Annotated in this window: 150 protein-coding genes, 1 tRNA gene and 10 pseudogenes (2 of these 161 cut by a window edge); 75 read left to right on the top strand and 86 right to left on the bottom strand. The window is 68.9% G+C overall.

Features of this window, described 5'->3' with window-relative positions; translation table 11 throughout:
- The 6 genes and pseudogenes from IDM45_RS15385 to IDM45_RS15360 all read right to left on the bottom strand — a co-directional run.
- Positions 1 to 739, bottom strand: partial view of a benzoate/H(+) symporter BenE family transporter gene (locus tag IDM45_RS15385; protein WP_209423623.1) — the 5' portion only. Its footprint begins 527 nt before the window's first position; the window shows 739 of its 1266 coding nt (coding positions 1-739); the start codon lies at positions 737 to 739; its stop codon lies beyond the left edge, outside the window.
- A gap of 120 nt (positions 740 to 859) precedes the next feature.
- Positions 860 to 2731 (bottom strand): potassium transporter Kup, encoded by a 1872-nt coding sequence (locus tag IDM45_RS15380; RefSeq protein ID WP_209423622.1) that lies wholly within the window; start codon positions 2729 to 2731, stop codon positions 860 to 862.
- Between the two features lie 33 nt (positions 2732 to 2764).
- Positions 2765 to 4060, bottom strand: a complete 1296-nt coding sequence (gene gshA / locus IDM45_RS15375; RefSeq protein ID WP_209423621.1) for a glutamate--cysteine ligase — start codon at positions 4058 to 4060, stop codon at positions 2765 to 2767.
- 105 nt (positions 4061 to 4165) lie between these two features.
- Positions 4166 to 5631: pseudogene (locus tag IDM45_RS15370) on the bottom strand (TrkH family potassium uptake protein).
- Between the two features lie 47 nt (positions 5632 to 5678).
- Positions 5679 to 7159: pseudogene (gene trkA / locus IDM45_RS15365) on the bottom strand (Trk system potassium transporter TrkA).
- Positions 7160 to 7186: 27 nt separating this feature from the next.
- Positions 7187 to 8470: a glutamate-5-semialdehyde dehydrogenase gene (locus IDM45_RS15360; protein WP_209423620.1), complete on the bottom strand. Its 1284-nt coding sequence runs from the start codon at positions 8468 to 8470 to the stop codon at positions 7187 to 7189.
- A 71-nt stretch (positions 8471 to 8541) separates the two neighbouring features.
- On the opposite strand from IDM45_RS15360, the gene IDM45_RS15355 reads away from it, so the two are divergent.
- The 4 genes from IDM45_RS15355 (at position 8542) to IDM45_RS15340 (ending at position 10567) form a co-directional block, all read left to right on the top strand.
- Positions 8542 to 8844: a hypothetical protein gene (locus tag IDM45_RS15355; protein ID WP_209423619.1), complete on the top strand. Its 303-nt coding sequence runs from the start codon at positions 8542 to 8544 to the stop codon at positions 8842 to 8844.
- A gap of 161 nt (positions 8845 to 9005) precedes the next feature.
- Positions 9006 to 9209, top strand: coding sequence for a hypothetical protein (locus IDM45_RS15350; protein WP_209423618.1), 204 nt, complete (start codon positions 9006 to 9008; stop codon positions 9207 to 9209).
- Between the two features lie 94 nt (positions 9210 to 9303).
- On the top strand, positions 9304 to 10062 hold the full coding sequence (locus IDM45_RS15345; RefSeq protein WP_209423617.1) for a type IIL restriction-modification enzyme MmeI: 759 nt from the start codon (positions 9304 to 9306) through the stop codon (positions 10060 to 10062).
- Positions 10022 to 10567 (top strand): class I SAM-dependent DNA methyltransferase, encoded by a 546-nt coding sequence (locus IDM45_RS15340; RefSeq protein WP_209423616.1) that lies wholly within the window; start codon positions 10022 to 10024, stop codon positions 10565 to 10567. Before IDM45_RS15345 ends, IDM45_RS15340 begins: the two co-directional genes overlap by 41 nt.
- Here the strand turns inward: IDM45_RS15340 and holA are convergent.
- The 3 genes from holA to leuS form a co-directional block, all read right to left on the bottom strand.
- On the bottom strand, positions 10479 to 11528 hold the full coding sequence (gene holA / locus IDM45_RS15335) for a DNA polymerase III subunit delta (RefSeq protein ID WP_209423615.1): 1050 nt from the start codon (positions 11526 to 11528) through the stop codon (positions 10479 to 10481). The two genes, IDM45_RS15340 and holA, sit on opposite strands and share 89 nt — an antisense overlap.
- A 180-nt stretch (positions 11529 to 11708) precedes the next feature.
- Positions 11709 to 12230, bottom strand: coding sequence for an LPS-assembly lipoprotein LptE (locus IDM45_RS15330; protein ID WP_209423614.1), 522 nt, complete (start codon positions 12228 to 12230; stop codon positions 11709 to 11711).
- 63 nt (positions 12231 to 12293) lie between these two features.
- On the bottom strand, positions 12294 to 15029 hold the full coding sequence (leuS, locus tag IDM45_RS15325) for a leucine--tRNA ligase (protein WP_209423613.1): 2736 nt from the start codon (positions 15027 to 15029) through the stop codon (positions 12294 to 12296).
- 269 nt (positions 15030 to 15298) lie between these two features.
- Between leuS and IDM45_RS15320 the strand changes: the two genes are divergently transcribed.
- Positions 15299 to 15808, top strand: coding sequence for a bacteriohemerythrin (locus IDM45_RS15320; RefSeq protein WP_209423612.1), 510 nt, complete (start codon positions 15299 to 15301; stop codon positions 15806 to 15808).
- Here IDM45_RS15320 and IDM45_RS15315 read toward each other — a convergent pair.
- The 4 genes from IDM45_RS15315 to IDM45_RS15300 all read right to left on the bottom strand — a co-directional run bounded on the left by IDM45_RS15315 (position 15781) and on the right by IDM45_RS15300 (position 18393).
- On the bottom strand, positions 15781 to 16218 hold the full coding sequence (locus IDM45_RS15315; protein ID WP_209423611.1) for an ExbD/TolR family protein: 438 nt from the start codon (positions 16216 to 16218) through the stop codon (positions 15781 to 15783). The genes IDM45_RS15320 and IDM45_RS15315 overlap by 28 nt on opposite strands.
- 12 nt (positions 16219 to 16230) lie before the next feature.
- Positions 16231 to 16923, bottom strand: a complete 693-nt coding sequence (locus tag IDM45_RS15310) for a MotA/TolQ/ExbB proton channel family protein (RefSeq protein ID WP_209423610.1) — start codon at positions 16921 to 16923, stop codon at positions 16231 to 16233.
- A 20-nt stretch (positions 16924 to 16943) separates the two neighbouring features.
- Positions 16944 to 17780: a 4-hydroxy-tetrahydrodipicolinate reductase gene (dapB, locus tag IDM45_RS15305; protein WP_411828439.1), complete on the bottom strand. Its 837-nt coding sequence runs from the start codon at positions 17778 to 17780 to the stop codon at positions 16944 to 16946.
- A 67-nt stretch (positions 17781 to 17847) separates the two neighbouring features.
- Positions 17848 to 18393, bottom strand: coding sequence for an outer membrane protein assembly factor BamE (locus tag IDM45_RS15300; protein ID WP_209423608.1), 546 nt, complete (start codon positions 18391 to 18393; stop codon positions 17848 to 17850).
- A gap of 88 nt (positions 18394 to 18481) precedes the next feature.
- Here IDM45_RS15300 and fur point away from each other — a divergent pair, with 88 nt between their 5' ends.
- Entirely contained in the window at positions 18482 to 18910 is a 429-nt protein-coding gene (gene fur / locus IDM45_RS15295) for a ferric iron uptake transcriptional regulator (protein ID WP_209423607.1), read from the top strand.
- 37 nt (positions 18911 to 18947) lie between these two features.
- On the opposite strand, the gene hprK is transcribed toward fur, so the two are convergent.
- The 3 genes from hprK to hpf form a co-directional block, all read right to left on the bottom strand.
- Positions 18948 to 19904 (bottom strand): HPr(Ser) kinase/phosphatase, encoded by a 957-nt coding sequence (gene hprK, locus IDM45_RS15290; protein ID WP_209423606.1) that lies wholly within the window; start codon positions 19902 to 19904, stop codon positions 18948 to 18950.
- A 40-nt stretch (positions 19905 to 19944) separates the two neighbouring features.
- The gene (locus tag IDM45_RS15285) at positions 19945 to 20427 is read right to left on the bottom strand and encodes a PTS sugar transporter subunit IIA (RefSeq protein WP_209423605.1); all 483 of its coding nucleotides are present in this window, start codon (positions 20425 to 20427) and stop codon (positions 19945 to 19947) included.
- A 137-nt stretch (positions 20428 to 20564) separates the two neighbouring features.
- On the bottom strand, positions 20565 to 20915 hold the full coding sequence (gene hpf, locus IDM45_RS15280) for a ribosome hibernation-promoting factor, HPF/YfiA family (protein WP_209423604.1): 351 nt from the start codon (positions 20913 to 20915) through the stop codon (positions 20565 to 20567).
- Positions 20916 to 21250: 335 nt separating this feature from the next.
- Between hpf and IDM45_RS15275 the strand changes: the two genes are divergently transcribed.
- Positions 21251 to 22171 carry a phosphoribosylaminoimidazolesuccinocarboxamide synthase gene (locus tag IDM45_RS15275; protein WP_209423603.1) on the top strand — a complete coding sequence of 307 codons (921 nt, stop codon included), beginning with the start codon at positions 21251 to 21253 and terminating at the stop codon, positions 22169 to 22171.
- 30 nt (positions 22172 to 22201) lie between these two features.
- Here the strand turns inward: IDM45_RS15275 and trxA are convergent, their stop codons facing one another.
- The gene (gene trxA / locus IDM45_RS15270) at positions 22202 to 23110 is read right to left on the bottom strand and encodes a thioredoxin (RefSeq protein ID WP_209424166.1); all 909 of its coding nucleotides are present in this window, start codon (positions 23108 to 23110) and stop codon (positions 22202 to 22204) included.
- 160 nt (positions 23111 to 23270) lie between these two features.
- Here trxA and purE point away from each other — a divergent pair, with 160 nt between their 5' ends.
- From purE to IDM45_RS15250, 4 genes and pseudogenes are all read left to right on the top strand, one after another.
- Positions 23271 to 23768 (top strand): 5-(carboxyamino)imidazole ribonucleotide mutase, encoded by a 498-nt coding sequence (gene purE, locus IDM45_RS15265; RefSeq protein WP_209423602.1) that lies wholly within the window; start codon positions 23271 to 23273, stop codon positions 23766 to 23768.
- Positions 23765 to 24939 (top strand): annotated as a pseudogene (locus IDM45_RS15260) (5-(carboxyamino)imidazole ribonucleotide synthase). Before purE ends, IDM45_RS15260 begins: the two are co-directional and overlap by 4 nt.
- 20 nt (positions 24940 to 24959) lie before the next feature.
- Entirely contained in the window at positions 24960 to 25994 is a 1035-nt protein-coding gene (locus IDM45_RS15255; protein ID WP_209423601.1) for an L-threonylcarbamoyladenylate synthase, read from the top strand.
- Positions 25995 to 26049: 55 nt separating this feature from the next.
- Positions 26050 to 27003: an SGNH/GDSL hydrolase family protein gene (locus IDM45_RS15250; protein WP_209423600.1), complete on the top strand. Its 954-nt coding sequence runs from the start codon at positions 26050 to 26052 to the stop codon at positions 27001 to 27003.
- Between the two features lie 52 nt (positions 27004 to 27055).
- Here the strand turns inward: IDM45_RS15250 and IDM45_RS15245 are convergent, their stop codons facing one another.
- The 3 genes from IDM45_RS15245 to dacB form a co-directional block, all read right to left on the bottom strand.
- The gene (locus IDM45_RS15245) at positions 27056 to 27733 is read right to left on the bottom strand and encodes an OmpW/AlkL family protein (RefSeq protein ID WP_209423599.1); all 678 of its coding nucleotides are present in this window, start codon (positions 27731 to 27733) and stop codon (positions 27056 to 27058) included.
- 39 nt (positions 27734 to 27772) lie between these two features.
- Positions 27773 to 28915 carry an SGNH/GDSL hydrolase family protein gene (locus IDM45_RS15240; protein WP_209423598.1) on the bottom strand — a complete coding sequence of 381 codons (1143 nt, stop codon included), beginning with the start codon at positions 28913 to 28915 and terminating at the stop codon, positions 27773 to 27775.
- Between the two features lie 124 nt (positions 28916 to 29039).
- The gene (gene dacB, locus IDM45_RS15235; RefSeq protein ID WP_209424165.1) at positions 29040 to 30521 is read right to left on the bottom strand and encodes a D-alanyl-D-alanine carboxypeptidase/D-alanyl-D-alanine endopeptidase; all 1482 of its coding nucleotides are present in this window, start codon (positions 30519 to 30521) and stop codon (positions 29040 to 29042) included.
- A gap of 164 nt (positions 30522 to 30685) precedes the next feature.
- Here dacB and tsaB point away from each other — a divergent pair, with 164 nt between their 5' ends.
- From tsaB to corA, 4 genes are read left to right on the top strand one after another with little or no spacing between them, the layout of a single operon-like run.
- A complete protein-coding gene (gene tsaB, locus IDM45_RS15230) occupies positions 30686 to 31414 on the top strand; it encodes a tRNA (adenosine(37)-N6)-threonylcarbamoyltransferase complex dimerization subunit type 1 TsaB (RefSeq protein WP_209423597.1) in 729 nt (242 codons plus the stop codon).
- Positions 31411 to 31905, top strand: coding sequence for a ribosomal protein S18-alanine N-acetyltransferase (rimI, locus tag IDM45_RS15225; protein ID WP_209423596.1), 495 nt, complete (start codon positions 31411 to 31413; stop codon positions 31903 to 31905). The genes tsaB and rimI overlap by 4 nt, the downstream gene beginning before the upstream one ends.
- The gene (locus IDM45_RS15220; protein WP_209423595.1) at positions 31902 to 32720 is read left to right on the top strand and encodes a uracil-DNA glycosylase family protein; all 819 of its coding nucleotides are present in this window, start codon (positions 31902 to 31904) and stop codon (positions 32718 to 32720) included. The genes rimI and IDM45_RS15220 overlap by 4 nt, the downstream gene beginning before the upstream one ends.
- A 4-nt stretch (positions 32721 to 32724) precedes the next feature.
- Entirely contained in the window at positions 32725 to 33711 is a 987-nt protein-coding gene (gene corA / locus IDM45_RS15215) for a magnesium/cobalt transporter CorA (protein ID WP_209423594.1), read from the top strand.
- An 84-nt stretch (positions 33712 to 33795) separates the two neighbouring features.
- Here corA and IDM45_RS15210 read toward each other — a convergent pair whose 3' ends face one another.
- From IDM45_RS15210 to argC, 4 genes are all read right to left on the bottom strand, one after another.
- Complete coding sequence (locus tag IDM45_RS15210) at positions 33796 to 35472, bottom strand: hypothetical protein (protein WP_209423593.1); 1677 nt, start codon at positions 35470 to 35472, stop codon at positions 33796 to 33798.
- Between the two features lie 147 nt (positions 35473 to 35619).
- Complete coding sequence (gene ssb, locus IDM45_RS15205) at positions 35620 to 36177, bottom strand: single-stranded DNA-binding protein (protein WP_209423592.1); 558 nt, start codon at positions 36175 to 36177, stop codon at positions 35620 to 35622.
- 80 nt (positions 36178 to 36257) lie between these two features.
- A complete protein-coding gene (locus IDM45_RS15200; protein ID WP_209423591.1) occupies positions 36258 to 37559 on the bottom strand; it encodes an MFS transporter in 1302 nt (433 codons plus the stop codon).
- A 210-nt stretch (positions 37560 to 37769) separates the two neighbouring features.
- Positions 37770 to 38714 (bottom strand): N-acetyl-gamma-glutamyl-phosphate reductase, encoded by a 945-nt coding sequence (argC, locus tag IDM45_RS15195; RefSeq protein WP_209423590.1) that lies wholly within the window; start codon positions 38712 to 38714, stop codon positions 37770 to 37772.
- Positions 38715 to 38926: 212 nt separating this feature from the next.
- On the opposite strand from argC, the gene sucC reads away from it, so the two are divergent.
- The 12 genes and pseudogenes from sucC (at position 38927) to IDM45_RS15135 (ending at position 48288) form a co-directional block, all read left to right on the top strand.
- Complete coding sequence (sucC, locus tag IDM45_RS15190) at positions 38927 to 40087, top strand: ADP-forming succinate--CoA ligase subunit beta (RefSeq protein ID WP_209423589.1); 1161 nt, start codon at positions 38927 to 38929, stop codon at positions 40085 to 40087.
- 17 nt (positions 40088 to 40104) lie between these two features.
- Positions 40105 to 40998, top strand: coding sequence for a succinate--CoA ligase subunit alpha (gene sucD, locus IDM45_RS15185; RefSeq protein ID WP_209423588.1), 894 nt, complete (start codon positions 40105 to 40107; stop codon positions 40996 to 40998).
- 285 nt (positions 40999 to 41283) lie between these two features.
- Positions 41284 to 42057 (top strand): Stp1/IreP family PP2C-type Ser/Thr phosphatase, encoded by a 774-nt coding sequence (locus tag IDM45_RS15180; protein ID WP_209423587.1) that lies wholly within the window; start codon positions 41284 to 41286, stop codon positions 42055 to 42057.
- Between the two features lie 95 nt (positions 42058 to 42152).
- Positions 42153 to 42761, top strand: a complete 609-nt coding sequence (locus IDM45_RS15175; protein WP_209424164.1) for an FHA domain-containing protein — start codon at positions 42153 to 42155, stop codon at positions 42759 to 42761.
- 56 nt (positions 42762 to 42817) lie between these two features.
- A pseudogene (locus IDM45_RS17990) lies at positions 42818 to 42925 on the top strand (DUF1778 domain-containing protein); the annotation flags it as partial.
- Positions 42926 to 42971: 46 nt separating this feature from the next.
- The gene (locus tag IDM45_RS15165; protein ID WP_209423586.1) at positions 42972 to 44228 is read left to right on the top strand and encodes an RNA-guided endonuclease InsQ/TnpB family protein; all 1257 of its coding nucleotides are present in this window, start codon (positions 42972 to 42974) and stop codon (positions 44226 to 44228) included.
- Positions 44114 to 44815, top strand: a complete 702-nt coding sequence (locus IDM45_RS15160) for a type II toxin-antitoxin system TacA family antitoxin (protein ID WP_267912138.1) — start codon at positions 44114 to 44116, stop codon at positions 44813 to 44815. The genes IDM45_RS15165 and IDM45_RS15160 overlap by 115 nt, the downstream gene beginning before the upstream one ends.
- Complete coding sequence (locus IDM45_RS15155; protein ID WP_269783622.1) at positions 44773 to 45300, top strand: pilin; 528 nt, start codon at positions 44773 to 44775, stop codon at positions 45298 to 45300. The genes IDM45_RS15160 and IDM45_RS15155 overlap by 43 nt, the downstream gene beginning before the upstream one ends.
- Before the next feature lie 121 nt (positions 45301 to 45421).
- The gene (locus IDM45_RS15150) at positions 45422 to 46195 is read left to right on the top strand and encodes a hypothetical protein (protein ID WP_209423585.1); all 774 of its coding nucleotides are present in this window, start codon (positions 45422 to 45424) and stop codon (positions 46193 to 46195) included.
- 133 nt (positions 46196 to 46328) lie between these two features.
- Positions 46329 to 46847 (top strand): pilin, encoded by a 519-nt coding sequence (locus IDM45_RS15145; protein ID WP_209423584.1) that lies wholly within the window; start codon positions 46329 to 46331, stop codon positions 46845 to 46847.
- A gap of 435 nt (positions 46848 to 47282) precedes the next feature.
- Entirely contained in the window at positions 47283 to 47738 is a 456-nt protein-coding gene (locus tag IDM45_RS15140; RefSeq protein WP_209423583.1) for a DUF4351 domain-containing protein, read from the top strand.
- A gap of 91 nt (positions 47739 to 47829) precedes the next feature.
- Positions 47830 to 48288: a carboxymuconolactone decarboxylase family protein gene (locus tag IDM45_RS15135; RefSeq protein WP_209423582.1), complete on the top strand. Its 459-nt coding sequence runs from the start codon at positions 47830 to 47832 to the stop codon at positions 48286 to 48288.
- Here IDM45_RS15135 and IDM45_RS15130 read toward each other — a convergent pair.
- The gene (locus tag IDM45_RS15130; protein WP_209423581.1) at positions 48218 to 48898 is read right to left on the bottom strand and encodes a Uma2 family endonuclease; all 681 of its coding nucleotides are present in this window, start codon (positions 48896 to 48898) and stop codon (positions 48218 to 48220) included. The genes IDM45_RS15135 and IDM45_RS15130 overlap by 71 nt on opposite strands.
- 130 nt (positions 48899 to 49028) lie before the next feature.
- On the opposite strand from IDM45_RS15130, the gene IDM45_RS15125 reads away from it, so the two are divergent.
- Positions 49029 to 49105, top strand: a tRNA-Arg gene (locus tag IDM45_RS15125).
- A gap of 48 nt (positions 49106 to 49153) precedes the next feature.
- Here the strand turns inward: IDM45_RS15125 and IDM45_RS15120 are convergent.
- The 3 genes from IDM45_RS15120 to moaC are packed head-to-tail and all read right to left on the bottom strand — an operon-like array spanning position 49154 to position 50353.
- Positions 49154 to 49570: a type II toxin-antitoxin system HicB family antitoxin gene (locus IDM45_RS15120; RefSeq protein WP_209423580.1), complete on the bottom strand. Its 417-nt coding sequence runs from the start codon at positions 49568 to 49570 to the stop codon at positions 49154 to 49156.
- An 8-nt stretch (positions 49571 to 49578) separates the two neighbouring features.
- A complete protein-coding gene (locus IDM45_RS15115) occupies positions 49579 to 49764 on the bottom strand; it encodes a type II toxin-antitoxin system HicA family toxin (protein WP_209423579.1) in 186 nt (61 codons plus the stop codon).
- 52 nt (positions 49765 to 49816) lie between these two features.
- Positions 49817 to 50353, bottom strand: coding sequence for a cyclic pyranopterin monophosphate synthase MoaC (gene moaC, locus IDM45_RS15110; protein ID WP_209423578.1), 537 nt, complete (start codon positions 50351 to 50353; stop codon positions 49817 to 49819).
- A 184-nt stretch (positions 50354 to 50537) separates the two neighbouring features.
- Here moaC and IDM45_RS15105 point away from each other — a divergent pair, with 184 nt between their 5' ends.
- Positions 50538 to 52028 (top strand): M48 family metalloprotease, encoded by a 1491-nt coding sequence (locus tag IDM45_RS15105; RefSeq protein ID WP_232654407.1) that lies wholly within the window; start codon positions 50538 to 50540, stop codon positions 52026 to 52028.
- Here the strand turns inward: IDM45_RS15105 and IDM45_RS15100 are convergent.
- From IDM45_RS15100 to IDM45_RS15085, 4 genes are all read right to left on the bottom strand, one after another.
- The gene (locus tag IDM45_RS15100) at positions 51996 to 52352 is read right to left on the bottom strand and encodes a phage holin family protein (protein WP_209423577.1); all 357 of its coding nucleotides are present in this window, start codon (positions 52350 to 52352) and stop codon (positions 51996 to 51998) included. The two genes, IDM45_RS15105 and IDM45_RS15100, sit on opposite strands and share 33 nt — an antisense overlap.
- A gap of 12 nt (positions 52353 to 52364) precedes the next feature.
- Positions 52365 to 52715: a hypothetical protein gene (locus IDM45_RS15095; RefSeq protein WP_209423576.1), complete on the bottom strand. Its 351-nt coding sequence runs from the start codon at positions 52713 to 52715 to the stop codon at positions 52365 to 52367.
- A 40-nt stretch (positions 52716 to 52755) separates the two neighbouring features.
- Positions 52756 to 53091: a hypothetical protein gene (locus tag IDM45_RS15090; protein ID WP_209423575.1), complete on the bottom strand. Its 336-nt coding sequence runs from the start codon at positions 53089 to 53091 to the stop codon at positions 52756 to 52758.
- Between the two features lie 117 nt (positions 53092 to 53208).
- The gene (locus IDM45_RS15085; protein ID WP_209423574.1) at positions 53209 to 53964 is read right to left on the bottom strand and encodes a TerC family protein; all 756 of its coding nucleotides are present in this window, start codon (positions 53962 to 53964) and stop codon (positions 53209 to 53211) included.
- Between the two features lie 339 nt (positions 53965 to 54303).
- Here IDM45_RS15085 and IDM45_RS15080 point away from each other — a divergent pair, with 339 nt between their 5' ends.
- The gene (locus tag IDM45_RS15080; protein ID WP_209423573.1) at positions 54304 to 54756 is read left to right on the top strand and encodes a DUF3717 domain-containing protein; all 453 of its coding nucleotides are present in this window, start codon (positions 54304 to 54306) and stop codon (positions 54754 to 54756) included.
- Between the two features lie 43 nt (positions 54757 to 54799).
- Positions 54800 to 55104, top strand: a pseudogene (locus IDM45_RS15075) (DUF2007 domain-containing protein).
- A gap of 156 nt (positions 55105 to 55260) precedes the next feature.
- On the opposite strand, the gene IDM45_RS15070 reads toward IDM45_RS15075, so the two are convergent.
- The 7 genes from IDM45_RS15070 to IDM45_RS15040 all read right to left on the bottom strand — a co-directional run bounded on the left by IDM45_RS15070 (position 55261) and on the right by IDM45_RS15040 (position 65719).
- The gene (locus IDM45_RS15070; RefSeq protein WP_209423572.1) at positions 55261 to 55821 is read right to left on the bottom strand and encodes a YaeQ family protein; all 561 of its coding nucleotides are present in this window, start codon (positions 55819 to 55821) and stop codon (positions 55261 to 55263) included.
- A gap of 116 nt (positions 55822 to 55937) precedes the next feature.
- Positions 55938 to 57344 (bottom strand): adenylosuccinate lyase, encoded by a 1407-nt coding sequence (gene purB / locus IDM45_RS15065; RefSeq protein WP_209423571.1) that lies wholly within the window; start codon positions 57342 to 57344, stop codon positions 55938 to 55940.
- Positions 57345 to 57780: 436 nt separating this feature from the next.
- Positions 57781 to 58980 carry an HD-GYP domain-containing protein gene (locus IDM45_RS15060; RefSeq protein WP_209423570.1) on the bottom strand — a complete coding sequence of 400 codons (1200 nt, stop codon included), beginning with the start codon at positions 58978 to 58980 and terminating at the stop codon, positions 57781 to 57783.
- On the bottom strand, positions 58977 to 62072 hold the full coding sequence (locus tag IDM45_RS15055) for an efflux RND transporter permease subunit (protein ID WP_209423569.1): 3096 nt from the start codon (positions 62070 to 62072) through the stop codon (positions 58977 to 58979). Before IDM45_RS15055 ends, IDM45_RS15060 begins: the two co-directional genes overlap by 4 nt.
- Before the next feature lie 9 nt (positions 62073 to 62081).
- Positions 62082 to 63269 (bottom strand): efflux RND transporter periplasmic adaptor subunit, encoded by a 1188-nt coding sequence (locus tag IDM45_RS15050; RefSeq protein WP_209423568.1) that lies wholly within the window; start codon positions 63267 to 63269, stop codon positions 62082 to 62084.
- 75 nt (positions 63270 to 63344) lie between these two features.
- Positions 63345 to 64997, bottom strand: a complete 1653-nt coding sequence (locus IDM45_RS15045; RefSeq protein WP_209423567.1) for an efflux transporter outer membrane subunit — start codon at positions 64995 to 64997, stop codon at positions 63345 to 63347.
- Positions 64994 to 65719 carry a TetR/AcrR family transcriptional regulator gene (locus IDM45_RS15040; RefSeq protein ID WP_209423566.1) on the bottom strand — a complete coding sequence of 242 codons (726 nt, stop codon included), beginning with the start codon at positions 65717 to 65719 and terminating at the stop codon, positions 64994 to 64996. The genes IDM45_RS15045 and IDM45_RS15040 overlap by 4 nt, the downstream gene beginning before the upstream one ends.
- 220 nt (positions 65720 to 65939) lie before the next feature.
- Here IDM45_RS15040 and IDM45_RS15035 point away from each other — a divergent pair, with 220 nt between their 5' ends.
- Both IDM45_RS15035 and IDM45_RS15030 read left to right on the top strand, forming a co-directional pair.
- A complete protein-coding gene (locus tag IDM45_RS15035) occupies positions 65940 to 67925 on the top strand; it encodes a monovalent cation:proton antiporter-2 (CPA2) family protein (RefSeq protein WP_209423565.1) in 1986 nt (661 codons plus the stop codon).
- 275 nt (positions 67926 to 68200) lie between these two features.
- Positions 68201 to 68755, top strand: a complete 555-nt coding sequence (locus IDM45_RS15030) for an adenine phosphoribosyltransferase (protein ID WP_209423564.1) — start codon at positions 68201 to 68203, stop codon at positions 68753 to 68755.
- A gap of 93 nt (positions 68756 to 68848) precedes the next feature.
- On the opposite strand, the gene IDM45_RS15025 is transcribed toward IDM45_RS15030, so the two are convergent.
- The 8 genes from IDM45_RS15025 to rpmH all read right to left on the bottom strand — a co-directional run bounded on the left by IDM45_RS15025 (position 68849) and on the right by rpmH (position 76430).
- On the bottom strand, positions 68849 to 69706 hold the full coding sequence (locus IDM45_RS15025) for a hypothetical protein (RefSeq protein ID WP_209423563.1): 858 nt from the start codon (positions 69704 to 69706) through the stop codon (positions 68849 to 68851).
- Positions 69707 to 69856: 150 nt separating this feature from the next.
- Complete coding sequence (locus IDM45_RS15020; protein ID WP_209423562.1) at positions 69857 to 70375, bottom strand: Crp/Fnr family transcriptional regulator; 519 nt, start codon at positions 70373 to 70375, stop codon at positions 69857 to 69859.
- Between the two features lie 87 nt (positions 70376 to 70462).
- The gene (gene mnmE, locus IDM45_RS15015) at positions 70463 to 71869 is read right to left on the bottom strand and encodes a tRNA uridine-5-carboxymethylaminomethyl(34) synthesis GTPase MnmE (protein ID WP_209423561.1); all 1407 of its coding nucleotides are present in this window, start codon (positions 71867 to 71869) and stop codon (positions 70463 to 70465) included.
- A 127-nt stretch (positions 71870 to 71996) separates the two neighbouring features.
- On the bottom strand, positions 71997 to 73583 hold the full coding sequence (locus IDM45_RS15010) for an ABC transporter substrate-binding protein (RefSeq protein WP_209423560.1): 1587 nt from the start codon (positions 73581 to 73583) through the stop codon (positions 71997 to 71999).
- Positions 73584 to 73697: 114 nt separating this feature from the next.
- Positions 73698 to 75413, bottom strand: coding sequence for a membrane protein insertase YidC (gene yidC, locus IDM45_RS15005; RefSeq protein WP_209423559.1), 1716 nt, complete (start codon positions 75411 to 75413; stop codon positions 73698 to 73700).
- On the bottom strand, positions 75410 to 75718 hold the full coding sequence (gene yidD / locus IDM45_RS15000; RefSeq protein WP_209423558.1) for a membrane protein insertion efficiency factor YidD: 309 nt from the start codon (positions 75716 to 75718) through the stop codon (positions 75410 to 75412). Before yidD ends, yidC begins: the two co-directional genes overlap by 4 nt.
- Complete coding sequence (locus IDM45_RS14995; protein ID WP_209424159.1) at positions 75715 to 76233, bottom strand: ribonuclease P protein component; 519 nt, start codon at positions 76231 to 76233, stop codon at positions 75715 to 75717. Before IDM45_RS14995 ends, yidD begins: the two co-directional genes overlap by 4 nt.
- A gap of 62 nt (positions 76234 to 76295) precedes the next feature.
- A complete protein-coding gene (gene rpmH, locus IDM45_RS14990) occupies positions 76296 to 76430 on the bottom strand; it encodes a 50S ribosomal protein L34 (RefSeq protein WP_005798102.1) in 135 nt (44 codons plus the stop codon).
- A gap of 316 nt (positions 76431 to 76746) precedes the next feature.
- On the opposite strand from rpmH, the gene dnaA reads away from it, so the two are divergent.
- The 3 genes from dnaA (at position 76747) to gyrB (ending at position 82158) form a co-directional block, all read left to right on the top strand.
- Complete coding sequence (dnaA, locus tag IDM45_RS14985) at positions 76747 to 78168, top strand: chromosomal replication initiator protein DnaA (RefSeq protein ID WP_209423557.1); 1422 nt, start codon at positions 76747 to 76749, stop codon at positions 78166 to 78168.
- Between the two features lie 127 nt (positions 78169 to 78295).
- The gene (gene dnaN, locus IDM45_RS14980; protein ID WP_209423556.1) at positions 78296 to 79402 is read left to right on the top strand and encodes a DNA polymerase III subunit beta; all 1107 of its coding nucleotides are present in this window, start codon (positions 78296 to 78298) and stop codon (positions 79400 to 79402) included.
- A gap of 128 nt (positions 79403 to 79530) precedes the next feature.
- Positions 79531 to 82158 carry a DNA topoisomerase (ATP-hydrolyzing) subunit B gene (gene gyrB / locus IDM45_RS14975; RefSeq protein ID WP_209423555.1) on the top strand — a complete coding sequence of 876 codons (2628 nt, stop codon included), beginning with the start codon at positions 79531 to 79533 and terminating at the stop codon, positions 82156 to 82158.
- 99 nt (positions 82159 to 82257) lie between these two features.
- On the opposite strand, the gene IDM45_RS14970 is transcribed toward gyrB, so the two are convergent.
- The 4 genes and pseudogenes from IDM45_RS14970 to IDM45_RS14955 all read right to left on the bottom strand — a co-directional run.
- Positions 82258 to 82689, bottom strand: coding sequence for a hypothetical protein (locus IDM45_RS14970; RefSeq protein ID WP_209423554.1), 432 nt, complete (start codon positions 82687 to 82689; stop codon positions 82258 to 82260).
- Entirely contained in the window at positions 82677 to 83258 is a 582-nt protein-coding gene (locus tag IDM45_RS14965) for a type II toxin-antitoxin system MqsA family antitoxin (protein ID WP_209423553.1), read from the bottom strand. Before IDM45_RS14965 ends, IDM45_RS14970 begins: the two co-directional genes overlap by 13 nt.
- Positions 83259 to 83270: 12 nt before the next feature.
- Positions 83271 to 83684: a hypothetical protein gene (locus tag IDM45_RS14960; RefSeq protein WP_209423552.1), complete on the bottom strand. Its 414-nt coding sequence runs from the start codon at positions 83682 to 83684 to the stop codon at positions 83271 to 83273.
- Between the two features lie 48 nt (positions 83685 to 83732).
- Positions 83733 to 84140, bottom strand: a pseudogene (locus IDM45_RS14955) (hypothetical protein); the annotation flags it as partial.
- Between the two features lie 172 nt (positions 84141 to 84312).
- Between IDM45_RS14955 and IDM45_RS14950 the strand changes: the two are divergent.
- A pseudogene (locus IDM45_RS14950) lies at positions 84313 to 84944 on the top strand (DUF938 domain-containing protein).
- Between the two features lie 161 nt (positions 84945 to 85105).
- Here IDM45_RS14950 and IDM45_RS14945 read toward each other — a convergent pair.
- A complete protein-coding gene (locus IDM45_RS14945; protein ID WP_209423550.1) occupies positions 85106 to 86476 on the bottom strand; it encodes a Fic family protein in 1371 nt (456 codons plus the stop codon).
- Between the two features lie 213 nt (positions 86477 to 86689).
- Here IDM45_RS14945 and IDM45_RS14940 point away from each other — a divergent pair, with 213 nt between their 5' ends.
- Positions 86690 to 88345: an acyl-CoA dehydrogenase family protein gene (locus IDM45_RS14940; RefSeq protein WP_209423549.1), complete on the top strand. Its 1656-nt coding sequence runs from the start codon at positions 86690 to 86692 to the stop codon at positions 88343 to 88345.
- Between the two features lie 30 nt (positions 88346 to 88375).
- Here the strand turns inward: IDM45_RS14940 and IDM45_RS14935 are convergent, their stop codons facing one another.
- Both IDM45_RS14935 and IDM45_RS14930 read right to left on the bottom strand, forming a co-directional pair.
- Complete coding sequence (locus tag IDM45_RS14935; RefSeq protein ID WP_209423548.1) at positions 88376 to 88684, bottom strand: flagellar basal body protein; 309 nt, start codon at positions 88682 to 88684, stop codon at positions 88376 to 88378.
- 46 nt (positions 88685 to 88730) lie between these two features.
- Positions 88731 to 89699, bottom strand: coding sequence for a LysR family transcriptional regulator (locus tag IDM45_RS14930; protein ID WP_209423547.1), 969 nt, complete (start codon positions 89697 to 89699; stop codon positions 88731 to 88733).
- 195 nt (positions 89700 to 89894) lie between these two features.
- Here IDM45_RS14930 and IDM45_RS14925 point away from each other — a divergent pair, with 195 nt between their 5' ends.
- The 7 genes from IDM45_RS14925 (at position 89895) to IDM45_RS17785 (ending at position 96627) form a co-directional block, all read left to right on the top strand.
- Positions 89895 to 90116: a hypothetical protein gene (locus IDM45_RS14925; RefSeq protein ID WP_209423546.1), complete on the top strand. Its 222-nt coding sequence runs from the start codon at positions 89895 to 89897 to the stop codon at positions 90114 to 90116.
- 16 nt (positions 90117 to 90132) lie between these two features.
- Positions 90133 to 91122 carry a DUF6976 family protein gene (locus tag IDM45_RS14920; protein WP_232653798.1) on the top strand — a complete coding sequence of 330 codons (990 nt, stop codon included), beginning with the start codon at positions 90133 to 90135 and terminating at the stop codon, positions 91120 to 91122.
- A gap of 202 nt (positions 91123 to 91324) precedes the next feature.
- On the top strand, positions 91325 to 92695 hold the full coding sequence (aptA, locus tag IDM45_RS14915) for an omega-aminotransferase AptA (protein WP_209423545.1): 1371 nt from the start codon (positions 91325 to 91327) through the stop codon (positions 92693 to 92695).
- A 263-nt stretch (positions 92696 to 92958) separates the two neighbouring features.
- Positions 92959 to 95265, top strand: coding sequence for an NADP-dependent malic enzyme (locus IDM45_RS14910; protein WP_209423544.1), 2307 nt, complete (start codon positions 92959 to 92961; stop codon positions 95263 to 95265).
- 215 nt (positions 95266 to 95480) lie between these two features.
- Positions 95481 to 95858, top strand: coding sequence for a guanyl-specific ribonuclease (locus tag IDM45_RS14905; protein ID WP_325168988.1), 378 nt, complete (start codon positions 95481 to 95483; stop codon positions 95856 to 95858).
- 134 nt (positions 95859 to 95992) lie between these two features.
- The gene (locus tag IDM45_RS14900; protein ID WP_209423542.1) at positions 95993 to 96418 is read left to right on the top strand and encodes a barstar family protein; all 426 of its coding nucleotides are present in this window, start codon (positions 95993 to 95995) and stop codon (positions 96416 to 96418) included.
- A 68-nt stretch (positions 96419 to 96486) separates the two neighbouring features.
- On the top strand, positions 96487 to 96627 hold the full coding sequence (locus IDM45_RS17785) for a hypothetical protein (RefSeq protein ID WP_232653802.1): 141 nt from the start codon (positions 96487 to 96489) through the stop codon (positions 96625 to 96627).
- A gap of 70 nt (positions 96628 to 96697) precedes the next feature.
- Here IDM45_RS17785 and rsmA read toward each other — a convergent pair whose 3' ends face one another.
- The 3 genes from rsmA to IDM45_RS14880 are packed head-to-tail and all read right to left on the bottom strand — an operon-like array spanning position 96698 to position 101466.
- Positions 96698 to 97510, bottom strand: a complete 813-nt coding sequence (gene rsmA, locus IDM45_RS14890; protein ID WP_209423541.1) for a 16S rRNA (adenine(1518)-N(6)/adenine(1519)-N(6))-dimethyltransferase RsmA — start codon at positions 97508 to 97510, stop codon at positions 96698 to 96700.
- A complete protein-coding gene (locus IDM45_RS14885) occupies positions 97507 to 98919 on the bottom strand; it encodes a peptidylprolyl isomerase (protein ID WP_209423540.1) in 1413 nt (470 codons plus the stop codon). Before IDM45_RS14885 ends, rsmA begins: the two co-directional genes overlap by 4 nt.
- Positions 98920 to 98979: 60 nt before the next feature.
- Positions 98980 to 101466, bottom strand: coding sequence for an LPS-assembly protein LptD (locus IDM45_RS14880; RefSeq protein ID WP_209423539.1), 2487 nt, complete (start codon positions 101464 to 101466; stop codon positions 98980 to 98982).
- Positions 101467 to 101549: 83 nt separating this feature from the next.
- Between IDM45_RS14880 and IDM45_RS14875 the strand changes: the two genes are divergently transcribed.
- From IDM45_RS14875 to IDM45_RS14865, 3 genes are all read left to right on the top strand, one after another.
- A complete protein-coding gene (locus IDM45_RS14875; protein WP_209424156.1) occupies positions 101550 to 102662 on the top strand; it encodes an aminoglycoside phosphotransferase family protein in 1113 nt (370 codons plus the stop codon).
- Positions 102663 to 102738: 76 nt separating this feature from the next.
- Entirely contained in the window at positions 102739 to 103482 is a 744-nt protein-coding gene (locus IDM45_RS14870; RefSeq protein WP_209423538.1) for a 16S rRNA (uracil(1498)-N(3))-methyltransferase, read from the top strand.
- Between the two features lie 135 nt (positions 103483 to 103617).
- Positions 103618 to 104721: a GGDEF domain-containing protein gene (locus tag IDM45_RS14865; RefSeq protein ID WP_232653806.1), complete on the top strand. Its 1104-nt coding sequence runs from the start codon at positions 103618 to 103620 to the stop codon at positions 104719 to 104721.
- Between the two features lie 47 nt (positions 104722 to 104768).
- Here the strand turns inward: IDM45_RS14865 and IDM45_RS14860 are convergent, their stop codons facing one another.
- The 7 genes and pseudogenes from IDM45_RS14860 to IDM45_RS14830 all read right to left on the bottom strand — a co-directional run bounded on the left by IDM45_RS14860 (position 104769) and on the right by IDM45_RS14830 (position 113297).
- Positions 104769 to 105608 carry an alpha/beta hydrolase gene (locus tag IDM45_RS14860; protein ID WP_209423537.1) on the bottom strand — a complete coding sequence of 280 codons (840 nt, stop codon included), beginning with the start codon at positions 105606 to 105608 and terminating at the stop codon, positions 104769 to 104771.
- 7 nt (positions 105609 to 105615) lie between these two features.
- Entirely contained in the window at positions 105616 to 107097 is a 1482-nt protein-coding gene (locus IDM45_RS14855; protein ID WP_209423536.1) for a M20 family metallopeptidase, read from the bottom strand.
- Between the two features lie 202 nt (positions 107098 to 107299).
- A complete protein-coding gene (locus IDM45_RS14850; RefSeq protein WP_233457511.1) occupies positions 107300 to 108406 on the bottom strand; it encodes a GGDEF domain-containing protein in 1107 nt (368 codons plus the stop codon).
- Positions 108407 to 108654: 248 nt separating this feature from the next.
- Positions 108655 to 110658: a methyl-accepting chemotaxis protein gene (locus IDM45_RS14845; protein ID WP_209423535.1), complete on the bottom strand. Its 2004-nt coding sequence runs from the start codon at positions 110656 to 110658 to the stop codon at positions 108655 to 108657.
- A 217-nt stretch (positions 110659 to 110875) separates the two neighbouring features.
- Complete coding sequence (metW, locus tag IDM45_RS14840) at positions 110876 to 111460, bottom strand: methionine biosynthesis protein MetW (protein WP_209423534.1); 585 nt, start codon at positions 111458 to 111460, stop codon at positions 110876 to 110878.
- Positions 111457 to 112593: a homoserine O-succinyltransferase MetX gene (gene metX, locus IDM45_RS14835; RefSeq protein ID WP_209423533.1), complete on the bottom strand. Its 1137-nt coding sequence runs from the start codon at positions 112591 to 112593 to the stop codon at positions 111457 to 111459. Before metX ends, metW begins: the two co-directional genes overlap by 4 nt.
- A 132-nt stretch (positions 112594 to 112725) precedes the next feature.
- Positions 112726 to 113297 (bottom strand): annotated as a pseudogene (locus tag IDM45_RS14830) (TMEM165/GDT1 family protein).
- 467 nt (positions 113298 to 113764) lie between these two features.
- On the opposite strand from IDM45_RS14830, the gene IDM45_RS14825 reads away from it, so the two are divergent.
- Entirely contained in the window at positions 113765 to 114277 is a 513-nt protein-coding gene (locus tag IDM45_RS14825; protein ID WP_209423532.1) for an RNA recognition motif domain-containing protein, read from the top strand.
- 178 nt (positions 114278 to 114455) lie between these two features.
- On the opposite strand, the gene lptC is transcribed toward IDM45_RS14825, so the two are convergent.
- The 4 genes and pseudogenes from lptC to glnE form a co-directional block, all read right to left on the bottom strand.
- On the bottom strand, positions 114456 to 115115 hold the full coding sequence (gene lptC / locus IDM45_RS14820; RefSeq protein WP_209423531.1) for an LPS export ABC transporter periplasmic protein LptC: 660 nt from the start codon (positions 115113 to 115115) through the stop codon (positions 114456 to 114458).
- Positions 115112 to 115687, bottom strand: coding sequence for a KdsC family phosphatase (locus tag IDM45_RS14815; RefSeq protein WP_209423530.1), 576 nt, complete (start codon positions 115685 to 115687; stop codon positions 115112 to 115114). The genes lptC and IDM45_RS14815 overlap by 4 nt, the downstream gene beginning before the upstream one ends.
- A gap of 16 nt (positions 115688 to 115703) precedes the next feature.
- Positions 115704 to 116705, bottom strand: coding sequence for a KpsF/GutQ family sugar-phosphate isomerase (locus IDM45_RS14810; protein ID WP_209423529.1), 1002 nt, complete (start codon positions 116703 to 116705; stop codon positions 115704 to 115706).
- 85 nt (positions 116706 to 116790) lie between these two features.
- Positions 116791 to 119534, bottom strand: a pseudogene (gene glnE, locus IDM45_RS14805) (bifunctional [glutamate--ammonia ligase]-adenylyl-L-tyrosine phosphorylase/[glutamate--ammonia-ligase] adenylyltransferase).
- Positions 119535 to 119631: 97 nt separating this feature from the next.
- Between glnE and IDM45_RS17985 the strand changes: the two are divergent.
- Genes IDM45_RS17985 through IDM45_RS14785 form a run of 5 tightly spaced genes read left to right on the top strand, consistent with a single transcriptional unit; the run spans position 119632 to position 127294 of the window.
- Positions 119632 to 122034 carry a YhdP family phospholipid transporter gene (locus IDM45_RS17985; protein ID WP_267912114.1) on the top strand — a complete coding sequence of 801 codons (2403 nt, stop codon included), beginning with the start codon at positions 119632 to 119634 and terminating at the stop codon, positions 122032 to 122034.
- Entirely contained in the window at positions 121971 to 123674 is a 1704-nt protein-coding gene (locus IDM45_RS18150) for a YhdP family phospholipid transporter (protein WP_325168987.1), read from the top strand. The genes IDM45_RS17985 and IDM45_RS18150 overlap by 64 nt, the downstream gene beginning before the upstream one ends.
- On the top strand, positions 123671 to 124486 hold the full coding sequence (locus IDM45_RS14795; protein ID WP_209423528.1) for a carbon-nitrogen hydrolase family protein: 816 nt from the start codon (positions 123671 to 123673) through the stop codon (positions 124484 to 124486). Before IDM45_RS18150 ends, IDM45_RS14795 begins: the two co-directional genes overlap by 4 nt.
- Positions 124487 to 124530: 44 nt before the next feature.
- Positions 124531 to 126576, top strand: a complete 2046-nt coding sequence (locus tag IDM45_RS14790) for a two-component system sensor histidine kinase NtrB (RefSeq protein ID WP_209424154.1) — start codon at positions 124531 to 124533, stop codon at positions 126574 to 126576.
- A gap of 7 nt (positions 126577 to 126583) precedes the next feature.
- Positions 126584 to 127294, top strand: coding sequence for a response regulator transcription factor (locus IDM45_RS14785; RefSeq protein WP_209423527.1), 711 nt, complete (start codon positions 126584 to 126586; stop codon positions 127292 to 127294).
- Here the strand turns inward: IDM45_RS14785 and IDM45_RS14780 are convergent.
- Positions 127270 to 127914, bottom strand: a complete 645-nt coding sequence (locus IDM45_RS14780) for an OmpA family protein (RefSeq protein WP_209424153.1) — start codon at positions 127912 to 127914, stop codon at positions 127270 to 127272. The genes IDM45_RS14785 and IDM45_RS14780 overlap by 25 nt on opposite strands.
- A 505-nt stretch (positions 127915 to 128419) precedes the next feature.
- On the opposite strand from IDM45_RS14780, the gene mltA reads away from it, so the two are divergent.
- Both mltA and IDM45_RS14770 read left to right on the top strand, forming a co-directional pair.
- Positions 128420 to 129610: a murein transglycosylase A gene (gene mltA, locus IDM45_RS14775; RefSeq protein WP_209423526.1), complete on the top strand. Its 1191-nt coding sequence runs from the start codon at positions 128420 to 128422 to the stop codon at positions 129608 to 129610.
- Between the two features lie 136 nt (positions 129611 to 129746).
- A complete protein-coding gene (locus IDM45_RS14770) occupies positions 129747 to 131987 on the top strand; it encodes a DUF2868 domain-containing protein (protein ID WP_232653816.1) in 2241 nt (746 codons plus the stop codon).
- Positions 131988 to 132065: 78 nt separating this feature from the next.
- On the opposite strand, the gene IDM45_RS14765 is transcribed toward IDM45_RS14770, so the two are convergent.
- Both IDM45_RS14765 and IDM45_RS14760 read right to left on the bottom strand, forming a co-directional pair.
- A complete protein-coding gene (locus tag IDM45_RS14765; RefSeq protein WP_209423525.1) occupies positions 132066 to 133766 on the bottom strand; it encodes an MFS transporter in 1701 nt (566 codons plus the stop codon).
- 150 nt (positions 133767 to 133916) lie between these two features.
- A complete protein-coding gene (locus tag IDM45_RS14760; RefSeq protein WP_209423524.1) occupies positions 133917 to 134393 on the bottom strand; it encodes an Lrp/AsnC family transcriptional regulator in 477 nt (158 codons plus the stop codon).
- Between the two features lie 163 nt (positions 134394 to 134556).
- Here IDM45_RS14760 and IDM45_RS14755 point away from each other — a divergent pair, with 163 nt between their 5' ends.
- On the top strand, positions 134557 to 138186 hold the full coding sequence (locus tag IDM45_RS14755) for an indolepyruvate ferredoxin oxidoreductase family protein (protein ID WP_209423523.1): 3630 nt from the start codon (positions 134557 to 134559) through the stop codon (positions 138184 to 138186).
- A gap of 217 nt (positions 138187 to 138403) precedes the next feature.
- On the opposite strand, the gene IDM45_RS14750 is transcribed toward IDM45_RS14755, so the two are convergent.
- On the bottom strand, positions 138404 to 139546 hold the full coding sequence (locus IDM45_RS14750; RefSeq protein WP_209423522.1) for a mechanosensitive ion channel family protein: 1143 nt from the start codon (positions 139544 to 139546) through the stop codon (positions 138404 to 138406).
- Between the two features lie 455 nt (positions 139547 to 140001).
- Between IDM45_RS14750 and yajC the strand changes: the two genes are divergently transcribed.
- The 4 genes from yajC (at position 140002) to IDM45_RS14730 (ending at position 145787) form a co-directional block, all read left to right on the top strand.
- Positions 140002 to 140334: a preprotein translocase subunit YajC gene (gene yajC / locus IDM45_RS14745; protein ID WP_209423521.1), complete on the top strand. Its 333-nt coding sequence runs from the start codon at positions 140002 to 140004 to the stop codon at positions 140332 to 140334.
- A gap of 73 nt (positions 140335 to 140407) precedes the next feature.
- Complete coding sequence (gene secD, locus IDM45_RS14740) at positions 140408 to 142309, top strand: protein translocase subunit SecD (RefSeq protein WP_209423520.1); 1902 nt, start codon at positions 140408 to 140410, stop codon at positions 142307 to 142309.
- Between the two features lie 14 nt (positions 142310 to 142323).
- The gene (gene secF / locus IDM45_RS14735; RefSeq protein WP_209423519.1) at positions 142324 to 143277 is read left to right on the top strand and encodes a protein translocase subunit SecF; all 954 of its coding nucleotides are present in this window, start codon (positions 142324 to 142326) and stop codon (positions 143275 to 143277) included.
- A 56-nt stretch (positions 143278 to 143333) separates the two neighbouring features.
- Complete coding sequence (locus IDM45_RS14730; RefSeq protein WP_209423518.1) at positions 143334 to 145787, top strand: DUF1631 family protein; 2454 nt, start codon at positions 143334 to 143336, stop codon at positions 145785 to 145787.
- A 152-nt stretch (positions 145788 to 145939) separates the two neighbouring features.
- On the opposite strand, the pseudogene recX reads toward IDM45_RS14730, so the two are convergent.
- Both recX and recA read right to left on the bottom strand, forming a co-directional pair.
- Positions 145940 to 146401, bottom strand: a pseudogene (gene recX, locus IDM45_RS14725) (recombination regulator RecX); the annotation flags it as partial.
- A 75-nt stretch (positions 146402 to 146476) separates the two neighbouring features.
- Positions 146477 to 147634: a recombinase RecA gene (recA, locus tag IDM45_RS14720; RefSeq protein ID WP_209423517.1), complete on the bottom strand. Its 1158-nt coding sequence runs from the start codon at positions 147632 to 147634 to the stop codon at positions 146477 to 146479.
- A 134-nt stretch (positions 147635 to 147768) separates the two neighbouring features.
- On the opposite strand from recA, the gene IDM45_RS14715 reads away from it, so the two are divergent.
- On the top strand, positions 147769 to 148278 hold the full coding sequence (locus IDM45_RS14715) for a MarR family transcriptional regulator (RefSeq protein WP_209423516.1): 510 nt from the start codon (positions 147769 to 147771) through the stop codon (positions 148276 to 148278).
- A 63-nt stretch (positions 148279 to 148341) separates the two neighbouring features.
- Here the strand turns inward: IDM45_RS14715 and IDM45_RS14710 are convergent, their stop codons facing one another.
- Positions 148342 to 148821: a winged helix-turn-helix transcriptional regulator gene (locus tag IDM45_RS14710; protein ID WP_209423515.1), complete on the bottom strand. Its 480-nt coding sequence runs from the start codon at positions 148819 to 148821 to the stop codon at positions 148342 to 148344.
- 126 nt (positions 148822 to 148947) lie between these two features.
- Here IDM45_RS14710 and IDM45_RS14705 point away from each other — a divergent pair, with 126 nt between their 5' ends.
- The 3 genes from IDM45_RS14705 to IDM45_RS14695 all read left to right on the top strand — a co-directional run bounded on the left by IDM45_RS14705 (position 148948) and on the right by IDM45_RS14695 (position 152691).
- On the top strand, positions 148948 to 150255 hold the full coding sequence (locus IDM45_RS14705; RefSeq protein WP_209423514.1) for a D-amino acid dehydrogenase: 1308 nt from the start codon (positions 148948 to 148950) through the stop codon (positions 150253 to 150255).
- A gap of 224 nt (positions 150256 to 150479) precedes the next feature.
- Positions 150480 to 151154 carry a response regulator gene (locus tag IDM45_RS14700; protein ID WP_209423513.1) on the top strand — a complete coding sequence of 225 codons (675 nt, stop codon included), beginning with the start codon at positions 150480 to 150482 and terminating at the stop codon, positions 151152 to 151154.
- An 88-nt stretch (positions 151155 to 151242) separates the two neighbouring features.
- Entirely contained in the window at positions 151243 to 152691 is a 1449-nt protein-coding gene (locus IDM45_RS14695; protein WP_209423512.1) for a sensor histidine kinase, read from the top strand.
- Between the two features lie 81 nt (positions 152692 to 152772).
- On the opposite strand, the gene IDM45_RS14690 is transcribed toward IDM45_RS14695, so the two are convergent.
- Genes IDM45_RS14690 through IDM45_RS14680 form a run of 3 tightly spaced genes read right to left on the bottom strand, consistent with a single transcriptional unit; the run spans position 152773 to position 154926 of the window.
- A complete protein-coding gene (locus IDM45_RS14690) occupies positions 152773 to 153561 on the bottom strand; it encodes an SPOR domain-containing protein (RefSeq protein WP_209423511.1) in 789 nt (262 codons plus the stop codon).
- A gap of 10 nt (positions 153562 to 153571) precedes the next feature.
- On the bottom strand, positions 153572 to 154420 hold the full coding sequence (locus IDM45_RS14685; protein WP_209423510.1) for a biotin--[acetyl-CoA-carboxylase] ligase: 849 nt from the start codon (positions 154418 to 154420) through the stop codon (positions 153572 to 153574).
- A complete protein-coding gene (locus IDM45_RS14680) occupies positions 154417 to 154926 on the bottom strand; it encodes an SET domain-containing protein (RefSeq protein WP_209423509.1) in 510 nt (169 codons plus the stop codon). Before IDM45_RS14680 ends, IDM45_RS14685 begins: the two co-directional genes overlap by 4 nt.
- Positions 154927 to 155042: 116 nt before the next feature.
- Here IDM45_RS14680 and IDM45_RS14675 point away from each other — a divergent pair, with 116 nt between their 5' ends.
- Both IDM45_RS14675 and IDM45_RS14670 read left to right on the top strand, forming a co-directional pair.
- Complete coding sequence (locus tag IDM45_RS14675; protein ID WP_209423508.1) at positions 155043 to 158030, top strand: DNA topoisomerase III; 2988 nt, start codon at positions 155043 to 155045, stop codon at positions 158028 to 158030.
- A 26-nt stretch (positions 158031 to 158056) separates the two neighbouring features.
- Complete coding sequence (locus IDM45_RS14670) at positions 158057 to 158416, top strand: DUF4124 domain-containing protein (protein WP_209423507.1); 360 nt, start codon at positions 158057 to 158059, stop codon at positions 158414 to 158416.
- Positions 158417 to 158545: 129 nt separating this feature from the next.
- Here the strand turns inward: IDM45_RS14670 and IDM45_RS14665 are convergent, their stop codons facing one another.
- Positions 158546 to 160051, bottom strand: coding sequence for a Fic family protein (locus IDM45_RS14665; protein WP_232653820.1), 1506 nt, complete (start codon positions 160049 to 160051; stop codon positions 158546 to 158548).
- Positions 160052 to 160282: 231 nt separating this feature from the next.
- Here IDM45_RS14665 and IDM45_RS14660 point away from each other — a divergent pair, with 231 nt between their 5' ends.
- The 7 genes from IDM45_RS14660 to IDM45_RS14630 all read left to right on the top strand — a co-directional run bounded on the left by IDM45_RS14660 (position 160283) and on the right by IDM45_RS14630 (position 165417).
- Entirely contained in the window at positions 160283 to 160675 is a 393-nt protein-coding gene (locus IDM45_RS14660) for a VOC family protein (protein WP_209423506.1), read from the top strand.
- A 303-nt stretch (positions 160676 to 160978) separates the two neighbouring features.
- On the top strand, positions 160979 to 161677 hold the full coding sequence (locus IDM45_RS14655) for a glutathione S-transferase N-terminal domain-containing protein (RefSeq protein ID WP_209423505.1): 699 nt from the start codon (positions 160979 to 160981) through the stop codon (positions 161675 to 161677).
- Between the two features lie 66 nt (positions 161678 to 161743).
- Complete coding sequence (locus tag IDM45_RS14650; protein WP_209423504.1) at positions 161744 to 162544, top strand: tRNA-uridine aminocarboxypropyltransferase; 801 nt, start codon at positions 161744 to 161746, stop codon at positions 162542 to 162544.
- 21 nt (positions 162545 to 162565) lie between these two features.
- Complete coding sequence (locus IDM45_RS14645) at positions 162566 to 163168, top strand: DUF1439 domain-containing protein (RefSeq protein WP_232653822.1); 603 nt, start codon at positions 162566 to 162568, stop codon at positions 163166 to 163168.
- 86 nt (positions 163169 to 163254) lie between these two features.
- Entirely contained in the window at positions 163255 to 164286 is a 1032-nt protein-coding gene (locus tag IDM45_RS14640; protein WP_232653824.1) for an SDR family oxidoreductase, read from the top strand.
- A 144-nt stretch (positions 164287 to 164430) separates the two neighbouring features.
- Complete coding sequence (locus IDM45_RS14635) at positions 164431 to 164883, top strand: hypothetical protein (RefSeq protein WP_232653826.1); 453 nt, start codon at positions 164431 to 164433, stop codon at positions 164881 to 164883.
- A gap of 60 nt (positions 164884 to 164943) precedes the next feature.
- Positions 164944 to 165417 (top strand): FKBP-type peptidyl-prolyl cis-trans isomerase, encoded by a 474-nt coding sequence (locus IDM45_RS14630; protein WP_209423502.1) that lies wholly within the window; start codon positions 164944 to 164946, stop codon positions 165415 to 165417.
- Positions 165418 to 165528: 111 nt separating this feature from the next.
- On the opposite strand, the gene IDM45_RS14625 is transcribed toward IDM45_RS14630, so the two are convergent.
- Positions 165529 to 166413 (bottom strand): gamma-glutamyl-gamma-aminobutyrate hydrolase family protein, encoded by an 885-nt coding sequence (locus IDM45_RS14625; protein ID WP_209423501.1) that lies wholly within the window; start codon positions 166411 to 166413, stop codon positions 165529 to 165531.
- Positions 166414 to 166632: 219 nt separating this feature from the next.
- Here IDM45_RS14625 and IDM45_RS14620 point away from each other — a divergent pair, with 219 nt between their 5' ends.
- Positions 166633 to 166995: an HPF/RaiA family ribosome-associated protein gene (locus tag IDM45_RS14620; RefSeq protein WP_209423500.1), complete on the top strand. Its 363-nt coding sequence runs from the start codon at positions 166633 to 166635 to the stop codon at positions 166993 to 166995.
- A gap of 309 nt (positions 166996 to 167304) precedes the next feature.
- Here IDM45_RS14620 and IDM45_RS14615 read toward each other — a convergent pair whose 3' ends face one another.
- The 6 genes from IDM45_RS14615 to IDM45_RS14590 form a co-directional block, all read right to left on the bottom strand.
- Positions 167305 to 167844 carry a DUF924 family protein gene (locus IDM45_RS14615; protein ID WP_209423499.1) on the bottom strand — a complete coding sequence of 180 codons (540 nt, stop codon included), beginning with the start codon at positions 167842 to 167844 and terminating at the stop codon, positions 167305 to 167307.
- Positions 167841 to 168470: a M23 family metallopeptidase gene (locus tag IDM45_RS14610; RefSeq protein WP_232653828.1), complete on the bottom strand. Its 630-nt coding sequence runs from the start codon at positions 168468 to 168470 to the stop codon at positions 167841 to 167843. Before IDM45_RS14610 ends, IDM45_RS14615 begins: the two co-directional genes overlap by 4 nt.
- Before the next feature lie 76 nt (positions 168471 to 168546).
- Positions 168547 to 169548, bottom strand: coding sequence for a L,D-transpeptidase family protein (locus IDM45_RS14605; protein WP_209423498.1), 1002 nt, complete (start codon positions 169546 to 169548; stop codon positions 168547 to 168549).
- 253 nt (positions 169549 to 169801) lie between these two features.
- Positions 169802 to 170803, bottom strand: a complete 1002-nt coding sequence (gene gap / locus IDM45_RS14600; RefSeq protein WP_209423497.1) for a type I glyceraldehyde-3-phosphate dehydrogenase — start codon at positions 170801 to 170803, stop codon at positions 169802 to 169804.
- A 67-nt stretch (positions 170804 to 170870) separates the two neighbouring features.
- Positions 170871 to 172436 carry a DNA cytosine methyltransferase gene (locus IDM45_RS14595; RefSeq protein WP_209423496.1) on the bottom strand — a complete coding sequence of 522 codons (1566 nt, stop codon included), beginning with the start codon at positions 172434 to 172436 and terminating at the stop codon, positions 170871 to 170873.
- 12 nt (positions 172437 to 172448) lie between these two features.
- Positions 172449 to 172485 carry the 3' portion of a TdeIII family type II restriction endonuclease gene (locus IDM45_RS14590; RefSeq protein ID WP_209423495.1) on the bottom strand. The gene runs 803 nt beyond the window's last position, so only the last 37 of its 840 coding nucleotides appear in the window; its start codon lies off the right edge, out of view; the stop codon is at positions 172449 to 172451.

Genomic DNA, 172485 nt, shown 5'->3' with positions numbered 1-172485 from the left:
AGACCGGGAGCCGGTAGCCCGTGGCCCGCATGACGGCCACGCCCGGCAGGTTCTGCGAGGCCATGGTCACGATGAACAAAGGCAAGGCCAGACTCATGAAGGCCGGGAAGGTGAACACCGGCATGGTGAACACCGGCTGCGCCAGCTCCAGCCGCACGGCCGACCACTGCATCTGCCCGCCGACCGCCGCCCAGGCGACGCCAGCCGCCAGCGTCAGCACCACCGCATAGCGCGGCAGCAGCCGGCGCGCCAGCAAATATGTGCCCAGCATGGCCAGCACCAGCCCCAGCGCCGTCTGCAGCGCAGAAAACGCCTGCATCCCAAAACGTGCCAGCACGCCGGCCAGCAGCGCCGAGGCAATCTCCATCGGGATGCGGTTCATGATGCGTTCGAACCAGCCCGTCGCCCCCGACAGCACGATCAAGAGCGCGCAGGCGATGAAGGCACCCACCGCCTCGGCCATGCCAAAAGCGCCGCCCGCCGCTGCCGCTGCCAGCACCGCAGCGCCCGGCGTGGACCAGGCCACCATGACCGGCTGGCGCAGGATGAGCGAGGGCACCAGCGAGCACAGCCCCATGCCCAGCCCCAGCGCCCACATCCACGAGGTGATCTGCGCCGGCGTCGCGCCGAAGGCCTGCGCCGCCTGAAACACCAGCGCCACGGAACTGGTGAAACCCACCAGCACGGCAACGAAGCCCGCCGTGGCGGCAGACAGGCTCAAGTCTCGGAAGAAGCGCATGGCGGGCGATTGTGGCACCAGCGGCGCAACCATGCTGACCGCCAGAACTTCGTTATTGATAGCTGGCAGCGCTTGCTGGACAAGGCTTTGAGGCCAAAAACGCTTGAAATCCACAAACCCTCAGATCTCCACCACCGAACCAAGCTCCACCACCGCATTGCTGGGCAGGTTCAGGAACTCCGCTGCCGCCGTGGCGCTGTGGTGCATGTGGGCAAAGAGTTTTTCGCGCCAAGGCGCCAGGCCCGAACCCAGCGTCGGCGTGACGATGTCGCGCGACAGGAAGTAGCTGGTCGCCATCGGCTCCAGCGCCACGCCATGCCCCTGCAGCAGCGCCAGCGCCCGAGGCAGATCCGGCCCGTTCTTGAAACCGTAATGCACCATGACCTGCCAGCAGTTGCGCCCCAGCGGCCGAGCCTCCAGGCGCCGCTCCATGCCGATCCACGGCACCTCGTGGTTGTGTACGGTGACGAACAGGTTGCGCTCGTGCAGCACCTTGTTGTGCTTGAGGTTGTGCATCAACGCATTGGGCACCATGCCCGGCTGCGCGGTCAGGAAGACTGCCGTCCCGGCCACGCGCGCCGGCGGACTGATGAAGACCGCCTCCAGGAAAGACTTCAGATCGACCGAATCCTGGCGCAGGGTTTGCGTCAGCAGCTCGCGCCCGTCCTTCCAGGTCGTCATCAGCACGAACACTGCGCCGCCGATCAGGATGGGGAACCAGCCGCCGTCGAGCAGCTTGAGCAGATTGGAGCCGAAGAACGCCAGGTCAATGGCCAGGAAGAACGCCGTGGCCGCCAGCACCAGTCCCAGCGGATAGTTCCAGCCATAGCGCACGACGAAGAAGGTGAGCACCGTGGTGATGGTCATATCCAGCGTCACCGCAATGCCGTAGGCCGCCGCCAGGTTGGACGACGAGCGAAACAGCACCACCGCCAGCACGATCATGGCAAACAGCGCCCAGTTCACGAAGGGCAGATAAATCTGCCCGGTGTCGCGCGTGCTGGTGTGGCAGACCTTCAGGCGCGGCAGATAGCCCAGCTGGATGACCTGGCGCGTCACGCTGAAGGCGCCCGAGATCAACGCCTGCGAGGCAATCACCGCCGCCACCGTGGCCAGGCCGACCAGCGGCAGCATCAGCCACTCGGGCGCCAGCATGAAAAACGGATTCTTCACCGCCTCGGGATTGGCCAGCAGCAGTGCGCCCTGGCCGAAATAGTTCAGCGTCAGCGCCGGCATGACCACGGAAAACCAGGCAATGCGGATCGGCTGGCGGCCAAAGTGCCCCATGTCGGCATACAGTGCCTCGGCCCCGGTCACGCACAGCACCACCGCGCCCAGGATGATGAAGCTGATGCCCGGGTGCCGCCAGATGAAGCCCAGCGCATGGTGCGGGCCGAGCGCCGCCAGAATCTGCGGCTGCCCGGCGATGTGGAACAGCCCCAGCGCCGCGATGCAGATGAACCACAGCACCATGACCGGCCCGAAAAAACGCCCTATGCCCGCCGTGCCGTGGCGCTGCACCACAAACAGCACGAACAGAATCGCCAGCGTCAGGGGGATGACCGCGCGCCGCAAAGCCGGCGAGACCACATCCAGCCCCTCCACCGCCGACAGCACCGTGATGGCCGGCGTGATGACGCCATCGCCATAGAACAGGCAGGTGCCGAAAATGCCGATCAGGAGCATCCACTTGCGCAGCCCCGGCGCCTTGTCCTTCACCAACTGCGAGGCCAGCGCCAGCATGGCCACCAGGCCGCCCTCGCCCTCGTTGTCGGCGCGCAGCACCAGCGTCACGTACTTGACCGAGACGATGAGCGTCAACGTCCAGAAGACGATGGACAGCACGCCATAGACATTGGCCGGCGTGAATGGCACATGGCCGGTGCCGAACACCTCCTTGAGCGTGTACAGCACGCTGGTGCCGATGTCGCCATAGACGATGCCGACGGCGCCCAGCGTCAGTGCAGGCAGGGAGGATTTGCCGGTTTGCATGAGCAGCCTTTCGGCGCCTGGCGGGCGAATGCTTCAGTCGTACACCTCGGCCTCGGGGTCGGTGGCCTCCAGCTCATAGCTGGCCGCCACCGTCGCCAGGCGGGCGATCACGCCATACATATAGAAGCGGTTGGGCGCACTGGCGCCGGGCCGGGCGCCGGGCTGGGGCAGCCGGGTGCTGTGCTCGAAAGCCAGCGGCACGAAATTGGCCCCCGGAGCATTGAGGTTCTCATCCGTGCCGCGCTCGGCGTGAACCCGGTAAAAGCCCCCGACCACATAGCGATCGACGGTATAGACCACCGGCTCGGCCACCGCCTCATGCACGCGCTCCTGCGTCAGCACGCCCTCCTGCACGATGACGTCGTGGACGGCCAGGCCATCCTTGAGCTGCGTCATCGCCGTGCGCGCCTTGCGGCTGAGGTTGTCCAGCTCGCGCACATCGCGCACCGTCATGATGCCCATGCCGCTGGTGCCGTTGTCGGCCTTGACCAGCACGAAGGGCTTTTCGTTGATGCCGTACTCCTTGTACTTGCGCCGCACGCGGGTCAGCGTGGCATCCACGGCGCCACGCAGGCCCTCCAGCCCGGCATCGGCCTGGAAATCCACGCCCGGCACGCGCGCGAACAGCGGGTTGATCAGCCACGGGTCTATGCCCAGCATCTTGCCGAAGCGCTTGGCCACCTCCTCGTAGCACTGGAAGTGGCGGCTCTTTCTGCGCACGCTCCAGCCGGCGTGCAGCGGCGGCAGCAGGTACTGCTCGTACAGCTCCTCCAGGATGCCCGGCGCCCCGGCGGACAGGTCGTTGTTGAGCAAGATGGTGCACGGGTCGAAATACTTCAGGCCCAGGCGGTGGCGCGTGCGCAGCGCCGGCTCCAGCACCACCTGCTCGCCATGCGGCAGGGCAATGGTGGTGGCCTTCTTCACGTCCGGGTCGATGGAGCCCACGCGCACATGCAGCCCGGCCATGTTGAAGATGCGCACCAGCTGCGCGATGTTGGCCAGGTAGGAAGTGCCGCGCGAGTGGTTCTCCGGCACGATCAGCAGATTGCGCGCCTCCGGGCAGATCTTCTCGATGGCCGCCATGGTCGCCTGCACCGCCAGCGGCAGCATGTCGTCCGTCAGGTGGTTCCAGCCCGCGGGGAACAGATTGGTATCCACCGGCGCCAGCTTGAAGCCGGCATTGCGGATGTCCACCGAAGCGTAGAACGGCGGCGTGTGCTCCATCCACTCCAGGCGGAACCAGCGCTCAATAGCTGGCATGGAGTCCAGGATGCGCTGCTCCAGCTCGTTGATCGGGCCGGCGAGCGCGGTGATGAGATGCGGAACCATTCAAAGCCCTGCTGTTGCGTCAAGCGAAACGGGCCATTGTAGGGATGGGCCTGCGTCCTGCCTGTACGCATTTTTCCCTCGCGCCTGCCTGGCGCACAGGCCGCCTCAGCGCCGCCAGAACGCCGGCGTCAGCAGCGCCATAAAGCTCAGGATCTCCAGCCGCCCCAGCAGCATCCCCAGCGTGCAGACCCACAACTGGAAATCCGTCAGCACCGCGTAGTTGGACGCCGGCCCCAGCAGGCCCAGGCCCGGGCCGGTGCAATGGACGCTGGCCAACACGGCGGAAAACGCCGTCACCATGTCCAGGTCGGTCAGCAGCAGCACCATGCTCAGGGTCAGCACCGTCGCGCCATACATCAGCATGAAAGCCAGCACGGAAAACACCATGCGGCTCTCCACCACGCGCGTGCCCAGGCGCAGCGGCTGCACGGCGCGCGGGTGTACGGTGCGCGTCATCTCGCGCCGCGCCTGCTTGAGCAAGATCAGCATCCGCACCATCTTGATGCCCCCGCCCGTGGAGCCGGCGCTGGTCGCCACGCCCGACAGCAACAGCATGAAGACCGGCGCAAACACCGGCCAGGCCAGGTAGTCGGTCGTCGCATAGCCCGTCGTCGTCGCCACCGACACCACATGGAACAGCCCCAGGCGCAGCGCCTGCAGCGGCTCGTACATGCCCTTGAGCCACAGCAGCAGCGCCACCAGCAGGCCGCCGCCGATCAGCGCGGTCAAGGTCGCACGCACCTCCTCGTCGCACCAAAAGCCCCCCAGTGCCCCTTGCGGATGGCCACGAAATACAGCGCGAAATTGCAGCTCGCCGCCAGCATGAAGACCAGGCAGATGGCTTCCAGCAGCGGCGAGGCGAAGTAGCCAAAACTCGCGTCATGCGGCGACAGCCCGCCCAGGCTCACGGTGGCGAACATGTGCATGATGGCGTCCGGCGGCGTCATGCCGCCCAGCCAGTAGGCCAGCGCGCAGGCCAGCGAAAACAGCACGTACACGCCCCACAGGCCCTTGGCCGTCTCGGTCATGCGCGGCGTCAGCTTGGTGTCCTTGACCGGCCCGGCCGCCTCGGCCTTGAACAACTGGCTGCCGCCCACGCCCAGCACCGGCAAGATGGCCACCGCCAGGATCAGGATGCCCATGCCGCCGACCCACTGCATGAAGGTGCGCCACATGTTCACCGACAGCGGCAGCGCATCGAGCTGCGCCAGCACCGTCGAGCCGGTGGTCGTCAGCCCCGACACCGCCTCGAAATACGCATGGGTGAAGGACATGGGCCGGTCGATCTCGTGCATGACCAGCAGCAGCGGCAGCGCGGCAAAAAACGGCGTGACCAGCCACACCAGCGACACCAGCAGCACGCCGTGGCGCGGCAGCAACTCGCGCCGGTGCTCACGCAGGCCCCACCACAGCAGCGCGGCAAAGCCCAGCGTCACGCTGATGGCCAGCGCGTACTCGTGCCACAGGCGCTCGCCGGCCCACAGCGAGGCCGCCAGCGGCACGCCCAGCGACAGCGCGAACATGCCCAGCAGGGCGCCGAGCACGCGCAGGACGGGCAGCAGGTCGGACATGTAGGGAAAAGAAAAAAGAAGCGGGAAGAAGCCCAACGCCCAGGGCGTCAGAAAAACGTCGCGCTGACGCGAAACAGCCGCTCGACATCGCGCACCAGGCGCTTGTGCGGCAGGAAAAACACCACATGGTCGTTGCTCTCGATCACCGTGCTGCTGCGCGGGATGATGACCTGCGGCTCCCCCGCCGGTGGCGCATCCACCGCCCCGGGCGCCGTCGCCGCCGGTGCCAGCGGATCGGGCAGGCCGCGCACGATCAGGCCCATGTGGACTTCCGCCGGTAGGCGGATCTCCTCCACGCGCCGGCCCACCACGCGCGAGGTCTTGCGATCGCCCCGCGCCACGATCTCCAGCGCCTCGGCCACGCCCCGGCGCAGGCTGTGTACGGCCTGCACATCGCCCCGGCGCACAAAGGCCAGCAACTCGCCCAGCATGGCCTGCGCCGGCGACAGGGCAATGTCGATCTGCGTGCCGTGCATCAGGTCGGCGTAGCTGCGCCGGTTGATCAGCGCCAGCACCCGGCGCGCGCCCATCTTCTTGGCCAGCAGGCAGGCCATGATGTTGTCCTCGTCGTCATCGGTCAGGGCCAGGAACAGATCGACCTCCTCGATGCCCTCGCCGCCCAGCAAATCCTCGTCCGTGGCATCGCCCTGCAGCACCAGTACCTCGGGCGGCAGCTCCGAGGCCAGCACCATGCAGCGCTCGGCATCTTCTTCCAGCACCTTGATGTGAAAGCGCTGCTCGTGCGCCAGCTGGCGCGCCAGGCGCAGGCCCACGCGCCCGCCGCCGGCGATCATGACGCGGCGCACCGGCCGCGTCGGCTGGCCATTGCGGCAATGCAGCGCCGACAGGATCTGCGCCACCCGCTCGCGCCCAGCCAGCACGAAGACCTCATCCATCGGCTCCACGCGCGTTGCGCCATCGCAGGGCAAGAAGCGATCGGGCTCATCGGCAAAGCGCCGGTAGATGGCCACGATGCGCATCGCCACATCCGGCGCCCGCTCGCGCATGGTGGCAATCTGCATCCCGGTCAGGGGCGCGCCGGCGCGCGCGCGCACCGACACCAGGCAGGCCCGCCCGCCGGCAAACTCGCGCACCTGCAGCGCCTCGGGGTACTGCACCAGCTTGCCGATGTAGCGCGTGAGCGATTCTTCCGGGCAGATGATGCGATCGACGCCAAAGCCCTCCTTGCCCAGCAGCGCATCGTCGCCGGCAAAGGCAAACCCCGACGAGCGCACGCGCGCGATGCGCGTCGGGATGTTGAACACCAGTTGCGCCACCTTGCAGCACACCAGATTGGTCTCATCCTGCGCGGCGCAGGCAATCAGCAAATCCGTGTCGCGCGCCCCCGCATCCAGCAACACCGCCGGGTCGATGCCATTGCCGACCACCCGCGCAGGTCATGGCGCTCCTGCAGCTCGCGCAGGCGGCGCGCATCGGTGTCGATCACGGTGATGTCGTTCTTCTCCGACACCAGGCTCTCGGCCACGCTCTGGCCGACCCGGCCCGCGCCCAGGATGATGATTTTCAAGGCCTGCGGCATAGGCTTGCGGGCGCCTCACAGGCGCACGTCGCCCTCGCCCAGCACCACCCATTTGAGCGAGGTCAGCCCCTCGATGCCCACCGGCCCGCGGGCGTGGAACTTGTCCGTGCTGATGCCGATCTCCGCGCCCAGGCCGTACTCGAAGCCATCGGCAAAGCGCGTGCTGGCATTCACCATGCAACTGGCCGAATCCACATCGCGCAGAAAGCGCTGAGCGTGCATATGGTCGCGCGTCAGGATGGCATCCGTGTGGTGGCTGCCGAAGCGGTTGATGTGGGCAATGGCCTCATCCAGCCCCGCCACCACCTTGACGCTGATGATGGGCGCCAGGTATTCCTCGCTCCAATCGTGCTCGCTGGCCTCGGCCAGATCGGCGCCCGGCACGCTGGCGCGCAGGATGGCCAGCGCCTCGGGGCAAGCGCGCATCTGCACGCCCTTGGCGGCATAGACGGCGCCGATCCTGGGCAAAAAATCCCCCGCCACGCCGCGCGCCACCAGCAGGCTCTCGGTGGCATTGCAGGGGCTGTACTTGCTGGTCTTGGCGTTGTCGGCCACCTGCACCGCCATGTCGAGGTCGCAGGGGTCATCGACATAGGTATGGCAGTTGCCGTCCAGGTGCTTGATGACCGGCACCTTGGCCTCCGCGCTGATGCGCTCGATCAGGCCCTTGCCGCCGCGCGGGATGATCACGTCCACATACTCGGGCATGGCGATCAGCTGGCCGACGGCGGCGCGGTCGGTCGTCGCCACCAGCTGCACCGCGTGCTCGGGCAGGCCGGCCTCGGCCAGCGCCTGGGTGACCAGCGCCGCCAGCGCGCGGTTGGAATCAATCGCCTCCGAGCCGCCGCGCAAAATCGCCGCATTGCCGCTCTTGATGGACAGACTGGCCGCCTCGATGGTCACATTGGGCCGGCTCTCGTAGATCATGCCGAACACGCCGATGGGCACGCGCATCCGGCCCACGCGGATGCCGCTGGGCTGCTGCATCATGCCCTGCACCTCGCCAATGATGTCGGGCATAGCGGCCAGCTGCTCGCAGCCCTGGGCGCAGGTCTCGATGACCCTGGGCGTGAGCTTGAGGCGATCGACCATCGGCTCGGCCAGACCGGCGGCGCGGGCGCGCTCCAGATCCTGCACATTGGCCGCCGCCAGGGCCTCGCCACTGGCGCGCAACAGCCGGGCCAAGGCCAGCAACGCTTTGTTTTTGATAGCTGCTGGCGCTTGCGCCATAAGGGCTGAGGCCGCTTTTGCCTGCAAACCAAGGGTATGGGTGTATTCAGCGATATTGAGCGCGTTCATGGGGCGCGATTCTGGCCCAGATGCCATGCCCCTTCCTGACAGCGCGCCGCAGCGCGCTACCCTTGGCGCCCATGAACCACGCCCTTGCCCGCACCCAACTCGACAACCTGCGCGCCGACCTGCAGCAACTGGCCGGCCAGCGCATCAGCAACCACGCCTTCAGCGCCGCCGCCCGCGCCCAGGGCGAACTGCTCCAGAGCCTGCCGCCGCGCTATGGCGAGGTCTTGCTGGGCCTGCTCGACCGGCTGGAGGCCGGCGCCATGTTCACCGAGGAAAGCTGCTCGTTCAGCCACAGCGCACTGGTCGATGCGCTGACGCAGTGGGCCAGCAAGGCCGAGGCGGCGCTGCAGGCCCAGGCCGGGCCGAACACCTGACACCCACCGCACACCCCCTCATGCCCCTTCCCCCGCTGGCCCCGCCCCCGATGCGGGACACAATCAGCCCTTGTCCCCCGGGCAGACAAGCGAAGCGCGGCCAGCTGTGACAACCCATTACCCGGGATGGCCTGCGCTGCCTCCACCTCCCCCGACCCGCCATGAGCCACGCCCGCGCCCACACCGCCCTGCTGCAAGCCCTGCCGCCGCGCTATGGCCAGGTGCTGCTCGACCTGCTCGACCGCCTGGAGGCCGGCGCCACCTTCACCGACGAGGGCTGCTGCTGCTCCTTCAGCCACGGCGCGCTGGTCGAATCGGTCGGCCAGTGGGTTGCCAGGGCCGGCCAGGCGCTGGATGCGGCCTGAAGCGCCACACCCGGCACGCCACAAGCATCAAATCCGGCTCCAGCCCTTACCAGACAAGCGCTGACAGCTATCAAAAAAAGAATTTCCGCACACCATGACCCCTGCCCAATTCATCGCCAAATGGGGGCCGGGCGGCTCCAGCGCCCACCTGAACGAGGAGCAGGGCGCGCAAAGCCACTTTCTCGACCTGTGCGAGCTGCTGCAGGTGCCCAAGCCCGGCAGCCCCGAGGCCGCCGATGAATACCTGTTCGAGCGCCGCTCCCTGGTGCTGGGCGAGGCGCGTGGCTATGCCGATGTGTTCTATCGCAACCACTTCGCCTGGGAGAACAAGGCCCCCGGCAAGAACCTCGACGCCGCGCTGCGCCAGCTGCAGCAATACAGCCTGGCGCTGGCCAACCCGCCGCTGCTGGTGGTGTGCGACCGGCTGACGATCCGCGTCCACACCCAGTTCAACGGCCACCCGAGCGAGACGCACACCGTGCGCATCGACCAGCTCGACCAGGCCGCCAGCTGCGAGCTGCTGCGCCGCCTGTGGCTGGCCCCGGAGAGCTTTCGCCCGCGCCAGACCAACCGCGACATCACCGAAGAGGCCGCGCACAGCTTCGCCCTTCTGGCCGAGCAACTGCGCCGGCGCGGCCACCATGCGGATGTCGTGGCGCACTTTCTGACGCAGTGCCTGTTTTGCTTCTTCGCCGAGGACGTGGGCCTGCTGCCGGCGCGCATGTTCGAGCGCCTGGTGAACAACCGCCAGCTCACCAGCGAGCGCCTGACGCAAGGCCTGGCCAGCCTGTTTGCCACCATACAACCGCTTCGTGCAGTGGCTGGAGGTGCTGCGCAATTACCGCGCGCTTGATCCGGCCTGCGGCAGTGGCAATTTTTTGTTTCTGGGCCTGAAGGCGCTCAAGGACGTGGAGCTGCTCACCATCACCGCCGCTGCCGACCTCGGGCTGGATCGCGAGCAGGATCTGGTCACCGGCGTACACAACATGCTGGGCATCGAGCTCAATGAATACGCTGCCGAGCTGGCGCGCGTGTCGCTGTGGATCGGCGAAATCCAGTGGCGCATCGCCCACGGCTACCCGCCCAAGACCAACCCGGTGCTGGAGCCGCTGGAGCAGATCGAATGCCGCGATGCGCTGCTGGCGTGGCCCGCGTCCCCAGCCGCCGCCGCGCCCGTTTCACCCCCTCACCCCCACCCTCTCCCCCAAGGGGCGAGGGAGCCGAAAGCCGACTGGTCGCGCCGGTCATGGGAGCCTCGTTCAGCCGCACTCAGCGCGCCAGCCGGGCCACCTGCAGCGCCAGCCGGGCCAGCGCCTGCCAGGCATCCTGCGGCCAGTCGGGCACTTTCAGACCCTTGACAATGCCATCCACCTGATGCGCCGCTTGCAGCAGGCGCGTCAGCTGCGCGTCGCTGGCGCGGCCCAGGAGGTGGGCAAAGGCGCGCTCCCTGGCGCCCCAGATGCGGTTTTCGCGCAGCGCCACGGGCAGGGGTTTGCCGGCGGCCAGGGCGTCCTTGCAGCGCTTGAGCGCGCGGATGTCCTCGGCCAGCGTCCAATGCACCAGCACAGCCGCCGTGCCCTCGGCCTCCAGGCCGTCGAGCATTTTCTGCACGCGCAGCACCTGGCCGGCCAGCACGGCTTCGGACAGCTTGAACACGTCGTAGCGCGCAACGTTGAGCACGGCGGCTTCGACTGCGCCACCCGGCAGCTCGCCCGGCGGGTGCAGCAGGGCCAGTTTGCTGATCTCCTGGTGCGCGGCCAGCAGGTTGCCCTCGACCCGGTCGGCAAAAAATTGCAGCGTGCGCTGGCCGGCCTCGCCCGGCGGCACGCGCTGGCCCTGGGCGGCCAGGCGCTGGGCGATCCAGGCGGGCAGCTGGGCGCGCTCGACGGGGTCGATCTGGATGGCGGCGCCGGCGCCCTCCAGGGCCGTGAACCAGGCGCTGGTGCGCGTGGCCTTGTCCAGGCGCGGCAGGCTGATGAGGGTGAGCAGGGCGTCGTTGCCGGGGGCGCTGGCGGCGATCTGCTGCAGCGCGGCCGAGCCGTCCTTGCCGGGCTTGCCGCCGGGGATGCGGACTTCGACGATCTGCCGCTCGGCAAACAGCGACAGCGAGCCGCCGGCGGCCAGCACGGCGCTCCAGTCGAAATGCGCGCCGGCGACGGTGAAGCTTGAGCGCTCGGTGTAGCCCTGCGCGCGGGCGGCGGCGCGGATGGCGTCTTGCGCCTCCTGCTGCAACAGCGGCTCGTCGCCGTGCAGCACATACAGGGGGCGCAGCGGGCCTTTTTGCAGGTGGGCGGGGAGCTGGGGCAGGGGCAGGTGCATGGCCGTCCCTACTCCTTGCCCCATTGCGGGAAGGCGGGGATGGGGGCCGGCTGGCGCTGGCGTGCCGCAGGGGACAAGCCAGCGCCGCTGGCCCCCACCCCAGCCCTCCCCCAGGGGGGAGGGAGCAGGAGGAAAGGCTTTTGGCCGGCGTGGAAGAAGCGCGAGCAGCTATCGAATTTTTCACTGCCGCAGCGGCCCCTTGACCGTCGCCAGGCGCCGCATGAGCTGCTGCACCAGGTCGGTCTGCATGTTGCGGAACAGCAAAGCCTCCTCGCCCTCCTTGGACAGGGCGATGGTCTCGCTGTAACTGACATCGCGCGTCTGCACGATTTCGGTCGGGGCGATCCACTCCTGCCCGGCCTGGTCGCGCAGGCGAAAGCGCAGGCGCAGGCGCAGTTGCAGCTCGCGCACCTGGCCGGTGGCGCTCTGGCCGACGATGACGCGCTCGGGCGCCTCGGACAGGATGTCCAGCACGACCTGCGCCTGGGGCAGTTGCGCCGGCTCGGTCAGCAGGTTCAGGCCCGCGTTGACGCTTTGCAGCGTGCGGATCAATTCACGCGCAACGCCCGAGCCGGCGGGGGCCTGCACGTACAGCGAGGAAAACGCCAGGTGCGGCACGCCGCGCAGGCGAAAGCCGCAGGCGGACAGCGTTGCCGCAGCGGCAGTGCCGAGGGTGGCCAGGAGCAGGGTGCGCTTGTGCATGGACTGGGGAGGTTGTGGGTTGGGCGTTCGTTGTGCGGGGCCACCGCAGCGCTCGTGAAGCCCTCAGACCACGATGTTGACCAGGCGGCCCGGCACGACCACGACTTTTTTCGCGGGGCGGCCTTCGGAGAATTTCTCGAACTCCGCCGACGCCAGCGCCGCCTGCTCGATGGCCGCCTTGTCGGCGCTGGCCGGTACGCGCAGCGCGCCGCGCAGCTTGCCGTTGACCTGCAGCACCAGCTCCAGCTCGTCCTGCACCAGGGCGTCCGGATCGACCTGCGGCCAGGGGGCGTCCAGCAGGTCGCCCAGGGCGCCGGCATAGCCCAGCTCCTGCCACAGCGCATGGGTGATGTGCGGCGTGGCCGGGTACAGCACGCGCAGCAGGATGCCAAAGCCCTCGATCAGCGCGACCTGCGCGCCGGCGTCGCCGTGGGCCTTGAAGTCCTCCAGCGCGTTGATCATCTTCATGCAGCCCGACACCACGGTGTTGTATTGCATTCGCTGGTAGTCGTAGTTGACTTGCTTGAGCACGGTGTGGATCTCCAGCCGCAGCGCACGCGCCGCCGGGCCGAAGCTCACGCCAGCCAGGCTGGTGGCGCCGGCCACGCTGGCCAGGGCGGCCTCGCGGTCGATGGCGGCCAGCCGCACGCCGAAGTTCCACACGCGGCGCAGGAAGCGGTGGCTGCCCTCGACGGCGGCATCGTTCCACTCCAGCGTCAGCTCGGGCGGCGAGGTGAACATGGTGTACAGCCGCGCGGTGTCGGCGCCGTAGCGCTCGATCAAGTCCTGCGGATCGACGCCGTTGTTCTTGGACTTGGACATGGTGCCCACGCCCTCGTAGTCGATGGGCGTGCCCACGGGCAGCAGGCCATCGGCGCTCTCGACGGCGTTCTTCAGCCGCGTGCCGATGCTCTTGCCGGACTCGTCGGTGATGTGCTCGACATCGTGCGGCCAGAAGTATTCCTTGCCGCCGCGCGCCGTGCGCCGGCTGTAGATGTGGTTGAGCACCATGCCCTGGGTGAGGAGCCGGGTGAAGGGCTCATCGACCTTGACCAGGCCCAGGTCGCGCATGACCTTGGTCCAGAAGCGCGCATACAGCAGGTGCAGGATGGCGTGCTCGATGCCGCCGATGTATTGATCCATGCCGCTGCCGCCAGTGGCATTGTTGGCATCGCGCATCCAGTAGTCGGTGCCGCTGCCCACCATCTGCTCGTGGTTGCCCGCGTCGCAGTAGCGCATGAAGTACCACGACGAGTCCACGAAGGTGTCCATGGTGTCGGTCTCGCGCCGCGCGGCTTTGCCGCAGCATGGGCAGGTCACGCCGGCATGGAATTCCTCGCTCTTGATGAGCGGGTTGCCCGAGCCATCGGGCACCAGGCCTTCGGGCAGCACCACGGGCAGATCTTTTTCGGGCACGGGCTGGGCGCCGCAGTCCGCGCAGTGGATGATGGGGATCGGCGTGCCCCAGTAGCGCTGGCGCGAGATGCCCCAGTCGCGCAGGCGCCAGGTGGTTTTCAGCTCGCCCAGGCCCTTGGCCTGCAGCGCGCGGGCCACGGCGGCCACGGCGTCCTGGTGGCTCAGGCCGCTGAAGTTGTCCGAGTTGATGGTCACGCCGCTGGCCTTGTCGGCGTACCAGTCCTGCCAGTTGTGGAAGTCGAAGGTTTCGCCATCGACCAGGATGACTTGCTTGATGGGCAGGCGGTATTTCAGGGCGAAGGCGAAGTCGCGCTCGTCGTGCGCCGGCACGCCCATGACGGCGCCGTCGCCATAGCCCATCAGCACGTAGTTGCCGACCCAGACGGGGATTTGCTCGCCGGTCAGGGGATGCGTCACGGACAGGCCGGTGGGCAGGCCGGATTTCTCGCGGGCGGCCAGTTCCGCCTCGGTGGTACCGCCCTTCTTGCATTCCTCGATGAAGGCGGCCAGCTGCGGGTTGCCGGCTGCCGCGTGCAGCGCCAGTGGATGCTCGGGCGCGACGGCGCAGAACGTCACGCCCATGATGGTGTCGGCGCGGGTGGTGAAGACGTACATGCGGCCATCCTGGATGGGCGCACCATCCGCGCCCCGGATGTCGTGCGTGAAGGCAAAGCGCACGCCGCTGGATTTGCCAATCCAGTTTTCCTGCATCAGCCGCACCTTGTCGGGCCAGCCGGTCAGCGTCGCCTTGTCGTTGCCGAGCTGCACGTGGTCGAGCAGCTCCTGGGCGTAGTCGGTGATCTTGAGGTAGTAGCCGGGGATTTCGCGCTTCTCGACAGGCGCGCCGGTGCGCCAACCCTTGCCGTCGATGACCTGCTCATTGGCCAGAACGGTCTGATCGACCGGATCCCAGTTCACGACCTGGGTCTTGCGGTAGGCGATGCCACGCTCCAGCATCTTCAGGAACAGCCACTGGTTCCACTTGTAGTAAGCGGGGTCGCAGGTGGCGATCTCACGGCTCCAGTCGATGGCCAGGCCCATGGCCTGCATCTGGCGCTTCATGTAGGCGATGTTGTCCCACGTCCACTGCGCCGGCGGCACCTTGTTCTTGAGCGCAGCGTTTTCCGCCGGCAGGCCGAAAGCGTCCCAGCCCATGGGCATCAGGACGTTGTAGCCCGACATGCGCAACTGGCGCGTGAGCATGTCGTTGATGGTGTAGTTGCGCACGTGGCCCATGTGCAGCTTGCCGCTGGGATAGGGCAGCATGGAGCAGGCGTAGAACTTTGGGCGGGAGGCGTCCTCGGTCACACGGTAGGCGTCGCGGGCATTCCAATGGGCGTGCGCGGCGCGCTCCACCTCGGCGGGGCTGTATTTATCTTGCATGGGCGGGAGTACGGCTGAAAGGGCAGCCTGGGCGCTGGCGCTCCAGGCAGGCGGTGCATTTTAGGCGCTTGGCCTGCAGGGCATTTCTGGCGGCTGCGGGCACTGCCGGCGGGCGCCATCCCTTGCGCACGAGACCGGCAGATGGTCAAGACGGCGCCAGCGGAGCGCAACCTCCAAAGTCACAGCCACGATATTAATTTGTGTATCCAGGCTGGGCAGGATACCGGCCATGACCATCGCAACTATCAAAACACAGAGACAACCGCCCCATGACTCTTGCAGCCTCACTCGTCACCTGGCAAGACGACTACGCCCTTGGCCTGGAAGAAATCGATGCCCAGCACAAGACGCTGTTCGACATCATGAACCGCCTGTGGGCGGGCATCGTGAGCAACGCCGCTTTGGCGGAAATGGCCCAGGTGCTCCAGGAACTGGAGCACTACACCGTGCAGCATTTCACCGAAGAAGAGATGTTCATGCGCGGCATCGGCTACCCGCATTTCGACGCCCATGTGGCGCTGCACCGGCGCTTCGTGCAAAAGATCGTCGATGAAAAGAACAAGATCCTGCACGGCCAGCGCCCCAGCCTGGAGCTGCTGCACTTCCTGCGCGACTGGCTGGCCAACCATATCCTGGTCGAAGATCGGCGCTACACCCAGCAGTTTCATGCCGAGGAGCACAGCACCTCGCTGCTGGGGCGGTTCTTTGGTCGCTTCCAGGGCAAAAAACCCGCCCGCCAGCCGGCTGTGTCCTATTCACGCTCTCTGGGCACGTCCTGAGCAGCCTGGGCAGCAAAGGCGATGCGCTGCAGCCCCGCAGCACGCGCGGCATCGATGATCCGCACGATCTGGCCGTAGGGCACGGCGGCGTCGGCATGGAGCTGGACTTCCAAGCCGGGCTGGCGGGCAGCGGCGGCCTGGAGTCGTTCGGCCAGCGCCTCTGGCGCAAGGTCTTGCCCATCGACGGACAACTGCCCCTGGGCGTCGAGTGCCACGGCAAGCACGCCAGCGCCCGCGCCCGGCTGCGCCTGCTGCGCAACTGGCAACTGCAGGCGCAGCGAACTTGCCAGCAGCGGCGCCGACAGGATGAAGATGACCACCAGCACCAGCATCACGTCCACCAGCGGGGTGACGTTGATGTCGCTCATGGGCTTGTCACCGCGCGGGCGTTGCAGGCGTCCGAAGGCCATGCCCGCCCTGTATCAGCCTTCGGCGCCGGCGCTGGCACCGCACCCGCCTGCGTCCAGCACCAGGGCGCGCAGGTCGTGGGCGAAGCCTTCGAGTTCGGCTTCGACATTGGCAATCGTGCGACCAAACCAGTTGTAGGCCAGCACGGCAGGTATTGCCACGGCCAGGCCGGCGGCGGTCATGACCAGGGCCTCGCCCACCGGGCCGGCCAGGCGCTCGATGGTGATCTGCTGGCTGCCGGCCAGCGCTGCCAGCGCGTGGTGGATACCCCAGACGGTGCCCAACAGGCCGACGAAGGGGGCAGTCGCACCCACGGTGGCCAGCAGCACCTGGCCCCATTGCAGGCGCATCAGCACGCCGTGCAGGGCATCACGCAGCTGGCGCGTCAGGCGCTGATCCAGGCCGCCCTGGCCGGCCAGCGCGGGAGCAGCGCTGGCAGACTCGGGCGCGGCAACGCGGGCGGCAGCCTGCACCAAGGGCAGCAGCAGGCTGGCGCGGTCGAACAGGCCGACCCGCGCCGGCGCCTCGGCCAGCGTGGCGGTCTGCCAGAAGGCGGCGGTGGCGCGCGGCACGTCGGCGCGGGCGCGCCCGGTCAGGTGCAGCTTCCACAGGATGGCGACCCAGCTGGCCACCGACATCGCCAGCAGCAGCGCTGCCGTGCCTTGGGTGACGGCATCGCCCTGGCGCAGCCACTGCAGGGCGTCCATATGCAGATTCGTCCGGCCCGTCAGTCCTGCAGTCCAAGCACGTCGAACATGTCGTACATGCCCGAGCGCTGGCCGGCCAGGAAGCGCACGGCGCGCAGGCTGCCCTGGGCGTAGCCGGCGCGGCTGCTGGACTTGTGCGTGATCTCCAGGCGCTCGCCGGTGCCGGCGAACAGCACCGTGTGGTCGCCCACGATGTCGCCGCCGCGCACGGTGGCAAAGCCGATGCTGCCGCTCTTGCGCTCGCCGGTATGGCCGTAGCGCTCATAGACGGCCCGGTCGGCCAGGCGCGTGCCCTGGGCCTGGGCGATGACCTCGCCCATCTTCAGCGCCGTACCCGAGGGCGCATCCACCTTGTGCTTGTGGTGCGCTTCGATGACCTCGATGTCGTAGCTGTCGTCGAGAGCGCGCGCGGCCTGCTGCAGCAGCTTGAGCGTGACGTTGACACCCACGCTCATGTTGGGTGCCAGCACCAGGGCGATGGTTTCAGCGGCCTGCTGCAGCTGGCGCTTTTGCTCCTCGGAAAAGCCGGTGGTGCCGATGACCATCTGCACGCCCAGTTCGGTACACACTGCCGCGTGCGCCAGCGTACCTTCGGGGCGGGTGAAATCGATCAGCACATCGGCATCGGCCAGGCCGGCGCGCAGGTCGGCGGTGATGGCCACGCCAGTGTTTTGTCCCAGGAAGGCAGCAGCGTCCTGGCCCATGGCCGGGCTGCCGGCCACATCCAGCGCGCCGGCCAGCTGCAGGTCGCCGCTGGCCAGGATGGCCTCGATCAACATGCGGCCCATGCGCCCGCTGGCGCCGGCTACGGCTACGCGGCGGGGGTGGAGAAAGAGGAGGAGGCAGCAGTCATGGATTCAGGCAAGGCAAGAACGGTGCAGGGGCTGGCCACGGGCCGGCGGCGGGCAGCACGCGGGCGCGGCGTCAGCGGCGCGGAGTTTCGAGCGGCGGGTAATGCGTGGCCGGCGCAGCGGCGGGCGGCTGGGCATCCAGCGGCGCTGCCGGGGCTGGCCTGGCCGGGAAGCGTGCGAGCTGCGCCTCGGTGGCTTCGAGCTGCGGCACCTTGGGCTGGCCGACCTTGGACGACAGCGAGGCGACGAACTCGGCTTCGCTGGGCATCTCGTCGCCCTCGGTGCGCTCCAGCACGTTGTCCTTGAAGAACACCGTCAGGCGGCGCGACTGCGCCTCCAGGCCCGGGCGCTTGAGGGAGAAGACGTATTCCCAGCGGTCGGCGTGGAACACGCTGGCCATCAGCGGCGTGCCCAGGATGTCGCGCACCTGCTGGCGGCCCATGCCGGGCTGCAGCGCGGCGACCTGCTCGCGGGAGATGAAGTTGCCCTGCACCACTTCGACCTTGTAGGGGGTGACGGCGCTGACCATGCGGTGCGCCGTGTCCGCACAGCCGGCTGCAGTGGCGGCAAGCAGGAGGACGGCAGCGCAGCGGGTGAGCCAATGGGCGGCAACAAGCATGGCAAAAGGCTGAAAGACTATGATCCGAATCATTGTAGCGGCAGGATTTTCAGGGCCTTGCGCGCAGCTTGTCAGGAGCTTTTGCCTTATGAATCAGAACATCGAAGAACTCAAAAGCACCGGTCTGAAAGCCACTTTGCCGCGCCTGAAGATCCTGGAGATCTTCCAAAGCGGCGCGCAGCGCCACATGACCGCCGAGGATGTGTTTCGCGTGCTGCTCGATGAGCGCTCGGACATCGGCCTGGCCACGGTCTATCGGGTGCTGACGCAGTTCGAGCAGGCCGGCATCCTGATCCGCAGCAATTTCGAGGGCGGCAAGGCCATCTACGAACTCAACGAGGGCCAGCACCACGACCACTTCATCTGCACCGGCTGCGGTCGGGTGGAGGAGTTCTACGACCCCGAGATCGAAAAGCGCCAGAACCTGATCGCCCAGGGCAAGGGCTGGGTGGTGCATGACCACGCCATGGCGCTGTACGGGCACTGCGCCAAGTGCGTGGCCAAGGACGCGGCCTGACGCGCCGGGGGATTGAACTCCAGGAAGCGACGTGGCGTCAGTCGCTGCCGCCGCGCTCCATGGCCCGGCGGTGGCGCTCCAGGAATTCCTGATAGGTATCGATGCCGCGCAGCTGCAGGATGGTGTTGCGCACCGCCGCCTCGACCAGCACGGCGATGTTGCGCCCGGCCACGACCTGGATGATGACCTTGAGCACCGGCACACCCAACACATCCTGCGTCAGCGGCGCCGCCGGCAGGCGTTCGTAGTCGCGCTCCAGCGTCTCCTTGCGCACCAGATGCACGATGAGCTTGAGGCGCATACGCCGGCGCACCGCCGACTCGCCAAAGATGGTGCGGATGTCCAGCAGGCCGATGCCGCGCACTTCCAGCAGGTTCTGCAGCAGGTCGGGGCACTTGCCTTCGATGGTGGTCTGGTTAATGCGGTACAGATCGACCGCGTCGTCGGCCACCAGTCCGTTGCCGCGCGAGATCAGCTCCAGGCCCAGCTCGCTCTTGCCCAAGCCGGATTCGCCCGTGATCAGCACCCCCAGGCCCAGGATGTCCATGAACACGCCATGCATGGTGGTGCGCTCGGCGAAGTGCTTGGACAGGAAGGTGCGCAGCACGTCGATCACGAAGGCGGCGGATTCCTGCGTGGCAAACAACGGGATCTGCGCGCGCTCGCACATCGACAGCAATTCCTGCGGCGCCTCCTGGCCATCGGCCAGCACCAGCACTGGCGGCTCCAGCGTGACGATGCGCGCGATGCGCCGCTGGCAATCCTCGTGCGAGCCGTTGCACAGGTAGGCGATTTCGCGCTCGCCCATGATCTGCGCGCGGTACGGATGGATGTAGTTCAGGTAGCCGACCAGATCGGCGCTGGAGCGCGCGGCGCGCACCGCCACTTCGGTGAAGCGGCGCTCAGGGGCACCCTTGCCAGCGATCCAGCGCCACTGCAGCAGGGCGCGGAACTCCTCGAACAGGACATCCGCGCTGACGACGCTGGGTCTCACGGCGCAGCAGGCGATGGAGCGGTGGACATGGCGCGCAGCCTCACACCGAGGCCGGCACCTGCGGCTGGGAAGATTGCCAGCTGGCGATCATGTGGTGCAGTGAGGCGGCATCCTGCGGGGTCTTCATGCGCTCGCGCAGGCTGCTGTCGCTGAGCAGCTCGGCAATCTCGGACAGGATTTCCAGGTGCTTTTGCGTCGCCGCCTCGGGCACCAGCAGAAAGATCAGCAGCGAGACGGGCTGCTCGTCCGGTGCATCGAAACCGATGGGCTGGGCCAGCTGAAAGACTGCCGCCATGGGTGCCTTCAGGCCCTTGATGCGGCCATGCGGGATGGCCACGCCATGCCCCAGGCCGGTCGAACCCAGGCGTTCGCGCGCGAACAGGCTGTCGGTGATCAAGGCCCGCGACAGGCCGTGCTGGCTCTCGAACAGCAGCCCGGCCTCTTCGAAAGCACGTTTCTTGCTGGTGGCGTCAACGCTCACGAGCACGTGCGCGGCAGGCAGTATGGAAGCGAGTCGGTTCATGGTGAGTGAGCGAGGATTATGCACCCCCCTGGCGAAAACCCTTGGAGTGTATCCAGCAGCAACAAAAAACCGCCCCGAAGGGCGGTCGGGCGCAGCGTACAGGCCACAGATGCTGGCGCTGGCTGACAGAAGTTGACTCAGGCTGCGGCGCCAGCTGCCTGCAGGGTGGCGCGGCGCACGCCGGCCTGGTGATCCTGCACCTTGTCCTTGTAGCGCACCACCATGCGGTCGAGCCTGTCCATCAGCTCGTCGATGGCCGCGTACAGGTCAGCATTCATGCTCTCCACGAACAAGTCGCTGCCCTTGACGCGCAGCGTGCATTCGGCACGCTGGCGCCGGTCTTTCTCCTTCTGGTTTTCCACCGTCAGCAGCACCTTGACATCGACCACCTGATCGAAGTGGCGCAAGATGCGCTCCAGCTTGGTGGTCACGTAGCTGCGCAATGCCGGGGTGACTTCGAGGTGATGACCGCTGATCGTCAAGTTCATGAATAAGCCTCCTGCGACTCACACTGGGGGAATGCCGCGCCCGGTTGCAAAAGGGCTGCAAGGGCTGGCGGCGGGGATGAAGGGAACGCATCCAAAACCCTGGAAACTGCCGCCCACTATGCGCGCGCCACCGGGCAAAGGCAATGCGTTTCCCGGGCCGCACCTCCGGGAAATGGCCGGCAGGTGCCAGCGCCGGCAAAAGGCCGCACAATCATCGGCTTGGCCCTGGCCCGCGCCCCGGGCCAGGGCGCCGGCAACGCCTAGAATCGCGCGCCGCAGCGCCAGTCCCGGCCCTGCACGGCCTCGCCGCCCGCTCTCCCTTCCGATTGCCCGCCATGACCCAGCCCCGCGCCGCCGCCCTGCACACTTCTTCCCTGAAATCGCTGCCACTGCTGGCGCGCGGCAAGGTGCGCGATAACTACGCCGTTGGTGAAGATCGCATCCTGATGCTGGCCAGCGACCGCCTGTCGGCCTTCGACGTGATCATGGGCGAGCCCATCCCCGGCAAGGGCCAGCTGCTCACGCAGATGGCGCTGTTCTGGTTCGAGCGGCTGGGCCACATCGCGCCCAACCACCTGACGGGCGAAGCCCCCGAGAGCGTGGTCGCCCCCGAGGATCTGCCCCAGGTGCAGGGCCGCTCCATGCTGGTGCGCCGCCTGCGGCCCATCCCCGTGGAGGCCGTGGTGCGCGGCTACCTGGCCGGCAGCGGCTGGAAGGAATACCAGGAGTCGCGCTCGGTGTGCGGCGTGCCGCTGCCCGCTGGCCTGACCAACGCCGCGCGCCTGCCCCACCCGATCTACACGCCCGCTGCCAAGGCCGCCGTGGGCGAGCACGACGAGAACATTACCTTCGAGCGCACGGTGGAGATGATCGGTCTGGAGCTGGCCACACGCATCCGCGACGTCTCCATCGAGCTGTACCAGGCGGCAGCAGCGATTGCGCTGCAAAAGGGCATGATCATTGCCGACACCAAGTTCGAGTTCGGCCTGGACGAGGCGGGTGAGCTGGTGCTGATGGACGAGGTGCTGACGCCCGACAGTTCGCGCTACTGGCCCGTCGAGGGCTACGAGGCCGCCCTGGCCGCCGGCGAGAACCCGCCCAGCTACGACAAGCAGTTCGTGCGCGACTGGCTGGAGCAGGCCCGCGTCAGTGGCCGTCCCTGGGACAAGACCGCCCCGGCGCCGCGCCTGCCGCAGGAGGTGGTCGAGCGCACCGCCGCCAAGTACCGCGAGGCGCTGCAGCGCCTCACGACCTGAATCGGATCTGAACCTGAGCCGCTGCCGGCCTCAGCTCAGCACTACGCTGGACAGGCGGCGGCGGTAGCTGGCCACCGTCGGGTCTTCGGGCGGGATCTGGCCGTCGGCCACCTTGGGCTTGGGCGGCTCGATGATGTCCAGGATGGCCACATAGGCCTTGCGCGCCGCGCCCTCGCTCCAGCCCTTGTCGCGCATCAGGATCTCCAGCAGCTCGTCGAGCGCATCCGTCCAGCGCTGCTGCACCATCAGCCAGCGCGCGCGGGCAAAGCGCGTGTCGAAGTCGCGCCGGTTGGCGGTAATTTTTGCATCGAATTCGGCCTCAACGCCCGCCGGATAAGCGGCGACAGCTACTGAATCAATAGCATCGAGCCAGACCTTGAGCGCGCCCAGGCGCTGCACGGCGGCAGCCTTGGCGATGACCGGGGCAAAGGCCACCTTGGCATCGTCCTCGCGCCCGAGCTGCAGCAGCAGGCGCACATAGTCAAAGCGCGCTTCGTCGTTGGCCGGGTCGGTGGCCACGGCGTGCTGCAGGCGCTCCAGCGCGGCGTCGGTATCGCCCTCGGCCAGCGCCTGCTGGGCGGCTTCCTCCTGCTCCTGGCCGGCGAGCTCCTCCGCGCTGGGCAGGTGCTTGTCCAGGAAGGCGCGGATCTGGCCGGCGCTTTGCGCGCCAGCAAAGCCATCGACCGGCTGGCCATTGATCATCAGGTAGCAGGTCGGGATGCTGCGGATGCCGAACATGGCGGCAATTTGCTGCTGCTCGTCCGAGTTGATCTTGGCCAGCTTGAAGCGCCCGGCGTACTCGACCTCCAGCTGCTCCAGCACCGGGCCGAGCGTCTTGCACGGGCCGCACCAGGGCGCCCAGAAATCGACCAGCACCGGCACCTGCGCGGAGGCGGCGATGACTTCGGTTTCAAAATTCTCTACGGTGATGTCCATCATGTTCATGTCCCTGTATGCAATGTGAGCGAGCGCGGGGCAGCCGGGTAGCGGGCAGGCGCCACCGCAGCGCTGTCGGTGCGGATTGTCTGGCAAAGCACGCGCCCGCCTAAAATCCTGCCGTTTCAGCCAGGTGTGCGCTGCCGGCGCATTCCCACCCATCATGCAATCCATCCAGATCGGCGTGGTCATGGGCTCTTCCAGCGATTGGGAGACCATGCAGCACGCAGTGGCCATCCTCCAGCAATTCGGCATCCCCCACGAGGCGCGCGTGGTCTCGGCGCACCGGATGCCCGACGACATGTTCGCCTACGCCGAGGCTGCCCTCGGGCGCGGCCTCAAGGCCATCATCGCCGGCGCTGGCGGCGCAGCCCACCTGCCGGGCATGATCGCCGCCAAGACCGTTGTGCCGGTGCTGGGCGTGCCGGTGGCCAGCCGCCATCTGCAGGGCGTGGACTCGCTGCATTCCATCGTGCAAATGCCCAGGGGCGTGCCGGTGGCCACTTTTGCCATCGGCGCGGCCGGCGCGGCCAACGCCGCCCTGTTTGCCGTGGCGCTGCTGGCCGGCGCGGACGCCGCGCTGCAGGGGCGCCTGCAAGCCTTCCGCGCCGAGCAGACCGCCGCCGCCCGCGCCATGCAGCTGCCCCCGGTGGCGCCATGAGCGCTGGCGCAGCACCCATCCTGCCCGGCGCCACGCTGGGCGTGCTCGGGGCGGGCAGCTCGGGCGCATGTTCGTCCATGCGGCGCAGGCCCTGGGCTACGCCACGGCAGTGCTGGATGCCGACGCGCACAGCCCCGCCGGCCTGGTCAGCCACCAGTACCTGCGCGCCGCCTATGACGACGCGCAGGCCCTGGCCACGCTGGCGCAGACCTGCGCAGCGGTGACCACCGAGTTCGAGAACGTGCCCGCTGCCGCGCTGCAGCAACTGGCGCAGCATCTGCCGGTGGCGCCCGCCGCCGGGGCCGTGGCCATCGCCCAGGATCGCGCGGCGGAAAAAGCCCACTTCGTGCGCTGCGGCGTGCCGGTGGCGCCGCACGCGTTGATCGACAGCGAACAAAGCCTGGCCGCCGTGGACGCGCTGGCGCTGCTGCCCGGCATCCTGAAGACCGCCCGCCTGGGCTACGACGGCAAGGGCCAGCTGCGCGTGCGCACGCCTGCCGAGCTGGCCACAGCCTGGCAGCAACTGGACTGCGTGCCCTGCGTGTTGGAAAAAATGCTGCCGCTGGCGCAGGAGTGCTCGGTCATCGTCGCACGGGGCCGCGACGGCGCGCTGGTGCATCTGCCGGTGCAGCGCAACCTGCACCGGGACGGCATCCTGGCCGTGACCGAAGTTTTTGAAGGAAATGTGCCGCAAAGCCTTGCCAGTCAAGCGCTGATAGCTGCGAAATCCATAGCAAATGGCCTGCACTACGTGGGCGTACTGTGCGTGGAATTCTTTGTGCTGCAGGACGGCAGCCTGGTCGTCAACGAGATGGCGCCGCGCCCGCACAACAGCGGCCACTGGAGCGTCAACGGCGCCGACGTGTCGCAGTTCGAGCTGCAGGTGCGCTGCATGGCCGGCCTGCCGCTGACGCAGCCGCGCCAACACAGCCCGGCCACCATGCTCAACCTGCTGGGCGATCTGTGGTTTGCGCACGGCGGCGCCGCAGCGCGCACGCCGCCCTGGGCGCAGGTGCTGCAGCTGCCCGGCTGCCACCTGCACCTGTACGGCAAGAAGGACGCCAAGCCCGGGCGCAAGATGGGCCATCTGAACATCACCGGCGCCACGCCCGAGGCGGTGCGCGCCACGGCGCTGCAGGCAGCGGCGCTGCTGGGCATCGCGCCGTTCTGATGCCCGCCAGAACCCCCGCCATGCTGCTCGACGCCACACAGACCACCGCCCTCCAGGCCGCCGCCCAGGCACTGGCACGGGGCGAGTTGCTGGGCCTGCCGACCGAGACCGTCTATGGCCTGGCCGCCAACGCCGACGACGCAGCCGCCGTGGCACGCATCTTCGCCACCAAGGGCCGGCCTGCCGACCATCCGCTGATCGTGCATGTGGCGGCCAGCCCGCTGGCCCCCTCCGGTGCCTGTGCCAACATCAACCCCGGCGTGCTGCACTACGCCCGCGAAGTGCCGCTGTTTGCCCAGCAGCTCATGGACGCCTTCTGGCCTGGCCCGCTGACGCTGATCCTGCCGCGCCGGCCCGAGCGCGCCGCCGCCGCTGCCGGCGGGCAGGACAGCATTGGCCTGCGCTGCCCGGCGCACCCGGCGGCCCAGGCCGTGCTGGCCGAATGCCTGCGCCTGGAGCCGCCCATCCACGGCCTGGCCGCGCCCAGCGCCAACCGCTTTGGCCGCGTCAGCCCGACCACGGCGGCACATGTGCAGGACGAATTCGGTGCGCAGCTGCTGGTGCTCGACGGCGGCGCCTGCCCAGTGGGCATCGAATCGACCATCGTGGACTGCACGCGCGGCGTGCCGGTGCTGCTGCGCCCGGGCGCCATCACGCGCGCCGACATCGAGCGTGCCTGCGGCCAGCGTCCACTATCAAAAGAAGAGCTGCCAGCGCTTGCCCCACGGGCCTCTGGCACGCTTTTGGCTCACTATGCCCCAACAGCGCAGGTGCGCCTGATGGAAGCGCGCCAACTGCAGGCCGCCCTGGACGTGCTGGGTGCCGATGCGCGCCAGCTGGCGGTCTATGCGCGCACGCCGCTGCGCTCGGCCTCGCGCCAGGTGCTGCTGCGTGCCATGCCCCAGGACGCGGCCGCTGCGGCGCGCGAGCTGTTTGCCGCGCTGCGCGACTTCGACGACGCCGGTGTGCGCCTGATCTGGGTCGAGGCTCCGCCCGACAGCCCCGAATGGGAGGGCGTGCGCGACCGGCTAGCGCGCGCCGCTGCCGCCGGCTGACGCCGCTGGCAGCGTCCCTCGTTAAACTTTGCCGACTTTTCTTGCGGAGAACCCCATGGCAGCAAATTGGATGCGCCGAACCCTTGTCGCCGTGGCCTGTGCCTCGGCAGCGCTGCTGGCCGCCTGCGGCTCCAGCTCCACCGAATCGGCCTTGACACCCGAGCGCCTGATCACCTTCGGCGACGCCCTGACCGACGTGGGCCAGCAAGGCTCGCGCTACACCATCAACGACGGCAGCGTGAACACCTGGCCGCTGCAGGTGGCCGCGCACTACGGCAAGCCCCTGCAGCCGGCAGCCGCCGGTGGCCTGGGCTTTGCCCAGGGCAATGCCCGCGTGCTGGCCACGCCGGACGCTGCCGGCAGGCCGGGCACGCCCACGGTGGCGCAGCAGATCGACCGCTTCCTGGCCGGCCAGCGCTTTGCCGCCAGTGACCTGGTGCTGCTGAGCGCCGGGACTGCCGACCTGATCGCCGGCATGGCCGCCGTGCGCGCCGGCGCCCAGACGCCGGAGCAGTACGTGGCCGGCGCGCGCCGGGCTGGCGAAGACCTGGCCGCGCAGGTGCGCCGCCTGGTCGGCGCCGGCGCCGAGCACGTGCTGATGACAGGCACTTACAACCTAGGCCGCACGCCCTGGGCCAAAGCGCTGGGCCAGCAGGATCTGATCAGCCGCGCCAGCGATGCCTTCAACCAGGGCCTGCTGGTGAACATCGAAGACCTGGGCAAGAGCGTGCTGTACGTGGACATTGCCTACTACGTCAACATCTTCGAGGGCTCGCCCGGCTCCTATGGCTTCAACGACGGCAAGACGCCGGCCTGCACCTCGGTCGATCCCGGCCCGGGCATCGGCATTGGCGCCGGCGAGGTCAACTCCGCACTGTGTACCACCGGCACGCTGGTGCCGGGCATCGACCCGGTGCGTTATGTCTTTGCCGACAAGGTCTATCTGACGCCGGCGGCGCAGCGCCAGATCGGCGACCTGACCTACGACCGCCTGCGCGCGCGCTGGTAAGGTTGGCAGCCAGCAAAAAGGCCGGCTCCCGCAAGGGGCCGGCCTTTTTGCGTCAGAAACGCCAGCCGATGCCAATCGCCAGCACGTCCGGGTTCAGCCGCATGGCGATGCGCTGGCCGCTGGACAGGTGCGCCGTGGTCTTGAGCAGGCTCTTGTAATAGGCCACGTCCAGGAACATGCGCTCGCTGAAGTTCCACACCACGCCGACTTGCGGCGTCAGGCCGAATTTATTGTCCAGGCGCGCCGTGGTCGGGTAGGCCGGCGAGCCGCCGGTCACCGCCGTCAGGGCCGCCGTGCTGCGGTTCTTGAAGAACTTGCTGTAGGTCACGCCCAGGCCGACATAGGGCCGAAACGTGGCCTGGGGCGCGCCGAAGCGGTACTGCGCCAGCAGCGTGGCCGGCACGACCTTGGTCTGGCCCAGCTTGCCAACGCCGTCGATGGCGCCGTCGCCGTAGAACGAATGCTTGAAGGGCAGGCCCAGCGGCATGTCCAGCGCCACATGGTCGGTCAGCATGTAGGTGATGCCGCCGGTGAGCGCACTGGCCGCGCCGACATCGACGCGGGTGTGCGGGAAGCTGGGCGCGCTCAGGTCGCCGCTGCGGGTCTGGGGGGTGATGCGGGTGGCGCCGGCGCGCACGCTCCAGGAGCCGGCCACCTGGGCCTGGGCGGCGACGCAGGCGGCCAGCAGCAGGGCCAGCGCGCAGCCGGCCCGCAAGGGTTGCAAGGTCATGAGAGAGAAAGGAGTGGGAGCTTCGGGAGAAAGAGCAGCTCAAAGCCAGCCGGCCTGGGACAGCGAGCGCGAGACCAGCTGCCCGATCAGCTGGTGCGAGTACGGCGTGGGGTGGAAGGAGTCGGAAAACGCATAGCGCTCCCACCAGCCGGCGCCGCTGGTACCCGCTGGCGGGTTGGCCGACAGCGCGGCGCCGGTGCAGGTGGCGAAGTTGTAGGCCGGCAGGCCGTTGCCATCGACGCCCGTGACCGGGCAAGCCGGGGTGGTGACGTTGGTGTAGGCGTACTGCGCCGGGTGCTCATACTGATCCTTGAAGGAGCCGTAGAAGTCCACCACGGCCACGCGGCTGTCACCCGCAAACTGCTCGGCCAGGCGGGTGTTGAAGGCGCGGATCCAGCCGTCGAACAGGGCTTCGGCCTGGGCGGCAGCGACCGGGCCGGCGGATTGGGCCACCGAGGCCAGCACCATGCGGAACTTGGGCGTCAACGTGATGCCGGGCATGTTCAGCACGGCCACGCGGGGCGCGCCCTTGTCCAGCGCCTGGGCCTTGATGGCGCCGGCAAAGCGCGTCGCCAGCGCCTGCATATAGACGGCCCCGGCCTGTGCCATGCCGGCCTGGCCGCCGGCCAGCAGCTGCTGCACTGTGGCGGCGTCGAGCACGCTGGCCAGCACGGCCTGGTAAGCGGCGCCACCATCGCGGGGTGCGGCCAGGTAGGGGCTGATGATGTCGGCAGCGTCGTTGCCGCCGCCCACCACCAGCAGCAGATCGCCCGGGCCGTAGCCGGCGGCGCCCGCGTCGGCCAGCTGGCGCAGGATGGACTGCGGCGCGTTGGCCTCCTTCATGTAGTTGATGGCGCCACGAGCCACGGCGTAGTTGGTGCAGGCTGGGCGCACGGCCACGCTGGCGCCGGTCAGGTCGTAGTGCGGGCACAGCGTCTGGCCATAGCTGGCGGCCACGCGCTCGGGCCAGATGGCACTGGAGCCGGCGCCGCTGGCTGCCGTGCCCTGCACGGTGAACTTCAGGCCATAGGCGCCGCTGTCAGCCAGGCTGTCGCCCACCACCTTGACCGAGGTCACCTGCGCGGCAGGCGTGATGTCGGAGCCGCCACCGCCGCAGGCGGCCAGCAGGGCGGAGACGGCAATGGCGGCAGCAGCGGCTGCCCGGCGCACAGGGAAGTTCATGGGGGGCTCCTGTCGAAAAGCATTAAAAAGCACGGTCGTTCGATTATTCATCTTACAGCCGGCCTGACAGGGCCATGTGCGGGTAACTACCAGGGCGCCGGGATTTTTCGTGTCCTGCCAAGGCTCATTTGTGCGTGCGCGGCATCGGCTTGTCGTGGCGCGCCCACTCCACCAGCGCATCCAGCGCCGGGCGCGCTGCCGGGGCGTTGGCGTGGTTGACGATGGCCACCAGCACATGGCGCTGGCCACTGGCGCCCAGCACGTAGCCGGCCACCGCCGTGACATCGCGCAGCGTGCCGGTCTTGAGGTGCGCGGCCCCGCTGGCCTGGCTGGGGCGGCGGCGCAGCGTGCCATCGACGCCGGCAATCGGCAGCGAGGCCATCAGCTCGGGCATGACCGGCGAGGCCCAGGCGCGTTGCAACATGCGCGCCAGGGCGTGGGCACTCAGGCGGGCGTCGCGGCTCAGGCCGGCGCCGTTGTCCACCACCAGCGTGCCGGGCAGGCCGGTGTAATCCTGCCACCACTGGGTGATCAGGGCGCGCGCCTGCGCCAGGCTGCCCTGGCCGCTGCGCTGCAGCGCCAGCGTCAGAAACAGTTGCTGCGTCATGACGTTGTTGCTGTATTTGTTGATGTCGCGCACCACCTCGGCCAGCGCCGGCGACTGCACGCTGAAGGCCGGTACCAGGCCCGGCGGCACCGTACCGTCGCGCACCTGCCCGGTCAGCTTGCCGCCCAGCTCGCGCCACATGCCCTCGACGGCGCGCGCGGCAAAGCCCTGCGGGTCGGCCGGTGCGATCGACCATTGGCGCTCGCCGCAGCTGGCTGCATAGCTGCCCATCAGGGCGATGCGTCCGGCGCTGGCCAGATCGGCGCGCAGTGCCGTGCGCCAGTCGCCGCAAGGCGTGCCATCGGGCGCCAGCGGGACGCTGGCCGGTACCTCCAGCTGCGCCAGCGGCGGCTCGTGGCTGATGTGCGCCACGCCGGCGGCGGCATCGGGCACGAAGGCCAGGGTCATGGCCTTGTAGTTCAGCAGCAGCGCATCGGGCGCGACGTTGTAGGGCCGCCAAGGCTCACCGTCGAACTGCGCAGCATCGTGCGGCGCCAGCGCAAAGGCGCTGCGGTCGAGCACGATGTCGCCGACGATCACGCCGATGCCCTGGGCGCGCAGGCGGCGCATGAGCAGCCACAAGCGCTCGGAGACCAGCTTGGGATCGCCCTGGCCCTTGATATAGACGTTGCCGCGCAGCCGGCCTGCCTCGGGCCGGGCATCCAGATAGACCGGCGTCTCCCACACGAAGGCCGGGCCGAGCAGCTCCAGCGCGGCCTGGGTGGTCACCAGCTTCATGACCGAGGCCGGATTGAGCAGCGCATCGGGCTGCAGCGCCAGGCGCGGCGGCTCGCGGCCCTCGACATCGACCACCACGGCAGCCAGCGCCTCGCGCGGCACCTGGGCGCGCGCCAAGGCAGTCGCCACGGCGGGCGGCAAGGCGACGGCGGCTGCGGAAGCTGTCGGCGCAGCTGGAGTGGGCGCCGGCCCGGCAGCCAGCACTGGCAGGCCCAGGCCAGCGATCAGGACAGGCAAGACGCCTCGGGCCAGCCGGTGCATCCAGCGGCAGCCAGACAGGATGCGGGCCGGACGAGGATTGGGCAAGGCGGTAGGTGAGCGGATGGAGGCAGCGGCGGGTGGGGCGGCAGCAGCAGGCGCGGGGCCAGGCAGGACGGGCGGGACGGGCATGGCGCAAAGTCTAGGGCAGGGATAATCCGCGCACCATGAACCTGCTCGCCTTCGACACCAGTACCGACACGCTCTCCATCGCCGTGCAGCATGGCGCGCAGGTGCTGGAGCACATCGGCCCGGGCGGCGCGCAGGCCTCCATCACGCTGATCCCGGCCATCCGCGCGCTGCTGCTGCAGGCTGGCCTGGGCGTGGACGACCTGCGGGCCGTGGTCTTCGGACGCGGCCCGGGTTCGTTCACCGGGCTGCGCACGGCGTGCTCGGTAGCCCAGGGCCTGGCCTTCGGCGCGCGCGCCGGCCAAGGCATCGATGTGCTGCCGGTCGATACCCTGCTGGCCGTGGCCGAGCAGGCACGCCGCCAGCACGGTTGCACCCGGGTGCTGGCGGCGCTCGATGCACGCATGGACGAGGTCTATTGGGCGCCCTTCGAGTGGCAGGGCGCGGGCGATGGCGCTGCAGACGAAGGCCACTGGAGCGGCCCGACGGACTTCCAGTTGACCGCCCCCGAGGCCGTGCTCGTGCCAGCAGGCTGGACGCTGGCCGGCAATGCCCGCACGGCCTACGGTGAGCGGATCAGCGCAGCCGCACACGCTCCGGCCTTGCCCACGGCAGCAGCGCTGCTGGCCCTGGCGCCCGCCCTGCTGGCACGCGGCGCGACCGTCGCCCCCGAAGATGCCCTGCCGCACTACGTGCGCGACAAGGTGGCCCAGACCAGCGCCGAGCGCGAGGCCGCCCGCCAGGCCGCTGCCGCAGCCCAGCCATGAACACCCGGCCCGCCGCCACCTCCGGCGCCGCTCCGCAGGCCGATCAGGCGCGCTTCGAGAGGCTCACCGCCGAGCGCCTGGAGGCGCTGATGGCGGTCGAGCAAAGCGCCTACTCCCACCCCTGGACGCGCGGCAATTTCATGGATGCCATGGCGGCAGGCCACCAGTGCCTGCTGCTGCTGGGGGGGCTCGATGAGTTGCTGGGCTATTTCGTCGCCATGCGCGGCGTCGATGAAGTCCATCTGCTGAACATCACCGTCGCGCCCAAGTACCAGCACCAGGGCTGGGCGTGGCTGCTGCTCGATGCGCTCGACCTGTGGGCGCGCGCGCAGTCGGCACACTGCATCTGGCTGGAAGTGCGCGTCAGCAACACGCGCGCCAGGGCCATCTACGAGCAGCACGGCTACCGCCTGGTCGGCCAGCGCAAGGGCTACTACCCGGCTGCCGACGGCCAGCGCGAGGATGCCTTCGTCATGAGCCTGGCCCTATGACGCTGCATCTGAGTGCCCGCCAGCGCGCCATGCTGCAGGAGATGGGCATTGCCCTGCCCGTGCTGCCGGCGTCCGCCGCACCCGCCGCACCCGCTGCGCCGGCTGCACCGGCTGCCCCCGGCGCCGGACTGCCCGCCCCTGCACCCACCCCTGCCCCCGCACCAGCCGCAGCGCCCGCCGGGGTCAGGCCACGTCCAGCCCCAGCCCCGGCCCGGCCACCGGCAGTCCCTGGCCCGGCAGCCGCTGCAGCGCCGCGCCCAGCCGGCAGCAGGGCAGCATTGCCGGCCATGCTGGCCCTGCCGATCCAGCCCTACGTCACCCCAGCAGATGCCAAGGCCGAACCAGCGACCGGCGGCTGGCTGGTGCTGCTGGAATGCACCCAGCCCGGCGACCCGCTGGCCGGCAACGCCGGCGTGCTGCTGGACAACATGCTGCGCGCCATGGGCCTGCACCACCGGCCCGACACCAGCATCGCTGCGGTGCTGCGTCCGCCGGCGCGCCCCGACGCCAACCCCGGCCCGGCGGCGGGACAGGCCAGCCTGGAGCAGACGCTGGCCCGGCTGCAGCCGTCCATGGTGCTGCTGCTCGGCCTGGGCGCGGCGCGCGCCGTGCTGGGCAGCCAGGGCCAGACCCTGGCCCAGCTGCGCGCCGGCAGCCACCGGCTGGCCGATGGCACGCCGGCAGTCGTCAGCCACGACCCGGCCTATCTGCTGCGCGCCCCGCAGGCCAAGGCGGCCACCTGGCTCGACCTGAGCCGCGCCCTGGCCCTGGCGCGCGGCGCCACCCCGCACAACTCGAATACACAGGGAAGCTAAAGCCATGCTCAACATCTTTTCGCTGGCCAATGGCCGGCTGGTTCAGGAAGAGATCGAATCGCTGGAGGAGCTGGCGCGCTTTCAGCCCATCTGGGTCGATCTGCAGTCGCCCACGGCGCAGGAAAAGCGCTGGATCAAGCAGCACTACGGCCTGTCCATCCCCGAGGACGTAATGGACGAGGACATCGAGGAGTCGGCGCGCTTCTATGAAGAAGACAACGGCGAACTGCACCTCAGGAGCGACTTCCTGGTCGACGATGACGAGGAGCCGCGCAGCGTGCGCGTGGCCTTCATCGTGAACCAGCACAACACCGAACTGAAAAGCTGCGGCGTGCTGTTTTCCATCCACGACGAGGACATCCCGGTGTTTCGCCTGCTGCGCATGAGGGCGCGCCGGGCGCCCGGCCTGATCGACGACGCCAAGGATGTGCTGCTGGCGCTGTTCGACACCGACGTGGAATATTCCGCCGACACGCTGGAGGGCATCTACGACGACCTCAAGGAGGTCAGCGTGCGCGTGCTGGACGGCAACGTGAGCGATGACTACGCGCAAAGCGTGCTGGCCGACATCGCCTGGCAGGAAGACCTCAATGGCCGCATCCGGCGCAACATGCTGGACACGCGCCGCGCCGTGAGCTTCATGATGCGCAGCAAAATGCTGGGCGCCGAGCAATTCGAGGACGCGCGCCAGATCCTGCGCGACATCGAATCGCTGGACAGCCACACGCAGTTCCTGTTCGACAAGATCAACTTCCTGATGGATGCGCTGGTGGGCTTCCTGAACATCAACCAGAACAAGATCATCAAAATCTTCTCGGTGGCAAGCGTGGCGCTGCTGCCGCCGACGCTGATCGCCAGCGTCTATGGCATGAACTTCACCTTCATGCCCGAGGTGGAGTGGAAGTACGGCTATCCCTATGCCATCGCGCTCATGGTCGCCAGCGCCCTTGGGCCGATGCTGTACTTCCGCAAGCGCGGCTGGCTGAAATAGCAGCAGGACGGCAGCGCAAACAAAAACGCGCCGCCCCTGCCAGTTGCAGGATGCGGCGCGTCTGCCCGGCGCGCTGCGGGCGCCTCAGCGCCGGTCGCCCACGAACACCGTATGCGCGCGCTTGCCCGAGACCTGCAGGCCCGCCGTCAGGATGCGCAGGCCGATGACCCGGCCCTCGGGGTCGAAGATGGCCGCCGCCGAGCCCGACTGCGATGGGCCGGTGGACAGCTCGCAGCCGATGGTGTTGGACGGCACCAGGCTGCTCTCGATGTAGCCGAAGGCTTCGACGCGGTACAGGTTCAGGCCGCTGCCCACACCGCCGAGCAACATGCCGACGATCTCGCAGCCGTTGGTGGTGGTGCCGGTGATGGAGCCGTCCGCTGCCACCATGATGTCCGTCGTGTGCCCGCCAAAGCCCGTGCCCGGCATCCGGTAGCTGCCCACGATCAGGTTGATGTTGGGCTCGCGGTTGCGCGGCAGCGTGTATTTGGAGTCGGGCTGCATGACCATCCCGGTGGGATAGCCGCCGGGCTGGCCGGCGTAGCTGTAGGTGCCGGTCAGGCGCGTGGCCGCGCCGCTGGCGTCCATGCTCTCCAGCGTGGCATCGACCAGCACGCCGCCCACATAGCCGCCCTGGTAGTCGCCGGTGCCGCCCAGCAGGCGGTCGAAGTACACGCCATCCTGCGCGGTCACGAAGCGGTTGAAGCTCTCGTCCTCGTGGTAGCGGATCAGGCGGCCATACAGCGCGTTGTGGTTGAAGCTGCTGTTGGTATAGAAGAAGAAGCCGCCATCGGGCAGCACCGAGCCCCAGATGCTCTCGTCGCCGGTGACGCCGGCGGGCAGCCTGAGCGTGCCGGCCCAGTTGCCGGCAATCGACAGCGGCGTGGGCGAGGGGATGCTGGGCTGGCGCGGATCGGCCAGGCCATTGAGCACATAGGTGTTGGACGTGCCCGTGGCATTGCGCGTGAACATCCAGATACCGTTGGGCACATTGGCGTCGTCGAAGCGCAGGAAGGCCACGCCCGACTGCTGCGAGCCGGAGTAGGCGCCGCAGGTGATCTCGTCGCCCGACAGGTTCATGGTCACCGAGTACAGCGCCGAATCCGGCGCGCGCGGCGTGGCCGTGCCCTGGACGTTGCAGCCGCCCACGCGCCCGGACAGCACGCCGCGCGGCGAGATGGTGAAGACCCACTGGCCGCCGAACACGCCCGCACCCCGATAGGTGCCGGCCAGCAGGTCGGCGCGCGCCGGGTGGTTGTTGAGGGCGCTGTAGTTCAGCTTGAAGCTGGTCGGGCTGCCGGTGGCCGCCGCCGTGCCGGCCGGGCTGGTGTAGTTGCCGCTCAGAGTAGCCGGGCGCCCGGTCGTGGGGTGCGAGGCCGCTGTGCCGCGCAGACTCAGACCTTCGGCGAACTTGCCATCCTGCACCGAGAAATACGTCACCCCCGTGGCCTGGACGGCAGTAACGTTGGTGCGCAGCAGGCCGTACAGGCTGTCGTAGCCGGCGGAGCCCGCCGCGCCGCGCGCAAAGTAGAACTCGCCGCCCTTGCCATCGACGCCCGGATCGACGAAGCCGACCATGGTGCGCTGCGCCGCGCCGCTGCCGCTGGTGCCCTCCCAGATGCCGCCGGGGTATTGCTGCGTGCCGGCGGGCGGGCCGACGTCGGCATCGCCATCGGAGCCTCCACCGCAGGCGGTCAGCGCCACTGCCAGGCCCAGGCCGATCCAGCGGCTGGCACGAATCATGGGAGCGGGAAAGCGCATGGGTGCAACCTTGTCGTCAGATATATGAACAGACAAAGACGCCGCACTGCAGTGGGTGCGGCGTCGATGGCCAAACGTCGCCGCAATTATGCGTTGCAGCCGGGCGCCGCCGGCGGCTCCAGTGTCAACGATCGACGAACAGCGCCGTCAGAACGGTATCTCTTCGTCCATGTCGTCGAAGCCCGAGGTCGCGCGCGGAGGGGCGGGCATGGGCGCCGGGGCCGGGCGGGCCGCCGGGGCGCGCGCCGCAGCGGGGCTGCGGCGCTGCGCCTCGTAGCCGCCGCCGGCATCGCCGCCGAAGCCGCCATCGTCATAGCCGCCGCCAGCGTACCCGCCGCCGCCGCCACCACCGCCCGGGCCGCCCATGCCCTGGCGGCTGCCCAGCATCTGCATGGTGTCAGCGCGGATTTCGGTCATGTAGCGCTCCTGGCCGCTCTGGTCAGTCCATTTGCGCGTGCGCAGGCTGCCTTCCACATAGACCTGCGAGCCTTTGCGCAGGTATTGCCCGACGATCTCGGCCAGCCGGCCATTGAAGACCACGCTGTGCCACTCGGTGGCTTCCTTGTTCTCGCCCGTGTTCTTGTCGCGCCAGCGGTCGGTGGTGGCGATGCGGACGTTGGCCACCTGGTCCCCGCTGGGGAAAGTGCGCATTTCCGGGTCGCGACCCAGGTTGCCCACGATGATGACTTTGTTGACGGATGCCATGGCAGTTGATTCCTCTTGGGTTGGTGACAGCCCGGATGGCAAGGGAAGGATCCGGGCCAGATAAAAACGGTGGCCGTCGGTCAGACGGCCACCGGAGCGCAGCATAGCGGCCCTGCAGCCCGCGCGCCCGCGCACCGGCTGAAAATGCGGGTGAAATATATGTTTGCAAGCCGCTGCGGGCCTGCCAGCCCCGCCGGATCAGCGGCTGGGCGTGTCCCGCCCACCGGCTGCAGCGGCCAGGTGATGGCCAGCCACAGCGCCGCCAGCACGGCGGTGGCTGCAAACAGGCCCGGCGCGCCGGCCCACTTGGCCAGCGCCCCGCCGATGGCGCCGCCGGCAAACAGGCCCAGCGACTGCAGCGTGTTGTAGGCCCCCAGCGCTGCGCCGCGCAGGTTGTCCGGTGCCATGCGCGAAACCAGGCTGGGCTGCGTCGCCTCCAGCATGTTGAAGCCGCAGAAAAACACGAACAGCAGGCCGCCCAGCAGCCACACCGAGAGCGGCATGCCCGCCGCCGTCAGCAGCGCCAGCGCTGCCTGCACGGCCAGCACCAGGGCGATCGACAGCAGCAGCGCCGCACGCAGGCGGCCCCGGCGCTCCATGGCGAACAGCGCGCCCATGGCCAGCACCGACAGCACCAGCGCCGGCAGATAGACCTGCCAGTGCGCGCTCTTGCCCAGGCCGGCCTGCACCAGCAGGGCCGGCACGGCCACCCACATCGCCATCTGCACCGTGTGCAGCGCGAACACGCCGGCATTCAGGCGCAGCAGGTCGGCATGGCGCCACACGGCGGACAGCGGCGCGCGCGGCGCATCCGGCGCCCGCACCGGCTCGGGCGGCACCACCCACAGCACCAGCGCAATGCCGGCCAGCGCCAGCGCGCAGGTCAGGCCGAACAGGCCGGACAGGCCCACCAGCGCCGTCAGCGGCGGCGCCGCCACCAGGGCAATGGCGAACATCAGGCCGATGCTGATGCCCACCAGCGCCATCGCCTTGGTGCGCACCACCTCACGCGTCTGGTCGGCCAGCAGCGCCGTCACCGCCGCCGACACCGCCCCCGCGCCCTGCAGCGCCCGGCCCAGCAGCAGCTCCAGGACGCTGCCCGCCAACGCCGCCCACAGGCTGCCGGCGGCAAACACCAGCAGGCCGGCAACGATCACGCGCTTGCGGCCCAGCCGATCCGAGGCCAGGCCCACCGGCAGTTGCAGAAAGGCCTGCGTCAGGCCATAGACACCCATGGCCAGGCCGACCAGCGCCGGGTCGTCGCCGCCGGGGTACTTGCGCGCCTCCAGCATGAACACCGGCAGCACCAGGAACAGGCCCAACATGCGCAGCGCAAAGATCAGCGCCAGGCCAATGCTGGCGCGGCGCTCCTGCGGTGTCATGGCGGTGGTGGGACGGGGTGGTGGGCTGGCTGGCACGGATCGGGAATGGAGAACAAGATATTGGTCAAATCGGCCTCAAACCGGCCACAGGCAAGCGCTGACAGCTATCATTTATGTAGCAATTGTGCATTGTGCGTGGTTGTACGCAAAGCGCTCATCGCCCAACGCACAACCATCCGCAGAGGCACCACCAGGATCATGGATGCCCCCTCACAGCCCCAGCATCAGGCGCAGGTTCTGCACCGCCGCGCCGCTGGCGCCCTTGCCCAGGTTGTCCAGGCGCGCCACCAGCACGGCATGGCGGTGCTCCTCGTTGGCGAACACGCGCAGCTCCAATTGGTTGGTGTCGTTGAGTGCGGTGGCGCCCAGCTTGCCGTCCTCGGTGGGCGCCAGCACACGCACCCACTGCTCGGGCGTGTTGCTGCCCGCGTAGTGCGCGGCCAGCGCATCGTGCAGATCGGCCGCGCGCGGCTGGCCCGGCAGCAAGTCCAGGTGCAGCGGCAGCTGCACCAACATGCCCTGGCGGAAGTTGCCCACCGACGGGGTGAAGATGGGCCGGCGCGTCAGGCCGGTGTATTGCAGGATCTCGGGCAGGTGCTTGTGCGACAGGCCCAGCGCATACAGCTCGAAAGGCTCGGCGCTGCCGGCCTCGTAGGCCTCGATCATGGCGCGCCCGCCGCCCGAGTAGCCGCTGACCGAGGGCAGCGCCAGCGCATGGTCGGGCGGGATCAGGCCGGCATCGACCAGCGGGCGCAGCAGCGCGATGGCACCCGTCGAATAGCAGCCTGGGTTGGCCACGCGCGTGGCCTCGCGCACCGCCTGCGCCTGGCCGGCGCACAGCTCCGGGAAGCCAAACACCCAGCCAGCCGCCGTGCGGTGCGCCGTCGAGGCATCGATCACGCGGATGTCGCGCCCCGTCTCGGCGGACACCGCATCGACCAGCGCCACGCTCTCGCGCGCCGCATCGTCATGCAGGCACAGCACCACCAGATCGACGCCGGCCAGCAGCTCGCGCTTGGCAGCGGCGTCCTTGCGCCGCTCGGGGGCGATGCTGACCAGCTCCACCTGCGGCATGGCTTGCAGGCGCTCGCGGATCTGCAGGCCGGTCGTGCCCGCCTCGCCATCGATGAAAACCTTGAAGACCGGTGTGGACATGGAGCACTCCTTTGTTGCGGCCCTGCGGCGGGCCGTCAAGTCCCAGTAAGTTTGCGCAAGACAATGGTGCGATGCAGCATGATACAGTTGCCGGCTGCCTGTCCCGACTGCCCTGAGCCTGCGGTTCGACTGCCCTTGATGGTTGTTGTCTTCTCATGCCGCGTGTCGCGCACGGGTCGTAAACCCACCTTCCTCCTGAGAGAGACCTCCTCATGAAGATTCACGAATACCAAGGCAAGGAAATCTTGCGCAGCTTCGGCGTGCCCGTCCCTCGCGGCATCCCGGCCTTCACGGTGCAAGAAGCCGTGGAAGCGGCCCAGAAACTCGGCGGGCCCGTGTGGGTCGTCAAGGCCCAGATCCACGCCGGTGGTCGTGGCAAGGGCGGCGGCGTCAAGGTCGCCAAGACCATCGAGGACGTCAAGGCGCGCGCCAGCGACATCCTGGGGATGCAACTGGTCACGCACCAGACCGGCCCCGAAGGCCAGAAGGTGCGCCGCCTGTACATCGAGGACGGCGCCGACATCCAAAAGGAATACTACCTGTCCGTGGTGACCGACCGCGCCACGCAGAAAGTCGCCTTCATCGCATCGAGCGAAGGCGGCATGGACATCGAGGAAGTGGCCCACGCCACGCCCGAGAAGATCATCACCGTGTTCGTCGATCCCCTGCAGGGCCTGACGCAAAGCCAAGGCGAAGAACTGGCCCGTGGCGTCGGGATGCCCGATGACTCCAAGGCCCAGTTCATCGACGTGTGCCAAAAGCTCTACAAGTGCTACATGGACACCGACGCCTCGCTGGTCGAGATCAACCCCCTGAACCGCGACAGCAAGGGCAACATCATCGCCCTGGACGCCAAGTTCAACTTCGACTCCAACGCGCTGTTCCGCCACCCCGAGATCGTCGCCCTGCGCGACCTCGACGAGGAAGACCCGGCGGAAGTCGAGGCCAGCAAGTTCGACCTGGCCTACATCAGCCTGGACGGCAACATCGGCTGCCTGGTCAACGGCGCGGGCCTGGCCATGGCCACCATGGACACCATCAAGCTGTTCGGCGGCGAGCCGGCCAACTTCCTGGACGTGGGCGGCGGCGCCACCCCCGAGAAGGTCACCGAAGCCTTCAAGATCATGCTCAAGAACCCCAAGGTGAAGGGCATCCTGGTCAACATCTTCGGCGGCATCATGAAGTGCGACACCATCGCCACCGGCGTCATCACCGCCTGCAAGGCCGTGAACCTGCAAGTGCCGCTGGTCGTGCGCATGAAGGGCACCAACGAAGAGCTGGGCAAGAAGATGCTGGCCGAATCGGGCCTGCCCATCATCAGCGCCGACACCATGGCCGAGGCCGCCACCGAGATCGTCAAAGCCGTCGCTTAAGCCCTGGAGAGCACAACATGTCGATTTACATCAACAAAGACACCAAGGTCATCACCCAGGGCATCACCGGCAAGACCGGCCAGTTCCACACGGAAAAATGCCAGGAATACGCCAACGGCAAGAACTGCTTCGTCGCCGGCGTGAACCCCAAGAAGGCCGGCGAGTCGATCTTCAACATCCCGATCTACGCCAGCGTGCGCGAGGCCGCGCAGCAGACCGGCGCCACCGTCAGCGTGATCTACGTGCCCCCGGCAGGCGCCGCCGCTGCCATCTGGGAAGCCGTCGAGGCCGACCTGGACATGGCGATTTGCATCACCGAAGGCATCCCCGTGCGCGACATGCTGGAAGTGCGCAACAAGATGCTGGCCAAGGAAGCCGCCGGCGGCAAGCGCACCCTGCTGCTCGGCCCCAACTGCCCCGGCCTGATCACGCCCGACGAGATCAAGATCGGCATCATGCCCGGCCACATCCACAAGAAGGGCCGCGTCGGGGTGGTGAGCCGCTCCGGCACGCTGACCTATGAAGCCGTGGCGCAGCTGACCGAGCTGGGCATCGGCCAGTCGAGCGCCGTCGGCATCGGCGGCGACCCGATCAACGGCCTCAAGCACATCGACGTCATGCGCGCCTTCAACGACGACCCCGACACCGACGCCGTGATCATGATCGGCGAGATCGGCGGGCCGGACGAGGCCGAGGCCGCCCGCTGGTGCAAGGACAACATGAAAAAGCCCATCGTCGGCTTCATCGCCGGCGTCACCGCCCCTCCCGGCAAGCGCATGGGCCACGCCGGCGCGCTGATCTCCGGCGGCGCCGACACCGCCGACGCCAAGCTGGCCATCATGGAGGAATGCGGCTTCACCATCACGCGCAACCCCTCCGAGATGGGCCGCCTGCTCAAGGGCCTGCTGTAAGCCCGGCACCCAGGCACGCCAGCCTGCCCAGCCCACACGGCGCAGGCAGGCAGCCACCAGACAAAAAGCCAGCGGGGCGACCCGGCTGGCTTTTTTGATTGCTACCGGCACAGACGGGGGCTCTTTCCAGATCAGACGCAAACCCCAGGCGCGACCGTCGCCCTGAAGGGCGACAGCGGCCAGGCAGGATGAACAATCGCAAACACATCCCTTGGCCGACAGGCCCGCCGCGTCCCTGTCTCCTATGATGCGCCACCACCCCGCAGCCCCTCCCCCGCCCCGCCCATGGCCACGCCGCCCTTTGAATTCCATGCCCTGACCGACATTGGCCGCGTACGCGCGCACAACGAGGACGCCATCGCCGTCCATGCCCACGCCGGGCTGATGCTGCTGGCCGACGGCATGGGCGGCTACAACGCCGGCGAAGTCGCCAGCACCCTGGCCATCGAGCACATCGGCACGCAACTGCTGCCCTGGCTGACCAGCCACAAAGGCCGCCAGGCCACGCCCGAAGCCGTCGGCGCCATGCTGCGCCAGAGCGCCCAGCAGGCCAACCGCGCCATCCTGGAGGCCGCGCACGCCGAGCCGCAGTACCGGGGCATGGGCACCACCCTGATCGCCGGCGTGCTCCACGGCGACTGGCTGATCCTGGGCCACGCCGGCGACTCGCGCGGCTACCGGCTGCGCGCCGGCGCGCTGGAGCAGCTCACGCGCGACCACTCCTGGCTGCAAGAGCAGCTCGACGCCGGCTGGCTCACCCCGGCGCAGGCCGCCAGCTCGCACCAGCGCAACCTCATCACCCGCGCCCTGGGCGCGCAGGGCCATGCCGAACTGGACATCACCGCGCTGCCCACCCAGCCGGGCGACCTGTACCTGCTGTGCTCCGACGGCCTGATCGACCAGATGACGCACGCCGAGCTGCAGGAACTCGCCCGCCAGAACGCACCCCTGGCCGAGAAAGCACGCCGCATGGTGGCACTGGCCAACGACCTGGGCGGGCGCGACAACATCAGCCTGGTGCTGGCCCAGGTCGCGCAGGCTGCAGCGCCTGCTGGCTAGCCCGGAACTTGCTTGCCACAATCCCCTACCAACATCCTGTTTCTTTTGTTTCTTCCGTGAATTTCCCTGCCCCGCTGACCAAGGAAGCCCGCACCATGCCCCGAATGGCCGTAACGATCGATGGCGCCCTCGTCAAGGAAGTCACCCTCACCCAGGAGCGCACCACCATCGGCCGGCGCCCCTACAACGACATCGTGCTCGACCACCTGGCCGTCAGCGGCGAACACGCCGTGCTGCTGATGGCGCACGACGGCAGCGTCCAGATCCAGGATCTGGACAGCACCAACGGCACCACCGTCAACGGCCAGAGCGTGCAGCGCCAGGCGCTGCAGCATGGCGACACGGTGGAGGCGGGCAAATACCGCCTGCGCTTTCTGACCGACGAAGCCTGGCCCGACCTGGCGCAGGCCATGCCGCCCCCCGCGCCCAGCGCGCCGCCGGTACACGCCGCGCTGGTGCGCGTCATCAGCGGCCCGGCCACGGGGCGCGAAGTCGCACTGACCAAGGTCGTCACCACCCTGGGCAAGCCCGGCGTGGCGGTGGCCTCCATCACCCGCCGCCCGCATGGCTTCGTGCTGACGCATGTCGAGGGCGAGGAGCGGCCACTGCTCAACGGCGGCGCCCTGGGGCCGGGCGCGGTGGCGCTGCAAAACGGCGACCGCATCGCGCTGGCCGGGGCAGAGATGGAGTTTCGGCAGGTGTGATGCGGCCATCCAGTTCTGCCTGAGCATCAAGCGCGCGCTCCGCCCGGCTTGGGCTACGTGCGACTCCCCAGCAAGAGACGGTGCTGCGTCGTGCCGCCGAAGTGGCACACAAGTCGTTGACCCGGTGCGCGACAAGCCTCGGCCTTCAGGCCGGGGCAGGCTAGCGCGGACGGCGTAGCCGTCCTCAAACAACTGTATATTTAGCCAGCCATGCAACGCCTGCAAGCCTTCAAATACGAACTGATGCCAGACGGCCAGCAAGAGCGGCAAATGCGCCGCTTCGCTGGCTCGTGCCGCTTCGTGTTCAACAAGGCGCTGGCGCTGCACAAAGAACGCTACGCGCGTGGCCAGAAGAAGCTCGGCTACGCCGGCCTGTGCAAGCTGCTCACCGAGTGGCGGGGCAGCATGGAGACGGCTTGGCTGGCCGATGCGCCGGTTCACCCGTTGCAGCAGACGCTCAAGGATTTGGAGCGGGCATACAGCAACTTCTTCGCCAAGCGGGCGGCATTCCCGCGCTTCAAGAAAAAAGGCCAGCGGGACAGCTTTCGCTACCCCGACGCCAAGCAGATCAAGCTCGACCAAGCGAGCAGCCGCATCTTCCTGCCCAAGCTGGGCTGGCTGCGCTATCGGCAAAGCCGCGAGGTGCTGGGCGCGGTGAAAAATATCACCGTGAGCCAGTCCAGCGGCAAATGGTTCGTCAGCATCCAGACCGAGCGAGAGGTAGAGCCGCCCATCCCCCAGGCCAGCAGCGCCGTTGGCATAGACGTAGGGGTGGCCCGCTTCGCCACCTTCAGCGACGGCTCCTATCTGGAGCCGCTGGCGAGCTTTAAGAAGCACGAAGCCCGCTTGCGCCGCTACCAGCGGGCCATGAGCCGCAAGACCAAATTCAGCAGCAACTGGAAGAAATCGAAAGCCAAGGTACAACGTATCCACACCCGCATTGGCAACGCCCGGCGCGACTACCTGCACAAAGCCACGACAGCCATCAGCCAAAACCACGCGATGGTCGTCATCGAGGACTTGCAGGTACGCAACATGTCCAAGTCAGCCAAGGGCAGCGCCGAACAGCCGGGTAACAACGTGCGGGCCAAGAGCGGCCTGAACAAAGCCATCCTCGACCAGGGCTGGTTCGAGTTCCGACGGCAGTTGGAATACAAGCTGGCCTGGAAGGGAGAAATGCTGATTGCCGTGCCGCCGCACAACACCAGCAGAACCTGCCCCGAGTGCGGCTGCGTGAGCGCGGACAACCGCAAAACGCAAGCAGTATTTCGCTGCGTCGAATGCGGGCGCGAAGGCCACGCCGATCACATCGGCGCGATCAACATACTGGCGCGGGGACACCGCGTTGCAGCCTGTGGAGAGGACGTCAGCCGTGCAAGGCCCGCAAGGGCCAAGCGTGCAGCCTCGGCGAAGCAGGAACCCGCCGAAGCGACTCCATCCAGCCACGTGCTGGTTGGAGCGCCGTAGGAATCTCCGGCCTTCAGGCCGGGGAGGATGTCAACGATTTCATCCTGGACGCGGCGTACCGTGCTGCCGAGCAGACCTTGCTCGACCAGCGGCTGTTCATGGTGTCCGGCAGCCAATATCAAGCGCTGTTGGAAATGCTGGATCGGCCGCAATCTGACCTCGCGCCCAAACGTGCCAGCCAGCCCCCACCCAAGCCGCTGAGGCTGCCGCAAAACAGCACCAACTGCCGGCCAACCTACGTTTTTGCCTTACAAAAATGGCAGGCGTTGACTGACAAGCATGATCGTCAGCCGCAGGCTGGGCGCGGCAGCAGCCCAGTGCCAGACTGCCGGAATTCATGGTCAAAACAGGGTCAAAGCCAATACTGGCAAGCGCTGGAAGCTATCAAAAACATAGTTGATCCAGTACCAGCAAAGCCCTATGAAAGTAAGGATTGCGTTCTTGGTGTAGCGAATTGTTTGCTGGCACGGATGCTGCGCTACCTCCTGCAACCCGCCGGGCCGTCCAGCGGGGGTTTTTCAAACAATGTTCCGAGGAGGACACCATGCAACGCACCATGCGCTCCGTACAAAAGGGCTTCACCCTGATCGAACTGATGATCGTCGTGGCGATCATCGGCATCCTGGCCGCCGTGGCCCTGCCCGCCTACCAGGACTACACCGCCCGCGCCAAGATCTCTGAAATCATCATCGCCGCCAGCTCGCCCAAGAGCCTGATCAGCGAGGCCTTCCAAGCCGACAGTCTGGCCGGCGTGGCCGCTGCTGCGACCGAGTACAACGCCCGCGCTCAGACTGAGAAGCAGTCGAAGATTGTGGACAACATCCAGATCGACGGCGCCAACGGCGTGATCACCGTGACCAGCGTGACTGGCGGCGGCTTGCCCAGCGATGCCCAGACCACAACGCTGACCTGGACGCCCAACGTGCAGGGCGCTCTCCTGGCTGCCGGGGTTTCGGGCGCCATCGACTGGGCTTGCGCCTCGACCACCAACACCACCGCCACTGCACGCGGCCTGGTAGTGGGTACACCGGGCACCATGCCCGCCAAGTACGCACCTTCCGAGTGCCGCTGATGCCTGACAGGCGGGTGCGGCCAGCCAGCCGACCTGCCTGATCCAGATCACCCGAGAGGGCGCCCGCAAGGCGCCCTTTTTTCTTTCCCCGCTGCCGCCGGAGTCCCCCCGGCCCCACCCCATGCAAGCTGCCCCCGTCACCCGCGTGCGCCATGCGCTGCGGTATGCGCTGCGCCATCTGCTGATTTCCGCTGCCGTGGCCGTGGCCGCCGCCGTCCTGGTCTTTCGCCTGCTGTACCCGCCGCCGTGGCACCTCCTGTTCGGGGTGGGCAGCATGTTCTTCCTGCTGCTGGCGGTGGATGTGGTCTGCGGCCCGCTGCTGACGCTGATCGTGGCCAACCCGAAAAAGTCCCGCCGCGAGCGCTGGCTGGATTTTTCCCTGGTCGGCCTGGTGCAACTGGCGGCGCTGCTGTATGGCCTGCACAGCGTCTGGGTGGCGCGCCCGGCGGTGCTGGCCTTCGAGTCCGACCGGCTGATGGCCATCAGCGCCACCGAAGTGCAAATCGATGCGCTGGCCCAGGCCCCGCAAGGCCTGCGCCGCCTGCCCTGGTGGGGCCTGCAGCAGGTAGGCACGCGCAAGGCCGCCAGCAACGACGAGTTCTTCCAGAGCATGAAGCTGGGCCTGAGCGGCATCTCCCCGGCCATGCGCCCGGACTGGTGGACGCCCTGGGACAGCGCCCTGCCCGCGATGCGCGCGCGCGCCCGACCGGTGGGCGAGCTGCTAGAGCGCCGCCCGCAGGACGCCGCCACACTGCACGAGGCCATCGCCGCCACGGGCCTGACCGCCGGGCAACTGCGCTACCTGCCGCTGACCACGCGCAAGGTCAAGGAGTGGACTGCCCTGCTGGATGCCGACATGCGGATCGTCGGCTATGCGCCGATCGATGCTTTTTGAGGCGCCTGGCCCCTTGCCGCCTTTGAATTTCGATTCTTGCTGCCCTTGCCATGCCGAGGTGAAAAGAATTGGCACATTTGTTGCTGATTAAGGTCTATCCCTTCATCCTCATGACCATAAAGAGGTGCCTTCCATGAGAAACACCCTGCAGGCCGGCTTCACCCTGATCGAGCTGATGATCGTGGTAGCCATTATTGGCATCCTGGCAGCCACGGCTCTGCCTGCCTATCAGGACTACACGGCCCGCGCCAAGATGGCGGAAATCCTGGTGGCCGGCAATGCCGGCAAGGAGCTGGTGTCCGAGGGCTTCCAGTCCGGGGGCTATACCGGCGTGGGCCTGGCGGCCACCGAGTACAACGCCCGCCCGATTGCCCAGAAGCAGTCCAAGTTCGTCGCCAACATCCAGATCGACACGACCACGGGCGTGGTCACCGTGACCAGCGCCGGCGCGGCCTCCGGCCTGCCTACGGATGCACAAAGCAAGACGCTGCTCCTCACCCCCAACGTGCAGGGCGCGGCGCTGAGCGCCACCTCCGTCGGCGCCATCGACTGGGCCTGCGCCTCGACCAGCAACACGACTGCCGGCAACCGCAGTCTGGTTTCGGGCACGGGCACCCTGCCCAGCAAGTACGTCCCCAGCGAGTGCCGCTGAGACCGGCCCTGACCACCGGCCCTGACAACCCAAACCAGGCGCGGGTTTGACATAAGTAGGCGGCAGAATATTTTTCAAAATTGATAGCTGACAGCGCTTTCCTGGCAATGGTTTGAGGTCAATTTATTGCTTGAAACCCGCCTTTTTCAAGCGCCCATCAGCCGCCGCACGGCCTTTTGCCTGCTGCCGGGCCAAATTTTGGCCGTCTGCCTGCTTTTTTACAGGTGTTTTCGGCCTGAAACCCTTGTGTAGCAAGCGCTGACAGCTATCAAAACAAGAGTTGCTTGACGCTGTTTTTACCTTCCTCCCATGCCCGGCACGACGCCTCCTACAAGCTGCTGTTTTCCGCACCCGAGCTGGTGCGCGACCTGATCCTGGGCTTCGTGCCCGACGAGTGGCTGCACAGCCTGGACTACTCACAACCTGGCGGCGGCCATGATGCGGCTGCAAAGGCCACAAAGCCAGGGCGAGGTGCTGGAGCTGATCGAGCAGCTCCAGGACTGGCTGGCCGGCAATCCGGAGCTGACGCGCATTTTTGCCATCTGGATTCGCGCCGTGCTGCTGCGCCAGAGCAAGAACCGCCTGGCCCTGCCCAAGGTGCAGGATTTGAAGGAGTCGAAGATGACACTGGCCGTGCGTTTTGAGGAATGGGCGCAGCAATACCGGCAGGAGGGCCGGCAGGAAGGGCGGCTCGAAGGCCGCATGGAAGGCGAATCGCGCCTGCTGCAGCGCCTGCTGGTCGCCCGCTTCGGCCCGCTGTCGCAGCAGACGCTGGCGGCGCTGGGCAGCCCCGACTCCGAGCAGCTGGAGGCATGGACGGATCGGCTGCTGGATGCGCGCACGCTGGCCGAGGTGTTCGACGGGCCACCCAACGCAGGGCACACGCCCTGAGGTCTGTGCGCTGGCTCCCTCAGCCCAGGCAGGCGGCCAGGCCGGGGATGGACAAGAATGCCTGCCTTCCGACCGCAACGAAAGGCAAACCATGAGTCAGCGTCTGAACTATGCACAAGCCTCCCCGCGCGGCTTTGCCGCCATGCTGGGGCTGGAGCAGCACGCACGCACGAGCGGGCTGGAGCCGAGCCTGCTGGAGCTGGTCAAGACGCGCGTCTCGCAGCTCAACGGCTGCGCCTATTGCCTGGACATGCACACCAAGGATGCCCGCGCCGCCGGCGAGAGCGAACAGCGCCTGTACCTGCTGTCCGCCTGGCGCGAGGCGCCCTGCTACACGCCGCGCGAGCGCGCCGCGCTGGCCTGGGCCGAGGCGGTCACGCTGCTGAAGAACCACGAGGTGGACGACGCCGCCTGGCAGCAGGCCCGCGCCGAGTTCGACGAGCGCCAGCTGGTCGATCTGACGCTGGCCATCGTGGCCATCAATGGCTGGAACCGGCTGTCGGTGGCGTTTCGCACCGAGGCCGGAAACTACCAGCCGGGATCGAAATAAGGGACGCCCGCCTATCCGCCCCGCCCGGCGCAGCCAGCAGCTCGGGCAGGTCGGCATAGATGTCGCGCAAGGTGGGCTGCACGTCCAGGCACGACAGCGCTAGCGCGCCATCCGGACTTTCAAAGCGCAGGTGCTGCCAGCGCCCATCCTCGCCGCGCCGGTACAGATCGGCCTGCACCCGATCCTGGCGCAGCAGCAGGTATTCGCGCAGGTCGGGCAGCAGGCGGTAGGCCAGGAGTTTTTCGCGCGTGTCGGTCTGCTCGGTGCTGGGCGAGAGGACTTCGACCAGCAGGCAGGGGTTGCGCACGTACAGCGCAGCCCGGTCGGCCGGGTCGCAGGCGAGCACCAGGTCGGGGTAGTAAAACCAGTCATCCCCCTCGTGCTCGACGCGCACCTTCATGTCGGCCACGAAGAGCTGGCAACCCTTGCGCCGGGCGTGGGGCAGCAGCAGCGCGTAGAGCGAGCCGGCGACCAGGCCATGCGAGCGGCTGGCCCCGCCCATGGCGACGACTTGGCCAGCCAGATATTCATGGCGCATGTCGGTGCGCTGCTCGCCGTCCAGGTATTCCTGCACGCTGATGGAGCCCCGGATCTGGGCGTTGGCATTCATGGCTGTGCTCCTTTGCTGTCTCTAGGGGGTGGTGGCGTTCAAGGGCTTTTCAACCGCAGTGGGCGCGCCGGTCATGGCGAAGGCCGATGCACCGGCAGTATGATGCCGACCCTTGGCAGCGCCAGCCTCACTGCCCGTAGCTCAACCGGATAGAGCAATTGCCTTCTAAGCAATAGGTCGGGGGTTCGAGTCCCTCCGGGCAGGCCATAGCGCCATTTCACACCCTTGCAAGACACTGCAAGACGGCGGTGGCCCTCACTCCAGCGACAGCACCAGCCGTTTGCCCAACGCCGCTGCCGCGCGCTCAAGCTGGCGCAGCGATGGCCAATGTTTCGGGTCTTCGAGCTTCTTGGCTGCCGGCCAGCTGGTCTCCAGAGCACGCGCCAAATCCGACAGACTGCGATCCGCCCGCGCCTGGCGGATCAGGTAGGCGGCCTGCGTCCTGGCGTCGGGCGCGATGTACTGCGCCCCGGCAACATCTGCTGTGGGCGGCGCAATGGCCTCGCCAGCGTCGAGCTTGAAGCCCAGCATGGCCGACAAGACCTCCGAGGCGTTGAACTGCGCCTCCTCCAGCGTCGCGCCTTCGGTGAAGGTATCGGGCAGATCCACGAACTGCACGAGGTAGCCGCCCCCTTCCTGCGGCTCGAATGTGGCGGGATAACGGATTTCCATACAGCACCTCACTTCAGTTTCACACCTGTCTGCCGGGCAATGGCAGCCAGCAGACCGGCACCGATGTCGCGCGCGCCATGCACCGGAATCGGCACGGCCCGCCCGTCCTTGACCATGATGTGGTGACTACCATTCACCCTGTCCAGCACCCATCCAGCGGCCTTGAGCCTGGCGATGACGTCTCTGCCATTCATGGGAAACGATATATCTTCTTTGATTCATTTACCCAGGCTCGCAAATAGAGCCTCATTTGGCCGGGCTTCCAGGCGCTGGCACACCCCGATCCACAGCCACAAAACTGCCCGACTTGCCGCCGTGCTTTTCCAGCACGCGCACGTCCTGCATGACCATGTGCTTGTCGGCGGCCTTGCACATGTCGTAGATGGTCAGCAGCGCCACCTGCACCGCCGTCAGCGCCTCCATCTCGACGCCGGTCTGGCCCAGCGTCTGCACGGTGGCGATGCATTGCACGCTGCTGGCTTGGGGCTGCAGCTCGAATTCCACGGCCACGCGGGTGAGCGCCAGCGGGTGGCACAGGGGGATCAGCTCGCTGGTCTTCTTGGCGGCCATGATGGCGGCGATGCGCGCCACACCCAGCACGTCGCCCTTCTTGGCGCTGCCGGTCTCGATCAGCTCCAGCGTGGCCGGCTGCATGACGATGCGCCCGCTGGCCACCGCCGTGCGGTGCGTGGCCGGCTTGGCGCCCACGTCCACCATGTGGGCCTGGCCCTGGGCGTCGAAGTGGGTGAGCGGGCTGGTGGCAGGGGCGGCAGGCTGGGTCATGGCAGGAGCGGCATTGGAGACAGGGCAGGAAGGACGGGCCAGCCGGGCAACCCGCAACAGGAAACCTTGGGCCAGCCGGGGCATCATACGGTGCTGACCACACCCCTGGCCGTGTCGCCGTCCGAGGAGCAAGGTGCATCCAATTTTCAAGCCAAATCGGCCTCAAAGCCTTGCCAGACAATCGCTGGCAGCTATATTAATCGCAGCATTCTCGCTGGGTGCAATACATGCCCAGCCGGCCCTGCCCGCGCTGGGCGACGGCCTGGAGCTGACGGCTGCCGCCGAGCGCAAGCTGGGCGACCGCATCATCCGCGAGCTCTACCGCGACCCGGACTACCTCGACGATGCCGTGCTGCTGGAGTACGTCCAGGGCATCTTCCAGCCGCTGCTGGCGGCCGCGCGCGCGCGCGGCGAGCTAGGCAGCGACATCGACGAGCGCTTTGCCTGGGAGGTGCTGCTGGGGCGCGACCGCACGGTCAACGCCTTCGCCCTGCCCGGCGGCTATTTCGGCCTGCACCTGGGGCTGATCGGCGTGGTCGGCACGCCCGATGAACTGGCCTCGGTGCTGGCGCACGAGATCAGCCACGTCACGCAGCGCCACATCTCGCGCCTGATCGCGCAGCAGGGCCGGCAGACGCCGCTGATGGTCGGCGCGCTGATCCTGGGCGCGCTGGCAGCCAGCAAAAGCCCCGAGGCCGGGCAGGCGCTGATGGTCGGCGGACAGGCGCTGGCGGTGCAGAACCAGCTCAACTTCTCGCGCGACATGGAGCGCGAGGCCGACCGCATCGGCTACGGCCTGATGCAGCCGGCAGGCTTTGCGCCGCAGGGCTTCGTTGCCATGTTCGACCGGCTGCAGCAGGCCAACCGCATCAACGACAACGGCAGCTGGCCTTATCTGCGCAGCCACCCGCTGACCACGCAGCGCATCGCCGACATGCAGGGCCGCATCGCGCACGGTGCCGAGCGCCCAGCCCCGGCGCCGCTGGAGCACGCCCTGATGGCTGCGCGCGCGCGCGTGCTGGCGCGTCCGGGCCAGGATGCCTGGCGCCAATGGCTGGCCGAGCCGCAGGACGCGGGCTTTGCCCAGCGCCCGCAGCGTGAGCGCGCCACCGCCTGGTACGCCGCCGCCCTGAGCGCCGTGCAGTTGGCCGACTGGCCGGCAGCGCGCAAGGCGCTGGCCGGGCTGCAGCAGACGGCGCAGGGGGACGCCGCCGCCACGCGCCAGGCACGGTTGCTGGGCGCCGAGCTGGAGCTGGCCGCCGGCACACCGCAGGCCGCGTTGAAATTGCTCGATACCGCCCCTGGGGGCAAGGCACAGCGCATGGGCCGGCCCGAACTGCTGCTGCGCGCCCAGGCCGCGCTGCGCACTGGTGATGCCGCCGAGATGACCAGCCCGCTGCAGACCCAGGTGGCCAGGCAGCCGCACGACGCGGCTGCCTGGCAACTGCTGGCCCAGGTCTGGCAGCAGCAGGGCCAGGCCTTGCGCGCCATCCGCGCCGATGCCGAGGCGCAGGTGGCGCTACGCGACTACACGGCGGCGGTGGATCGCTTCAAGGCCGGGCAGGATCTGGCGCGCAGGAGCGGCGCGGCAGCCGACTACATCGAGGCGTCGATCATCGACACGCGGCTGCGCGCCGTGGAGTCACTTCTTCGAGAACAGGCCGCCGAGCGCTGACTCGATCACCAGGCCCAGCACCGAGTACATCAGCGAGCCCAGCAGCGCGGCGCCGAAGCCGCGCACCTGAAAGCCGTCGCCCAGCAGGCCCGAGGCGGCCCAGAACATCAGCGCGTTGATGATGAACAGGAACAGGCCCAGCGTCAGGATGGTCACCGGCAGCGTCAGGATGACCAGGATGGGGCGCAGCACCACGTTGAGCAGGCCGATCACGAAGGCGGCCCCCATGGCGGCACCGAAGCTGTGTACCTGTACGCCGCCGTACATGTAGGCCACGCACAGCAGCGCCACGGCGCTCAGGATCCATTTGGCAAGCAGGCGCATGAAGCCTGCCTTTCAGACCATGACGTTCAGGATCAGGCCTGTGGCCTGGCCGGCGAAGTTCATGAAGGGCGCCTGGGCCTGCGCCGGCTCCGGCTGCAGCCGCACGACATCGATGGCCTGGGCATGGTGGGCCGAGTGCAGGGCGCCGCGTGCGCGATCCAGGCGGGTGTTGGCATCGCTGGCCCGGATCTCCAGGCCATCGGCGCGGCGCTGCTCGCGGTCGGCGCTGCGCTGGGCGGCCTCCGCCTCGGAGCGCAGGCGCTGGGCGGCCTGCTCGGCCTGCTGGGCATTGCGCTGGGCGCTTTGCACCTGGCGGGATGCGCCGGCTGCTCCGGCAGCGATGGGGGCAATGGCAGCCGACATGGGGTCTCTCCTGTTCTTGTGACGGGCCTGATGGTGGCGCTTACGTGGCCGAGGCGTAGGTGCGCAGCACCTGGTCGCTGAGCTGGGGCATCTGCAGCACGGCCTCGCGCTCCTGCACGCGCCGGGTGTCGCTTTGCTGGTTGCGCGCAGGCTCGGCGTCCTGCTGCGCGGCCAGCTCCCGGGCGCGCTCGCTGATGGTCACCTTGGTGCCCTCGACCGACATGGCCTGCTGGCCGGGCTGGGCGCGGCGCTCCTGGCGCGCCTCCTCGGCGCGCAGGGCCTGCAGGTCGGACGCGCGGGTGCTGGGCGCCAGTGCCGGCTGGATGCTGGCCGAATCCGAGGCCAGGCGGCGTACTGCAAATTCGATGGCTGCCATGGTGTTTCTCCGTTTGCGCATTTGCCGGCAACCCGTGCCGGCAAGCTCCCCGATGGTCGGACAAAGTGCTGCGAATGTAAAGCCCGGCCCGGTTTGTCCTGAGCGGATGCGGCCTTTTCAGGTGCCGGCACGCGCGCGGCGCGCGGCCACCAGCTTGCCCAGGGCCAGCACGATCAGGGCGCCGGCCAGGTGCGCGGCCCAATAGACTGCCGTGGGCAGCTCGGCATGGCCCTGGCCGTCCGAGGTGCCCCACTTGGGCGCCCACAGCCATTCGCCGTGGTTCACGAACAGCGGATCGGTGGCCAGCATCCCGCCGGCGATCCAGCCCAGCAACATGCCGCCGGCGACGATGACCAGCGGGAAGCGCTCCATCAGCCGGATGACGATCTGCGAGCCCCAGACGATGATGGGCACCGAGATCAACAGGCCCAGCACCACCAGCAGCGTCTGGTGCTCGCCCGAGCCTTGCGCCGCCCCGGCGATGGCGATCACGTTGTCCACGCTCATGACCAGATCGGCCACGATGATGGTTTTGATGGCGGCCAGCAGCTTGTCGCTGCCCTGGATCTTGCCGTGCTCGTCCTCATCTTGCGGGGCGATCAGCTTGACGCCAATCCACACCAGCAAGAGTGCGCCAATCGCCTTGAGCGCCGGCAGATTGAGCAGTTGCATGGCGAACACGATCAGCACCACGCGTAGGGCAATCGCACCTGCCGTGCCCCAGATGATGCCCTTGGTGCGCTGGGCCGGCGGCAGCTTGCGACAGGCCAGGGCGATGACCACGGCGTTGTCGCCGCCCAGCAGGATGTCAATGATGATGATCTGGCCGAGCGCGATCCAGAACGGGGTGTGGGTGAGAAAGTCCAAGTCCATGTGCGATTACCTCAGCAGCTGCATTGTGGGTTCACGATGCCTGGGCAGCACGGACGCAAGGCGTCGCCTGAGGAAGGACAGGAGCGACACTTCGGGCCGGCCACGGCGACGCAATGCCGCCCAGGCGCCCAAAGGTCTTGCCCGGCGCAGGTGCTGCCCACGTCCATGTCGTGGCGCCACGCTGCCTGGCAGGCCGGAAGCCGGTGGGCTTCGTCTTGACGACCTGCCATCCGCCGGTGCGCCCGATGAAAAGGACTACCGGCGGGGAGCTACTCCCCTTTGAAGCCGGCTATTGGAACACAAGTGCAGGGCATCCAGGCGCTGCCTATGATCCGGCCCATGCCTGCTCCTGCCGCCTCTCCGGACTGTTCCACGCACTGCTGCACCGCTTGCTTCTTTTTGTCCGACATCGAGGCCGCCCTCGACTTCTGGCGCGCCCGCGCGCCCTCGCCCGACGGCATCCACCTGGCGTCCGAGGTGGCGGCGCTGGCCGAGGTCTGTGCGCGCCTGGCGCACACGGGCCGGCGCGCGCTGCCCGAGGCCGACATGCCCGCCGCCGCGCGCATGGCCTGGCTGGCCTGGTACGACAGCACACCCGACACGCCCTGCATCGCCATCTGCTCGACCAGCCAGGGCGACGCCTGGTGCAAGGGCTGCGGGCGCAGTTTCGAGGAAGTGCAGCACTGGCTGGCCTACAGCCCGCTGCGCAAGCGCGCCGTCTGGCAGCGCATCACCCGCCAGGGCAGCGCGCTGCGCTTCACGCGCTACGCCGAACGTGCCGCCCTCGGTTGAGTGCTTGCCGCCGCGCACCCGCCCGGCTATGGTGGCCGCCACTATGCAGCGCTTGACCCAGGCCCCAACATCGCGATTGCCACGCTGTGGCGCGACCTGCTGTGCCAGGCCGGTCTGCCCGCCAGCGTGCAGCGCCAGCACCTGGGCGCCGCCGCCGGCCACCTGCCGCCGGGCGAATGCCTGCCCGAAGTCTGGCTGCAATACCCCGAGCACCTGGAGCGCGCCCGCGCCCTGCTGCACGAGCTGGAGCGCCTGCCGCAGCGCCAATGGTTCTGCCCCGGCTGCGGCGAGTGCGTGGAGGGCGGCTTCGAGCAGTGCTGGAACTGCGGCGCGCTGATGCCAAGGTAGAGCTGTCGGCGGGCGGGACGGGGCAGGCCAGGCCAGGGCCGCTGCAGCGTCGCCAGAATAATCAAAAATTGATAGCTGCCAGCGCTTGACTGGCAAGGGTTTGAGCCGGTTTTTATCCAAATCCTAGCCGCTTCAACGGCTTTCTGCGGCTCTTGTTCACTTCCAGCGCAGCGGCTCCAGATGCACGCTGCCCAGGGCGCTGCTCAGGGTGAGTGCGCCGTCCTGCACCGTGGCCTGCAGCTGCATACTGCGCTCGGCCAGTTGCGCCAGGGCCTGGGACTGCTCGGCGGGGATGCGCCAGACCTGCAGCCGATCGAGGCGTGTGAGCTTGCTCTCGATGCCGCGCCACCAGACCTCGGCGGCGTGGTGGAAGGCATAGACCAGCACCGCATCGGCGCGGGAGGCGGCCTTGGCCAGCGGCTTGTCCTCGGGCTGGCCAACCTCTATCCACAGGCGTTTCCTGCCGGTGAAATCAGTCAGCGACACATCCGGGTCGTCCGGGTCGGACAGGCCGGCGCCAAAGGCCAGCTGGCCATCGCCGCCGCAGGTGTCGTGCAGCTCGTGCGCCTGCAGCGCCAGCGCGGCCAGGCGCACCATCATGCGCTCGTCGGTCTCGCTGGGGTGGCGCGCCAGGGTGAGCTGGTGATCGGCGTAGTAGCCGTGGTCGATGTCGGCGATCGCCAGATGCGCCTTGAAGATGGTGGACTTGAGCGCCATGCTCTTGCTCCTGAAAAAAGAGCTGCCCGCGCTTGCTACACAAGGGCGGGCAGCGAAAAATCGATAAAGCCAAAGCGGCAAGACCGGGGCAGCTCCCCGAGCCGTGCCGCCGCGCCTCAGATGCGGCGCGCCAGCTCGGCGGCCTTGCCGATGTAGCTGGCCGGCGTCATGTCCAGCAGGCGCTTCTTGTCGTCCTGCGGAATGTCCAGGCTGTGGATCAGCGCATGCAGCGCTTCGCGCGTCACGCTCTGGCCGCGCGTGACTTCCTTGAGCTTTTCATAGGCCCCGGCCACGCCGTGGCGGCGCATCACCGTCTGGATCGGCTCGGCCAGCACTTCCCAGCTGGCATCCAGGTCGGCGGCCAGCGCCGGCTCGTTGAGTTCGAGCTTGGCAAGGCCGGTCATCAGGGAGCTGTAGGCCAGCACCGAGTAGCCCAGTGCCACGCCGATGTTGCGCAGCACCGTGGAGTCCGTCAGGTCGCGCTGCCAGCGCGAGATGGGCAGCTTGTCCGACAGGTGGCGCAACAGCGCATTGGCCAGGCCCAGGTTGCCCTCGGCGTTCTCGAAATCGATGGGGTTGACCTTGTGCGGCATGGTGGACGAGCCGATCTCGCCGTCCTTGAGCTTTTGCTTGAAGTAGCCCAGCGAGATGTAGCCCCAGATGTCGCGCGCCAGGTCGATCAAGATGGTGTTGGTGCGCGCCACCGCATCGAACAGCTCGGCCATGTAGTCGTGCGGCTCGATCTGGATCGAGTAGGGCTGGAAAGTGAGCCCCAGGCCCTCGGGCTCGGCGCTTTCGACCACGCGGCGCGCAAAGGCCTCCCAGTCGAAGTCCGGCCAGGCCGACAGGTGGGCGTTGTAGTTGCCCACGGCGCCGTTCATCTTGCCCAGGATGGCCACGCCGGCGATGCGGCTGCGCGCTGCGTCCAGGCGCGCCACGACGTTGGCCAGCTCCTTGCCGACTGTCGTCGGGCTGGCCGTCTGGCCGTGCGTGCGACTGAGCATGGGCACGGCGGCGAACTGCTGCGCCAGGGCGCGCAACCGTTCGACGATAGCGTCCAGCGCCGGCAGCAGCACCTGCGCCCGGCCATCGCGCAGCTGCAGGGCGTGGCTGGTGTTGTTGATGTCCTCGCTGGTGCAGGCGAAATGGACAAACTCGGCGGCGCGCTCCAGCTCGGGCTGGCCGGCGAATTTCGACTTGATCCAGTACTCGACGGCCTTGACGTCGTGGTTGGTGGTCTTCTCGATGGCCTTGATGGCCTGGGTGTCGGCCTCGCTGAAATGCGCGACCAGACCCAGCAGATGGCTGCGCGCCGGCGCCGACAGCTGCGGGAATTCGGCAAAGCCGGCATCCGACAGGGCGATGAACCAGGCGACTTCCACCTGCACGCGCCGGTGCATGTAGCCGTGCTCGCTCATGATGGGACGCAGTGCCGCCAGGCGGGCGGCGTAGCGGCCATCCAGTGGCGACAGGGCGGTGTTGGGGGAAAACGCGGAGGAAGAAGAGGAAGGGGGCTGGCTCATGGGGGCGGATTGTAGGTGCCCGCCATCAGCGGCAAGGCGCGCCCCGGTGGCTGGGGGCGCGCCTTGCGGCAGAAGAAAAAACGCTGCAAGGCGCTCTGAAACGAAGTCAGAGAGGGAGGGAGGAGAAGCGCCTCAGAGCTGTCGGCGGAGGGTGTCCGCAGGCCTCGCAACGTGAAAGCTGATGATCGGTGCCCGGCTGGCTGGCCTGCCGGGCACCCACTGCAGAGTGGGGCCGCAGCGCGAAAGTTCCAGGGCCGGCATGAAAATTTTTGCACCGCCGTACATGGCAACTGCGCACAAGGCAGGCAGCGCACACGGCAACAGGCATTGCACCATGGCCGGGCCAGGCCTGCAGGCGCTGGCGTCCATGCACCCGCACCGCGCGGGGTTTCGCAGGACTGCCGCGCCTGGCCATGGTGCAGCGCGCCGCGACCGTTCAGACCAGCGGCAGCAGCCGCGCCAGCGGCAGGTGTACGCGCACCTCGTTGCCGGGCACGGCAGCGGTGATCTTCCACTGCGCCTGGGTGGTGTCGCGCGGGATCAGCTCGCCGGTAGGCATCCCCTCGCGGTTCACCACCACGGCCACGCGCGGCGTGGTGGCGCTGGCGCCACGGCGCAGCACCAGCGCCACTTCCTGCGTGGCCAGGCGCACATGCGTGCCGGGGGGATAGACGCCCAGCGTCTTGACCAGTGCCGCGCCGGCCTCGTCCACCTGGCGCTGCTCGTCGTAGTAGCTGGCCTGCATGGCGGCCGTGGAGGCCAGCGGCTGGCGCGTGGCGCGCGGCGCGATGCGCGCGCCGAACACGTCGGCGCGCTGGATCAGCCGCGCCATCTGCAGCCCCTCGCTGCGCTCGGCCAGCGGGCCGGGGATGCGCGCATGGTGGTGGCGCACGGCTTCCAGCCAGACCGGATCGCTCATGCCCATCTGGCGCAAGAGCGCCTCGGAGTGCTCGGCATGGTCGGAGATGGCGTCGATCTGCGCCGCAGTCAGCGGGTCGGTCTGCTGCGCCAAATCGTCCTGCAGCGCCGTCATTGCGATGTTCATGGACAGCGCCGCCTGACCCAGGCGCGCCACCTTGGCCTCGGGCCAGCCCAGGGTCTCGCCAGCCACCAACATGCACACGCTGGCCACCAGCATGGCGTGGGTAGCGCTGTACATGCGTGTCTCGCGCCCGGTCAGGTAGATCAGCGCCAGCAGCAGGCTGTCGGGGGTTTGCTGGCATTGGCGCTCCAGCTCCTCGTGCAGATCCAGCAGGCGCTGCGGGAAGTCGCTGCTGCCCGGCGCGCGCAACAGCTGCGAAGCCCGCATCTGCAGCTCGGCCCAGTCGGCGGCGGCGCCCTCCGGGTTGTGCTGGATAGCCTGGGCAGCCGACAGCTTCATGGCGGCGATCTGGCCCAGCGAGGCATCGGCCAGCAGCATCTGCTGCATCTGCGCCAGATAGGCGCGATGGCTGTCGCCCGACTCATGGGTGTCGATGCACAACTTGATGCCTCGCGCCAGCAGCACGCCCAGATCCTGGCGGTTGCGGATCACATAGCCCTTGTGGGCCAGCAGCTTGCCATCGGCGCCGCGCAGCGCAAACGGCAGCGGCTGGCCGAGCGGGATGGTGTCAATTTCGAGAGTAACCAGTTTCATGGCGATGTAACAGAACGTTCATCATACGCTGGTGCCCTGCGCCCGCGCACCAGCCGGATCAGCCAGTGCTCGAAATCATCGACCCAGGTGAACGCGGCCGGCACGACCAGCAGGCTGAGCACCGTGGAGGTGATCAGGCCGCCGATCACGGCCACGGCCATGGGTGAGCGGAAACTCATGTCCGCGCCGCCCAGGCCCAGCGCGATCGGCATCATGCCAGCGCCCATGGCCAGTGTCGTCATGATGATGGGCCGGGCGCGCTTGTGGCAGGCGTCCAGTAGCGCGTCGAGCCGGCTCATGCCGCGCTCGCGCCGGGCCATGATGGCGTACTCGACCAGCAAGATGGAGTTCTTGGTGGCAATGCCCATGAGCATGATCAGCCCGATCAGCGACGGCATGGAAAAGCTCTGGCGCGCCAGCAAGAGCGCCACGAAGGCACCGCCCAGCGACAGCGGCAGCGCCATCAGGATGGTCACCGGCTGCAGGAAGTCCTTGAACAGCAGCACCAGCACGATGTAGATGCAGACCACTCCCGTGAGCATGGCCAGGCCGAAACTCTCGAACAGCTCGCCCATCATTTCCGCGTCGCCGACGTTGATCAGGCGCACGCTGGCCGGCAGGCTTTTCACGGCGGGCAGGTTGTGTACGGCCTCGGTCACCTCGCCCAGGCCGCGTGCGCCCAGCTCGATCTCGAAGTTGACGTTGCGCGAGCGGTCGTAGCGCTTGATGACCGCCGGGCCGCCGGCCAGCGCCAGCTCGGCCACCTCATCGAGGCGCACCGGCCCACGGCTGCCCGGCACGGTGAGGCGTTGCAGTGTCGCCAGGTCTTCGCGCGCCGCATCCTGCAGGCGCACCACGATGGGCACCTGGCGCTGCGCCAGATTCAGCTTGGGCAGGTATTGCTCGTAGTCGCCCACGGTGGCCACGCGCAGCGTCTCGGCGATGGCCTGCGAGGTCACGCCCAGGTCGGCGGCGCGAGCGAAGTCGGGGCGGATGGCGATCTCCGGGCGCACCAGGCTGGCGTTGGAGCTGATGCCGCCGATGCCGCCGATGGTGCGCAACTCGCGCTCGACGGCGCGCGCGCTGCTGGCCAGCGCCTGCGGGTCGTCGCTGGCCAGGGCCACGATGTATTTGTCGTTGGAGCCGCCCAGGCCCACCTTGACGCGCACGCCCGGCACGTCCTGCATGGCCGCGCGCAACTGCTCCTCGATGACCTGCTTGCGCGGGCGCTCGCTGCGCGGCGTCATGCGCAGGGTGAGCGTGGCGATGCGCGGGTCGGCCGAAGCGGCGCTGCTCGACGCCGGGTCAGCCCCTGCCGAGCCGGCGCCGATGGCCGTGTAGATGCTCTCGATGTGGCCCACCTGCATGGCGCGCTCGGCGGCCAGGCGGGCAATGGCGCGGGTGTCGTCGAGCCGGGTGCCGGGCGGCAGCTCCAGTGTGACCTGGGTCTGGGCGTTGTCGTCCGCCGGGATGAAGCCCGAGGGCAGCAGCGGAATCAGCGCCAGCGAAGCGATGAAGAACAGCAGCGCGCCGATCAGCGTCCACAGCCGGTGGCGGATGCACCACTCGGAGGCGCGCATGTAGGCGGCCAGCCAGCGCGGCTCGCGCTCCAAGTCCACCATGGGCTTGAGCATGTAGGCCGACATCATGGGCGTGAGCAGCCGCGCCACGACCAGCGAGAAGAACACCGCCAGCGCCGCCGTCCAGCCGAACTGCTTGAAAAAGCGCCCGGCAATGCCGCTCATGAAGGCCGTAGGCAAAAACACCGCGATCAGCGTGAAGGTGGTGGCAATGACGGCCAGGCCGATCTCGTCGGCCGCCTCCATCGCCGCCTGGTACGGCGTCTTGCCCATCCTCAGGTGGCGCACGATGTTTTCCACCTCGACAATGGCATCGTCCACCAGGATGCCGACCACCAGCGACAGCGCCAGCAGCGTGATGATGTTGATGGAGAAACCCAGCATCTGCATCCCGATGAAGGCCGGGATGACCGACAGCGGCAGCGCCACCGCCGAGACCACCGTGGCGCGCCAGTCGCGCAGGAACAGCCAGACCACGACCACGGCCAGGATGGCGCCCTCGTAGAGCAGCCGCATGGAGCTGTCGTACTCGTCCTGCGCGATGTCCACGAAGTCCACCGTGCGCTGCATCTGCAGGTCGGGGTGCTCGGCGCGCAGCGCATCCAGCGCCTGCTGCACGCCGGCGCCGACCTCGATCTCGCTGGCGCCGCGGCTGCGCGTGACCTCGAAGCCGATGACCGGCTTGCCGTCCAGCATGGCCGCCGAGCGCGGCTCGGCCACGGTGTCCTCGATGCGCGCCAGCTGATCCAGGCGCACATGGCGCCCGCCGGGCAGGGCGATCTCCAGGCGCGCCAGCTCGGCGGCGGTCTGCACCGTGGCCTGGGTGCGCAGCGCCTGCTCGGCGCCGGCGATCTCGGCGCGTCCGCCGGCGCTCTCCAGCTGCACCTGGCGCACCTGGCGCGAGACATCCGCCGCCGTCGCGCCCAGCGCCTGCAGCTTGAGTGGATCGAGCGCCACGCGCACCTCGCGCGTGACCCCGCCGACGCGGCTGACCGCACCCACGCCGGGCACGGTGAGCAGGCGGCGCGTCAACGTGTCGTCGATGAACCACGACAGCGCCTCGTCGTCCATGGCGCTCGAAGAGATGGCGAACGCCGCAATCGGCTGCGCCGTGAACTCGAACTTGTTGATGATGGGGTCGCGCAGGTCGGCTGGCAGATCCGAGCGCACCCGCGCCACCGCCGAGCGCACGTCGTCCACCGCCTCCTGCACCGGCTTTTCCAGCTGGAACTCGGCGGCAATCGAGGCCATGCCATCAACCAGCGTGGTGCTGATGTGCTTGAGGCCCTGGGTGGTGGCGATGGCGTTCTCGATCTTGCGCGCCACGTCGGCTTCGAGCTGCCCCGGCGCCGCGCCGGGCAGTGCTGCCTGGACGATGACGATGGGCAGATCCATGTCCGGGAAGTTCTGCACCTTCATGGAGCGAAACGCCATCAGGCCGCCCAGGGTGAGCAGCACGAACAGCATGGCTGCCGGTATGGGGTTGCGGATAGACCAGGCCGAGAGGTTCATGGCCACTCCTTATTTGATAGCTGTCTGCGCTTGCCCAGCGGGCGTTTTCGCCGGATTTGGCTCTGAATCTCCTGGAGCGGGAGTGGGGGCGTCGGCGGCCACGCGCACGGTGTCGCCGTCGTTCAGGAAGGTTCCGCCCTGGCGCACGATGCGCGCCTGCGGGGCCACGCCCTGCAGGATTTCCACCCGCTCGCCCGAGCGCTCGCCGGTGCGCACGCGGCGCATGTGGACGCGCGCGCCCTCGCCGACTTCGAAGACGTTGGAGAAACCGTCGCGCACCACGATAGCCGACAGCGGCAGCGTCAGGCCGGCGCGCTCGCCCAGCCGGAAGTCGCCGCGCGCATACATGCCGGCGCGCACGTCCGGATGCTGCGGCAGATCGACATAGACCAGAGCGTTGCGCGTGGCCGGATCGACGGTGGGCGCCAACATGCGCACCGTGCCCGGCACCTGCGCGCCGCTGGCGGCGCTGACCTGCACGCTCATGCCGGGGCGGATGCGCGGCAGGTCGGACGCGCCGACCTCGGCGCGCCACTCCAGCCGGCCCCGGCGCACCAGGCGAAACAGCTCGGTGCCGGCGCCGACCACGGCGCCCACGGTGGCGTTGCGCGCCGAGATCACGCCGGCATCGGGCGCCAGCACCTGGGTGCGCTGGAGGCGCAGCTCCTGCACGTGCAGCATGGCCTGCGCCGCCTCGACGCGCGCCTGCGCGGTCTGCGCGGCAGTGGCGTATTGCTGGATCTGCTGCTGGCTCAGGGCGCCCGAGGCGGTGAGCGTTTTGGCGCGCTCGGCGTTGGCCTGGGCGTCGGCAGCGGCTGCGCGGGCTTCCAGCAGGCTGGCGCGCGCCTGCGCCACCTCGGCCTGCACGGTCTCGGGGGCGAAGGTGGCCAGCACTTGGCCGGCGCGCACCTGGTCGCCGACGTTGACGCGCACCTCGGTCAGGCGCAGGCCGTTGGCCTCGGAGCCGATGCTGGCCTCCTGCCAAGCGGCGATGTTGCCGTTGGCCGCCAGGCGCTCCTGCACCTGGCCGGCGCGCGGCTGCACCACGGTCACGGTGAGCGCCGGGCGCGGCGCGGGGGCGGCGGCTGCCGGGGTGTCAGCGTGCGAGGCGCGGCTGGCCAGCAGCGCGCCACTGCCGGCGGCCAGGGCCAGCACGGCCAGGGCGATCAGGGTCTGGAGGGTTTTCGGGCGGGGCATGGCGGGTGGGCGAAAAGAGGGGTAGGTCGGGCGTGGAGGGGGCTAGGGCAGGCAGCGCTGGCGGAGCGCAGGCCCTCACCCCCACCCTCTCCCGCACGCGGGAGAGGGAGCTGGGGCAATGCACGGCGCGGCTGCAGAGCGTGGCGTTACAGCGGCAGCACCATCCGCACGCTGTGGTGTTGCACCGGCGGCACCGTCCGCACGCTGCGGTGTCGCACCGTCCGCGCTTGCGTGCTGTGGCGCTGGCGCCGGATTGGCTCCCTCTCCCGCGTGCGGGAGAGGGCTGGGGTGAGGGTGCTCCCCCACTACCACCGGCGCATCCAGCGCGCGCGTCCAGCCCCCGCCGGCAGCGCGGTACAGGGCGATCCAGGCCGACAGGCGCTCGTGCTCCAGCGCCACCAGCGCCGTCTCCGAGGCCAGCTGCATCCGGCGCGCATCTTCGAGCTCGACCAGGCTGGCCAGGCCGGCCTGCCAACGCGCCTGCGTGGCCTCGAAGGAGCGCCGGTAGCCCGCTGCCGCCTGCTGCGCGCTGCCGGCGCGCTCGGCGGTGCTGGCCAGGCGCGCCAGGCCTTGCTCGACCTCGGCCACGGCCTGGCGCACCACGGCGCGGTAGCGGCTGGCGGCCAGCTCGTAGCGCGCCTGCGCGGCCTCGGCCTGGGCGGCGCGCCGGCCTGCATCGAACAGCGGCACCGACAGCGCCACCGGCCCGATCGACCAGGTGGTGCTGGTGGCATCCATGACGCCGGTGCGCACCGTGCCGGCGCCGATGGAGCCGAGCAGCTGCAGGCGCGGGTAGCGCGCCGCCTCGGCAGCGCCGACCTCGGCGCTGGCGGCGGCGACTTCGCGCTCGGCGGCATACACGTCCGGGCGCTGGGCCAGCAGCTGCGCCGGCAGCGCCGGCAGGGCAAACAGCGCGCCGGTGGCGGGCAGCGGCGGCGCGGCGGCCAACTGGGTGCGCAGCAAAGTCTCGTCGCGCCCGCTCAGGGCGACCAGTGTCTTGACGCCGATCTCGCACTGCAGCCGCTGCTGGGCGACGCGCGCCCGCGCATCGGCATGGCTGGCCGTGGCCAGGGCGGCGGTGGCCGGCGCGGTGAAGCCGGCGCGCTCGCTCTCGACCGACAGGCGCGCCGTCTCGCCGCGCGAGTGGGCGTCGGCCTCGGCCACGGCCAGCTGGCGCTGGCAGGTCTGCCAGGCGCTGTAGTGCTGCGCCACCTCGGCGGCCACGGCCACGCGCGCCTCGTGCCACTGGGCGGCGGCAGCGCTGCCGCGGGCGCGCGCGGCGTCCAGCTGCGCGGCGTTGCCGCCGAACACATCCAGCTCCCAGGCCGCCTGGGCGCCCACCTGGGCCACGCTGGCCAGCGTGCCCAGCTGCTCGTTGAAACCCCGGCTGGCGCTGGCCTGCGCATCCACGCCGGGCAGCAGCGCCGAGCGCGCCGCCACCTGCTGGGCGCGCACCTGCGCCAGCTGGGCGCCGGCCTGGGCCACGCTCGGGGCCAGGGCCTGGGCATCGGCGATCAGGCCGGTCAGCAGCGCATCGTCCAGGCTGGAGCGCCACCAGTCGAGCAGCCCATCGACACTGCCGCCGTGCGGCAGGCTGGGCAGCGGCGCCTGCCAGGCGCTGGGGGCGCTGGCCTGCACCTGCGGCGGCGGGCGCGAGACGGCGCAGGCGGTGAGCAGCACAGGCGCGGCAGCGAGCACGGCGGCGCGCAGCACAGGGGATGGTTTCATGGTGTGGCGGCAGGGGTGGAGGGGCCGACGGGGCGACGGCGGATGCGGCGGCGCTCGGCAGCCACCATGGCCAGGGCGTAGTCGGTCAGGCGCTCGGCCCATTGCTGCAGCGCCTCGGGCGTGGCCAGCAATTGCGGCTGCTGCGCGACCAGGGTCTCGTGCTGGCACCAGACCTGGTGCGCCAGGCCGCTGACGGCGCAGGCCAGGCGCTGCAGGTCGTCGTCTGCGGCAGGCAGCCGCAGGTGGCGCTGCAGCAGTTCGGCGATGACGCGGCTGGAGACATCGACATCGTGCCCGGCCACGGGCTGGCGCTGGTCTGCCGGCTCCAGCATCTGGCGCAGGTACAGGCGCACCATCTGCTGCGCCATCTCGCTGTGGTGCAGTGGCGCCAGCGCGCCCTCGAAAAAGCGCAACAGCGCGATGCGCAGCGACAGGCCGGGGCGGGACAGGTCGGGCACCAGCGCGGCCAGCGAGCCGAACGGGTCGGCAAACAGCGCGGCGTGCAGCGCCGCCTTGTCGCCGAAGTAGTAGCTCACCGCCGCCACGTTGGTCTGCGCCTCGGCGGCGATGGCGCGGATCGAGGTGCGGTCGTAGCCGTGCGCGGCAAACAGCTTGAGCGCCGCCAGCAGCAGCCGGGTGCGCGCGGGCTGGGCCTGCGGCTCGGCGCCGGGGCAGACCGGGCAGGAGGCAGCAGGGCGGGAATCAGGAGGCAGAGCGGACATCGGCGCGCATTAAACCATGCCAATCAAACGTTTGTTTGATTTTTTCAATCCTGGCCAATGCTGTAGCTCCCTGCACCGCCCTACGCGGGCGTTGCCAGAGCCAACAATTTGCTACCCTTAATGTAGCTGTCAGCGCTTGTCCAGCAAGGCCTAGAGGCGAAAAACACCCATGTTTTATGCAGCGCTTCCACGGCCTGCAGCCATGCCGTTACGATCGCGCATGTCCTCACTCGCCCTGACTTTGCTGTACCTGCTGGCCGCTGTGCTGGGCGTGGTGGCGTGCCGCAGCCTGCGCCTGCCGCCCATGATGGGCTACCTGGCGGCGGGCATCTTGATCGGCCCGCACGCGCTGGCGCTGACGCGCAACTCTGAGGGCGTGCGCCACCTGGGCGAGTTCGGCGTGGTCTTTCTGATGTTCACCATCGGGCTGGAATTCAACCTGTCCAAGCTGCGTGCCATGCGCCGCCACGTCTTCGGCCTGGGGCTGGCGCAGGTGGCCGTGTCCATGCTGGTGTTCACCGGCGCGCTGCTCGTCCTGTCGCGCTGGGGCACGCCGGTGTGGCAGCTGGGCTGGCAGTCGGCGCTGGCGCTGGGCGGCACGCTGGCCATGAGCAGCACCGCCATCGTGGTCAAGCTGCTGGCCGAGCGCGCCGAGCTCGACAGCGAGCACGGCCAGCGCATTCTGGGCATCTTGCTGTTCCAGGACTTGGCGGTGGTGCCGCTGCTGGTGCTGATCCCGGCGCTGGGCTCCTCGCCCGACCAGTTGCTGCTGGCGCTGGGCCTGGCGCTGGTCAAGGCGGCGCTGCTGGTGGGCGTGCTGCTGGTGGGCGGCCAGCGCGTCATGCGCTGGTGGCTGACCCTGGTGGCGCGCAGGAAGAGCGACGAGCTGTTCATGCTCAACCTGCTGCTGGTCACCCTGGGCCTGGCCTGGCTGACCGAGCTGGCCGGACTGTCGCTGGCGCTGGGCGCCTTCATCGCCGGCGTGCTGGTGTCCGAGACGCAGTACCGCCACCAGGTGGGCATCGACATCCGGCCCTTCCACGACGTGCTGCTGGGCCTGTTCTTCATGACCGTGGGGATGATGCTGGACTGGCACATCCTGCTGGAGCACTGGGCGCTGGTGCTGTTCCTGCTGCTCGGGCCGCTGGCCATCAAGACGGCCATCATCACCGCCCTGGCGCGCGCGCAGGGAGCGACGGCGGGCGTGGCGCTGCGCGCCGCGCTGTATGCCGCGCAGGCCGGCGAGTTCGGCTTCGTGCTGCTGAGCCTGATGCAGACGCACGCGCTGATCGAGCCGGCGCTGATGAACCCGGTGCTGGCGGCCATGGTGCTGTCCATGCTGGCCACGCCGTTTCTGGTGCAGCACAGCAACCGCATCGTCATGCGGCTGGCCGCCAGCGACTGGCTGCAGCAATCGCTGCAGGTCACCACCATTGCGCGCCAGGCCATCAACACCAGCGGCCACGTGCTGATCTGCGGCTATGGGCGCAGCGGCCAGAACCTGGCGCGGATGCTGGAGCACGAGGGCATTGCCTATATGGCACTGGATCTGGATCCCGACCGCGTGCGCCAGGCGACGGCGGCGGGCAACTCGGTGGTCTTTGGCGACGCCACGCGGCTGCAGGCGCTGATGGCCGCCGGGCTGGCGCGCGCCGCTGCCGTGGTCGTCACCTACCAGGACACGCAGTCCGCCTTGCGCGTGCTGGCCAGCACGCGCGAACACGCGCCGCACGTGCCGGTGCTGGTGCGCACGCACAACGACGCCCACCTGGAGCAGTTGCAGGCCGCCGGCGCCACCGCCGTGGTACCCGAGGCCATCGAAGGCTCGCTGATGCTGGCCAGCCACGCGCTGGCGCTGCTGGGCGTGCCCATGCGCCGGGTGCTGCGCCTGGTGCGCGACCAGCGCGATGCACGCTACGACCTGCTGCGCGGCTACTTCCACGGCGCCGACGACGACACCGTGGCCGAGCGCGACCAGGAGCGCCTGGCCTCGGTCACCCTGCCCGCCGGCGCGGCTGCGCTGGGCCACGCGCCGGCCGACCTGGCGCTGGCGCCCTCGGGTGTGCGCCTGGTCAGCGTGCGTACCGCCGACGGGCGCATCGCCAGCGCCGACAGCACGCTGGCGCTGGCGGCGGGCGACACGCTGGTGCTATCGGGCCACCCGACGGCACTGGCGCTGGGCGAGGAGCACTTGCTGCGCGGCTGAGGGGACAGCCGCTTCCAGCGCACTTTCTTAGAGCGTGTTTACGATCTCCGCGCGCAGGGGCACTGGTGCGGATCGGGATGGGCTGCCAGGCGCAAACCGCAGCGATAGCCCGTGCTATCGCGAGGATTTGCAACGCCGCAGACCGCCCGAGGCCGCGCCCGCGCACCCGCGCGGGGATCGTGAACACGCTCTTACACTGCACGGCTTTGCCTGTGCGCGCCGGCCCACTCCGGCCTGTCCAGCCCGTTCATCTTCAGCCCCTTTACCCCACGACCATGCACCACCTGAGCGTCAACGACTACCTGCGCCAGAACATCCGCACCGTACCCGACTGGCCAGCCCCTGGCGTGCAGTTCCGCGACATCACGCCGCTGCTGCAAAACCCCCAGGTGTTTCGCGTCATGATCGACGCCTTCGTGCATCGCTACATGGCGCCCGAGCGACGCCCGGATGTGGTCGCCGGGCTGGATGCGCGCGGCTTCATCATCGGCGCCGTAGTGGCCTACGAGCTGGGTGTGGGCTTCGTGCCCATCCGCAAGAAGGGCAAGCTGCCCTTCACCACGGTGGAGGAAACCTACGAGCTGGAGTACGGCAGCGCCACCGTCGAGCTGCACGCCGACGCCGTGCGCGCGGGCGACCGCGTACTGCTGGTCGATGACCTGATCGCCACCGGCGGCACCATGATGGCCGGCAAGCGGCTGCTGGAAAAGCTCGGCGCCAGCGTCATGGAAGGCGCGGCCATCGTCGATCTGCCCGAGCTCGGCGGCTCCGAGCGCCTGCGCGCCAGCGGCCTGCCCCTGCATACGCTGGTGGACTTCGCCGGGCACTGAGGCCCTTGCGGCCCGTCCTGGCACGGCGGCTGCACGACTATGTTTTTCATAGCTGCAAGCGCTTGCCAGGCAAGGGTTTGGAGCCTATTTGGCTCAAAGATCGCCGTACTGGGTGGAGCTCAGATCGGCCTTGCGCTCGTTTTGCTGCGGCATCACGGTGTCCTCGAAGCCCGTGTTGGGCGGCAGCAGCGGCCCGCTGCGCGTGATCCTGCCGGGAGCCGCTGGCGCCGGGGCCGGGCGCGCGGCAGCGGCGTTGGCCAGCGCCTGCTTGAACGCCGCCACCTCGTCGGGCTCGATGGGGTCGAAGCGCCCTGTCGGTGCCGGTGCTGCGCGCGCCGGCGCGGCGGTTGGCGCTGATGCGGCCACGGGCGCTGGCGCAGCGCCGGCCAGCGGCGCCGGGCGCGATGGCGCGCCGCCGCTGGCCGGCGGGCGCATCAGCGGCGCCGGGCGCGAACCCAGATCGCCATACAGGCTGTGGCTGGTGGCTGACGTGCCAGCGCTGCGCACCGTGGGCGGCTGCCCCAGCAGCATGTTCATGCGCCAGTACACGGCAGTCACCAGGATGTCGTGCCGGGCCTTGGCGGTGTCGGTGATCAATCCTTCCAGCTCGGCGCCCTGCTCGGGGGTGCCGGCGTATTCGGGCGCTATGTCCAGCATGACCAGGAACTGCGCGCCGCGCTGATCCAGCGACAGCACCTTGAACTTGTAGCCCGCCGACAGCACGCTGGCGCGCACCATGACGTCGCGCACCACGGCATAGAGCTGCTCGCGCCGCTGCATCCGTTCATCCACAGGAACAGGAGCGGCACCAGCCACCAGCCCTCCTCCTGCCGCGCCGCCCGCAGCAGCCGGTTGCCCGGCGCTGCTGCCCGCTGCCGAAGCAGGAGGGGTTGGGCGCTGCGGAGGGATGGGCCGCTTGGCCTTGGGAAAGAGCCAGCTCAACAATGACATGGTGTATTCAAGACGGACGCTGTGGGGAAAACCGGCGACAGTGTATCCAACCGTAATACCAAAGAAGGCTACCCGGATGTGCTGCGGCACTGGCCGGCAGCCCATCGTGGCACATGCGGGGCGCTGGCGCCAGACATTGCAGCGCGCCCGTCAGGTGGCCGCGATGCGCCGGCGCCGGTCGCCCAGGCGCCGGGCCAGCACGGCGCCGGCGGCCATGGCCATGTTCAGCGCCACCGCCGGCTGGCGGTTGCCCAGCTCGACATGGCGCAGCGCCGGCAAGGCCCACAGCACCGAGGGCGCCGCCGCCTGCACGGTGGCGCTGCGTGGCCGGTGCGAGAAGAAAGCGCCTTCGCCGACCAGGGAGCCGGCGCCGACGATGGCCAGGCGCAGGCGCTGCTTGCTGTCTTCGTAATGCACGCTCAGACTGCCGCTTTCGATCAGGTACAGGGTGCGGTCGCTGCTGCCCTGGGCAAACAGCACCTGGCCGGCGGCCAGTTGCACAGGCAGCAGGTAGCCGGTCAGCACCTCCCATTGCTCGCTGCTGAAGGCCTGGGGCATACGGTCATCGGCGCTGGCCTGGCTGATGGCGGCGATCAGCCGGCTCAGATCGGCCCTGGCGCCAGGCGCGCCCAGGGAAGATGGAGAGGGAGAAGGAGGCAGGTCAAGCATAGGCCGGCGACGGTAACCCGGGGCTTGCGCTTGCACAAGCGGCGCTTACCAGTGCTTACCGGTACTTGACGGCTGCGCGTGCGCGCGTCACTTGCCGATGCAAAAGCGCGAAAAGATCACGCCCAGCAGGTCATCGGCGCCGAACTCGCCGGTGATGCTGTTCAGGGCGTTCTGCGCCAGGCGCAGCTCCTCGGCCAGCAAGTCCAGCGCCGGGCTGGCGGCGTGCAATTGCGCCGCTGCCTGCATCAGGTGGGCGTCGCTGGCGTGCAGCGCCTGCAGGTGGCGCTCGCGGGCGATATACACACCCTCGGGCACGGCCTGCACGCCGGCCGTGCGCAGCAGCAGCTGGCGCAGCGCATCCAGCCCGGCGCCGGTGCGCGCTGACAGCCACACGGCCTGGCGCGCGGCAGAGGCGGCATCGCCAGCGGCGGCGGCGGCCACCGCATCGCTTTTGTTCCACACGTCGATGATGGGCACGCCGGGCGGCAGGCGCTGGGCCAGCGTGGCGGCGATGGCGGCGTCGGCGCTGGCGTATTCGGGTGTGCTGCTGCGCGTGAGGTCGTGCAGGAACAGCACGGCGTCGGCGCCGGCGATCTCGTCCCAGGCGCGCGCGATGCCGATGCGCTCGACCTCGTCGCCGGCCTCGCGCAGGCCGGCGGTATCGACCACGTGCAGCGGCACGCCCTCGATCTGGATGGTCTGCTGCACCTTGTCGCGCGTGGTGCCGGCGATCGGCGTGACGATGGCCAGCTCCGCGCCGGCCAGGGCGTTGAGCAGCGAGCTCTTGCCGGCATTGGGCTGGCCGGCGATGACCACCTTGATGCCCTCGCGCAGCAGCGCGCCCTGGGCGGCACGCTGCAGCACCTGGGCCAGCGTCTGCTGCAGATTCGCCAGCTGGCCGTGCGCGTCGGCCTTTTGCAGGAAGTCGATTTCTTCCTCGGGAAAATCCAGCGTCGCCTCGACCAGCATCCGCAGGTGGATCAGCGCATCGCGCAGCCGGTGGATGTCTTGCGAGAACGCCCCGGCCAGCGAGCGGCTGGCGCTGCGCGCGGCGGCGCTGGTGGTGGCGTCGATCAGGTCGGCCACGGCCTCGGCCTGGGCCAGGTCGAGCTTGCCGTTCAGGAAGGCGCGCTCGGTGAATTCGCCCGGCTCGGCCAGGCGCAGGCCCGGCAGGTGGCCAGCCGCCGCCACCTGCAGGCAGCGCGCCAGCAGCAGTTGCAGCACCACCGGCCCGCCGTGCGCCTGCAGCTCCAGCACGTGCTCGCCGGTGTAGCTGTGTGGCGCCGGGAAGTGCAGCGCCAGGCCGTGGTCTATGGGCTGGCCGTCGGCATCGGCAAAGGGCAGGTAGTGCGCGTGGCGCGGCTGCAGGCTGCGGCCCAGCAGCGCCGGCACGAAGCCGCCCAGTGCCCGCGCCGACACGCGCACGATGCCCACCGCACCCCGGCCCGGGGCGGTGGCGATGGCGATGATGGGGTCGTGGCGACGGGCGAGCATGGCAGTGTTTGCTATTGAAAAAGAAGCTGCCTGCGCTTGCCACCATTGGCTTTGCAGGTCGAATGACCCGCAAAGCTTTGTGGGACAAGCGCAGACAGCTCCTGTTTTGGGAGTGCGCCGGCAGCGCTTACTTGACCGTCGTCCAGTTGGGCATGGGCCGGTCGTCGGCACGGTGTACGGTGTCCACGCCCTTGCGCATGGCCCAGGGGCGGATCTGGTGGTGCAGCGGGATGTAGTAGTACTCGTCCTTGGTCAGCTTGAGCGCGTCGTGCAGCAGCGCGTCGCGCTTGGGCTGATCCATCTCGGTCTTGATCTGCTGGATCATCTCGTCGAGCTTGGCGTCGGAAAAGCGCCCGCCGTTATAGACGCCAGCGGCCGTCTTGCCCTGCTTGGTGGACATGAGCGAGTCCAGCGTGTAGAGCGCATCGAACGTCGCCACGCCCCAGCCGAACAGGTAGGCGTTCACGTCGTTGTTCATGACGCGCGTGACGAACTGCGCCATGGGCGCGGCAGACAACGTGGTCTTGATGCCGATGCGCGTCCACATGGCGGTCACCGCCTGGCAGATGGCCTCGTCGTTGACGTAGCGGTCGTTGGGACACTCCAGCTTCAGCGCGAAGCCGTTGGGATAGCCGGCATCGGCCAGCAGCTTCTTGGCCGCTTCCACATCGTATTTGGAGGCACGCTCGTCGAGCTGCTTGCTCCAGCCGCTGACCATGGGCGCAACCATGGCGCCGGCAGGCACGGACAGGCCGCGCATGGTATTTTTGTGCAGGCCGGCGGTGTCGATGGCCTGGTACATGGCCTGGCGCACACGCTTGTCCTTGAGCGGGTTCTTGCCCGGCGTGCCGGCGCCCGGCAGCTCGTCGCGGAACTGATCCAGGCCCAGGTAGATGGTGCGGTTCTCGGCACCCTCGATGAGCTTGAGCTCGGCGGTGTTCTTCAGGCGCGCCAAGTCCTGCGGCGGCGGATCGACGACGAAATCTACCTGGCCCGAGACCAGCGCCGCCGTGCGCGTGGCGGCCGACTTGATGGGTGTGAAGATGACCTCATCGACGTTGCCGCGTGGCTTGTCCCACCAGTCGGGGTTCTTGGTCAATTGCAGCTTCACGTCGGGCTGCCACACGACCAGCTTGTACGGGCCGGTGCCGTTGGCGTTGCGCGAGGCATAGCTCTCTTCCTTGCCGCCGTAGTCCTGCGACTTGACCGAGTTGTGCTTCTCGGCCCAGGCCTTGTTCATGATGCGCGCCTCGGTCAGCTCGCGCAGCAAGATGGGGTTGGGGCCTTTGAGGATCACATCGACCGTGTGGTCATCGACCTTCTTCACCTCCTTGACGCTTTGCGTGGCGCTTTGCATGTTGGACGGCGGCGTCATGGCGCGCGTGAGCGAGAACACCACGTCGTCGGCGGTGAAGGGCGCGCCGTCGTGGAACTTGACGTCACGCCTCAGCGTGAAGCGCACCTGCGTGGGGCTGACCTGCTCCCACTTGGTGGCCAGCGCCGGCTCGACCTGGAACTTCTCGTCGTAGCGCACCAGGCTCTCATAGACCTGCTGCAGGAAAGCGTGCGTGGTCTGGTGGTTCTGCGAGTGCGGATCGGCGGTGTTGATGTCGTTGGCGCCGGCCCAGCGCAGCGTGGCGGCGCTGGCACTGCCGGCAGCCAGCAGTGCGGCTGCGGCCAAGGTGGCCAGGCGGAAGGTGGTGAGTTGCAGCATCGGTGGTGTCTCCTGTTTGAAGTGTGCCGGGGATGGTAACCAAAATGCCCAGCCCGAAAATGCCGACGGCCACCCAGGGTGGCCGTCGGCAGCTATGGTTTTGCCAGCGCGTGGTCAGCGGAACTTGGGCAGGTTGAACTGCGGCGGCACGCCCATGCGCTTGTTGATGATCCACTGCTGGGCAATCGACAGCAGGTTGTTGGTCAGCCAGTACAGCACCAGGCCGGCCGGGAAGAAGAAGAACATCACGCTGAAGATCAGCGGCATGAACCACATCATCTTGGCCTGCATGGGGTCGGGCGGCGCCGGGTTCAGCGCGGTCTGCAAGAGCGACGACAGCGCCATCAGGATGGGCAGGATGAAGAAGGGGTCGGGCGAGGACAGGTCGTGGATCCAGCCGATCCAGGGCGCGTTGCGCATCTCCACGCTGGACAGCAGCACCCAGTACAGCGCGATGAACACCGGGATCTGGATCATGATGGGCAGGCAGCCGCCCATGGGGTTGACTTTTTCCTCGCGGTAGATGCGCATCATCTCCTGCTGCATCTGCTGGGGCTTGTCCTTGAGGCGCTCGCGCATTTCCTGGATGCGCGGGTTGATGGCCTTCATCTTGGCCATGCTGGCGTAGGCCTTGGCGTTGAGCCAATAGAACATGATCTTGAGCAGCACCACCAGCGCCACGATAGACCAGCCCCAGTTGCCCAGCACCTTGTGCAGCTGATCGAGCAGCCAGTACAGCGGCTTGGCCAGGATGGTCAGCCAGCCGTAGTCCTTGACCAGCTCCAGGCCGGGGGCGAGTTGCTCCAGTTGCGTCTCGATCTGCGGGCCGGCGTACAGGCGTGCGTCCAGCGCCTTGGCCTGGCCGGGGGCGATCTCGCCCAGCGGCGTGATGGCCTGCACGCGGTAGCAGCAGTCGGGAGCGCTCAGGCCGATGTCGGCGGCCTCCACGCGCAGCTCGCGCGGCGTGCCCTCGGGCAGCAGCCAGGCAGTGGCGAAGTAGTGCTGCACCATGGCGATGTAGCCGTCGTCGGCGCGGGCCGGGATGTCGGCCTTCTTGTTGCGGATGTCCTTGAAGTCGATCTTCTGGTACTTCTTGGCCTCGGTATAGACCGCCGGGCCGGTGAAGGTCGAATAGAACGAGGACTCGCCCGGCGGCTTGCTGCCGTCGCGCACCAGTTGCAGGTACAGCTGGGGCGACACCGGTGCGCTGCCGGTGTTGACGACTTCGTGGCGCACGGCGATGTCATACGCGCCGCGCTTAAGCGTCCAGGTCTTGACCAGCTTGATGCCGCCCAGGTCGGGCGACTCGAAGCGCACGGCCAGCGTGTCCTGGCCGTCCTGCAGCGCACGCGGGCCGGGCGCCACGCTCATGGCCGTCTTGTGGTTGGGGAAGCCGCCGCCGGTCAGGCCGGTCTGCGCCACATAGACGCGGCTGGCGCTCTCGTCGAGCAGCACGAAGGGCTGGGCCTTGTCCTGCATGTCGGCGTACTGCAGCAGCTCGCCATGCACCAGCGAGCCGCCCTCGCTGTCGAAGCTCAGGCGCAGCACGTCGGTGTTGACGGTAATGCGCTCGCGCGGGGCGGCCGGCGCCGCCGGGGCGTCGCCGGCAGGCGGAGCGCTGCCCTGCAGGCTGGCGCTGGCCGCCGGCACGCCGCTGGCTGCCGAAGCAGGGGTGGCCGGGGTCGCCGGGGTGTCGGCAGCAGCAGTCTGCGCCGGCGGCGAGGGGAAGAAGGTGGCCTGCTTGCCGTTGTGAATCTGCCACTTGTCCCACAGCAAGACCAGGGAAAAGCCAAAGATCACCCACAGGATGGTGCGGCGGATGTCGTTCATGGGGAGGAGGTCTGGTTGTCCGAGGAGGAGGAAGGAGCAGCCGGGGCTGGCGGCACCAGCCGCGAGAACAGCCGCATGTGGCGCGGCAGCTCCTGCGGCACGGGATCATGGCCGCCGGCGCACCAGGGATGGCAGCGCGCCAGGCGGGCCACGGTCAGCCAGCTGCCGGCGACAGCACCCCAGCGCTGCAGCGCGCCCAGCGAGTAGGCCGAGCAAGTAGGCTCGAAGCGGCAGGCTGAGCCCAGCCAGGGGCTGAGCAGCAGGCGGTAGCCACGCACCAGGGCGATCAACAGGCGCTGCATCATGGACGCGGGCCACGGTCTGCAGCGCCCTGGCGCGGCGCCGGGGCTGGGGCCGCCTCTGCCGCCGGCCCGCGCTCGTCGGTGCGAGCAGCGCGGGCGGCACGGGCAAAGAGTTGCTGCAGCTCCGCGCGCACAGCGCTCTTGAGCGCATCAGAGGAGGCGCTCACGAACTGCTTGCGGTCAAAGGCGGCACGCAGGCGCACCACGTGGGCAGCGTGCGGCAACTCGGCGCGGCGCTCAGCGGCAACGGCGTAGATCTGGCGCTTGATGGCGTTGCGCGTGACGGCGCGGCGCGCCCAGCGCTTGGGCACCATGGCACCCAGCCAGGGCCCGGTAGGTGCGCCCGCAGGAAGCGCAAACAGGGCCTGCGACTGACACGCAGCAGGCGTGCAGTCAGGCCCTGAAAGGGGAGTTGCCAGCGGCAGCGGAAGCCGGTGCAGCGCGAAGTGCGCCGTGCGGGCCGCCGTGCCTGCGGCCATGGTCGCCTGGAACTGGGGACGGGTCTTGAGCCGATGCATGGCAGCGGCAGCGCCGCGCACCGGAGCCGGCGCGGCAGTCACCGGAGCAGCGCGCTGCGGCCTCAGACGGCCAGGCGCTTGCGGCCCTTGGCGCGGCGGGCGTTGATCACGGCGCGGCCACCGCGCGTCTTCATGCGCACCAAAAAGCCATGGGTGCGGGCGCGGCGGGTCTTGGAGGGCTGGTAAGTACGTTTCATGATGTTCTCTATCCTTGAAGGGGTTCAGTGAAGAATGCGGTGACCGGGCGAGACGCGGGCGGGGCGCAGCGCCCCATGCACCACTGTAGGCAGCAGCCCTCCGAGGAAACCGGAAAAAACCGCGCGCGCAAAGTCTGGCTGCCCTGAACGCTTTTCAGGGAAACCGGCGATTATTGCAGCCCAACTGGCCGCTGGCAATGCCCGTCGGCACTCCAGGTGCTTTCTCCAGCGGCGGAAAACTTGTGGATAACTTATTGACAAGCTAGAATCCCGCGTTTCTTGCGCGTTCCTCTATCCACAACTACAACCCATTTCGATGCCCGAGGAACCTTTGCCTTCCCACGACGATTTCGACGCTGCCAACGCCGGCCAGGGCCTGTGGCAGGCTTGCGCCGAGCTGCTGGCACAAGAGCTGCCCGAGCAGCAGTTCAACACCTGGATCAAGCCGCTCGCGGCCCAGGTCGCCCCCGATTTCTCCAAGGTCACGCTGCTGGTGGCCAACCGCTTCAAGCTCGACTGGATCCGCGCCCAGTACGCCGGCCGCATCACCGCCTTGCTGCAGGATTTGTATGGCCAGCCGGTCACGGTCGAGTTGGCGCTCGCTCAGCGCGAGAGCGTTGTGCGCACTTATGTACGCCCGCCAGCGCCGCAGACCCTGACGCCGCTGGATGCCCCCGCCGCCGCCCCGGCCAGCGAGGACGGCAGCCAGGGCGGTTTCCGCTCGCGCCTGAACCCGGCATTGACCTTCGAGACCCTGGTCGAGGGCACGGCCAACCGCATGGCGCGCTCGGCGGCCATGCACGTCGCCGGCTCGCCCGGCCACCTGTACAACCCGCTGTTCATCTACGGCGGCGTCGGCCTGGGCAAGACGCACCTGGTACACGCCGTGGGCAACCAGCTGCTGGCCGACCGGCCCGATGCGAAAGTTCTCTACATCCACGCCGAGCAGTTCGTCTCGGATGTGGTCAAGTCGTATCAAAGGCGCACTTTCGACGACTTCAAGGCGCGCTACCACTCGCTCGATCTGCTGCTCATCGACGACGTGCAGTTCTTCGCCAACAAAGATCGCACGCAAGAGGAGTTCTTCAACGCCTTCGAGGCGCTGCTGGCCAAGAAGAGCCACATCGTGATGACCTCGGACACGTATCCGAAGGGCCTGGCCAACATCCACGAGCGCCTGGTCTCGCGCTTCGACTCCGGCCTGACCGTGGCCATCGAGCCGCCCGAGCTGGAAATGCGCGTGGCGATCCTGATCAACAAATCACGTAGCGAAGGCTCGGAGATGCCCGAGGAAGTGGCCTTCTTCGTCGCCAAGAACGTGCGCTCCAACGTGCGCGAGCTTGAAGGCGCACTGCGCAAGATCCTGGCGTATTCGCGCTTCAATCAGAAAGAGGTGTCGATCCAGCTGGCGCGCGAGGCACTGCGCGATCTGCTGTCGATCCAGAATCGCCAGATCAGCGTCGAAAACATCCAGAAGACGGTAGCCGATTACTACAAGATCAAGGTCGCCGACATGTACAGCAAGAAGCGCCCGGCCAGCATCGCCCGCCCGCGCCAGATCGCCATGTACCTGGCCAAGGAGCTGACGCAAAAAAGCCTGCCCGAGATCGGCGAGTTGTTCGGCGGGCGCGACCACACCACGGTGCTGCACGCCGTGCGCAAGATCGGCGCCGAGCGCCTGCAGCTGACCGAGCTAAACCAGCAGCTGCACGTGCTGGAGCAAACGCTCAAGGGCTGAGCCGACATGCCTTGCGCCCCCGAGGTTCACAGGCAAAATGGCGTGTTGCCCGGCGCCAACACCGGCCTGGCTGGCGCATCCCCCGCACACCTCCCTTCCTCCCAAGGTTTCTCCCAAGGTTGACCTCATGCAAGTCCTGAAGGCCCCCCAAGACAAGGTTCTGGCCGTTTTGCAAGCGGTGTCCGGCATCGTCGAGCGCCGCCACACGCTGCCCATCCTGGCCAACGTGCTGATCAAGAAAAGCGGCAACGCGCTGCAGCTCACCACCAGCGACCTGGAAATCCAGATCCGCACCACGGCGGAGCTGGGCGGCGAGGCCGGCGACTTCAGCACCACGGTGGGCGCGCGCAAGCTGATCGACATCCTGAAGACCATGCCCGCAGACCAGACCGTGAGCCTGGAGAGCAGCCAGAACAAGCTGATTCTCAAGGGCGGCAAGAGCCGCTTCACGCTCACCAGCCTGCCCGCCGAGGATTTCCCGCTGGTGCAGGAGGCGGCCAGCTTCGGGCCGGCCTTCAGCGTGCCGCAGAAGGTGCTGAAAAGCCTGATGCACCAGGTCTCGTTCGCCATGGCGGTGCAGGACATCCGCTACTACCTCAACGGCATCCTGTTCGTTGCCGAGGGCAGCACCCTCTCCCTGGTGGCCACCGACGGCCACCGCCTGGCGTTCGCCAGCAGCCAGCTCGAAGTCGAGGTGCCCAAGCAGGAGGTCATCCTGCCCAGGAAGACCGTGCTGGAGCTGCAGCGCCTGCTGTCGGATGCCGACGGTGCCATCGAGGTGCAGTTCGCCAGCAACCAGGCGCGCTTCACCTTCGGAGGCATGGAATTCGTCACCAAGCTGGTCGAGGGCAAGTTCCCGGACTACAACCGCGTCATCCCGCGCAACCACCCGCACCGCATCACCCTGGGGCGCGCGCCGCTGCTGGCCAGCCTGCAGCGCACGGCCATCATGACCAGCGAGAAGTTCAAGGGCGTGCGCCTGAACATCGAGCCGGGCAGCTTGCGCGTGTCCAGCAACAACGCCGAGCAGGAAGAGGCCGTCGATGAGCTGGACATCGACTACGGCGCCACGCCCATCGAGATCGGCTTCAACGTCACTTACCTGATCGACGCGCTGGCCAACATGAGCCAGGACATGGTCAACATCGACCTGCAAGATGGCAACAGCTCGGTGCTGATGTCCATCCCCGGCAACGACGGCTTCAAGTACGTCGTCATGCCGATGCGGATTTGACGCCGCAGCCGTGGCGCTGCGTCTGCGCTGCCTTCGACATGTCTGCGTGGCCGCCCATTTTTGCTTCTTTTTTGATAGCTGTTTACGCTTGCTGGACAAGCGTTTGCAGCCTTTTTGGCTGAATATTCATGACCGCAGAGCACACGCAGCCCGCCCCTGATGAGCCGGTTTTCGGCGCTGATGAGACACCGCCGACCGCCGTGGCCGCCACGGGCGAGGGCTATGGCGAAGGCGCCATCCAGATCCTGGAAGGGCTGGAGGCCGTCAGAAAGCGGCCCGGCATGTACATCGGCGACACCAGCGATGGCACCGGCTTGCACCACCTGGTCTTCGAGGTCGTGGACAACTCCATCGACGAGGCGCTGGCCGGCTATTGCGACGACATCCTGGTCACCATCCACACCGACAACTCGATCAGCGTGCTGGACAACGGGCGCGGCATTCCCACCGGCGTCAAGCTCGACGACAAGCACGAGCCCAAGCGCTCGGCCGCCGAGATCGCCCTGACCGAGCTGCACGCCGGCGGCAAGTTCAACCAAAACAGCTACAAGGTCTCGGGCGGCCTGCACGGCGTGGGCGTGTCCTGCGTCAATGCGCTGTCCAAGACGCTGCGCCTGACGGTGCGCCGCGACGGCCAGACGCACCAGCTCGATTTTTCGCGTGGCTTCGTGCAAAACCGCGTCATCGAGCTGGTGGACGGCGAGGAGACCTCGCCCATGAAGATCGTCGGCCCGACGGAAAAGCGCGGCACCGAGGTGCGCTTCCTGCCCGACACGGACATCTTCAAGGAAAACAGCGACTTCCACTACGAGATCCTGGCCAAGCGGCTGCGCGAACTCTCGTTCCTGAACAACGGCGTGCGCATCCGCCTGGTCGATGAGCGCACTGGCAAGGAGGACGACTTTGCCGGCAGCGGCGGCGTCAAGGGCTTCGTCGAATTCATCAACGGCAGCAAGAAAGTGCTGCACCCGACCACGTTCTACGCCACCGGCAGCCGCCCGGCGGAAACCTACGGCGGCATTCCCGGCACCGAGATCGGCGTCGAAGTGGCCATGCAGTGGAACGACGGCTACAACGAGCAAGTCCTATGCTTCACCAACAACATCCCGCAACGCGACGGCGGCACGCACCTGACGGGCCTGCGCGCGGCCATGACGCGGGTGATCGGCAAATACATCGCCGACCATGAGCTGGCCAAGAAGGCCAAGGTGGAAGTCTCGGGCGACGACATGCGCGAAGGCCTGTGCGCCGTGCTCTCGGTCAAGGTGCCCGAGCCGAAATTCAGCAGCCAGACCAAGGACAAGCTGGTATCCAGCGAGGTGCGCGCGCCGGTCGAGGACATCGTGGCGCGCACGCTCGCCGAGTATCTGGAGGAGCGCCCGCAGGACGCAAAAATCCTGTGCGGCAAGATCGTCGAGGCGGCGCGCGCGCGCGAGGCGGCGCGCAAGGCGCGCGAGATGACGCGCAGAAAGGGCGTGCTCGACGGCATGGGCCTGCCCGGCAAGCTGGCCGACTGCCAGGAAAAAGACCCGGCGCTGTGCGAGATCTACATCGTCGAGGGCGACAGCGCCGGCGGCAGCGCCAAGCAGGGACGCGACCGCAAGTTCCAGGCCATCCTGCCGCTGCGCGGCAAGATCCTGAACGTGGAGAAGGCGCGCTACGAAAAGCTCCTGTCCAGCCAGGAAATCATCACCCTGATCACGGCACTGGGCACCGGCATCGGCAAGACCAGCGAGGATGAGTTCAGCGGCAATGGCCGGGGCAAGAGCGGCGCCGACGACTTCGATATCGCCCGGCTGCGCTACCACCGCATCATCATCATGACCGACGCCGACGTGGACGGCGCACACATCCGCACCCTGCTGCTGACCTTCTTCTACCGCCAGATGCCGGAACTGGTCGAGCGCGGCCACATCTACATTGCCCAGCCGCCGCTGTACAAGGTCAAGAACGGCAAGGAGGAGCTGTACCTCAAGGACGCCGCCGCGCTGGATCAATTCCTGCTGCGCGTGGCGCTCAAGGATGCCGCCGTTCACACCGGTGGCGAAACCGGGCGCACCATTGCCGGCGACGAGCTGGCGGAACTCGCGCGCACGCACCAGCGCGCCGAGCACATCATCGAGCGCCTGTCGGCCTTCATGGATCAGGAGGCGCTGCGCGCCATCGCCGATGGCGTGGTCATCGAGCTGGACGACGTGGCACAGGCCCAGGCCAGCGCGCAGCGCCTGCAGGAATGGCTGCGCAGCAGTGGCAGCGCCGGCGTGCCGGCCGAGGTCGCGGGCGAGTTCGATGCACGCAGCGACAAGCCGGTGCTGCGCATTAGCCGCCACCACCACGGCAACGTGAAAAGCAGTCTGATCACGCAGGACTTCGTCGCCGGCGCCGATTACGCCGCGCTGGCCGAGGCCGCGCACAGCTTTGCCGGCCTGATGGTCGAGGGCGCGCGCGTCACGCGCGGCGAGGGCGAGCGCCAGCGCGAGGAGAAGGCGGGCGACTTCCGCGCCGCCATGCAGTGGCTGATCCGCGAGGCCGAGCGCACCACCAGCCGCCAGCGCTACAAGGGCCTGGGCGAAATGAACCCCGAGCAGCTGTGGGAGACGACGATGGATCCGGAAGTGCGCCGCCTGCTGCGCGTGCAGATTGACGATGCCATCGAGGCGGATCGGGTGTTCACCATGCTGATGGGGGATGAGGTGGAGCCGCGGCGCGACTTCATCGAGGCGAATGCCTTGCGGGCGGTGAACGTGGACGTGTAAACGTTTACCTGCCGCATCCAACAGAACGGGCCAGCAAGACACACTTGCTGGCCCGTTTCTTTGACGGATCATGCGCGCGGCAAGCGCCGGCACCCTGCATCAGTGGTAGGGCAAGCCCAGTGGCAATTCGCGCGCGTCCAGCCCCATGGCCTGGAGCTCACGGCGCAGATGCGTCATGGCCAAGGGAAAGGCCTGTGCGACCAGGGCATATTGGTAGTCGTGGTCATCCAGCAGCGGCGCGACGGCATCCTCTGTCACGCCCGCCGGGTAGTAAAACCGCGCTTCGTACTCGCCGCTGTAGCGGGCGACGTCGCTGGCATCGTTTTGGTTGGTGGCCAGGGTCTCCAGCTTGACCTTCACGCCCACCATCAGCGGCGCCCCTTCAATCTCGGGAACGGCCAAGCCAAACTCGATCTCCTGCTGGAAATCCAGTCGCATCGCGACGCCAGTGTCTTCGCCCCGGTTGTCACCCTGGCAGGCGAGCACACGAAAGCTGCGAAGCACCGGGCGATGAACGGTCAACGCGGACATGAAACGGCTCCTTGGTCAAACCTGCGGAATTCCCGGGGGCGGTAGTGCGGGTCAGGCGCACCGGGATGCACTGGCACCCTTTTGAACGCCACCACGTTTGCAGCAGCCTGCATGCTGGAACGCACGCTTGCACGCTGCTGGGTGAACTCGGCCTGCAGGCCCTTTTCTTCCACCAGTGCCCAGAATGCCTCGGGGCTGCGGCGCACCAGGCGCAGCAAGGTGTCCATCGCCTCGGACTGGGCCACATCGTCGTTTTCGTATTTGCTGAACGCCACCGGGCCGCCGCCAAACAGCTGGGCGGCCTGCGCCTGGGTGAGCCGGTATTGCCTGCGCAGCGCCGTGATTTCGTCGCCCGTCAGCAAACCGTCGATCTGCTTGCGGAACGCCATCACGATGCGCTTGTTCAGCTTGGACTCCGCCATGCCCGCGTAGTCCGACGTGCAGGTGTCGCACTGCTGGTAGTGCATGGGCAGCAGGGCCTTGGCGCCTTTGTATTCCGTCTCCACCGCACGGGTGAGCGCGGTGACGTGGCCCTCGCCGCAAATGGCGCACAGCGCCTTGTTTTCCATGTCGGCTCTCCTTCAAGACAGGTGGCACGACACCAGCAACAGCAGTTGCCCCTTCTTGCCCACCGCAAACTTCACAAAATATTCAACGCCCATCTCCTTGCCCGCGGTGGCCACCCATTCCACACGGCGCAGCGCATAGGCGTCACAGGCGGCCCACGCCTTCTGACCATTGACACACCACTCGGAATCCCGGTAGTCGTCAGGACGCAGGTGCCCCAAGAGGTCGGCGACTGCTTCGAGGTCGCCCGCGAACAGGTCGTACACCGTCTTGCCGCAACGGCCAGTCCAGATGTTCAACGCTCTCGCCGCCGCTAGCCTGTGAACCCGAGCCAACTCGTACAAGGGTCCGCCAGCGATCTTGACGCGCCCCTGCCCATCGGCAGGTGGATTCAGACTGTACTCCGAGACGACGATCATTTTTACCATCATGGTAATTTATAGAGGGTGGCTGGATCTGTCACGCCACAGCAGTCAGAGCGACAAATGGATCTCGTAGCTCTTGTCCACCTGCTTGGTGGTCTTGCGCACGGCCAAGTCCACATCCTCCACCGTCGGCTGGCCCTGGGCGATGGCCTGCACGGTGCGGTTGATGGCGATCAACTGGTAGTAGCGCGGCGTCTTGCTGGGCGCGTAGTCGCTGGCGGCGATCAGCTGCTCGGGCGCCGTCCAGTCTTTCCAGGCGCAGTAGCGGGCCCACAGCTGCGCGGGCGAGGGCAGCTCATCGGCGCTGAGCGTGCGCTCCAGCACGGCTAGGGGCAGGCTGGGCTTGTGCAGCAACACATGGCCGGCGCGCAGGATGAAAGCCTTGTCGCGCTGCAGCGCGGGCGTGATGAAGCGGTCGCAGATGTCGGTTGCGCTGAGCTGGCGGATACCGGCGGTCATGGCGCCCCTCCCTGGTGTTGTATTTGAGAGAACCCACGCAGAGTCAACGCCTGGCAGCGCGGCGCGGATCTCCATGTCTTGTATTGGAAGGCGAAGCATAGACTTGGCCGCCCGCCGCGCATCGCACCACACGCCGAACCAAGGCTGGCTTGCAGCCAACAACCTTTGTCCCATGCCCGCCATTCAGCCACCCGACCTGCCCTTCTCCCAGGCCTGCGAAAACAACCAGGCGCCCATCCTTTCCGTTCTCGCGCAGGCGTTCGCCGACCGCCGCCGGGTGCTGGAGATCGGCTCCGGCACGGGCCAGCACGGGGCGTACTTCGCGCCACGCCTGCCGCACCTCATCTGGCAGACCAGCGACCTGAGCGAGAACCACGCCGGCATCCGCGCCTGGCAGGCCCATCGCCCCGCGCCCAATCTGCTGCCGCCCTGCTGCTGGATCTGCGCACCAGTGACTGGCCCGAGGGTGCCTTCGATGCGGTGTTCACCAGCAACACCGCGCACATCGTGGCGTGGCCGCTGGTGCAGCGCTTGATGGCTTTGGTGGGCGCACATTTGCCTTCGGGCGGCGTGCTGGCGATGTACGGGCCCTTCAATTACGCAGGCACGTTCACCAGCGACAGCAACCGCGATTTTGATGCCTGGCTGCGTTCGCGTGATCCCGCAAGTGGCCTGCGCGATGTCGAGGACATCGTGGCCCTGGCCTTGCAGCATGGCCTGGGGCTGGAGGGCGATCATGCAATGCCCGCCAACAACCGGCTGCTGATCTTTCGCCGCGACGTGGCTGGGCGATCCAGGCGCTGATCGAGTGGTGCTGATCGGAGGTCAGCAAGGAGTGTTCTTGGCGCGCGTGGCGCGGCGGTGGATGCGCGCTGGCGCAAGCTGCTATTGGGCCAGATAAGACTGATGCCATGTTGGCAGCCGTCATCACCGCTGCGCTCATCGCGCCGAGGCTCGCGAACGCATCACCGATGCCGCCCGGCATCTATCCATCGCTGTGTCATGCCCCTTGCGAGGTTGTAGCGGGCGCAGTTGTGCTGCTCCAGGTGGTCGAGTTCGGTATGCGCGATGCGGCGTAGCGCCGCGCGGTCAGCGGCGTCGACCTGCACCTCGGCGAGGGCGGCCTCCAGCGTCTGGCCATGGAAGACCACGAACTGCATCAGCTCGTTCAAGGTCTGCCGGTATTGGGTACGAACCGGGTCTGGCACTGCCAGGGAGGCGCGCAGCACGCTGTACTTTTGAATCGAGCGGCGGTAGATGAACTCGAACAAGTCCACCGCCGCCGCCACGTTGCGCTGCTCGTAGACACCCAGCATCGCGGTCGCGTAGTCCGCGCGCTCCACGTCCAGAAAGGACAGCGGCGCGCAGTTGTAGAGCATGAGCGGCAGGTTGGCGCTCAGCCGGCTCGTGCGTTTGTTGCCGTCCGAAAAAGGCTGCAGATAGGCCAGGTTGACCCACAGAAAGAAGGCAGCCTCAACCGGATTGCGAATGTCTCGGGCCTTGGCGACGATGGCGTTCAGCGCCTCTTCAAGGAGCAGGGGGATGCTGCTCGGGCTGTAGACAGAACCGTCGATATTCACCACGCGCCAGCGGATGCTGCCGATGTCGCGTGCGTCTCGCAGCAGGTCTCGCATCAGCTTGGCTTGCAGGTCGACGATGACGGGCACGGTGATGCCCTCGGTCGGCACCGCATCGACCATGAATTCGATTGCGCTCTTGTGATTGAGCAACATCAGCGTGTCCTCATCGAGCGGGCCGGCTTGTTGACCAAGTTCGAAGAGCTCCTTGGTGTCGAGCAGGCTCTTGTTGTTGCCTTCCAGGTGCGATGACGACCAGGACAGATCGATGAGCAACTGCTCGAGCACTTCGCGCGCATAGGTTCCGGCAGGTTGCTGGCCCTGGCTGCGGCCCGCCTGGTACAGGTCAGCGGCAAGCTGCGGCGGCAGCAAGCTGGACTGGTTCGGGATGTAGCCGCCCACGAAGCTGCTGTCATAGCCCACGGGCGTGCGGGCGCCCAGGGGAGCGAGCAGCGCCTCGACGAGGGGCTGTGCAGTGGCCGACCACTGAAAGGCGCCAGGCCTGGCCGGCGACGGAGAAGCCGGCGGCAGTGCGCCCAGCGCGGCCTCGGCGGCTGCGGTGGCCCGGTATCGGGTCGAGCGGCCATCCCCCTGCTTCTGTAGAAAGCCGGCGGCCAGAAGCTCGCGCAAGTCCCGGTTGATGGTGGCCCGGGAGACTTGAAGAGCACGCTCCAGCGCGCTCGGCGCAACGGACTCTCCCGCTGCGAGGACTTGGCGCAGCAACGCGCCATGGCGCGCGGGCAAAGTACGAGGCGTCATGGTTTCAGTCTTCTCAATCTGGTCAACTTGGTCAAGTGATGAGAATAAGAGGAAATCTTGTCGGAAAGAAAGCTGCGCGACAAGATTATTGAGAAGATTGCACCCCGGTGACAAGAAAATTCGCAGGCACGGATGCACCCATGCGGTCACCTACACTGGCGAGCGCTGGCCCCAGGGCTGGCTTTTTTGCAGCAACGGCGCGGGAGACTCACCATGAACTGGCACACGCACGAGGTTTTCAACCAATACCCTGAACTTACGGACTACGACCTGCTGGCCACCGACGCTGCCCTGGGCGAAGCCCTGCAGCGCGGCGGCGCCGGCTGGGCCAAGGAGCCATTGGGCGCCTATGCGCGCCGGCTGGGCAGCAGCGAGACGTACCAGCTCGCTGCCGACGCCAACCGGCATACGCCGGTGCTGCACAGCTTCGACAGCCGGGGCCGGCGCATCGACCGGGTCGAGTTCCACCCCAGCTGGCACCGCCTGATGGAGATGTACCGGGGCGAGGGCCTGATCTCCCTGCCCTTTGCTGATGAGCGCGCGGGCCGCTGGACGGCCTGGGCGGCGGGTTTTTATCTACACGGCCAGATCGAGCAGGGCACGCTGTGCCCGGCGACCATGACGCAGGCCTGCATCCCGCTGCTGCAAAAGGAGGACGGCCTGTGGCAACAACTGGCCGACAAGCTGCTCAGCCCGGCCTACGACGAGCGCGACGTGCCCGCTGCCGACAAGGCCAGCATCTGGGTCGGCATGGGCATGACGGAAAAACAGGGCGGCTCGGACGTGCGTGCCAACACCACCGTGGCCACGCCGATCACCGGCGGCGGGCGCGGAGCTGAGTACCAGTTGCGCGGCCACAAGTGGTTCTTCTCGGCGCCCATGTGCGACGCGCATCTGGTGGTGGCACGCACCGGCGAGGGCGGGCCGTTCGCGTGTTTTTACGTGCCGCGCTGGCGTCCGGACGGCAGCAAGAATACGGTCAACGTCCAGCGCCTCAAGGACAAGGTCGGCAATCGCAGCAACTCCAGCAGCGAGGTCGAGTTCCAGGACGCCTGGGGCATCCTGATGGGCGAGGAAGGCCGGGGCATCCCGACCATCATCGAGATGGCCACCTATACGCGGCTCAATTGCGTGGTCGGCAGCGCCGCCATCCTGCGCCAGGCCACGGTGCAGGCCATCAGCTATGCACGCCAGCGCAGCGCCTTCGGCAAGCGGCTGGCCGAGCAGCCTTTGATGCGCGCCGTGCTGGCCGACCTGGCGCTGGAGAGCGAGGCTGCGCTGGCGCTGTCCATGCGGCTGGCGGCAGCCTTCGAGCACGACGATGCGGCCTCGCGCGCCTGGAGCCGCATGATGACGCCGGCGGCCAAGTTCTGGGTCTGCAAGCGTGGCGTGGAGCTCACCGGCGAGGCCATGGAGGTGCTGGGCGGCAATGGCTATGTGCTGGACGGCATCGCGGGCCGGCTGTTCCTGGAGTCGCCCGTCAACTCCATCTGGGAAGGCTCGGGCAACGTCATGTGCCTGGACGTGCTGCGTGCCTTCGGCCGCGAGCCGCAGGCCGCGCAGGCGCTGCTGGCCAAGCTTGCCCCCATCGCCAGCGGCGAGCCGCGCCTGGCCGCCGCGCTGGCGCAGGTGCAGGCGCTGCTGGCCTTGCCGCCGGGCGATCTGGAGGCGCTGGGCCGCGTGTTGGCGCAGCAACTGGTGCTGCTGGCGCAGGGCTGCCTGCTGCGCCAGCAGGCACCGGCCTTTGTTGCCGATGCCTTCATCGCCACCCGGCTGGGCGAGGCCGGCAGCGGCGCCCGTGTGGTGGGCGCCATCGACACGCGCGGCCTGGACGTGGACGCCATCTTGCAGCGTGCGCTGCCGGCCTGAGCACGCACTCTTGCAAGGCGCGGTGCGCGCTCAGGCGCGCACGTCCAGCAGCGCGCCCGCCATGTCCTGCGCCGTGCGCAGCACCAGCACATTGGCCTTAAAGGCGTAGCTGGCGGCAATCTGCTCGACAACCTCGCCCTCCAGCGCCACCCCATCCGCCGGCTGCGCGGCCTGGGTGCTGTGCGCCAGCACCCCGCCCTGCTCCGGCGCCGCCTGCAGCTCGACCTGCTGGCGCCGAAAGGCCGGCGTCTGCATGTTGGCGATGTTGTGCGCGCTGGCGTGCAGGCGCAGTTGCGCGGCTTGCAGGCCCGAGGATGCGGTGGTGGCGATGCTGGTCATGCCCTGGATTATCGGCAGGATGCCAGCGCAGTGAACCAGGCCCGCCCTAGCAGGCGTGCGCCTGCACCAGGCATTCCTGGAACAGTTGCGCCGCGCGCGAAGCATGCGGCGGGCGGCGCATGACGCTGACGAAGCGGCACTGGTAACGGAATTCCTGCGGGCGCACGGCCTGCAGCCGGCCCTGGCGCTCCAGGCTCTCGGCGTAGTGGTCGGGCAGGAAGCCCAGGAAGCACCCGGACAGCACCAACGTGGCGATCGCCTCCTGGTCAAAGCCCGTGGCGCTGCGCGCCAGCTGCGCGCGGTGGCTCAGCTCCATGTTGGGCGAGTGGTAGCCCAGGCCGGCAAACGGATGGCCGCGCAGCGCCTGCCAGCTCAGCGCATCGTGCGCCGCACCGAACAGCGGATGGCCCGCGCCGCAGTACAGCAGCATGGTTTCGCCGAACAGATCGGCATAGGCCAGGCTTTGCGAACTGCGGTGCGCCGGGATGATGCCGACCTGGAAGCTGCCATCGATCACGCCGCGCTCGATGGCGTTGATGCTGGCCACGTGCATCTGCAGCTGCACATGCGGCGCCTGCCGGGTGAAGCGGGCGATGGCGGCGTCGATGTGTGCCTGCGGGTTGCTGGCCGTCTTGTCGAACACCGCCACCGCCAACTGCCCGCCCATGCGCGCGTGGATGTCATCGACGCTGGCCAGAAAGCCGCGCACCGAGGCCAGCAGGCGCAGCGTCTCCTCATACACGCGCTGGCCTTCGGGCGTCAATGCAAAGCCGGCGCGGCCACGCCGACACAGGGTCAGGCCCAGGCGGGTTTCCAGATCCTTGATGTGGCGGCTCACGGTGCTGGTGCCGATGTTCAGCTCCAGCTCGGCCGCCGCCATGCCGCCGCACTCGACCACGGCCTTGAAGACCTGCAGCAGACGCAGATCCATGTCGGACAGCTGGCCCAGAACGGCGCGCGGGCGGGGGGTGGACGGGGGACGGGGCGAGACAGGATCTTTGGGGTGCTGGGCCATGGTCATCTTGCTGCGTGCAACGCTTGGCGGCGCACTGTTGCGCCGGCAGGACTCCAGTGTTGCAGGAAGGGACAGCACCAGCCCGGTCTGGTGCGCCCACCGGCGCCGATGCGCTGGCACGCAACTTGCGGCTATCCAGCCATACCCGGGTGTTTCGCCCTCTCTGCGTGGCTTGCCGCGAAAGGTTGTTTCCGTATGACCAGCTCCCTTCCTCCTGCATCCGCCCCGTGCTGGCAAAGCCTGGCCACCGGCGGGATGCAGCGTCTGCAGACCCCGCTGCTGGCCGCCCAGCTGCTGGCCAAGCGGGTCGAGCGCTCGAATGCCCCGATCGCCACCAAGGCGGCGGAAATCCGCTCCTTCTTCGTCAAGTACGAGCGTCTGCTGGCAGACGAAATCGCCCAGCTGGGCCGCCTTTGATCCAGGAGCCAAGACCATGATGAACCAGTTGATGCGCGTGCAGGACGCCGCCCAGTGGATCCGCGAGGGCCGGCCCCTGTCCATCGCCGGGGCCGAGGCGGTGCTGCGCCAGTTGCCCGCCGGCCCCTGGATCGGCGGCACCATCCCCTATCTGTCGGCCCAGGGCCGGGCCACGGTGGTGACCGAGGGCAGCGTCTTCGTCACCGACCTGTCGCAGATCGGCCAGGTCACGCTGGCCTGCTACGGCCCCGATGCCCTGGCCGGCATCACCGGGGCCACGGCGGACAACGGCTTTGCCCTGGCCATCCTGCCGGCTGGCAGCAGCGCCCACGCCCGCTTCGCCCAGGAGGCCGACAGCTACCCGGATGCGTTTTCCAAGCCCATCGTCGGCTGGGTGGCCGGCGTCCATCTGGACGAACTGGGGCGCGCCACCCCCAAGGTCTTCGACGGGCGCAGCGGCCAGGCCTACGAGGACGCCGCCGTGGTGGCCCACGTGCGCGTGCCGGACGAGCAGCTGGTCACCGTGGAGATCGTCAACATCTTCGAGCCCGATGCGGGCGAAGTGCTGCACTTCGACACCCTGGGCTTCGAGGTCGGCGAGTGCCGCGTGGCCGGGCGCCGCGTCAATCTGGCGCACTACCTGCACGAGCGCGGCGCAGCCGACGGCAGGCTGCCCCTGGTCGGGGACTTCGCCGGTGCGCACGTCAACGTCTCGTTCCAGGGCATCGATGCGGCGGCGGGCCGGGTCACGCTGTATGCACCGGTCTTTCCGGGTGTGGACTACCGCCTGGCGCGCCCGGTGGACAACTACGCCCAGGCGTTTCGCCAGCGCCTGGCCGGGTTCGACGCCGACGGCGTGGTCTTTTCCTGCAACTGCATCCTGAACTTCGTCTTTGGCGAACTGGAAAACCAGACCCTGGGCGGCGCAGTGGAAGGGCCGTTCACCTTTGGTGAGATCGGCTACCAGTTGCTCAACCAGACCATGGTGGTGGTACGGCTTCAGTGAATCATTCAAAAAATATAGCTATCAGCGCTTGCTGTACAAGGGTTTGATCCGAAAAACACCATAATTTTTTACAGACTGGGCTTGCTTGCACAAATTGCCAAGTGAACGTGGACATTTGTGACTTCATGAATTTATTGCCCAGCGCCACAATGGCTGCTTCGTCCCGTTTCTTCCCTTTTTCAGCCCCTGCCAGGAGAGCGCCATGACCTTTGCCGTGATCGACGACCAGCCCGCTGCCAGCGCCGCCAGCGCCCCGCGCATGGACGCCGCCTGGCTGGATGCCCACTGGATGCCGTTCACCGGCAACCGCGACTTCAAGGCGCGCCCGCGCATGGTGGTCGCGGGCGAGGGCGCCTACTACACCGACGCCGAGGGCCGCAAGATCTTCGACGGCCTGTCCGGCCTGTGGTGCTCGGGCCTGGGGCACGGGCGGCGCGACATCGCCCAGGCTATCGGCCAGGCCGCCGCGACGCTGGACTATTGCCCCGCCTTCCAGTTCGGCCACCCGGCCTCGTTCGAGCTGGCCAACCGTATCAAGGCACTGACGCCCGAGGGTCTGGACTATGTGTTCTTCACCTCATCAGGCTCGGAGGCCGCCGACACCTCGCTGAAGATGGCGCGCGCCTACTGGCGCGCCCGTGGCCAGGCCAGCAAGACGCGCCTGATCGGGCGCGAGAAGGGCTATCACGGCGTGAACTTCGGCGGCGTCTCGGTGGGCGGCATGGTCGGCAACCGCAAGACCTTCGGCCAGGGCGTCGAGGCCGACCACATCCCGCACACCCAGCCGCCGCTGGGTTCGTTCCAGCACGGTATGCCGGACACCGATGGCCGGGCGCTGGCGGACAGGCTGCTGGACGTCATCGCCCTGCACGACGCCAGCAACATCGCCGCCGTGATCGTCGAGCCGTTCTCCGGCTCGGCGGGCGTGGTCATCCCCCCGCAGGGCTACCTGCAGCGCCTGCGCGAGATCTGCACGCAGCACGGCATCTTGCTGATCTTCGACGAGGTCATCACCGGCTTTGGCCGCGCCGGCGGCTGGACGGGCGCCGAGGTCTTCGGCGTCACGCCGGACATCATGAACTTCGCCAAGCAGGTCACCAACGGCGCCCAGCCGCTGGGCGGCTGCGTGGCCAGCCGTGACATCTACGACACCTTCATGGCCGCCGGCGGGCCGCCGTACATGCTGGAGTTCCCGCACGGCTACACCTACTCGGCGCACCCGGTGGCCTGCGCCGCCGGCAACGTGGTGCTGGATGTGCTGCAAAAGGAGGACATGCCGGCGCGCGTCAAGGCGCTGGCGCCGATGTTCGAGCGCGCCGTACATGGCCTCAAGGGAGCGAAACACGTGCTGGACATCCGCAACTACGGCCTGGCCGCCGGCTTCACCATCGAGGCCCTGCCCGGCGAGCCGGCGCGCCGGCCCTATGAAGTTGCCATGAAGTGCTGGGACAAGGGTTTTTACGTGCGCTACGGCGGCGACACCATCCAGCTGGCGCCGCCCTTCATCAGCACAGAAAGCGAACTCGAACGCCTGGTCAGCGCACTGGGCGATGCGCTGCACGAGACGGCCTGATGAGCGCCTGACGCCCACCCGGCGCTTTGACATTTTGATAGCTGCCAGCGCTTGCCAGTCAAGCGTTTGGCGGCTTTTTTAGTGTCAATCCAAAAAGCTGGCGGCGCAGATGCCGCGATTGCGTCCACGCCGATCACAACTGTTTCACTGGCCCGGGGCGGCAGACCCTGCGTCCTACAATCGACTCCCCTCATGCACAGCTGACGGGGCGCAAGGGCTCCCACGGCGCCGCGTCGGCACGCTTTCCCTGCTGGAGACTCCTGATGCCCGACCAAACGGCCACGACCGCCGACAAACGCGCCCTGCTGCGCCGCGCAGCCCTCGAATACCACGAGTTTCCCCAGCCCGGCAAGATCGCCATCGCCGCCACCAAGCAGATGAGCAACCAGCACGACCTGGCGCTGGCCTACTCGCCCGGCGTGGCCGCGCCCTGCGAGGAGATCGTCAAGGATCCGGCGGCGGCGTTTCGCTACACCGCGCGCGGCAACCTGGTCGGCGTAGTCACCAACGGCACGGCCGTGCTCGGCCTGGGCGACATCGGCCCGCTGGCCGGCAAGCCGGTCATGGAAGGCAAGGGGGTGCTGTTCAAGAAGTTCTCGGGCATCGACGTCTTCGACATCGAGATCGACGAAAAAGACCCGGACAAGCTGATCGAGATCATCGCCGCGCTGGAGCCGACCTTCGGCGGCATCAACCTGGAAGACATCAAGGCGCCGGACTGCTTCTACATCGAGCGCCGCTTGCGCGAGCGCATGAAGATCCCGGTCTTCCACGACGATCAGCACGGCACGGCCATCGTGGTCGGCGCGGCCATCCTGAACGGCCTGAAAGTCGCCGGCAAGGACATCGGCGAGGTCAAGCTGGTGGCCTCGGGCGCCGGCGCCGCCGCCCTGGCCTGCCTGAACCTGCTGGTCAAGCTGGGCCTGCCGCGCAGCAACATCTGGGTGACCGACATCGCCGGCGTGGTCTATCAGGGCCGGCCCGAGCTGATGGACGAGGACAAGACACAGTTCGCCCAGGACACTGAGCTGCGCGCGCTGTCGCAGGTCATCGAGGATGCCGACATCTTCCTGGGCCTGTCTGCCGGCGGCGTGCTGAAAAAGGACATGGTGGCCAAGATGGCCGCCAACCCGCTGATCTTCGCCCTGGCCAATCCCAACCCCGAGATCGCCCCCGAGGACGTGCAGGAAGTGCGCAGCGACGCCATCATCGCCACCGGCCGCACCGACTACCCCAACCAGGTCAACAACGTCCTGTGCTTTCCCTACATCTTCCGCGGCGCGCTGGACTGCGGCGCGACCACCATCACCACGCAGATGGAGATCGCCGCCGTCCATGCCATCGCCGAACTCGCCCAGGCCGAGCAAAGCGAGGTGGTGGCTGCGGCCTATGCCGGCGAGCCGCTGGCGTTCGGGCGTGAATACCTGATTCCCAAGCCGTTCGACCCGCGCCTGATGATGAAGATCGCGCCGGCGGTGGCGCAGGCGGCGCACGAGTCGGGCGTGGCCCAGCGCCCGATCGCCGACATGGACGCTTACCGCGACCACCTGCAGACCTTCGTCTATGCGTCGGGCAACATCATGAAGCCCATCTTCATGGCGGCTAAGCAGGCCGGGGCCAAGCGCGTGGCGTTCTCCGAAGGCGAGGAGGAGCGCATCTTGCGCGCCGCGCAGATCGTGGTGGACGAGCGCATCGCCCGGCCCACGCTGATCGGGCGGCCGGCCATCATCGCCCAGCGCATCGAGAAATTCGGCCTGCGCCTCAAGGAGGGCGTGGACTATGACGTGGTCAACGTGGAAAACGACCACCGCTACCGCGACTTCTGGCAGACCTACCACCGCCTGACCGAGAGGAAGGGCATCACCATCCCGATCGCCAAGATCGAGCTGCGCCGTCGCCTGACGCTGATCGGCTCCATGCTGCTGCACAAGGGCGAGGTGGACGGCCTGATCGTCGGCACCTGGGGCACGACGGCGCACCACCTGCAGTACATCGACCAAGTCATCGGCAAGCGCGCTGGCGCCAAGACCTACGCCGCCATGAACGCGCTGCTGCTGCCGGGCCGCCAGGTCTTCATCGTGGACACGCACGTCAACTACGACCCCACGCCCGAGCAGCTGGCCGAAATCACCGTCATGGCCGCCGAGGAGATCATGCGCTTTGGCATCCGTCCCAAGGCGGCCCTGCTGAGCCACTCCAACTTCGGCTCCAGCAACCACGACAGCGCCGTCAAGATGCGCCAGACGCTCGCGCTCTTGCGCGAGCAGGCGCCCTGGCTGGAGGTGGACGGCGAGATGCACGGCGACGTGGCGCTCGACGAGAAGGAGCGCCTGGAGCTGATGCCGCACGGCACGCTGGCGGGCAGCGCCAACTTGCTGGTCATGCCCAACATCGACGCGGCCAACATCTCCTACAACCTGCTCAAGACCGCTGCCGGCGGCGGCATCGCCATCGGCCCCATGCTGCTGGGCGTGGGCGCGCCGGTGCAGGTGCTGACCCCCAGCGCCACCGTGCGGCGCATCGTCAACATGACGGCGCTCACCGTGGCCGACGCCAACACCGTGCGCTGACTTGCGGCGCCGGCACACGCTCGGGAGACCCTCGGAGCCAGCCGGCAAAGGGCGTACAGACAACAGGCATCTGCCCGAAATCCGGGCAGATGCTTGCCTTTGTGCGCCATTTTTGCCACACTTGCGCGTCGAAATTTCGGGTTAACCCGAAGTTTTTGAAAGGTATCGCGAATGTTCAAGGCCGGCTCCCTTGCTGTGTGCAAGGCGTTTGTGGCGTGCGCTGCTGCCGCGGCCATGCTGACGCCGGGTGCAGCGTCGGCGCGCACTGCGGCGCCGCTGCCTGCTTCGCCAGCCTCCGCCGCTGCTCCCCCATCGCCCTGGCCGAGCTGCCCCTACAGGGCCGGCGCACCTATGCGCTGATCCACGCCGGCGGGCCGTTCCCGTTCGACAAGGACGGCACGGTGTTCGGCAACCGCGAGCGCCTGCTGCCCCAGCAGCGGCGCGGCTACTGGCGCGAGTACACCGTGCGCACGCCCGGCGTGCGCCATCGCGGGGCGCGGCGCATCGTATGCGGCGGCGCCCTGCCCAGCACGCCCGAGGTCTGCTACTACAGCGCCGACCATTACGCGAGCTTTCGGGTCATCACGCCATGAGCGCTGCGCGCCATGCGCCGGCAGCGGCAGGGCGCCCGCTGCGGCCCCTTGAATCCTGCGCCCCCGCCCATGCCAGCACTGGACACGGCGGCAGCGCTCCATTTTTTGAACCTCTGAAAGAAAGAGCTACGCAGATGCAAACGCCACCTCGCAAGGATCAGGACAGCCTGCTGCGTGGCGTGCGCCCCAATATCGTGCAGTCGATCCGCGCCTTCAACGCGCACGAACTGCAGGTCAGCGCACGCAACCTCGGCCACCACTTCCTGTACGCCAACCTGGCGCACGCCCAGACCCGCCAGGACATCCTGGAGCTGATCGCCCTGCAGTTCACCTTCCCGGCGCACTTCGGCAAGAACTTCGATGCGCTGTACGACTGCCTGACCGATCCGCTGCACAAGTGCGGCCCGCAGCCGGGCTTCGTGGTGGTGCTGGAGCAAATCCCGGTGACGCCGAAGTTCGACAAGGAAGTGCGTGAGCAGCTGCTGGACGTGTTCCGCGAGGCCGCCGAATACTGGGCCGACCGCAAGATCGCCTTCCGCTGCTTCTATTCTTTTCTGTAGCCCGTTCTGCAACCGCCGGCCAGGCGGAACGGGCCAGCGACACCGCACAGGGCGTCGCACCCCAGGCCATGAATATCGAGATCGCCGCCGCGCAGGCCTCCTGCGCAGACGTGCAAAAGCTGCCGACCGACGTGCTGGTGGATGTCTCGCCGTTGGCGCTGCGCATGAGCAGCCCCTTCAACACCGGCTACTGGCTGTCCGCCGCCTGACCGGAACAGGGCATTGGGGCTGATTGAACACAAAATTTGCCCTAAGCCCTTTCCCAGCAAGCGTTTCCAGCTATTGTTTTTGAGCCAATGCCTGGGCCAGGGCGACGTACTCGGCCACGGGCACTTCCTCGGCGCGGCGCTGCAGGTCGAAGTCTGCGCTCCAGCCGCGCGCCGCCAGCCAGCCGCCCAGGGCATGGCGCAGTAGCTTGCGCCGCTGGCTGAAGGCCACCTGCACCAGTTCGGACAGCAGCGCCACGTCCACCTGCGGCGGCTGCGCCAGCGGCACCATGCGCACCACGGCGCTGTCCACGCGCGGCGGCGGCTCGAAGGCCTGTGGCGGCACGAACAGCACGTCCTCCATGTCGTAGCGCCACTGCAGCATGACCGACAGCCGGCCATAGGCCGGCGTGCCGGGCGGCGCCACCATGCGGTCTATGACCTCCTTTTGCAGCATGAAGTGCTGGTCTTCGATGACCGGGACGTGCTCCAGCAGATGGAACAGGATGGGCGTGGAGATGTTGTAGGGCAGATTGCCGACGACTCTGATTTTCGTAGCACCCAGCGCTTGCCCCACCTGGGCAAAATCCACTTTCAGCACATCGGACTCGATGACGTCGAGCTGCGGGTGCTGGCGCAGCCGCGCGGCCAGGTCGCGATCGAGCTCGATGACCGTGAGCCGCCCCAGGCGCTCGACCAGCGGCTGGGTCAGCGCCGCCAGGCCAGGGCCGATCTCCACCATGGGCTGGCCCGGGCGCGGTGCGATGGCACGCACGATGGCGTCGATGATGCCGGCATCGGACAGGAAGTGCTGGCCGAAGCGCTTGCGCGCCACGTGCGGCTGGCGTCCGCCGGGCGCGGGCTTTTTCGCGGGGGCCGGCTTCACAGCTGCGGCGGCTCGCGGTATTCGACGTAGGCGCGCGCGCGTGCGTCGCGCAGCCAGTCGGCAAAGGCCTCGTCGAGCTTTTTCTCGCGCACCACGTCGCGCACCATGTCGCGCTGCTGGCGCTGGCTGAGCTTGACCTCGCGCCGCTCCAGCAGCTGGATCAGATGGACGCCGAAGCGCGAGACCACGGCGTGGCTGATCTCGCCCGGCGCCAGCGCGTCCAGGGCCTGCTCGAACTCGGGCACGTAGCGCCCAGGCAGCGCCCAGCCCAGGTCGCCGCCGTCCTTGGCGCTGCCGTCCTGCGAATGCTCGCGCGCCAGCTGGGCGAAGTCGGCCTGGCCCTTGGCCACGCGCGCGCGCAGCTCTTCGAGCTGCTCGGCCGCCTGGCGCTCGCTGGTGCCGGGCTGCACGCGCAGCAGGATGTGGCGCGCGTGGTTCTCGATGGCCGTGGGCGCGATGGCGCCGGCGCGTGTACGCTCGACCACTTTCAGGATGTGGTAGCCGGCGGGCGAGCGCACCGGCCCGACCAGGCCGCCCACCGGCGCGCCCCGGGTCGAGCTGACGAACAGGTCGGGGTAGCGATCCACCGGGCGCAGGCCGAACTCGCCGCCGCGCTCGCCCTCGGGCGCGTCGGAGAACTCACGCGCCAGCTGGGCAAAGTCGCCCCCGTCCTGTAGCTGCGCCAGCACTTGCTGGGCGCGCTTTTCGCGCTCGGCGGCCTGCACCGGCGTGGCGTCCTCGGCCACGCGGATGAAGATGTGGCCCAGGTTCAGCTCCAGCTGACCGGCGCCGGCGCCCTGCTGCTGCTCGCGCAGGAAGCGGTCGATGTCCAGGTCGGACACGCGCACGCGCGACTCGACATCGCGCTCGCGCACGCGCAGGGCCAGCAGCTGGGTGCGCAATTCCTCGCGGAAGCGCTCGCGGCTCACGCCGTCGGAGTGCAGGCGGCGGTACATCTCGGCCACGCTGACCTCGTTTTGCCGCGCCACCGACTGCTCGGCCTGATCGATGGCCCAATCGTCCACCTTGATGCCGCCTTCCTGCGCCAGCTGCACCTGCACGCGCTCCAGGATCAGGCGCTCCAGCGCCTCGCGCGCCAGGGCTTCGCGCGGCGGCGTCTCCTGGCCGGCGAGCTGCTGCAGCAGCCGCGCGGCGCGCTGGCGCACCTCGTTGTTGGTGATGGGCTCGGAATTGACCACGGCCACGATGTAGTCGGCAGCGCGCGGCGCCAGGGCAGCGCCCGCGCCCGAGCCGCCGGCAGGCGGCAGCGTGGTGGCGATGGCAGGCTGGCGCGGCGCGGCGCTGCCGGCGGGCGCGCGCAGGCCCTGCGCCAGCGCGGGCGGCAGGCCCAGCGATGCGGTCAGCACGGTCAGGCCGGCCAGGCCCAGGATGGATGCGCGGAGAGTCATGGCGTTTGGCGAATGGGTTGTGCGGCTCGTTGCGCCCGGCGGCGCCGGGCGGCAGGGCCGTCAATCGTACTGGCTGAAGCGGCTGGGCACGGGGGCGTTGTCGCGCAGGCTCTGGTAGCGCGGCACGTGCTCGCGCAGCGCCGCCAGCGGGTTGGCGCCCAGCGACAGGCGCGAAAAGCCCAGGAATTCCAGCTGCAGCATGACGCGCGTGCTGGAGCTGTCGATGCTGCGCTGCAGGCGTTCCAGCACCACGCGGCCAATCCAGCAGCAGCTCTCGTACTCCAGGCCAACGATGGTGTCCACCAGCTTGCGATCCTGCAGGCTGTAGTTCAGCCGGCCCACGCTGTACCAGCGTCCCGCGCCTTGCACCGGGCTGGTGCGCTCATCGCCCCACAGGCGGTTCAGGGGCCACTGCCAGCCGATGTCGAGCTGCTTGTCGGGCACGGTGATCAGGTCGGTCACCTTCTGCATCCGGTAGGCCGCGCTCACCGTGCGGTAGGCCCCGGGCGAGTAACGCGCAGCCACGGTGCTGCGCATGAATTCGCCATTCTTGGGGTTGTATTGCACGGTGGTGTCCAGGCCCCACTCGGGCGTCCAGTTGATGCCCGCGCCCAGCAGCACGTCCGACAGACGCTCGCTCACGGGCGTGGCGCCGGGCATGGTCACGCGCTGGTCGGAAAAGCGCAGGCGCTGGGCAATACCGAAGCGCGCCGCCTCGGCGCCGGTATCCGGGTCGAGCAACCGCGTGGTGGCGCCCAGGGTCAGCAGGTTGTTGTCGGCGATGCGGTCGTTGCCGCCGAAGGCGTTTTCCGTATAGACGGTGGCGAAGTTGAAGTCCATGGCCGCCGTGTCATAGACCGGCAGCCGGCTCTGGTCGCGGTACGGCGTGTAGGTGTAGAAGGCGCGCGGCTCCAGGGTCTGCAGGAAGCTGCGGCCAAAGAAGCTGGCGTCGCGCTCGAAGACCAGGCCGCTGTCCAGGCTGAAGGTGGGCAGGGTGCGGCTGGCCGAGTGCTGCGCGCCCGGCAGCGGATCGTCGAACTGATAGCTGGTGGCGTGCAGCTGCAGGCGCGGCGTGATGAAACCCGCTGGCGCCAGGAAGGGCCGGCTGACCTGCGCCAGCGCATAGCCGCGCCGCGCGTCGGGCTGGGCGTACCAGCGCCGGTCGGCAGAAAAATGCGTGTAGTCGGCATCCACGCTGGCATCCAGTCCCAGCGGCAGCTGCGCCGGGGCGTAGCGCCAGTGCAGTTGCGGCAGGCGGTCGTAGGGCGGGGTGATGGGCGCCAGCGGGTCTTGCAGGGTCTGCCACTTGAGCACGCGCAGCGAGGCGCTTTGCGCGCCCTGCGCCCAGTTCAGGCCGGCCTCGCCGGGCAGCAGGCGTTCGGCCAGCTGGCGCGCGGCGCTGCCGCCACCGCCGACGATGCTGCCGCGCTGGGTGAAGTCGCGCCAGTAGTCGTCATCGCTCACGCGGCGGATGTTCAGGCCAAGCGCCATGCCGCCCAGCGGCGTGGCCAGCAACTGGCTGTGCTGGCCGCGCCAGGCCCAGCGGTCGCGGTTGCGCAGGCTGTCGCTGGGCATGAACTGCGCCGCCAGCTCGCCGCTGTAGGCCGGCTCCAGGTAGCGCAGCTCGCCGGCCAGCGACACGCCCCGGCGCGTCAGCAGCATGGGCGTGAGGGTGGCGTCGCGGTTGGGCGCGATGTTCCAGTAGTAGGGCTGGGCGTATTCGAAACCGCTCACGCTGTCCAGGCCGAAGGTGGGCGGCAGCAGGCCGGACTTGCGCTTGTCCGACAGCGGAAAGCTGATGGCCGGCACCGGCAGGATGGGCACGCCCTTGAATTCCAGCACACCGGCTTCGGCGTAGCCCACGTCCTCGGCCTGATCGAGTTCGATGCGGCGTGCGCGCAGCACCCAGTCGGGCTGCCAGGACGCTTCGTCGCTGCGCTGGCAGGTGGTGTAGGTGGCCTCATGTACCACGGAGTGCTCGCGGTCGAGGAAGTCCACGCGCGCCGCCTCGCCGTGCGCGCCGGTGGCCAGGAAGCGGTAGCGCGCGTCGCTGAAGAAGCCGTGGAAGGCATCCACCTGCATGTCCAGCAGGGCGCCCTCGTAGCGGTTGCCGGCGCGGTTGATGCGGACGTTGCCGCTGGCGCGGGCGCGGTCGGCCGGCACGTCGTAGTGCATGGTGTCGGCGTGGATCACAGTGCCCTCGCGGCGCAGTTCGGCGTGGCCCTCGATGGTGGCCTCGATGTCGGGCTGGCCCGAGAGCTGATCGCCGCGCACGAAGACCGGCTGCCGGACGTGCGGGGTCGGCCCCAGCGCCTCCTGCAGCGCGGGGCTGGCACGCAGCGGCGGCGGCCCGGGCGGCGACTGCGGCTGCGCCTGCGCCAGCACGGCCAGCGGCGCGCCGCACAGCAACAGGGCCGCCAGCCGGGCCAGGGGGCGGCGACGCGGCAGGCAGTGCGGGGACGGGGGGCGTTGGGAAGGTGGCACGGGTGGCGGGCGAACGGTCGGGCGCCGGGCAGGCGGCGGAAGGCGGGGTCGGCGGCGCAGCATGGCGATGCTGGTGGGTCGGCGGCGCTGCCTAGAATTCGATTATCCATGAGCCACTTCCCTGCCTCCGCCCCCGGCCCTGCGCCCTGCGCAGCGCCCTCCCCTGCCCCGGCCTCTGCAGCCGCCGGCGCACCCGCCCCGTCCATTGGGACGACCCGGCACGCGCCCAGGCCTTCGCGCAGTGGCTGGCACCCTTGGCCGCCGCCCACGGCCTGCTGCCGGACAGCCTGCGCCCGGCCTCCAGCGACGCCAGCTTCCGGCGCTACCTGCGCGTCGATGCCCAGGGCGGCAGCTTCATCGCCATGGACGCGCCGCCGCAGCTCGAAGACTGCCGCCCCTTCGTCCACGTGCAGGCGCTGATGCAGTCCGCCGGCCTGCGGGTGCCGCAGATCCTGGCCTGGGATCAGGCGCAGGGCTTCATGCTGCTCACCGACGTGGGCCGCCAGACGGTCATCGAGCGCCTGGACGAGCGCGACCCGCAGGCCGCGCACGCCTGGTACCTGCAGGCCGTGGATGTGCTGCTGGACTGGCAGCGCGCCAGCCGGGACGGCGCGCTGCCGCCCTGCGACGAGGCGCTGCTGCGCCGCGAGTTGCAACTGTTTCCCGACTGGTACATGACGCGCCACCGGAGCGCTGCGCCCAGCGACGCCCAGCAGGCCGTGCTGGCGCGCAGCTTCGATGCCATCGTGCGCGACAACCTGGCCGCGCCGCGCGTCTTCGTACACCGCGACTTCATGATGCGCAACCTGATGGTCGGCGCGGACGGGCGCCTGGCGGTGCTGGACTTCCAGGATGCCGTCCTTGGCCCCATCACCTATGACATCGCCAGCCTGCTGCGCGATGCATTCATCAGCTGGGATGAGGAATTCGTCATCGACATCACCGTGCGCTACTGGGACAAGGCGCGCCGCGCCGGCCTGCTGGGCGCGGCCAGCAGCAGCGGCTTCGGCGCTGACTTCGGCGAGTTCTACCGCGCCGTGGACTGGATGGCGCTGCAGCGCCACCTGAAAGTCGCCGGCATCTTCGCGCGCCTGGCCCTGCGCGACGGCAAGCCGCGCTACCTGGCGGATGCACCGCGCTTCATCGGCTACATCCGCCAGACCTGCGGGCGCTACCGCGAACTGGCGCCGCTCTCGCGCCTGATCGACGAGCTGGAGGGCACGCAGGCCGCCATGGGCTACGCCTTTGGCCGCATGTGAGCCAGAAAATACAAGCTAAATCCGTCTCAAACCCTTTGCTGACAAGCGCTGTCAGCTATATTTTTCATAGTCTCCCATGCCGCGCTTTCATTGCCCCGTGCCGCTGCGTGCCGGCAGCCAGATCGAACTGCCGGCGACGGCAGCGCGCCATGTCCAGGTGCTGCGCCTGCAGCCAGGCGACGCGCTGACGCTGTTCGACGGCAGCGGCGGCCAGTGGAGCGCCACGGTGGCGCGCATGGGCCGCGCCGAGGTGCTGGTGGACATCGGCCAGCACCAGGCCATCGAGCGCGAGGCGGCGCGCGCCGTGCATCTGGTGGTCGGGATGCCAGCCAACGAGCGCATGGACTGGCTGGTGGAAAAGGCCACCGAGCTGGGCGCAGCCAGCATCCAGCCGGTGGCCGCCGCGCGCAGCGTGATCAAGCTGTCCGGCGAGCGCGCGGCGCGCCGGCAGGGGCACTGGCAGGCCATCGCCGTGGCCGCCTGCGAGCAGTGCGGGCGCAACCGCATCCCCACCGTCCACGCGCCGCTGCCGCTGGCCGATTGGCTGCGCCAGCAGGCGGCCCAGGCTGGCGCAGACAGCACAGCACCTGGAGCGCGCCTGGTGCTGTCACTGCAGGCCGGCAGCCAGCCCCTGCTGCACGCGGCCGCCGGCGCCGCCGCCGTGTGGGTGCTGCACGGCCCCGAGGGCGGCCTGGCGCCGCAGGAAGAGCAGACCGCGCTGGCGCACGGCTTCGCCCCGGCCAGTCTGGGCGCGCGCGTGCTGCGCGCCGAAACGGCGGCGCTGGCAGCGGTCAGCGTATTGACACTGGCGACGCTGTAGGCGCAGGTCTGGTCACGGTGTCGGCAGGCGCTGATGTACCAAAATGTTTCTTGCTGGCAAGATGCGCCCTCTTGCAAGGAGACACCCCTGAGCCCGCCATTTCGTCCCGATCGGAACCCTCTGCGCGCGCGCCTGTTGGACGCACTGCTGACCACCGAGCGCGAGCAGCGCATCCGCCTGGCCATGACCGGCTTGGCGGCTGTGCTGATGCTGTGCTGCATGGGCGCCATGTACCTGGCCGTGGCCTCCGGGCTGACGCCGGCGCGCCCGGTGCATTGGTGGGCGCTGGCGTGCTGCAGCGGGCTGTTGCTGGTCTATGCGCTGATCCGCAGCGGCTACAGCCGGCGCTGGCAAGACCCGGCCATGACCATGTTCCAGAACCTGACGGCCACCGGCGCCGTGGCCGTGGCCTATGTCATCGCCGGGGAGGCGCGCGGCATCGTGCTGCCCATCGTGGCGGTCATTCTGATGTTCGGCATCTTCGGCCTGCAGCCGCGCCAGATGCGCATCCTGCTGGTGTGCGGCCTGGCCATGTTCGGCACGGCCATCTCCTGGGTGCAGTGGGGCGGCACGCAGCCGGCGCCGCCGCTGGCGCTGTCGGCGGCCTACATGCTGATGATCGCCGTGGTGCTGGTGGCCGGCACTACCCTGAGCCTGCGCATCCAGGCCGTGCGCAGCCGGCTGCACCAGCAGAGAAACGAGCTGAGCCATGCCGTCGATCAGGTGCGCCAACTGGCCACGCGCGACGAACTGACCGGCCTGCCCAACCGGCGCCATCTCAACGAGCTACTGCACGAGCGCCTGCAGCACGCCCGGCACGGCGGCCTGCAGCTGCAACTGGCGCTGCTGGATCTGGATCACTTCAAGGCCGTCAACGACACCCACGGCCACGCCGCCGGCGACGAGGTGCTGAGGATTTTTGCCCGCACCATCGCCAGCGGCGTGCGCTGCAGCGACACCGTGGCGCGCTGGGGCGGCGAGGAGTTCATCCTGCTGATGACCGAGACCGCCCCAGCCGACGGCGCGCGCCTGCTGGATCGGCTGCGCGAGCGCGTGGCGGCGCTGGCGCTGCAATTGCCGACAGGCACGGCGCGCCTGACGTTTTCCACCGGCGTGGCCTGCCTGCGTCCCGGGGAGGGCGCCCAAGAGCTGTTGCGGCGCGCCGACGAGGCGCTGTACCAGGCCAAGGCGAGCGGGCGCGACCAGGTCGTCTGGGCGGCTGGAGATGCTCCTGAATAAGTAGCTCTCAGCGCTTGCCTGGCAAGGCTTTGCGTCTGATTTGACTGTTATTTTGCCAACTGACCGTCCAGCCACTGGCGCAGCGCGGCCAGCACCGGGGCGGCGTCGCGCTCGTTGAAGATCTCGTGCAGCAGGCCGGCAAAGCCGTGCGCCGTCAGCACGCCCGCCGGCGCGGCGGCGGCCAGGGCGCGGCAGCCGGCGGGGTCGATGATGCGGTCGTCCTCGCCCCACAGCAGCAAGGTGGGCACGCTCCAGGCGGGCGCAGCGGCCAGCACCTGATGGCCGCGCGTGGCGATGTAGTGCGCCAGCCGGGCGCTGATGCGGTCGTGGCACAGCGCATCGGCGCGGTAGGCGGCGACCACGGCGGCGTCGTGCGACAGGCCGCGCGCATCCAGGCCGTTGCCCACGCGCAAGTTGGGCAGCAGGCGCGGCAGCGTGGCCAGCAGCAGCCGTTGCAGCGGGTTCAGGAAGGCCGCCAGCGCCGGCGAGGACAGCACCAGCGCATCCACGGGCCGCAGGCCGCGCGCCACGAAATCCGCCGCCACCAGGCCGCCCATGCTGTGGCCCAGCAGCACCAGCGGCTCGCCCGGCGGCATCTGCGCGCGCTGGCTGTCGATGACCAGCGCCAGGTCTGCCGTCAGGCCATCGCCGTGCGCCAGCGCGCCGCGCGCCCCGCCCGAGCGGCCATGCCCCTGATGGTCGTAGCCGCGCACGCCCAGGCCCCAGGCGTTGAGCTGCCGCGCCAGCGCCTCGTAGCGGCCCATGTGCTCGCCCAGGCCGTGTACCAGCACGGCGCTGGCACGGCGCTGGCTGGCGGGCAGCGGCCAGTCGTATACCGCCAGCTCGGTGCCGGCCTGGCCGTTCAGCGTGGAGAGTTGCGCCACCATGGCCGCTTCAATCCGGCATGGCAGCGATGACCTGCGCCACCGCCGCCGTCAGCCGCTTGGCGTAGGGCACGTGCAGGAACTCGTTGGGGCCGTGGGCGTTGCTCTTGGGGCCGAGCACGCCGCAGACCATCATCTGCGCGTGCGGAAAGCCCGCGCTGAGCATGTTCATCAGCGGGATGGTGCCGCCCTGGCCGATGAAGCCGCAGGGCGCGCCGAAGTGCGCCTGGCTGGCAGCGTCCAGCGCGCTGCCGAACCAGGGCGCAATGTCCGGCGCGTTCCAGCCGCTGGCCGCGCCGCCGTGCTCGAAGGTCACGCGCGCCTGGTAGGGCGCGTTGTCCTCCAGCAGCGCCTTCATCTGCTGCACGCAGGCGGCAGCATCCACCAGCGGCGGCAGACGCAGGCTCAGCTTGAAGGCCGTATAGGGCCGCAGCACGTTGCCGGCGTCGCGCAGCGCCGGCAGGCCTTCGGCGCCGGTCACGGACAGGGTGGGCTCCCAGGTGCGCCGGATGAGTGCCTGCACCGGGTCTTGCGTGGTCGGCAGGGCAAACAGCGTCGAGCCGCCGCAGTCGGCGTGCGCCCAGGGGAAGCGCCGCCAGACCTCCTCGCCCAGGATGGCCGCCGTGGCGCGCGCCTGCGCCAGCCGCTCGGGCGGCACCTGGCAATGAAAGCTGGCCGGCAGCAGGCGCCCGGTGCTCGAATCCTCCAGCCGATCCAGCACCTGGCGCATGATGCGAAACGACGACGGCACCAGGCCCGAGGCGTCGCCCGAATGCACGCCCTCGGTCAGGATTTCGACCTTGAGCGTGCCGCTGGCCATGCCGCGCAGGCTGGTGGTCAGCCACAGCTGGTCGTAGTTGCCCGCGCCCGAGTCCAGGCAGACGACCAGTTGCACATCGCCCAGCCGGCCCTTCAATGCCTCGATGTAGGCCGGCAGGTCGGCGGAGCCGCTTTCCTCGCAGGTCTCGACCAGGCCGACGATGCGCGGGTGCGCCACACCCTGGCGCTTGAGCTCCTGCACGGCGGCGATGCTGGCGTAGGCCGCGTAGCCATCGTCGGCGCCGCCCCGGCCATAGAGCTTGCCGTCCTCGTACTTGGGACTCCACGGCCCCAGGTCGGCACGCCAGCCGTCGAACTCGGGCTGCTTGTCCAGGTGGCCGTACATCAGCACCGTCGGGCTGCTGGCGCCACCGGGGCGCGTGGCGGCGATCTCGAACAGCAGCACCGGCGTGCGCCCGGGCAGGCGCACGATCTCCAGTTGCAGGCCGGCGACTTGCTGCGCCTCGATCCAGGTGGCGGCGTTCCTCAGCACCGTCTCCAGGTGGCCCTGCTCGCGCCAGTCGGGGGCAAAGCCGGGCGACTTGGCGGGGATGCGGATGTAGTCGGTCAATTCGCGCACGATGGACTCGTCCCAGGTGCGTGCGATGCGCTCCAGGGCCAGGGCAGGGTCGAGCACGGATTCGAGGGCGGCAGTGGGCAGGGGCGCGTTCATGGGCGGGTTCCTCCAGCGGCGGGACAAGGCAGTGCGGATGGGATGGGGCGGGAAAATCCAGCATACGCCAGATGGGCCAGCCCTGCCGCCCGAACCGGCACCTCAGCCCGGATCGGCCTCGACCCGGTTGCGCCCGAGCGCCTTGGCGGCGTACAGCGCGCCGACGGCAGCGCCTGCGGGCTGGGCGTGCAGTATTCAGCGCTCAGGACATGCCGGCAGCGCACTGCGGCGCAGGGCCATGCTGCACGCGGTTGCGCCCGGCTTGCTTGGCCGCATACAGCGCCTGGTCGGCAGCGTCGATCAGCGCCTCGGCGCAGCCCGGCGCGTGGGGGCGGGCGGCGCATACGCCCAGGCTGATGGTCACGGCGATGGAGCCGCCCGACCAGGGGCAAGGTGCGTCCTGCACGGCCTGGCGCAGCCCCTCGGCCACCTGCAGCGCGCCGGCCAGGTCGGTGCCGGGCAGCAGCACCAGGAACTCCTCGCCACCGTAGCGCCCCAGCAAGTCCTGCCCGCGCAGCCGTGCGCGCAGCACCTGGGAGACGTGGCGCAGCACCTGGTCGCCGGCCAGGTGACCGCGCGTGTCGTTGACGGCCTTGAAGTGGTCGATGTCCAGCAGCACCAGCGCATACGGGCTGGCCGTGCGCGCGGCCTGGGCCACCTCGCGCTCCAGCACCTGCAGCAGGGCGCGGCGGTTGACCACACCGGTCAGCGCGTCGTAGGCCGCCAGGTGCTGGTTGGCGGCGTCGGCCCGATCCTTGGTCATCAGGATGAAGCCCAGCGAGGCCAGGATGATGGTGACGAAGGCCATCATGAAGAGCACCGCCTGCGTCGGGCTGAGCTGCAGCAGGTCAGCGTTGTCCAGCCGCCCGGACAGCGCCAGCCAGCCGCGTCCGCCCATCAGCAGCACCTCGATGCCCATGCTCAGGCTGATCAGCCAGGCGCCGCGCGGCTGGCCGGGCGCCTGCGGGCGCCACAGCGCCCACAACGTCAGCAGTAGCTGCAGCGGCAGCACTACGCCAGCGGACATCTGCCGGGCGCGGTAGTCGCCCACGTGCCAGCCGAACAGCAGCAGCGCAGCCGCCACCGGCAGTCCCATGCGCCACCAGGGCAGGGGGCGCGCATGGAACTGCGCGACTGCCGCCAGCGTCAGGGCAAAGGCGCTTGACAGCAGGGCATTGGCCAGCACCACGGTGGCCCAGTCGGGCGCATGGCCGCGCAGCGCGTACAGCACGTAGCAGCCGCCGTGCGCCAGCAGGCCCAAGGCCCACAAGTCCACGCCCTCGCGGCCTTGCGGGCGCACCACGGTCATGGCCCGGCCATGGCGAACGAGGATGCCGCCGTCATGGCCAGCATGGTGAAGACGTCGAGATTGGGCATGGATGGCGCATGGTACATGCGCGCCCGACCGCCTATATCTTTATAGGCCAAAAACGATGGAAACCCTTACTGGGAAAGCGATTGCAGCTACCAAAACAGCAGCAATTGCAGTAGCAATTGCGCATATGCGAGGCTTGTCCGTGTACTGCCCTCAGTCCTGGCAGCCGGCTGCTGGCTGCATCACCCCTGCAGCGCCAGCGGCGGCGTGTGCGCGGCAGCGCCCGGCGGCAGTGCGCGCGCAGACTGATTCGCCTCCAGGCGGAACACCTGCACCGCGCCGGCCAGGCGCATGGCCTGCTCGCGCAGGCTGTGCGCGGCGGCGGCGGACTGCTCGACCAGCGCGGCGTTTTGCTGCGTCATCCGGTCGAGCTGGCCCACGGCCTGGTTGACCTGGCCGATGCCGCCGGCCTGCTCGGCAGCGGCGGCGCTGATCTCGCCAATGATGTCGCCCACGCGCTGCACGCTGCCGACGATCTCCTGCATGGTGCTGCCGGCGTGCTGCACCAGCCGCGTGCCGGATTCGACCTGATCGACCGAGGCCTGGATGAGCTGGCGGATCTCGCGCGCCGCCTCGCCCGAGCGCCCGGCCAGCGCACGCACCTCGCCGGCCACCACGGCAAAGCCCCGGCCCGAGTCGCCAGCGCGTGCCGCCTCCACGGCCGCATTGAGCGCCAGGATGTTGGTCTGGAAGGCGATCGAGTCGATGACCTGGATGATGTCGCCAATCTTGCGGCTGGCGCTGCTGATGCCCTCCATGGTGTCCACCACCTGCCCCACCGCCTGGCCGCCGCGCGCGGCGACCTCGGCGGCGCTGCTGGCCAGCTGGTTGGCCTGGCGCGCCGCATCGGCGGACTGCTGCACCGTCGCGGTTAGCTGCTCCATGCTCTGCGCGGTCTGCGCCAGGCTGCTGGCCGTGGCCTCGGTGCGGCCCGACAGATCCTGGTTGCCGCTGGCGATCTCGGCGCTGGCGGTCTCGATGCTGTCGGCGGCCTGGCGCACCTGGCGCAGCATCTGCGCGTAGCGCTGGCGCAGGCCCTCCACCTCCTGCACCAGCGCGCCGATCTCGTCGCGTCGGCGGTTGGCGAAGCTCTGCGTCAGGTCGCCCTGCGCCACCAGGGTGACGGCCTGCGTCAGGCTGCCCAGCGGCTGGCTGATGCTGCGGCGCAGCATGAGCAGCAGCCCAGCGCCCAGCAGCACCAGCGCCAGCGCCAGCAACGCCCACAGGGCGGCGGTGGTGCGCCAAAAGCCCGCCATGGCCTCGGCGTCGGGCACCTCGGCGACGATCCACCAGCCGCCCTGGCTCGGACGCATCAGCGCCCAGGTGTCGGCCTGCGTGGGCGCCAGCAGCGCCTGGGCGTGGCGCACGTAGCCATCAGGGGCGCCGGCCAGCTCCTGCAGGAAGGGGGCAGCGCCGGGGGCCACCTCCAGCACCTTGCGCCCGCGCGCGCTGGGGTGGTAGATGAAGCGCGCCTGCTCGGGCGTGGCGCCAGCGGCGACGACATAGACCCCACCGTGCTCGAAGAAGTGCGTGTTCTCGACCTGTTTCTGCACCATGGCCTGGAACAGGCTCACGTCGTTGCCGATGAACAGCAGCGCCACGACCTGGCCGGCGGAGTTCTTGACCGGCAGATAGTGGCCCATGTAGGGCTTGCCCTGTACGCTGACCAGCCCGGTGTAGGGCTCGCCCTTGCTGACCGTGGCATGGGCCGGGTCGGCACTTGTCAGCAGCGTGTCCAGGGCGCGCTGGCCGTCGGCATTCTTGATGGAGGTGGTGACGACGACGAAGTCCGCGCCCTTGCGCGCATAGACCGCCGCCACGCCTTCGGTTTCCTGGGCGAACTTGTCCACCGAACCGGAGTCGCCATTGACCAGGCCGCCATAGCTGCGCAGTTCGCCCGTGGCCTCGTCCAGGTGCATCTGCGCCTCGAAATAGCGCTGGAAGCCCTTCATGGCGCCGCGCACCATCTCGCGGCTGGCGTTGTCGGCGGCGTCCAGCGACTGGGCCACGGCCACGGCGGTGGTGCCCACGCTTTGCACCAGCTGCTGGCGCGTGCTGCGCTCGGTCAACAGGGTCAGCGCAATGCCCAGCAGCACCAGCACGGCGGCCACCAGCGCCAGCGCCGCCAGGGTGACCCGCCGGGCCACCGAGGGGCTGCGAAGACTGGAAGAAACGGCTTTGACCATGGCGTGCGGACTCCTGAAAAACGGCTGACAGGCCCGCCGGCGCAGGCCGGTTGAAGAATATAGGGCAGCCACCCATTTACATTTATTGACGAATTCCCTTACGCAGTGTTGCGTAGTTCACGGGACGCAATGCTGGGCGCTGCTCGCTTTTTCTCAGTGTTTCAGGCCACAAAGCCTTGTCCAGCAAGCGCTGGCAGCTATCGTTTGGATAGTATTTTCAAGCACGCTCGAAATGGAATACCGCCGTGCCGGCGCGCGCATTGGGCGCAAAGCGCACGACCTGGCCGTCCTGCAGGCCGAAGGAGTCGAGCACGCGCAGGCGGTTTCTGTGCGCCAGCACCTCGAAGTCCTTGTAGGTGCCCACGCGGATGTTGGGCGTGTCATACCACTGGTAGGGCAGGCGGCTGGTGACCGGCATCCGCCCGCGCAGGATGGACAGCCGGTTGGGCCAGTGGGCGAAGTTGGGGAAGGCGACGACGGCACTCCGGCCCACGCGCGCCGTCTCGCGCAGCATGACTTCAGCGTTGCGCAGGTGCTGCAGGGTGTCGATTTGCAGCACCACGTCGAAGCTGTCGTCGGCAAACATGGCCAGGCCCTCGTCCAGGTTGAGCTGGATGACGTTGACGCCCCGGCGCACGCAGGCCAGCACGTTGGCGTCGGCGATTTCGATGCCGTAGCCCGAGCAGCCGCGCGTGCGCTGCAGCAAATCCAGCAACGCGCCGTCGCCGCAGCCCAGGTCGAGCACGCGGGCGCCGTGCGGCACCAGGCGGGCGATGGCTTCCATGGTGGGGCGGTCGCTCATGGCTGCAGCTCCTTGGCGATGTTGTCGAAATAGGCGCGCACCACGGCCATGTAGCGCGCGTCGTCGAGCAAGAAGGCGTCGTGCCCGTGCGGCGCGTCGATCTCGGCATAGGCGACGCCCCGGCGGTTTTCCAGCAGCGCCTGCACGATCTCGCGGCTGCGCGCCGGGGCAAAGCGCCAGTCGGTGGAGAAGCTGACCAGCAAAAATTTTGCCCGCGCCACAGCCAGCGCCTGCGCCAGGCTGCCGCCGTGTCGGCGCGCCGGATCGAAATAATCCAGCGCCCGGGTGATGAGCAAATAGGTGTTGGCGTCGAAGTACTCGCTGAACTTGTCGCCCTGGTAGCGCAGGTAGCTCTCAATCTGGAACTCCACGTCCTGCGTGCTGTACTGGTAGTCGCCGTTGACCGCGCTCCTGAGTTCGCGGCCAAACTTCTCGTTCATCACGTCGTCCGACAGGTAGGTGATGTGGCCGATCATGCGGGCGATGCGCAGGCCGCGCTTGGGGATCACGCCGTGGCGGTAGAAGTGCCCGCCGTGGAAGTCCGGGTCGGTCACGATGGCGCGGCGCGCGACTTCGTTGAAGGCGATGTTCTCCGCCGTCAGGTTGGGCGCGCTGGCCACGACCACGGCGTGGCGCATCCGCTCGGGGTATTGCAGCGTCCAGGAAAGCGCCTGCATCCCGCCCAGGCTGCCGCCCATGACGGCGGCGAGTTGCTCGATGCCCAGCTCGTCGAGCAGGCGCGCCTGGGCATTGACCCAGTCCTCGACCGTGACCACGGGGAAGTCGGCGCCATAGACCTCGCCGGTGTCCGGGTTGACGTGCATCGGCCCGGTCGAGCCGAAGCACGAACCCAGGTTGTTCACGCCGATGACGAAGAAGCGATTGGTGTCCAGGCTCTTGCCCGGGCCGATCATGTTGTCCCACCAGCCCTCGCTTTTGGGCTGGCCGGCGTAATGGCCGGCGACGTGGTGCGAGGCATTGAGCGCATGGCACACCAGCACGGCGTTGTCGCGCGCGGCGCTGAGCGTGCCATAGGTCTCGTACGTCAGGTGGTAGTCGCGGATGGCGGCGCCCGAGGCAAGCGCCAGCGGCTCGGCAAAGCCCATGGTCTGCGGTGTGGCGATGAACGACATGGCAAACAAAAACCCGGCTCACGCTAAAGAGGCGGGCCGGGTCGGGATTTGCATACGTGCGACGGGCGCGTCTTTAGCAGGATTTGTAAAGCGCCCGCAAGCGGTGCAAATCGGCGCGTCTGAAGCTGGCAATTATGCCAGCGCAGGCGCCAGCAGGGTCATCACCCCCAGCACCAGGAAGATGGCCGCCGACACCCCATGCACGGCGCGGATCGGCACGCGGCGCGTGATGCGCTCGCCCAGCCAGACCACCGGCGCATTGGCCAGCATCATCCCGAGCGTGGTGCCGGCCACGACCCACAGATAGGCGTCGTACTGCGCGGCCAGCACGATCGTGGCGATCTGCGTCTTGTCGCCCATCTCGGCCAGGAAGAAGGCCAGCGCGGTGGCGCCGAACACGCCCAGGCGCGGCGCGGCGCTGGCGGTGTCGTCCTCATCGAGCTTGTCGGGGATCAGCATCCACGCTGCCATGGCGATGAAGGACAGGCCCAGGCCCCAGCGCAGCGCCTGCGGGCCCAGCACCGTGGTCACCCAGGCGCCGACGGCGCCGGCCAGCATGTGGTTGAACAGCGTCGCCACGAAGATGCCGGCCACGATGGGCCAGGGCGGCGAAAGCGTGCCGCCAGTACCAGCGACAGCAGCTGGGTCTTGTCGCCCATTTCGGCCAGGGCGACGATGGAGGTGGATACGAGGAAGGCTTCCATGCAGGGAACTCACGAACGCAGGCGGGCCGGTGTCGGGCGGACGGCATTGACCGCGCGCGAGTCCGGCCACGGAACACTCGTGCACGGCCAATGGTCTCGCCCCACCTGCCGCGATGAGCGGCGGGCCTCATGCACCACGGCGCCGCACGGCGCCAAGTCTGTTGATGCATGTCTCTCGTCAAGCGCGAGCAGGCTACTCCCCAATGGACCGGCGCGGATTGTAGCGAGGCCGCTACGAACTTCTGCGGACTTTCCCTTTGTGGCAAATACGCTTGCCTGTTTGCCAAAAAACCATTGAGGCAGCCGGGGGGTTGTGGCACATAATGACCGAGCAGGTATTTTTTGTTTTTCGGTACCTGTCGAGGTTGCGGTGATCCGTCAGTTTTCGCGCATAGGGCGTCTTTGTGATTCACTGGCTGCGGTTCGGGACTCCGTCGCTGAATTTTTTTGTTTTTGAGGAGTCCCTGATGGGCAACAAACTGTACGTAGGCAACCTGCCCTATTCCGTGCGCGACCAGGACCTGGAGCAGGCCTTCGGCCAGTTCGGCGCAGTCACCAGCGCCAAGGTCATGATGGAGCGCGACACCGGTCGCTCCAAGGGTTTCGGCTTTGTCGAGATGGGCAGCGACGAAGAGGCGCAGCAAGCCATCAACGGCATGAACGGCCAGTCCCTGGGCGGTCGCAGCATCGTCGTCAATGAGGCCCGTCCGATGGAGCCGCGTCCCCCGCGCAGCGGTGGCGGCGGCTACGGCGGCGGCGGTGGCGGCTTTGGTGGTGGCGGCGGCTACGGCGGCGGTGGCCGCAGCGGTGGCGGCGGCTACGGCGGTGGCCGTGAAGGCGGCGGTGGCGGCTACGGCGGCGGTCGCAGCGAAGGCGGCTTTCGCAGCCCCTACGGCGGCAGTGGCCGCAGCGGTGGTGGCGGCGGCTACGGCGGTGGCCGCAGCGGTGGCGGCTACGGCGGCGGCAACAGCGGCTATTGATGGTTGTTGATGACTGCTGACAGCTGACCCCACAGTCGCTGTCCAGGCAGGACAAGAAAGGCTCCTCACGGAGCCTTTCTTGTTTCCTCATCCGCCAGCGGCCAGGCTGAAGCCTTGCCTTTCGTCCTCGCCCCCGCACCAGTCCCGGATGCGCTGCCAGTGCCCGCCCGGTGCTCCTTCAGCGCGTCGCCGGCGCCGCCAGGCTGCCGCGCACGCGCCCGCGCAGCTCCAGCACCTGGCTGAGATGGTCGTACTCCAGGCTGTCGGCGGTGAAGGTGTCGCTGCCCCGGCGCAGCGTCACCGGCTGATGGGAGCGCACGCGCTCTTCCTTGACCCAGGCGTGCAGGAACTCGCCGGCGAACTCCAGGCGCGGCGTGGGCGCGCCGCCGCCCGGCGGCGCCAGCGGCTCGCGCACCACCTGCGCCTGGCCAAAGAGTTGCACCTCGGAGCCGTCAGCATTGCTCAGGGCGCGGTGGGCGCGCGCCGTGAGCACGCGCCCGTCCTCGCCGGTCGAGCGCATCCGCGCCTGATCGACCTCCAGCGTGTCGGTGTCCGGATAGTGCTTGAGCAGCGTGCCGCGCAACTCGCTGCCCAGCCGGCCATCGGCCTCGAAGCTCTTGACGGAAAAATCGCGCATGTAGTAATCGGGCTCATGGCTGGCCGGCCTGTCGGCCACCGGCAGTTGCGGCTTGGGCGCGTTGCGTACCAGCCACCAGGTGCCCAGCGCCAGCAGCGCCATGAGCAGCACCGGCAGGTACAGCGACACGCGCTCCCAGAGCTGGCGCAACGATCGGGGCGCGCGGTGCGGCGGGGACTGCGGCGCAGCGACCGGGCTCATGCTGCGTACCGCGCCAGCAGGCTGGCGTAGCGCCCGCTGGCGGTGAGCAGCAGGTCGCACAGCTCGCGCGCCGCACCCTGCCCGGCGCAGGCCCGGGTGATGTGCCGGGCCACGGCGCGCACCTCGGCGTGCGCATCGGGCGGCGCGCAGGACAGGGCGGCGCGGCGCAGCAGGGGCAGATCGGGCCAGTCGTCGCCCATGGCGGCGGCCTGCTGCCACGACAGGCCCAGCTCGGCCAGGATGCTGGCCGCTGCCGGAGCCTTGTCCTCGGTGCCGAAGCGCGCGTGCTGCACGCCCAGCGCCTGCAGACGTAGGCGCAGCGCCGGCGAGTCGCGCCCGGTGACGATGGCCGGGGTGATGCCGCCTTGCTGCAGCAGCTTCAGGCCGTGGCCATCGAGCGTGTGGAAGCGCTTGAGCGTCTCGCCCGCCTCGGAGAAATACAGGCCGCCGTCGGTCAGCACGCCATCGACATCGAAGAACGCCACGCGCACGTCCTGGGCGCACAGCAGCAGCTCGGGTGCAAAGGTGATGACGGGGGCCAGCGGAGCCAGCGGAGCGTGTAGGTCTGCCATGCGCAACCTGTCTCTTTCAGATGACCTTGGCGCGCATCAGGTCGCCAATGTGGACGATGCCCACCAAGCCGCCATGCACGTCGGTGACCAGCACGCTGGTGATGGCGTGGCGCTCCATCAGCCGCGCGGCGTCGGCGGCCAGGGCGTCGGCGGCGATGGTGCGCGGCCCGGCGTGCATGACCTCGCGCGCGCGCAGGGCGCGCAGCTCCAGGCCGGCCTCGATGCGCCGGCGCAGGTCGCCGTCGGTGAAGATGCCCAGGGGCCGGCCGGCCTCATCGACGATGGCGGCGGCGCCCACGCCCTTGGCGCTCATCTCGCGCATCAATTGGCCGAAATCTGCCTCGGGCAGCACGCGCGGCACGGCGTCGCCGCCACGCATCACGTCGCGCACATGGGTCAGCAGGCGCCGGCCCAGCGCGCCGCCGGGGTGCGAGCGGGCAAAGTCCTCGGGCCGGAAGCCGCGCGCGTCCAGCAGCGTCACGGCCAGCGCATCGCCCAGCGCCAGTTGCGCCGTAGTGCTGGCGGTGGGCGCCAGATTCAAGGGGCAGGCCTCGCGCTCGACACCGCAGTCCAGCGCCACGTCGGCATGACGCGCCAGGGTCGAATCCAGCCGGCCCGTGAGCGCCACCAGCGGCACGTCCTGGCGCCGCAGCAGCGGCAGCAGCACGTTCAGCTCGCTGCTCTCGCCGCTGTTGGACAGGGCCAGCACCAGGTCGCCGGCAGTCACCATGCCTAAGTCGCCGTGGCTGGCCTCGGCCGGGTGGACGAAGAAGGCCGGCGTGCCGGTGGAGGCCAGCGTGGCGGCGATCTTGCGCCCGACATGGCCACTCTTGCCCATGCCCATGACGATGACGCGCCCAGTGGTGGCCAGCAGCAGCTGCACGGCCTGCACGAAGGGCGCGCCCAGGCGCGCGGCCACGCCGTGCAGCGCCTGCGCCTCGATGGCCAGGGTGTCGCGGGCCAGGCGCAGGATTTGTTCATCGGGCAGGGCCGGGACGGCAGGCAGGGAGGCGGACATGGTGGGGATTTTATCGACGGGGTGGAATTATTCAGCCAAATCGGCCTCAAACCCTTGCCAGACAAGCGCTGGCAGCTATCAAAATTCAAGCAAATACCGCCTGCCACAGCGCCTGCACGGCCTCGCGCTCGGCGCCCAGGCCGCCGGTGGGCACGCGCGCCGGCTGTTCGTCCAGGCGCGCGCGGTGCTGGATCAGGCGCAGCGTGCGATAGGCATCGGCGGCGGCGCGGCCCAGGCCGGCGGGCAGCAGGCCGGCGTCCTCGGCGCGCGCCAGCAGGGCGATGTTGCCCTTGTTGTCCTGCAGCTCGGGGTGGGCGCGCGAGTGCGCTAGCACCAGGTACTGCACGGCGAACTCCACGTCCAGCATCCCGCCGTGGCCGTGCTTGATGTCGAACCAGTCGGCGGCTGTGGCGTGCGCGGCGCGCAGGCGCTCGCGCATGGCCATGATCTCGCCGGCCAGCGCGCCCAGGTCGCGCGGCGCGGTGATGACGGCCTGGCGCACGGCGTCGAAGCGTGCGCGCAGGTCTTCGGCCCCCAGCACGAAGCGCGCCCGCGTCATGGCCTGGTGCTCCCACGTCCAGGCGGTGTTGCTGCCGCGCTGGCACTGGTAGTCGGCATAGGAGTCGAAACTGCTCACCAGCAGGCCCGAGTTGCCGTTGGGCCGCAGCTCGGTGTCGATCTCGAACAGATCGCCCTCGCCGGTCTTGACGGCCAGCCAGTTGATGAGCTTGCGCACGAAGGCCGCATAGACCTCGGGGGCGCGCTCGTCGCCATCGTCGAAGACGAACACGATGTCCAGGTCGCTGCCGTAGCCCAGCTCCTTGCCGCCCAGCTTGCCGTAGCCAATGATGGCAAAGCGCGGCTCCTGCCGATGGCGGTTCTTCAGGCGCTGCCAGCACCACTGGCTGGTCACGCGCAGCACGCTGTCGGCCAGCAGCGACAGGTCGTCGGCCACCTGCTCCACGCTGATGCGCCCCTCCACGTCGCGCGCCAGGGTGCGAAAAACCTCGGCGTGGTGCGCGCGGCGCAGCAGGTCGAGCAGGTTCTCGTCATCGTCCTCGCCGGTCGATTGCAGCGCGGCCAGGCGCAACGCCAGCTCGCGCTCGAAGTCTTCGGGCACGAAGCGCTCGCCCAGGATGGCGCCGCCGGCCAGCTCGTCGATCACGCCGGGGTGCAGCATCATGTAGCGCGCCGGCCAGCGCGCTGCGCCCAGCAGGTGCAGCAGGTGTTCATGCACCGCCGGGCGCTCCAGCAGCAGCGCCAGATAGCTCTCGCGGCGTAGCAGCGGCTCCAGCCAGTCCAGCAGCCGCGCGGCGGCCTCCTCGGTGAAGCGGCCTTCGGCCAGCCAGCCGCCGGTGCGCTGCACCACCAGCGCCAGGCGTTCGCGCGAGCGCTCGCGCAGCTCCTGCACGCGCGGGTGCGTGCGCCAGGCCTGCACCCGGCTGGCCAGCGCCGGCGGCAGTTGCGCGGCCAGGGCGTCCAGGTCGGGGCATTCGGGCCAGCGCCAGCCTGGGCGCGCGGGCCGGCGCAGCCGCCGCCATTGCAGCCGGTCTTTTTCTGCGGCCCGCCCAGCAGGCGGTCGAACTCCTGCGCCACCAGTTCGCGGTGCGTGTCCAGCTCGCGCAGGAAGTCGCAGCACGGCAGTCCCAGCGTGGCGGCAAGCCAGGCCAGGTCGTCGTCGCGCGTGGGCAGCACGTGGGTCTGCTGGTCGTCCAGGTACTGGATGCGATGCTCGACGCGGCGCAGGAAGGCATAGGCCTGCGCCAGCGCCGCGCCCGTGGCCGGCGGCATCAGGCCGCCCTGCACCAGGCGGGCGATGGCCTCCAGCGTGGGCCGGCAGCGCAGCTCCGGGAATTGCCCGCCGCGCACCACCTGCAAGAGCTGCACGGTGAATTCCAGCTCGCGGATGCCGCCGCGCGAGAGCTTGACGTCGTTGGCGCGCTCGGGGTGGCCGCTGGCGCGGCGCAGGGCATGTTCGCGGATCTGGCGGTGCAGCGCACGCAGCGCGTCGAACACGCTGTAGTCCAGATAGCGCCGGAAGACAAAGGGCAGTACCACTTCGCGCAGGCGCTGCACGCCGCTGCTGCGAAGGGCCGTGCGCGGCGCGACGACGCGGCTTTTCAGCCAGGCAAAGCGCTCCCACTCGCGCCCGTGCGCCAGGAAATACTCCTCCAGCGCGGCCAGCGAACACACCAGCGGGCCGGAGTTGCCATTGGGCCGCAGCGCCAGATCGAGCCGGAAGACGAAGCCGTGCTCGGTGGTCTCGCCGATCAGCGCGTGCAGGGCGCGGGCGGCGCGGGCGAAGTATTCATGGTTGGACAGCCGGCCCCGGCCATCGGCGCGGCCGCTGGTCTCGCCGTCGCACTCATAGACATAGACCAGGTCGATGTCGCTGGAGACGTTGAGCTCGCGCGCGCCCAGCTTGCCCATGCCGATGAGCCACAGCAGCACGGCGCTGCCGTCGGGCGCCTGCGGCGTGCCGTGGCGCTCCTGCAGCTCGGCGCAGGCGTGCTGGCTGGCGCGCTCCAGGGCCAGCTCGGCCAGTTCGGTCATGGGCGTGGTGATGTCGGCCAGCGGCGCGCCGGCGTCGCAGTCCAGCACCATCAGCCGGTGCAGGATCAACTGGCGCAGGATGCGCAGCGCCGCGCCCAGCCCGTGGCCGCGCGCCAGCAGGGCGTCGCAGGTCTGCTCCATGTCCTGGCGCGCGGGCACGCCGGCGGGCAGCAGGGCCAGCTCGGCGCCATAGCGACGCTCCAGGCGCTGCAAGAAGCGTGAATGCTGCGACAGGGGCTGGGGCTGGGACAGTGCCAGGGCTGGGGAAGACGGCATCGGGACAAGCGAAAAGTAGAGGTTCCATAATTCCCGCCACCACCCGCCACCGCAAATGTCCGAGTCGCCCGCCCTTCCTTCCCGCCTTCTGAGATTCATGGCGGGCTGTGCGCGCTGGGCGCTGGGCCTGACGGCGGCGGCCTGGCTGGCGCTGGCGGCTGCCTGGGCAGGCCTGCACGGCTGGATTGTGCCGCGCATCGACAGCCTGCGTCCGCACCTGGAGCGCCAGGCCACACGCGCCCTGGGGGTGCCGGTGCGCGTGGCCGCCATCGCCGCCACCAGCAACGGCATCTTCCCGACGGTGCAGCTGTCGGGCGTCACGCTGCTGGGCGAGGAGGGCCGGCCCGGCCTGCAACTGCCGCGCGTGGTGGTGGCGCTGTCGCCGCGCTCGCTGCTGCGCCTGGGCTTCGAGCAAATCTATATCGAGGCGCCGCAGCTGGACATACGCCGCGCGCCGGACGGGCGCATCTTCATCGCCGGCATGGCGTTTCGCGACAGTGGCGAGGCCGACAGCCGCGCCGCCGACTGGCTGTTTGCCCAGCCCGAGGTGTTCATCCAGGGCGGCACGCTGCGCTATGTGGACGAGCTGCGCGGTGTGGCGCCGCTGGCGCTGCATGAGGTCGATTTGGTGCTGCGCAACGGCAGCCGTCGCCACGCCGTGCGCCTGGACGCCACGCCGGCGCCCGGCTGGGGCGAGCGCTTCACGCTGCGCGGACAGTTCCGCCAGCGGCTGCTCAGCCAGCACGCCGGCAACTGGCAGACCTGGAGCGGGCAGTTCTATGGCCACTTCCCGAGCGCCGATGTCTCGCGCCTGCAGCGCCACGTCGATCTGGGTGCGCTGTCCATCGCGCAGGGCGCAGGCAGCGTGCGCGCCTGGGGCGATGTGCGGCGCGGGCAGCTGGTGGGCGCCACGGTGGACATGGCGCTGTCCGAGGTCGAGGCCACCCTGGGCCAGGATCTGCAGCCGCTGGCGCTGCGCCGCATCACGGGCCGCGCCAGTGCGCGCCGGCTCGATGGCGGCTTCGAGCTGCGCGCCGAGGAGCTGCGCTTCACCACTGCCGGCGGGCAGCACTGGCCGGGCGGCCAGCTGCTGCTGCGCCAGGTCGATGCCGGCACGCACAGCGGTGCGGGTGAGTTGCGTGCCGAACGGCTCGATCTGGCCGTGCTGGCCCAGCTGGCGGCGCGCCTGCCGCTGGGCGAGGCGCTGCACCGGGCGCTGGCGACCTATGCGCCGGCGGGCCAGGTCGAAGGCCTGGCGGCGCAGTGGCACGGGCCGCTGCAGGCACCGCGCGACTACCAGGTGCGCGCGCAGGTGCGCGGCCTGGCGCTGGCCGCGCACGGCGGGCCGGCGCAGGTGCCGGGCCTGGCCGGCGCGGACGTGCAGTTCGAGCTGAGCCAGGCCGGCGGCCAGGCGCAGCTGGCCATGCGCGATGGCCACCTGGCCCTGCCCGGCGTGTTCGAGGACGCGCTCGTTGCCGTGCAGCGCCTGTCGGCCAGTGTGCGCTGGCAGATCGAGGGCGAGCAAATCAGCGTACAGGCCAGCGACCTGCGCTTTGCCAACGCCGACGCCGAGGGCCAGGCGCGCCTGGCCTGGCATACCGGCGCGGGCAGCACGGGTGGCGCGGGTGGCGGCGATGGGCGCCTGCCGGGCGTGCTGGAGCTGTCGGGCCAGCTCACGCGCGCCGATGCCACGCGCGTACACCGCTACCTGCCGCTGGCCGTGCCGCAGGAGGCGCGCCACTACGTGCGCGACGCCATCAGCGCCGGCAGCGCCAGCCGGGTGCAGTTTCGCGTGCAGGGCGGTCTGCAGGACTTCCCATTTTCCGATGGCAAAAAGGGCGAGTTCCGCATCGCTGCCCAGGTCAGGGGCGTCGAATACGCCTATGTGCCGGCCAGCGCCCAGCAGCCGGGCGAGCGGCCCTGGCCGGCGCTGTCGGGCCTGGGCGGCGAGCTGATCTTCGAAGGCTCGTCCATGCGGGTGCAGGGCGCTGCCGGCACGCTGGCCGGCGCGCCGCAATTGCGCGTACACAGCACCGGCGCGCGCATTGCCGACCTGGAGCATCCGGTGGTCGAGGTCGATGGCCAGATTCGCGGGCCGCTGGCCGACATGCTGGCGCTGGTGCGCAACTCGCACGTGGCCGATCTGACGCAGGGCGCGCTGGATGCGGCCAGCGCCAGCGGGGGCGCCGAGCTGGCGCTGGGCCTGACGCTGCCCATCGATGATCTGGCCAGATCCGCCGTGCGCGGCAGCGTGCAGCTGCAGGGCAACGACGTGCGCTTCGTGCCCGAGTCGCCCCTGGTGGCCGGCGCGCGCGGCAGCGTGCAATTCACCGAGGATGGCTTCACCCTGGCCGGCGTGCAGGGCCGCGCCCTGGGCGGGCCGGTGGTGCTCGATGGCGGGATGCGCGCCGCCCCGGGGGCGAGGCGCAGGTGCGCGTGCGCGCCCAGGGCACGGCCAGCGCCGAGGGTCTGCGCAACGCCGGCCTGTGGGATGCCGTGACACGCCTGGCCGGCCACGCCAGCGGCAGTGCCGCCTACAACCTGGTGCTGGGCGTGCGCCGGGGCCAGGCCGAGCTGCTGGTGACCAGCGACCTGGTCGGCCTGGCGCTGCAGGCCCCGCCGCCGCTGGCCAAGGCCGCCCAGGAGGCGCTGCCCCTGCGCCTACAGCGCCGCCTGACGCCCGAGGCCGCCGCCACGGCCAGCGCACCGCTGGCCGACGAGCTGCGCATCGAACTGGGGCAATTGGCGCACCTGGCCTATGTGCGTGCGCTGGACGAGGCCGGCAGCGCGCGCGTGCTGCGCGGCGCCATCGCCGTGGGCGAGGCAGCGCTCGACCCGCCGGCGCTGCCGCCACAGGGCGTGGTGGCCAATGCCGTGTTCGAGGATTTCGATGCCGACGCCTGGCTGGCCCTGCTGCAGCCGCCGCCCGGCCTGCCGGCGTCACCGGCCAGCGCAGCCACCGACACCGCCCGGGACTATCTGCCCACCAGCGTCGGCCTGCGCGCTGCACGCCTGACGGCTGGCGGTCGCACGCTGCATCGGGTAGTGGCCGGCGCCTCGCAGCAGGGCCGCACCTGGCGCGCCAACATCGACGCCGGCGAACTCAATGGCTATGTGCAATATGCCCCGGCCAGCACCTCGGCCAATGCCCCGGCCAGTGCCGGCACGCTGCACGCCCGCCTGGCCCGGCTGGCGCTGCCCAAAGCCAGCGAGGAGCAGGTCGAGGCCTTGCTCAGCGACGCGCCGCAGCCCGAAACCCTGCCGGCGCTGGACATCGTGGTGCAGGACTTCGAGCTGCACGGGCGCCGCCTGGGGCGCCTGGAGATCGCCGCGCACAACCGCCTGAACGATCAAGGTCAGCGCGAATGGCGCCTGGCGCGCTTCGATCTGGCGACGCCCGAGGCGGCGCTGACTTCCAGCGGCAGCTGGACGCTGCTGGCTGGCGCGCAGCAACCCCAGCAGCAGCGGCGCACGGCGCTGGATTTCCAGCTCGATATCCGCGACTCGGGCGCCCTGCTGGCGCGCTTTGGCATGGAGGGCGTGCTGCGCGCCGGCCGTGGCCGCATCGATGGCCGGCTCGGCTGGCTGGGCACTCCGCTGGCGCCCGACTGGCGCACCATGGACGGCCAGATGCACATCGAGGTGCAGTCCGGCCAGTTCCTCAGGGCCGAGCCAGGCCTGGCCAGGCTGCTGTCGGTACTCAGCCTGCAATCGCTGCCGCGCCGCCTGTCGCTGGATTTCCGCGACGTGTTCAGCCAGGGCTTTGCCTTCGACTTCGTGCGCGGCGACGTGCAAATCGAGCGCGGCGTGGCCGCCAGCAACAATCTGCAGATGAAGGGCGTGAACGCCGCCGTGCTGATGGAGGGCCGCGCCGACATCGAGCGCGAGACGCAGGAGCTGCACGTCGTGGTCGTGCCCGAGATCAACGCCATGACGGCCTCGCTGGTGGCCACCGCCATCAACCCGGTCATCGGCCTGAGCAGCTTTCTGGCCCAGGTCTTTCTGCGCGGCCCGCTGATGCAGGCGGCGACGCAGGAGTTCCGCATCGACGGCACCTGGGACGAGCCGCGCGTGCAGCGCCTGCCGCGCAGCCTGCTCGGCCCGGCCAGCCCAACGTCCCCCAAGGAGAGCAAACCATGAAAGTCGCCGCCATCCAGATGGTCTCCAGCCCCGTGGTGCAGGACAACCTGCAGCAGGCACGCACCCTGCTGGAGCAGGCCGCACACGCCGGCGCCGAGCTGGCCGTCCTGCCCGAGTACTGGAGCTGCATGGGCCTGCACGAGCGCGACAAACTCACGCAGCCCGAGGCCTTTGGCGACGGGCCGGTGCAGCAGTTCCTGGCGCAGGCCGCGCGCGAGCTGGGGCTGACCATCGTCGGCGGCACGCTGGCCCTGGCCACGGGCACCCCGGAGCGCGTACACAACAGCTCGCTGGTCTTCGCCCCCGATGGCCAGTGCGTGGCGCGCTACGACAAGATGCACCTGTTTCGCTTCGACAACGGCGCCGAGCAGTTTGACGAGGCGCGCACCATCGCCGCCGGCAGCCAGCCGGTGAGCTTCGCGCTGCAGGCGCGCGCTGGCCGGCGCTGGCAGATCGGCCTGTCGGTCTGCTATGACCTGCGCTTTGCCGAGCTGTATCGCCACTACGCCGCCCTGGGCTGCGAGCTGCTGCTGGTGCCCAGCGCCTTCACCCACACCACCGGACAGGCGCATTGGGAAGTGCTGCTGCGCGCGCGCGCCATCGAGAACCTGGCCTTCGTGCTGGCGCCGGCGCAGGGCGGGCGCCACGACAATGGCCGGCGCACCTGGGGCCACAGCATGGCCATCGACCCCTGGGGCACCATTGCCGCGCTGCAGGCCGAAGGCCCGGGCGTGGTGCTGGCCGAGCTGGACGCCACGCAATTGGAGGCCGCCCGGTTGCGCCTGCCGGCGCTGGAGCACCGCGTCCTGTGACTTCGCCTGCCGCGCTGCTGCAGCGCCGCCACCCGGCCCGCCTGATGGCGCACTTGGCGCGCCTGCCCCGGCGCTGGCTGGGCGCCTGGCGGCGCTGGTCGCTGTGGGCCTTGCTGGGTGCGCTGGTGGCTGGCGTGCTCGTCACCCTGGTCTGGCTGGCCGGGCGCTACGAGGCCAGCCAGGTGCAGGATCGGCTGGAGCGCGACGCCGCCGACGTGGTGGCCGAGCTGCGCAACGCCCTGGCGCGCAACGAACAGGAACTGCGCGCCCTGCCCACAGACAGCGCGGCACTGCTGGCCTGGGAGGGCCGCGCCGGCGAGTTGCTCAGCCAGCACCGCGACATCATGCGCCTGCAGTGGCTGAACACCCGGCTGCAGCCACTGGCGCAGGTGCTCTCGCCCTGGCAGGCCATGCCGCAGACCGCACCCGACCACAGCGCGGCGCACTCCGAGACTGCGCTGGCCTGCGCCAACGCCCGCCGCCTCGTGGGCGCGGCCTACTCCAGCACCTACTTCCAGCCCCTGCCGGACGGCGGCGGCGCCGAGTTGATGGAGCTATGCCTGCCGCTGATCCAGGCCGGGCGCGTGCATGGCTTTCTGGTCGCCACGTACTCGCTGCAAAAGCTCCTGAGCGAGGTCGTCGCGCCACAGCTGACGCACACCCAGGAGGCGTCCTTCACCGAGACCGACGGCACGCGCCTGGCGCTGCTGGCGGCGCAGCGGCGCGGCTCGCGCATGTTCTCCGCACGGTCGCTGTTCGACCTGCCAGGCAGCACGCTGGTGCTGCGCCTGGACGGCTGGCACGCCGCACCCAGTACCTTCCCCAACGTGCTCCCGGCCCTGGTCACAGCCATGTCGATCGCGCTGGTGTCGGTGCTGGGGGTGCTGGTGCGCGACACGCGCCGGCGCCTGCGCGCCGAGCGCGACCTGGCCGAGGCGCTGTCGTTTGCCAAGGCCATGGAGGACTCGCTGGTGACCGGCCTGCGCGCACGCGACCTGCAGGGCCGCGTGACCTATGTGAACCGGGCCTTCTGCGCCATGGTGGGCCTGGACGCCAGCGAGATCGTCGGCCAGGCCGCACCCCTGCCCTACTGGCCACCCGAACATGCCGACGCATACACCGCGCGCCAAGTCTGGCGCATGGCCGCGCACACCAGTCCGTCGCAGCAGGGCTACGAATCGGTCTTCATGCGCCGTGACGGCACGCGCTTTCCGGTCATGGTCTATGAATCGCCGCTGATCAACGCCCGGGGGCTGCACACCGGCTGGATGGGCTCCATCCTGGACGTGAGCGAGCAGCGCCGCGCCGAGGAGCTGTCGCGCACCACGCACGAGCGGCTGCAGGCCACAGCGCGCCTGGCCGCTGTGGGCGAGATGGCCTCGCTGCTCAGCCACGAACTGAACCAGCCACTGGCGGCCATCGCCAGCTACGCCAGCGGCTCGCTGAACCTGCTGCAGCCAGCGCCCGGCGCCGGCCTGCCCGAGCCACAGGACTTGGCCGAGGTGCAGCTCGCCGTGCAGCGCATCGCCCAGCAGGCCGAGCGCGCCGGGCGCGTCATCAAGAGCGTGCATGACTTCGTGCGCCGACGCGCGCACACGCGCGAGGCCGTGGCCGCGCAGGACTTGCTGGACGCCGTGCTGCCCATCGTGCGCCTGCAGGCACGCAAGCTGGGCATCCAGGTTGAACTGGACATTGCCGCCGGCCTGCCCGACGCCCTGTGCGACCGCACCATGGTCGAGCAGGTGCTGCTGAACCTGACGCGCAACGCCCTGCAGGCCATGGACGCGCCGCCGCCGGGCGGCACGCCGCTGCTGGAGCTGCGCGTGCGCTGCCGCACTGGCGAGGCCATGCAGCGCTGGCTGGAGTTCGGCGTGGCCGACAACGGCTGCGGCATCGACCAGGAGGTGGCGCAACGCCTGTTCACGCCGCTCTACACCACGCGCGCCGAGGGCATGGGCCTGGGCCTGAGCCTGTGCCGCACGGTGGTCGAGCAGCACGGCGGGCACCTGGGCCACAGCGCGCGCCAGGGGCGTGGTACGTTGTTCGTCTTCACCTTGCCTGCCGCGCCGGCAGCCGGCCCCACCATCTGAATGCCCCATGGATACCGCCACCGTTTACATCGTCGATGACGACGCCGAAGTGCGCCAGGCCCTGGCCTGGCTGCTGCGCTCGCGCCGCGTGCTGAGCGAATCGTTCGCCAGCGCCGAGGCTTTCGAGCTGATGCTGGCCGATCGCATGGCACGCGGCGTGCATCAACGCCAGGCAGCCTGCCTGCTGCTGGATGTGCGTATGCCCGGCATGAGCGGGCTGGCGCTGTTCGACCGCTTGGTCGAGCGCGGCGAGACTGCCGCCATGCCGGTCATCTTCCTGACCGGCCATGCCAACGTGCCCACTGCCGTGGCCAGCGTCAAGCGCGGCGCCTTCGATTTCTGTGAAAAGCCGTTTTCCGACAACCTGCTGGTCGATCGCATCCAGGCGGCGCTGCAGGCCTCCGCCGCCCATCTGGCCCAGTGGCGCGAGCAGCAGCACCTGGAGCAGCGCCTGCGCGAACTCACCGAACGCGAGCGCGACGTGATGCGCCTGGTCGTGGGCGGCCTGCCCAACAAGCTGATTGCCGACCAGCTGGCCATCAGCGTGCGCACGGTGGAGGTGCATCGCGCGCGCGTGTTCGACAAGATGCAGGTGCGCTCGGCGGTGGAGCTGGCCAATTTGCTGCGCCCGGCGGGGCGGGGGCGGCTGAGCGGGAACACGACCGCCCAACGCTCAGCGCCAGACGCTCAACCTCACCCCTGGCGTTCGCCCATGTAGATTTCCACGCGGCGGTTGCGCGCCCGGCCATCGGCGGTGTTGTTGCTGGCGATCGGCTCGCGCGAGCCACGGCCATCGACATAGATCCGCGCGCCGCTCACGCCACGCGCCGTCAGGTAGTTGCGCACGCTGGCGGCGCGCTCGATGGACAGCGGGTTGTTGATGGCGTCGGTGCCGGTCGAATCGGTGTGGCCGATGATGCGCACGTCGGCATTGGGGTTGGCGCGCAGGCCTTCGGCGAAGCGATCCAGGATGGGGCGGAAGTTGGGCTCGACATCGGCGCGGTTGACGGCAAACGAGATGTCGCTGGGGATGTCCAGCTTGAGCTGGTTGTCCGGCGTCTGCGTCACCACCACGCCCGTGCCCTGGGTGACGGCCTGCATGTCCTGGCGCTGGCGCTCCATGCGCTGCGACCAGATGTAGGTGCCCAGGGCGCCCACGCCGGCGCCGATCACGGCACCGGTGCCGGCATGGCCTCCGGTCACGGCACCGATGGCGGCGCCGCCCAGGGCGCCCGCGCCGGCCCCCATGGCGGTGCGGCGCTGGGTGTCGGTCATGTCGGCACAGCCGACGGCAAACAGGGCCAGCGACAGGCTGGCGACAACGAATGGCTTGCGCATGAAAAGCTCCTTGCTGCCCGCATGGGGCGACATGAAAGAAAAGGACGGAAAAAGCAGTGCCGGGCAGCGTAGCCGGGGCGTTCGCCCCATGATGTAGGACGGCTGGCAGGCCCGGCGCCAGGGCCTGCAAACAAATGTCAGCCCGGGCTGCGGCGGGCCGGGCGGGTGGCGTGCGGCGTCACTCGCGCGGCCCCGACGGGGCGGGCGCCGCGGGCGCTGCTGCCTGCGCGGCATCAGGGCGGGGGCGCGGCTGGGGTCGGTGCCAACCTCGGCGGCGGCGTCGCCCACGGCATCGGGCAACTCGCCGCGCTTCCTGCCGGCGAACATAGTCCACCAGACGATGGCCAGCAGCAGCACCAGTGCCAGCAGGGCTTCAAGCAAAATCAGTCCCATGTTCCAATCCACGCCCCTCTCGGGACGAATCCGGGGGAGGTCGTCCCCCTGCCCCATCAAAGCACCAGCCACCCCTCGCACGGGGGAGGCTGCCACCCACCGCCAGCTCCTGATGAAATCCCGTCTCCTGCGCCTGGCTGCGACCGCAGCGATTGTAGGAATGCTGGCCGCCTGCTCAAGCCGGCCACCAGCGCCGCCCGCTGCCGTGCCACCGCTGCGCCCGGCGGCAGGCGCACCGTCGGCACCGTCTGCCGCGCCCACCAGCGCGCCCGGCCCCAGCGGCCCCCTGACCGGCCAGCCCCCGGTCAGCAAGAGCCGCTGGGTGCCGGCCTCGTGGAACGAGCTGCCCGGCTTCGAGACCGACAGCCTGCACGAGGCCTGGAACGCCTGGCTGCGCAGCTGCGAGCGTCCGCCGCCGGTCTTCGCCCCGCTGTGCGGCGAGGTGCGCCGCCTGTCCATTGCCAGCGATGCCGAGCAACGCGCCTGGATGGTCGAGCGCCTGCAGCCCTATCGCATCGAGGCTCTGGACGGCGCCGTCGATGGCCTGCTGACCGGCTACTTCGAGCCTTTCCTGGAGGCTTCGCGCACCCCGGGCAACGGCTTTGACGTGCCGCTGTACCGCGCGCCGGCCGATCTGGCCACGCGCCGGCCCTGGTACACACGCCAGCAGATCGATACCCTGCCCGAGGCGCGCGCCCAGCTCATGGGCCGGGCCATCGCCTGGGTGCGCGACCCGGTGGCGGCCCTGGTGCTGCACATCCAGGGCTCGGGGCGGCTGCTGGTGCGCGAGGCCGACGGCAGCACGCGCCTGGTGCGCCTGGCCTATGCCGGCACCAACGACCACCCCTACAAGAGCGTGGGCCGCTGGCTGCTCGACCAGGGCCTGGTGCGCGACGCCACCTGGCCAGGCATCAGCGCCTGGACGCAGGCCAACCCGCAGCGGGTGCAGGAAATGCTGTGGGCCAACCCGCGCTACGTGTTCTTCCGCGAGGAGCCGCTGGAGCCGCTGGACGCCGCTTTCGGCCCGCGCGGCGCGCAGGGCGTGCCGCTGACGCCCGGGCGCTCGATCGCCGTGGATCGCGCCAGCATCCCCTACGGCACGCCGGTCTGGCTGGCCTCCAGCGGCAGCGCGGTGCAGCTGTCGCGCCTGGTGCTGGCGCAGGACACGGGCAGCGCCATCGTCGGCGCAGTGCGCGCGGACTACTTCACCGGCTGGGGCGAGCAGGCGGGCGACGTCGCCGGGCGCCTCAAGCAGGGCCTGCGGCTGTGGGCGCTGTGGCCCCGCAACGCCCCGCTGCGATAGGAGCGTGCGCGCGGCTGTGGGAGGCTGGGCGTGGTGCGTGGGACATGGGGCGCGGCCGGGCCGGGGCCGGTCGCTTTTCTCAGCTAAAAATATACAAAATCGGCCTTAAACCCTTACCTAGCAAGCGCTGACAGCTATGAATAACGAAGCACTCCATTCCACTGGCGAAGGCGTGCTGATGCTGCCCGAAGCGCCGCTGCGCGAGGTGCTGCTGGCCCAGGCCATCGAGCAGGTCGATCGCGCCCAGACGCTGGTCAGCGCCCCCGAGCGCGCAGCGGCGCTGCAAGCCGCCCTGGCTGGCGCCCAGGCGCGCGGCGTGGCCCGGCCCCGGCTGGCCGACGTGCTGCTGGCGCACAGCGCCGCCGTGGTGCAGCGCGCCGCTGGCCGCGAAGGCGCCATCGCCGCACTGCACGCCGGCGACGCGCGCGGGCGCTGGCTGATGCGGGCGCTGCCGCTGATCGCCCTGGCGCTGGGCCTGGCGGCAGACCGCGTGGCCAACGCGCACCGGGTCGATCTGCTGTCGCCGCCGCTGCTGCTGGTGCTGGGGTGGAATCTGCTCATGTACGCCAGCCTGCTGGGCCGCGCCCTGCTGCGCGGGCGGCCCGGTGCAGGCGCTGCAGGCGCACTGCCGCAGCGCTGGCTGCACGCCGCCCTGGCGCGCCTGCCCGGCAGCGGGCGCGGCCTGGCGGCACGCATCGCGGCGGACTTCCACGCCCGCTGGCTGGCCGCCACGCCGGCGCTGCAGGGCGCGCGCCTCAGCCGCACGCTGCACCTGTGCGCCGCCGCCTGGGGCGCCGGGCTGGCGCTGTCGCTGCTGCTGCGCGGGCTGGTGGTGCGCTACCAGTTCGGCTGGGAGAGCACCTTCCTGGACGCCGCGCAGGTACACGCCATCGCCCGCGTGCTGTTTGCGCCGCTCACGGTGCTGGGGCTGGAGCCGTTCTCGCTGGCCGAGATCGCCGCCGCGCAGGACTTCGCCGGCACCGGCACGGCGGGCGGGCGCTGGGTCTGGATGTACGTCGGCCTGCTGGCGCTGGTGGTGGTGCTGCCGCGCCTGGCCCTGGCCGGCGGGGCGCGCTGGCGCGAGGCGCGGCTGGCGCGCCAGTGCCGGCTCGACCTGGACGCTGCGGCCTTCGACGGCCTGCGCGCGGCCCTGCCCACCGAGCTGGTGCTGGGCGTGGTCGGCGCCGGCGAGCGCCAGGGCGCGGCGCTGCTGGCCGTGCTGGCGCTGCACCGGGACGCCACCGGCACGGCGCTGGCGGACACGCTGCGCGCCGTGTTGCCCGGCGACGTGGAGGGCCGGCTGCTGCCGGTCGATGCCGTGCTGCTGCCCTGGGCCACGCCGGCGCCCGGGCACTGGCCCCCTGCCTGGCAGAAGGCGCCGGCGCTGGCCCTGCCCTGGGACGAGTGGGGCGCCAGTTGGCCGCTGGAGCCGCTGCTGCCCGAGCGCCTGATCGGCGTGCTGCCGCGCCACACGGCTGCGCTGCAGCGCCTGGCCGCCGCCTGGCAGGAAGGCAACCGGCTGCGGCTACGGCAGGCGGCGCAACTGCTGGCCCGGCATCTGCGCGCCTGTGCCGCCGTCCCGACCGAGGCGATGCCGACCGGCGCTGCGCAGGAGGTCAAGGCAGCCGGGGCGGGCGACGGCACAGCCCCAGCCGGGCCGGCACAGCCACAGCAATCGCAGGAGATGCAGCAGTTGAGGCAATTGCAGGCCGAGCTGTGCGTGTTGCACGCCCTGCACCCGGATACCGCGCTGCCGGCGGCCCTGCCGGCAACGCTGCCGGCGGCGCCGACTGCCGGCGCCGTGGCAGCCGGCACGCCCGCCCCGGACGCCTCGGCGGCTGGCGCCAGCCGCAGTGCAGGCGATCCGCTGCGCGCCGTGGTCGGCACCTCTGCCGGCGCGGCTGCCGGCGCTGCCGCCGGGGCCAAGGCCGGCGCCCTACTCGACCTGGGCCTGGGCGGGCTGACGCTGGGCGCCGGCACCGCCCTGGGCGCGCTGCTGGGCGGCACGGCGGCCTGGACGCTGCAGGGCCGCACGCGCCGCCCCGCCCTGCCCGATGCCGCCGCCGCTGCCATCACCACCGCAGCGCCCGGCACCGATCCGGCCAGCACTGCCGACGCGTTGCGCGCCAGCGTCCAGGCCGCCTGCCTGCTGTATCTGCTGCTGACCCACCAGGCGCGCCTGGCGCCGCCGGCGCTGCAGGCCCTGGCCGCCCGCTGGCCCGCCGCGCTGGACGCCGCCCTCGACGCCCGCTGGCCGGCCCTGCGCGCCGCCCTGCACACGCCAGCGTCCGAGGCCGAGGCGCTGCCGGCCCTGCTGGTACAGGTGCTGCAGGAGGTGCTGGACAAGGTGCTCGGGCAGGGGGTGCCGCCCGGCTGAGCGCTGACGCTGGATTTTTGGCCAAAAACGGCTCCAGCCCTTTGCAGACAAGCGCTAATAGCTATCTTTTAAGTAGCATCAATCCCCTTCCACGACATAGCGCGAGACCACCGGCGGCGCCTCGCGCACGTGGAAGGCAAAGCGCCGGTCGCGCAGCGCCACGTCCGAGGCGGTGATGCGCTCGAAGCGGCGCAGGTGCTCCGTCCAGGACTCATCGACGATGCGCTCGACGTAGCGCCCGGGGTCTTCGATGTCGTGCTGCAGCTCCCACGACAGCGCCCCGGCGCGCAGCCGGGCGCGCCGGCTGTCGTGCATCACGGCGCGGAAGTCCGCTGCGTGCGCCGGGTTGATGAAGTATTCGATGCTGGTCACCAGGCGCAGCCCGGTAGCCGGCGGCGTGTCGGCCTCGGGCCGGCGGAAGTTGTGTGCCAGCGCCGGGCTCAGGTCTTCGTCGCCGTGGCGTCCCGGCACGCGGCGCTGCACCAGCAACATGACCAGCACGCCCGACAGCGCCGCCACGCCCAGGCTGGCGCGCACGCTGCTGAAGCTGGCCACCTGGCCCCACAGCGCCGCGCCGCCCGCCGTCGCGCCCATGATGGACATCTGGTAGATCGACATGCCACGCGCACGCACCCAGTTGGGCAGGGCCAGCTGGGCCGAGACAGTGAGCGAGTTGGCCGTGGTCAGCCAGGCCGCGCCGGCGGCGATCATGGCCGGCACCGCGACATAGACGTTGGGCGCCGCCGCCACCACTGCCGTGGCCAGCGCCTGCGCCGCCGTGCCGCGCGCCACCAGCGCATCCATGGACATGCGCTGGCGCAGGCGCGGCAGGAAGGACGCCGAGGCCACCGCCCCCGCGCCCATGGAGGCCAGCAGCAGCGTGAAGGTGCCGGCGCCGCCGCCCTCCAGGCCGCGCGCCACCAGCGGCAGCAGCGCCAGCAGCGCCGTGGCGTGCAGGAAGAACACGGCGATGCGCCACAGCACGGCGCGCATGGGCGGCGACTCGCGCACGAAGGCCAGGCCCACGCGCATGGCGCTGGCCAGGCGCTCGCGCCCCAGCGGCTGCGGCGTGGGCGTGCGCTGCCAGCGCATGATGGTCAGCCCGGCGATCACGGACAGCACGGCATTGAGCACGAACACCCAGGCGCTGCCGGCGCTGGCGATGATGGCGCCGGCCACCAGCGGGCCGATGATGCGCGAGGCGTTCATGGCCACGCCGTTGAGCGCCAGCGCCGCCGGCAGTTGCTGGCGATTGACCAGCTCGGGCACGATGGCGGCAAACACCGGCCAGCGCATGGCCAGGCCGATGCCGTTGGCAAACGTCAGCGCCAGCAGCGTCCAGGCCGACAGCCCGCCGATCAGGATGGCCGCGCACAGCACCACGGCCACGGCGGCCACCCAGAACTGCGTGGCCATGAAGTAGCGCCGCCGATCCAGGATGTCGGCCAGCGCGCCGCTGGGCAGGCCGAGCAGGAAGACCGGCAGCGTGGAGGCCGTCTGCACCAGCGCCACCAGCGCCGGCGAGCTGGTCAGCGTGGTCATCAGCCAGGCGGTGGCCACGTCGTTCATCCACATGCAGGTGTTGGCCGCCAGCCAGGTCAGCCACAACATGCGAAACACCGGCACCTTCAGCGGCGCAAAGGCCGATTGCTCGGCGCGCTGGGCGCTGCTGTGGCGCAGCTCGGCGCTGGCGGTGGCTTCGGCGGTATCGGCGGCCTGGGAGGGCGCGCTGGCGGGGGCGGGCGCAGGGGCGCCGTCGTGGACAGGTTGGGCAGGCATGTGCGCCGATTGTGGCGGCCCCGGGGCCAAGGCGGGCAGCAGGCCCCGGACAGCCCCGACTCATCCGTGGAAAATGAATGAAAACCGGCTCAAACCCTTGCTGGACAAGCGCTGCCAGCTATCAATATTGAAAGCCAGCAACAACCGCCCTCAGGCCTTGAGGTGCGCCAGCGGCAGCGCGCCGCCGGCCTTGACCTCGCCCAGCGAGAAGCTGGTGTGCATGTCCTTCACATTGGGCAGGTTCAACAGCACCGTGCGCGCGAACTGCGAAAAACTCTCCAGATCGCGCGCCACCACCTGCAGCTCGAAGGTGCCGGTGCCGCTGATGTAGTGGCACGACACGACCTCGGGGATGGGCGCGATGGCCTCCTCCATGGCGCGCGTGAGGTCGCCGCGGATGCGCTCGGCGTCCAGGCGCACAAAGGCCAGCACGCCCAGGCCGATCCGGTGCCGGTCGATCTCGGCGCGGTAGCCCCGGATGTAGCCCGCCTCCTCCAGCGCGCGCACGCGCCGCCAGCACGGCGCCGCCGACAGGCCCACGCGCTGCGCCAGGTCGGTGTTGGTGAGGCGGCCATCGCGCTGCAGCTCGTTCAGTATGGCCAGATCGTATTTATCCAAAGATTCCATTTCTGCGATTTTTGAGCAATATTATTTCCCGGATCAAGGTTATCACGGCAAAAAAGCAAAAACATATCGGCCTGTCGCGCATACACTGCCATTTTGCGCCCCCCGGCCCTGCCTGGCCGTGCCCGCCACCCAGGAGGCACGCCGCCCCCACGGAGACAACCCCATGAATGCCCCCCTGCCCGAGCACGTGCGGCGTGCGCTCGAAAGCGTCACGCTCGACGACAAATACACCCTGGACAAAGGCCGCGCCTTCATGAGCGGCACGCAGGCGCTGGTGCGCCTGCCCATGCTGCAGCGCCAGCGCGACGCGCAGGCGGGCCTGAACACCGCCGGCTTCATCAGCGGCTATCGCGGCTCGCCCCTGGGCAACTACGACCAGGCGCTGTGGGCCGCGCGCAAGCACCTGGCCGAGCAGCACATCGTCTTCCAGCCCGGCGTCAACGAGGAGCTGGCCGCCACCGCCGTCTGGGGCACGCAGCAGCTGGACATCTACCCGCAAGCCAAGAAATACGACGGCGTGTTCGGCATCTGGTATGGCAAGGGCCCGGGCGTGGATCGCAGCGTCGATGCCTTCAAGCACGCCAACATGGCCGGCACGGCGCGCCACGGCGGCGTGATCGCTGTGGCCGGCGACGACCACATCAGCAAGAGCAGCACGGCGGCGCACCAGAGCGACCACATCTTCAAGGCCTGCAGCATCCCGGTGTTCTTCCCCGCCAGCGTGCAGGACATCCTGGACATGGGCCTGCACGCCTTCGCCATGAGCCGGTTCTCCGGCCTGTGGTCGGGCATGAAGACCATCCAGGAGGTGGTCGAGTCCAGCGCCAGCGTCTCGGTCGATCCCGATCGCGTGCAGATCGCGCTGCCGCAGGACTTCGAGATGCCGCCGGGCGGCCTGCACATCCGCTGGCCCGACGCGCCGCTGGAGCAGGAGGCGCGCCTGATGAACCACAAGTGGTATGCCGCGCTGGCCTATGTGCGCGCCAACCGGCTGAACCACAACGTGATCGAGGGCGGCGCGCGCGACCGCTTCGGCATCATCGCCAGCGGCAAGGCCTACAACGACATGCGCCAGGCGCTGGTGGATCTGGGCCTCGATGACGCCACCTGCCGCGAGCTGGGCATCCGCGTCCACAAGGTGAACGTGGTCTGGCCGCTGGAGGCCACCAGCGCGCGCGACTTTGCGCAAGGCCTGCAGGAAATCCTGGTCATCGAGGAAAAGCGCCAGGTCATCGAATACCAGCTCAAGGAGCAGCTGTACAACTGGCGCGCCGACGTGCGCCCCCATGTGCTGGGCAAATTCGACGAGGTGGAGGGCGACCATTCGGGCGGCGAGTGGAGCCAGCCCAACCCCAGCCAGCACTGGCTGCTGCGCCCGCAGGCCGACCTGACGCCGGCGCTGATCGCCAAGGCGATTGCCAGGCGCCTGGCCAGACTGGGCGTGCCCGAGCACATCATGGCGCGCATGAACGAGCGCCTGGCCGTGATCGATGCACGCGAGCGCGGCCTGGCCGCACAGGAGCTGCAAACCGGCGAGCGCACGCCGTGGTTCTGCAGCGGCTGCCCGCACAACACCAGCACCCGCGTGCCCGAAGGCTCGCGCGCCGTGGCCGGCATCGGCTGCCACTACATGGCCAACTGGATGCCCGACCGCGCCACCAGCACCTTCACGCAGATGGGCGGCGAGGGCGTGACCTGGGTCGGCCAGGCGCCGTTTTCCAAGGAGCGGCACGTCTTTGCCAATCTGGGCGACGGCACCTACTTCCACAGCGGCCTGCTGGCGATCCGCCAATCCATCGCGGCGGGCGCCAACATCACCTACAAGATTCTCTACAACGACGCCGTGGCCATGACCGGCGGCCAGCAGGTGGGCGAGCGCCCCGAGGGGCATTCGGTCGCGCAGATCGCGCACAGCCTGCGCGCCGAGGGCGTGGCAAAACTGGTCGTGGTGACCGACGAGCCGGAAAAATACGCCGGCCGCACGCACCCGGCCAATGCCGCGCGCGAGGGCCAGCCCGAGCTGCTCAACGACCTGCCGCCGGGCATTGAGGTCTTTCACCGCGACGAGCTCGACCGCATCCAGCGCGCATTGCGCGACATCCCCGGCTGCACGGCGCTGATCTACGACCAGACCTGCGCCACGGAAAAGCGTCGGCGCCGCAAGCGCGGCAAGCTGGCCACGCCGGCCAAGACGGTGCTCATCAACGAGCTGGTCTGCGAGGGCTGCGGCGATTGCGGGGTGGCGTCCAACTGCCTGTCGGTGGAGCCGGTGGAGACCGAGTTCGGCAGGAAGCGCCGCATCAACCAGAGCACCTGCAACAAGGATTACTCCTGCGTCAAGGGCTTTTGCCCCAGCTTCGTGACCATCGAGGGCGGGCAGCTCAAAAAGCCCAGGAAGGAAAAAAAGGGCGACCTCGCCAGCCTGCCGCCCATCCCCGAGCCGGTGCTGCCGCTGGCCGAGGAGGCCTTCGGCATCGTCGTGGCCGGCGTCGGCGGCACGGGCGTGATCACCATCGGCTCGCTGCTGGGCATGGCGGCGCACCTGGAGGGCAAGGGCGTCATCACCCAGGACGCGGCGGGCCTGGCGCAAAAGGGCGGCGCCACCTGGAGCCACGTGCAGATCGCCCAGCGGGCCGAGGCCATCCACACCACCAAGGTGGACACGGCCAAGGCCGACCTCATCATCGGCTGCGACCCCATCGTCGCCGCCAGCAAGGTCACGCTGGCTGCCATGCAGGAGGGGCGCACCTTCGTCGCGCTGAACACGCACGGCACGCCGGCGGCGGCCTTCGTCCACAACCCCGACTGGCAGTTCCCGACGGGCAGTTGCGAGGCCGCCATCACCCAGGCCGTGGGCGGCGCGCTGCTGGGCGTGGTCGATGCCGACCGCGCCGCCACCCAGCTGCTGGGCGACAGCATCTACACCAACCCCCTGCTGCTGGGCTACGCCTGGCAAAAGGGCCGCGTGCCGCTGTCGCACGCGGCGCTGATGCGGGCCATGGAATTGAATGGCGTGCAGGTGGCCAACAACCAGGCGGCCTTCGAGTGGGGCCGGCGCCTGGCACACAACCCGTCCGAGGTGCAGGCGCTGCTGACGACCACGCAGGTCATCGAATTCGTGAAAAAGCCGGCGCTGGCCGAGATCGTCGCCAAGCGGGTGGACTTCCTGAGCGGCTACCAAAGCGCCGCCTATGCCGAGGACTACCGCGCCTTCGTCGAGCGGGTGCGCGCTGCCGAGCAGCGCCTGGGCCAGGGCACGCGCCTGTCGGAAGCCGTGGCGCGCTACTTGTTCAAGCTGATGGCCTACAAGGACGAGTACGAAGTGGCGCGCCTGCACACCGACCCGGCCTTCCTGGCGCGCATCGAGGGCATGTTCGAGGGTGATTACAGGATCGTGCATCACCTCGCACCGCCAGCCACTGCCAAGAGAAACGACAAGGGCGAGCTGGTCAAGCAAAGCTATGGCCCCTGGATGCGCCGCGCCTTTGGCGTGCTGACGAAGATGAAGGGCCTGCGCGGCACGGCGCTCGATCCGTTCGGCAAGACCGAGGAGCGGCGCACCGAGCGCGCGCTGATCCAGGAGTACCGCGCCTGCATCGACGAGCTGCTGGCCGGCCTGACGCCCGAGCGCCTGCCGCTGGCCGTGGAGATCGCCTCCATCCCCGAAGGCATCCGGGGCTATGGCCATGTGAAGGAGCGCCACCTCAAGGCTGCGCGCACCAAATGGGACGCGCTGCTGCAGCGCTGGCGCCAGCCGCAGCCGGCAGCTGCAACCGAAACCCTGATCGCCTGATCGCCCGGGGCGTAGCCCCCCTTTGGGCCAGCAGGGCGCTTCTGCCTCCCTCTCCCCCCTGGGGGAGAGGGCTGGGGTGAGGGGGTGGAACAGGCGCCGTCCCCGGGCGAGCATCCCCACCCCAACCCTCCCCCGCTGCGCGGGAGAGGGAGCCGGGAGGCCGGCCAGCTTTTGCGCTCCCGCCTCCGCCTGCTCCTCCGCCCCCCGCCGCCTCCGCCTACACCTCCGTCCGCGCCGCCCAGGCCTGCGCCTGCGCATCCTCGCGCTCCGCCTGGCCCGGCGCCGCCACCTGCACCCGGCTCACCGGCACGGCCAGCTGCACGCCCAGCTCCTGCAGGCGTCCCAGCAGCGCCAGGTTGATCTGCTGCTGGATGTCCATGTACAGGTTGTAGCTGGGGTCTTCAACGATATAGACCACCTCGTAGTCCAGCGAGCTGGCGCCGAAGCCCTTGAAGTGCGCCCGGTCGAAGCGCACCTTAGGGATGGCGCGGATGATCTCGCCCACGGTGCGCGCCACCGCCTCGGCCTTGTACGGCGCCGTGGCCTGGGCGATGCTGAAGGCGAACACGATGCGCCGCTCGCGCATCAGGCGGTAGTTGTTGATGGTCTGCTTGAGCAGGTCGGTATTGCCCATGACCACCTGCTCGCCGCTGAGCGCCCGGATGCGCGTGGTCTTGACGCCCACCTTCTGCACCGTGCCGGCAATGCCGCCGACGACGATGAAGTCGCCCACCTCGAAGGGCTTGTCCACGGCAATCGCCATGGAGGCAAACAGATCGCCCAGGATGTTCTGCACCGCCAGCGCCACCGCCACGCCGCCCACGCCCAGGCTGGCGATGAAGGCGGTGATGTTGACCCCCAGGTTGGACAAAATCGCCAGCAGCACCGTGACCCACAGCACCGTGCGCAAGGCCCAGGACATCAGCGTGGCCGAGGCGCTGGCCTGGCCCGGCTGCGTGGTGCCGTGATGCACGCGGTAGCGCTCGACCGCCACGCCGATGGCGCGCGCGCCCCACAGGCCGATCTGCACCGCCACGGCCAGGAACCACAGCTGGCTCACGCGCGTATGCCAGCGCTCGGGCAAGTCCAGCATCCCCAGGCCGACCAGCAGCGCCGCCAGCAGGATCAGCAGATGACTGGTGCCGGCCAGCAGCTGGGCCAGCAGGCCGGCCTGCGCGGGCTGGCCGGGCTGGGCCGCCTGCTGCGCGTGCCGGCGCACCCGCCGCTGCGCCCAGCCCAGCAGCAGGCTCAGCAGCACATAGGTCGCCACGGCGGCGGTCACGGCAATCAGCACGCTGGCGGCAGACATGCCCCACAGCAGCTGCTCGTGCAGCCAGGCCCAGTCGGGTAGCAATTGCATGAAGGACAACTCCTTTCTCCTCTTGGCAAGACACAAAACCAAAAGCGCCACGGGAGCAAACCAGTGGCGCAGCAGCGCTGCATGGTAGGGCACGGGCCGCTACCGCAGCGTAGGCCCAGGCCGGCAATGGCCGGCGCCGCACTGGCCGGCAGGGCGCCGGCAACCGGATGATCGGCGGGGCTTTTGCCAATTTTTTGATAGCTGCCAACGCTTGCCAGTCAACGGTTTCAAGGCTTTTTGACACCAAAAACCCTGATGCAGAACGGAGTTTTCCCGCCAGCGTCTGCCAGCGGCCCTGCACGGCCTGACGCATACAATGCCCGGCTGCCCGCGCGCGCGGCCTCGGTCTTCGCCGTCCTGCCTGCGCGCCGCTTTCCTCAAGCCGCTTCAAGCCGTCCGACCGCTATGTGCAGGCCGCTCGAAGCGTTGACCGCCGTTTCCCGGAGTCCCTTGCCGTGCTGATTTCCCCCGCCTTCGCCCAGACCGCCCCTGCCGCCGCCGATGCCGGCTTCATGGGCTCGCTCACCAGCATGTTGCCGCTGGTGCTGATGTTCGTGGTCATGTACTTCATCATGATCCGCCCGCAGATGAAGCGCCAGAAAGAACACAAGGCCATGATCGACGCGCTGGCCAAGGGCGACGAAGTGGTCACCGCCGGCGGCCTGCTGGGCCGTGTCACGCGCCTGGGCGAAGGCAGCCTGCACCTGGAGATCGCCAACGGCGTCGAAGTGCAGGTGCAGCGCAGCGCCGTGACCCAGGTGCTGCCCAAGGGCACGGTCAACAAGTAAGCCCGCCCTGCCCAGGCGCGACCATCCGACCACCCCCTGAAGCGGGGCGGTTTCGAACCGGAGCTTGTCTCAGATGAACCGTTATCCGGCCTGGAAGTACGCGATCCTCGTGGTCGCGCTGCTCATCGGCTTTCTCTACACCCTGCCCAATTTCTTCGGCGAGGCGCCTGCCGTGCAGGTGTCCTCGGCCAAGGCCACCGTCCGGGTGGACGCGGGCGTGCTCGAACGGGTCGAGCAGGCGCTGGCCACAGCCGGCGTCCAGTCGGACTCCATCGTCCTGGAGGGCACCTCGGTGCGTGCGCGCTTTGCCACGCCCGACGAGCAGCTCAAGGCCAAGGATGTGCTGGAAAAGGCGCTGATCCCCGATGCGGCCGATCCGATGTACATCGTCGCGCTGAACCTGGTGTCGCGCTCGCCCGACTGGCTCACCGCCATCCACGCGCGCCCCATGTACCTGGGCCTGGACTTGCGCGGCGGCGTGCATTTCATGCTGCAGGTGGACATGCAGGCAGCGCTGACCAAGAAGGCCGAGAGCTACGCCGGCGACATCCGCACCGCGCTGCGCGAGAAAAACATCCGCCACGGCGGCGTCGTGCGCGAGGGCCAGAGCGTGCGCGTGCGCGTGCGCGACGAGGCCACGCTCACGGCAGCGCGCAACCTGATTGCCGACCAGTTCCAGGACTTGGTGACCACCAGCGCCCCGGACGGCGACGCCACCGTGCTCAGCGCCAGCATCAAGCCCGAGGCCCTGCGCCGGGTGCAGGAGCAGGCGCTCAAGCAAAACATCACCACGCTGCACAACCGCATCAACGAGCTCGGCGTGGCCGAGCCGGTCATCCAGCAGCAAGGCCTGGATCGCATCGTGGTGCAACTGCCCGGCGTGCAGGACACGGCCAAGGCCAAGGACATCCTGGGCCGCACGGCGACACTGGAAGTGCGCATGGTCGATGAGGGCACGGAGGCGCGCGCCGCCGAGCTGGGCAACGGCCCGGTGCCCTTCGGCGACGAGAAATATCTGGACAGGAACGGCCAGGCCATCATCGTCAAGAAGCAGGTCGTGCTCACCGGCGAGAACCTGACCGACGCCCAGCCGGGTTTCGACAGCCAGACGCAGGAGCCCACGGTGAACCTGACGCTGGACGCCAAGGGCGCGCGCATCTTCAAGGACATCACGCGCGAGAACATCGGCAAGCGCATGGCCATCGTGCTGTTCGAAAAGGGCAAGGGCGAAGTGGTCACCGCGCCCGTCATCAGGAGCGAGATCGGCGGCGGGCGCGTGCAGATCTCCGGGCGCATGACGACCATGGAAGCCAACGACACCGCCTTGCTGCTGCGCGCCGGCTCGCTGGCCGCACCGATGGAGATCATCGAGGAATACACCATCGGCCCGAGCTTGGGCGCGGACAACATCTCGCGCGGCGTGCAGTCGGTGGTCTGGGGCATGGCCGCCATCGCCGCCTTCATGTGCGTCTATTACGCGCTGTTCGGCGTGTTCTCGACGCTGGCGCTGTCGGTGAACGTGCTGATGCTGATTGCCGTGCTGTCCATGCTGCAGGCCACGCTGACCCTGCCCGGCATTGCCGCCATGGCGCTGGCCCTGGGCGTGGCGATCGACTCCAACGTGCTGATCAACGAACGCATCCGCGAGGAGCTGCGCGCCGGCGTCGCGCCGCAGGCGGCCATTGCCACCGGCTACGACCGCGCCTGGGCGACGATTCTGGACTCCAACGTGACCACGCTGATCGCCGGCCTGGCGCTGCTGGCCTTCGGCACCGGCCCGGTGCGCGGCTTTGCCGTGGTACACACCATCGGCATCCTGACCAGCATGTTCTCGGCGGTGTTCTTCTCGCGTGGCCTGGTCAACCTCTGGTATGGCCGGCAAAAGAAGCTCAAGAGCGTGGCCATCGGCCAGGTCTGGAAGCCCGAGGACACCTCGCAACTGCGCTCCGTGGCCGGCCGCACCGGCATCGAATGAAAAAGGGATAGGTCATGGAGTTCTTCCGAATCAAGCGGGACATCCCGTTCATGAAATACGCGTTGATCCTCAACGCGATTTCCTTCATCACCTTTGCCCTGGCAGTGTTCTTCCTGGTCACGCGCGGGCTGCACCTGTCGGTGGAGTTCACCGGTGGCACCGTCATGGAGGTCGCCTATACCCAGACGGCGGACATCGGCAAAGTGCGCGAGACCGTCGCCGGCCTGGGCTACCCGGACGTGGTGGTGCAGAACTTCGGCACCTCGCGCGACGTGATGATCCGCCTGCCGGTGCAAAAGGGCGTGACCTCGGCGCAGCAAAGCGAGCAGGTGCTGACGGCCCTGAAAGTGCAAGACCCCGAGGTGGTGCTGCGCCGCACCGAGTTCGTCGGCCCGCAGGTGGGCGAGGAGCTGGTACACGGCGGCCTGATGGCGCTAGGCATGGTGGTGCTGGGCATCGTGGTCTATCTGGCGTTTCGCTTCGAGTGGAAGTTCGGCGTCGCGGCCATCATCGCCAACCTGCACGACGTGGTCATCATCCTGGGCTTCTTCGCCTTCTTCCAGTGGGAGTTCTCGCTGTCGGTGCTGGCCGGGGTGCTGGCGGTGCTGGGCTACTCGGTCAACGAGTCGGTGGTCATCTTCGACCGCATCCGCGAGACCTTCAGGAAGTTCAGGAAGCTCGACACGCACGAGGTGATCGACCACGCCATCACCTCGACCATGAGCCGCACCATCATCACCCACGCCTCCACCGAGGCCATGGTGCTGTCCATGTTCTTCTTCGGCGGCCCCAGCCTGCACAACTTCTCGCTGGCGCTGACGATTGGCATTTTGTTCGGCATCTACTCGTCGGTCTTCGTCGCTGCGGCGATTTCCATGTGGCTGGGCGTCAAGCGCGAGGATCTGGTCAAGACACCGGTTCGGCGCGAGGGCGACCCGGACGATCCCAACGCCGGCGCCGTGGTCTGATCCGGCCTGCCGCAGCCCGCCGTGCCGGCCATGGGCTGCGGCTAATATGCCGCCCCATGGACTCCGCCCTCCAACCTGCTGCTGCACGCCGCCTGGCCCGGGCGGCGCGCCAGCATTTCGTGGACGGCATGTGCGCCGGCCTGCCCGCCGTGGCCCAGGCGCTGGAGAGCTTTCTGGCCGAGCTGATGAATCAGACGGCCACGCAGCGCGACATGCAGCAGCGCCGCGACGCCTGGACAGCCTTCCAGGCGCACCACAAGGCCTGGCTGGAGCACACCTGCCAGGCCTGGCGCGCGGCCACGGCGCCCGATGGCGCCGGCGCCCTGGAGCTCCCGCCCGCCGCCCTGGGCCTGGAAGGCCTGTCCCTGCTGGACGACGATGTGGTGGAAAACCGCATCAGCGCCTCGCGCATCGCCCTGCTGGTGCAGGAGCAGGTCAGCGCCAGCCTGGAGGCCGTGCGCCAGCGCACGCAGAAGCTGGAAAACGCCGAACTGGCGGGCAACGACATCCTGCGCCCCGAGGGCTGGTGCCTCGGGCTGGTCGAGGCCTGGCACCAGGCCGACCTCAAGCGCGAGGACTTCGCCCTGATCCACGATCCGCTGCAGCGCGAGCTGGCGGCGCTGGCGCTGGCGCAATACCAGGAGCTAGTCCGGCTCTACGAGGCCCAGGGCGTCACCGCGCCGGCTGCCGGCGACCTGCGCGCCCGGGTGCGCCGCCCGGCCACGGCGCAGCAGCCAGCGGCCAGCAGCGCCGAAGGCGACCCCTACAGCGGGCCGCACTCGCTGCCGGGCACGGCCTTTGCTCCTTCCCTGCCCATGCCCCTGCACCCCAGGCCAGCCGGGCCGGCGGGCCTGCAGCCGGCAGCGCTGGCCAGCGCCGGCGCCATGCCGACGCACTTCGCCCCCACCCAGTTGCCCCCGCCCACGCAGTTCATCCAGCCCACCCAGTACACCGGCCCGGGCCATCCGGCAGCCGCCCTGCACCCGGCCGGGCCGCTGCTGCGCGCGCGCCAGCGCGCGCACAACATGCTGGCGCAGCTGCGCCGCATCATGCTGCAGCCGGCAGTGGCTGCGGCCACGGCAGCGGGACACGACCCAGGCCGGGCGGCGCCGGCCTCGGCAGCACTGGCCCATGCCCTGGCCACGCAGCACGCGCTGGCCGACAACCAGTACAGCGGCCTGGTCACGCTGGCGCATCAGGCGCCGCCCCAGGCGCTGGTGCAGGTGGCGCACGTGGCACGCGCCCGCACCCGGGAGCTCAAGCAAAAGGCCACCACCCCGGGCGAGAAAGCCATCATCGAGGTCGTGGCGCTGATGTTCCAGGCCATCCTGAGCGAGGAGCGCATCCCGCCGGCGGTGCGCGTGTGGTTTGCCCGGCTGCAGGTGCCGGTGCTGCGCGTGGCGCTGGCCGACCCGGATTTTTTCAGCAACCTGGCACACCCGGCGCGCCAGCTCATCGACCGCATGGGCGCGTGCGTGCTGGGCTTCGACGCCAGCAGCATCGACGCCAGCGCGCTGGAGACCGAGGTGCGCCGCATCGTGCAGGTCATCGAGCAGTACCCGGAGACCGGCCAGCGCGTCTTCGCCATCGCGCTCAAGGAGTTCGAGAGTTTTCTGGCGCGCTTTCTGACCGGGCGCCAGGGCACGACGGCACGCCTGGCCAGCGTGGCCCAGCAGGTTGAGCAGCGCGAGACGCTGACCATCCAGTACACCATCGAGCTGCGCAAGCTGCTCAAGGACATGCCGGTACGCGACGAGCTCCGCGAGTTCCTGTTCAAGACCTGGGCCGAGGTGCTGGCCGTGGCCGCCGTGCGCCACGGCGCCCAGCACGCCGTGACTGCCGAGTGCAAGCGCACCGCCGCCGACCTGGTCTGGGCGGCCAGCGCCAAGCCGGGCCGCGCCGACCGCGCCCAGGTCATCCAGAACCTGCCGGCGCTCTTGCAGTCGCTGCGCCGTGGCCTGGCGCTGCTGGGCATCAACGGCGCCGAGCAGGACGCGCAGATCAAGACGCTGACCGACATCCTGTCCGACGCCTTCATGTCCAAGACGGCGGCCATCCCGCAGGTACACATCGACGCCATGGCGCGGCGCCTGGCCAATCTGGAGGAATACCTCAGCGACGAGGCGCTGGGCGACATGCCGCTGTCGGCGGAGAACATCGAGCTGCTGCTGGGCATAGACGCCTCGGCCATCCACGTCATCGCCGACAACAACGCACCCGTGGAGCCGGACATGCTGGCCTGGGCGCAGCAGCTGGTGCCCGGCAGCTGGTTCACCCTGGAGCAAAGCGGCAACTCGGTCGAGGTGCAGTACGTCTGGCACAGCCAGCGCCGCCAGCTGCATTTGTTCGCGGCGGCCAGCGGCGGCAGCTACCTGCTGCAATTGCGCCGGCTGGCGGCCTACCTGCAGGCGCGGATGCTGCAGCCGCAGGAGGAAGAAAGCCTCACCCTGCGCGCCACGCGCGAGGCGCTGACCCGGCTGGACGCCGATCCGGGCCGCCTGCTGAACTGATTGTAGCTACACAAAATATAGCTGCTAGCGCTTGTCCCATAAGGGTTTGGGCCACATTTGACCAAAAAAAAGGCCTTTGCCAGGCCCCTGCGGCGCTGCGTCCGAGGTTTCGCTGCGCCCGAGGTTTCACCAGGGGCGGCGTCGGCCCCGTCGTCGCCATCTTCCTGCCCGGCGCTGCGCAGCACCCGGCGCACCACATCGGCGGCAAAGCCGCGCGCGGCCAGAAAGCGCATCTGGCGCGCGCGCTCCTGCGGCGTCTGCGGCGGCGGGGCACTGCCAAAGCGCTGGCGCCACACGGCCAGGGCGCGTGCGTGCTCGGTGGCGGCGAGTTGCTGGGCGCTGGCGCGCACCAGCTCTTCGTCCAGGCCCTTGCGGCGCAGCTCCTGCAGCACGCGCTGCGTGCCCAGCCGGGGCGCGCGCTGGTGCAGCACCGACTCGGCCACCCGGGCCGGGTTGATGAAGTCCTTGGCCTGCAGCTCGTCCAGGATGGCGTCCAGGTCGTCGCCGTCCTGCACATGGCGCGCCAGCTTGGCCTGCAGCTCGCTGCGCGAGTGCTCGCGCTGCGCCAGCAGCCGCAGGGCGCGGCCCTTGAGCGAGAGTTTCTGGAATCCCATGACGGCGTGCGTCGAGCGGTAGGCGCTGTGCGGACGTTCACGCCGGGCGCACGACGCGCATCGCCCAGCCTCCCCTCAGAGCAGCACGTCCTCGGACGGCTTATCCGCCTTCTTGCCACGCGGTGCAGCAGCAGGCTTGTCCTCGGCAGCGGGCGCCGCGCCCAGTTCGGCTGCCTCGTCCGCCGTGGGCGCCGGCTGGCCTGCCACTTCGGGCAGCAGGGCAATGCCCAGGCTGGCGCGCACCTTGTTCTCGATCTCGCGCGCCAGTGCCGGGTTCTCGCGCAAGAATTCGCGCGCGTTGTCGCGGCCCTGGCCGATCTTCTCGCCGTTGTAGGCGTACCAGGCGCCACTCTTGTCCACGATGCGTGCGTTCACGCCCATGTCCAGGATCTCGCCCTCGCGCGAGATGCCCTCGCCGAACAGGATGTCGAACTCGGCCTGCTTGAAGGGCGGGCTGACCTTGTTCTTGACCACCTTGACGCGGGTTTCGTTGCCGATCGGCGTGTCGCCCTTCTTGATAGTGCCGATGCGGCGGATGTCCAGGCGCACCGAGGCGTAGAACTTCAGCGCATTGCCGCCGGTCGTCGTCTCGGGGCTGCCGAACATGACGCCGATCTTCATGCGGATCTGGTTGATGAAGATGACCGTGCAGTTGGTCTTCTTGATGGTGGCCGTCAGCTTGCGCAGCGCCTGGCTCATCAGCCGCGCCTGCAGGCCGGGTAGCTGATCGCCCATCTCGCCCTCGATCTCGGCCTTGGGCGTGAGCGCGGCCACCGAGTCGATGACGATCAGATCCACTGCGCCCGAGCGCACCAGGCTGTCCACGATCTCCAGCGCCTGCTCGCCGGTGTCGGGCTGGCTGATCAGGAGGTCGGACAGGTTGACGCCGAGTTTCTGCGCGTACTGCACGTCCAGCGCGTGCTCGGCATCGACGAAGGCGCACTGGCCGGCGAGTTTCTGCATCTGCGCGATGACCTGCAGGGTCAGCGTGGTCTTGCCCGAGGACTCGGGGCCGTAGATCTCGATGACCCGCCCGCGCGGCAGGCCACCCACGCCCAGGGCCACGTCCAGGCCCAGCGAGCCGGTGGAGACGGTCTGGATGTCCTCGATGGCCTCGCCCTCGCCCAGGCGCATGATGGTGCCTTTGCCAAACTGCTTTTCGATCTGGGCTAGGGCAGCCTGCAAGGCCTTGGCCTTCTCGCTGGCGGCGGCGGGGTTGACGGTTGCGTTCATGTTGCGTTCCTCGCCCCGAAGGGGCAGAAAATTGGTCGCTAGACCGGGGAATGACTGGATGCCTGAACAGTAGTGTAGGGACGCATGAAAGCCATTTCAAACGAAATTTAGTCAGTTTGCCTGACAATCAAGGCATGACTGCAGCCGCACTTTCCGAAGACCTTCCCGACGATTTTTCCGACGACCGCTGGCGCCAGGTACACCTGGGCCGGCTGATGGGCCACGCGCTGCGGCGCTTCGATGCGCGCGTGCTGCAGCTCATGGCGCGCGACGTGCAGGTGCCGCTGGCGCTGTCCAACCTGGCGGCGCGCGAGCAGATCAGCGCCGCGCACATCCACATCACGCGCCACCTGCCGCTGGCCGGCGAGCGCCTGACCGAGCTGGCCGAGCGCGCCGGCATGAGCAAGCAGGCCATGGCCAGCCTGGTCGATCAGTGCGAGGCCTGGGGCCTGGTCACGCGCCAGCGCGACGAGCGCGACGCCCGTGCGCGGCGGGTGTGCTTCACGCCCACGGGCCTCGTGTGGCTGCAGGGCTTTCGCAATGCCGTGGCGCAGGCCGAGGCGGAGTTTCGCGCCGAAGTCGGCGACGACGTGGCCACCGTGGTCGCCCTGGGCCTGGAAGCCTACGCAAGCGGCTACGAATAGGCATGAAATCAGCCCTGAACCCAATGCTGGCAAGCGCTGACAGCTATTAAATTTGCAGCATCATCAAGCCTTGCCACGCCGCTCGCTGGCCAGCACGCAACTCTCCTTGACCTCCTCCATGACCACATAGCTGTTGGACTGCGCCGGCACCGGCATCCGCTGCAGGATGTTGCCCAGCAGGTGGCGGTATTCGGCCATGCCGGTCAGGCGCGCCTTGACCAGGTAGTCGTAGCTGCCCGAAATCAAATGGCACTCCAGCACCTCGGGCATGTGCTGCAGCTCGTCGCGCACCGCCTTGAAGATTTGCTCGGACTTCTGCGCCAGGGTGATCTCGACGAAGACCAGCAGTGGCCGGCCCAGCGCCTCGGGCTTGACGCGGGCGTGGTAGCCGGTGATGACGCCCTGCGCCTCCAGCCGCTTGACGCGCTGCGAGCACGGCGAGGTGGACAGGCCGATGCGCTCGCCCAGCTCGGTCATGGTCAGGCGGCCATCGCGCTGCAGCTGATCGAGGATGCGCAAGTCCAGGGTGTCGAGTTCAGGCATTGCTGCAAAACCTTGCGGAGGTGGTGGATGACAGCAGCTTTTGCTGCTGACAGGCATTATTTCGGCAAAAGATAGGCGGTCAAATCCCTAAAGTCATGACCATCCACCCCATACAGGAGACAGGTCGTGAAAGTTGTCGTGCTGGGCGCCGGCGTGATCGGCGTGACTACCGCCTACTACCTGGCGCGCGCCGGCGCCGAGGTCACCGTGATCGAGCGCGAGGCTGGCGCGGCGCTGCAGACCAGCTTCGCCAACGCCGGCCAGGTGTCGTTCGGCTACTCCACACCCTGGGGCGCGCCGGGCATCCCGGCCAAGGCGCTCAAGTGGATGTTCGAGCGCCACGCGCCGCTGGCCATCCGCCCCGACGGCACTTTGTTCCAGCTGCGCTGGATGGCGGCCATGCTGCGCAACTGCTCGGCAGACCGTTATGCGGTCAACAAGGAGCGGATGCTGCGCCTGTCGCACTACAGCCGCCAGTGCATCGACCAGCTGCGCCTCGATACCGGCATCGCCTACGAAGGCCGCCAGGCCGGCACGCTGCAGTTGTTTCGCTCGCAAAAACAGCTCGACCAGGCGCAGCGTGACATCGCCGTGCTGCGCGAATGCGGCATCGCCTACGAGCTGCTGGACGCCGGCGGCGTGCGCCGCGCCGAGCCGGCCCTGGCGCACGCCCAGGCGCCGATTGCCGGCGGCCTGCGCCTGCCCGATGACCAGACCGGCGACTGCTTGCTGTTCACCAATGCGCTGGCGCGCCTGGCGCAGCAGCTCGGCGTGCAGTTTCGCTTCGGCACCGGCATCGAGCGGCTGCTGCAGGACGGCCAGGGCGCCATCAGCGGCGTGCAGCTCAGCGGCCCGCAGCGCGAAGTCGTGCGCGCCGACCGCTACGTGCTGGCCCTGGGCAGCTACTCGCGCGCGCTGCTGCGCTCCACCGGGCTGGACATTCCGGTCTATCCGGTCAAGGGCTACTCGCTCACCCTGCCCATCGTCGATGAGGCGCTGGCGCCGCGCTCGACGGTGCTGGACGAGACCTACAAGATCGCCCTGACGCGCTTCGACCAGCGCATCCGCGTCGGCGGCATGGCCGAGCTGGCGGGCTTCGACACCACGCTGCGCCCGCAGCGGCGCGCCACGCTGGAGCTGGTCACCGGCCAGTTGTTCCCCGGCGGCGACCTGCAGCGCGCCGAGTTCTGGACAGGTCTGCGCCCGATGACGCCCGACAGCACGCCCATCGTCGGCCGCACGCCGCTGGGCAACCTGTACCTGAACACCGGGCACGGCACGCTGGGCTGGACCATGGCCTGCGGCTCGGGCCAGTTGCTGGCCGACATCGTGACCGGGCGGCCCACGCAGATTGCCACGCAGGGCCTGTCGGTCGATCGCTACCTGGGCGGCACGCCGGCGGCCCAGGCGCAGACCCGCCCGGCAGCCTCCTAGGAGCCTGGGCGGCAGAAGGCGTCGAAGCGAAACGTGCGAAAAACGAGGCCAGCGTGGCGATACCAGCAAGCCCATAGCCGGGCTATGGGCGCAGATGGGAGCGCCGCGATGGACTGTTTTCTCGCGCGTTGCAGCCGATGCTGCTTCTGCCGCCCAGGCTCCTAGAATCGGCAGCGCCGGCCGCACAGCGCCTGCGCCCGCCGATTCTCAGGAGACTTTGCCCCATGCGCATCCTCATCGCCGAAGACGACCAGGTACTGGCCGATGGCCTGCTGCGCAGCTTGCGCGGCTCGGGCGCAGTGGTGGATCACGTGGCCAGCGGCACCGAGGTCGATGCCGCGCTGATGGCCAACAACGAATTCGACCTGCTGATCCTGGACTTGGGCCTGCCCAGGATGCACGGCCTGGAAGTGCTCAAGCGCCTGCGCGGGCGCGGCTCGGCGCTGCCGGTGCTGATCCTCACCGCCGCCGACGGCATCGAGGAGCGCGTCAAGGGCCTGGATCTGGGTGCCGACGACTACATGGCCAAGCCGTTTTCGCTGCAGGAGCTCGAAGCGCGCGTGCGCGCGCTCACGCGCCGTGGCATGGGCGCCACCAGCAGCGCCATCCGCCACGGCCCGCTGACCTACGACCAGGCCGGGCGCGTGGCCACCATCGACGGCAAGCTGGTCGAGCTGTCGGCGCGCGAGCTGGGCCTGCTGGAAGTGCTGCTGCAGCGCGCCGGGCGCCTGGTGAGCAAGGAGCAATTGGTCGAGCGCCTGTGCGAGTGGGGCGAGGAAGTCAGCAACAACGCCATCGAGGTCTATATCCACCGCCTGAGGAAGAAGATCGAGCGCGGCCCCATCCGCATCGCCACCGTGCGCGGCCTGGGCTACTGCCTGGAAAAAATTCCAGGCTGATCGAAATTGATAGCTGCCAGCGCTTGCCTGGCAAGGGCTAGAGGCCAAAAAGACCATAAATCCGGCAACTCTCAACCGGCATCGGCGCGTGAAAATCTTCCAGCGTGAGCAGCGCTCCCTGTTCGGCGAGATCCTGGACTGGATGCTCACGCCGCTGCTGCTGCTGTGGCCCGTCAGCCTGGCGCTGACCTGGCTGGTGGCGCAGGAGCTGGCCAACAAGCCCTTCGACCGGGCGCTGGAATACAACGCGCACGCGCTGGCGCAGTTCGTCACCGTCCACAAGGGGCGGGTGCATTTCAGCCTGCCGCAGCCGGCCAGCGAGCTGCTGCGCGCCGACGAATCCGACTTCGTTTATTACCAGGTGCTGGCGCCGGGCGGCGGCTACCTGGCCGGCGAGCGCGACCTGCCGGCGCCGCCCGAGGAGGAAAAGGCCAGCTCCGCCGAAGTGCGCCTGCGCGACGCCGAGCTGCGCGGCATCGGCATCCGCGTGGCCTACATCTGGGTGCGCGTGCCGCTCGATGGCGCGCCCGCCGTGCTGGTGCAGGTGGCCGAGACGCGCACCAAGCGCAGCGTGCTGGCCACCGAGATCATCAAGGGCGTGATGCTGCCGCAGTTCGTCATCCTGCCGCTGGCGGTGTTGCTGGTGTGGCTGGCGCTGGCGCGCGGCATCAAGCCGCTGCACCAGCTCGAAGAGCGCATCCGCGCGAGGAAGAGCGACGACATGTCGCCGCTGGACGTGCGCGCCGTGCCCATGGAGGTGGCGCCGCTGGTGGACTCGGTCAACGACCTGCTGCGCCGCCTGCACGAATCCATGGCGACGCAAAAGCGCTTTCTGGCCGATGCTGCGCATCAGCTCAAGACGCCGCTGGCAGGCTTGCGGATGCAGGCCGACCTGGCGCAGCGCGAGGGCACCAGCACCGAGGAGCTGAAACAGTCGCTGCGCCAGATCGAGCGCTCGTCCATGCGCGCCACGCACACCGTCAACCAGTTGCTGGCGCTGGCGCGCGCCGAAGGCGGCGCCACCGTGGTGCAGCGCCAGCCGGTGGACATGGCCGAGCTGGTCATCGACGTGGTGGAAGGGGCTGTGCCGCGCGCGCTGCACAAGCACATCGACCTGGGCTACGACGGCCCCGAGCCGGGCGCGCGCGGCGTGTTCGTCGATGGCAATCCGGTGCTGCTCAAGGAGATGGCGCGCAATCTGCTGGACAACGCCATCAACTACACACCGTCCAGCAGCGAGCGCGCCGGCGTGGTCACGGCGCGGCTGCTGCCCGACATCCTGGGCGGCGTGGTGCTGCTGCAGATCGAGGACAGCGGCCCGGGCGTGCCCGAGGCTGAGCGCGAGCTGATCTTCCAGCCGTTTTACCGGGTGCTGGGCACCGAGGCCGACGGCTCCGGCCTGGGCCTGCCCATCGTGCGCGAGATCGCCCGCCAGCACGGCGCCGAGGTGCTGGTCGAGGACGCCCGCCCGGGCGCGGCCATGCCGGGCGCGCGCTTTGGCCTGCGCTTTGCCGCCAGCCGCGCGGCGGGGGGCTGAACTCTCTCCCGGGGAGATCGTGCGTCGCGCGTTTGACGTTCGACGTTTGACGCACAACGCCCGGGAGCACCGATGCCGGCGCTACTCGCCCGGCGTGCTGCAAGGGCGCAGCTCCTTGCCGGCCAGGGCCTTTTGCAGCCCGGCCAGTTGCGGGCGCTGGGCCGGGGTCAAGGCCGGCAGGCGCAGGGTGAAGGCCGGCGTCTCGGCGCGCTCTTGCACCACCCGGGCGGTGCGCACGCCCTGTGCGGCCAGTTGCGTCAGGCCACGCTGGGCGATCTCCGGCGTGGAAAAGCGCCCCAGCGACAGTCCCGGCTCCAGCGCCGCGCCGGGCCGGTCGTAGTCCACCTTGAGCGCGCGCAACTCGGCGCGCTTGCGCGCCAGCGCCTCCTCGTCGGCGAAGCGGCCCATATAGACCATCCAGCGCCCGGGCAGCGGCGTGGGCCGCAGCTCCCAACTGCCCTCGGGCCAGCCAGCCAGGGCGGCGCGCAGGGCTTCGGCCTGGCGCGTGTCGAACACGCCGGCCTGCAGGCACACGCCAGCCTGGGGCGCTGCGGCGGCAACCGGGGGCGCTGCGGTGGCCGGCGCGGTCGGTGTGTCCGGCGCATCTGCTGCAGCTGTTGCAGCCGCTGTGTCCGATGCCGCCGGGGTGGCCGGCGCAGCCGCTGCGTCCGGGGGCGGGGCCGATGCTGCCGGCGCTGCAGTGTCCGGCGGCGGCAGCACGCGCAGCTTGTCCGGCGCGATCTGCTGGCCCAGGCGCTGCGGCTCGGCATCGCTGCTCGGCCCCAGCCCCCAGCCCTGCAATTGCCCCGAGGCCCAGGCGTAATAGCCGGCGTTGGCCAGCAGCAGCGCAATCACGGTCAGGCGCAGCATGGCCGAGCCTTCAGGACGCCGCCGCGCCGGCCTGCGGGCGCACGCTGATGTCGGCGGTGGTGATGGCCTGCATCCCGTCTGCGGTGTGTACCAGCAGCGCGCCGTCGTCGGTCACGCCGTGCGCCGTGCCGCCGCGCCCGTCGGACAGGGTGACGGCGCGCCCGGCCAGCACGTCGCGCCGGGCAAAGCGCGGCTGGAAGGGGGCAAAGCCGTGCTCGGCAAAGCCCAGCAGCGCCTGCACCAGGGGCGCGGTGATGCGCTGCAGGGCGCGCGGCGCGCTCAGCGCGGCATCCAGCTCGCGCAGGCAGGCGGGGGTGTTGGTCAGGTCGGGCGCCAGCACCGGCAGCACGTTCAGCCCGATGCCGATGACCACGTAGCGCGGCTGGCTGGCCGTCTGCGGGCCGGTGGCGAAGCTGGCCGTCTCCACCAGGATGCCGCCGAGCTTGCGCCCGTCGGCCAGCCACAGGTCGTTGGGCCACTTGAGGCGGATGCGCGGCGCGCCGGGCAGGGGCTCCAGGCTCTCGGCCACGCTCACGCCCACGGCCAGCGACAGGCCCGACCAGTCGCGCGGCGCCAGCATCAGGCCCAGCGAGAACGTCAGCGCCGGCACCACGCCCGTACCCTCATAGACGCCGGCGGTCTGCCACGAGCGCCCCAGGCGGCCCCGGCCTGCGGTCTGCGTCTCGGCCACCAGCAGCGTCGGCTCGGTGCGTCCGGCGCGCGCGCGGCGCATCAGCTCGCTGCTGGTCGAATCGACGCTGGCCAGCACCTCGACGCAAAAGCCCGGCAGCAGCGGCTCGACCTGCTGCCAGATGTCCTCCGCCGGCCACTGCGGGATCAGGGCGGCGCCGGCGCTCATGCCAGCGGCCCCGGCGGCGCCCAGCCGCGCTTGGGCGCCAGCAGCGTGCCACGGCAGCTGGCGGCGCCGCAGCGGCAGGCGTACTCGGCCTTGAGCCGCTTCGTGTAGCGCTCCGAGAGGGTCAGGCCGTAGTCGTAGTTCAGCTCCTCGCCGGCGGCGATGTCGCGCCGCGCGGTGATGAAGATGCGCCCACCCTGCTCGTCGGCCCAGCAGTTGGGCGCGCAGCTGTGGTTGATCCAGCGTGCCGAGTTGCCGCCCACGCCAGCGTCGATCACGTGGCCCTCATCGACGTGAAAATAGAACGTGTGGTTGGGCTGGCTGGGGTCGTGCGGATGGCGCGCCTGGGCCTCGTCCCAGCTGATGACCTCGCCCGTGTACTCGATGATGACCTCGCCGGCAGCAATGGGCTGCAGCGCGAACACGCCCTTGCCGTGTACGCCCGAGCGCCGCGTCTGGATGCGCCGCCCGGCGGCAGGCGTGGTGGAGGCGTGGTCAGAGCGCGGCATGGGGGTGAAAAAACTCTGTTAGCGTGAATGGGCACATAGGCGTGTGCGTGTGTGCGCACGCGAAGGCGGCCATTGTAGGCAGCGCCACCGTGCATCAGGTCGTGGAAAAAAGAGATATGAGCAAGACGCTGGTAATTGCAGAAAAGCCCTCTGTGGCACAGGACATCGTGCGGGCGCTGACGCCCGTGGCCGGGCGCTTCGACAAGCACGAAGACCATTTCGAGAACGAGCGCTGGGTGGTCACGAGCGCCGTGGGCCACTTGGTGGAAATCCAGGCGCCCGAGGAGTTCGATGTCAAGCGCGGCAAGTGGAGCTTTGCCCACCTGCCCGTCATCCCGCCGTATTTCGACTTGAAGCCCGTGGACAAGACCAAGAGCCGCCTGAACGCGGTGGTGAAACTGGCACGGCGCCGCGACGTGACCGAGCTGGTCAACGCCTGCGACGCGGGGCGCGAGGGCGAGTTGATCTTTCGCCTGATCGAGCAGTACGCCGGCGGCGCCAAGCCCCTGGGCAAGCCGGTCTGGCGCCTGTGGCTGCAAAGCATGACGCCGCAAGCCATCCGCGATGGCTTCGACAACCTGCGCAGCAACGCCCAGATGCAGGGCCTGGCCGATGCGGCGCGCAGCCGCAGCGAGGCCGACTGGCTGGTCGGCATCAACGGCACGCGCGCCATGACCGCCTTCAACTCGCGCGACGGGGGCTTTTTCCTGACCACCGTGGGCCGGGTGCAAACGCCCACCCTGTCCATCGTGGTCGAGCGCGAGGAAAAAATCCGCAAGTTCGTGCCGCGCGACTACTGGGAAATCCACGCCGCCTTCGACGTGCAGGCCGGCCAGTACCCGGGCCGCTGGTTCGACCCGAACTGGAAGAAAAACCCCGACGACCCGGAAGCGCGCGCCGACCGCCTCTGGTCTAAAGAGCAGGCGCAGGCCATTGCCGACGCCGTGCGCGGCCACAGCGCCAGCGTCAGCGAGGAGGCCAAGCCGGTCACCCAGGCCTCGCCGCTGTTGTTCGACCTGACCAGCCTGCAGCGCGAGGCCAACGGGCGCTTCGGCTTTTCCGCCAAGACCACGCTGGGGCTGGCCCAGGCCCTGTATGAAAAACACAAGGCGCTGACCTACCCGCGTACCGACTCCCGCGCCTTGCCCGAGGACTACCTGCCCGTGGCGCGCGACACCTTCACCATGCTGGCCGGCAGCGGCATGGCGCATCTGGCGCCCTATGCGCGCCAGGCGCTCGACGAGGGCTACGTGCGCCCGAGCAAGCGCATCTTCGACAACGCCAAGGTCAGCGACCACTTCGCCATCATCCCGACCACCCAGGCGCCCAGCAGCCTGTCCGAGGCCGAGCAGAAACTCTACGACCTGGTGGTGCGGCGCTTCCTGGCGGTGTTCTTCCCCAGCGCCGAGTACCAGGTCACGACGCGCATCAGCCGCGTTGCCGGCCACGCCTTCAAGACCGAGGGCCGGGTGCTGGTCAAGCCCGGCTGGCTGGCCATCTACGGCAAGGAGGCGGCCAGCGAGATCGACGGTGGCGCCAAGGCCGCCGACCGCGCCGCCGACCGGGCCGTGGAAAAGGCCGCCGAGCGCACCTCCACCCAGCCGCTGGTGCCGGTGCGCCCCGGCGAGAGCGCCCGCACCGCCGAGGCCGAGGCCCGCGCGCTGCGCACCAAGGCGCCGCCGCGCTACTCCGAAGCCACGCTGCTGGGTGCCATGGAGGGCGCCGGCAAGCAAGTCGAGGACGAGGAGCTGCGCAGCGCCATGCAGGACAAGGGCCTGGGCACACCGGCCACGCGCGCGGCCACCATCGAAGGCCTGATCGCCGAGAAATACATGCTGCGCGAAGGCCGCGAGCTGGTGCCCACGGCCAAGGCGCGCCAGCTCATGACGCTGCTGCAGGGCCTGGGCGTCAAGGAGCTGTCGCGCGCCGAGCTGACGGGCGAGTGGGAATACAAGCTGGCGCAGATGGAGCGCGGCCAGCTGCCGCGCCAAGTCTTCATGCAGCAAATCCAGGAGATGACGCAAAAAATCGTCGCCAAGGCCAAGGAGTACGACCGCGACAGCATCCCCGGCGACTACGCCACGCTGGCCAGCCCCTGCCCGGATTGCGGCGGCGTGGTCAAGGAGAACTACCGCCGCTTTGCCTGCACCGGCCAGCCGGGCAGCGGCGGCGCGGGCTGCGGCTTTTCCTTCACCAAGTCGCCCGCCGGGCGCACCTTCGAGACGCACGAGGCCGAAACCCTGCTGCGCGAGCGCCGCATCGGCCCGCTGGAGGGCTTTCGCTCCAAGGCCGGCTGGCCGTTCACGGCGGAGGTGGCCATCGTGCGCGACGCGGACAGCGGCCAGCACAAGCTGGAATTCGACTTTGGCGACGACGCCAGCAGCGAGGCCAGCGGCGAGCTGGTGGACTTTGCCGGCCAGGACAGCCTGGGCCAGTGCCCGGCCTGTGGCGCGCCGGTCTTCGAGCACGGCAGCAACTACGTGTGCAGTCGCGCCGTGCCCACGGCCCAGCAGCCGGTGCCGAGCTGCGGCTTCAAGAGCGGCAAGGTCATCTTGCAGCAGCCCGTGGAACGCGCGCAGATGCACAAGCTGCTGGCCACCGGCAAGACCGACCTGCTGGACAAGTTCATCAGCCTGCGCACGCGCCGGCCCTTCAAGGCGCACCTGGCCTGGGACGCCGCTGCCGGCAAGGTGAACTTCGAGTTCGAGCAGCGCGAGAGCAAGTATCCGGCGCGCAAGAGCGCTGCCGGCGCCAGCAAAACAGGAGCTGCCAGCGCAGGTGGGACAAGCGCTGCAGCCAAAAAAGCCATCAAGACTGCAGCCGGGAAGACCACCCCGGCCAAGGCCGCCGCCAAGACCCCGCGCAAGGCCAGCACGGCTGCCGGCAAGACGCCCAGCGCCGCCCTGGCCGCCGTCATCGGCCCCGAGCCGGTCGCCCGCACCGAGGCCATGAAGAAGATCTGGGACTACATCAAGGCGCACAACCTGCAAGACCCGCAGGACAAGCGCACCATCGTCGCCGACGACAGGCTGCGCGCCGTGCTGGGCCAGGATCGCGTGGGCATGTTCGCCCTGGCCGGCATCCTGGGCCAGCACCTGGGCTGAACTGCCACAGAGCACAGGAGCGCACCATGGCCGGCTTCCGCCCCAGCTTGACCTCGGTCATCTACATCACCGTGCTGGCCACGCTGGCCTGGTGGACGGCGCCCAAGTGGTGGCCCCACGTGGAAAACCGGGCGCGCCAGGCCTGGCAGCAGTCCGGCGGCGCCGGCGCTGCCGCCTCGGTGCGCAGCGGCGCTGCCAGGCTGGGGGCCGCAGTCAGTGGCGCGGCAGGCGAGAGCGCACCGGCAGACCTGGACGCCGCCCAGCCAGCGCCCGCCCCCACGCTGCGCAAATGCCTGCGCGGCGGCTCGGTGGTCTATACCGACCAGACCTGCCCACCCGGCAGCCGCGAGGAGGGGGTGGATGGGGCGGTGACGACGGTGCATTGAATCCTGCCCTGCAGCGCCTCGCCCATGACACTTGCACAAGGCCTCTACGACCTGCTGCTGACCGAGGCACTCAGGGACGCTGCGGCAAGGCAGCACAGGTGCCGCTGCCGGTGCGGCTGTACCAGGAATTCAGCGTGTTGCGCGGGGCTTGAGCGGTCGCTGCATTGCCTGCTGCACCGCCGCCTCGACAGCATCCAGCACCTCATCCGGGACTCGCCCGGCAAAGCGTTTGCGCCGGTTGTTCGACAGCCTGCCCTCGTTCTGGAAGATGCTCACGACCAGGGTTGTCAGATCGCTGCTGCGCAGGTCGTAGCGGTCATTGATGCCGCGCGCCACCCGGTCGAAGAGTTCGAGAAATTCGACCTCCTGGCGCAGATGCATGTCCAGCGCTGCCTCGGCCATGGTCAGGGTGAATTCCACACACTCGGTCAAGTCCATGTAGCGAAACCAGATATCCGCCTGCGGCGCCCAGTCGTAGCTGTAATGCTCGTCACCGGCCCAGGTGACCCGGCACAGTTGACGCGCCGGCTTGCTGAATGAGCTCAAGGCCTGCAGATACTGCGCCTCGTGCTTTTTCATGGCGACGGAGACGGGCAGCAGAAACTGGGGCGGCAGTCGGCCCGACTGGCCCAGACAGTGATGGATCAGGAAGCGCGACAGGCGGCCATTGCCATCCATGAAAGGATGGATGAGGACGAAGGCGAACGACACCACCGCCGCATGGATCAGCGCATCGAGCTGCTGGGGCGGGCGGTTGGCCAGGGTCATCAGCTGCTCCATCAGCTCCACGGCCAAATCGGGCCAGGGCGGCACGTAGGTCACGCCGGCAGCGCCCAGCAGATCCTTTTGCAGACGATTTTGCTCGGTGCGGAACTGGACGGCCTTGTCGAAAGGATTGGAGACGGCGGCGTTCTGCAGCTCGACCAGAAACTCCTCGGTCAGCGGGCGCTGCTCGTGGGCCCGCTTGAGCAATGCGGCAAACACGGCGGCCTTGTCATGTGTGGGCGTCTCGCCTTCGATGGCAAACGATCCTTCGGTCTCGCTCAGATAGGCCCAGGACAGGGCGCGTTCCAGCATGGCGTTGCCCGTGGAGTCGGCAAAGGCCTGTACCTGACCCAGGATGTCGCTATCCAGCAGGCGTGCCAGGGTTGCCGTTCTGCGCACGACCGGGCAGAACGACCAACCACCCAGGCCGTTGAATTCGATGCGCCAGCGTGCATCGCGCCGGGGTGTGCCGACGATATGGTCTTTCGGATCGAACAGGGGCGCATAGGCGGCCGTCACCGCCGGCTCGGCCAGGGCGGGCAGGCGCTGCTGATGCAGCCCTTCCCACAGGTGGCAGAGCTTGCGCGTATACACCCCATTGGGCGCGGCGCGCACGAGCTCGGTCAGCTGCTCGCCAGGGATGCGCCGCAATGCCGCAGTCAGCAAGTCCAGCCGTATGCCCTCATGCTTGATGGCGAACAGCGCCTGGGACAGGAAATCCTGCGCCGGCGCCAGCTTGGTCGGCACCAGCAGCGAGCCTTCGGGCAGGCGCTCGATGCGGCTGACAGGCGCCACCCGCGCCTGGCGCGGCCCCATGAAGTCCGGCGCCTCCAGCGCCGCCTGAATCCAGGCATACCCCACGGCGCTCATGCAGTTCACCTCATGCCAGCAGAAAAATCTGCAGTGTTACAGAATTTTCTGCAGAAACCGCCTCCTGACCGACTTTTTCTGCAGTTTTGCCGCTGGAGCCGCCCCGGCCTTGCGCCGCGCGCCTTGGCGACATGCCCTGCCGGCGCGCGCCTCCCGCTGCACTACGATCAGACTGGGAGGGGCCACCGCCGGCCCGCCCATCCCCCTTCGATCCAGGAGAGACCCACTACCATGTTCAGCCACGTCATGCTCGGCGCGAGCGACCTCGACAAATCCCGCAAGTTCTACGATGCCCTGCTGGGCGCGCTGGGCGCCAAGCCCGGCTTCACCGACCCCAAGGGCCGCACCTTCTGGCGCCATGAGGGCAACACCTTCGGCATCACCGCACCCATCAACGGCGAGCCGGCCTGCCACGGCAACGGCAGCACCATCGGCTTTGCCGCCGCCTCGATCGAGCAGGCCAACGCCGCGCACGCCGCCGCCGTGGCCGCTGGCGGCACGGACTGCGAAGACCCGCCCGGCTGGCGCGGCGACCAGGCCGCCGGCGGCCTGTACCTGGCCTACGTGCGCGACCCGGACAACAACAAGATCTGCCTGCTGCACCGCCCGCCCAAGGCCGCCTGAGGCCCGAAAAAGCGCCATTTTTTACATGAAAAATGGCGCAAACCCTTGCCTGGCAAGCGCTACCAGCTATGAAAAAGAAAGCATCCGGGTGGCCCGGATGCGCCTCGCAGCGTGCCCCATGCCTTCTCCAGCCGCATTCTCCAGCCGCAGGGCGGCGCCCCAGGCGCGCATGGCTTGCGGCGCGGCGTTCGCCCACAGCCGGCGGCGCGGCACCGGCCTAAAGTGCAGGGCTGGCCCGGATCGGCGCGCGCCTGCAGCCGCGCCCGTCCGCCCTGCAACCTGCTTCGGCAAAGGAGACGCCCCATGCCCCTGGATCACCCCATCACCGCCAAATGGCCGGCCCGCCATCCGGATCGGCTGCAGCTGTATTCGCTGAACACGCCCAACGGCGTCAAGGCGTCCATCATGCTGGAGGAAACCGGCCTGCCCTACGAGGCGCACCTGGTGGACTTCGGCCACGATGACCAGCACTCGCCCGAGTTCCTGGCGCTGAATCCGAACAACAAGATTCCGGCCATCATCGACCCCCACGGCCCGGGCGGGCGGCAACTGGCGCTGTTCGAGTCTGGCGCCATCCTGACCTACCTGGCCGACAAGACCGGCGCGCTGCTGCCCAGGGACGAGATTGAGCGTTATCAGACGCTGCAATGGCTGTTCTGGCAGGTCGGCGGCGTGGGGCCGATGTTTGGCCAGGTGGGCTTTTTCACCAAGTTCGCCGGCAAGGACTGGCAGGACAAGCGCCCGCGCGATCGCTACGTGCAGGAGACGCGCCGCCTGCTGGGCGTGCTCGATGGCCGCCTGCAGGGCCGCAGCTGGATCATGGGCGAGGACTACACCGTGGCCGACATCGCCGTGCTGCCCGCCGTGCGCAACCTGATCGAGTTCTACGGCGCGGGCGAGCTGGTGGGCATCGAGGACTTCGTGCAGGTGCGCCGCGTGCTGGCCAACTTCCTGGATCGCCCAGCGGTGCAGCGCGGCCTGGCCATCCCCGCCCGCGAGTGAGCCAGATCGCTACCCTAACGATAGCTGCCAACGCTTGCTGCACAAGGCTTGAACGCCAAAAACATCATGAATCCTGGCATTGACAGCGGCCCTGGCGCCTGCCTTGCTCCGGCGCTGCACGCCGTGGCCCGCCTGCGCGCCGGGCGCCTGGCGCGCAGCAGCAAGCCGTTCACCGCACGCGGCGGCTCGCGCCGACCGCATTGCACGGGCTGCCGGCTGGTGCTCAGCCACTGCACCTGCGCGCTGCGCCGCACGCTGGCCACGCGCGCCGGGGTGTGCCTGCTGATGCACGACACCGAGCCGCTCAAGCCCAGCAACACCGGCTGGCTGATCGCCGATGTCGTGGCCGATACCTTTGCCTTCGGCTGGGCGCGCACCAGCGTCGATCCCGCCCTGCTGGCGCTGCTGCGCGAGCCGCAGTGGCAGCCCTGCGTGGTCTTTCCGACCGAGGGGCTGGCCGACGGGCGCGCGGTGGCCGACGTGCAGGCGCTGCAGGCTGCGGCGCAGGCCAGCGCTGCCGGCCACGCGCCCGGCCCGCGCCCGCTGTTCATCCTGCTCGATGGCACCTGGGCCGAGGCGCGCAAGATGTTTCGCCACAGCCCCTGGCTGGATCATCTGCCCGTGCTCGGGCTGACGGGCGGCGGCCCGTCGCGCTACTGGCTGCGCCACGCCAGCGCGGACGGGCAGTGGTGTACCAGCGAAGTCGCAGCGCGCTGCCTGGAGCTGGCTGGCGACGGCACTGCCGCCACGCTGCTGACGGCCTGGCTGGACTTGTTCACCGAGCGCTACGAGCTGGCGCGCCAGCAGCGGGCGGTGCGCCCGGACAGTGCGGCCCAGCGCCGGCTGGCGGCTGTGGCCCCTGCCTGACCCATGAAAGCGGTCTGCACCATGACTTCTCACCCCTTTTCTCCCCGGCCCACCCGCCGCCGCGCTCTGGCCCTTGGGGCGACGCTCGGCAGCGCCTGGATGGCCAGCGCCCTGCTGCCCGGCTGCGCCAGCGCTGCCGCGCCGCGCTACAGCGTCAGCCTGGCCGAGTTGCAGCAGGTGCTGGTCGGGCGCTTTCCGCGCCGCTATCCGCTGGCCGGTCTGCTGGAGCTGCAGCTGCACGAGCCCAAACTGGCCCTGCGTCCCGAGCGCGACCAGCTCAACGCCGTGCTCGACGTGCAGGCGCTGGGCCTGCTGCTGCAGGGCCGCCAGCCCCAGGGCGTGCTGGACGTGGACTTCGGCCTGCGCTACGAGCCGTCCGACCGCAGCATCCGCACCGACCGGCTGCAGGTCAACGCGCTGCGCGTGCAGGGCCTGCCGCCGACTCTGTCCGAACTGCTGGCGCGCCAGGGCGCCCGGCTGGCGCAGCGCGCACTCAACGATCTGGTGCTGCACCAGCTGCGGCCCCAGGATCTGGCGCTGGCCGACAGCCTGGGCCTGCAGCCCGAGCGCATCCGTGTGACATCCGGCGGCCTGGTGGTGGATTTCGGCCCGCGCCGGGGGTGAGGGAGGGCCGCCCTCGTCCTACGCGTGGGCGACCCGCCCTGTTACAAAATGCCCGCTCCGCCATGCACGACTTCCAGCGCCGCACCATGAGCCCACGCCCCGCCCCCCTCGCTCTCCCGTCCGATGCCGACGCCGGCTCCGCCTCGCTGCCCGCCGACGCCGTCGTGGTCATCACCGGCGCCTCCAGCGGCATCGGGCACGCCACGGCGCTGGCCTTTGCCCGGCGCGGCGTGCGGCTGGTGCTGGCCTCGCGCAACCCGGACACGCTGGCGCCGGTAGCCCTGGCCTGCCACAGCGCCGGCGCGCGCGCCCTGGGCATCCCCACTGACGTGACCGACCCGGCAGCGGTGCAGGCGCTGGCCGACAAGGCGGTGCGCCACTTCGGTCGCATCGACGTCTGGGTCAACGCCGTGGGCGTGGGCGCCATCGGGCGTTTCGAGGAGGTGCCACTGGCCGCGCATCGGCGCGTGATCGAGGCCAATTTGCTGGGCCACCTGCACGGCGCGCACGCGGCGCTGGCGCGCTTTCGCCAGCAGGGCCACGGGCTGCTGGTCAACATGATCTCCATCGGCGGCTGGCTGCCCACGCCCTACGCTGCTGCCTATGCGGCCAGCAAGTCCGGCGCGCGCGCCCTGTCCGAGTCCCTGCGTGCCGAGGCGGCCGACCTGCCGCGCGTACACGTGTGCGACGTGGCGCCGACCTTTGTCGATTCGCCCGGCCTGTCGCACGGCGCCAACTACACCGGGCGGCGCATCGACCCGCCCCTGCCCAGGGTCGATCCGCACGCCGTGGCGCAAACCATCCTGGCCTTGGCCGACAGCCCGCGCCCGCGCGCCGTCAGCTTCCTGGGCGTGGGCACGCTGGCCGGGCGCATGGCGCACGCCGTGGCGCCAGGCGGCGTGGCGCGGCTGATGCGCTGGGCCAGCGATTTCGGCCTGCGCCGCGCCGACCGCGTGCCGCTGTCCGAGGGCAATCTGTTCCGGCCCTCGCTGCAGACCTCGGTCGAGGGTGGCCGGCGTACGCACCAGGGCAGCGCCGCCGGACGCGCCGCCGCCGTGACCGCGCTGGCTGCGCTGGGCCTGGCGGCGGGCTGGTGGCTGGGGCGCAGAAAGGGCTGAGGGCTATGCGCTGTGCGCCGGGCGCACAACCCCGTCCGCAGAGTCCGGCGCGCTCCTACAGGCAGCGGCTGCAGGCTCTCTAGCATGGGGTGCAACCGGCGCGCGCGCTCTTTTCCCTTTCCTGCCCGCCTGCGAGACCCTGTCATGCCCACCGCCCAACCCTCTGCCAACGACCTGTCCGCCCTGCCCGGCGCCACCCTGCCCGAGGCTACCGACCGGGCCACGCCCACGCCCGAGCTGGCGCCCACGGCGCACGCCACGCAGCGCTTCACCCTGTACGCCTGGCACGGCCATCTGTATGCCAGCAATGTGCGTGGCAAGCTGATCGATCTGGGCACGCTGACGCAGGACGGCGACCGCTGGGCCTATGACATCGACGGCGAGCGTTGCCCGGCCGACTCCGGCCTGGCCAGCGCCGAGGAAGCGCTGGCTGCAGCCGCGCGCAGCCTCGGCTTCCTGTACCTGGACGGCCAGTTCACCGCCCAGCGCGACTTGTCCGACGTGCATCGCCCCGATCTGCCGGACGCGCCGCAGTTGCGCATCGCGTTCGACCCGCACGGACAGGGCGGGCCGCTCATCGAGCCGCCCGGCCACTGAGTCCGGCAGGCGGGCTTGGCAGACAATGGCGCCTTTGCCTGCAATCTCCAGCCACCTGCCATGAACATCGCCAAGGACACCGCCGTCACCCTGCTCTACCGCCTGAGCGACCTCACCACCGGCCAGCAGCTCGATGGCGGCCATGTCGCCTATCTGCACGGCGGCTACGACAACATCTTCCCCAAGGTCGAGGCCGCGCTGGAGGGCCAGGCGCCCGGCCACGCCTTCACTGTCGACCTGGCCATCGAGGACGCCTTCGGCGAGCGCGACGAGGCGCTGGCACGCACCATCCCCAAGAGTGACTTCCCGCCCGGCGTCAAGGTCGGCGGCCAGTTGCAAGGCCCCGGCCCGGACGGCCAGTCCATGGTCTTCCACGTGGTCAAGATCAAGGGCCCGCAGGTGCTGCTGGACGGCAACCATCCGCTGGCTGGCCGCGCCCTGCGCTTTGCCGGCAAGGTGACCGAAGTGCGCGCCGCCAGCGCCGAGGAAATCGCCCATCGCCACGTGCATGGCGGACACGGGCATCATCATTGAGTTGAGCGTTGGGCGGCCCGGGAGCGTTCACGCTCAACGCCAAACGTCCGACGCACCACCCCTGCGAGACGCGCGCACCCTGCGCGCTCCGGCACCTCTCAAAAAAGCCCCCTAGAGCCTGCGCAGCAGCGCCTGGCGCAGCAGGCGCGAGGCGCGGTCGCGGATGTGCAACGGCCCGGGGCCGGGCCGGGGCCGCGAGCGCGCCGCCTGGCAGGCCGCCAGGAAGTCGTTCAGGATGGGCGTGTCGTCCAGCACCGTGGCGCTGCGCGCGCGGAACTCCGGGTGCCACTGCGTGGCGGCGATGTAGCTGCCGCCGTGGCGCGCGCTGCGCCGGATGGCCTCGGGCACGCAGTCCGGCCAGCTCCAGGCCTCGATGTCGAAACCCGGCGCCAGCTGCTTGATGCCCTGGTGGTGGATGCTGTTGACGACGGCGCGCTCCTGCCCCGGGTACAGGCGCGCCAGGCGGCTGCCCGGCACCAGGTCGATCTCGTGGAAGTGCTGGTCGTAGGTGCCGGGGTCGCGATGGCGCATGGCGCCGGGGTGCTGGGTCTCGATGTCCTGGTAGAGCGTGCCGCCAAAGGCCACATTGATCAGCTGCAGGCCGCGGCAGATGCCGAAAATCGGCTTGCCCTGCTGCTCGAAGGCCTCGACCACGGCCAGGTCGTACAGGTCGCGGATGCGGTCGCCCATCCAGGCCTCGCGCAGCGGCTCCTCGCCATAGCTGCCCGGCCAGACATCGCTGCCGCCGTGCATGACCATGCCATCGAGCCACTCGGCGTAGTGCTTGAGGGTGACATCGCCGCGCGCCGTCTCGCCCGTCGGGCAGGGCACCATGACCACCAGCGCGCCTGCCGACATCAGCCAGTGGGCAATGGACTGTTCCACATACTGCAAGGTCTTGTTGGTGAACAGCGGACGCTGGGGATCGGCGTGGAAAAAACACGCCGACAGGCCGATCTTCAGGCGCTCGGCAACCTCGGGGGCGGGACTGTTCATGGTTGGAAAAAACGCTCCTTCACCCGGATGCATTGTTCGGTGGCGCCGGGCAGGCTGCTGTAGGAACAAGCCCAGCACTGTCCGGGGTTGTTGACCCGAATCAATTGGAGGCCTGCCGGCCCTGGGGCATGATGGCTGCAGACCGTGCGCCGTGGCAACTGCGCCAGCAAGCCGGCGCCGGCCCCCCTCGACACCTCGACACGAGCAAAGGAGAACCATATGCAGGTGCAAGTGCAGACCGACGACAACATCCAGGGCGGCGAGTCGCTGATCCAGTGGGCGCAGCAGGAGACCACCACCAAGCTGGCGCGGTTCCGTGAATACCTGACGCGGGTGGAAATCCACATTTCCGACACCAACGCCGGCAAGGGCGGCGCCAACGACAAGCGCTGCCTCATCGAGGCGCGCCCGGCCAACCATCAGCCGCTGAGCGCCCAGGCGGACGCCAACACGGTGGCCGAGGCCTTCCATGCCGCCATCGAGAAGATCATCCGCGTGGTGGGCGACGACCAGGCCCGCCACCGCGCCAAGCAGGGCAGCGAGACCATCCGCACGCCCGATGGCCGCCCGGCGGGCAGCTGATCGGCCCACGCGCCGGCGCCCGGCGCGCCGGCCTTTTTCCAGCATCAGGCTGCCCATACCGGCAGCTTTTTTTTGGCGTCGTGCGTCGTGCGCTTGGCGTTGGTCGCTCAACGCGCATTGCTCCTCGCACGACCTCCCCAGGCGCTCAGAGCGTGTTTACGATCTCCGCGCGCAGGGGCGCGGGTGCGGATCGGGATGGGCTGCCAGGCGCAAACCGCAGCGATAGCCCGTGCTATCGCGAGGATTTGCAACGCCGCAGACCGCCCGAGGCCGCGCCCGCGCACCCGCGCGGGGATCGTAAACACGCTCTCAGAAACTGCTGCCCGGCTGCTGCAGGAATTGCAGCTCCTCGGGCGTGCTCTTGCGGCCCAGCGCGGCGTTGCGGTGCGGGTAGCGGCCAAAGCGCTCGATGATCTCGGCGTGGCGGTGCGCGAAGTGCAGGTTTTCCTGGCGGCCTAGCGCAGTGAACAGGCGCAGCGATTCACGCTGCACAGCGCGCGATTCGCTGTGCATGTAGGGCATGTACAGGAAGGCGCGCGGCTCGGGTTCGAGCTGCGCATCCAGCCCCTGCGCAACGGCCTCCTGCGCCAGCACCAGCGCCATGCCGTCGTGGGCGAAGGCCAGCGGGCTGTCGCGGTGCAGATTGCGCGAGAACTGGTCGAGCAGGATGATTTCGGCCAGCCGGCCTTGGGGCGTGGCGCGCCAGCTCCACAGCTCGCCCTGCGCGGCGCTGGCCTGGGCGGCGCCGAAGCGCTCGCGGATAGTCTGGTCAAAGGCCGCATCGCGCACGAAGCGCTTGCCGGGCGGGGTTTCCTGGAACCAGAAATGCAGGACATCCTGAGGCTTCATGGCAGCTCGCTGGTCGGTTTCGGGATGCCGGCGCGCAGCACCGGGTAGGGATTGAGGGCCTCGCCCTTCCACCAGGACTGCTCGGGCGGCAGCCGGGCAATGGCGAAGTGCAGGTGCGCCGGCCCGCCCCGGGCGTTGCCGGTGTCGCCGACGTAGCCGATGACCTGGCCCCGGCGCACCTGCTGGCCTTCGCGCAGGCCTTCAGCATAGCCCTGCAGGTGGGCATAGTAGTAGCTGTAGCGCCCCGTGGGGTCGAACTGGTAGATGGTGATGCCACCGGGCTGGCTCAGGAACAGCTTGGCGATGCGCCCATCCTCCACGGCCAGCACCGGCGTGCCGGCCGGGGCCGGAATGTCGATGGCGTCGTGCTGGCGGCCCTCGCTGCGGGCCGCGCTGAAGGTGTCGGTCAGCGCCTGCGGCTGCAGGCCCGGCAAGGGCAGGGTGAGGCGGCGCGCGGCCAGGGCGGCGCTGTCGCCGTCGCCCGGCAGGGCGGACATGCCGGGCGGGGCCGGATCATCAGCCAGCGCGGCCATGGGCGGCAGCAACAGCAGCAAAACCAGCAGGCCCAGCAGCAGCAGGGCCGACAGGCTCTCGGACATGCCACCCGGCCCACCCGCTGAACTCATGTTTTGATAGCTGTCAACGCTTGACTGGCAAGGGTTTGAGACGTTTTTCACCATAAACTCGGCAGGTCTGCCCGCATCAGGCCTGGACTTCGACCTTGGCGCCCACCTTGATGACCTTGGCCAGGCGCTCGGCATCCCAGTTGGTCAGGTGGATGCAACCGTTGGTCTCCGAGTGGCCGACGGTGGACGGATCGGGCGTGCCGTGGATGCCCCAGTGCGGTTTGCTCAGGCCCAACCAGATGGTGCCCACGGGGTTGTTCGGGCCGGGTGCGATCTCGGCCTTCTGTGCGTCTTGCGGCGCCGACTTGAGCAGCCTGGGGTCGAAGGTGAAGCTGGGGTTGTCCACGGCATTCTTGATGGTCAGCGTACCCAGCGGCAGCGGGTCGTTGTCCTCGTTGCCGATGCTGATGGGAAAGCCCGCCGCCAACTGCCCGTCCTTGTCCAGCACATAAAGCACGCGCTCGCCCTTGTCGATCTCCAGGTGCTGCGACAGGCGCGCCGGGGCCTTGGACTCGCGCACATTGGGCACGACGATCTCGCTGCCGGCGGCGATTTTCACGCCCGGGTTCAGCCGCTTGAGGTAGCCGGGGTTGACGTGGAAGCGCTCGCCCAGCATCTCACCCAGCGACTGGTAGGGCAGGGCCTTCATCTTGGCGCGCTCGGCCATGTCGGCAGGGGTCTTCTCGAAGGGGCCGGCGGCGTCCTGCTCGGTGATGGTGTAGCGGGCCAGCAGCGGCGCGTCGCTGGCACTGCGCAGCGCGGCCCAGGTGCCCTGGTCGATGCGGCCACTTTCCTTGAGGCCTTCGGAGCGCTGGAAGGCGCGCACCATGCGTTGCATGTTCTGGCCAAATGCGCCGTCGATCTCGCCGGGCGAGAACCAGGCGCGATCCAGCAGGATCTGCGCGCGCGCCACGGCAGCCGATTTCGCGCCCTGCGAGAGGGCCAGGCTGTCATCTGCGGCGTTGAAGGCGTCGAAATCCAGCGCGTTGGCGGCGGGCTTGGCATCACGCGCCCAGGCGGCGGGCGCCAGGCCCAGAGCGGCAGCGGAGACGAGCAGGAAGCGGCGGGAAAAAGACATGGGGCACACGGCGGGAAGCAAAAAAGATGCTCCGCAGTGTGGCCGCACACGCGACGCGGCGCTGTAGGAGCCGTGCGCTTTGGGATGCCGCCGCGCGTGCGCTGGCGCGGCAGCTTTCTTCACTCCCTCGCCCCCTTGGGGAGAGGGCGGGGGTGGGGGAATGGAACAGGCGCGACGCCATGAGAGCCCGCACCCTCACCCCAACCCTCTCCCGCGCGCGGGAGAGGGAGAGGGAGGGAGAGGGAGAGCGGGCTTACTTGGCCGCCAGTACGCGCACCATCTCCAGGCACTTGTTGGAGTAGCCCCACTCGTTGTCATACCAGGCCACGACCTTGACGAAGGTCTTGTCCAGGGCGATGCCGGCATCGGCATCGAACACCGAGGTATGCGTCTCGCCGATGAAGTCGGTGGCCACCACCTTGTCCTCGGTATAGGCCAGCACGCCCTTGAGAGCGCCCTCGGCCTGGGCGCGCATCTCGGCCTTGATCTCGTCGTAGGACGCCTCGTTTTCCAGCTCCACCGTCAAGTCCACCACCGACACGTCGGAGGTCGGCACGCGAAACGACATGCCGGTGAGCTTGCCCTTGAGTGCGGGCAGCACCACGCCCACAGCCTTGGCCGCGCCGGTGCTGCTGGGGATGATGTTTTCCAGGATGCCGCGACCGCCGCGCCAGTCCTTGTTGCTGGGGCCGTCCACGGTCTTTTGCGTGGCGGTGGCGGCGTGGACGGTGGTCATCAGGCCGCGCTTGATGCCCCACTTGTCATGCAGCACCTTGGCCACGGGGGCCAGGCAGTTGGTGGTGCAGGACGCGTTGGAGATGATGGCCTGACCGGCGTAATCCTTGTCGTTCACGCCAAAGACGAACATCGGCGTGTCGTCCTTGGAGGGCGCCGACAGCAGCACCTTCCTGGCGCCGGCGTCCAGGTGCTTTTGGGCGCTGGCCTTGTCCAGGAACAGGCCGGTGGACTCGATCACGATGTCGGCGCCGACTTCGCCCCACTTCAGATTGGCCGGGTCGCGCTCCTGCGTCAGGCGGATCTTCTTGCCGCCCACGATGAGCGTGTTGCCCTCGACAGACACCTCGCCCTGGAAGCGGCCATGCACGCTGTCGTACTTGAGCATGTAGGCCAGATAGTCCGGCTCCAGCAAGTCGTTGATGGCAACGACTTCGATGTCGGAGAAATTCTGCACGGCAGAGCGCAGCACGTTGCGGCCAATGCGGCCAAAGCCGTTGATGCCAATCTTGATCGTCATGGGGTTCACTCCTTAAGGTTCAGAAAATGAAACAACTAGCAGAAAAATTCAAACATACAAGAGCGCGTCATGCCGCCACTTCAGTTATTTCCAGCCGAGGCATGGCGGCAGCCTGGGCTGCTGGTGCATTCACGAGGCAGCCAGTCCGGGCAATGGCGTGGATCAAAGCTTGGATGACGGGCACGGAGACACTATTGCCCAGCAATTTCATCCAGCGGCTGCGCGCTTCGGGCAGACGAAAATCAGTCGGGAAGCCCTGTATGCGACAGGCCTCCGCCTTGTTGATCTTTCGGAAAAGACCAGGCTTGAAAATCTCATCCAGAAATTTTCTCTTATATTCTTGAGCGCTGGCTGCCTCGATATCTCGTAAAGCGACAAAATCATTGGCATCACTGGCCACCAGCGTCGGAAAAACCTTGGAGTGCGGCAAGAAAATTCGATTGATACCATCGATTCCGGTACTGATCTTGGTGTAGCGGAACTCGTAGCGCATTTCCACACAGCACAGCAGGTCATTTTCCAGCATGACGGCAAGTGTCTTTTCCAGCGACAGACGGGCCAGTTTGATGGATCGGCATTCACGCAACGCATCCAATGAGCGATGACCCGCAAGCACCTGTTCCATGACCAGAATTTGCTGCTCATTAAGCGGCTTAGCACCCTCGACGGCAGAAAAACCGTAGGCCACTTTCTTGAGGATGCCCAAGGCCACCAAAGCCTCCAGCTCGCGCTCTTCAATGCTGGGGTCAAGGCCGCGCAGATGCTCCAGAGACAGCGGATTGCCATCGAGCAACCCAAATGCTTTCTTGCGCCGGTTGCGCAAAATCAACAGGCAAATATCTTTTTGCCGCTCAGTCGTCGGCTTCAAATCCCAGGAGTGAATGGTGGTTGGGCCGTTGCGGATATCGTTGAACAGAAAAAAATCGTTCCTTGTCCCAGGCCTGGAATGGCTACGCCCTGTCGCCATGGGCTGGCCGAACAGATCGAATCCCTCCTGTTGGTCGATACAGTCTGGCTTGGGCGTGGCCTTGGCCTGCGCCGCCTCCAAGCCCAGGACATCCTGCAATTGCCAAGGGCGGGCTTGGGGCGGTGGCGGCTCGAAACGATCAAAGAAGGCCTTGTCCCGGAAGCCAACGATATAAATCCGCACCCTGTCCTGCGGCACGCCATAATCTGAGGAATTGATGACCAATGGGCGCGCAAAATATCCAGCCTGACGGATGCGATCCAGAATATAGGCCAAGGCCTCCTGATTACGCGGATCAGCCAAGCCTTTGACATTCTCAAAAATAAAGACCTTGGGCTGGGTCTGATGCAGCAGGAACAGCGTATCGTTCCATAGCTGGCCCCGGTCATCATCGAAGCCCAAATTGCGTCCGGCAATCGACCAACTTTGACAGGGTACGCCAGCCGTCAGGACATCATGCGGCGGTAAGCGGGTGATTTTTGTGATGTCTCCCAGATTGCTGTCCGGGTCTTCGAGAAAATTTTCACAATAGGTGGCAATGGCATCCCGATTTATCTCGCTGAAGCCCACACAACGGCCACCGGCGGCATCCAAGGCCAGCCGGAAGCCGCCAATGCCCGCGAACAGCTCCACGTGCGTGAAGCCAGGCTCATCGATCGGTTTCACTACCACCCTACCTCATTGCAACGAATAATCATCATCAATTTTCTTGGGG

The organism is Melaminivora jejuensis (assembly GCF_017811175.1).
GTDB lineage: Bacteria > Pseudomonadota > Gammaproteobacteria > Burkholderiales > Burkholderiaceae_C > Melaminivora > Melaminivora jejuensis.
Note: the sequence above shows the minus strand (reverse complement) of the source record. Positions and strands in the feature narration are given on the sequence as shown.

Excerpts from the sequence above, each read along its gene's own strand:
- IDM45_RS15380 (WP_209423622.1), bottom strand. The coding sequence starts at position 2,731 with ATGCAAACCGGCAAATCCTCCCTGCCTGCACTGACGCTGGGCGCCGTC.
- gshA (WP_209423621.1), bottom strand. The coding sequence starts at position 4,060 with ATGGTTCCGCATCTCATCACCGCGCTCGCCGGCCCGATCAACGAGCTG.
- IDM45_RS15360 (WP_209423620.1), bottom strand. The coding sequence starts at position 8,470 with ATGAACGCGCTCAATATCGCTGAATACACCCATACCCTTGGTTTGCAG.
- IDM45_RS15355 (WP_209423619.1), top strand. The coding sequence starts at position 8,542 with ATGAACCACGCCCTTGCCCGCACCCAACTCGACAACCTGCGCGCCGAC.
- IDM45_RS15350 (WP_209423618.1), top strand. The coding sequence starts at position 9,006 with ATGAGCCACGCCCGCGCCCACACCGCCCTGCTGCAAGCCCTGCCGCCG.
- IDM45_RS15345 (WP_209423617.1), top strand. The coding sequence starts at position 9,304 with ATGACCCCTGCCCAATTCATCGCCAAATGGGGGCCGGGCGGCTCCAGC.
- holA (WP_209423615.1), bottom strand. The coding sequence starts at position 11,528 with ATGCACCTGCCCCTGCCCCAGCTCCCCGCCCACCTGCAAAAAGGCCCG.
- IDM45_RS15330 (WP_209423614.1), bottom strand. The coding sequence starts at position 12,230 with ATGCACAAGCGCACCCTGCTCCTGGCCACCCTCGGCACTGCCGCTGCG.
- leuS (WP_209423613.1), bottom strand. The coding sequence starts at position 15,029 with ATGCAAGATAAATACAGCCCCGCCGAGGTGGAGCGCGCCGCGCACGCC.
- IDM45_RS15320 (WP_209423612.1), top strand. The coding sequence starts at position 15,299 with ATGACTCTTGCAGCCTCACTCGTCACCTGGCAAGACGACTACGCCCTT.
- IDM45_RS15315 (WP_209423611.1), bottom strand. The coding sequence starts at position 16,218 with ATGGCCTTCGGACGCCTGCAACGCCCGCGCGGTGACAAGCCCATGAGC.
- IDM45_RS15310 (WP_209423610.1), bottom strand. The coding sequence starts at position 16,923 with ATGGACGCCCTGCAGTGGCTGCGCCAGGGCGATGCCGTCACCCAAGGC.
- IDM45_RS15300 (WP_209423608.1), bottom strand. The coding sequence starts at position 18,393 with ATGCTTGTTGCCGCCCATTGGCTCACCCGCTGCGCTGCCGTCCTCCTG.
- fur (WP_209423607.1), top strand. The coding sequence starts at position 18,482 with ATGAATCAGAACATCGAAGAACTCAAAAGCACCGGTCTGAAAGCCACT.
- IDM45_RS15285 (WP_209423605.1), bottom strand. The coding sequence starts at position 20,427 with ATGAACCGACTCGCTTCCATACTGCCTGCCGCGCACGTGCTCGTGAGC.
- hpf (WP_209423604.1), bottom strand. The coding sequence starts at position 20,915 with ATGAACTTGACGATCAGCGGTCATCACCTCGAAGTCACCCCGGCATTG.
- IDM45_RS15275 (WP_209423603.1), top strand. The coding sequence starts at position 21,251 with ATGACCCAGCCCCGCGCCGCCGCCCTGCACACTTCTTCCCTGAAATCG.
- trxA (WP_209424166.1), bottom strand. The coding sequence starts at position 23,110 with ATGATGGACATCACCGTAGAGAATTTTGAAACCGAAGTCATCGCCGCC.
- purE (WP_209423602.1), top strand. The coding sequence starts at position 23,271 with ATGCAATCCATCCAGATCGGCGTGGTCATGGGCTCTTCCAGCGATTGG.
- IDM45_RS15255 (WP_209423601.1), top strand. The coding sequence starts at position 24,960 with ATGCTGCTCGACGCCACACAGACCACCGCCCTCCAGGCCGCCGCCCAG.
- IDM45_RS15250 (WP_209423600.1), top strand. The coding sequence starts at position 26,050 with ATGGCAGCAAATTGGATGCGCCGAACCCTTGTCGCCGTGGCCTGTGCC.
- IDM45_RS15245 (WP_209423599.1), bottom strand. The coding sequence starts at position 27,733 with ATGACCTTGCAACCCTTGCGGGCCGGCTGCGCGCTGGCCCTGCTGCTG.
- IDM45_RS15240 (WP_209423598.1), bottom strand. The coding sequence starts at position 28,915 with ATGAACTTCCCTGTGCGCCGGGCAGCCGCTGCTGCCGCCATTGCCGTC.
- dacB (WP_209424165.1), bottom strand. The coding sequence starts at position 30,521 with ATGCACCGGCTGGCCCGAGGCGTCTTGCCTGTCCTGATCGCTGGCCTG.
- tsaB (WP_209423597.1), top strand. The coding sequence starts at position 30,686 with ATGAACCTGCTCGCCTTCGACACCAGTACCGACACGCTCTCCATCGCC.
- rimI (WP_209423596.1), top strand. The coding sequence starts at position 31,411 with ATGAACACCCGGCCCGCCGCCACCTCCGGCGCCGCTCCGCAGGCCGAT.
- IDM45_RS15220 (WP_209423595.1), top strand. The coding sequence starts at position 31,902 with ATGACGCTGCATCTGAGTGCCCGCCAGCGCGCCATGCTGCAGGAGATG.
- corA (WP_209423594.1), top strand. The coding sequence starts at position 32,725 with ATGCTCAACATCTTTTCGCTGGCCAATGGCCGGCTGGTTCAGGAAGAG.
- IDM45_RS15210 (WP_209423593.1), bottom strand. The coding sequence starts at position 35,472 with ATGCGCTTTCCCGCTCCCATGATTCGTGCCAGCCGCTGGATCGGCCTG.
- ssb (WP_209423592.1), bottom strand. The coding sequence starts at position 36,177 with ATGGCATCCGTCAACAAAGTCATCATCGTGGGCAACCTGGGTCGCGAC.
- IDM45_RS15200 (WP_209423591.1), bottom strand. The coding sequence starts at position 37,559 with ATGACACCGCAGGAGCGCCGCGCCAGCATTGGCCTGGCGCTGATCTTT.
- argC (WP_209423590.1), bottom strand. The coding sequence starts at position 38,714 with ATGTCCACACCGGTCTTCAAGGTTTTCATCGATGGCGAGGCGGGCACG.
- sucC (WP_209423589.1), top strand. The coding sequence starts at position 38,927 with ATGAAGATTCACGAATACCAAGGCAAGGAAATCTTGCGCAGCTTCGGC.
- sucD (WP_209423588.1), top strand. The coding sequence starts at position 40,105 with ATGTCGATTTACATCAACAAAGACACCAAGGTCATCACCCAGGGCATC.
- IDM45_RS15180 (WP_209423587.1), top strand. The coding sequence starts at position 41,284 with ATGGCCACGCCGCCCTTTGAATTCCATGCCCTGACCGACATTGGCCGC.
- IDM45_RS15175 (WP_209424164.1), top strand. The coding sequence starts at position 42,153 with ATGCCCCGAATGGCCGTAACGATCGATGGCGCCCTCGTCAAGGAAGTC.
- IDM45_RS15165 (WP_209423586.1), top strand. The coding sequence starts at position 42,972 with ATGCAACGCCTGCAAGCCTTCAAATACGAACTGATGCCAGACGGCCAG.
- IDM45_RS15155 (WP_269783622.1), top strand. The coding sequence starts at position 44,773 with ATGCAACGCACCATGCGCTCCGTACAAAAGGGCTTCACCCTGATCGAA.
- IDM45_RS15150 (WP_209423585.1), top strand. The coding sequence starts at position 45,422 with ATGCAAGCTGCCCCCGTCACCCGCGTGCGCCATGCGCTGCGGTATGCG.
- IDM45_RS15145 (WP_209423584.1), top strand. The coding sequence starts at position 46,329 with ATGAGAAACACCCTGCAGGCCGGCTTCACCCTGATCGAGCTGATGATC.
- IDM45_RS15140 (WP_209423583.1), top strand. The coding sequence starts at position 47,283 with ATGATGCGGCTGCAAAGGCCACAAAGCCAGGGCGAGGTGCTGGAGCTG.
- IDM45_RS15135 (WP_209423582.1), top strand. The coding sequence starts at position 47,830 with ATGAGTCAGCGTCTGAACTATGCACAAGCCTCCCCGCGCGGCTTTGCC.
- IDM45_RS15130 (WP_209423581.1), bottom strand. The coding sequence starts at position 48,898 with ATGAATGCCAACGCCCAGATCCGGGGCTCCATCAGCGTGCAGGAATAC.
- IDM45_RS15120 (WP_209423580.1), bottom strand. The coding sequence starts at position 49,570 with ATGGAAATCCGTTATCCCGCCACATTCGAGCCGCAGGAAGGGGGCGGC.
- IDM45_RS15115 (WP_209423579.1), bottom strand. The coding sequence starts at position 49,764 with ATGAATGGCAGAGACGTCATCGCCAGGCTCAAGGCCGCTGGATGGGTG.
- moaC (WP_209423578.1), bottom strand. The coding sequence starts at position 50,353 with ATGACCCAGCCTGCCGCCCCTGCCACCAGCCCGCTCACCCACTTCGAC.
- IDM45_RS15100 (WP_209423577.1), bottom strand. The coding sequence starts at position 52,352 with ATGCGCCTGCTTGCCAAATGGATCCTGAGCGCCGTGGCGCTGCTGTGC.
- IDM45_RS15095 (WP_209423576.1), bottom strand. The coding sequence starts at position 52,715 with ATGTCGGCTGCCATTGCCCCCATCGCTGCCGGAGCAGCCGGCGCATCC.
- IDM45_RS15090 (WP_209423575.1), bottom strand. The coding sequence starts at position 53,091 with ATGGCAGCCATCGAATTTGCAGTACGCCGCCTGGCCTCGGATTCGGCC.
- IDM45_RS15085 (WP_209423574.1), bottom strand. The coding sequence starts at position 53,964 with ATGGACTTGGACTTTCTCACCCACACCCCGTTCTGGATCGCGCTCGGC.
- IDM45_RS15080 (WP_209423573.1), top strand. The coding sequence starts at position 54,304 with ATGCCTGCTCCTGCCGCCTCTCCGGACTGTTCCACGCACTGCTGCACC.
- IDM45_RS15070 (WP_209423572.1), bottom strand. The coding sequence starts at position 55,821 with ATGGCGCTCAAGTCCACCATCTTCAAGGCGCATCTGGCGATCGCCGAC.
- purB (WP_209423571.1), bottom strand. The coding sequence starts at position 57,344 with ATGAGCCAGCCCCCTTCCTCTTCTTCCTCCGCGTTTTCCCCCAACACC.
- IDM45_RS15060 (WP_209423570.1), bottom strand. The coding sequence starts at position 58,980 with ATGAAACTGGTTACTCTCGAAATTGACACCATCCCGCTCGGCCAGCCG.
- IDM45_RS15055 (WP_209423569.1), bottom strand. The coding sequence starts at position 62,072 with ATGAACCTCTCGGCCTGGTCTATCCGCAACCCCATACCGGCAGCCATG.
- IDM45_RS15050 (WP_209423568.1), bottom strand. The coding sequence starts at position 63,269 with ATGCCCCGCCCGAAAACCCTCCAGACCCTGATCGCCCTGGCCGTGCTG.
- IDM45_RS15045 (WP_209423567.1), bottom strand. The coding sequence starts at position 64,997 with ATGAAACCATCCCCTGTGCTGCGCGCCGCCGTGCTCGCTGCCGCGCCT.
- IDM45_RS15040 (WP_209423566.1), bottom strand. The coding sequence starts at position 65,719 with ATGTCCGCTCTGCCTCCTGATTCCCGCCCTGCTGCCTCCTGCCCGGTC.
- IDM45_RS15035 (WP_209423565.1), top strand. The coding sequence starts at position 65,940 with ATGTCCTCACTCGCCCTGACTTTGCTGTACCTGCTGGCCGCTGTGCTG.
- IDM45_RS15030 (WP_209423564.1), top strand. The coding sequence starts at position 68,201 with ATGCACCACCTGAGCGTCAACGACTACCTGCGCCAGAACATCCGCACC.
- IDM45_RS15025 (WP_209423563.1), bottom strand. The coding sequence starts at position 69,706 with ATGTCATTGTTGAGCTGGCTCTTTCCCAAGGCCAAGCGGCCCATCCCT.
- IDM45_RS15020 (WP_209423562.1), bottom strand. The coding sequence starts at position 70,375 with ATGCTTGACCTGCCTCCTTCTCCCTCTCCATCTTCCCTGGGCGCGCCT.
- mnmE (WP_209423561.1), bottom strand. The coding sequence starts at position 71,869 with ATGCTCGCCCGTCGCCACGACCCCATCATCGCCATCGCCACCGCCCCG.
- IDM45_RS15010 (WP_209423560.1), bottom strand. The coding sequence starts at position 73,583 with ATGCTGCAACTCACCACCTTCCGCCTGGCCACCTTGGCCGCAGCCGCA.
- yidC (WP_209423559.1), bottom strand. The coding sequence starts at position 75,413 with ATGAACGACATCCGCCGCACCATCCTGTGGGTGATCTTTGGCTTTTCC.
- yidD (WP_209423558.1), bottom strand. The coding sequence starts at position 75,718 with ATGATGCAGCGCCTGTTGATCGCCCTGGTGCGTGGCTACCGCCTGCTG.
- IDM45_RS14995 (WP_209424159.1), bottom strand. The coding sequence starts at position 76,233 with ATGCATCGGCTCAAGACCCGTCCCCAGTTCCAGGCGACCATGGCCGCA.
- rpmH (WP_005798102.1), bottom strand. The coding sequence starts at position 76,430 with ATGAAACGTACTTACCAGCCCTCCAAGACCCGCCGCGCCCGCACCCAT.
- dnaA (WP_209423557.1), top strand. The coding sequence starts at position 76,747 with ATGCCCGAGGAACCTTTGCCTTCCCACGACGATTTCGACGCTGCCAAC.
- dnaN (WP_209423556.1), top strand. The coding sequence starts at position 78,296 with ATGCAAGTCCTGAAGGCCCCCCAAGACAAGGTTCTGGCCGTTTTGCAA.
- gyrB (WP_209423555.1), top strand. The coding sequence starts at position 79,531 with ATGACCGCAGAGCACACGCAGCCCGCCCCTGATGAGCCGGTTTTCGGC.
- IDM45_RS14970 (WP_209423554.1), bottom strand. The coding sequence starts at position 82,689 with ATGTCCGCGTTGACCGTTCATCGCCCGGTGCTTCGCAGCTTTCGTGTG.
- IDM45_RS14965 (WP_209423553.1), bottom strand. The coding sequence starts at position 83,258 with ATGGAAAACAAGGCGCTGTGCGCCATTTGCGGCGAGGGCCACGTCACC.
- IDM45_RS14960 (WP_209423552.1), bottom strand. The coding sequence starts at position 83,684 with ATGGTAAAAATGATCGTCGTCTCGGAGTACAGTCTGAATCCACCTGCC.
- IDM45_RS14945 (WP_209423550.1), bottom strand. The coding sequence starts at position 86,476 with ATGACGCCTCGTACTTTGCCCGCGCGCCATGGCGCGTTGCTGCGCCAA.
- IDM45_RS14940 (WP_209423549.1), top strand. The coding sequence starts at position 86,690 with ATGAACTGGCACACGCACGAGGTTTTCAACCAATACCCTGAACTTACG.
- IDM45_RS14935 (WP_209423548.1), bottom strand. The coding sequence starts at position 88,684 with ATGACCAGCATCGCCACCACCGCATCCTCGGGCCTGCAAGCCGCGCAA.
- IDM45_RS14930 (WP_209423547.1), bottom strand. The coding sequence starts at position 89,699 with ATGGCCCAGCACCCCAAAGATCCTGTCTCGCCCCGTCCCCCGTCCACC.
- IDM45_RS14925 (WP_209423546.1), top strand. The coding sequence starts at position 89,895 with ATGACCAGCTCCCTTCCTCCTGCATCCGCCCCGTGCTGGCAAAGCCTG.
- IDM45_RS14920 (WP_232653798.1), top strand. The coding sequence starts at position 90,133 with ATGATGAACCAGTTGATGCGCGTGCAGGACGCCGCCCAGTGGATCCGC.
- aptA (WP_209423545.1), top strand. The coding sequence starts at position 91,325 with ATGACCTTTGCCGTGATCGACGACCAGCCCGCTGCCAGCGCCGCCAGC.
- IDM45_RS14910 (WP_209423544.1), top strand. The coding sequence starts at position 92,959 with ATGCCCGACCAAACGGCCACGACCGCCGACAAACGCGCCCTGCTGCGC.
- IDM45_RS14900 (WP_209423542.1), top strand. The coding sequence starts at position 95,993 with ATGCAAACGCCACCTCGCAAGGATCAGGACAGCCTGCTGCGTGGCGTG.
- IDM45_RS17785 (WP_232653802.1), top strand. The coding sequence starts at position 96,487 with ATGAATATCGAGATCGCCGCCGCGCAGGCCTCCTGCGCAGACGTGCAA.
- IDM45_RS14885 (WP_209423540.1), bottom strand. The coding sequence starts at position 98,919 with ATGACTCTCCGCGCATCCATCCTGGGCCTGGCCGGCCTGACCGTGCTG.
- IDM45_RS14880 (WP_209423539.1), bottom strand. The coding sequence starts at position 101,466 with ATGCTGCGCCGCCGACCCCGCCTTCCGCCGCCTGCCCGGCGCCCGACC.
- IDM45_RS14870 (WP_209423538.1), top strand. The coding sequence starts at position 102,739 with ATGCCGCGCTTTCATTGCCCCGTGCCGCTGCGTGCCGGCAGCCAGATC.
- IDM45_RS14860 (WP_209423537.1), bottom strand. The coding sequence starts at position 105,608 with ATGGTGGCGCAACTCTCCACGCTGAACGGCCAGGCCGGCACCGAGCTG.
- IDM45_RS14855 (WP_209423536.1), bottom strand. The coding sequence starts at position 107,097 with ATGAACGCGCCCCTGCCCACTGCCGCCCTCGAATCCGTGCTCGACCCT.
- IDM45_RS14850 (WP_233457511.1), bottom strand. The coding sequence starts at position 108,406 with ATGACCGTGGTGCGCCCGCAAGGCCGCGAGGGCGTGGACTTGTGGGCC.
- IDM45_RS14845 (WP_209423535.1), bottom strand. The coding sequence starts at position 110,658 with ATGGTCAAAGCCGTTTCTTCCAGTCTTCGCAGCCCCTCGGTGGCCCGG.
- metW (WP_209423534.1), bottom strand. The coding sequence starts at position 111,460 with ATGAGCGACCGCCCCACCATGGAAGCCATCGCCCGCCTGGTGCCGCAC.
- metX (WP_209423533.1), bottom strand. The coding sequence starts at position 112,593 with ATGTCGTTCATCGCCACACCGCAGACCATGGGCTTTGCCGAGCCGCTG.
- IDM45_RS14825 (WP_209423532.1), top strand. The coding sequence starts at position 113,765 with ATGGGCAACAAACTGTACGTAGGCAACCTGCCCTATTCCGTGCGCGAC.
- lptC (WP_209423531.1), bottom strand. The coding sequence starts at position 115,115 with ATGAGCCCGGTCGCTGCGCCGCAGTCCCCGCCGCACCGCGCGCCCCGA.
- IDM45_RS14815 (WP_209423530.1), bottom strand. The coding sequence starts at position 115,687 with ATGGCAGACCTACACGCTCCGCTGGCTCCGCTGGCCCCCGTCATCACC.
- IDM45_RS14810 (WP_209423529.1), bottom strand. The coding sequence starts at position 116,705 with ATGTCCGCCTCCCTGCCTGCCGTCCCGGCCCTGCCCGATGAACAAATC.
- IDM45_RS17985 (WP_267912114.1), top strand. The coding sequence starts at position 119,632 with ATGGCGGGCTGTGCGCGCTGGGCGCTGGGCCTGACGGCGGCGGCCTGG.
- IDM45_RS14795 (WP_209423528.1), top strand. The coding sequence starts at position 123,671 with ATGAAAGTCGCCGCCATCCAGATGGTCTCCAGCCCCGTGGTGCAGGAC.
- IDM45_RS14790 (WP_209424154.1), top strand. The coding sequence starts at position 124,531 with ATGGCGCACTTGGCGCGCCTGCCCCGGCGCTGGCTGGGCGCCTGGCGG.
- IDM45_RS14785 (WP_209423527.1), top strand. The coding sequence starts at position 126,584 with ATGGATACCGCCACCGTTTACATCGTCGATGACGACGCCGAAGTGCGC.
- IDM45_RS14780 (WP_209424153.1), bottom strand. The coding sequence starts at position 127,914 with ATGCGCAAGCCATTCGTTGTCGCCAGCCTGTCGCTGGCCCTGTTTGCC.
- mltA (WP_209423526.1), top strand. The coding sequence starts at position 128,420 with ATGAAATCCCGTCTCCTGCGCCTGGCTGCGACCGCAGCGATTGTAGGA.
- IDM45_RS14770 (WP_232653816.1), top strand. The coding sequence starts at position 129,747 with ATGAATAACGAAGCACTCCATTCCACTGGCGAAGGCGTGCTGATGCTG.
- IDM45_RS14765 (WP_209423525.1), bottom strand. The coding sequence starts at position 133,766 with ATGCCTGCCCAACCTGTCCACGACGGCGCCCCTGCGCCCGCCCCCGCC.
- IDM45_RS14760 (WP_209423524.1), bottom strand. The coding sequence starts at position 134,393 with ATGGAATCTTTGGATAAATACGATCTGGCCATACTGAACGAGCTGCAG.
- IDM45_RS14755 (WP_209423523.1), top strand. The coding sequence starts at position 134,557 with ATGAATGCCCCCCTGCCCGAGCACGTGCGGCGTGCGCTCGAAAGCGTC.
- IDM45_RS14750 (WP_209423522.1), bottom strand. The coding sequence starts at position 139,546 with ATGCAATTGCTACCCGACTGGGCCTGGCTGCACGAGCAGCTGCTGTGG.
- secD (WP_209423520.1), top strand. The coding sequence starts at position 140,408 with ATGAACCGTTATCCGGCCTGGAAGTACGCGATCCTCGTGGTCGCGCTG.
- secF (WP_209423519.1), top strand. The coding sequence starts at position 142,324 with ATGGAGTTCTTCCGAATCAAGCGGGACATCCCGTTCATGAAATACGCG.
- IDM45_RS14730 (WP_209423518.1), top strand. The coding sequence starts at position 143,334 with ATGGACTCCGCCCTCCAACCTGCTGCTGCACGCCGCCTGGCCCGGGCG.
- recA (WP_209423517.1), bottom strand. The coding sequence starts at position 147,634 with ATGAACGCAACCGTCAACCCCGCCGCCGCCAGCGAGAAGGCCAAGGCC.
- IDM45_RS14715 (WP_209423516.1), top strand. The coding sequence starts at position 147,769 with ATGACTGCAGCCGCACTTTCCGAAGACCTTCCCGACGATTTTTCCGAC.
- IDM45_RS14710 (WP_209423515.1), bottom strand. The coding sequence starts at position 148,821 with ATGCCTGAACTCGACACCCTGGACTTGCGCATCCTCGATCAGCTGCAG.
- IDM45_RS14700 (WP_209423513.1), top strand. The coding sequence starts at position 150,480 with ATGCGCATCCTCATCGCCGAAGACGACCAGGTACTGGCCGATGGCCTG.
- IDM45_RS14690 (WP_209423511.1), bottom strand. The coding sequence starts at position 153,561 with ATGCTGCGCCTGACCGTGATTGCGCTGCTGCTGGCCAACGCCGGCTAT.
- IDM45_RS14685 (WP_209423510.1), bottom strand. The coding sequence starts at position 154,420 with ATGAGCGCCGGCGCCGCCCTGATCCCGCAGTGGCCGGCGGAGGACATC.
- IDM45_RS14680 (WP_209423509.1), bottom strand. The coding sequence starts at position 154,926 with ATGCCGCGCTCTGACCACGCCTCCACCACGCCTGCCGCCGGGCGGCGC.
- IDM45_RS14675 (WP_209423508.1), top strand. The coding sequence starts at position 155,043 with ATGAGCAAGACGCTGGTAATTGCAGAAAAGCCCTCTGTGGCACAGGAC.
- IDM45_RS14670 (WP_209423507.1), top strand. The coding sequence starts at position 158,057 with ATGGCCGGCTTCCGCCCCAGCTTGACCTCGGTCATCTACATCACCGTG.
- IDM45_RS14665 (WP_232653820.1), bottom strand. The coding sequence starts at position 160,051 with ATGAGCGCCGTGGGGTATGCCTGGATTCAGGCGGCGCTGGAGGCGCCG.
- IDM45_RS14660 (WP_209423506.1), top strand. The coding sequence starts at position 160,283 with ATGTTCAGCCACGTCATGCTCGGCGCGAGCGACCTCGACAAATCCCGC.
- IDM45_RS14655 (WP_209423505.1), top strand. The coding sequence starts at position 160,979 with ATGCCCCTGGATCACCCCATCACCGCCAAATGGCCGGCCCGCCATCCG.
- IDM45_RS14650 (WP_209423504.1), top strand. The coding sequence starts at position 161,744 with ATGAATCCTGGCATTGACAGCGGCCCTGGCGCCTGCCTTGCTCCGGCG.
- IDM45_RS14645 (WP_232653822.1), top strand. The coding sequence starts at position 162,566 with ATGACTTCTCACCCCTTTTCTCCCCGGCCCACCCGCCGCCGCGCTCTG.
- IDM45_RS14640 (WP_232653824.1), top strand. The coding sequence starts at position 163,255 with ATGAGCCCACGCCCCGCCCCCCTCGCTCTCCCGTCCGATGCCGACGCC.
- IDM45_RS14635 (WP_232653826.1), top strand. The coding sequence starts at position 164,431 with ATGCCCACCGCCCAACCCTCTGCCAACGACCTGTCCGCCCTGCCCGGC.
- IDM45_RS14630 (WP_209423502.1), top strand. The coding sequence starts at position 164,944 with ATGAACATCGCCAAGGACACCGCCGTCACCCTGCTCTACCGCCTGAGC.
- IDM45_RS14625 (WP_209423501.1), bottom strand. The coding sequence starts at position 166,413 with ATGAACAGTCCCGCCCCCGAGGTTGCCGAGCGCCTGAAGATCGGCCTG.
- IDM45_RS14620 (WP_209423500.1), top strand. The coding sequence starts at position 166,633 with ATGCAGGTGCAAGTGCAGACCGACGACAACATCCAGGGCGGCGAGTCG.
- IDM45_RS14615 (WP_209423499.1), bottom strand. The coding sequence starts at position 167,844 with ATGAAGCCTCAGGATGTCCTGCATTTCTGGTTCCAGGAAACCCCGCCC.
- IDM45_RS14610 (WP_232653828.1), bottom strand. The coding sequence starts at position 168,470 with ATGAGTTCAGCGGGTGGGCCGGGTGGCATGTCCGAGAGCCTGTCGGCC.
- IDM45_RS14605 (WP_209423498.1), bottom strand. The coding sequence starts at position 169,548 with ATGTCTTTTTCCCGCCGCTTCCTGCTCGTCTCCGCTGCCGCTCTGGGC.
- gap (WP_209423497.1), bottom strand. The coding sequence starts at position 170,803 with ATGACGATCAAGATTGGCATCAACGGCTTTGGCCGCATTGGCCGCAAC.